This window comes from Pseudomonas sp. PSE1(2024) (genome assembly GCF_050990555.1).
GTDB lineage: Bacteria > Pseudomonadota > Gammaproteobacteria > Pseudomonadales > Pseudomonadaceae > Aquipseudomonas > Aquipseudomonas aphyarum.
Genome location: NZ_CP158967.1, coordinates 6,120,483 through 6,344,262, shown reverse-complemented (window position 1 = coordinate 6,344,262; position 223,780 = coordinate 6,120,483). Strand labels below are relative to the sequence as shown.

Genomic DNA, 223,780 nt, shown 5'->3' with positions numbered 1-223,780 from the left:
CGAAGAGCACGGGCAGATGCGCGCGCGCCTGCGTTTCAACCTGATCGGCCTGGTCGGCTCGGGCTCGCCGCTGCCGGCGTTCTATGGCGAGCAAGCCCTGGGCGACAGCGAAGACGGCAACCCGACGCGCAACTTCCTCGACCTGTTCCACCATCGCCTGCAACGGCTGATGCTGCCGATCTGGCGCAAGTATCGCTATCGCGCGAGCTTCCAGAGCGGCGCGGTCGACCCGTTCTCGTCGCAGCTGTTTGCCCTGATCGGCCTCGGCGGCGACGAGATCCGCAAGGCCAAGGAACTGAACTGGAAACGCTTGCTGCCGTACCTCGGCCTGCTCAGTTTGCGGGCGCACTCGGCGGCGCTGATCGAAGCGGTGCTGCGTTACTACTTCAAGCACGAAGACCTGGTCATCGAGCAGTGCATCGAGCGCCGTGTGGAAATCCTCGAAGAACAGCGCAACCGCCTCGGCTTCGCCAACAGCGTGCTGGGTGAAGACCTGGTGCTGGGCGAACACGTGCGCGACCGCAGCGGCAAGTTCCGCATTCACATCACCGAACTCGACTGGGAGCGATTCCACGAATTCCTGCCCATCGGTTTCGGTTACCAGCCGCTCTGCGCGCTGGTGCGGTTCACCTTGCGTGACCCGCTCGATTACGACATTCGCCTGGTGCTGCGCCCGGAAGAAATCCGCGAACTGCGCATTGGCGAGAAGAACGACTGTCGCCTGGGGTGGACCAGTTGGCTGGGCTGCGAAAAAGCAGACGGCGTGGTGACCCTGGGCAGCAAAATTCATTAAGGACGTGAGCCATGATCAACGTAGACCTGCAACAACTCATCCAGGCGCTGGACGCCGAAACCCGTCGCGATCTGGAGCGTTCGGCCGAGCGCTGCGTGGCCCGTGGCGGCAGCAAGATTCTGGTCGAAGACTTGCTGCTCGGCCTGCTGGAGCGCCCGAACGGTCTGCTCTCCCGCGCATTGCAGGATGCCGACGTTGATGCCGGCGAGCTGAGCGCCGCGCTGCAATCGCGGGTCGAGCACAGCGCTTCGCGCAACCCGGTGTTCGCGCCGGAACTGGTGCAGTGGCTGCAAGACGCGCTGCTGGTGGCCAACCTTGAACTGGGCCAGACCTCGGTCGAAGACGCGGCGCTGATCCTCGCGCTGCTGCGCAACCCGATGCGTTACGCCGGTAGCCGCTACCAGCCGTTGCTCGCCAAACTGAACATCGATCGCCTGAAGGAATTTGCCCTGTCGCAACAGCCTCAGGCAGCGGCCAACGGCAAACCGGCCGCCCAAGGCGAATCGCTGCTGGAGCGCTTCACTCACAACCTGACCCAACAGGCCCGCGACGGCAAACTCGACCCGGTGCTGTGCCGCGATGGCGCGATCCGCCAGATGGTCGACATCCTCGCCCGTCGCCGCAAGAACAACCCGATCGTGGTCGGTGAAGCCGGTGTCGGTAAAACCGCCATCGTCGAAGGCCTGGCCTCGCGCATCGCTGCCGGTGAAGTGCCGCAAGTGCTCAAGGGCGTCGAGCTGCTGTCGTTGGACATGGGCTTGTTGCAAGCTGGCGCCAGCGTCAAAGGTGAATTCGAGCGTCGTCTGAAAGGCGTGATCGACGAGGTTAAAGCCTCGCCGAAGCCGATCATCCTGTTCATCGACGAAGCCCACACCCTGATCGGCGCGGGCGGCAATGCCGGCGGTTCCGACGCGGCCAACCTGCTGAAACCGGCACTGGCGCGCGGCGAATTACGCACCATCGCCGCGACCACCTGGGCCGAGTACAAGAAATATTTCGAGAAAGACCCGGCGCTGGCCCGTCGTTTCCAGCCGGTTCAACTGCACGAACCGACCGTGAGCGAAGCGGTGACCATTCTGCGTGGTCTGGCGCAGGTCTACGAGAAGAGCCACGGCATCTACCTGCGCGATGACGCGGTGGTTTCGGCGGCGGAACTGTCCGCCCGTTACCTGGCCGGCCGCCAACTGCCGGACAAGGCCGTCGATGTGCTCGACACCGCGTGCGCCCGCGTTCGTATCAGCCTCGCCGCCGCGCCGGAAAGCCTGGAACGCCTGCGTGGCGAACTGGCCGAAGGTGGCCGTCAGCGTCAGGCCCTGCGCCGCGATGCCGAAGCCGGTCTGCTGATCGACCACGAAGCGCTGGATGCACTGGAAGCGCGCCTGGACGAAGCCGAAGCGGAAATGGTCGCACTGGAAACCCTGTGGACCGAGCAGAAACAACTGGCCGAGCGCCTGCTGGAACTGCGTCAGCAACTGGCCAAGGCCCGTGAAGCCGCTGCGGTCGAGCCGGTGGTCACCGTTGAGGAAGACGCCGAAGGCACCGTGATCGAAACCCACGCCGCCGACGTCGACGAAGCCCTCAGCGTCGAAGCGCTGGAAGCACAACTCAACGAAACCCACAGCGCCCTGACCGCTGCTCAGGTCAAAGAGCGTCTGGTCAGCTTCGAAGTCTGCCCACGTCTGGTGGCTGAAGTGATCAGCGCCTGGACCGGCGTGCCGCTGGCGCAACTGGCCCGCGAACACAACGCCAAAGTCGCGAGCTTCGCCACCGACCTGCGCACCCGCATTCGTGGTCAGGAACAAGCCGTCCACGCACTGGATCGCTCGATGCGCGCCACCGCTGCCGGCCTGAACAAGCCTGACGCACCGGTCGGCGTGTTCCTGCTGGTCGGCCCGAGCGGCGTCGGCAAGACCGAAACCGCATTGGCACTCGCCGACCTGCTGTACGGCGGCGACCGTTTCATCACCACCATCAACATGTCCGAGTTCCAGGAGAAGCACACCGTTTCCCGCCTGATCGGTGCACCGCCAGGTTACGTCGGTTACGGCGAGGGCGGCATGCTCACCGAAGCCGTGCGCCAGAAGCCGTATTCGGTGGTATTGCTCGATGAAGTCGAGAAGGCCGACCCGGACGTGCTCAACCTGTTCTACCAAATCTTCGACAAAGGCGTGGCCAACGACGGCGAAGGGCGCGAGATCGACTTCCGCAATACGCTGATCCTGATGACCTCGAACCTGGGCAGCGACAAGATCAGCGACCTCTGCGAAGACGGCGCGCGCCCGACCGCCGAAGTGCTGGAAGAAACCATTCGCCCGGTGCTCAGCAAACACTTCAAACCGGCGCTGCTGGCGCGGATGAAAGTGGTGCCGTACTACCCGGTCGGCGGCCCGGTGCTGCGCGAGCTTATCGAGATCAAACTCGGTCGTCTGGGCGAGCGCCTGAACCGTCGTCAGCTGGACTTCAGCTGGTGCCAGAACCTCGTCGATCACCTGTCCGAGCGTTGCACGCAAAGCGAAAGCGGTGCGCGCCTGATCGACCACTTGCTCGACCAGCACGTGTTGCCGCTGGTAGCCGACCGCCTGCTCGACGCCATGGCCACCGGTGAAAGCCTCAAGCGCGTGCACGCGACGCTCGACGGTGAAGCCAGCGTGACCTGCGAGTTCGCCTGAGGTGAGTGTGATGTTCACTCAAGTGCCGCAGCCACTGCTCTATGCCGAAGCCTTGCTGGCGCAGTTCGCCAGCCTGTCGCGTGCGGCGGACGGTGCTGCGCTGCTGGGTGACTTCGTGCGCGGTCTGGCCGGGCTGAGCAGTTGCGAACTGACGCAGCTGTACTTGCTGGACGCCACGCACACGTCGCTGGGGATGAATGCCGAATGCCTCGACGGCGTGCTGCAACCGCGCAGTGCGGCGAGCCTGCCGGCGGATTACAACGGCGAGCAACTGTTGCAGTTCGCCCTGTGCCAGAACCGCGTGGTGTGCTTCGACGACCTGGGCGGCAGCCTGCACGAAACCAGTTTTCTGCCGGCGTCGTCCACGCCGTGGCAGTCGCTGTTGTGTGTGCCGCTGGTCAATCAGCAGAAGGCTGTCGAAGGCCTGTTGCTGTGCGCCAGCCGTCGCCACATCAACCTGCAAGGCTTCGCCGATTCCCTCGGCCAGCTCGGCTCGTTCGTGCTCGGTCAGTTGCACTTGCTGCAACGTCTGCGCCAGCCAGTGGATGCGGCGGCGCCGGTCTTGCGCAGTCTGCCGAGTGCCAGTGGCTACGGCCTGATCGGCAAGAGCGCGGCGATGCGCCAGACCTACTCGCTGATCAGCAAAGTCCTGCACAGCCCGTACACCGTGCTGTTGCGTGGCGAGACCGGCACCGGCAAGGAAGTGGTCGCGCGGGCGATCCACGATTGCGGCCCGCGCCGGTCCCAGGCATTCATCGTGCAGAACTGCGCGGCGTTCCCGGAAAACCTGCTGGAAAGCGAGCTGTTCGGCTATCGCAAAGGTGCGTTCACCGGCGCCGATCGTGACCGCGCCGGGCTGTTCGACGCGGCCAATGGCGGCACTCTGTTGCTCGATGAAATCGGCGACATGCCGCTGTCGCTGCAAGCCAAGTTGCTGCGCGTGTTGCAGGAAGGCGAGATCCGTCCGCTGGGTTCCAACGATACCCACAAGATCGACGTGCGCATCATCGCCGCGACGCACCGCGACCTGTCGGTGCTGGTCAGCGAAGGCAAATTCCGTGAGGACCTGTACTACCGCCTCGCGCAATTCCCGATCGAATTGCCGGCCCTGCGTCAACGCGAAGGCGACATCCTCGACCTGGCCAAACACTTCGCCGACAAGGCCTGCGCATTCCTGCAACGCGATCCGGTGCGCTGGTCGGACGCTGCGCTGGATCACCTGTCCGGTTACACCTTCCCCGGCAACGTGCGCGAACTCAAAGGTCTGGTCGAGCGGGCAGTGCTGTTGTGCGAGGGCGGCGAGTTGCTGGCCGAGCATTTCTCGCTGCGCCTGGAATCGGCGCCGGCGCCGGAGGACCACTGCGGCCTCAATCTGCGCGAACGACTGGAAGCGGTCGAACGCAATCTGTTGCTCGATTGCCTGCGCAAGAACGACGGCAACCAGACGCTCGCCGCCCGGGAACTGGGCTTGCCGCGGCGCACGCTGCTGTACCGGCTCGGTCGCTTGAACATCAATCTGGGTGATTTCGATGGGTAGGCGAAAGTCCGTCGGATTCACCTCGAAAACCTATTTCAGCGCCGCCCGTGAGGGTCGGCGCTTTGTGCTTTGTCTACACCTGGAGACCCTCTGATGTCTGTTCGTCACTGGCACGCTGTCCTGCTGACCCTCGTCGTTCTATGCGGCCTCGGCGGCTGCAGCGGCAATTACAAATTCAACGATAACGATTACCGCCCGTTGGGTGATCCGCAGGCGGTCAATCGCGGCAAGTGACCGCAAGGAGCATCAAACATGGAATTGGTTTTCGAAATGCTGAACACCAAGCAGTTCGTGCCCACCGAGCTGTGCCAGCGGACCTTCAAACAGGCCGGTGGCGTGATCGGGCGGGGCGAGGACTGCGACTGGATCATCCCTGACCGCAAGCGTCACTTGTCCAACCACCACGCGATTGTCAGCTATCGCGAGGGTACGTTTTTCCTGACCGACACCAGCAGCAACGGTGTTCAGGACGGCGACAGCGGCGCGCGCCTGCACAAGGGCGAACCGGTGCGCATCGAGCACGGCAGCACCTACGTGCTGGGCGACTTCGAGATTCGCGCGCGCCTGGTGCGCGACCCGGCGACGTTCGACGGTGAAGTAGGCCTGCCACGCGCCGCCGGCACCATCATTCCGGACGACGCGTTCCTCGACCTCGACCCGCTGAAGTCGCTGGAGCAGCAAGAGCGCGTGTACTCGGAATTCGAGGAAATGCTCGCGCCGGTTACCGATCCTGAAGACTCCCGTCAGCGCGCCGACTACGCGCGCATCGACATGGAAAGCCTGATGGTACCGGAGCTGATTGTCGAGCCCACGCCTGAGCCTGCACCGGCACCGAAAGCGGTCGAGCGTCAGAGCGAAACCTTCTGGGACAAATTCGGCGCGGCCCTCGGCGTGAACGTGAAGAACCTCAGCCACGACGAGCGTGAAGCCCTCGCGCTGAACGCTGCACGTCTGCTGCGCCAGAGCGTCGGCGGTCTGCAACAGAGCCTGCGCACCCGTTCCGAGCTGAAGAACGAACTGCGTCTGGCCCAGACCACCGTGCAAGGCACCAACAAGAATCCGCTGAAATTCGCCGTCGACCCGAGCGAAGCACTGGACATCCTGTTGCAGCCGAACAAGCCGGGCCACTTGCCGGCCGAGCAGGCGATCTCCCGTGCGTTCCGCGACTTGCAGGCGCATCAGGTGGCGCTGCTGACCGCCAGCCGCGCGGCGGTGCGCGGCACTCTGGAGCACTTCTCGCCGGAGCAACTGACCCTGCGTTTCGAGCGTGACAACAAGCCGTTGCTGGCCACCGCCGGCGGCCGCTGGAGAGCGTTCAACCGTTACCACCATGCGCTGCGTCAGGACGACGACTGGAGCGAGCGCCTGTTGGCCCGCGACTTCGCCCAGGCCTACGAAGAACAGATCCGCCTGATCTCCACCCTCCACACCGACCACCAAGGATGATGCGCATGTCTCGCCGCTCGACCGCTTTTTTCAAGACGCTGACCGCGCTCACCCTGTTGGTGCTGCTCGCCGGTTGCTCGTCGCTGTCGCCGTATTCGAAAGTGACCAAGATCAACCTGAAGCTGACCGGCAGCGATCAGCTGAACCCGGATCTCAACGGTCGTCCGTCGCCGATCGTGGTGCGCCTGTTCGAACTCAAGCATCCGGTGACCTTCGAGAATGCTGATTTCTTCAGCCTCTACGAACGCGCCAAGGAATCCCTCAACCCGGATCTGGTGGCCAGCGAAGAACTCGAACTGCGCCCGGGTGAAACCGTGGAGCTGAAACTCAGCGTGGAGGAGGGCAGCCGCTTCATCGGCATCCTCGCCGCGTACCGCGACCTGCCGGAAACCAAGTGGCGCCACACATTCCCGATCACGCCGCTGGAAGTCACCGAAGCTGATCTGACCCTGGATCAGGCCGGTATCCGCAAGACCAACGAAGTGCTCGCCAAGGCGGATGACTGATCATGAATACCCATAAAGTCATCTGGCAGGAAGGCATGCTGCTGCGTCCGCAGCACTTCCAGCACAACGACCGCTACTACGATCACCAGATGAAGACCCGCACCCAGTTGCTGGGCGGTTACACCTGGGGTTTCCTGAACCTTGAGATCGACTTGCAGTTCCTCAACATGGGCAAACTGGTGATCAGTGAAGCCTCGGGGATCCTGCCGGACGGCAGCCTGTTCGAACTCGGCGGCAACACCGAACCGCTGGCGCTGGACGTGCCGCCGAACACCGGCAACATGCCGATCTACCTGGCGCTGCCACTGGTCACCGGTAACCACATCGAGTCCCGTCGCCCGGAGCAGTCCGACGTACTTGCGCGTTACACCGCGTATGACGCCGAAGTCGCCGACTCCAACGCCGGTGACGATTCCGCCAGCCAGGTCAGTTGCGGCCGGCCGGACTTCAAGCTGTTGCTCGGCGAGCAGCAGAGTGACCAGGCTTACGTGAAGCTGAAGATCTGCGACGTGCTCGACACCACGCCGGACGGCGTGATCAGCCTCGACCCGGATTTCGTGCCGACCTACATTCAGGCCCACGCCTCCAGCTACCTGCTGTCGTGCCTGAAAGAAGTGATCAGCATGCTCGGTCACCGGGGCGACACCATTGCCGAGCGTATTCGTTCGAACGGCAAGGTCGGTGGCGCGGAAATCGGCGACTTCATGATGCTGCAACTGATCAACCGCACCGAACTGCTGCTGCGCCACTACCTGGGCCTGGAACAGGTTCACCCGGAAGAGTTGTACCGCACGCTGCTGACCATGCTCGGCGATCTGGCGACGTTCTCCAGCGACAGCAAACGCCCGCGTCTGGACAGCCGCTACTCCCACGCCGACCAGGGTGCGAGCTTCCGCAAACTGATGGAGTCGATCCGTCAGGTGCTGTCGATGGTGCTGGAACAGCACGCCATCGAACTGATCCTGCAAGCGCGTCAGTACGGGATCATCGTGTCGCCGCTGCACGACCACAAACTGCTGGGCTCGGCGTCGTTCGTGCTGGCAGCCAGTGCCAACTGCGACTCCGAAGAATTGCGCAACCGCTTGCCTGCGCACCTCAAGGTCGGCCCGGTGGAGCGCATCCGCCAACTGGTCAACCTGCACCTGCCGGGGATCAAGGTCAAACCGTTGCCGGTTGCCCCACGGCAGATCGCGTTCCACTCGAACAAAACCTATTTCATCCTCGAACTCAGTTCCGAAGACCTGGCACAACTCGAGCGCTCCGGCGGCTTCGCGTTCCACGTGTCCGGCGAATTCGCCGAGCTTGAACTGAAATTCTGGGCCATCAGGAACTGACCGACATGATCAAGGACATGGAACACAACCAGGACGACAAAACCGTCCTGCTCGACCGTCAGGGCCATGGCCCGGCGGCGAGTCCGCTGACCGACTTCGCCGCGCCGCCGCGCTTCGAACAACTGGAAGAACGGATGATCTACGCCGCGCGCCTGCGCCCGGCGGAGGCCTTCAACATCAGCCTCAATTCGCTGGTGGCGGCGTCGTCCGAACTGCTGTCGGAAGTGGTGCGCCTCAAGCACAGCGAAACCCGCGAAGACCTCTACGCGCTCAACGAGCGCCTGACCGCCGGGCTCAAGCTGTTTGAAGTGCGCGCCCTGCACAACGGCGCCGAAAGCAGCCAGGTGATGGCGGCCCGTTACGTGCTCTGCACCGTGGTCGACGAAGCTGTCGTGACCACGCCATGGGGCAACGAAAGCGAGTGGTCGCAGATGAGCCTGCTCAGCAGCTTCCACAACGAAACCTTCGGTGGCGAGAAGTTCTTCCAGCTGCTCGATCGGCTGTCGAAAAACCCGGTCAAGCACCTGCCGATGCTGGAACTGATGTACCTGTGCCTGTCCCTCGGTTTCGAGGGCAAGTACCGCGTGCAGGCGCGCGGCATGCTGGAACTCGAAGGCATCCGCGACGCCCTGTACCGGCAGATCCGTCAGTTGCGTGGCGACGTGCCGCGCGAATTGTCGCCGCAATGGGAAGGCCTCAACGATCAGCGCCGCAACCTGGTGCGCATCGTGCCGGCGTGGATGGTGGTGCTGTTCACCTTCGTCTGCCTGGTGATGATGTATTCGGGCTTCGCCTGGGTCTTGGGCGAGCAGCGCGACACCGTTCTGCAACCTTATCAGCCGCTTGATCCGGCCGCGGTCCAGCCGCAGTCGCAGCCGTAAACAGGGACGTGTGATGAAAAAGTTTTTCAAGAAAGTCGGCGCCTTCCTGCGCCAGACCTGGGTCTGGACCCTGCTGCTGGTGCTGTTCGTGGCGCTGCTGGTGTGGTTCGTCGGCCCGCTGTTGGCGGTGGATGACTACAAGTTCTGGGAAGGTTCGACTTCCCGGCTGCTGACCATCAGCGTGCTGTTCCTGATCTGGGGCCTGACCATGGTCTTCGTCAGCTGGCGCGCCGGTATCCGCAAGAAAGCCGTCGAAGAAACCGAAGACGGCCAGGACCGTATCCGCCGCGAAGAGTTGATCGACGAAGAGCAGAAAGAGTTGAAGGAGCGTTTCAAGGACGCCCTGAAAACCCTCAAGACCTCGAGCCTGTATCGCGGCCGCAGCGAGCGCTGGCGCAGTGACTTGCCGTGGTACTTGCTGATCGGCCCGCAGGCCAGCGGCAAGACCAGCCTGCTGGACTTCTCCGGACTGGAATTCCCGATCAACAAGATCGACCGCAAGCTGACCCGCGACACCCACGGCACCCGTCATTGCGACTGGTACTTCGCCGATCACGGTGTACTGATCGACACCGCTGGCCGCTACCTGACCCAGCCGGATTCGGAAGTCGACGGCAGCGCCTGGACCACTCTGCTGGAACTGCTGCGCAAGCGTCGTCGTGGTCGTCCGCTGAACGGCGTGCTGGTGACCATTCCGGTGGAAACCCTGACCAGTGGCAGCGAGCAGGACATCGACACGCTGGCTCGCCAGGTGCGCGCGCGTCTGCAAGACGTCTATCAGAAGCTGCACGTCGACGTGCCGGTGTATCTGGTGCTGAGCAAGGCAGACAAGCTGCTGGGCTTCGACGAGTTCTTCGACCAACTGACCCGCGAAGAAAGCGATCAGGTGCTGGGTACCAGTTTCCGCAAGGATCAGCTTGGCACCGACGTGGCTGTGCTGCGCGGCGAGTTCGAAGAGCTGCTGCGTCGCCTCAACAGCCAGGTGATCATGCGCATGCACTCCGAGCGCGATACCCAGCGCCGTGGCCGCATCCTCGACTTCCCGCACCAGATGGGCCAGATCGGCGAGCGCCTGTGCCTGTTCGTCGACATGGCGTTCACCGGTAACCGCTACCAGCGTGCGACGCTATTGCGTGGTTTCTACCTGACCAGCGCCCCGCACCTGACCCACGAAATGGATTCGACCACCGCCGGTATCGGCGCGAGTCTGGGCATGAGCGCCGGCGTGTTGCCGACACTGCGCAGCGGTCGTTCGCGTTTCATCCACCATTTGCTCAGCCGGGTGATTTTCCCGGAGTCCGACCTCGCCGGTCTGGACAAGCGCGAGCGCAGCCGCATCCATTGGGGCCAGCGTGCGTTGTACGTTGGTGCACTGGGCGCGCTGGCGTTATTCGGCATGCTCTGGGCCGGTGGTTTCTCGGCCAACTGGGAGCGTCTGGAAAACCTGCGCAATCTGGCGCAGAACTGGACCCAGCAACGCACCGCACTGTCGCCGCGCGATGACGCCATGGGCACGCTGAAAACCCTCGACACCAGCTACGCCGCGACTCAGGTGTTCCCGAAGAAGGGCGACGCTGCGTACCACGAGCGGATGGGGCTGTATCAGGGCCAGGACGTCAATCCGGTGGTCAAGGAGGCTTACGAGCGCGAGCTTGAAAAGCAACTGCTGCCACGCGTTGCAACCATGCTTGAAGGCCAGATCCGCGCCAACATGAAGGACCGCGAAAAGCTGATCAACAGCCTGCGCGCGTACCTGATGCTGAACATGAAGGATCGTCGTGACGCGGCATGGCTCAAGGATTGGGTCGCTACCGACTGGTCCCAGCGCTACACCGGAAACACCGCGGTGCAGAACGGTTTGAACGCACACCTTGAGCGTCTGCTGAAGCTGCCGTTTATCTATCCGCTCAACGAGCAACTGGTGACTCAGGCGCGTCAGGTCCTGCGCAGTGAGTCGCTGGCAAACGTGGTCTACCGCATGCTCCGCGAGCAGGCGCGCAACCTGCCGGACTATCGTTTCAGCCAACACCTCGGGCCGCAGGGCTCGCTGTTCATCGGCACCGAATACGTGATCCCGGGCTTCTACACCCAGACCGGTTATCAGCAGTATTTCTCGGTGCAAGGTGCGTCGCTGGTGACCGACATCCTGCGTGACAACTGGGTGCTGGGCGAAGGCGCCGGCATCAGCGACATGGATCTGCGTCGCCTGATGGTCGAGCTGGAGCAACTGTACTTCCGCGACTACGCCAACTACTGGAGCGAGGCCGTTGGCCAGGTGGCACTGCCGCCGATCAGCGATGCCGGTGAAGGCGCCGAGCAACTGGCGGGCCTGACCTCGGCCAACTCGCCGGTGCTGGCGTTGCTGACCGAAGTGCGTGAGAACACCCGCTTCCCGGCGGCTCCCGAGCCGGTGGATGAAGCCGGTGACGCCGCCGATGCTTTGGCGGGGCAGAAGGGCAAACTGGGCAAGGTCGGCAAACTCGCTTCCGCTGTCGCGGACAAGGCTTCGGCCATGAACGTGGCGAAGAACCTGCCGGACACCGCCAAGAAGTCCCTGCAACGTCGCTTCGAGCCGCTGCATAAACTGCTCGACGACAACAATGGCCCGGCCGCTGACCTGACCCCGGCCTTCACGGCGCTCAACGACCTGCAACTGCAACTGGCGGGTCTCGCCCGTTCCAGCACGCCGGAGCAAGCCGCATTCGAACTGGCCAAGACCCGCATGAGCGGCCAGCGTGATGCGCTGACCAACCTGCGCAATGCGTCCGGTCGTCTGCCGCGTCCGCTGAGCGTGTGGTTCAACGTGCTGGCCGAAGACTCGTGGCGCCTGGTGCTCAACGATGCCTACCAATACCTGAACGGCCGTTATCAGAACGAGCTGTACAGCGTGTATGGCAAAACCATCAGCAAGCGCTATCCGTTCAGCGCGTCGAGCACCAGCGACGTGGCGATCAGCGATTTCCGCGAGTTCTTCCGCGCTCAAGGCACCATCGACCGCTTCTTCGACAACTACATGCGTCCGTTCGTCAGCGGTGATCCGGGCAACTACCGGATGCGCAGCATCGACGGTCGCAGCCTGCCAGTGTCCAAGGTCTTCCTCGACCAGATGGCGGCTGCACTGAACATTCGTCAGAGCTTCTTCTCGATCAACCCGGCCGAGCCGACCGTGCAGTTCAAGCTTGAGCCGTACACCCTCGATCCGGCGGTCAGCCGTTCCGAGTTCAAGTTCGGCGACAAAACCATGGAATACCGCCACGGTCCGATCCTGCCCATGAACTTCAAGTGGCCGACCGATGCTGAAGACGGTCGCACCAGCCTGGTCATGGACAAGATGGCCGGCCGCCCGATCGGCATCGAAAAGAACTCCGGCCCGTGGTCGTTGTTCCGTCTGTTCGACCTGATGCAGACCGAGTACCTGACCGGTCGCGACGTGCTGGTGCTGAAAGCCGATGTGGGTGGCCTGCGCGCCAACTACCTGCTGACCAGCCAGCGCACGCCGAACCCATTCGACATGGGCGTGATGCGCACCTTCCGTATGCCGGTGCAGCTCTGATGCTGGTGGCCAGTCCCTGGCGCAGCGCGGCGCGAACCGACCCGGGCAAGGTGCGGTCGCGCAACGAAGATGCCTTCCTCGACACCCCGCAGCATGGGCTGTGGGTGGTCGCGGACGGCATGGGCGGTCATCAGGGTGGCGACATCGCCAGTCAGTTGATCGTCGCCAGCCTGGCTGAACTGCCGCAGCACGAAGACTTCGACGAACGCCTCAAAGCCATCCGCCAGTGCCTGCACTGGCTGAACCGGCGCCTAGGGCAGGAGTTGACCGTCACCGCCGGGCATCACGACAGCATCATGGGTAGCACCGTCGTGGCGCTGCTGGTGGACGGCAATCGCGCGGCCTGCATCTGGGCCGGCGACAGCCGTTGCTACCTGTGGCGCGGGCAGCGGTTGTATCAGCTGTCGAAGGATCATTCGCTGCAGCAGCAACTGATCGACGAGCAGCAGATGAGCGTCGAACAGGCAGCGGCGCACCCGGCAGCCCAGGCCTTGACCCGGGCGGTGGGCGCGGCGGAACAACTGACCCTGGATGTGCTGGAACTCGAGGTGTATCCGGGCGATGTGTTCCTGCTGTGCAGCGATGGTTTGTATCAAGGCCTGAGCAGCGATGCCCTCGGTAACGCCCTCAGCCTGGCGGCGCCGCATGTGGCGCTGGAACGTCTGTTCGACGGCGCCCTGCGTGGCGCCGCTCGCGACAACCTGACGGCCGTGGTGATCCGCCAATGACTGAAATCGAATCCTCAGTCGATGACTTGCTGATGAGCGAAGAGCAGGCCAACAACCTGACTTACTTCGCCTTCGCCAAGCAACATAACGCCGAACCCGCGCTGGCGCCGACCAAGGCCAGCGTCGGCGAACTGCCGGATGTTCTGGCAGGCCGCTACCATCTCGAGCGTCTGCTCGGGGCCGGTGGCATGGGTGCGGTTTACCGGGCCCGGGATCTGCTGCACGAACAGTTCGGCGATCCCGATCCTTACATTGCGCTGAAAATCCTCAGCGAAGAATTTGCCGAATCGCCGGACGCCAGTGCCTTGCTCTACAGCGAGTTCGCCCTGACCCGACGCCTGCGTCACGACAACGTGCTGCGACCGCACACGTTCGAAGTCGACACCGATTGCCAGCGGGCCTTCATCACCATGGAACTCATGCGTGGCCTGACCCTGGACAAACTGCTCTGCGAGCGGCCGCTGGGCCTGCCGTGGAAAGAACTGCGCGACATCGCGCTGCCGCTGCTCGACGCGCTGGCCTACGCCCACCGTCGCGGCGTGCTGCACGGTGACATGAAACCGAGCAACGTCATGCTCAGCGAAGACGGCGTGCGCCTGTTTGACTTCGGTCTTGGGCAAGCCGAGGAGGGCATCCTGCCCGGCCTGCCGCACCTGAGCCGCGAGCGCTTCAACGCCTGGACCCCGGGCTACGCCGCCCCCGAACTGCTTGAGGGCCAACCGCTGTCGGCCAGCGCGGACGTGTACGGCGTGGCCTGCGTGATCTATGAACTGGCGGGCGGCAAACATCCGTTCCGCCGCTTGCCCTCGACCCAGGCCCGTGACGAACACCTGGATCGCGAACTGCAAGCCCCGGCAAATCTGCCAACACATTGCTGGCCCGCGCTGCGCACCGCGCTGGCCTTTGACGCGGCAGAGCGCACTATCTCTGCCGACCAATTGCGTGACGCCTTGGGCGCCACTTCGTCCTGGTTGCAGCGTTTGCGACTGCGGGCGTAACGGATGACATTCGAACAGGGAGCACTTTATGTTCAACCCAGCTAACGAAACGCACTTCAGCCTGACCGTTGAAGACTACGTGGGCGACCTGCAAGTGCTGTCGTTCACCGGCACCGAAGGCATCAGCCAGCCGTTCCGTTTCGACCTCGAACTGGTCAGCGAAAACCCGGATCTGGACCTGGAAAAACTCCTGCACAAACAGGCGTTCCTCGCCCTCGATCCGCAGGGCTCGGGCATCCACGGCCAGATCTACCGCGTCGCCCAGGGCGATGCCGGCAAACGCCTGACCCGCTACAAGGTCTCGCTGGTGCCGCAGCTGCAATACCTGCATCACCGCACCAACCAGCGCATCTACCAGCAGATGTCGGCGCCGAAAATCATCGCGCTGATCCTCGACGAGCACGGCATCAAGGGCAATGCCTACAGCTTTCAGTTGAGCCAGCCGTGCCCGGATCGCGACTACTGCGTGCAGTACGACGAAACCGACCTGCACTTCGTCCAGCGTCTGTGTGAAGAGGAAGGCATTCACTACCACTTCCAGCACAGCAAGAAGGGTCACCTGCTGGTGTTCGGCGATGACCAGACCGTGTTCCCCAACCTCGGCCAACCGACCGCGTATGTGCAGGGCAGTGGCATGGTCGCCGAAGAACCGGTGATCAAAGGCTTCAAGCTGCGCCTGGAAACCCGCACCAGCCGCACCACCCGCCGCGACTACGACTTCGAAAAACCGCGCCTGCAAATGGAAGCAGCGTACAAACCCGATGGCGAGAGCACTGAACCGGATCTCGAAGACTACGACTATCCCGGCCGCTTCATCGACCGCGCGCGCGGCAAGTTCCTCAGCCAGCGCGCCCTCGAACGTCACCGTGCCGACTACCGTCAGGCCGAAGGTCGCGGCGACCAGACCCGACTGGTCAGCGGCCACTTCATGGAAATGTCCGACCACCCGCGCAGCGAGTGGAACGACCTGTGGCTGCTCACCGAAATCTTCCACGAAGGCAAACAGCCGCAAGTCCTCGAAGAGTCGGTGACCAGCGACACCACCGACAACAAGGACGACTTCCACCAGGGCTACCGCAACACCTTCCTCGCCACCCCGTGGGACGTGTTCTACCGCCCGGCCCTCGAACACCCGAAACCGCGCGTGCTCGGCAGCCAGACCGCCATGGTTACCGGCCCCAAAGGCGAAGAAATCCACTGCGACCAATACGGCCGCATCAAAGTGCAATTCCACTGGGACCGCGAAGGCCTGGCCGACGACAAAACCAGCTGCTGGCTGCGCGTCTCCAGCTCCTGGGCCGGCGACCGCTACGGCGCTATCTCCATCCCGCGCATCGGCATGGAAGTCCTTGTCACCTTCCTCGAAGGCGACCCCGACCAGCCACTGGTCACCGGCTGCCTGTACCACAAGGAAAACCCGGTGCCGTACGCCCTCCCGGCGAACAAAACCCGCAGCGTCTTCAAAACCCTCAGCTCCCCGGGCGGCGGTGGCTACAACGAACTGCGCATCGAAGACAAAAAAGGCGCCGAACAAATCTTCATCCACGCCCAGCGCGACTGGGATGAAAACGTTGAGCACGACCAGAAGATTCGGGTCGGGAATGAACGCCACGACACCGTGGTGAAGAACACCTACACCGAGCTGAAGGCTGAAGAACATCGCACCACGATTTCCGACCGCAAGATCGAAGCGCGGATGGATGACCACCTGACTATTGGTGAGAGCCAGCATGTGAAGCTCGGCACCGCACAACTGACCAGTGCTGGGAAAGAGATACACATCAAGGCTGGGGACAAGATTGTCATTGAGGCGGGGACTGAGCTGACGATTCTCGGCGGCGGCAGTTTCATCAAGCTCGATGGCGGTGGTGTGACGGTGGTTGGGCCGGTGGTGAAGATCAACGCCGGCGGCTCGCCGGGAGCAGGCACTGGCATCGGGATCAAACCGCCGGTGCTGCCGGGGGCGGCGGATAAGGATAAGGCGGGGAGTTTGATGGATCAGGCGTTGTTGAATGCGCCTGAGGAAAAGATCAAACGCAAGCCAAAACGCATGCTCAACTTTTCTGGGTAATACATCGACGGCAATCCAAGCCACCAGGGATCAGAATTCAGGTAATTGGTAATGACAGAGACAACCAGCAAGAAAGTAGAGAAATGGTCGTATCCATTGAAGGTGGGAGCGGCAGAAGCTACGGATCCGCAGCAGTTTTATAAGGCGTTAGCCAAGGCGAAAGATGGTTACTACCCGTTGGGGGCGAATGGCCTCTGGCACGGAGGGGTACATTTCGATGAGGCATCTGGTTTGGTGCAGGATTTGGCGGAGGTCAGGTGCATCGCGGACGGGGAAGTTGTCGCTTATCGTATTGATAGTACTTATCCAAAGTCAGCTTTTGATACCAATGAGGCGGTGTATTCAACGGGTTTTGTACTCGTTAAACATCGTTTAGAGACGCCTGTTCCTCCTGCATCCGCCCCTGCGGCTGGGGGAACACCAGCTGCAGTAACTCCGGGGCCTAGTCTGACTTTCTTTAGTCTTTACATGCACCTCCTGCATTGGGACACGTATGAAAAAACTCCTGCACTGGGTCGGCCTTCATTTTGGAGTGGTGGCACATGGCAGGTGATGGCTACGGCAAAGGATGAAATTCTGGGCTTGAGAGTTCGACAGGAAAGGCGCGGAAAACCGGGATATAGCACGGTGTTGACTGTTTTGCCTCGCGGCACAGTTGTCGAAACTGCTGAAGAAGAAAACGGTTGGCTCAAAGTGGTGAGTGTTACGCCTCCGGATGCCAACCTCCCCGCTGGGAACGGCTGGGTGTTTAAGCGAGAGTTGACTGCAGGGGCCACACCAAATAGCTATAAGGTGGGCAATGCAGCAAAAGATCCGATGACTCCCCCTAAAAAAGGGCTGGCGGTACACGCTTCTCCTAACCAATCCAGTACGACGACCGCTATTTTGCCGATTGGAACTCAGGTGAAAATTGGCAGTGATGGGACGCGCGGTAAATACCAAAAGCTATTGGAAATTTTGGGAGGAAACGCTGTACCTCCGTTGGCAGCAGCGGAGGTTCTTGGCTACGTTTGGGAGGGCCTGCTTGAAACCAAGAGCGAGCCAGCCGAAAAAGACGCTGTCCACGTGTTGGCTACTCCTGTTTTCATAAAAGCAGGGAGTTTGGTGGGGCACGTCGGAAAATATCAGAGCTACTCAGACTCTGCTCCAAGAAATCTTCTGCACTTGGAGGTTTTTAGTTGCGAGGACGTCAAGGCTTTTACTGAGCTGAGTAAACAGAAGGCATCAGGTCTGCCAAAAGCCGAGAAAACTCTGCTTAAAATTCCAAAAGACAGTCTATTAATCACTCATGTTGAAGGCATGAGTGCTAGTAATCCGCCTAGGGTGACTGATCCCCATAAAAAAGTTGGGTACGATTTCATGGTCCCGGTCGGGGTACTGGAAGCATTGCCGGCGGACAGAAAAATCAAGGTTCCTGTCGTAATGGGCGGAACGACAAGTTATACGCTTTGGTGGCGCCTGGATGGTCTTCTTGGTGACGAAAATGGCAATGAAATTGGCGGATGGTTTTCGGAGCCGGACGTGACGTTGTCTCGTCATTCGCCCTTTGAGTGGGAGGGATTCAGTTTTATTGAGGAGACCGTCAGCAACGTGGATCATCTGGCTGCCTCTCTCCATGCTCAAGAAAACCTGACAGAGGAGGAGAAGGCAAGTTATACGCCAAACGTGGGAGCTGCCAATGACGGCCCTGCCAAGCAGCATCTGTTCAAGATGCTGGATAAAAATGGTGATAGTAAACTTACGCCTTCGGAGATAAAGGAAGCGTTAGAGAAACCTTGGTTCTCGCAGCCGATATCTCAGATGGTTACACGTTACGAAAGTGAGTGGCAGTACAAGGGGGAGAAATGGAGCGCCCTAGATGAGTTGATGGGGCATAGTGACGCCGATCCGCATAAGCAATGGGTGGAAGAGAAACTTCGAATCGAGCGACTCGGTTGGTGGGATAAGCTAGTCGGAAAATTCGGAATAACTGGTGATACTAACGTCCAGCATATCCATCCCCTAGGGTTGCTGGGGGGGTTCTTATCGGGCTGTCCTGAAAAGTGTAAGGCGGAAGTTTATACTCTGGACACAACTGTCGGTCCTTATGTCGTTTCCAAAAAGCTGTTTGAGTTTTTATTGGCAATTGAAGCGTATAGAGAACATCCGTATGCGCTTCCTGATAACAATAGCGGCATAACAATTGGCTATGGCTATGACTTGGGACAGCAGACTGCCGCAAGGGTCGATGCGGAGCTTAAAGACCTTTATACGCCTCAGGAAATCGAAAGTTTGAAAGGGGCGTTAGGCAAAAAGGGTCAAGAAGCAAGAGACTATGTTCATAATGTCAGCTCAATATCTATCAGCAAGGATAATGCTCTTAAGTTGGCCGTGATTATGAAGAAGAGATATGCACAACAAGTTGTTGATGTATATCCCAAGGCTGTCAATCTACATCCGGATTGTCAAGGTGTGTTGCTTTCTCTCGTTGTGAACCGAGGAAACTCGTTAACCGGTAATACCCCGGCTAAAGCTCAGAAGCGCTTAGAGATGAAGCAAATAAAAGAAGATTTTGATAACGATCAACCCGAACTGATACCTTCACGTCTTCGCAGTATGAAGCGCTTGTGGGAAAACGATCCCAGCACGGCTGGGGTGGCGACAAGACGTGAAAAGGAAGCGGTATTTTTTGAGGAGGCATTAAAATGCAACTGCTGGAAATAATGAGCAAGTCACTGGTTGCGTTATCAGTTGTTTGGATATCTATAGGCGGCGCATCGGCGGACGTCAGTTGTAGCTCTGCCACCTTGGCGACCCCTGATATTATTAACTGCTCACAGAAATCATTTGAAAAGATTGATAAGGTGCTTAATGAGCAATACAAGGCGCTGTCAATTGAGCTGGATGCGCCGACAAAAGCAGAGCTGATAGCTGCGCAGAAGAAATGGATTAAATTAAAAGATAGTTATTGCAAAGGTGATGGTGACGAAGGTGAAGAGTCGCCTATCGAAAAGCTGTCATGCGTGAAGCAAATCACTAGTTTCCGGGTGAGTGAGCTCATTTATCTTCGTACTGGCGTTATAGGCGATGGCTTCTATAAGGCAGTGTCGTTGGTGAACGAAAAAGCTACATCTATGAACTACCCAAAAGCTATTGAGTTTGTTGGTGGAATCGAAAACTTTGGTTCGGCTTGGAAAGAATACGCAGATGGAAATTGCGCTATGACTTCCAAGCTATTTGGCGAAAATGTGGACCGATGCATGGCGAGGATGCGATTTCAGATTCCAATTTACTAGCTGTTTTCCTGTGTGGATATATTTTCAGATTTATCAATTTGGCTGAAATGGCGGGCGGATTTATTTGTTGGAGTGAAAGGGGAGGTTATTTATGCTATTTGAATATATCTGTTCCTTTTTTGAATAAATCTGTCTGTTAGTTGATGGCGGCATTGTATTGGCTGCTGAGGGAGCGTCTGTGGTTAACGGGTTTTTCATAACTATGAAAAGGTCATGTTTTGGTTTTTTGGCATTATTTCCTTTCGCCGCCCACAGCGCAGTCACCAGCGAATCACTCTGCTTCGAACTATCTGAAACCAGTCCGGTGAAGTTCGAATTCCGTACCTTTTACGACGCCTCCAGCAAATGGTCTGGCGGCTTCGTAAAGTACGCCAAGTCCAGCGAGCCAATTTCCATCGTGTTGACGGATACCCAAAGCGAAATACTCGACGCGGATGCCCCTTGGCAGAGCGCCAGAAGCTGGTCTGAAGTTATCAGCGGCAAGGTCTCAGGGACCTACGAGCTCGTGACTCAAGGAACGCAGATCGTCTCGATGACGTACACGAAGAAGTCCAACGGCAAGGTTTACTACTTTGGAAATAACACCAGCATCGATTCCTCTTTGGAGTCCGGATGCAAGTGGGAGTAGGGCGCGCGCATGAGATCAAAAACTCTAGCAGCATCATTGCTCGGCCTGCTGTGGACGATGCCGGTGTTAGCCGAAACCACAACGTTCAGCCCAACCCAAGGCATCGAAGCGACGCTGGTTCTCGAAGGCTCCACGCTGAACGTCGCGGTTAAAGGCGAAACGCATAACGAGTCCCGGACAATCGATTTTGAAGCCGTAAACGAACTCCATGTGCAGGTCGATGATTTCAATTTCGACGGAGTAAAGGATTTCGCGATCTGGCAGCTCGATGACGGCATGGGCACTTACCGCTATTACCGGGTGTTCATTTACCAAGCCAGAACCGGCACGTTCGGAGAATTGCAGCCGGACTGCAGCGATGGCTTCGTTAATTTGCGCGTCGATAAAAATCGTAAAGCGTTGCTCAGCACCTATTGGGAAATGAACATAGCCAAGCAATGCGCCACCCGTTTCGCCAAACGCAAAGCCTGAATGACTCAAGGAAGAACACAGTGAAACGTTTTGTTTTTACCCTGCTGGCCGTGCTGCTGCCTGTTTCAGCGGTATATGCGCAGGATGACTGCAGCCATGTCACCTCAAGCCTGGAAATGGTGCCCTGCTCGGAGGCGGCGAAGAAAGCTGCCGATACGCAGTTGAACCTCAGCTACAAGCAACTGATAGCGCGGCTTGAGTCTGATTATCGAGCGGATCCGGCATTGGGCGCGGAGTACGCGGCGAAGGTCAAAGAGTCGCAACGTGCATGGCTGAAATTGCGCGATGCGAACTGCCCTTTGGAAGCATTCGAGATCGAGGCGGGGATGCCGACGCATGTGTTCGCGGTCAACTCGTGCATCGCCAGAATGAGCCGCGAGCGCTCGGCGTATCTGGACAAGATCGCGCCTGGTCAACCTGAGCAGTCATCCGATAAAAGCGTTGCGTGCCCATCTGACGACTTCATGCCGTTCCTTGCAGCATTTTCTGCCGATGGCCAATCACAACGCAGGTTTACGGCGATGACGGTCAAATCGCTCGTGTTGAAACCGACAGCCGAAGCCGGTCGTTTCGAACCGATCGTTACGGGTGTGAAGGGGACCGAGTTGAGCTATCCGTTACTGGCACCCATCCCCTCCCGCAAGATTCTGGGAGTCAAGATACAAGAACTCGACGATAGCCATTCCATCGTTGTGGATAAGCGCGCAGGTTGGAGCCACGTCAAAGTATTCAACTTTTCGCGGCAGGCCTGTTGGGTGCTTGAGGGCGTTGAAGACTGGTCGATCAGTGATAAAGATCTGGTCGTTGCGAGCAAGCCCAAGCTGAGCAAGGAAGAGAATTTCTGTTACCAGCGTGCCGAGGCGTTCGAAGCATTGGGGGCTCCGGAAGATCAACCGCTCACGGTCGAGTTGTTTGAAGCCACGTTGGAAAACCTGTTGTGCGCAGCACGCTCTGGAGACCCACTCGCCAGTTACAAAGCCGCCATTCTGAGTCTCTCGGGTATGGCGCCGCAGGTGCCGACGGACGCGCTGGAGTCTTTATTCAAAGCAGCAGCCACTACGTTGCCCAACGGTGCGATGGGGCTTTACGAGTTTTACTGTGACGGCAACGAGCTTACCTTCGACGGGCCCTGCAAAAATCCCGCGCTCGCAGAGCAAGCGCTGATCGGCGCTGTGAAAATGGGTAATGCCGTCGCGATCAGCAAGTTGGGATCGACCTTTGCGAGCGGCGAGTGGGGCACCAAAGACCCCTCCCGAGCCATGGCCTGCTATCAATTGGCTCTCGCCCAGGGCTACGAAGGGGCGAACTTCGGTCTGGAGCATCTGAAGAAGAATTCCACCACTGAAATCAAACCCAGTTATTGCCTCTGACAGCCCCCGAAGCCGTCGGCTGGTGACTTGACCTTTGCCTTCCTGATTCAGTGCCGTGGTTACTTGAAGCATATCGGCGGTGATTACTTTGCCGGGATCAAGGTACTGGACGGTCCGCCCAAGAACGGCGGAGACGTCAAAGACATCGAGATCTATTCCTACATCAGGGATAAACGCGGGCAGATTCGCTACAAAAATAACGTAGCCATGACCCGACCACATCTGTGGCAATTCAACCCGCAGACACAGCGTTATGAAGGTCAGTCCGAATAGATTTCAGTTACGGAGTTAAAGCGTGAAAGGATGTTCAGTTCTACTCGGTGGCCTCTTGGCCATTGCCACGTCCGTGACTTACGCCGCCAACCCGGCCTTCAAGGATTACACCGTTTCCCCAGTGTTCGCCGGCACTAATCATGAGCCTGTGCCGCAAGAACACAGCAACTCGATGATGGATAAGGCTCGTGCACAGGCACTTAAAGGCAAGGTCAACTTTGCCGGCCACTACATCCTGCACCGAGTCGGTTGTGGTGGCAGTGCCATTTGCGGCGAAGTGCTGGATGCGCGTACGGGGGAGGTTGTCGGCGGACTGCCGAATGCATACGACGGCAATACCTTCAGCCTGTCGAACAAGCCCGATAGCCGTCTGCTCATTGTTTCCGGCATTGCAGCCGATACCGAAGAGGACGCGCAGGGTAATGAGCTTGAAAGCCGCTACAGGACCCGCTACTTCGAGTTTGTGAACAACGAGTTCCGGCTGCTGACGTTAAAGGATTTGTGATCGCCGCTGTTTGATTAAGGATGATTGGATGAACCGCTTTTCCATTCGGCCCATGCTGAGTGCACTTCTACTTTTGCCCCTCATCTACGCCATTCCGGCAGCTGCCGAAGCCGGGAGTTGCTACGGCTATCTCACCGAAATGGTTCGTAGCAGTAACTTCCCGTTTCGCTATGTCGGCAAGGACAAGGTCAATCTGCTGATTGATGAAGACGACGGTGAAATGGTGCGAGCCCAGTTGCTCTTTGATACGGACGGCACCGGCACCATCGGCTGGATCAAATACACCCCGGTCACTCGGGTGTTGCTCAACACCTCGGCTGAACTGGAAGAGCCGGTGGAACTGTCATTCGATGCCAAATTCGCCGATGGCTACGCAAAGTGCCTGGCTGGACAACAGGCCGGTTAACGGCAAAAGGGAATTTTCCATGAATCAGTATCTTCTCGCGGGCAGCCTTAAGTGGGTATCGATGATCGGTTGTCTGTTCGGAGCTATGAGCGCCTATGCCGAGGACCCGCCAATAGTCGGTGCCAACGGGAACACGGTGTCATTTCGGGCTACAGAATGGACGATGTCCGGTGTGGATTCGGCGACTGCGTGGTTCACCGCCAATGGGAAAACCTTTCCGCTCTTTGGCGCCGATATTGGCGCCGATGGGCACTCCAATATGCTCAGTCCTGACAAGAAAACCTTGCTGCTCGACCCGGTGATCTTCGGTATGTTGTCGGACGAAAACGGTGAAGAGAAGCTAGTGTCGCAACAGCATTGCACGGTTATCTCAATGGAGACCGGTTGCGTGCTGGCTGATCGTTCGGCCACTTTTTGTGTCGGCCAGTGGAAGGGCAATCAATGGGTTACCGACGACGGCGAAGTGCTCACTCCCGCCCTGGAGACGAGGTCTCCAAAGGACTTGCTGAAACATGTCACAAGTAACGAACCGGCGCAGTCCCGAGCAGAGTCCATCGAATGGGGTCTGGTCTTTTTAAGTCCGGAGTCTTACATGGCGTGTCATCCCCCGGCGCAAAATGTTCAGGCCTATAACGACCTGGGCTTTTACCTGGCTGAGGGCGGCAAAGATGAGCTGGCGCTGAAGTTTTATCGCGGCGTCGAGGCCATCGGTAAACGCACAGTGCTGATGTTGAACATCGCCGATTCACTTTGGCGCCTTGATCGCAAAGACGAAGCGCAGCGTTATTACAGGCAGTACCGCGACGTGATGAGCGCCGACGGCAAGGCGCAGAAAATACCTCAACGTGCAGTTGAGCGCTCCGTCATTCAGGGAATGAAGAATTGAACATGTTTGTGCGTTTTATCGCGTTGTCCTTAGGACTGCTGTCCGCTTCAGCCGCGTTCGCTGAGGACACTTGCAAAGTCATCACTGTGAGCTGGCAATACGACGAATGTGTGGAAGCCGACCGCAAGAGTGCCGATGCAAAACTCAACGCCAGCTACAAAAAGCTGATGGCGCGATTCGAATCTCAATGGAAGTCTGAGCCTGAGCAAGGAAAGGCTTACATGGCCATGGCCAAAGAATCGCAACGCGCCTGGATCAAGTTGCGCGATACCACTTGCCCCCTTGATGCCACGGATGTCGAACCCGGATCGCAGGCATATACCTTGGTGCTCAATAAGTGCATCGCCAGAATGAGTCTAGAGCGTGCAGCCTACCTGGATGCGGTCGTCCCGGATGGTCCGAGTGAAGTGTTTGATGTCGCCAAGGTTTCCAGCTCTGCTTCGCAACGATACGGCGATGTGGTGGCTCGTTATGTCACTACGTTTGGTAGCCCCTGCCTCAATGTTCAGATCCTCGCGCCCAAGGGCAATTGGCGGGTGCTCTCCTCAAAACGGTTTTGCAGTTTTAACGGCAAATCGTTTTGGGATGGTTACGCCAGCGCATTGTTTGAGGATCATGCATTCACTGCGGATGGTTTACACCTGACGCTCAGCTTGTTCGAGCTTCGTGAAGAGGCAGAGAAGCGCCTCACCTGTGTAATTCCAATTCAGAACGAGCAAATCAAAGAGCTGAAGTGCGGCGCACCTGAGTCATCGTGAAACCATCAGCGTAAATTTAGAAGATTGATCAGCAGGGAAGTGATCGGAATTGAACAAGCTTTCAAGTTGTTTTGGTGTGCTCGGGATCATCGCCGGCTTGTCGACTCAGCCGGCATCGGCAAGCGACCCACAAACCATCGGAGAACTGCATCCCCCGGTGGTTGCTTCGTTGGGTGATCAAAAGATCACGGTGTTCTTTTTGAAGAACAACCTCAAGGATCATGTCAGGGACGTGCATGTGCCTGATGCCGAGATTTTCTACGCGCCCATGAATGCGGTGAAACCTTCGCTGAATTATGTGTGGAAGATTGAAGGCGAGAAGATCGCCTCGGTGTTCTTCTTCGAGCGCAAATTCCCTGAGCGAGCGGGGAAAACCATGTTTGTTCTGACAAAACACAAAGTTCTGCACGAGCATTTCGAAGGAGATTCCTATTCGGTGCTGGAATTGCCGCTCTTCAAGGACGGCGACCACTTGGCTTTGCAGTTCTTTCGTGGTGACCCGCCAGACCCCGAGTTGCAGAACTGCCGTGACGGTATAGATCAGGAAGAGGGCGTAGAAGTCGAGTGTGCTTACAAGGATGCGGCGAGCATCAAGAAGTACTTGGCGGATCTGGATGGAAGGATGATTTCGGATTCGAAACTGGAAAAGGGCAACCGTCAGAAGCCGCTCAAAACTGATGGTGACAAGGCCAGTGCTGCTTGCCCCTCACCCAACTTTTCAACGTTCCTCTCAGACTTCTCTGAACGCGCAGACGTGCAGAAAGCCTTCGTCCAACAGCCGCTGAAAATGGTCACGACCGTAGCCGGTGATCCCGAGCCTGAGATGCAGAAAAGCAGCCTCAGCGGCGATCAGCTCAAGTTCCCGATCATCCCGGATGTAGCGAAGCGAGAGGTCCAGGGCCTGACGTTGACCGTCAAGGAAGAGCAGGGTGATCACGCCGTCGCCATCCTGCAGAAACCGGATACCGATTATGTCTTCGAGTATCGGTTTGTCCGTGGGCAATGCTGGCGGCTGGAAGAAGTGATGGATTACTCGCTTTGAAGCAGGTGGCACGTTGAAAAGACTAGGTTTGATCGCGTTATTGCTATGTTCTTTCTCTGCGGTGGCGGGACCGATGTTCCCGTCTCTCACGTCGTGCAGGGACGTTGGCAGCGACTGCGCGCTGGCGCTGAAGGACAAATTTCTGGTGGACGCACACTCCGGGCAGCGTCTATCCGAGATGGAGGAACCGGCTGGAGCGATGAGTGGCTTTTGGCTGTACCGAGATGGTGAGCGCTACATCCTTCAGGAAGAAAACTACTCCCAGGCGAAGTCGCGTCGTTGGCTGGTTTTCACCTACGACAGCGGCAAGGTGGTGCTCGACGGCGCTTATGTTTTCTCGATCGATATTGATATGAACACCGGACCCTACTGGCATGGCTATGACTGCCGAGGTGACGCCAAGCCGTTCGCCGTGCCAACGAAAGATTCGTTCAGTGAGGTCGCTTTGGAGGCGTTATGCGGGGAGGCCGAAGGCTGGGTCGTCTCGGGCGGGGATACCAAGGTGCCGGTGTCGGCCAAAGGGCTGGCCGTCAGTGTTCCCGTTTATCACGGCCGCAACCGTGATGGTTCAGCGACGTACGTGTTCACTGAAAGCGATGATCCGGATCTTTCGAAACTGGTTTGCCTGTCCAACTGTGCTGATATCGCTCAAACGCCGGAGCGCGTTTCGCAGGAGACGGCGCCATTGAAGGGCGGGCAGGATGGAACGTTGTGCTCGGATGACGAAGACATTTACTTCAGCTGCCCGCTGGAGGGCGGCAAGACGGTTTCTGTTTGTGCGCGGGGAAACAGCAAGCCCACGGCCGGTTCTGTTCAGTATCGCTATGGTGTGCCGGGGAACATCGAGATGGTTTATCCAAAGAACGCTATGCCACCCAAGGGAAAGTTCTTTGTTGTAGATGCGTCGGAAGGCAGCGTGAACCTGAACATCATCAAGTTCAAAAGCGGTGCGTATACCTACCTCGTTAACCAGGCCTTCTTGAGTTATCTGAAGGTGCTCAAGGGGGACAAAGTTGTATTCCGACAGTCTTGTAATGCCGGTGGTCATGCTTACGTACACCGGTTGGCGGATTTCGGGTTAGAGACACGACCAAAAAGCGCAGAGGACTTTCGCTAATCTCTGCTGCCGAAGATCAGGAAAGGGGACTCAACGTCCCCTTTTTTTCCGCCCGCGATTCAGCTACGGCTTGGCTTGATACTCCCGAAACTCAATGTGATCGAGCGTGCCTTCCACCATCAATCGAACGCCGTCGGCCATTCTGCTCAGGCCCAGTGCCATCGAGCGGCGGGGGCCGTCGAGGTCGTCGGCCAGGTTGGCGGCGATGGCGCTGATGGACAGGAGGTCTTCGGAGGCGTTGGCCATGAGGGCTTCGGCGTCGGCGTTGGGGCAGAGGGCGAACAGGCCGCCCAGGCGTTTGGGGCGTGGGGCTCTGGGTTTGAAGTGGTGGTCGAGGGCGCGTTCGGCGGCTTCATGGAGTTTCTTCGAGTCTGGGAATTCGTAGGGGGAAACTTCTTCGTCAGTGAGGGTTGGATCGATCATCGGTGTAAATCCTTTGGAGTTGGAAAGATTTGCCCCGGTTTTCGGACTTGCACATCCGGTCACCGATTTTGCGGCGACACACGGAGGCTATCGACGATGGCCCAGCCTGCCTAGTTCATGGACAGCACCGCAGTTTGAAGGACATTTCCCAAGGATTTGCGGGGTAGAGGAACAAGAAACCACTGCTATCGGCAGCTCCTACAGGAATGTGTTTCTTCAGGTGTAGGACGGGGGTGGTGTGACGCGGAGCGTCACGGGATGCATTCCCACGCGGAGCGTGGGAGCGATCAGGTTCAAGAATTGGGAAGCGTGACTTGGCAGTCATCATGCGAGAAAAGACCTACATCGTCTTCTATCAGTCTTGGATAGTGGCGAATCCGCCCGAATCCCTTACACTCCCCCGGCCGTTCATTTTCCTTTTGAGGCTGTGCGCATGAAATTTCGTTTTCTTCTGTGGATGCTGGGTCTGTTGATGGGTAAGGCCAGTCGGACAAATCCTGCGTTCCAGCAGCAGTTGGGTGACAAGGATCTGGTGTTTCAGCTGCAGACTCTGGACGGGAAAGTGGCGCGGCATTTCGTGGTGAAGGACCAGCGCATTACCAGCAAGTCCGGGGTGGTGGCGGAACCGGCGTTTGCGATTGCGTTCAAGGATGCGGCGTTCGGGTTTGCCACGATGCAGGCGAAGAACAAGCAGTTGGCGTTCATGCAGGGGATTCAGGACAAGTCGATCCAGCTCAAGGGCAATCCGGCGCTGGTGATGTGGTTTCAGGGGTTGATGAAGTATTTGAAGCCGAGAAAAAAGACATCTGCTGCTCGATGAGCTGAGGCAATAGGCCTCAAATCTGGTCAGCGAATCACGGAGAACGACGGCACTGTCAGATCTGACAGGTGACGGGTGGGTAGCGCGGTGTTCCTATTTCGATGATTCCTCTTTTGGAACTCATTCAGTCATAGGGAGCATACGTTATGAGCCTGATTAAGCCGTTGACCGCCGGTACGCTGGATCCGCAATTCGGCAGCGAAGGTGTCGTGCCTTTGCCCTTTCAGGATGTTGGTGGTACGGCTCGTGTTGTGCTGCCACTTCTAGAAAATCGACTGCTCATAGCATTGGGTACAGTGGCTGGATCGCCCGCCAATGTGGTTCGTCTGAATGAGGATGGATCGCGGGATGTTTCGTTTGGTGTGGGTGGCGTCGCCGAAATCATCTTCCCTCAGAACAAACAGTTCGCCCCGACGCAGTTACTTCCCACGACGAAGGGCGGATGGGTAGTCGCGGGACATATTGCAGATATTGACCGCGTATCCGAGGTCGCTGCGGTGAGATTTGGTCCGGATGGTCAACCGGATCCCGATTTTGGCGATAAGGGCATAGCGATCATCAATGTCTACGATCTCCTTGGCATCCACACGAATGTGAAATTCGTGACTCCTTCCCAATATTTGGTCGGAGACCAGAGGCCCGCTGTAGAAACAGGTGTTGGCCGTGGCCCTTGCACTACCGTCCAGTCGAATGGCTCGGTTGTCCTGCTTGGCGACTTGTTTTATGGGGAGGACGACTTTCAAGGTATTGTCATTCGACTCACTGAGAAAGGTTTGCTGGATCTGTCTTTCAACAGCACCGGGTTTGTGTTGGTTGAAATTCCGGAGGTTGAGCGTCGCTGGAATTCCGTTGGTGGTGTCGCTGTTCAGGCGGACGGGAAAGTGCTGATTGTTGGCAGTTATTCACACGCTGAAGATGGAAAGCTTAGCGCTTATGTCATTCGCTACGACACTCAAGGCCAGTTTGATCTCCAGTTTGGTGGCAACAAAAATGGGCTTTTCTCAATTACTCAACAGCAGGCGCGAGGGTTTTCCTTTGGAGCGCTTACGCTGACGCCAGGTATTAATGGCGTTGAAGGAATCCTCGCTTCGGGCTGGTATCAACCTTTTGAATCAAGTGCAGATAAAGGGCTGATCACACTGATTAATCATGATGGCAGTTTCAACTGTGTATTTAACAACGGCCAGCCGCTTTTCACCCAGCTCATGCCGAAGGGTGAGTTATGGCTTGGTGTTGGGTTACAACAAAATCTTGCAGGTCAGGCGGTCGCTATCATTGTCAGCGGGCAAAGTTTTAGTGACTCCGCAGATGAGGCTCTCTGGCTGGTTGCAGCACGCTATCTGATGGATGGCTCTCAGGACATGTCGTTTGGTATTGACGGTTTTGTTCGGTTCAACGACAGCAAGGCGTTTGTGATCTTCCAGGATGGCGCCGTCACGATCGACAACAAGGTCGTCATGAGTGGATACGCACTTATCGATTTTTCCGAGCCAATCTCAGGTTATGTAGTGCGTTATTTGGGCTGAAGGAGGCTCATCGACTTTTTCAGCAAGTGCCCGCTCGAACATTTGATCGAATGTCCGAGCGGGTTCTTTAAGCCTGGCTGAACTGCGAAGCCAGTTCACGCAACAACACTTCCGCCTCAAGCACTTTGCTGACCACATCATTGGCCTTATCGCGAGTCAGGCCAACACGCTCCAGCAGCGCATCCGGAATGTCTTCATCCGGGCCGGAGCCGATCCCGCGTCCACGCAGCAGGCGCACGGCCAGGCAGACGAGGTTCGGGTATTCGGCGTAGGCGCCGTCGTAGTTCGGGTCGTGCTGGAAGCGCAGAGCGGTGGCCAGTTCGTCCGGCATGTCCCAGTAGCGCATCAGCCAGGAGCCGATCTGTTCGCGGCTGATGCCCAGCAGGTGCTGCTCGACATAGCTGTGGCACAGGTGCGGGTTGACCTCCAGGTGACGGCAGATCAGCGAGAAGTGCGGCGGGAACACGTGGGCCAGCAGCAGGTAGCCGAAGTTGTGTAGCAGGCCTGCGAGGTAGGTCAGGCCGGCTTCCGGGCGCTGGGCGCGCGGCATGGCGCGGGTCAGGCCTTCGATGACGGCGGCGGTGTAGATCGACTGCTGCCAGTACGGCGTGGTGTGTTGCGGGTGGTCTTTCGGCAGGCTCAGGGTCTTGCCGAGGGCCAGGCCCAGCGCCAGGTTGATCACCAGATCGAAGCCCAGCACGCGGACGATCGCGTCTTCCACCGAACGAATCTTGCCCGGCGAGGCGTAGTACGGCGACGCCGCCCAGCTCACCACTTGCGCGGCCAGCGCCGGGTCGGTTTCGACCACGCCGGTGATGTCGTCGATGGTGGCGTTGGGGTCGACGCGTAGCTTGATGATTTTTTGTGCGGTTTCGGCCAGCGGCGGAATCTCGATGGTCGCTTCCAGACGTTGCTGGATGCGCCGCGCGGTGAACGCCTGCACGGCCTGGGTGATTTCCTCGCGGTCATCGTCCGGGCGGTCGAGGTTCGGGCGGATGCTGCTCAGGGCTTCGCCGAAGTTGGCGGCGCTGGCCTTGGTCAGCATGGTCTTGAAGTCTTCGCTGGCGATTTCCAGCAGCAGGCCCGGCTCGCCGGAGTTGATCAGCAACTTCGGCTCGCGCAGCAGGCCTTCTTCGTAGAGGCACGGCGAGCTGGTCAGCGCCGGCAGGCCCGGCAGCAGGCTCAGGCTGTGTTTGCCGAGCATCTTTTCCAGGCGCTCGGTGGACACGGCGGTCAGGCGACGGCCCGTCAGCTCGGCGAGGCGGTTGAGATCCAGCAACTGGCTCTGTGGAAACAGCACCATCAGCGCACCGACCGCGTCGTCCAGCAACACCGCCTGCACTTTGCGCGAGGCATTGAGGCCGTGGTGGTCGAGCACTTCTTCGTAGGCGACGCCCAGCTTGTTGAGCAGCAGCCGAATAACAGACGGAGCGTGCGGTGATTCGGGGGCGAGAGCAGCTTCGGTCATGGTCTGTATCCGTTTTTGAAACAATTGCAGGAGTATAACCAGCTTGGTTGGAACGAGCTGTCAGAAACTGCGACGGTGCTCACACTTGGCCGTATTGCTGCCCGTGTCGCAGCCAGCGGTCGAGCAACGGGCTGACGTGAGTGGGCCAGCGTTCGAGCAAGGCCTGGGCGGCATCGCGCACGGCGGGCAGCAGATCGGCGTCGCGCATCAGGTCGGCGACCTTGAATTGCAGCAGACCGGTCTGGCGGGTGCCGAGCATTTCGCCGGGGCCGCGCAGTTCAAGGTCTTTTTCGGCGATGACGAAACCGTCGTTGGTCTCGCGCATGATGCCCAGGCGCTGGCGGCCGATCTGCGACAGCGGCGGATGGTAGAGCAGCACGCAATGGCTGACCGCGCTGCCCCGGCCGACCCGACCGCGCAGCTGGTGCAACTGCGCAAGGCCCAAGCGCTCGGGGTTTTCGATGATCATCAGGCTGGCGTTGGGTACGTCCACGCCGACTTCGATCACGGTGGTGGCGACCAGCAGTTGCAGGTTGCCGGCCTTGAATTCGGCCATGACGGCGGCTTTCTCGGCGGGTTTCATGCGGCCGTGGATCAGCCCGACCTTCAGCTCGCCGAGGGCGGCGGTCAGGTCTTCGAAAGTGGTTTCGGCTGCCTGGCAGGTCAGCTCTTCGGATTCTTCGATCAGCGTGCACACCCAATAGGCCTGACGGCCCTCAGCGCAGGCGCTGCGCACCCGCTCGATGACTTCGACGCGGCGGGTATCGGTGACCAGCACGGTGTTGACCGGGGTTCGGCCGGGCGGCAGTTCGTCGAGGATCGAGGTGTCGAGGTCGGCGTAGGCGCTCATCGCCAGCGTCCGGGGAATCGGCGTGGCGGTCATGATCAGTTGATGCGGACACATGCGTCCGCCGACGCCTTTCTGCCGTAGCGCCAGACGTTGCTGAACGCCGAAGCGGTGTTGTTCGTCGATGATTACCAGCGCAAGGTTCTTGAACTGCACTTCGTCCTGGAACAGCGCGTGGGTGCCGACCACCATCGGCGTGCCGCTGGCGATCTGTTCCAGCGCGGCGCCGCGGTTCTTGCCCTTGAGCTTGCCGGCCAGCCACGCCACGTCGATGCCCAGCGGTTCGAGCCAGCGCTTGAAGGTGATGAAGTGCTGCTCGGCGAGGATCTCGGTCGGCGCCATCAGCGCGACCTGATAGCCCGCCTCCAGCGCTTGCAGCGCGGCGAGGGCGGCGACCACGGTTTTGCCCGCGCCAACGTCGCCCTGAATCAGTCGCAGCATCGGTTCGTGCTGGCTGAGGTCGTAGGCGATTTCGTTGCCGACCCGTTGCTGAGCGCCGGTCGGATTGAAGCCGAGGTTGGCCAGGTATTTCGCCGGCAGTCTGGTGGCTTTCGGCATCGCCGGCGCACGCAGGGAGCGCATGCTTTCACGCAGGCGTTGCTGGGACAGTTGATGAGTCAGCAGTTCTTCGAAAGCCAGACGATGCTGGGCCCAGTGATGGCCGAGGGCGAGTTCGTCGACGTCGGCATCGGCGGGCGGGTTGTGCAGGTAGCGGATCGCGTCGGCCAGCGGCGCCAGTTGATAGTCGCGGGCCAGTTCGGTCGGCAGCCAGTCGGGCAGGGTGGATGGCTTGAGCAGGGTTAACGTCTGCATGCACAACTGGCGCAGACGCGCCTGTGTCAGGCCTTCGGTCAGCGGGTAGACCGGGGTCAGGGTTTCATCCACTGGCGGTGGTTCGTCACCGTTGATGGCGCGGTATTCCGGGTGATAGATCTCCAGCCCCGAGGCGCCGGGCCGGGCTTCGCCGTAGCAGCGAATCCGCGTGCCGCGCTTGAGGCCTTCTTTCTGCGCGTTGCTGAAATGGTAGAAGCGCAGGCTCAAACCGCCGGTGCCGTCCTGCAAGCGCACGACGAGGCTGCGGCGCCGGCCCATGACCACGTCGGCGCCGCTGACGGTGCCTTCGACCACGGCGTCCTGCCCCGGGCGCAGCGCGCCAATCGGCACCACACGGGTGCGATCCTGATAACGCAGCGGCAGGTGGAACAGCACGTCCTGGAGGTTTTCCAGACCGACCTTGGCCAGTTTCTCGGCCATGGCTTCACCGACACCCTTGAGTGCGGTGACCGACACCTGCGACAGCTCAGTCATGACGCTGACTTAACCGGCCGTAACCGGCGCGGCAGGTTTGGCGACCGAGCACAGGCGAATGGAGTCGGCGAGGATCTCGATGGCTTTCGGCCGTGGGAAGCTGGCGCGCCAGGCGATGGCCACGGTGCGGAACGGCACCGGTGCCGACAACGGACGCACTTCGATCACGCCAGGGGCGTAGTGGTGACTGTCCACCGCCGACAGCGGCAGGATCGAGATGCCCAGACCGGACGCGACCATGTGGCGAATGGTTTCCAGCGAGCTGGATTCGACCGTGGTGTGCTTGGCGCCGTCGTTGCCCTTGGTCAGGGTCGGGCAGGCTTCCAGCACCTGATCGCGGAAGCAGTGGCCTTCACCAAGCAGCAACAGGCTCTTGTCGTTGAGCAGCGCGGCGTCGATGGATTCTTTCTGGGTCCACGGGTGCTGGGCCGGCATCAGGACGTAGAACGGCTCGTCGTAGAGTTGCAGGGTCAGCACGTCGGCTTCGTTGAACGGCAGGGCGATGATGATCGCGTCCAGCTCGCCGTTGCGCAGTTTGTCGCGCAGCACGTGGGTGAAGTTTTCTTCGATGTACAAAGGCATCTGCGGGGCGACCCGGTGCAGTTGCGGAATCAGGTGCGGGAACAGGTACGGGCCGACGGTGTAGATCGCGCCGACTTTCAGCGGGGCGGTCAGCTGGTTCTTGCCGGCCTGGGCCAGTTCGCGGATGCCCTGGGCCTGCTCCAGCACTTTCTGCGCCTGGGCGACGATGCCTTCGCCGACCGGAGTCAGGCGCACGGCGCTTTTGCTGCGCTCGAAAATCAGCACACCGAGTTCGTCTTCAAGCTTTTTCACGCCCACCGACAGGGTCGGCTGGCTGACGTGGCAACGCTCGGCCGCGTGGCCGAAATGCTGCTCTTGGGCGAGGGTAACGATGTAGCGTAATTCTGTGAGGGTCATAGCAAGCGTCCATGAAGATGCGGGCCAAGCATACCGGCTGCAATCGATAGACGCACGTTATCAGACTGAGTGATGAATGCGACACCGGGCAATGCCGGTTTGCCGTGGATGGATAAGCAAAAGGCACCTTTCGGTGCCTTTTTGGCTGGATCAGGCCGGGCTCCGCGAGTGCGGATCAGCGGCGGCGTTCCAGCGAGTACACAAACGGCGCAACGATTTCGATCGCGCCATTGGTCAGCATGTCGGCCGGTGGCTTGGGCAGCGGTTGGGCGCGGCGGATCATTTCCAGGGTGGCCCGGTCCAGATCGGCGTTGCCGGAGCGGCCCACCAGTTCGAACGACAGCACGTTGCCTTCGCCATCGACCACGAAACGCAACCGGTTCAAGCCTTCCTTGCCCCGCGCCTGAGCGCTGGCCGGGTACTTCTTGTACTTGGCCAGATGCGCGAGCAGGGTGCCTTGCCAGCTGGCCTTGGCGGCCATTTGTGCAGGCGACGGGCCCGGTGCAGGCTGGGCGGATTTCTCCGTCGGGGCCTGAGTCGGCTGGGTATCGGCCGGTTTTTCTTCGGACGGTTTCTCCTTCGGCGGATCGGGCAGTTTCTTCTCGATCGGCTTCGGCGGTTTTGGTTTCGGCTTGGGTTTCGGTTTCTGCACCGCGATCTCGGCTTTTGGCGCTTCGGCCAGTTTCGGGATCGGCAGTTCTTCAACCGGAGCCGGTGGCTGCGGTGGCGTGACGACTTTCGGCGGTGCGGGCGGTGGCGGGGCCGGAACCGGTGCCAGCTCGACCATCATTGCCTGCGGCGGCAATTCGATGGGCGGGCGGGCGGTCCAGTTCAGCGCCAGCGCGATGGCCAGCGCGTGAACACCCAGCACCACGGCCAGGCTACCGCTGTAACGCGTCAGCTTATGGCGCGTCGTGATCATTTCTTGACCGCGCTCTCGAGTCCGACCAGACCGACCTTCAGGTAACCGGCGGCGCGCAGGTTATCCATCACGCTCATCAGGTCGCCGTAATCCACGCCTTTGTCGGCCTGGAAGAAGATCGTCGTGTCTTTCTTGCCCTGGGTCTTGGCGTCGAGTGCGGCGCCGAGGGTTTCGGCTTTCACTTCGTCTTCGCCCAGGAACAGGCGCTGGTCAGCCTTCACGCTGAGGAACACCGGTTTCTCCGGCCGCGGCGCCGGTTTGGCGGTCGAGGCAGGCAGGTCAACCTTGATGTCCACGGTGGCCAGCGGCGCGGCCACCATGAAGATGATCAACAGCACCAGCATCACGTCGATGAACGGCGTGACGTTGATTTCGTGGTTCTCGGCCAGATCGTCGTCTGCGCCTTCTTTCAAATGCAGGCCCATGGCCGATTACCCCACTTTCACCATGTGCGGTTGCGAGCTGTTGCGCTCAGGCTGGTGGTCGAGGTCGCGGCTGACCAGCAGCAGCACCTGAGCCGACGCATCGGACACCTGAGCCTTGTAACCGGCGATGGAGCGGGCGAAGACGTTGTAGATGACCACGGCAGGAATCGCGGCAACCAGACCCAGTGCGGTAGCCAGCAGCGCTTCAGCGATACCCGGTGCTACGACGGCAAGGTTGGTGGTCTGGGTTTTGGCGATGCCGATGAAGCTGTTCATGATGCCCCACACGGTACCGAACAGACCGACGAACGGCGCGGTGGAACCGATGGTAGCGAGGACGCCGGTGCCGCTGCTCATGTTGCGGCCACAGGCGGCAACCAGGCGCTCGAGGCGGAAGCTGACGCGTTCCTTGATGCCTTCTTTCTCGCGGGCGTTGGTCGACAGGCGCATTTCTTCCAGCGCGTCGTGAACCAGCAGGTTGGCTAGTGTGCCTTCCTTCGCGGCGGTGGCGCTGGCTTCTTTAAGCGTGGCGGCTTTTTTCAGGGCGGCGATCTCGCCACGCAGACGGCGTTTGGCGCCCATCAGCTCGAAGCCCTTGGCGATCCAGATGGTCCAGGTGATGATCGAGGCGATGGCCAGGCCGATCATCACGGCTTTAACGATCACGTCGGCGTTCTGGTACATGCCCCATGGCGACAGGTCGTGTGCCATGCCCAGGGTGTTGTCGGCTTCGAGGACTTCCGGCGCATCGGCGGCGCTGGCCTCTACGGCCTGCACCGGGTCGGTCGCGGCAGGTGCGGCGGCGGGAGCGCTTTGCTCGGTGGCGGCTGGCGCGGCCGGGGCCTGTGTGTCAGCGAATGCGGCGACTGGCGTCAGCATCAGGCTGAGCAGCAGGGCAGCCACGGCGCTCCAGGCGCGAGGTCGGTTGGTTGGCGAAGCGGAGTTTTGAATGCGTGTCATGCTGGCCGGACCTGAGATAGAAAAACGGTAATGCTCTTCCAGGCCTCGTGAGGCCGAGAACAAAAGTGGCGTGCATTATTGCAAGTAATTCTTGTTAACAAAAGTAATAGAGTTGCTTTTTTTCCTTCATTGCTAGCCGCTCGTCCCTTGCCGAGGCTAGTCTGTCGCTTTCCGATGGGAGATTTTTGATGTCCGCGCCTTCTGTTTTGATCGCCGGTTGCGGTGATGTCGGCAGCCGTCTGGCCACGCAATTGCTGGCTGCCGGCTTCCAGGTCTATGGCCTGCGCCGTGATATTTCGCGTTTGCCGGACGGCGTTATCGGCGTGGCCGGTGACTTGTTCAATGAGGATTGCCCCGAGACCTGGCCGGTGGGCGCTATCGATTACCTGGTGTATAGCGCGGCGGCCACCGATCACGATGAGGCCGGTTATCGCGCGGCGTATGTGCAGGGTTTGCAGCATGTGCTGGGTTGGCTGAACGATTACGGTCAGGAGCCTGAGCGACTGCTGTTCGTTTCCAGCAGCAGCGTTTATGGCCAGCAGAACGGCGAATGGGTCGATGAAAAGTCCGAAACCGTCGCTGCGGGTTATTCCGGTCGGGTGATGCTGGAGGCCGAGCAGGTTGCGCTCAACAGCGGCATTCCGGCGAGTATCGTGCGCCTGACGGGTATTTATGGCCCCGGTCGTGAATGGCTGCTGACCCAGGTGCGTCGGGGTTATCGGGTGGCGGTCGATCCGCCGCTGTATGGCAATCGCATCCATGCCGACGACGCGGCGGGGTTGATGGCGTTTCTGCTGGAAACGGATCGCAAGGGCGTGGCGCTGGATGACATCTATATCGGCGTGGACGATGCGCCGGCGCCGCTGGCCGAGGTGGTAGCGTGGCTGCGTGAGTATCTGGGTGTCACCGAGTGGTCGGAAGACGAGAGCGTGCGCCGCACCGGCAGCAAGCGTTGCAGCAATGCCCGGGCGAAGGCGCTGGGATGGGTGCCGAAGTATCCGAGTTATCGCGAGGGGTATGCCGCGATTCTTGAGGGGCGCTGCTGATCTTCGGGCGTAAAAAAGGCGGGAGCAAGTGCTTGCTCCCGCCTTTTTTGTCTCAAGCGCCGATCATTGCTTCTCGAGCAACCACTTGCGTTCACCCGGGGTGAACTGCGGTTGTTCGTCCGCCAGCGCGGTGTTCACGGCCTGCAGGATTTCCAGCTCTTTGCCCTTGCGCACAAAGATCCAGTTGTTGCCCTGACCGTTCTGCTGCAGCCACATGCTGTCGTTGCCGTTGCTCATCGATGCGCAATCGCCTGCGAGGCACAGCGCATAGCGGTCGGCACCCGGCAGGCCGGAGACTTGACCGTCCGCCTGGAATTGCACGGTGGCGCCTTCGCCCTGGCCGCTGGTGATCGTCCAGTTGCCGCCCAGATAAGCGGAATACAGCGCGCGTTCGAAGCTGGCGCCGATCGGTGCGCCTTCCGGCACCGGGATCTGTGCGCGGTCGAAGACCTGTTCCGGTTCGTTTTCGTTGGCGGCTTGTTGCAGTTGGCCACCGTCGCGTTTCAGCTCGCTGGCGGAGCTGCCATAGAAGTCGACTTTCCAGGCACCGGACTGTTCGCCGAGCAAGCGACCTTCGACGTTTTCGAAACCGTTGGTGTAGCGGGCCTGACCGGCCTTGGTGTTGACGTCCCACTCCAGGTTCGGGCCATAAGCCTGAAGCGCTTCGCGCAGGGGACCGCCCTTGGCAGCGGCATCGATGGCGACCTGATTGATCCAGGTGCCGCTGATGTCACGGTCGGCAGGGTTGCTGGCGCAACCGCCGAGGAAAATGGCGAGCAGCGAGAGAGCAAGCGCTTTGCGCATGGTGGAATCCTTTCAAAACCTTTTCTTTACCGCAGAGCAGTCGGCGCGGCGTCTGAGGCCGCGCCGTGCGCATTACTCGATGACCAGAATGGCATCCATTTCAACCTGCGAACCCTTTGGCAGGGCTGCCACGCCGATGGCGGCGCGCGCCGGGTACGGCTGGTCGAAGTACTTGCCCATGATCTCGTTGACCTTGGCGAAGTGGCTCAGGTCGGTCAGGAAGATGTTCAGCTTGACGATGTCCTTGAACGAACCACCGGCGGCTTCGGCCACGGCTTTCAGGTTCTCGAACACCTGGACGGTCTGGGCTTCGAAGCCTTCGACCAGTTCCATGGTTTTTGGATCGAGGGGAATCTGACCCGACATGTAAACGGTGTTACCGGCCTTGATCGCCTGAGAGTAAGTACCGATGGCGGCCGGGGCCTTGTCGCTGGTGATAACGGTTTTGGTCATGAATGACTCCTTGTAATGGGGTGGTTATGCACGCATGCGGGTGATGCGGATCACCCCGGTCAGGGCGCGCAGTTTCTTGATCACGCGGGCCAGGTGCACACGGTCGTGGACGCTGACCACCAACTGGACAACGCTGATGCGGCCATCGCGTTCGTCCATGCTGATTTTCTCGATATTGCCGTCGGCTGCGTTGACGCTGCTGGCCAGCAGGGCGATCAGGCCGCGCTGGTGTTCCAGCTCGACGCGCAGTTCGACGTTGAATTCGCCGGTGACATCCTTGGCCCACGAGAGCTGGATGCATTTTTCCGGGTTATGACGGATTTCGCTGATGTTGCGGCAGTTGTCCAGGTGCACGACCATGCCTTTGCCTGCTGACAGGTGACCGACAATCGGGTCGCCCGGGATCGGCGTGCAACATTTGGCGTAGCTGAGGACCAGGCCTTCGGTGCCGCGAATCGCCAGCGGGCCTTCCGGGCTCGGCAGTTGTTCGCCTTCGCCGAGCAGGCGGCGCGCCACGACGTAGGCCATGCGGTTGCCCAGGCCGATGTCTTCCAGCAAGTCTTCGATCAGTTCGAGGCGGTACTCGGTGAGCATCGCCTTCACGCGTTCGGCCGGGATCTGTTCCAGCGCACTGTCGAAGCCGTTGAGCACCTTGTTCAGCAGGCGTTCGCCGAGGCTGATGGATTCGGAGCGGCGCTGCAGTTTCAGCGCATGGCGTATGTGCGTGCGCGCTTTGCCGGTGACCACGAAGTTGAGCCACGCCGGGTTCGGTCGTGCGCCGGGAGCGCTGACGATCTCGACCGTGGAGCCGCTTTGCAGCGGTTCGGACAGCGGTGCGAGACGACGGTTGATCCGGCAGGCGATGCAGCTGTTGCCGACGTCGGTGTGCACCGCGTAGGCAAAGTCGACCGCCGTGGAGCCTTTGGGCAGCTCCATGATCCGGCCTTTGGGCGTGAACACGTAGACCTCGTCCGGGAACAGGTCGATCTTCACGCTCTCGATGAATTCCAGCGAGTTGCCGGCACGTTGCTGCATTTCCAGCACGCCCTTGACCCACTGACGGGCGCGGGCGTGAGTGCCTTTCGGCTGCTCGTCACCGCTGGATTTGTACAGCCAATGGGCGGCGATGCCGTTGTTGGCCATCTCTTCCATTTCACGGGTGCGGATCTGGATCTCGATCGGTACACCGTGCATGCCGAACAGCGTGGTGTGCAGTGACTGATAGCCGTTGGCCTTGGGGATCGCGATGTAATCCTTGAAGCGCCCCGGCAACGGTTTGTACAAATTATGTACAGCACCCAGCACGCGGTAGCAGGTATCGACCTTGTCGACGATGATCCGGAACGCGTAGACGTCCATGATCTCGTTGAAGGCCCGACGCTTGCCGCGCATTTTCTTGTAGATGCCGTAGAGGTGTTTCTGGCGACCGCTGACTTCGCCCTGGATGCCGTCGATGGCGAGGCAGTGACCAAGGGACTCTTCGATCTTGTTGACGATTTCCTTGCGGTTGCCCCGGGCGCGTTTGACGGCCTGGTAGATCCGCGCGGAACGCATCGGGTGCATCGCCTTGAAACCGAGGTCTTCGAACTCGATACGGATCGCGTGCATGCCCAGGCGGTTGGCGATGGGGGCGTAGATCTCGAGGGTTTCCTTGGCGATGCGCCGGCGTTTTTCGCCGGACAGCACTTCCAGCGTGCGCATGTTGTGCAGGCGGTCGGCGAGCTTGACCAGGATCACGCGAATGTCGCGCGCCATGGCCATGGCCATCTTCTGGAAGTTTTCAGCCTGGGCTTCGGCCTTGGTCTCGAAGTTCATCTGGGTCAGTTTGCTGACCCCGTCGACCAGTTCGGCCACGGTTTCACCGAACTGCGCTTGCAGCGCTTCCTTGGCGATACCGGTGTCTTCGATTACGTCATGCAGCATCGCAGCCATCAGGCTCTGATGGTCCATGTGCATGTCGGCAAGAATATTCGCCACCGCAAGAGGATGCGTGACGTACGCCTCGCCGCTGCGGCGGCGTTGGCCGTCGTGGGCTTGTTCGGCGTAGAAATACGCTCGGCGGACCAGGTTGACCTGGTCATTGCCGAGGTAGGTCGATAAGCGATCGGCGAGGGCGTCTATGCTCGGCATGATGTCTCCTGCCGTAGGCTGTGATCCCGCGCCGTGCTACGTCGACCAGGCATAGGCTTAGACGGCCTCGTTGGACTCGTCCTCGAACGCAGCGAAGACAGGGTCTTCGTGGACGATTTCCTGCTCGGCGATGAACTCGTAGCTCATCAGGCCTTCAGCGATTTCACGCAGCGCAACTACGGTCGGTTTGTCGTTTTCCCACTGAACCAGGGGCTCTTTGCCGCCGGTGGCCAGTTGACGGGCACGCTTGGTAGAGAGCATGACCAGCTCAAAGCGGTTTTCCACGTGTTCTAGGCAGTCTTCAACGGTTACGCGGGCCATGGTATTCCTCGGAGCGAATGCAATATGCGCGCTGCCCGGTTGGGCGAGCGGACTCAACAGTTTAAAAAATCACCAGCGATTAGGGAAGCGCTGATTTTTTGACCAGACTCTTCAACGCGCTGCAAGTGCCAATGTAAAGCCCTTGCAGCGGTTTTGGGAAGTGCTGTTTCAGCCCAGCAATTCAGCCAGCAATTTGCCGAAACGCACTTGTTGGCGTTTCTGTTGCAGCTGATTGGCGCGGAAAATCGCCTTCAGGTCGTCCAACGCGTGGGCGAAATCGTCGTTGATGATCAGGTAGTCGTACTCGACGTAGTGGCTCATCTCGCTGACCGCTTCACGCATCCGGCCTTCGATGATCTCGTCGCTGTCCTGACCACGGTTGGTCAGGCGCTGGTGCAGGGCCTGCAGCGAAGGCGGCAGAATGAAGATCGAGCGGGCCTGCGGCATCAGCTTGCGCACTTGCTCGGCGCCTTGCCAGTCGATTTCCAGAATCAGGTCGTGGCCTTCGTCCAGGGTCTGCTGCAGACGGCTTTGCGAGGTGCCGTAGAAGTTGCCGAAGACTTCAGCGCGTTCGAGGAAATCGCCGTGCTCGCCCATCTTCACGAACTCTTCGCGGGTCACGAAGTGATAGTTCACGCCGTCCACTTCGCCCGGGCGCATGGCGCGGGTGGTGTGGGAAATCGAGACGCGGATTTCCGGATTGGCGTCGGTCAGGGCCTTGACCAGACTGCTCTTGCCCGCGCCCGAAGGGGCGGAAATGATGTACAGGGTGCCGGTGCTGTGGGTCATGTCGGGGTAGCCTTACTCAATATTCTGCACTTGTTCGCGCATCTGCTCGATCAACACTTTGAGGTTGACCGCCGCCTGGGTGCTGCGCGGGTCGAAGGCCTTGGAGCCCAGTGTGTTGGCTTCGCGGTTGAGTTCCTGCATCAGGAAGTCCAGGCGCCGGCCGGCGGCACCGCCGGACTTGAGTACCCGGCGAACTTCGATGATGTGGGTGTTCAGGCGATCCAGTTCTTCGGCCACGTCGCTCTTTTGCGCGAGCATGACCATTTCCTGTTCCAGGCGCTGCGGGTCCATCTCGGCCTTCATGTCGGCGAAGCGGTCGAGGACTTTCTGGCGCTGGGTGGCGAGCATCTGCGGAACCAGTTCGCGCAGGGTCACCACGTCTTCCTCGATGGAGGTCAGGCGATCGTTGATCAGGCGGGCCAGCTCCGCGCCTTCGCGCTCGCGGCCGGCCTTGAGATCTTTCAGGCCCTGATTGAACAGGGCCAGCGCTTCGGCGTTCAGCGCCTGCGGGTCGGTGGCGTCGGCGACCAGTACGCCCGGCCAGGCAAGCACTTCCAGCGGGTTCAGCGCGGCCGGGTTCTTGATCAGGCCGGCGACGGTTTCGGCCGCGGCGACCAGTTGTGCAGCGCGTTCGCGATCCACTTGCAGCGGCTTGCCGGTGCTTTCCTCGGTGAAACGCAGGGTGCATTCCAGTTTGCCGCGCGACAGGCCCTGGCGCAGGGCTTCGCGGACGGCGCCTTCGAGGTCGCGAAACGACTCCGGCAAGCGCAGGTGGGGTTCCAGGTAGCGGCTGTTGACCGAGCGCAGCTCCCAGCTCAGGGTGCCCTGAACGCCGGCTTTTTCGACGCGGGCGAAGGCGGTCATGCTGTGCACCATGGGGTGACCTCGCGATACAGATCGGCGCGAATTGAAGCTCCGCAGCTCGATATCAATGAATTTAAGCCGACTGGCAGCAAAGGCGCAGGATTGTAGCGCAGTGCGGCAGATGCGCCCAAACACACGGTGTGACAAAGGGCTGCAGGCCGTCGGCGAAGCGCGTTTCAGGGCCTTCGGTCGTCGGCCGGATTTTTTAACGAGTGCCCAGGCGCGGTGCGCGGCTCTATAATGCTCCGCAGTTTTCCGTCCCCAGTACAGGTATCTCCTATGAAACGTCCAAGTGGTCGCGCTGCCGATCAGCTCCGCTCGATCCGCATTACCCGCAACTACACCAAACACGCCGAGGGATCCGTACTGGTCGAATTCGGTGATACCAAAGTCATCTGCACCGTCAGCGTCGAAAACGGCGTGCCGCGTTTCCTCAAAGGCCAGGGCCAGGGTTGGCTGACCGCCGAATACGGCATGCTGCCGCGCGCCACCGGCGAGCGTAACCAGCGTGAAGCCAGCCGTGGCAAACAGGGCGGTCGTACCCTGGAAATCCAGCGTCTGATCGGCCGTTCCCTGCGCGCCGCGCTGGACATGTCCAAGCTGGGCGACGTCACCCTGTACGTCGACTGCGACGTGATCCAGGCTGATGGCGGCACCCGTACCGCGTCGATCACCGGCGCCATGGTTGCGCTGGTCGATGCACTGAAAGTGATCAAGAAGCGCGGCGGCCTGAAAGGCGGCGACCCGCTCAAGCAAATGATCGGCGCCGTTTCCGTGGGCATGTACCAGGGCGAGCCGGTGCTGGATCTGGACTATCTTGAAGATTCCACCGCCGAGACCGACCTCAACGTGGTGATGACCAGCACCGGTGGCTTCATCGAAGTGCAGGGCACCGCCGAAGGCGCGCCGTTCCAGCCTGAAGAGCTGAACGCGATGCTGGAGCTGGCCAAGAAAGGCATGAACGAGATCTTCGAACTGCAAAAGGCTGCACTGGCCGACTGAGCAGGTTCGTAACCCGCAAGGAGGACGCGATGAGTGATGATCAAGAGTTGCTGCCCAAGCCGAGCCAGGAGGTTCGCCAATGGGCCATGTTTTGTCACTTGTCCGCCTTGCTGGGGATCTGGATTCCGTTTGGCACGCTGATCGGGCCGTTGGTCCTGTGGCAGATGAAGCGCGAGACCGATCCGTTCATCGACGCCCAGGGCAAGGAAGCGCTGAATTTCCAGATCACCGTGGCGATCGCTTCGATGATCTGCTTCGTGCTGATGCTGTTGCTTATCGGGTTCGTGCTGTTTGGCCTGCTGGCCATTGCGGCGCTGGTGTTGACGATAATCGGCGGGGTGAAAGCCAACGAAGGTTTCCCGTACCGCTATCCGTTCACCTGGCGGTTGATCAAATAACGAACGATCGCCCACAAAAAAACCGACAGTGATGTCGGTTTTTTTGTGTCTGCGAAAGGCCGCCTAGATGGTCAGCGTCCAGTCGTAGTCGACGATCAGCGGCGCGTGCTGCGAGAACCGAGGCTGACGCGGCAGGCGTGCGCTGCGCACGAAGCGCCGCAGGCCCGGAGTCAGGATCTGGTAGTCGAAGCGCCAGCCCAGATTCAGCATCTCGGCCTGTTCGTTGTCCGGCCACCAGCTGTACTGGTCGCCTTCGCGGCTGACTTCGCGCAGGGCATCTACGTAGCCCATGTTGCCGACAATCTCGTCCATCCAGGCGCGTTCCGGCGCCAGGAAGCCCGGTGATTGCTGGCTGTCGCGCCAGTTTTTGATGTCGAGCTTCTGTTGCGCGACGTACAGCGAGCCACAATAAATGTACTCGCGACGTTTGCGCCGCTGTTTGTCCAGGTACTTGCCGAAGTCGTCCATGAGCTTGAACTTCTGGTTCAAGTCCTCATCGCCGTTCATCCCCGAAGGAAGCAGCAAGGTGGCAATACTGACTTTGTCGAAATCTGCTTGCAGGTAGCGCCCGTAGCGGTCCGCCGTCTCGAATCCGAGACCGCTGATGACAGCCTTCGGTTGCAACCGCGAATACAAAGCCACGCCGCCTTGGGCAGGGACTTCAGCATCGCAGGCATAAAGGAAGTAGCCATCCAGTTGGAAGGCTGGGTCGTCCAGTTCAAAGGCGGAGGCACGGGTGTCCTGCAGGCAGATGACGTCGGCATTCTGTGCCTGCAGCCAACTGAGCAAACCGCGCTCGACTGCAGCCTGAATACCATTGACGTTCACACTGATGATCCGCATAAATGGCCCCAAAAATCGCGTGCGTGTATGATACACGGCGTCAAGCTAATTAGCTAAATCCGTGGTATTTGGGGTTTTTTTCATGCAAGCGTATCAGCGCGATTTCATTCGTTTTGCCATCGATCGCGGCGTTTTGCGCTTCGGTGAGTTCACCCTGAAGTCCGGGCGCACCAGTCCTTACTTCTTCAATGCCGGCCTGTTCAACTCGGGTTCCGCGCTGGCGCAGCTGGGTCGTTTCTACGCCGCAGCCATCGCCGAGAGCGGCATTCCGTTCGACGTGCTGTTCGGCCCGGCCTACAAAGGCATCCCGCTGGCGGCAACCACTGCCGTGGCGCTGGCCGAACACCACAACCGTGACCTGCCATGGTGCTTCAACCGCAAGGAAGCCAAGGCCCACGGCGAGGGCGGCAGCCTGGTTGGCGCACCGTTGACCGGCGAAGTGCTGATCATCGACGACGTGATCACCGCCGGCACCGCGATCCGTGAAGTGATGCAGATCATCGCTTCCCAGGACGGCGCCAAGGCTGCCGGTGTGCTGATCGCTCTGAACCGTCAGGAGCGCGGCAACGGCGAGCTGTCGGCCATCCAGGAAGTCGAGCGTGATTTCGGCATCCCGGTCATCAGCATCGTTTCGCTGAACCAGGTGCTGGAATTCCTGGCTGACGATCCGCAGCTCAAGCAGCACCTGCCAGCCGTTGAAGCCTATCGCGCGCAGTTCGGCGTCTGATCGCAGCTTCAGGCAAAAAAAGACCCCGCTCAGCCAGGCTGAGCGGGGTCTTTTTGTTTGCGCGAGCGCTTAAGGACGCTTGCGATTGCTGATCAGCGTACCCACACCGGTGTCGGTGAAGATTTCCAGCAGGATTGCGTTCGGCACGCGGCCGTCGATGATCAGCGAGCTGCCCACGCCGCCCTGAACCGCTTCCAGTGCACAGCGGATCTTCGGCAGCATGCCGCCGTAGATGGTGCCGTCGGCGATCAGGTCGTCGACCTGCTGGGTGCTCAGGCCGGTCAGCACGGTGCCCGACTTGTCCATCAGGCCGGCGATGTTGGTCAGCAGCATCAGCTTCTCGGCTTTCAGCGCTTCGGCGACCTTACCGGCCACCAGGTCAGCGTTGATGTTGTACGACTCGCCGTTTTCACCCACGCCGATCGGCGCGATCACCGGGATGAAGTTGCCTTTGACCAGCAGGTTCAGCAGTTCGGTGTTGATCCCGACCACCTCGCCCACATGGCCGATGTCGATGATTTCCGGTTGGGTCATCTCCGGGGTCTGGCGGGTGACGGTGAGCTTTTTCGCACGAATCAGTCCGGCGTCTTTACCGGTCAGGCCGATGGCGCTGCCGCCGTGACGGTTGATCAGGTTGACGATGCTTTTGTTGACCTGACCGCCGAGGACCATTTCCACCACGTCCATGGTCGCGGCGTCGGTAACGCGCATGCCGTCGACGAAGTGGCTTTCGATCGACAGGCGCTTGAGCAGATCACCGATCTGCGGGCCGCCGCCGTGCACGACCACCGGGTTGATGCCCACGGCCTTCATCAGCACGATGTCGCGGGCGAAGCCGGTTTTCAGCTCCTCGCTTTCCATCGCGTTGCCGCCGTATTTGATCACCAGGGTCTTGCCGACGTATCGGCGGATGTAAGGCAGCGCTTCGGACAGGACCTTGGCAGTGTTGGCGGCGGCATCGCGTTCGAGGGTCATTCAGGGCTCCGGGTGAATCAGCAATCAGAACGGTAGTTGGAGATCAGGTGCAACGCGTTTCAGTTGGGCATGGAACACAGCCTTGATGCGCTGCAGTTCCGCCTCGTCATCGGCCTCGAAGCGCAGCACCAGCACCGGTGTGGTGTTGGACGCGCGCACCAGGCCCCAGCCTTTGGCGTAGTCGACCCGCACGCCGTCAATGGTGGTCAGGTCGGCGCCTGGGCCCCACTGCGCATCGTGCAGTGCATCAATGATGCTGAATTTGCTCTCTTCGGTCACATGGATATTGATTTCCGGCGTGGAAATATCGTTCGGGAAGGTCGCGAACAGCTCCTCGGCCGAAGATTTTTCCTTGCTGAGGATTTCCAGCAGCCGTGCGGCGCTGTAAATGCCGTCGTCGAAACCGAACCAGCGTTCCTTGAAGAAAATGTGCCCGCTCATTTCGCCGGCCAACAGCGCGCCGGACTGTTTCATTTTCTTTTTGATCAACGAGTGACCGGTCTTCCACATTAGCGGCCGACCGCCATATTCCTTGATCAGCGGGATCAGGCGACGGGTGCATTTGACGTCGAAGATGATCTCCGCGTCCGGGTTGCGCGCCACCACGTCACGGGCGAACAGCATCAGCAGACGGTCCGGGAACACGATGGTGCCGGTGTTGGTCACCACGCCGACGCGATCGCCGTCGCCGTCGAAGGCCAGGCCGATGTCAGCATTGGTTTCCTTGACCTTGGCGATCAGGTCGACGAGGTTTTCAGGCTTGCCCGGATCCGGATGGTGGTTCGGGAAGTTGCCGTCGACTTCGCAGAAAAGCGGGATGACTTCGCAGTTCAGCGCTTCGATCAGTTGCGGGGCGATCACGCCGGCCGCGCCGTTGCCGCAGTCGACCACGACTTTCAGGCGCCGGGCCAGTTTGATGTCCTGGACTATTTCGGTGTTGTAGCGGTCGAGGATTTCGACCTGGGTCACGCTGCCCGTGCCGCTGCTCAGGTTGCCGGTCTTGAGGCGCTCGTGCAGGGCCTGGATCTGCTCGTTGGCGAGGGTGTCGCCGGCGATCACGATCTTGAAGCCGTTGTAGTTCGACGGGTTGTGACTGCCGGTGAGCATCACGCCGGATTTGCCGGCCAGCACGTTGGCGGCGTAGTACAACGCAGGTGTCGGCACCAGGCCGACGTCGCTGACATGGCAGCCGCTTTCGGCGATGCCACGGATCAGTTCGGCAACCAGTTCCGGACCGGACAGACGGCCGTCACGGCCGACGGACACATTTGGTTCGCCCTGGGCCAGGCTCTGGGAGCCGATGGCGCGACCGATCCAGTAGGCGGTTTCGGCATTGAGGAATTCCGGCACGGTGCCGCGAATGTCATAGGCGCGGAAGATGCTGTCGGGAAGCTTCGGGGCGACTTGGGCGGGGGTGCTCATCTGCGAAAATGCTCCATCTCGAAAGTGGCTGGACACACCGACGACTCATTCGACGGCAAGCTCAAACTGAAGGGTATGACGGCGGTTTTCACAGAGAGTTCGTGGTGTGAAAGGGCCATGACGCCTTGTGCGGCGTGGCTTTGGCCTGCCAATGCCTTGATTTTCAGCGGTAAAGCTTCCAGATGAATCTGCGTATTTTTATGGCGAGAGAGCGGGCTCCCTCGCCACAAAACCAATCACTTGGTGCCGGAATGGCCGAAACCGCCAGCGCCGCGCTCGGTCTCGACGAACTCTTCGACCATTTCGAAATGCGCCTGCACCACCGGCACCAGCACCAGTTGAGCGAGGCGCTCGCCGACCGGCATGGTGAATTCGGTCTGGCCACGGTTCCAGCAGGAGACCATCAGCGGGCCCTGGTAGTCGGAGTCGATCAGACCGACGAGGTTGCCCAGCACGATGCCGTGCTTATGGCCCATGCCCGAGCGCGGCAGGATCAGCGCGGCGAGGTTCGGATCGCCGATGTAGACCGACAGACCGGTCGGGATCAGCACGGTTTCACCCGGCTTGATCACGATGTCCTCTTGCAGCATGGCGCGCAGGTCGAGGCCGGCGGAGCCCGGTGTGGCGTATTGCGGCAGCGGGAATTCGGTACCGATGCGAGGGTCGAGGATCTTGGCTTGCAAAGCGTGCATGTAAATTAAACCTGGTTCAGACGTTCGGCGATAAAAGTGACCAGCTGGCGAGCGATCTTGCTCTTGCTGGTCTGGGCGAAAACCGTGGCGTGCAGCGCACGGTCGATGACGCTGCAGGCGTTTTCTTCGCTGTTGAAGCCAATGCTCGGGTTGGCGACGTCGTTGGCGACGATCAGATCGAGATTCTTGTCCTTCAGCTTGCGTGCAGCGTAGTCGAGCAGGTGTTCGGTCTCGGCGGCGAAGCCGACACTGAACGGACGGTCGGGACGGGTCGCGATGGTGGCCAGGATGTCCGGGTTGCGCACCATTTGCAGGACGAAGCCGTCGCCGCTCGTAGGGTCTTTCTTTAATTTTTGCGGGGCGACGACTTCCGGGCGGTAGTCCGCCACCGCCGCCGAGGCGATAAAGATGTCGCAAGGGATCGCGGCTTCGCACGCGGCGAGCATGTCGCGGGCACTGACCACGTCGATGCGGGTGACGCGATCCGGGGTCGGCAGGTGCACCGGGCCGCTGATCAGGGTCACGCGGGCGCCGGCTTCCACTGCCGCTTCAGCCAGGGCGAAGCCCATTTTGCCGGAGCTGTGGTTGGTGATGTAGCGCACCGGGTCGATGTTTTCCTGGGTCGGGCCGGCGGTGATCACCACGTGCTTGCCGGTCAGTGCCTGACGCTGGAAGCAGTCCGCCGCGAGCTGGGCCAGATCGGTGGCTTCCATCATGCGGCCCATGCCGACGTCGCCGCAGGCCTGGCTGCCGGAGGCCGGGCCGAAGGTCTTCAGGCCACGGCTTTCAAGGAGTTGCAGGTTGGCCTGGGTTGCCGGGTCGCGCCACATGGCCTGGTTCATGGCTGGGGCGACCGCGACGATGGCGTCGGTGGCCAGCACTAGCGTGGTCAGCAGATCGTTGGCAATGCCTTGGGCCAGGCGGGCCAGCAGGTCGGCGGTGGCCGGGGCGATCAGCACCAGATCGGCCCATTTGGCCAGTTCGATGTGGCCCATCGCCGCTTCGGCGGCAGGGTCGAGCAAATCCAGGTGAACCGGGTGGCCGGACAGCGCCTGCATGGTCAGCGGGGTGATGAATTCGCTGCCGCCACGGGTCATGACCACGCGCACTTCGGCGCCCTGATCGATCAGGCGGCGCACAAGGTCGGCGCTCTTGTAGGCAGCAATACCGCCGCCGACGCCCAGAACGATGCGTTTCCGATACAGCCGCTGCATAGGTCTGCCTTTCATTTCGTTGGTGACATACGTGGCGAAACCCCCTCCCCAGGGTGAATTCGCCCGCAAAAAAGATGGGCTACGATATCACAGCGACCGCTACGGAACAGCGGCGCCCACAGACAAGGAAGGTGTATGAGTATTCGCGATTGGCCGGCGGCGGAAAGGCCGCGGGAGAAGCTGTTGGAACAGGGCTCGGGAAGTCTTTCCGATGCCGAATTGCTGGCGATTTTTCTGCGCACGGGTGTATCCGGCAAAAGCGCGGTGGATGTCGCGAGACACCTGTTGGGTCAGTTCGGCAGCTTGCGAGCCTTGCTTGAGGCTGATCTCGCAACGTTCAGCGAACAATTGGGGCTGGGCCCGGCGAAGTTCGCCCAGCTGCAGGCCGTGCTGGAAATGGGTCGGCGACATCTGGCCGAGCGCATGCGGCAGAAAACGGCGCTGGAGAATCCGCAGGTGGTCCGTGATTACCTCAAGGCCATGTTGCGCCACGAGCCGCACGAAGTTTTCGGTTGCCTGTTTCTGGATTCCAAGCATCAAGTGCTCACCTTCGAGGCTCTGTTTCGCGGCTCGATCGACAACACCGCCGTGCATCCCCGCGAAGTGGTGAAGCGCTCGTTGGCCAATAACGCGGCGGCCGTGATCCTGTGCCACAACCATCCGTCGGGGAACAGCGATCCGAGTCAGGCTGATCGATTATTGACCAAGCGCTTGCAGAAGGCTTTGGAGTTGATCGATGTGCGGGTGCTCGATCACTTCATCGTGGGCGATGGGGAACCATTGTCGATGGCGGAGTGTGGTTGGATGTAGCCCGCAGCGACGGTAATCGCTGCGGGCCTCGGCGGGTTACTTCAAGGTGACCTTGGAATAATCCTGCCGCCCGAACGGGCTCACCGAATAACCCTGCACGTCCTTACGCGTCAGCGCATATGCCGTCGGATGCGCCAACGGCAGCCACAGCGCCTGCTGCTGGATCTGCGCCTGTGCCTGTTCGTAGAGTTTGGTGCGCACACCTTGCTCGCTGGTGGTCTTGCCGGCGCTGATCAGTTTGTCCAGGTCGGCGTTGCAGTAACGGGCGAAGTTGGTGCCAGACTTCACCGCTGCGCAGGAAAACTGTGGGGTCAGGAAATTGTCCGGGTCGCCGTTGTCGCCGGCCCAGCCCATGAACAGCAGGTCATGCTCGCCAGCCTTGGCGCGGCGGATCAGCTCGCCCCATTCGATCACGCGGATTTCTGCCTGAATGCCGATTTCCGCCAGATCCGATTGCAGCAATTGCGCGCCGAGGCTCGGGTTCGGGTTGAGCAGGCTGCCGGACGGGCGGGTCCAGATGGTGGTCTGGAAACCGTCTTTCAGTCCGGCCTTGGCCAGCAATGCCTTGGCCTTGTTCACGTCGTGGGTGTAACCCGGCAGGTTTTTCGCGTAGCTCCAGGTATTCGGCGGATACGGACCGTTGGCGGCTTCGGCGGTGTCTTCGAATACAGCCTTGAGGTAGTTGGCCTTGTCGAAGGCGAGGTTGATCGCCTGGCGCACTTCCGGTTTGTCCAGCGGCGGATGCTGGCTGTTGATGCCGACGAATGCAGTCATGAACGCGTCAGTCTTTTCGACTTTCAGCGTCGGCTCCTGCTTCGCCGCCTGTACGTCCAGTGGTTTTGGCGACAGGGCGATCTGGCACTCATTACGCCGCAGCTTTTGCAGGCGCACGTTGGCGTCCGGAGTGATGGCGAAGATCAGCGGGTCCACCGCAGGCTTGCCGCGGAAGTAGTCCGGGTTGGCCTTGTAACGGATCGACGCGTCTTTCTGGAACCGGGTGAACACGAACGGTCCGGTGCCGACCGGCTGGCTGTTGAGCTTGTCGGTGGCATCGGCCTTCAGCAGCTTGTCGGCGTATTCAGCAGAATAAATGGAGGCGAAGCCCATGCTCAGGGTCGCGAGGAACGTCGAGTCCGGGTGATCGAGGGTGAAGCGCACGGTCAGCGGGTCCAGCGCGTCGATCTTCTTGATCAGGCTCGGCAACTGCATCGACTGGGCGTGCGGGAAGCCGCTCTGGGCGACTTTGTGCCACGGGTTGGCCGGGTCGAGCATGCGGTCGAAGCTGAACTTGACGTCTTCGGCGGTCAGTTCGCGGGTCGGCTTGAAGTAGTCGGTGGTGTGGAACTTCACCTGCGGGTGCAGCTTGAACACGTAGGTCAGGCCGTCGGTGCTGACTTCCCAGCTGTCGGCCAGGCTCGGGACGACCTTGCCGCTGGCAGTGTCAAAGTTCACCAGGCGATTCATCAGCACGTCGGCCGATGCGTTGGTGGTGGTCAGCGAGTTGTACTGCACCACGTCGAAGCCTTCGGGACTGGCCTCGGTGCAGACGCTCAGGGCGGCGGCCTGGGCCAGTGGACTCAGTAACAACGGGGCGAAGAGCAGGGGGAGGGCAGCGAGGCGCATGGTCGGCTTCCTTTACAGATCGAAGGCCCATCTGCAAGTGCAGTCTGGAAAAGGCCTACCCTAGTGGTCGCGATTGCAAATGACTATCCCCTTTTTGCATTTTCGGGGCTGCGCGGCGGAGGATTTGTCGGAAGAGACGATGGGAAAAGTCTCGATCGCGGGTATGATCGGTTTTCTTCGACGAATGGTAAAAATTGCCGGCAGCCTTTGCCCAAAGCGCTTGCAGCCGGAAAAAGCGGCTTTTTAGCCATTCTTTGCACACGGAAAGTTGTTGCTCCGTGGTCTTTCTGGTATAAAGCAGCGCTCTTTTCTAGGGGCCCGGTTCCTTCGCTTGTAGGTGTAGCCGGTAAGACCTCTAAAGAATCGCGGCGCCTGGCGCCACAATGACTAGAGATTAAGCGGCCAACCCATGCCGGGTTGGGCATGTGGTTTTAGAGGGCTGAGGCATGTCTAGAGTATGTCAAGTTACCGGTAAGGGTCCGGTGACTGGGAACAACATTTCCCACGCAAACAACAAAACCCGTCGTCGTTTCCTGCCGAACCTGCAGCATCACCGCTTCTGGGTTGAAGAAGAGAAACGTTTCGTACGCCTGCGCGTTTCCGCCAAAGGCATGCGTATCATCGACAAGCGTGGCATCAGCGTTGTGCTGGCCGAGCTGCGTCGCGACGGCAAGGTTTAAGGGAGCTAATCATGCGTGAATTGATTCGTTTGATCTCGAGCGCCGGTACTGGTCACTTCTACACTACCGACAAGAACAAGCGTACTACCCCGGACAAAATCGAGATCAAGAAATATGATCCGGTTGTTCGCAAGCACGTGATCTACAAGGAAGGCAAAATCAAGTAATTGATTTTTCCCGACTTACGAAAAAGGCCCGTATCTCACGATACGGGCCTTTTTTGTTAGGCGTGATTCAGTGCAGTCTACTCACGCTCCAGCTGGTCTTGCCCGGTTGATCCGAGGCTTCAGGCTTTTTGCTCGTTAGAGCGATCAATTTCGATCACGTCGATGTTGCCTTGAGCATCAAGGTGAACTGTCAGGCGTCCCGGGCTGAGATCTGCGGTGAGATACCCAGTACCACCGCGTACGTCCCGGCCGGTCAGCTCGGCAAGATAAGCTTTGACGCTGGCTACGTAGCGACTGCCAATCATATGGCGTACCTGGTGAGTTACTTGTTCATTGTTCATGTTCGCATTTCCTTTGCGTGATTGAGATGTCCATTAGCTGAACTCACCAAGTGTGTGGCCGGCTTCGGCAGGGGCTGCGGTATATAGTTATTTTTTGCGCCCGCGGTGCTTCCCTGTGCGGATCACCGTGCAACCCTTGCGAAAAGGCCCGTATCTGAAAATACGGGCCTTTTTTGTTGCCAGATGATCAACCGCAGATCAGTTCATCGATCTCATTGCGTTCGTTGACCAGTACCCTGATCCGGTCAGGTTTGGGCAGGAGATTGAACAGATCTTCCGGCCGTTCCAGCCGATGCTTTTGCACCCCGGCTGCAATACGGATGGCGCTCAGGGTTTCAGGGGTTGCGACTTGGTCGACAGCGAATTGCGCGGCGTTGATATTGCAGAAATCAGGCACGGTGCCTCCTTGCGTTTCATTCGGTTGGAAGCGCTCGCCGGTCAGTCCTGCCGAGACATCCTGCCTCGGTAGGAAATTGCCCGATGTATGAGCGCTGCCGCGAAGTTTCACTCAGAAGCACTGCACGCGTCTTACTCGCGTAGTCACCACTTGTGTCGGATCAGGCCTTCTGTTCGAAGATCACATAGACCTTGCGGCAAGCCTCCAGCACTTCCCAGGTGCCACGGAAACCGGCCGGAATCACAAAGCGGTCGCCGACACGCAGGGTCTTGGCATTGCCTTCACTGTCACGCAGCACCGAAACGCCCTGCAGGATTTCGCAGTATTCGTGCTCGGTGTAGTTCACCGTCCACTGCCCGATCGCACCTTCCCATACGCCGACACCCATCTGCCCACAAGGGCTGTCGTACTGATTGAACACCGCTTGCTCGGGATCGCCCTTGAGCACTTTGGCCGGGTCCGGGCGATAGCGTTCGGCTTCGGTTGTAGTCAGGCTGATGTCGACGACGTTCTGGATGTTCATTGTTGTTTTCTCCCGTGATGACGGCGCGATGGCGTGAAAGGGCCAAAGTCTATGTTGATTAAATTGAACGCCGCAAGGCCGTATGGCGAGCTTATGTCAAATATATTGAAACAACCCCGGTCGCTGGTTTAGGGTGGCGGATGCCTTGGGCCGAAAAGCAGGCTGGCCGGGCAGTATTCCTGAGGACGACCGCGACGATCGCGGCGCTCGTATTGAACAAGAGGAGGACACTCGAATGACCACCCTGACTCGTGCCGACTGGGAACAACGCGCCCGCGACCTGAAGATCGAAGGCCGCGCCTACCTTAATGGCGAGTACACCGATGCCGTCTCCGGCGAGACCTTCGAGTGCATCAGCCCGGTCGATGGCCGTCTGCTGGGCAAGATTGCCAGCTGTGACGCCGCCGACGCCCAGCGCGCTGTGGAAAACGCCCGCGCCACCTTCAATTCCGGCGTCTGGTCGCGCCTGGCGCCGACCAAACGCAAAGCCACCATGATCCGTTTCGCCGGCCTGCTCAAGCAGCACGCCGAAGAACTGGCCCTGCTCGAAACCCTCGACATGGGCAAGCCGATCAGCGATTCGCTGTACATCGACGTGCCGGGCGCTGCGCAGGCCCTGAGCTGGAGCGGTGAAGCGATCGACAAGATCTACGACGAAGTCGCCGCTACGCCGCACGATCAACTGGGTCTGGTGACCCGTGAGCCAGTCGGCGTGGTTGGCGCCATCGTGCCGTGGAACTTCCCGCTGATGATGGCCTGCTGGAAACTCGGCCCGGCCCTGTCGACCGGTAACTCGGTGATCCTCAAGCCGTCGGAAAAATCCCCGCTGACTGCCATCCGCATCGCCGAACTGGCGGTCGAGGCCGGTATTCCGAAAGGCGTGCTGAACGTGTTGCCGGGCTACGGCCACACCGTCGGCAAGGCGCTCGCTCTGCACAATGATGTCGACACTCTGGTGTTCACCGGTTCGACCAAGATCGCCAAGCAACTGATGATCTATTCCGGCGAATCGAACATGAAGCGCGTCTGGCTGGAAGCCGGCGGCAAGAGCCCGAACATCGTGTTTGCCGATGCACCGGATCTGCAAGCCGCCGCCGAATCCGCCGCCAGCGCCATCGCTTTCAACCAGGGCGAAGTCTGCACCGCCGGTTCGCGTCTGCTGGTCGAGCGTTCGATCAAGGACAAATTCCTGCCGATGGTGATCGAGGCGCTGAAAGCCTGGAAACCGGGCAACCCGCTGGACCCGGCCACCAACGTTGGCGCGCTGGTCGATACCCAACAGATGAACACCGTGCTGTCCTACATCGAGTCTGGCCACACCGACGGCGCCAAACTGGTGGCCGGCGGCAAGCGCATTCTTCAGGAAACCGGTGGCACCTACGTCGAGCCGACGATTTTCGACGGCGTGAGCAACGCGATGAAGATTGCCCAGGAAGAGATCTTCGGCCCGGTGCTGTCGGTCATTGCCTTCGACACTGCCGAGGAAGCGATCAACATCGCCAACGACACGCCTTACGGCCTGGCGGCAGCGGTGTGGACTCAGGACATTTCCAAGGCACACCTGACCGCCAAGGCGCTGCGTGCCGGCAGCGTGTGGGTCAACCAGTACGACGGCGGCGACATGACCGCACCGTTCGGCGGCTTCAAGCAGTCGGGCAACGGTCGCGACAAGTCGCTGCACGCGTTCGACAAATACACCGAGCTGAAGGCGACCTGGATCAAGCTGTAAATCGCTGAGGGAGCCCGGTCACTCCAGGCTCCCTGACGAAACAGAGACCCTTGTGGGAGCGGGCTTGCTCGCGAAGGCGGTGTGTCAGTCAGCAATAATGTCGACTGTCAGACTGCATTCGCGAGCAAGCCCGCTCCCACAGTGTTTTGTGGTGCATATAAAAATTATCCACAGGAGCGTGGACCATGCGTTGGGCGACGTATTTCGCCGTGTTGGCGTCTGTCTTGAGTGTTGGGCTGGCCCTCGGTGTCAGCATGCCGCTGGTGTCGTTGCGCCTGGAGGGCTGGGGTTACGGCTCGTTCGCCATTGGCGTGATGGCGGCAATGCCGGCCATTGGCGTGTTGCTGGGGGCAAAGATTTCCAGTCATCTGGCCGCGCGCTTCGGCACCGCGAACCTGATGCGCCTGTGCCTGTGGGCCGGGGCGCTGTCCATTGGGTTGCTGGCGCTGCTGCCGAGTTACCCGATCTGGCTCGTGCTGCGGCTGATGATCGGGGTGATCCTGACCATCGTGTTCATCCTCGGCGAGAGCTGGATCAATCAACTGGTGGTCGAGCACTGGCGCGGGCGATTGGTGGCGCTGTATGGCAGCAGTTATGCGCTGAGCCAACTGTCCGGTCCGTTGCTGTTGGGCGCACTGGGCACCGATCACGATTACGGTTTCTGGGTGGGTGTCGGTCTGCTGATCGCTTCGCCGTTTCTGCTGCTGGGTCGCAGCGGCGCGCCCAGCAGCGAGGCCAGTAGCGTGACGTTCGGTGATTTGTGGGGGTTCGCTCGTGAACTGCCGGCGATCGCCTGGGCCGTGTCGCTGTTCGCCGCTTTCGAGGCGATGATCCTGACCCTATTGCCGGTGTATTGCCTGCAACAGGGTTTCACCGCCGAAATCGCCTTGGCGATGGTCAGCACCGTGGTGGTGGGCGATGCGCTGCTGCAATTGCCCATCGGTGCGCTGGCCGATTATCTGTCACGGCGGACTTTGTTCACCGGCTGCGCCGTGGTGCTGATGCTGTCGAGTCTGGCGATCCCGATGCTGCTCGACACTTTGCTGATCTGGCCGCTGTGGGTGCTGTTCGGCGCCAGTGCCGGTGGCCTGTTCACCCTGTCGCTGATCCTGATCGGCGAGCGTTACCGCGACGATGCGCTGGTGCGCGCCAACGCGCATGTCGCGCAGCTGTGGGGCGTCGGTTGTCTGATCGGGCCGTTGATGGCGGGCGCGGGCAGTCAGTGGATCAGCGGGCATGCGTTGCCGTGGCTGATGGCGGCCGGTGCCTTCGGGCTGGTGATTCTGCTGTCGCGGCAAGGGGCGTTCGGCAAGGTGCCGGAGCCCGCTTGATAAGCCGGTTGGAGCGGGCTGCTACAGCATCCGCTCCAGTCCCACGGTGGTGCTGAACCACGCATTGAAGCGCCGCCACCAACTGCCGGGCTCCTTGGTCAACGTGTGCATCTGGCCATTGTCCTCGGTGACCCACACCACTTTTCCGTCCTGCAGTTTCGCTTCGTAGCTGAGCGCCGGCGCCATGCCTTGCAAGGCCAGTTCGCGCACGTGGGCTGCCAGTTCGGGACTGTCCACCAACACGCCGACTTCAGTATTCCAAAGCACTGAGCGCGGGTCGAAATTGAACGAGCCGATGAACGACTTCTTCCCGTCGAAGATCATCGCCTTGCTGTGCAGGCTCGAGTCCGAGCCACGATAGGACTTGCTGTAAAACAGGTGCGGGCCGCTGCCGTCGTTATCCCCGGGCTGGCGCCGCAGCTCAAACAGCTTCACGCCATGTTCCAGCAACGCCTTGCGATACGGCGCATAACCACCGTGCACCGCCGGCACGTCGGTGGCTTCCAGCGAGTTGGTCAGCAGGCTCACCGACACGCCGGCATCCGCGCGGCCGGTCAGATAGACCAGCCCCGGCTGCCCCGGCACGAAGTAGGCAGAAATCATCACCAGTTCTTTGCTGACGCCGGTCAGCTCCGGTGCCAGTTGGGTCGTCAGCAGCAGTTGCGGATCGGGTTCGCCCTTGGCCAGTACCTTGCTCGGCGCATCCCACAGCGCCTGGTTCCACGCCCAGATCAGCTCCTTGCGCCAGATGTCCATGCGCGGGTCGGTGCGGTAGGTCATCAACTGCTGATACAGCGCATGATTCTGTTTGCGGGTTTCTTCGAGTGATTCTTCCAGGCGTGTGCGGGTGTTCTGCAGGTCTTTGGCCGAGGGTTTGCTGGAGAGGAACTCGTCGATCGGCTTGCTCAGGGCGCTGTTCCAATACTGGTCGAAACTGTGCCCGAGCTGTTCGGCCACCGGCCCGACACTGAGCATGTCGATATCGGTGAAGTTCAGGTTGGGCTCGGCATCGAAGTATTCGTCGCCCAGATTGCGTCCGCCGACGATGGCCGCGCTGTTGTCCGCCAGCCACAACTTGTTGTGCATCCGCCGGTGTTGCAGCGACAGGTTGAACAGCCGTCCGGCCGCCCGGGTCACGCCGGTGCTGCGCCCCAGGTGCAGCGGATTGAACAGGCGGATCTGGATCTGCGGATGCGCCGCCAGAGTCGCAATGATCAGGTCGAGGCCGTCGCTGGTGGTGTCATCCAGCAGGATCCGCACCCGCACGCCACGATCGGCGGCCTTCAACACTTCTTCCACCAGCATTCGCGTACTGATGCCGTCATGGACGATGTAGTACTGCAAATCGAGGCTGCGTTGAGCGTTGCGGATCAGCTCGGCGCGGGCGGTGAAGGCTTCGGTGCTGTTGGACAGCAGACGAAAGCCGGACTGGCCCTTGTAGGGCGCCGCCTGGGCCTGGATCGAACGACCGAACGCGGAGTCGGACGCCGGCAGTGCCTGGCTCGGTTCGCGCGGGACATCCAGCGAAGCGCACCCGGCGAGCAGCAGGACGAACATCAGTGCAAATGGCAGGGAAAGTCTGGGGCTCAAGTCGGGTCGTTCCGGGTGTGGGCGAGGTCAGGAGTATGGCACGGCGCACGCCGCCTGTTGCCTGTTCGAAAAGGGCAGTCAATCCGATCCTTGAAGCAGAGCGGTTTGTAGCTCATGGCTGTCGGCAGGAGGCCGTTTCTTAAACAAGTCGAGGATTTTTCCGGCCGACGTCAGCTACGGCCCGCAGCGATTTTTCCAGCGCGCAATACACTCTCGCCTTACATCACTGCCGGGAGGCAATCGGAATAATGACAACGCTGATTCTGAAGCAGGACGTTTCCTGTTTTTCAGCAGAAGAAGCGCAGCTGGCTGTCATCTTTCGATTCTTATGGAGTGAGAATTTTCATGCGCAAGACCTTTCGTGCAATCGCTGTCGCAAGCGCCCTGTGTCCGGCACTGGCCATGGCCGATGGTGCAGACCTGACCATCACCGGCACCATCATCCCGACCTCGTGTACGCCGTCCTTTGCTGACGGTAATACGGTCGAGTTAGGGGACATCCCCGCCGGGTCACTGAATCGCGACCGGCAGACCGAGCTGCAAACCCGCAATGTAACGCTGAGCATCCGTTGTTCGGCAAATGCGCCGATGGCCATCAAAGTGCATGACAACCAGGCACATACCCAGCTGCCCGGTATCGTCGTGGATGGCACCGATTGGGCGATGTACATCTACGGAATCGGACAAGTCGCGGGCGCCAAGATCGGTGGTTACGGCCTGCGATACGGTACACCCACCGTCGATGGCAAACCTTCGATGATCATGTACAAGCAAGGGGGCATGGCCAACTGGGACACCCCCGATACGGCCACGCTGGTCGGAAAAAATGCGGATGGCGGCAATCTTCGCTATTCGTGGGGAGGATCCCTGGCCGCAGGCCCGACGCCGGGCGTCGTGCACATCTTTCCCATGACGCTGGTGCCGGTCATCGGCCCGTCGGCGAACCTGCCGATTACTTCTGAAATCGCGCTCAACGGCTCGGCAACGTTCGAGCTGCTCTACCTCTGACAGAGCGCGCAACGCGCCAATCATCGACAGGCACCGGTCGCTTCCGGGGCCTGTCCTTTCCAATCAATGTTATCGGCTGGCCTGTGGCCCGGCACGGATGCCGGCTGCGCGCTCGCCCGTGGACAACGTCATGAACGCCTTTGTGCGAAAAGCCATCGCCAGTGTGCTGCTGGTTTCTTTTTGGGTGCCCGGCCCGATCCGGGCGGCGGGAATGGTTCCCGAGACGCCTGTCGTTGTGCTCGACGAAGGCGTGGGTGAGGCCGGTATCAATGTGTTCAACAGCGAGTCGCATCCCGCGCTCCTGCACACGTCTGTCGAAGACGTGCCGCAAGATACCGAGTCATTGCTGCTGCTGACACCGCCGGTGGCACGGGTCGAGCCCGGGGCAACGCAGCGCGTGCGTTTCATCCTGCGCAGTGCAGAGCCTTTGAAGACCGAACGCCTCAAGCGCGTGATCTTCGAGGGGATCGCTCCGCAGGACTCGACGGGCAAGGCGCAGGTGAGTCTGAGCCTGCGCCAGAACATTCCGGCGATCCTGCGCCCGGCGAATCTGCCGGTCGACCGCGAGCCCTGGAAGCATCTGGTGTGGTCGCGACAGGGCACTGACATTCAGGTGCGCAATCCCAGCCCGTACGTGGTGCGGCTGGGCCATTCGGTGACGCTGCTGCCCGACAACAAAGAGATGGATCTGGGCCGCACGTATGTGCTGCCCGGCGAGCAACTGACCTTGAGCGGGACGCCTGATCCGAGCGGTTCGCCGCTCCAGGTGCGACTGTTTCCAGTGACCACCTACGGTTTCGCCATTGCGCACTTCGATGCTCCTTTGGTGACGGATTGATGCATCGAGGTTGTCTGGCCGGCGCGGCGTTGATCATCGTTCTCGGCACCGCCCCTGTCGCCAGAAGCGCCGAGGGGCTGTCCGTGCAGTTCAATCAGGATGTATTGAAATCACGCGGGCTGGATCCGCGCCTGGCCGAATACTTCAGTCAGGCGCCACGTTTTCGCGAGGGCGTGCAGTCAGTCTCGCTATCGGTCAACGGCGTTGCGAAGGGGCAGGTGCAGGTCGCGTTCAATGCCGAAGGCGAGTTGTGTTTCACGCCTTCACTTCCGGAGCGGGGCGGATTTCGGGCGGCGGATCACGTCGAGTCGACGGGTGATTCGGGATGCGAACTGTTCGCCCGGTACTTTCCGGGTGCGGTGGTACAAGCCGATCCGTCGCAGGAACATATCTCGCTGCTGTTGCCCACCGATGCGCTGGTGCCTGATCGCCCGGTTCGTCGCAGCTTCCTCAACGGGGGTACGGCAGGTCTGTTCAACTACGACGCCTTGCTGCTGGGCAGCCGTTTCGCCGGCCAGTCTTCGCAGTTCCGCAATCTGAATGCCGAGCTGGGCCTGAATGCGGCGGACTGGTCGTTTCGCAGTCGGCAGGTGTACAGCGAGTTCGCCGGAGAGAATCGCCTCGAGCATTTGTATGCCTACGCCTCGCACACTTCGGAACGCTATCAGGCCAACCTGCAACTGGGTCAGTTGAACATGGTCTCGCCGCTGTTTTCCGGTGAGGCCTTCAACGGCTTCCAGGTGCAACCGGAACTGGCCCTGATGGCGCTGGACGATGACAGCTCCGGTGCGCGGGTTGAAGGCATCGCCTATTCCGCGGCGCGAATCGAAGTCACCCAGAACGGTGCGCTGATCTACACCACGGTGGTGCCCAGCGGGCCGTTCACACTGGTGGGTTTGCCGCTGCTCAGTCAGAGCGTGGATCTGGAAGTGACGGTGCATGAAGAGGACGGTCAGCAGCGGCGTTTCATTGTGCCGGCGACGCAGTTGCGGGGCGGGATGACGGGCCGGGCGGCAGGCTATGGGCTGGCGGTCGGTCAGGTGAGGCGCTACGCCGGTGACGAGCGTGATGCGCCGTCCTTTGCCGCTGCCAGCAAGGACTGGCGGCTGGGCTCGCGCGGGCAGGTCACGGCCGGCGCCATGTTTGGCACAGGCTATGAGTCGCTGGGCTGGGCAATGCAGGGCGGCATCGGTGATCGGCTGATACTCGGTGGGCGCCAGGTGATTTCCCGGGCACAGGATCAGGCCGTGTCCGGCACGCAATTGCAGTGGACGGCCAGCGGTCGGTTGAGTGAACGGTTGTCGACAAGTGTTGCGCTGACCCAGCAGACCCAGGGTTTCCGCACGCTGTCGGACACCACCTGGGATTCGCGCAATGATCGACCGTTCCAGCGAGTACGCAATCAACTGACGGCAAACCTCAGCACCAGCAGTCCGGTGTACGGAGGCTTTTCTGCCAGCTACTCGCGGTTTTCCCTGTTTGACGGGACGGCCACGTCCAGAGTTGCCCTGGCCTGGTCGCAGAGTATTCGGCGGGCCAATGTGACATTTACGGTTGAGCGTGATGTTGCCGGAGCCTCCGATGATGCTCGTGGCACAGCGGCTTATCTGAGTGTCAGCCTGCCGTTGGGCGCGCGCCAGACCTTGCGCGGTTACGTGCGTAACGACGACGTGAGCGGCACCCGCAGCGGTCTGCGATTCAATGAACAGTTCAGCGACACCCTCGCTTACAGCATCGGCGCCGAACGGCCGGATGACGGTAGCGCCGGGTTCAACGGACGGGTCAATCTGTTGCCCCGCTATAGCCAGCTGGATATGGGCTATTCGCGCAGTGGTGCCGATAGCCAGAACTATGACATCGGCCTGCGTGGCGGTGCGCTGGTGCACGGTGGTGGCGTAACGCTGTCGCCTTATCCGCTGCGCGAAACCTTCGCCTTGCTCAAGGCCGGCGACAGCGCCGGCGTCAGGTTGAACACCCCGCGAGGCCCGGTCTGGACTGATCATTCCGGACACGCCGTGGCAGCGAGTCTGCCGGCGTACAGCAAAGGACGGGTCGAGCTGGACACGGCCAGCCTGGGACGCAATGTCGATGTGCACAACGCTTTTCAAGAGGTCGAAGCCGGGCGTGGCGCCTTCGCGCATCTGGCGTTCGACATGGTCACCGCGCGGCGCGTGCTGTTGCAGGCGCGCACCGCCGACAACGTTCTTCTGCGCAAGGGCGGAGCCGTTTTCGACGCGCAGGGTCAGTACATCACCAACGTACTGGAGGCCGGCACGATCTTTTTGCCCGATGTCCGGCCAGGCACGAGTTTGCACGTGGTGCTGCCCGATGGCAGTCGCTGCCGGTTGGTCTACAGCCTCGGCGAACAGCCCGACACCCAATCGCTGTATGAAACGGCGCAAGCCACCTGCCACGCGGTTTAAGGAGTCAGTCACCATGCATCGTTTGAATACCGGCACGATCGGTCTGGCATTGCTCAGTGCCGTGTTTATCGCCGATCAGGCACAGGCGCAGTCGGGCTGTGCAGTCAGGCTGGGGCAGCCTTCCATCGATTTTGGAGCGATGACGCGCGGTCAGTTGCTGCAGCAGCCCCTGGATAATGACCAGCTGAGTTTCGGGCGCCGACGGGTGCAGATCACCGTTCAGTGTGAACGGACAGTTGCGCTGCGACTCGACCTGGCGGCGCCGGCCGCGGATACCGTGGACTATCGGTTTGGCGCAGGGGCGTTGAGGGTCCATGTGATGGCTGTCCGGGTGGATGGCAAGGCCGCGCAGTGGCTTGGATTTGAACCGGGTAGCGCATCCGGCGCGGCTGTCTGGCCCACCGGGCAAAGCCTGATTCCCGCGCGGGCGGGCGTTGCACTGGAAGGTCAGCGCATGGACGTCGAAGTGGAACTTGAAGGACGGGTAGGGTCAGCGCAGACCCGGGTTGCCGATCTGACCCGGTTCGGGATCGATCTGCGCTTTCAGGCGTACTGAATCTCGGACCCCGGAAACATGGCGGTTCAAAGCATCGGGCCACGGCAGCGTAGGATCCCGCCACCAAGCTCAAATTACCTATTGAACCAGTCGTGATTTCGCTGTTTAAGCGCTCCCGTTTCCTACAGATTTATCTCTCATAAGCCGCAATCATCAGCCCGCTTACTTACATACCAAGTTTGTAGGGACTGAACTGTCAATCAAATGGAAGATTACGGCTTATGAAAAAGACATACCGTCTTGCAGTACTGGCGGCGGCGCTGCTGCCAACAATGGCAATGGCAGAAAGCGTTGACCTGAATGTCATCGGCACCATTATTCCGACGTCCTGCATTCCGGCCTTCGCCGGTGGCAGCACGGTGGATCTGCGCAAGATTTCGGCAGCGACTTTGAATCCGACCACCCAGACCTTGCTGGCCGGTCGCGATGTGTCTCTGCACATCAATTGCGATGCACCGGCTCCGGTGGAAGTGTCGGTGCGCGATAACCGGGCTGGCACCAAGCTGCCCGGTATCAGTGATGGTGCTGGCCAGAACAGTCCGGAGCTGTTCTACGGGTTGGGTGACATCAACGGTACGCCCATTGGTGGTTTCGCCTTGCGTCACGGCATTCCCGAGACTGACGGCAATGCGCAGACATTGCTGACCCGGACGCTGGCGTTCCCGACATGGCGTGTGCCGACCAGCACACTGGTCAGCAATGCACCGCAGTTGTACTCGTGGGGCGCCAACGCCGCGACCGGTCCGGTTGCCGCCCGTCACCACGGTTTCCCGATGCACCTGCTGCCGATCATCGGCCCAAGCAACGCTCTACCGATTGCCAACGAAATCCCGCTGGACGGCTCCGTGACATTCGACATGTTCTACCTCTGACGGCGACGTCCCGGTGCCTCTCACGCACCGGGACTGACTGACGCACGCGAGCGCGGTCCGGCATCTGCCGGATCGCATCCAGGATTTCACGGATTATCCCGATGCTCATTTCTTTCAAGTCTGTTCTCAGGACGGCGCCGCTGTGCCTGTCCGCATGGTTTTCAATGCCGCTGGCCCACGCCGCCGGAATGGTTCCGCAGACGCCGGTGCTGTTGGTCGAGGAGGGCATGGGTGAGGCGGTGATGAACGTGCGCAATACCGACACGCATCCCGCACTGCTGCACACCACTGTTGAGAACATCGAGGACCGCGACGATGTACTGCTGATCTTCACCCCGCCCATTGCCCGGGTCGAACCGGGCGGTATTCAGCAAGTGCGATTCATTCTGCAAAACCGGCAACCGTTGAAAACCGAACGCCTCAAGCGGGTGATCTTTGAGGGGATCAGTCCTGTCAGTGACGCTGCCGGAGCCCGGGTTGCTCTCGGTGTACGCCAGAACCTGCCAGTGATTTTGCGCCCTGCCGGATTGCCGGTCGAACGTGAGCCCTGGAAGCGGCTGACCTGGTCAATGGATGCCAACGGTGTACAGGTCGTCAATTCGAGCCCCTACGTGGTGCGGCTGGCGAAAACGATTGTGCCTCTGCCGGGCACCCGCTCGGTGACCCTGCCCAAGACTTACATCCTGCCCGGCGAGCGCCTGCACGCCGAGTTGCCCTTGCACACCTCGGCACAGACGATGGCGGTGAGGATCTTCCCGGCCACCACCTACGGATTTGCGGTCGACCATTACGACGCGCCGGTTACCCGCTGATGAAGGTCTGCGTTCGTTGGAGCGTGTTGCTGCTTGCGGCCAACTGCAGTGCGCTGGCGGCCGAGTCACTGGAGTTCGACGCCCGCGTGTTGAGAGACCGTGGCATCGATCCCGCGTTGGCGGCGTACTTTCGTGAAGCGCCGCGCTTCATCCAAGGCGAGCATTCCGTAGCGCTTGAGGTCAACGGACATACCCGAGGCCGTGTGCGGGTGGCGTTCAACGAGCTCGGCGAGCTGTGCCTGCACCCCCAATGGCTGAACGTTGCGGGAGTACGCCCGCCAACCTCGATGGACAAGTTGCGACCGGAGCAGTGCATGACGCTGGCGGAGGGATTTCCCGAAGCAATCGTGCGACTGGACCCGGGACGCGAACGGATTGACCTGCTGGTACCGACCGACAGTCTGATGCTGGCGGAACGTGCGCCAAACAACTTCGTCCATGGTGGTACGGCCGGCGTTTTCAACTACGACGCGTTGATGGTCGGCAGTCAGCATGAAGGCCGGCACGACAGGTTTCAAAGCCTCGGTTCGGAGGTCGGCCTGAATGCCGGGGAATGGGTGCTGCGCAGCCGACAGTCCTACACGTCGACGTCCGGCAACTCACGGTTCGAGCACCTGTATGCCTACGGTGCGCGTACCCTGGAGGACGCCGAAGCCAGCCTGCAGGTCGGGCAATTGAATCTCGCGTCGAGCTTGTTTGCCGGCGAATCCTTCAACGGCGTGCAGATCGTGCCGGAAGCGGCATTCACCCAGTTGCGCGCGGCGCAGGACGGCGCGCGCGGGCAGGTGGAAGGTGTCGCGTATTCGCCGGCCCGCATTGAAGTCCGGCAGAACGGCGTGTTGATCTACACCACCATGGTGCCGAGTGGGCCGTTCACGCTGCGAGCACTGCCGCTGCTGAGCAACCGGATTGATCTGGAGGTGACTGTCCACGAACAGGATGGGCAGGCGCGGCGCTTGCGCGTGCCGGCGGCCAGCCTCCATGAAGCTCAATGGGCCGGGCCGAGCGGGTTCAACTTTGCGCTGGGCACGGTGCGACGGCTGGGCTCGGACGACCGACAGACGCCTTCTTTCACCGCGTTCAGCAAAGATTGGGATTGGGGGCAGGCCACCCGACTGAGCGCCGGTTTGCTCGCGGCAACCGACTACCTTTCGACAGGCTGGGGCCTGCAGCGGCAGTGGGCCTGCAGCGGCAGTGGGCCGGCGGCTACGCAATGGGCCTGCGACAGGTGCTGTCCGATGACCGCTCCAGTGGCGCGGGAGGCAGCCAGACACAACTGACGCTCAGTGCGCCGCTGTCCGAGAGCCTGTCGACGAGCCTGGTCGCAGTGCGCCAGAGCCGGAATTTTCGTGCGCTGTCAGACACCGGCTGGGATCAGGAGCTCCACCGGGCCGAATCCCCCGGTCGCGATCACCTGGTGTTTTCTCTCACCGGCTCGGTGGATCAATGGGGTGCATTCGGGGCGACCTGGTCGCGATATTCGACTCAGGGTGAGCCGTCGCAGTCGCGTCTTGGCCTCTCGTGGTCGCGCACATTGCCCGAGCGCATCAGCCTTTCGTTTAACCTGGAACGTGCCATCGGCGACACGGCATCTGATCGCCTGGGCAACTCCGCTTACCTGACGCTGGGAATGGCGCTCGGTGGCCAGCGAAGGCTGCGCGGCTATTTGCGCCGTGATGATCGATCCGGCCTGCGCCGGGGCGTGGCCGTCAGCGACGTACTGGGTGAAAACCTGGCCTACAGCGCCAACGCGGAGTACCGCGATGAGACTGCGGCCAGTTACGGCGTGCGTTTCAATGCGCTGCCGCGCTACACCAGCCTGGACGTCGGCGTCGGCCAGCGATCCGGCGCGACCGATTACGACGTGGGGCTGCGCGGTGGTGTGGCGCTGCATCGCGACGGCGCAACCTTGTCGCCTTATCCCCTGCGCGACACCTTCGGCGTACTCAAGGCCGGTGATCGATCAGGCGTAAAACTGAACACGCCCCAAGGACCGGTCTGGACCGATGGTTCGGGTCACGCAGTCGCGGCGAGCCTGCCCGCCTGGTCGACCGCACGGCTGGAAATCGACCCGCTCAGCCTGTCGCGCAACGTCGAAGTGCTCGACGGGGTGAAGGAAGTGCAGCCGGCCCGTGGGTCGGTGCAGCATCTGGACTTTTCCCTCGTCACCGTCCGGCGATTGTTGCTCAACGCCATGACCGTCGACCGGCAATGGCTGGCCAAGGGGTTGAGTGTTCACGATGAGCAGGGCCGCTACCTGACAACGGTCCAGGATGCCGGAACGATTTTTCTGCCCGACGCAAAAGCCGGTCAGCGTCTGCATGTGCAGCTTCCTGACAACACGCGGTGCGAGTTGCGTTTCCCGCTTTCCGAATCCCCTGACGACAGCGCGCTCATCGATCGGGTCGATGCCACCTGCGCGCCGGCCGAGCTGTCCTGAACGAGTGCATCTGATGAAATTTCTGCTGGTCCTGGTCGTGCTGCTGTGCCTGGTATTTGAACCGGCGTCGGGCGCCGAAGCGTGTCAGTCAAGCCTGTCGCCCGCGAGCGTGAACCTGGGTAGCGCAACGCGCGCCGACCTGCTGCAACGCACGGCGCTGGATGGCCGGGGCCCGGGCTTTGGTCTGCGCAGCGTGCACTTGCGGGTGCACTGTCCCGACGTGCGCTTGACGCGCTGGGCTTTCGCCGCGCCCCCGGCTGATCCGCAACGTTTCCGTTGGGCGGCGGGCACGTTGCAACTGCGTATCGTGGCTGTGCGTCTCGACGGTGCGGCGGTGCACTGGCGGCTGGACAGCGGCCAACCGGTCGAAGGTGATTTCCTGCGACCGGGCATCCACGTCGTCCCATGGCAGGCGGACGCCGGTGCCCGGGGCAGCCTGCTGGAAGTGGAGATGGAACTGGATGCGCGGGTCGATGACGCCTCAAGCCGCACCGCCGATCCGGAACGGTTTGAAGGTCACGGCGCATTTACGGTGGACTAATCGACCTCGGCCAACAGCTTGATCGCAGCCGCGCCGACCTTGCGCACCGCCTCCTCAATCAGCGCTGTCGGTTTGGCCGCGTAGTTCATGCGCAGGCAATTGCGGTACTTGCCCGAGGCGGAAAAGATGCTGCCGACGGCAATCTGTACGCCCTGATCGTGCAGCGCACGATTCAGTTTCAGGGTATCGAAACCTTCCGGCAGTTCGACCCAGAGCATGAAGCTGCCTTGCGGACGGCTGGCGCGGGTGCCGGCCGGGAAATAGCGCGTTACCCAGTCGATCATCACGTCGCGATTGCGCTGGTATTGCGTGCGCATCCGCCGCAAATGCGGTTCGAAGTGCCCGGCCTTGAGAAATTCGGCGATGGCGATCTGCGGCTGGGGTGCTGTAGAGCCGGTGCTGATGTATTTCATGTGCAGCACCCGCTCGAGATAGCGACCGGGCGCGACCCAGCCGATGCGCAATCCCGGCGCGAGGGTCTTGGAAAACGAACTGCAGAGTAAGACGCGGCCATCCTCGTCGAAGGATTTGATCGTGCGCGGACGCGGGTAGGTGTAAGCCAGTTCGCCATACACATCGTCCTCGATGATCGCCACGTCGAAGCGTTGGGCCAGGTTGAGCAGGGCGCGTTTGCGCGACTCCGGCATGATGTAGCCGAGCGGGTTGTTGCAGTTGGGTGTGAGCTGGATGACCTTGATCGGCCATTGCTCCAGCGCCAGTTCCAGCGCTTCGAGGCTGATGCCGGTGAGCGGGTCGGTGGGGATTTCCAGGGCTTTCATGCCCAGGCCTTTGAGGGTCTGCATGGCGCCGTGGAAGCTCGGCGAGTCCACCGCAACGATGTCGCCGGGTTCGCAGATCGCGTGGATGCTGGTGGACAGCGCTTCGTGGCAACCGGTGGTGACCACCAGATCGCTGGCGCTCAACTGGCAGCCGGAATCGAGCATCAGCCGGGCGATCTGTTCGCGCAGTTCGAGGGTACCGTGAATGTTGTCGTAATACAGACCGGGCATGTCCTGACGGCGGCTGATACGGGCCAGCCCGCGCAGCAGCGGTTTCATCGTCGGTGACGAGATGTCCGGCATGCCGCGACCGAGTTGCACCACGTCCTTGCGCGGCACGGCGCGAATCAGTTCCAGCACCTGATCCCACTGGGAAATTTCCACCGGCCGTTGCGCCGGGCGTCCGACTGCCGGCAGCTCCGGTAACTCACGCCCCACCGGCACGAAATACCCGGACTTGGGTTTCGGCGTGGCCAGGCCGCTGTCTTCCAGCATCCGATAGGCCTGCTGCACCGTGCTCAGGCTGACCCCGTGTTCTACGCTCAAGGCGCGCACCGACGGCAGGCGATCACCAGGACGGTAGAAGCCTTGTTCGATGCGGGTGCCGAGCAGTTCGGCGAGATTCACATAGAGCGTCATGGCACTGCCTCGATGCAGATGATTCGTTAAACCAGTACAGATGCGGCGTAAATCGACAATTCAGTCTCAGAGACAGCAAATCTGTATGGAAATAATACAGATGTGTTGAATCTGTAATGCTTTTGCTCGCCCGCGCATCATGGAATCTCTGGCTACCCAAGTAAACAGGAGCAATGAAAATGAACGGTTTGAGCGATGTGCGGCTGACGTTACACAGTCAGGAACTGGAGGCAGGGCAACAGGACAACGCGCGCAACGAGATCATGCGCAACGCACCGTCCGGCCTGAGTCGCTGGGGCCTGTTCTGGCATCGTCTGCACACGCGCAAGGCGTTGCTGCGTCTGACGCCGGAGCAGCTCAAGGACATCGGGCTTACCCGTGAGCAGGCGCTGGAGGAGGGGTTGAAGCCGTTCTGGCGGATCTAGAAGGATCGTTCCCACGCTCTGCGTGGGAACGCCGCCCCGGACGCTCCGCGTCCGCTGTGACGCAGAGCGTCACTGGATGCATTCCCACGCAGAGCGTGGGAACGAGCTCAGACCAACTCTTTAAGGCGGTGCCACAACATCCCCAACGCCAACAGCGGCGAACGCAGATGCTTGCCGCCGGGGAAGGTGATGTGTGGCACTTTGGCGAACAGGTCGAAGCCGCCGCTGTGCTGGCCGCTGATGGCCTCGGCCAGCAGCTTGCCCGCCAGGTGCGTGGCATTCACCCCGTGACCGGAATAAGCCTGGGCGTAATACACGTTCGGCTGGTCGGCGAGCCGGCCAATCTGCGGCAGGCGGTTGGCCCCGATGCCGATCATCCCGCCCCACTGATAATCGATCTTCGCTGAAGCAAGCTGCGGAAACACTTCGAGCATCTTCGGCCGCATGTACGCGCCGATGTCCTTTGGATCACGCCCCGAGTAATGGCAGGCGCCGCCGAACAGCAGGCGGCGATCCGCCGAGAGCCGGTAGTAATCCAGCGCCACCCGCTGGTCGCAGACCGCCATGTTCTGCGGCAGCAGGGCGTGGGCCTGTTCTTCGCTCAGGGGTTCGGTGGCGATGATGTAGCTGCCGGCCGGCAGCACCTTGCCGCTGAGTTGCGGATTCAGATTGTTGAGATAGGCGTTGCAGCCCAGTACCAGAGTCTTCGCTCGCACCGAACCTTGTGCCGTATGCACCCGGACTTCAGGGCCGTAGTCGATGCGGGTGACCGCCGATTGCTCGAACAGCTTCACCCCGAGTTGCTGCGCTGCTGCGGCTTCGCCGAGTGCCAGGTTCAGCGGGTGCAGATGCCCGGAACCCATGTCGATCAAACCGCCGACGTAGCGGTTGGAACCGACCACGGTGTGCATTTCGTTCGCTTGCAGCAGTCGGGTTTCGTAGCGATAACCGAGGCCGCGCAGCTCTTCGGCGTCCTCGGCAAAACCTTCCAGATCGGAAGGTTTGTTGGCGAGGTCGCAGTAACCCCAGGTCAGGTCGCAGGGGATCTGAAATTTTTCGACGCGCTGGCGGACGATTTCCACCGCTTCCAGGCCCATGAGTTTCATCTGACGCACGCCGTCGGCGCCGATCACGTTGGCGAACTGATCAAGGCCGTGACCGACCCCGCGAATCAGCTGCCCGCCGTTGCGGCCGCTGGCGCCCCAGCCGATCCGGTGCGCCTCCAGCAACACCACGCTCAAACCCCGTTCAGCCAGTTCCAGCGCGGTGTTCAGCCCGGAGAAACCGCCGCCAACTACGCACACGTCCGCGATCAGTTCACCTTGCAGCACCGGATGATCGGGCTGCGGCAGGCTGCTGGCGGCGTAATAAGAGGCAACGTGGGGTTGGCTCGCGGTGGCTTGGGCGCGGGCATTCATGGGCGTCATCCTGAGCGGGTGTCGAGAAAATTTGACGGAGCATAAGCCGCAGGCCCGAGGCCGGGCAACATTGGTCGGCCCGTGGTGTCTGGATCACGGCTTTTGCGGCACAATTGCCGCCTATTTCGCTCCGGTTACCGCTGCAATGAGCTGCAACAGTCAGAAAATCCGCACCCTGCGTCAGCAGATTCCCACGTTCGAATGCGTGCCGGGCTGTCATGACTGTTGCGGGCCGGTGACCACCTCGCCCGAGGAAATGTCCCGCCTGCCGCGCAAGACCCGCGCCGAGCAGGACGCAGCCATGGAAGAGCTCAACTGTGTGCACCTGGGGCCGAATGGCTGCACGGTGTATGACGAGCGGCCGCTGATCTGCCGTTTGTTCGGCACCACCCAGACCTTGCCGTGCCCCAACGGCCGGCGGCCGGTGGAGCTGATTCACCCACGGGTCGAGCAGCAGGTGTTCGAGTACATGGCTGAAAACCGGCAGGTGCTGGTTTGAGCGATCAGTCCGGAATCGGCAGGCTCAGGCTCTCTTTCACTTCTTCCATCACGATGTAGCTCTTGGACTCGCGCACATGCGGCAGCTTGAGCAGGATGTCGCCCAGCAGCTTGCGGTACGAGGCCATCTCGGAAATCCGCGCCTTCACCAGATAGTCGAAATCCCCTGACACCAGATGGCATTCCAGCACGTGGGGCAATTTCAGCACCGCACGTCGGAACTCTTCGAAAGTATCACCGGATTTGTAGTCGAGGCTGATCTCGACGAACACCAGGAGACTACCCTTCAAGTGCTGCGGATTCAGGCGGGCGTTGTAGCCCATGATGATCCCCTCGCGCTCCAGGCGCCGCACCCGCTCGGTACATGGCGTGGTGGAGAGCCCGACCTTCTCGCCCAGCTCGGTGAATGAAATCCGCCCGTCCGCCTGCAGGATCCGCAAGATGTTGCGGTCGATCTTGTCCAGCTCACGTTTGGTCTGAGTGTTGGTACGCATAGGGGATGCGCCTCCGTGAAAAGGGTTTTTGCCGAGAATTGTCGCCAAATATAGGCGCTTATACAGTGAAAAGCACTGGCTAATCTTTTTTACACTGCGCGCATCATTGCTCTAACAACAGACGTACGCGGCACGCCGCGATGAGGGATACAAAATGCGCGTTATGGTCTTGGGTAGCGGCGTCATCGGTACCGCCAGTGCTTACTATCTGGCCCGTGCCGGGTTTGAAGTGGTGGTGGTCGACCGGCAGCCCGCCGCGGCCATGGAGACCAGTTTCGCCAACGCCGGCCAGGTTTCGCCGGGCTACGCCTCGCCGTGGGCTGCGCCGGGCGTGCCGCTCAAGGCCATCAAGTGGCTGTTGCAACGCCACGCGCCGCTGGCGATCAAGGCTACCGCCGACATCGACCAGTACCTGTGGATGGCGCAGATGCTGCGCAACTGCACCGCCAACCGTTACGCGGTGAACAAGGAACGCATGGTGCGTCTGTCCGAGTACAGCCGCGACTGCCTCGACGAATTGCGCGCCGAAACCGGCATCGCCTACGAAGGCCGCAGCCTCGGTACGACCCAGTTGTTCCGCACCCAGGCGCAACTGGATAACGCCGCCAAGGACATCGCCGTTTTGAAAGAATCCGGCGTACCGTTCGAAGTCCTCGACCGCGCCGGCATTGCCCGCGTCGAACCGGCGCTGGCCGGTGTCACCGACATCCTCGCCGGTGCCCTGCGCCTGCCGAACGACCAGACCGGCGACTGCCAGATCTTCACCACCCGCCTCGCCGAAATGGCCACCAAGCTCGGTGTGGAGTTCCGCTTCGGCCAGGACATCCAGCGCCTCGACTTCGCCGGTGACCGCATCAACGGCGTGTGGATCGACGGCAAGCTGGAAACCGCTGACCGCTACGTGCTGGCCCTCGGCAGCTACTCGCCGCAACTGCTCAAGCCGCTGGGCATCAAGGCCCCGGTGTATCCGTTGAAGGGCTACTCGCTGACCGTGCCGATCACCAACCCGGCGATGGCACCGACTTCGACCATTCTCGACGAGACCTACAAGGTCGCGATCACCCGTTTCGACAACCGCATCCGCGTTGGCGGCATGGCGGAGATCGCCGGTTTTGACCTGTCGCTGAACCCGCGTCGGCGCGAAACCCTGGAGATGATCGTCAACGACCTTTATCCTCAGGGCGGCAATCTGGCCGAAGCGAGCTTCTGGACCGGCCTGCGCCCAACTACCCCGGATGGCACGCCGATCGTCGGCGCCACCCCGTTCAAGAATCTGTTCCTGAACACCGGTCACGGCACCCTCGGCTGGACCATGGCGTGCGGCTCCGGTCGCTTGCTGGCTGACCTGATGGCGAAGAAAAAGCCGCAGATCAGCGCCGAAGGCCTCGATATTTCCCGTTATGGCAACACCACCCAGGAGTCCGCAAAGCATGGCAATCCAGCGCCAGCTCACCAATGAGCGCATGAGTCAGATCGTCAGCCACAACGGTACGGTGTATCTGTCCGGGCAGGTCGGCGATGACTTCAACGCCGGTGTCGAACAGCAGACCCGCGACGTACTCGCCAACATCGAGCGCCTGCTCGATCTGGCCGGCACCGACAAGCAGCATCTGCTGTCGGCGACGATCTACCTGAACGACATCGAGGCGCACTTTGCCGGCATGAATTCGGTGTGGGATCAGTGGCTGCCCAAGGGCGCCGCCCCGGCCCGTGCCACCGTTGAAGCGAAGATGGCCAAGCCGAGCATCCTGGTCGAGATCTCCATCGTCGCCGCGTTGCCGTAACCCGTTGTAAAGATCCCTCTCCCGGTGCTGTTGGCGGCTCACGCCGTCAGTCAGCGCCGGTTTTTATTCCCATGACCGCCAAGAAGTCTGCTGCCATGCGTCCTGCCCGTGCCCTGATCGACCTTCAAGCCCTGCGTCACAACTACCGTATCGCCCGTGAAGTCACCGGTGCCAAGGCACTGGCAGTGATCAAGGCCGATGCCTACGGCCATGGCGCCGTGCGTTGCGCCCAGGCGCTGGAGGCTGAAGCGGACGGCTTCGCGGTGGCGTGCATCGAAGAAGCCCTGGAACTGCGTGCCGCCGGGATTCGCGCGCCGGTGCTGTTGCTCGAAGGCTTTTTCGAGGCCGATGAGCTGGCGCTTATCGTCGAGCACGATTTCTGGTGCGTGGTGCATTCGCTGTGGCAGCTCGAAGCGATCGAGCAGGCGGCGTTGAGCAAACCGATCACCGTATGGCTGAAGCTCGATTCGGGCATGCACCGCGTGGGTCTGCATCCCAAGGACTACCCGGCGGCTTACCAGCGTTTGCTGGCCAGCGGCAACGTGGCGAAAGTCGTGCTGATGAGCCACTTCGCCCGGGCCGATGAGCTGCACGAGCAGAGCAGCGCCGATCAGGTCGCGGTATTCGAAGCCGCGCGTCTGGGCCTGGCCGCTGAAGTCAGCCTGCGCAATTCGCCGGCGGTGCTGGGCTGGCCACAGATTCACAGCGACTGGGTGCGCCCGGGCATCATGCTCTACGGCGCCACCCCGTTCGAAGAAGCCAACGCCGTGGCCGAGCGCCTGCAACCGGTGATGACGCTGGAATCGAAAGTCATCAGCGTGCGTGAGCTGCCGGCCGGCGAACCGGTGGGCTACGGTGCGAAATTCATCACCGACAAACCGATGCGCATCGGCGTGGTCGCTATGGGTTATGCCGATGGTTATCCGCGTCAGGCGCCGACCGGCACACCGGTGCTGGTGGCCGGCCAGCGCAGCCGCATTCTTGGCCGGGTGTCGATGGACATGCTGTGCATCGACCTGACCGACGTGCCACAAGCCGGCCTCGGTTCGACCGTCGAGCTGTGGGGCAAGAACATCCTCGCCAGCGACGTGGCGAAGTGGGCGGACACCATTCCGTACCAGATCTTCTGCAACCTGCGCCGGGTGCCAAGGCTCTATTCCGAGGGTTGAAGCGCAAGCGGGGCCCAAGTGTTGTAAATACTGAACGCTGTCGCCATGATAACGCTCAATATTTCTACAGCATCAGGAGGCTCCAGCCTTGGACGTCGGTGAACGACTGCAATCGATCCGCAAGCTCAAAGGGCTTTCCCAGCGTGAACTCGCCAAGCGCGCGGGCGTCACCAACAGCACCATTTCGATGATCGAAAAGAACAGCGTCAGCCCTTCGATCAGTTCGCTGAGGAAAGTTCTGGGCGGGATTCCCATGTCCATGGTCGAGTTCTTTTCCGAAGAGATCCTGCAGGAAAAACCGACCCAGATCGTCTACAAGGCCAACGAGCTGATCGACATTTCCGACGGCGCCGTGACCATGAAACTGGTCGGCCGCGCGCACCCGAGCCGGGCCATCGCGTTCCTCAATGAAATCTACCCGCCGGGCGCGGATACCGGCGAGGAAATGCTCACCCACGAAGGCGAGGAAACCGGAATTCTGGTGGAAGGTCGCCTGGAGCTGGTGGTGGGTCTTGAAACTTTTATCCTCGAAGCCGGCGACAGCTACTACTTTGAAAGTACCAAGCCGCATCGTTTCCGTAATCCGTTCGATGCACCGGCGCGACTAATCAGCGCAGCCACGCCGGCGAATTTTTAAACAAAGAGGCGCCAGGCCATACGGCGAAGGCACCCGAAACGTTTTTCCACAGCGCGATATAACCCCTTCGACTTTGGGGTTGTTTCAGTGAAGCGGGCTAACCGCTATACTTGCGCCCGCCTGCGAACCGTGGCCGCAGGCGTGAATAGCCACCATTGAGGGTGAACGCGTGAACCTAATTATGAAAATGCTGGCTGCACCAGCAACCGTACTGGCCCTCTGGGCTGTCAGCGCTCAAGCTGCGACGAATGACGACATTGCCAAACGCCTCGAGCCGGTCGGCCAGGTGTGTGTTCAAGGGCAAGAGTGCAAGGGGATGGAAGTCGCTGCTTCGGCAGGCGGCGGTGGCGGCGCCAAGACGCCGGACGAAGTGATTGCCAAACATTGCAACGCTTGCCACGGCACCGGCCTGCTGGGCGCACCGAAAATCGGTGACGCCGCCGCCTGGAAAGAGCGCGCCGATCACCAGGGCGGCCTCGACGGCATCCTGGCCAAGGCCATCACCGGCATCAACGCCATGCCGCCGAAAGGCACCTGCGCTGATTGCTCGGATGACGAGCTGAAGGGCGCCATCCAGAAGATGTCCGGCCTGAAATAAGCTGCGCTTCTGACGAAAAAAACCGTCTCCGGACGGTTTTTTTGTGCCCGCGATTTGGGCCTGAGGCTGTTCTTTGCAGCAAACAACCGGCAATCTCGGTCGTACCTCTATTCACGGAACGGGCAGGAGGCTTCAGATGGTGCAGTTGTGTTCGATCGAACAGGCAGTGGACGACGTGCTGGCGCGGTTGCCGGCGCACATCCACATGGGCCTGCCGCTGGGGCTGGGCAAACCCAATCCCTTCGTCAACGCGCTGTACCGGCGGGTCGCCGGGTTGCCCGACCGGCAGCTGACGATCTACACCGCCCTGTGCCTCGGCCGTCCGGCCCTGGGCGACGGTTTGCAGAAGCGCTTCATCGAACCCTTCGTCGAGCGGGTGTTCGGTGATTACCCGGAACTGGAATTTCTCGCCGACCTGCACCGCGACAGCCTGCCGTCCAACATCCGAATCGAGCAATTTTTCATGCAGCCCGGCAGCCTGCTCAACAGCGCGCCGGCCCAGCAGGATTACGTCAGCAGCAACTACAGCCACGCCGCCCGCGACATCAACGCCGCCGGCCTGAACCTGGTGGCGCAGTTGCTCGCCAGCAGCAGCGAACATCCGGATCGGCTGAGCCTGAGCTGCAACCCGGACATCACCCTCGACCTGTTTCCAATGATCGCCAAACGCCGGGCGGCGGGGGAGACCATTCTGCTGGTCGGCCAGGTGCACACCGAGTTGCCGTACATGCCCGGCGATGCGGAAGTCGATATCGATACCTTCGACCTGCTGATCGACGAGAAAGACAGCAGCACGCTGTTTTCCACGCCAAACATGCCTGTCGGCTTTCAGGATCACTTCATCGGATTACACGCCAGTACGTTGGTACGCGATGGCGGCACCTTGCAGATCGGCATCGGTTCGATGGGCGATGCGCTGACCGCTGCGTTGCTGGCGCGTCAGGCGGACAACGCCGGATACCTGGACTTGCTGGCCGATGTGAACCTCAGCCAGTGGGCGCAATTGATCGAACGCGAGGGCGGCATCGAGCCCTTCGCCAAAGGCCTGTACGGTTGCAGCGAAATGTTCGTCAACGGCCTGCTGGTGCTGGCCGAAGCCGGGATCATCCGGCGCAAGGTCTACCCGGATGTGCAGACTCAGGAGCAGGCCAACGCCGGCACCCTCGACGAGGCGGCGCAAACCGACGGCCTGTCGATCCACGGCGGCTTCTTCCTCGGGCCGCGCAGCTTCTATGAGCGCTTGCGTGAGTTACCGCTGAGCAAACGCCTTGAATTCAACATGACCCGCATCAGCTACATCAACGAGCTATACGGTCAGGAAGAACTCAAGCGCCTGCAGCGTCTGGATGCGCGGTTTATCAACACCGTGTTCACCATGACCCTGCTGGGCGCCGGGGTGGCGGATCAACTGGAAGACGGGCGGGTGCTCAGCGGCGTCGGCGGGCAGTACAACTTCGTTGCCCAGGGCCATGCGCTGCACGATGCGCGCTCGATTCTGCTGCTGCGCAGCTGGCGCGAATCCGGCGGTGATGTCAGTTCGAACATCGTTTGGGAGTACGGCCACTGCACCATTCCACGGCACCTGCGCGATATCGTGGTCACCGAGTACGGCATCGCCGATCTGCGCGGTAAGTCGGATGCGGTGGTAATCGAGGCGCTGTTGAACATCAGCGACTCACGCTTCCAGCAGGGCCTGATCGAGCAGGCGCAGAAGGTCGGCAAGCTGCCGAAGGATTTCCGTCTCGATCCGCGCTTTACCGACAACACCCCGCAACGCTTGCAGGCGATTGCTGCGCGTCATCCGAACCTGTTTCCGGAGTATCCGCTGGGCTGTGATTTCACTGAGGTCGAGAAGGATCTGTTGCGGGCGCTGAACTGGCTCAAGAGCAAATTCAAGCTGACCGAGATTCTGGAACTGGGCAAGGCAGCACTGGATGCGCCTGAGGCTTCGCTGTATCCGGAGCATCTGGCACGCATGCAGCTCACCGATCCGGAAGGTCTGAAGGAAGACCTGTTTCAGCGGTTGCTCCTCACCGGCCTCAAAGCTACCGCGCAATAACTCCCGGCACAAAACCACTGTGGGAGCGGGCTTGCTCGCGAAAGCGGTTAGTCAGACACCGAAGATGGAGACTGAACTGACGCATTCGCGAGCAAGCCCGCTCCCACAGTTATTGCGGCAAGCTTGCGCCTTTCATCGATTACTCGATGAAAGTCACCACACCATCCTTCAGCGACTTCACGCGAGCCAGCGACTCGACGCGGTAACCCTGCGAATCCAGTTCCGCACGGCCGCCCTGGAACGACTTCTCGATCACGATGCCCAGTCCCGCGACGGTGGCGCCGGCCTGTTTGATGATCGAGATCAGCGCCTGGGATGCCTTACCGTTGGCCAGGAAGTCGTCGATGATCAGCACGCGGTCGCTGCTGGTCAGGTGACGCGGGGAGATGGCCACGGTGCTTTCGGTCTTCTTGGTGAACGAGTAGACGGTCGCCGACAGCAGGTTTTCAGTCAGGGTCAGGGACTGTTGCTTGCGGGCGAAGATCACCGGCACGCCGAGGTTCAGACCGGTCATGATCGCCGGGGCGATGCCCGAGGCTTCGATCGTGACGATCTTGGTGATGCCCGAATCCTTGAACAGCGTGGCGAATTCGTCGCCGATCAGCTTCATCAGGGCCGGGTCGATCTGGTGGTTCAGGAAGGCGTCGACCTTCAGGACCTGGTCGGAAAGCACAATGCCTAGTTCGCGGATTTTCTGGTGCAGGGCTTCCATGAAGCTGTCCTCTGTTGGCGCCTTGTGCGCCCTAAGGTTTTAAAAAAAAGTGGTCAATTCTAGCGCTTTAACATCGCGCGTATATCAGCCAATGCGCTGTTGCCCCGCACGGCTTTGACTTCGGTCGGTGTGTCGTCGTTGCCTTCCCAGGCCAGGTCGTCCGGCGGCAGTTCATCGAGGAAGCGGCTTGGCGCGCAGTCGATGATCTCGCCGTACTGTTTGCGCTTGGCGGCGAAGGTAAACGCGAGGGTCTGGCGCGCGCGGGTAATGCCCACGTAGGCCAGGCGGCGTTCTTCTTCGATGGTGTCGGCTTCGATACTGGAACGGTGCGGGAGGATTTCCTCTTCCATGCCCATGATGAACACGTAGGGGAATTCCAGGCCCTTGGACGCATGCAGGGTCATCATCTGCACGCCTTCGGCGCCGTCCTCTTCTTCCTGCTGACGTTCCAGCATGTCACGCAGGACGAGTTTGCCGATGGCGTCCTCGACGGTCATTTCGCCGTCTTCGTCTTTTTCCAGGGTGTTCTTCAAGGCTTCGATCAGGAACCAGACGTTGCTCATCCGGTAGTCCGCGGCCTTGTCGCTGGAACTGTTGGTGCGCAGCCAGTTCTCGTAGTCGATGTCCATGACCATGCTGCGCAGGGCGGAGATCGGGTCTTCGCCGGCGCATTGCTCGCGTACCTTGTCCATGAAGCGCTTGAAGCGCGACAGGCGGTCGGTGAAGCGGCTGTCCAGATGCTCGCCCAGGCCGAGCTCGTCGGTGGCGGCGTACATCGAGATCTTGCGTTCGGTGGCGTAGTTGCCGAGTTTTTCCAGGGTCGTCGAGCCGATTTCCCGGCGCGGCACGTTGATCACACGCAGGAAGGCGTTGTCGTCGTCCGGGTTCACGATCAGGCGGAAATAGGCCATCAGGTCTTTCACTTCCTGACGCCCGAAGAAGCTGTTGCCGCCGCTCAAACGGTACGGCACCTGATGGTGCTGCAGTTTCAGCTCGATCAGCTTGGCCTGGTAGTTGCCGCGATAGAGGATCGCGAAATCGCTGTACGGGCGGTCGGTGCGCAAGTGCAGGCTGAGGATTTCCATGGCCACGCGCTCGGCTTCGGCGTCCTCGTTGCGGCAGCGGATCACGCGGATCTCGTCGCCGTGGCCCATTTCACTCCACAGCTGCTTCTCGAATTCGTGCGGGTTGTTCGAGATCAGCACGTTGGCGCAGCGCAGGATGCGGCTGGTGGAGCGGTAGTTCTGCTCCAGCATCACCACTTTCAGGGACGGGTAGTCGTCCTTGAGCAGCATCAGGTTTTCCGGCCGCGCGCCGCGCCAGGCGTAGATCGACTGGTCGTCGTCGCCCACCACGGTGAACTGGTTACGCTTGCCGATGAGCATTTTCACCAGCAAATACTGGCTGGCGTTGGTGTCCTGGTATTCGTCGACCAGCAGGTAACGCACCTTGTTCTGCCACTTTTCGAGGATGTCGGCGTGCTCTTCGAAGAGTTTCACCGGCAGCAGGATCAGGTCGTCGAAGTCCACCGCGTTGAACGCCTTGAGCGTGCGCTGATAGTGGGTGTAGACGATGGCGGCGGTCTGTTCCTTGGGGTTGCGGGCGTTTTCCAGGGCCTGGGCCGGCAGGATCAGGTCGTTTTTCCAGGCGCCGATCATGTTCTTGATCTCGTCGACGCCGTCGTCGCCTGCATATTCCTTCTGCATGATGTCGGTCATCAGCGACTTGACGTCGGTTTCGTCGAAGATCGAGAAACCGGGTTTGTAGCCCAGCCGTTCATGTTCCTTGCGGATGATGTTCAGGCCCAGGTTGTGGAAGGTGCAGACCGTCAGGCCGCGACCTTCGCCGGCACGCAGCAGCGTGCCGACCCGTTCCTTCATCTCGCGCGCGGCCTTGTTAGTGAAGGTCATGGCGACGATGTACTGGGCACGGATGCCGCAGTTCTGGATCAGGTGCGCAATCTTGCGCGTGATCACGCTGGTCTTGCCGGAGCCAGCACCGGCGAGCACCAATAGAGGGCCGCCGACGTAGTTCACGGCTTCTTGCTGCCGGGGATTGAGTCGGGACATACGAAAATTCGGGAGTCGTTGACGAAATGGGCCGGCATTTTAACAGGCTCAGCGATTTGTGCTGCTCTCTCCGACTTGTGACGCAGCACGCGATTCAAATTTGCCGGTTTTGTTACTTTCACGCAGGATGCGCGGTGATTTTGCGGCTAATGTTCTCATTCGTGACACAAAATAACGTTTTGATAACCGTTGTCGTTTGGTCATTGGTAGCCGCAACGGCATAATGTCCGCCGCCCACATCATTGCAGAGTCTAGGGAGTCAGCTTGACTACGCCTGTCGAACCCTTGCGTTTGCTGCTACTGGCCGAAGAGCCAGCGTGGACAGCGTTATTGCGCGAGTGTCTGGCTCCGTTGGGGAGTGCGGCGGTGCAGATCAGCGCGCCGAACTGGGAGTCGGTCAGCAGTCTGTTCGAAGACAACCGCCACGCGGTGTTGTTGACCGTTCCCGCGTTGCAGCCGGCGCCCGGCCGTTGCAGCCTGCCGACGGTATTGCTTCTGGAACACGAACCGGCGACCGCGCCCGATGGCGTCAGCGACTGGCTGGTGTTCGATGCCCTCGATGCCGGCATGCTCCGGCGTTGCCTGCGGCATGTGCGCGAACGCGGCGTGCTGGAAAACACCCTGCAACGCCTGGCCGAACAGGATCCGCTGACCGGCATCGCCAACCGTCAGGGCTTCCAGACCCTGCTTACGGCGCGCCTCGCCGAAAACGACGGCCGCGGCCTGGCCCTCGGGCACCTCGACCTCGACAACTTCCGCCACGCCAACGACGCCCTTGGCCACCAGGCCGGCGACCGCCTGATCCTGCAAGTCGTCGCACGGCTGAAAAGTCAGCTGGAAGTCGGCGATCAACTGGCGCGCCTGGGCAGCGATGAATTCGCCCTGCTGATCGATACCCGCCGCGCCCCGCAACGGGCGGAATGGATGGCCGAACGGATCACCGAAGCTCTGGCTGAACCTTACTGGGTCGACGGCGAAAGCCTTTTGATCGGCTCCAGCCTCGGCATCGCCCATGCCCGCGCCCAGGGCGGCGCCGATCCGCTGATGTGGCACGCGCACATCGCCATGCAGCAGGCCAAGAGCACTCAGGGCTGCACCTTTCACATCTTCAACGAGCGGATCAACCGCAACGCGCGGAGCATGGCCGACCTCGAAAGCGAGCTGCGCCGGGCCTTGCGTCGCGATGAGCTGGAGCTGCATTACCAGCCGCGCCTGAATATGCAGGACGGCCAGATCGTCGGCCTCGAAGCCTTGGTGCGCTGGCGCCACAGCGAACGCGGCCTGCTACCACCGAGCGAATTCGTGCCGCTGGCCGAGCAGAGCGGCTTGATCGTGCCGCTGGGTTACTGGGTGATTTCCCGGGCCTTGCGCGATATGCAGGCGTTGCGCGAACGCGGATTGCCGGCGCTGCATATGGCGATCAACCTGTCGTTCCGCCAGTTTCAGGACAGCCAGTTGCTGCCGACGCTCAGCCGCTTGATCGCCGAGCGCGGTGTCGAGGCGCAATGGCTGGAATTCGAACTCACCGAAACCGCCGTGATGCGCCGCAGCGATCTGGTCAAGCAGACCATGGACGCTCTCGGTCGCCTCGGCGTGCGTTTCTCGCTGGATGACTTCGGCACCGGGTTCTCGTCGTTCGTGCACCTCAACAGCCTGCCGATCACCTTGCTGAAGATCGACAAGAGTTTCGTCGGCGGCATGGAGCAGCGCGAAGAGAACCGCAAACTGGTGCACGCGATGATCAACCTCGCGCACAACCTGCATCTGGAAGTGGTGGCCGAAGGGGTGGAAACCCGCGAGCAGCTGGATCTGCTTCGCGGGTTCGGTTGCGATCAGGTGCAGGGTTACCTGATCAGCAAGCCGTTGCCGTTGGCGGAACTGATTGATTATCTGGTGGCTGATGCCAGTCAGCCACCGCTGGGAATCGTGGTTTAGCCTCAAGACCCTGTGGGAGCGAGCTTGCTCGCGATGGCGGAGTATCAGTCGAACGATTAGTCACTGACACACCCTTATCGCGAGCAAGCTCGCTCCCACAGTGAAACTCACTCGGGCTGAGCGATCTTGAAGTCTTGAGGTTGCGGCTCGAGCCGAATCATCCGCTTCATCTTCCATTCGAACGCCAGCGTCAGGCTCACCGCCGCACACGCCAGCCCCAGCGCCAGGCCCCACCAGACGCCGGTCGGCCCCCAGTGCAGATGGAACGCCATCAGCCACGCCGCCGGCGCGCCGATCAGCCAATAGCAACCGAGCCCGACCAGGAATGTGGTCTTGGCATCCTTGAGCCCGCGAATGCAGCCCATGGCAATCGTCTGCGTGCCGTCGAACAGCTCGAACCACGCCGCCACGGCCAGCAGGCTCACCGCCAGACGAATCACCTCGGCAAACGCCGGGTTGTTATGGTCGAGGAACAAACCGACCAACTGATTCGGCAGCAACCAGAACACCATCGCAAACCCCAGCATCACCACTGCGCCAAAGACGATGCCGACCCGCCCGGACATCCGCGCATCGCTCAATTGCCCGGCGCCGTAATGCTGGCCGACGCGCATGGTGATCGCATACGACATCCCCGCCGGAACCATGAACGCCACCGAGACGATTTGCAGGGCGATCTGGTGCGCCGCCAGTTGCGTACTGCCCATGGTGCCCATGCACAGCGCCGCGAAGGCGAACAGCCCGACTTCCACCGCGTAGGTGCCGCCAATCGGCAGGCCCAAACGCCAGAGTTCTTTGAGGTATTGCCGGTTCGGCCGCGACAGGCCCTCGCGCAACGGGTACGCGTCGTAGGCCGGATGCCGACGAATGTGCCAGGCCAGTGCAAGCGCCATGCAGTTGGCGACAATCGCCGTGACCAGGCCGATACCGGTCAGCCCGAGTTTCGGCAGGCCGAACATGCCGGTGATCAGCGCGTAATTGAGCAGGAAGTTGGCCACCGTGCCGGCGAGGCTGATGACCATCACCGGCGTTGCCCGGCCGATGGCGCTGGTGAAACCGCGCAGGGCCATGAAGCTCAGGTAGCCGGGCAGGGCGAAGGGCAGGGCGATCAGGAACTGCCCGGCGGCGTTGACGTTGGTCTCGGTCTGGCCGAACAGCAACAGCACCGGTTTCAGATTCCACAACAACAACCCGGCACCGAGCGCCATCAGCCACGCCAGCCACAGGCCGGCCTGAGTCAGGCGGGCGGCGCCGATGATGTCGCCGGCGCCCTGACGAATCGCCACCAGAGTGCCGACCGCCGCGATCACGCCGATGCAGAAAATCGACACGAACGAATAGCTCGCTGCGCCCAGACCGCCACCGGCCAGCGCTTCGGGACTGAGGCGCGCCATCATCAAGGTGTCGGTCAGCACCATCAACATGTGCGCCAACTGCGAGGCGATCAACGGCCCCGCCAGCCGCAGGATGGCCCAGAGTTCGGTACGCACAGGACGCTGCATGGCGTTCACATCCTTATAAAAGAGGGAGCAAGAGACCGTCGATTCTCAGGGTTTGGCGCGGGTTGCACAAAGGGATAAAAAGGATGGGTGGCATGATTAAAACTCATCCTGCCGCGATTCTGCTAAGTTGGCGCAATCCCGCCATAGGAGCGCTGTGCATGTCCCGTCGTCTTCCACCCTTGTATGCCCTGCGCGCATTCGAAGCGGCGGCCCGCCACAGTTCGTTCACCCGGGCAGCCGAAGAGTTGTCGATCACTCAAAGTGCGGTGAGCCGACATATTCGTACGCTCGAAGAGCATTTCGCCTGCCGCTTGTTCCACCGCAGCGGGCGCAACCTGCAACTGACCGAGTCGGCGCGCCTGCTGCTGCCGGGCATCCGTGATGGCTTTGCCGCGCTGGAACGGGCCTGCAATACCTTGCGCGCCGAAGATGACATCCTGCGCATGAAAGCCCCGTCGACCCTGACCATGCGCTGGTTGCTGGCGCGGCTCAGTCGCTTCCGTCATCTGCAGCCAGGTAACGAGGTGCAACTGACCAGCGCGTGGATGGACGTGGACTCGGTGGACTTCAACAACGAGCCCTTCGACTGCGCGGTGTTGCTCAGTGACGGGCATTTCCCGCCGGACTGGGAAGCCAGCCTGCTGTTTCCGGAGGAGCTGATTCCGGTCGGCGCGCCGAACCTGCTCAACGATCAGCCGTGGGATGTGGCGCGGCTGGCCAGTGCCGAGTTGCTACACCCGACGCCGGATCGCCGCGACTGGCGCAGTTGGCTGGAACACATGGGGCTGTCGGATCAGGTGTCGCTCAAGGGCGGGCAGGTGTTCGATACCCTGGAACTGGGCATGATCGCGGCGGCTCGGGGCTATGGGGTTTCCATGGGCGATCTGCTGATGGTGGCCGAGGATGTTGCGCAAGGACGCTTGAGTCTGCCGTGGCCGACGGCGGTCGCCAGCGGACTGAATTATTACCTGGTGTGGCCAAAGAGCCGTCCGGGAGGTGAACGTTTGCGCCGCCTCAGCGACTTTCTGCAAGGCGAAGTCCGGGCCATGGCGCTGCCGGCGGTCACGCGCTTGAGCTGAAACGTTCGAGCCTGCACAATGCCGGCCTTTCGCTATACCCCTGCTCATCGCTCAAGTATTCGGTTTTACCGCCGAATACGTGCATGTGGAACCGTCGTGCCGGTGGCCACGATTTACCCCCATTAGAAAATTACCCGAGCTGCGATCAAGGAGGATCGGAAGTTCGGCCAGGAGCTGTCCATGTCTCAACCTCGCGCTCGGATCGCCTCGCAGCTGGGCCTCGCGCTCGCCGTGATACTGGCGATTGTCATCAGCGGCAGTACCGTCTTTGCTTTGCGTTCGCTGGATACCGCCAACCTCGCCACTCGTGAGGAGCACCTCGCCAGTGAAGCGCGTCTGCTCGCCGACCAATTGAGCACCTTTCACGGCACGCTGCGCGAAAGCACCCAGCGTCTGAGCGGGTTGTTCGAGAAGCGCTTCAGCGCCGGCCTGAGCATTCACCCGAGCGAGCCGGTCAATGTCGCGGGCACCCAGACCCCGGGCCTGCACCTGGGCAGCGAAGTGTTGAACAACAACTTCAAGGAAGTCGACGAGTTCAAACAGATGACGGCGGGTGTCGCCACGCTGTTCGTGCGCAGCGGCGAAGACTTCATCCGCGTCAGCACCTCTCTGAGCAAACAGGACGGCACCCGCGCCATCGGCACCGTGCTTGACCACGCTCACCCGGCCTATGCGAAATTGATGGCGGGGCAGGGTTACGTCGGTCGCGCCTTGCTGTTCGATCGTTCCTACATGACTCAGTACACCCCGGTGCGTGACAGCAGCGGCAAGGTGATTGCCGTGTTGTTCGTCGGCTTCGATTACACCGACGCGCAGAACGCCCAGTTCGCCAATCTCAAGCGCTTCCGCATCGGCCAGACCGGCTCGCTGGCGCTGCTGGACGAGAAGAACCAGTGGCTGGTCGCGCCGGCCGGTGTGCAGGCGCTGGATCAAGCGGTTCCTGTGATCAACGGTCTGGCGAAAGCACCGGGTAAAGGACAGTTCTGGAGCGACAAGTCCGAAGACTTCTACAGCATCGCCGTGCCGTTCGAAGGCGGCCCGTGGTCGGTGGTGGCGAGCATGCCGAAAGCCGAGATCCGCGCAGTTACATGGAGCGTCGGCACTCAGCTGGCCATCGGCAGTCTGCTGGCGATGCTGCTGGCGGTCGGTTCCGTGGTCTGGTTGCTGCGCAGCAAGCTGGCGCCGCTGGGTGATCTGGTCCGCCAGGCTGAAGCCCTGGGCGCCGGCGATCTGAGCGTACGTCTGAGCGTGTCGAGCAACGACGAAATTGGCCAGTTGGCTCGCGCGTTCAACCAGATGAGCCAGGCCCTGTCGACCATGGTCGAGCACATCCGCCGCGCCTCGGAAGAGGTCAACCGCCGTGCTCAAGCCCTGTCCGGTCTGTCTGGCGGCGCCTATGAAGGCATGGAGCAACAATCTGGCGAAATCACCAGCATGGCCGGCGCCGTTGAAGAGTTCTCCGCCACGTCGCTGAACATTGCCGACAACATGGGCAACACCCAGCGTCTGGCCCAGGAAAATGCCCAGCAGACCCAGATCGGTCGCACGTCGATGGAAGAAGCGTCTTCCTCGCTGGAGCAGATCGCCGGCGCACTGAAGACCACCGCCACCGTGATCAACACGCTCGGTCAGCGCTCCCAGGAAATCGGCGGCATCGTCAGCGTGATCACCTCGATTGCCGAGCAGACCAACCTGCTGGCACTCAACGCCGCCATCGAAGCGGCCCGTGCCGGTGAACAAGGTCGCGGCTTTGCCGTGGTGGCCGATGAAGTGCGCAATCTGGCGTCCCGCACCCGTCAGGCGACGGACGAAATCTCCGGCATGATCCACAGCATTCAGCAGGAAACCGGTAACGCCATCAGCACCATGGAACAAGGCAACGTGCTGATGCAGGAAGGCCTGTCGCGTAACGCCAATGTCGCTTCGGCGCTGGCGCGGATCGATGAGCAGAGCCGTTCGGCAGGGCAACAGTTTGCGGCGATCACCACCGCGACCCAGGAACAGAGCAGCACCGCGACGCTGTTGAGCAGCAATCTGCAGAGCATCGCGATGGCCAACAGCGAGCAGCGCGAAGTGGTGTCGAACCTGGCAATCACCGCCAAGGAGCTGGAAGGTCTGGCAGCCGACCTGCGCCAAGAGGTCGACCGCTTCCGTTGAGGCGCCTCTGAAATAGCGATCGCGAGCAGGCTCGCTCCCACAGGGTTTTTGTTGGACCTGTGAGAGCGAGCCTGCTTGCGTTTGGGCCCGCCACGACCTCGGCACTTACTGAGTCGCCGGCCGATACTGCAAAGCTTCGGCCAGATGTTCGCGACTGATATCCGCGCGCTTCTCCAGATCCGCCAACGTCCGCGCGACCTTGAGCAGCCGATGCGCCGAGCGCAGCGACAAGGTCAGTCTTTCGCACGCCGTCTCCAGCCAGGTTTCATCGGCTGTGGATAACTTGCAGTGCTTCTTCAGCCCCGGCAAATCGAGAAACGCATTGGCGCAGCCCTGGCGTTTTTGCTGACGCTCGCGGGCCTCTGCGACCAATGTGGCCGCGCTGGCGCTGTCCTCTCCCGGTTTTACCGCAGGGTTCAGCGCTGTCGCCTCCCGCGCCACCGTCAGGTGCAAATCGATCCGGTCCAGCAACGGCCCCGACAGTTTGTTGCGATAGCGCTGCACCATGTCCGGCGTGCATGAGCACTTGCCGCTCGGTTCGCCAAGATATCCACAGGGACAGGGATTCATCGCCGCCACCAACTGGAATCTTGCGGGAAATCGCACCCGTTCCTTGGCACGGGCGATCACGATGCAGCCGGATTCCAGCGGTTCGCGCAGCACCTCGAGCACCTTGCGATCAAACTCGGGCAGCTCATCGAGAAACAGCACACCGTGGTGGGCGAGGGTGATTTCGCCGGGTTGAGGTTTTGAGCTGCCACCGACCAGTGCCGGGCCAGAGGCCGAGTGATGCGGCTGGCGAAATGGGCGCTGCGGCCAATGGGTCAACGGCGCGCCGCTGGCGACGGATTGAATCGCCGCCACTTCCAGCGCTTCACTCTCGGCCAGCGGTGGCAGCAACCCCGGTAATCGACTGGCCAGCAACGTTTTGCCCGTTCCCGGTGGTCCGCTGAACAGCAGGTTGTGCGCACCGGCGGCGGCAATCAGCAGCGCCCGTTTGGCGGCCAGTTGGCCCTGGACTTCATTCAGGTCGGGATAAGGTTTGGCGGCATGGATCAGCCCGTCCGAGACATACGGCTCGACCGGTGTATGCCCATTGAAATGCGCCACGGCCTCCAGCAGATGATCCACCGCGATCACCCTGAGTCCCGAAGCCAGACAAGCCTCCTCGGCATTCGCCCGCGGCACCACCAGCGTCCGCCCGGCCTTGCGCGCTGCCAGTGCCGCCGGCAACACCCCGCGCACCGCCCGCACGGCGCCGGACAATGCCAGTTCGCCAAGGCACTCCACGTCATCCAGCGTCAACGTCGGCACCTGCACACTCGCCGACAGAATCCCCAGCGCAATCGCCAGATCGAACCGCCCGCCATCCTTGGGCAGATCCGCCGGCGCCAGATTCAACGTGATCCGCCGCGCCGGAAACTGCAGCCCGGAATTGATGATCGCACTGCGCACGCGGTCCTTGCTCTCCTTCACCGCCGCTTCGGGCAGGCCGACCATGGTCAGCGAGGGCAAGCCGTTGGCCAGGTGGACTTCAACGGTGACGGCGGGAGCATCCACGCCTATCTGGGCGCGGCTGTGGACGATGGCGAGGGACATGGTCGTTCCTTGAGTTGAATCGAGGGGCCGCTTCCTGCGGGTTGTTGAAGGGTAGTTGAGCGAGGTTCTAGCGTTTGAGTAGAGGTTTACAAGACGTATCAGAAAGCGGTTGTGCGGGCCTATGCGTTCATCTTCTGCCCGCTAACAGACCACTTGGCTCAAGCTCAGGTCCGCACGTAACGGCAACTTCAATAAACCTCCGTTGAATGGCTGACAAATTTCCAGCCAGTCGGAGTGCTTCGAGGTGTAGTTCAACAACCTGAAGTAGCTTTTTCTTTCTCTTTTTATCCTTCACAGAGACCTCCTTCCTGATGGGTGTCGCTAATGTAATGGCAGGCGTAAGGACAACATAAATAGGCGCAGACGCTGATTTTTGTAGGGGCGTGCCCTAATAGTTGTAGGACGCCAGCGAAAGCGACTCGACGGTCTTGTATCGCAAAGTCGGATGCTCCAGTTTGGCCGCTCAATGCAGCCTCTGGAGGCGAAAAATGGACCGCAATGGTATGCGCCCGACTCATCCGGGCGAGGTGCTGAATAAGGAATTCATGGAGCCGTTGGGCATGACGGTCATGGACTTGGGCATGCCCACAAACTGGCCTGAAACCGAGATCGAGAAGCTTGTGAAATGCCAACTCAGGATCTGCGCCGATCTGGCAATCAGGCTGGCCATCCACCTCAACACCACACCTGAGTTCTGGATGAATCTTCAGTCGACTTACGATTTGCGAAAAGCTGAAGTTTAGAGAGGAGCTTCGGTCCGTGATCAACTGGAGCGGCTGGCGCATTGCGCTTGATCTGAATCCAAGGTCGTACGGCGGGGAGCTGAACAGTTGCTGTGACTACTCCTCAGAAAACCGATTGTTGCAGATATATCGAGGCGAAAAAAAACCGCCTTGAGGAGACGGTTTTTTAGTTGCAGGCTTCGGTGAGGCCAAGGCCTGCGCATCCTTAGTGGACACACTCACGTTTGCTGAGGTTATGCAGGTTTGCTCCTGGATGCAAGCGTCAGGATCACTTGGCTCCCAGCAAGGCAGGGCTGAGAGATGACGTGTCTGATATGCCGGGAATACACGCTTAACGCCTTGATACAACTTGTTTAAATGAATTTTGTAGGGGCTGCAATACCATCCGTTGCGACGATGCCCACTCATGGAGTGTTCACAGAGTGTGGCCGGGAGCATAAAGATTTCATGTCCCCCAACACGGTGTGAGAACCGTGCCGGTGCTTTTTTGGGGGATCCACACCCGGCCGCCTTGGTGGGCACACTCACGTGTAGTCCCGAAAGTGTTCGTACGCCGGAAAGAGCATCGGAGGTTTGGCCCCACGCAAGGAGGGCCAAAATATGTCTAAGTTTCTTAAACATATGTGGCGCCTCGTCAGGATCGCGCTATGGGCATTTCGCCTGTACGAGATTCTGCGAGACCGTTGGAATAATTCGCTGTAGGAATTGATCCGACGGAAACCGTTCCTGCCTCGGCAGGAGCGGTTTTAGCTTCTCAATATTCACTCAGCCGGCGGCGTCAGCTTCGCTTCCAGCTCCGCCACCTTCGCCTCAAGGCTCTCGAGCCGGGCGCGAGTGCGCGCCAGCACCACCATCTGACTGTCAAACTCTTCGCGGCTCACCAGGTCCAGTTTGCTGAAGGCGCTTTGCAGCAGCATCTTGAACTGGCTTTCGATTTCGGCTTTTGGCAAGGGCGTGTCGCCGCTGAACAGGCGGGAGGCGGTGCCGCTCAGGGCGTCGAGGAAGTCTTTGGGCGCGAGCATGGGATATGTCCTGGAAACAATGGCCGGCAGTGTATCACGCAGTGTCTATAGTCATTGGCGCAGGCACGGATGCACGCTTTTCGCGCAACTGGATGCACGGCCGCGCACCGTTGTTGTGCGTATCCGGAGTGCCATTTGGGTGATGGCATCTGCGGCAGCGGCCAAGGGATTGAAATCAGTGGTTTTTGGCGAGATGGCAAGCTTTCTGCTTAGTCACCTTCGACCCATGCACTGATGCAGTCGCTGTGACGAATGCAGTGCGGCAGACGGAGCGGGGAGTTTCGTCTGGAGCGGTTAGCTGGCGTCGACAACGAAGCGTTACAAAGCCAGGCACTGCGCTTAGACTTGAGTCGGGTTTGTTTTCCTGGGGCAAGTCCACCAATTCGGGAGAGAGTTTCATGAAGCTAGTCACTGCCATCATCAAGCCGTTCAAGTTGGACGACGTGCGCGAGTCGCTGTCCGAAATCGGCGTGCAGGGCATTACCGTTACTGAAGTCAAAGGCTTCGGTCGGCAGAAGGGTCACACCGAGCTGTATCGCGGCGCGGAGTATGTGGTCGATTTTCTGCCCAAGGTGAAAATCGACGTTGCCATCGACGACAAGGATCTGGATCGGGTTATCGAGGCGATAACCAAGGCTGCCAACACCGGCAAGATCGGTGACGGCAAGATCTTCGTGGTCAATCTGGAACAGGCGATCCGCATCCGTACCGGCGAAACCGATACCGACGCGATCTAAACGCCGCCACAAACCCAACGCCCCAGGAGAAAACAATATGACTCTGCGTAAATTCGCAGGGCTAGGAGCCCTGTTGTCTATCGTAATGCCCGGCCTGGCCATGGCGGCAGACGAAGTGGCAGCTCCAGTCCTGAACTCCGGCGACACCGCCTGGATGCTCACCTCCACAGCCCTTGTGCTGTTCATGACCATTCCCGGCCTCGCGCTGTTCTACGGCGGCATGGTTCGGTCGAAAAACATTCTTTCCGTGATGATGCAGTGCTTCGCCATTACCGGTCTGATCAGCGTCCTGTGGGTCATTTATGGCTACAGCATTGCGTTCGACACCACCGGCATGGAGCAGGGCGTCGTCAACTTCAACTCGTTCGTGGGCGGTTTCGGCAAGGCGTTCCTGGCCGGCGTCACCCCAGCGAGCCTGACCGGCCCGGCGGCGCTGTTCCCCGAGGCGGTCTTCATTACCTTCCAGATGACCTTCGCGATCATCACCCCGGCGCTGATCGTCGGTGCGTTCGCCGAGCGGATGAAGTTCTCCGCGATGCTGATCTTCATGGGCATCTGGTTCACCCTGGTCTATGCACCGATCGCGCACATGGTCTGGTCCGGCAACGGCGGCCTGATGTGGGACTGGGGCGTGCTCGACTTCGCCGGCGGCACCGTTGTGCACATCAACGCCGGTGTGGCCGGTCTGATTGCCTGCCTGGTGCTGGGTAAACGCAAAGGCTTCCCGACCACCCCGATGGCGCCACACAATCTGGGTTACACCCTGATGGGCGCGGCGATGCTGTGGGTTGGCTGGTTCGGCTTCAACGCCGGTTCCGCTGCGGCCGCCAATGGCACCGCCGGCATGGCGATGCTGGTCACTCAGATCGCGACCGCCGCTGCTGCACTGGGCTGGATGTTCGCCGAGTGGATCACCCACGGCAAACCAAGCGCACTGGGTATCGCATCCGGCGTCGTTGCAGGTCTGGTTGCGATCACTCCGGCCGCTGGCACCGTGGGCCCGATGGGCGCTCTGGTGATCGGTCTGGCTGCGGGCGTGGTCTGCTTCTTCTGCGCCACCACGCTGAAACGCAAACTCGGTTATGACGACTCCCTTGACGCCTTCGGCGTGCACGGTATCGGCGGTATCCTCGGCGCGATCCTGACCGGTGTGTTCGCTGCACCGTCGCTGGGTGGCTTCGGCACCGTCACCGACATCGCCGCACAAGTCTGGATTCAGTGCAAAGGCGTCGGCTTCACCGTGATCTACACCGCGATCGTCACCTTCATCATCCTCAAGGTGCTGGATGCCGTGATGGGTCTGCGCGTGACCGAGGAAGAAGAATCGGTCGGCCTGGATCTGGCACAACACAACGAGCGCGGCTACAACCTGTAAGCACGCGCCGCAAAAAACTTGCCCGGCTCGCCGGGCATTTTTTTGTCTGGAATTTGTCTTCCCTGATACAGCTGAAAGGATTTTTCGTACTGCTTTGGTCGTGTTTACGACGAGTGTTTTTCTGCGGCCAAAGGCTTACATCATTGAAGGAATATTAGGGCCTTTGTTTTTTTCCAGAGCGCGCTAGAATGCGCCCCGAACGTGCGGAGAACTGTATGTGGCAACAGACTCTGATAACCCTGCGGGCACGGCCCCGGGGCTTTCATCTGGTGACGGACGAGTTGCTCGCCGGCCTGCCCGAACTCAAGGCATGCCGGGTCGGTCTGTTGCATTTGTGGCTGCAGCATACCTCGGCGTCGTTGACCATCAACGAGAACGCCGATCCGGCGGTACGTCGCGACTTCGAACGATTTTTCAATCGTCTGATCCCACAAGGAGCAGACGGCTATGAGCATAACGACGAAGGCCTGGACGACCTCCCGGCGCACTTCAAGGCCAGCGTGCTGGGCTGTCAGATCAGTTTGCCGGTAACGGCGGGCCGACTGGCACTGGGCACCTGGCAAGGCGTTTACCTGGGCGAGCACCGTGATCATGGCGGTGCCCGTAAAGTCCTCGCCACCTTGCACGGTGAAGGGGCATAAACCGTTGGTCACCAATGGTTACCGATTTTTTTCCGGCGACTTTCGACAGTCGCCAAAGCTGGTCTATAACTAATCTGCTTTTCGCAAGTCATGAGGTAGAACATGAGCGACGATGATCTGGAAAACGACGACCTCGAAGTAGGCGACGAAGACGAGGCCGAAGACGGTCTGGAAGCAGCAGCGGAAGACGTTGCTGAAGACGATGGCGGTGACGATACGCCGGCCCCGGCTGCCAAAGGCAAGGCCAAGGCTGCGGTGTCGGTCGACGAGTTGCCGAGCATCGAAGCCAAGAACAAGGAGCGCGATGCCCTGGCCAAGGCCATGGAAGAGTTCCTTGCGCGCGGCGGCAAGGTGCAGGAAGTGGAGGCCAACGTGGTCGCCGATCCGCCCAAGAAGCCGGACAACAAGTACGGCAGCCGCCCTATCTGAGGCGTGTCGCTTGCTTGCTGAAAAAGCCCGCCGTCGCTGCGGGCTTTTTCATGGGCGAAAGAAAATCAGCCGCGGCTGTTCCAGCGGGCGAGCACGGCAGGCAGTTCGTTCAGGCTGCGAATCTCGGCATCCGGCAGGCGCTCCGCTTCCCAGACCTTGCCGGCCGGGTTGAACCAGATCGCACGCAATCCGGCCTGCTGCGCCCCGGCGATGTCATCCCCCGGGTGGTCGCCGATATGCACAGCGGCTTCGGCGCTCACGCCACCGCGCTGCAATGCTTCATGGAACAGTCGCGCATCCGGCTTGGCGATGCCGATGTCTTCGGCGCACAACGCAAACTTGAAGTAGTCCGCCAGCCCGAGACGACGGACATCGGCGTTGCCGTTGGTGACCACTCCGAGGGCGTAGTGTTTGGCGAGGGTTTCCAGGATCGGCTCGACCTCCGGGAACACCTCGATCTGATGCCGCGCATGCAGAAACACTTCAAAACTCTTGTCTGCCAGATCCGACGCTTCGCTGTGGGCGTATCCGGCTTCCTCCAGCGCATGGAACAGCACTCGCCGGCGCAACGCGCTGATGCGGTGCTTGAGTCCCGGCTCGTTGGCCAGTACCCGCTCGCGGATCGACCACAGATGCTCCACCGGCACCGCGCCCAGATTCGGCGCATGTTCGCTCAGCCATTCGCGCAAAACCGCTTCGGCGCTGACGATCACCGGGGCGGTGTCCCACAGGGTGTCGTCGAGGTCGAAGGTGATCAACTGGATGCTCATGAATCGTCGCCTTTCATGCGTTTGGCCCGTGGATGGGCGCTGTCGTAGACCGCCGCCAGGTGCTGGAAGTCCAGGTGGGTGTAGATCTGGGTGGTCTTGATGTCCGAGTGGCCGAGCAATTCCTGCACCGCGCGCAGGTCCTGGGAGGACTCGAGCAAATGGCTGGCGAAGGAGTGCCGCAGCATGTGCGGGTGCAGGTTCTGCCCCAGTTCGCGCTCGCCGGCGAGTTTGACCCGCACCTGAATCGCTCGCGGGCCAAGACGTCGGCCCTGCTGGCTGACGAATACGGCGTCGTCCGCCGGATTGGTCAGCGCCCGCAGCGGCAGCCATTGCTCCAGTGCTTCCCGGGCCTTTTTGCCGACCGGCAACAGGCGTGTCTTGCTGCCCTTGCCGAGTACCTGAACCATGCCGTCGGCCAGATCGAGCTGATCGAGATTGAGCCCGGTCAGCTCCGACAGGCGCAGGCCGGAGGAGTAGAACAACTCCAGAATCGCCTGATCGCGCCGCGCGAGAAAATCGTCCTCGACCGCACCTTCAAGCAGTTGCAGGGCGCGGTCGGTGTCGAGGGTTTTCGGCAGCCGGCGTTCGCCTTTGGGCGGTGCCAGGCCGGTGGCCGGATCGTGATCGCAGAGGCCTTCGCGATTCAGATAATGATAGAGCCCACGCACGGCCGAGAGCAGGCGCGCCAGGCTGCGCGAGGACTGGCCCTGGGCATGCAGACGGGCAATCAGGCTGCGCAGACGCTGGATGTCCAGCGCCTGCCAGCTGCCGATGTTTTGCTTGTTGCACCAGCCGAGGACTTTGTCGAGATCGCGTCGGTAGGCCGACAGCGTGTGCGGCGACACCTGCCGCTCACTGCGCAGGTGTTCGCAGTAAGCGTCCAGTTGCCGTTCCATGCTCAGCGTACCGAGCGCAGGGAGCTGTTGACCCGTGGCAGCACGCGACCCATGACTTCGGCGATGTAGCTGAGGAACAGTGTGCCGACCGAGCTTTTGTAGTGCTGCGGATCACGGCTGGCGATGGCCAGAATTCCGTGGATGCCCTGATGGCTGACGGCGACCACGGCGGTGGAGCCGATCTGCTTGCGTTGTTCTTCGCCGAACAGGAAGTCCAGTTCATGCTCGCGCAGGCTGCCGCTGACGCTTTTGCCTTCGGTGAGCAATCCGCCGATGGCGGTTTGCGCGTCGGCGTGGGTCACCCAGCGGCCGACCGGGGCCGGATTGTCACCGAGCAGAATCAGGCTGACGAAGGGCACCTGAAAATCCTGGCGCAGGCTGTCCTCGACGCTGATCACCACGTCTTCCAGAGTGGCAGCGTCCATCAGCGCGAGGATCAGGCGACGGGTCTTGTCGAACAGGCGATCGTTGTCCCGGGCGACGTCCATCAAGTGCGAGAGACGGTGACGCATCTCGATGTTGCGGTCGCGCAGGATGGCCATCTGGCGCTCGACCAGCGAGACGGTATCGCCGCGCTGATGGGGGATGCGCAGGGACGGCAGCAGTTCTTCATGCTCGACGAAGAAGTCCGGATGAGCCTCCAGGTACGCGGCAACCGCTGCCGCCTCCAGGCTCTCGGACGCTGATTCACCGGACTGTCGGGCGGGTACCTGAGGCTTATCGGTCATGGCTTCTGCTCACTCAAAGACGCACTTGTCCTTCGTATACGCGCACTGCCGGGCCGGTCATCAAGACCGGTTGGCCGGGCCCTGCCCACTCAATGGACAGGCGCCCGCCCGGCAGGTCGATCAGCAGGGGCGAATCCATCCACCCCTGACTGATCGCCGCTACAGCAGCAGCGCAGGCACCGGTGCCGCAGGCCTGGGTTTCCCCGGCGCCGCGTTCCCAGACGCGCAGTTGTGCGCGATGGCGGTCGATGACCTGGAGAAAACCGACGTTGACCCGCGCCGGAAAGCGCGGATGGTGTTCGATTTTCGGCCCCAGTTCATGCACCGGTGCGGTGTTGATATCGCTGACCCGCAGCACCGCATGGGGGTTGCCCATGGACACCGCCGCCAGATCGACCGGCGTACCGTCGACATCGACCTGATAACTCAGGGCCTGCTCCGGCGCCTGGAACGGAATGTCCGCCGGCACCAGGCGCGGGGCGCCCATGTTCACGCCGATCTGGCCGTCGTTACGCACGTCGAGTTCGATGATGCCGCCCTTGGTCTCGACGCGGATCTGCCGTTTGGCGGTCAGGCGCTTGTCGAGCACGAAGCGGGCGAAGCAGCGCGCACCGTTGCCGCACTGCTCCACTTCGGAACCGTCGGAGTTGAAGATCCGGTAACGGAAGTCCACATCCGGATTGCTCGGCGCTTCGACGATCAGCAACTGATCGAAACCGATGCCGGTGTGCCGGTCGCCCCACATTTTTGCGTGCTTGGGCTGAATATGCGCGTGCTGGCTGACCAGGTCGAGAACCATGAAGTCGTTGCCCAGGCCGTGCATCTTGGTAAAACGCAGCAGCATGGGGTTACTCCGGCAGCAGGCTTTCGCCGGCAAACAGCTCGGCCACGGTCTCGCGGCGACGCACTTCAAATGCCTGATCACCATCCACCAGCACTTCGGCGGCACGGCCGCGAGTGTTGTAGTTGGAGCTCATCACGAAACCGTAGGCACCGGCCGAATGCACGGCCAGCAGATCGCCTTCTTCCAGCGCCAGCTCGCGTTCCTTGGCGAGGAAGTCGCCGGTTTCGCAGATCGGGCCGACGACGTCGTAGGTACGCGCAGCGGTCTCGCGTGGCTTGACCGGAGTCACGTCCATCCAGGCCTGGTACAGCGCCGGGCGGATCAGGTCGTTCATCGCCGCGTCGACGATGGCGAAGTCTTTGTGCTCGGTGTGCTTGAGGTACTCGACCTGAGTCAGCAGCACGCCGGCGTTGGCGACGATGAAGCGGCCCGGCTCGAACACCAGCGCCAGATCACGACCGTCGAGACGCTCGCGCACAGCCTTGATGTACTCGGCAGCCAATGGCGGCTCTTCATCGCGATAACGCACACCCAGGCCGCCACCGAGATCGATGTGGCGCAGGTGGATGCCGCAATCGCCGAGACGATCGACCAGATCCAGCAGACGGTCGAGGGCATCGAGGAACGGCGGCAGAGTGGTCAGTTGCGAACCGATGTGGCAGTCGACGCCGACCACTTCCAGGTTCGGCAGGTGCGCGGCACGCACGTACACGTCTTCGGCGTCGGCGATGGCGATGCCGAACTTGTTCTCTTTGAGACCGGTGGAAATGTACGGGTGGGTGCCGGCATCGACGTCCGGGTTCACACGCAGCGAGATCGGCGCGCGAACGCCCAGCTCGGCGGCGACCACTTGCAGGCGTTCGAGCTCGTCGGTGGATTCGACGTTGAAGCAATGCACGCCGACTTCCAGCGCACGGCGCATGTCGTCACGGGTCTTGCCGACGCCGGAGAACACGATCTTGTCCGGGCTGCCGCCAGCGGCCAGTACGCGTTCCAGCTCGCCACGGGAGACGATGTCGAAACCGGCGCCGATACGGGCCAGGACATTCAGGACGCCGAGGTTGGAGTTGGCCTTGACCGCGAAGCAGACCAGGTGCGGCATGCCGGCCAGCGCATCGGCGTAGGCCAGGTACTGGGCCTCGATGTGCGCGCGGGAGTAGACGTAGGTGGGAGTGCCGAAGCGATCGGCGATGGCGGACAGCGCCACACCTTCCGCGAACAGTTCCCCGCCACGGTAGTTAAAAGCGTCCATGGCGATCCCTTAGTAAACGTCGTGCTTGTGTGCCTTGGAGACAGGCTGCTTTTGCGAAGACTGGGCTTGCTCGGCCGGGTCCTGATCTTCATCGGGCAGGTACAGCGGGCCTTTTTGACCACAAGCCGAAACAAGGCAGGCAACCGCGACGAGCGCAGCAAGGGAAGAGATCAGGCGCTTCATGGCGAAATCCTTGAAAATGCGTTAATTGCGCCGGAGTATACCGGCCACCCGGCAGCTTGCCTATGCGACGGAACTCCCGTCCGGCGGGGCTCGGGCTGCGGCGCGGAAACTTTTCCCGCGTGGCGGGTGGATATTTCGTCGCCTGGCAGGGCGCTTGGTCGTTATCCTTTGCAATCGGCTGGCAGCGTCCGTATCTTGCGGCGCTTGAGCCTGATCAGACATTTTTTGAGGTTGCCGCAATGAGTTTGTCCGAAGCCCGTTTCCACGATCTGGTCGATGAAACCCAGGAAAAACTGGAAGACATCTTCGACGACAGCGACCTGGACATCGACATGGAGAACTCGGCCGGTGTGCTGACCGTCAAGTTCGAGAACGGCACCCAGCTGATCTTCAGTCGTCAGGAACCGTTGCGTCAGCTGTGGCTGGCCGCGGTGTCCGGCGGTTTCCACTTCGACTACGACGAAGAAAGCGAACGCTGGATGTGCGACAAGAGCGAAGAACAGCTGGGCGAAATGCTCGAGCGCATCGTCAAGCAACAGGCCGGCACCGAATTCGATTTCGAAGGCCTGTGATTTCGTGACTGATACTGCACCCGTCCGTCCGCCGAAGCCGCTCTACAGCAACGTCAGCCCGGCCGTGCCTTCGCCGTGCACCGGCGTGTGCCGGCTGGATGAACAGAAGGTCTGCCTCGGTTGCATGCGCCATGTCGAAGACATCCGCGAGTGGCGTTCGGCCGATGACGAGCGCCGCCGGGTGATTTGTGCGCAGGCCGCTCAGCGCCGGCAGCTCGCCGGAGCGTAGCTTGTATATTTTTTGAGCTGTGATAGTGTCCGGAAACGCCTCAACCCATCGAGGCCTGGTGAAAACCCCGTCTTTTTTGGCGGGGTTTTGCTTTTTTTGTGTGCAGAAGAAAGGAGTCTGCCCGGATCATGACCGCACCTTCCATCACCCTTACCCGTCTGGACGTGCAACGTCTGGAGCGCCTGATCGACAGCCTGGATGACACGCTGCCGGGCGTGATCGCGCTGCAAACCGAACTGGACCGCGCCGATACCCTGGTCGGTCACGATGAAGTGCCTGCCGATGTCGTGACGATGAATTCCCGTGTGCACTGCCGCGAAGAAAGCAGTGGCAAGGACTACCACCTGACCCTGGTCTATCCGAAGCACGCCAACGCCGACGAAGGCAAAGTCTCGATCCTCGCTCCGGTCGGCAGTGCGTTGCTGGGCCTGAAGGTTGGTCAGCACATCGACTGGCCGGCTCCGGGTGGCAAGACCCTGAAACTGACTTTGCTCGAAGTCGAATCGCAGCCGGCCAACGGCGGTGATTTCCCGGAGTAACCCGCCTCAGACCTGCTCGAGCGCCTCGTTCAGAGAGCGTTCCAGGTCGGCCTTGTAACGCAGATACAGATTGCTCGAACTCTGCCCGTCACCGATCACACCCGACAGGTCCAGGTCGGTGATGTAGCAGCGGTAGCGCTCGCTTTCCCGGCGCTGCCCGACAATCTCCCGGGCGACCACGCTGAACAGCTGGTCGCCATGTTCCAGCTCGCTGAATTCCCGTTGATTGCAATACAGCGTGACTTGCACCTCGCCGGGTGCGGCTTTGCCGACGATCGCCTGCACGTCGTAGAACGGTTTGTTGACCGGCGTCTGCGGCGCCGGGCGCATTTCGACCCGTCGCGCGCGTCCCGGCCCTGACGGCAATAACTGGTAATACAAGATTTCAAGGCTGGCGGCATGGCCCGCATCCATCGGCAGCAGCGCTTCGCGGCGGAACTGGATCGATTGCAGGAACCGCTGCAGCGGCACCAACAGGCTTTGCTCGTCGTGATAGGGCAAGTGCTGTTGCCACAACGCATTGAACTCGTCGAGCACGTACAGCTCGGCGGTTTGTTCGGTGATCCGGTAGAACACCTGAATGCATTCGGGCTGGCCCATCGGCAGGATCAGTGCCAGGTCGTGGTCTTCCAGTGCCATCGGGTCCAGGTGCAGCGGGCTGTAGCGCGGCTGTTCCTCACCCAGGTAATCGAGCAGCGCCGGCAGGGTGGCGAGGGCGACATGGCTGACCTGGCCCGGCACCAGTTCCAGCACGTGGTAATGCTGCTGCACCTGGATCAGGTAGCGGTGATTGAGATCGCTGAGCAGCAGGGTCTGCGCGGTATCGACAATTTCCTCCACCCGGCGGGCGATGAACTGCGCGCGGTTGTGACAGAAACAGCGCACTCGCAGCGATGGTTGTTGCGGTCCGCGCGGCAGGTTGTTGAGGTAGTCGCGCAGACAATCCATCAGGGCATGCGGACCGTCGAAGCGGTTGACCAGTACCTCGTTCCAGCTATTGAGCGTGACCTGATCCAGGGTCAGCACCAGGTTTTCGCGTACGCCGGCGTAGCTCAGAGAGTCCGTGCGTTCGGTGGTCATCAGAATGTTCAGGTCGCGGTGATGCTTGAGCGGGTCGACCCCGACATTCACCAGCATCAGCACTTCGCTCGGCACGGCGGCGCGCAGCAGCGGTTCTTCGGCAACGGTCGACAAGGGCAGGGCGATGCTTTGTTGCAGGCTGCCGAGCAGGTTGAACAGCTCAAACTCGCTCATATCGCTGGTGCCGGGGTGCAGGGCCAGTCGGGTGCTGCTGTCGATCACACCGTTGCGATGGCACCAGGTCAGCAGTTCCAGCAACTCGCGGCTGCGCTTGATCGGCGCGAAGTGTTCCCACTCCAGCGCCGTCAGGCTGCCGTTGTACAGGCCCCACTGGGTTTGGCCCGGTTCCTTTTTGTTCGGCGATTGCACCAGGGTCAGGGTGTCTTCGGCCAAGTCCGGGGCAATGCCGGGATTGATGAACTCGACCTTGTCGGCCTTGCGTTCGAACGCGGCATACAGCCGCCGGCCGAGAACGTTGAGGTCGCGCTTGTTGATCAGGCTGACAGTCTGTTCAGTGCGGGCGAACTGGGTCAGGAAGCGGTAGCTGTAATTCAGTTCGTTGACCAGTGCCCGGCGTTCGGCGCTGACCTGGCGGACTTTCCACTGGCTGCGGCTGTCGAGCAGCGCCAGTTGCCGCTGATCCCAATGCCATTCGCTGGCCAGCCTTTCCAGCAGTGAACGCTGCCAGCTCTGGGTGCGAGTGTTGCCGGTGAGCTTGCGGTTGACCTTGAGGTACAGCGCCCGTCGCACCAGCTCCAAGCGCTCCGGTTCGTTGCGCGCAGTGAGGTATTCCTCGATCCGGCGGTAAACCACCATGTACGGATCCAGCTCGTCGAGATCCAGCCGGTTGGCGAATACGGCCTGCTTGAAGCGCAGACTCAAGCACTGCACCTGCGGATGTTCGCTGGCGTAGACCTCGGTCAGCAGCAGCTTGAGCACCGATTTGTAAGGTGACTCGATACCCTTGAACAGTTGCCACAGCCCGGCGCCGACGAACTCGCCCGGCGGAATGTGCGCCATCGGCCCCAGGTCGAGGGTTTCATCGTTGCGGATGAAACGCTTGGAAATCAGGGTGTGGGTGTACGCGTCATAGGCGCGCTCTTCATAGACCGGCACCAGCCACCAGATCGGCGTGCGCCCGGCGAGCCAGATCGCGGTGCGGTAGAACTCGTCCAGCAGCAGATAGTGCTGGGTAGTGCCGCAATCTTCGGAGCTGAGCTGGGTGTCGCGTTCGCCTTTGGCGAAGCGCACCGGGTCGATCAGGAAGAAGTGCGCCTCGGCCCCCTGGCTGGCCGCCCAGGCTTCGAGCAACTGGCATTTCTTGCGCAGCTCGGCCAGCTCACTATCGCTCAGGTCGGGGGCGTGACAGACCCACACATCCATGTCGCTCTGGTCCGCCTGGGCGAGTGTGCCGAGGCTGCCCATCAGGAACAGACCGTGAATCGGCCGTGGCGGGTTGCTGCCGTGACGCGGTTTGTAGGAGAACGAGCGGGTCAGGCGCTGGGCTTCGGCGAGCGCCTCGGCGTCCGGTTCGTAATTCGACAGCCCGGCCGGCGTGCTGCCCGAGACATAGCCTGGCAACAGCGGATGATTGACGTGAAAAAACAGCGGCAGCAGCGTCAGCACACTTTGCTGGCGCGTCGACAGGCCTTCCAGCGCCCGGTTCAGGCGGCCTTCATTGAGTTTGAGAAAACGTGCACGTAGCTGGCTGAGTACCTTGCGGTCGATGCCTTCGTCCAGGTCGGGGCGGATTTCATGGGTGCGGGTCATGTCGGCTCAAACCGGCGCGCAGGGCTCGGAGGCAAAGGGTCTCGGGTGTCCGGGAGTTTAGCGCCTGAACGACAGGAGTTTTAAGCTGAATTTGTTTTTTGACGTCAGATTTCTATCGCGCGGCGATGGGTGACGTTCATGGCTGGCCCGCGGAAATCCCGTGGCAGGGGGTTTCCGTGGGCAAAGTCGGGAGGATCAGGCGGTTTGCTGCTCTTTGAGAATCGTCAGTACGGTTTGAACGTTCTGTGCGGCATCGCGACCGAGGCTGGTCAGGTAACCGCCATCAGGCTGGTCTGTCAGTTCTTTTTCGAACAGGCGTTGTGCGGCGGCAATGTGCTTCGGGGCAGCGGTCTGATGAATTTTCAGACCTTCCTGGGAACTGTCCAGGTTGAAGAGTGCGAGGACTTCCAGTTCGGCAACCAACTCAGGGGTAAGCGACATAAGGACTCCAGACTTTCTAGGAATTGGACGACAGCGCCCCTAAGGTGAACCTGCCGGCGCGGCCTGTCCAGTGCGCGTGTCAGGGTTTTTGTCCCGGGGTGGATTCCAGTGTAGTCAGGGGGCGGCAGAAGGCCGCGCAGATGGGTGACAAATTGTGTGGGAGCAGGCGTGCTCCCACAGGGCGGGGCCGTTTTACTGCTTTTCCGGTGGCAGTTCCGGCAGTGCGCGCAGCGCGGTTTCGTACCACTCGGTATCGAACGCGCGGTCTTCGTCGAGCATCGCGTCGATTTCACAGGCCAGCACGTGGGCCATCAGATTCAGGATGTCGTCACGCTCGTAACCGACCAGCGTCAGCTTGTTGAAGGTTGCCTTGGCCGCTGGCGGGTTGTCGCTTTCGATCTGGTTCTCGATCGCTTCGATCAGCGTCGATTCGGTGAACTCTTCTTCATCATTGTCGATGTCAGTCGGCTCGCTCATGGCAGGCTCCTCAAGGAAAGGCGCCAGTTTACCCGCATTCAGCGGCGTGATGCTGCTGGCGGGATTTCCCGGAGCGATCTATAAACAGGCACTGCCCACCCCGCACGGCCTGGAGGCTATGTGATGTTCAAGCTCTATGGATTCTCCGTCAGCAACTACTACAACATGGTCAAACTGGCGCTGCTCGAAAAAGGCCTGCCGTTCGAAGAGGTCACGTTCTACCCGACGCCTACGCCTGAGTCCCTGGCCATCAGCCCGCGCGGCAAGGTGCCGGTGCTGGGAGCTGAAGGCGGGTACATCAACGAAACGATGGTGATGCTCGAATACCTCGAAAGCAGTCAGAAGGGTGTCCCGCTGTTGCCGACCGAGCCGTTTGCCCGCGCTCAGGTGCTGGCGGTGGCCAAGGAAATCGAGCTGTATATCGAGCTGCCGGCCCGTGCCTGTTACGGCGAAGCATTTTTCGGCACGGCGCTGCCGGAGGCGATCAAGGAGAAAACCAAGGCTGAATTGCTGCTGGGCTTTGCGGCGCTGGGACGTCACGGCAAATTCGCCCCGTATGTGGCGGGCGACAGCCTGAGCATCGCGGATTTGTACTTCCTCTACAGCGTGCCGCTGGCGGCTGCGGTGGGGCACAAACTGTTCGGTCTGGATTTGCTGGCGGAGATGTCGAAGGCCAAGGCGCTGCTGGAGCGACTTGAGCAGAATCCGCACGTGCAGAAGATTGCGGCGGACAAGGATGCGGCAATGCCGGCGTTTTTGGAGATGATCGCCCGGAAAAAATAAGTTAACCGCCTATCGCTACTGAAAGTGGTAGGCGGCCAACCATTTATTTTTTGTTCGCTTTGTCTTGTGTGGGAGCGTTTTTGAGATTTTCTCGTTTTGTTGCAATTTCAATTGAATGGTTTTCAATTTTTTTAAGGTTTTTCCGGTATTGGTTTATGACTTCGGGATTGCCTTCACGAAGTTGGGTTCCTGCAATCCGGGAATAAGTTTTATTGGTTGCCGATGCGCCACGCAAGTAGTGCTCCAGAGCTTCTAACAAACCTTCATCAATTTCGTCCATTTTGTCTAACCTCATTGAGTTTGTTTATGATGATTCCAGCGCTTTCTGCAGGGTTCAAATGAACGTTTAGAGGATATATCTTCCAGGCTTTGCATGGTTCCTCTGTGGCTGTTATGTCTAAGTTGAAACCGATTTTTTCATCGATGAACAACAGGGTTGTCTTTTTGTTCAGGGTGCTCTGAAGTTCCTTTGTGGAGATTCGGTACTTTATATGTCTTGATTTAAGAACGCCTTTCAAAGTTTTCATAAAGATCATTTTCTGATCAAGGATGACAAGGTTTTCGGCAAAATCTCTATCAAGTATTGATAGTGCTATCTCAATATCATTGCCCGGCTCTATGTTTTTCCTTTTTAGCGACTCTCTTCGTTTCGTAAAATCTATAATGTTACTCATGGGTGACCTGCTATGCTCTTTTTTGCATGTCAGATATAAAGGCGTCAACCGGTAGTGTCGTATCTTGAGATCTGGATTTGTGTTGTTTTTCAATTTGCCTTAATTGGTCGCGTAATATTTTTTTTATTTCTGACTCGGCAAATCTGTTTAGTAAGTCTCTGATCATCGGTTGATAGCCAACATCATAATAGGAGGCAATGGATTTAAGATTTTTTAAAAGATCTTTCTGTAGTCGTATAGAAATTGCTTGTAATCCAAGAGATTCATCAATCTCCAAGTTTAAATTTACAGCTCCAACGTGCTCTTCGGAAGCGCCAAGTTCGCGATTATCCCAAAGTTCTACGTTATCTTTTTTCATTTCTGCCACCATATTATATCTTCTGATATAAGGGTCTCCGCGCTCATCGCGAAGGGGTTAAGGTAATAGGTCTGAACTCGGCTATTACCTTTAAAATTTCCTGTTTATTTTTTTCCGTGTTTTTCGTAAATATTTATTTCTTTTTCATTGGGGTCAAAAGCGCTTTTTATTTCCACCGTATGCTGATTTCCTGCATGCGGAGGGACAAAACAAACCTTCAATGCCCGCCCCTTGTTGGTTTCAGCGATAAACCAAAGGGTAGCAGGATCAGTCTTGTGCATTTCCCGGGTGTCATACAAAAAAATATGCTCTGGAAGCCTATTCTTGAAACACTCGGAAACTTCCGAGATGGCCACACTGTGTTTTTCTTTCAGCTTTTGGATCACTTTTTCAGAACACTTTATCTCTGCCACGTTCCACCAGCCGCTGATCAGAAAATTGTATATACAGTATGGTCGCCTTTTATGAGGCGGTCAATTGAATGTAAGTTATTGAAAATAAAGGAATATTTTATTTTCTACTGATCGTTGTGGATTTTTGTATATACAAATTTCTACCGATTGGCGCAAAAGACCCTCTGCAGTGGTTTGGAGGCTCATCGTCTTCGCTGAAGCAGAGCGATAGGTACTGACGTAGAAGATCCGGTTCAAGGTTTGATCTGAAAATGTGTGCGTTCAAATAAAAAACCCTGCCGAAGCAGGGTTTGGGGAAGCAATTCTTCCTTTGGGCCGGAACTGCGTTGAGTCGCGGGCTTATTACTAGCGGCTGGCGATCAACGCCTGACCGCGAACCACGGCAGCCTTGACCTGCGCCGGCGCAGTGCCGCCGATGTGGTCACGGGCATTTACCGAGCCTTCCAGGGTCAGCACGGCAAACACGTCCTGCTCGATCTGGTCGCTGAACTGACGCAGCTCTTCCAGGCTCATTTCCGCCAGATCCTTGCCGCTGTCCACGCCGTACTTCACCGCGTGACCGACGATCTCGTGGCAATCACGGAACGGCAGGCCACGGCGTACCAGGTAGTCGGCGAGGTCAGTGGCGGTGGAGAAACCGCGCAGCGCCGCTTCGCGCATGATCGCGTGCTTTGGCTTGATCGCCGGGATCATGTCGGCAAAGGCGCGCAACGAGTCGCGCAGGGTGTCGGCGGCGTCGAACAGCGGTTCCTTGTCTTCCTGGTTGTCCTTGTTGTAGGCCAGTGGCTGGCCTTTCATCAGGGTCAGCAGGCCCATCAGGGCGCCGAACACACGGCCTGTCTTGCCGCGTACCAGCTCCGGCACGTCCGGGTTTTTCTTTTGCGGCATGATCGAGCTGCCGGTGCAGAAACGGTCCGGCAGATCGATGAACTGGAACTGCGCGCTGGTCCACAGCACCAGCTCTTCGGAGAAACGCGACAGGTGCATCATCGCGATGCTGGCGGCCGAGCAGAATTCGATGGCGAAGTCGCGGTCGGACACGTTGTCCAGCGAGTTGCCGCCGACGGCGTCGAAGCCCAGCAGTTGCGCGGTGTATTCGCGGTCGATCGGGTAAGTGGTGCCGGCCAGTGCGGCGCTGCCCAGCGGCATGCGGTTGGTGCGCTTGCGGCAGTCGACCAGGCGCTCGTAGTCGCGGCTGAGCATTTCGAACCAGGCCAGCATGTGGTGCCCGAAGGTCACCGGCTGAGCGGTTTGCAGGTGGGTGAAGCCCGGCATGATGCTGGCGGCTTCACGCTCGGCCTGCTCCAGCAGGCCTTTTTGCAGGCGGGTGATCTCGCTCAGGATCAGGTCAATCTCGTCACGCAGCCACAGGCGGATGTCGGTGGCGACCTGGTCGTTGCGGCTGCGGCCGGTGTGCAGCTTCTTGCCGGTGACGCCGATGCGGTCGGTCAGGCGTGCTTCGATGTTCATGTGCACGTCTTCGAGGTCGACGCGCCAGTCGAACTGACCGGCCTCGATTTCGCCCTGGATGGTCTTCAGGCCATCGATGATGCTGTCGCGCTCGGCATCCGTCAGCACGCCGACCTTGGCCAGCATGGTGGCGTGGGCGATCGAGCCCATGATGTCGTGGCGATACAGGCGCTGGTCGAAAGTGACGGAGGCGGTGAAGCGGGCGACGAAGGCGTCGACGGGTTCACTGAAGCGGCCGCCCCAGGACTGATTGGTCTTGTCAGTGCTCATGAATTCGCTCGTATCGGCTTGAAGAAAGAAGGCGTGAAACGCTGGCGCGGATAATAACAGGGTTGCCAATCCTGTCGCTGACACTGGTCGATACGTTTTTTTCTCATGGCCTGATCCATAGTCGCCGGTGTCGCCGGGGGATTTGCGCAAGGATATTTTTCGATTGAGCAATATCGGCCCGACGAGCGTCTACAGTAGGACATAGGGGTCGACGTGGCGGCGGATCGCGCAAAGGTCCGGCCACCGACTATAAGAAGAGAGAGGGGTGGGTGTATTGGCCATTGGCATATCCTGCGTAAAACGCAGTCGGCGACGGGCGTCAGGCGGTACGTTGCAGGTGTCGGCAAATATTGCCGGCCGACGTACGGCACTTTTTGGCGCTCGCGCTAGTCTTAGCGTGGATCGCGGTGACGGACGTCACTCCACTTGTCTACGCTATCCTTGTGCGAGACTCACGCAGGAATCCAGCGCAATATGAATGTCCTGATCGTTGATGACGAACCACTGGCCCGCGAGCGACTCAGCCGAATGGTGAGCGAGCTCGAGGGCTACACAGTCCTGGAGCCCAGCGCCACCAATGGCGAAGAGGCGTTGGCGCTGATCGACAGCCACAAGCCGGATATCGTACTGCTCGATATCCGCATGCCGGGCCTCGATGGCCTGCAGGTGGCTGCCCGTCTGTGCGAACGCGAAACCCCGCCAGTCGTGGTGTTTTGCGCAGGTCCCGATGAATTTGCCGTGGAAGCCCTGCAGGCCAGCGCCGTGGGCTATGTGGTGAAACCCGTGCGAACCGAACATCTGCATGACGCCCTGAAACGGGCTGAACGTCCCAACCGGGCCCAGCTCTCGGCCCTGACCCGTCCTGCCGCCGAAAGCGGTAACGGCCCGCGCAGCCACATCAGCGCCCGGACCCGCAAAGGCATCGAACTGATCCCGCTGGATCAGGTGGTGTATTTCATTGCCGACCACAAATACGTGACCTTGCGCCACGAGGGTGGCGAAGTCCTTCTGGATGAGCCGCTCAAGGCGCTGGAAGACGAATTCGGCGAGCGCTTCGTGCGGATCCACCGCAACGCGCTGGTCGCCCGCGACCGCATCGAGCGTCTGCAACGTACACCGCTGGGCCACTTCCAGTTGTTCCTCAAAGGCCTCAACGGTGACGCGCTGATCGTCAGCCGCCGGCATGTGGCGGGCGTGCGCAAAATGATGCAGGGGCTTTAGTCCGCAGGCTCCGGGCGGTTCTTCGTTCTTTTCACCAGGCATAGCAGGCCAGGGAGGCCACGCCGTTTCTGATTCAGGTCAAAGTGGATTTGGCTGAGCTGTTATTATCCGCCGTATCTATTCAGTACGGATTGATCCATGTCCTCTCGCGAAATCCGCATCGCCACCCGCAAAAGTGCTCTGGCCCTCTGGCAGGCCGAATACGTCAAAGCCCGTCTGGAAGCAGCCCACCCGGGCCTGCTGGTGACGCTGGTGCCCATGGTCAGTCGCGGCGACAAGCTGCTTGATTCGCCCCTGTCGAAAATCGGCGGCAAGGGCCTGTTCGTCAAGGAACTGGAAACCGCGCTGCTGGAAAACGAAGCCGACATCGCCGTGCATTCGATGAAAGACGTGCCGATGGATTTCCCCGAAGGCCTCGGTCTGTTCTGCATCTGCGAGCGCGAAGATCCGCGTGACGCGTTTGTCTCCAATACTTATTCCAGCCTGGATGCGTTGCCAGCCGGCAGCATCGTCGGCACCTCCAGCCTGCGTCGCCAGGCGCAGTTGCTGACGCGCCGTCCGGATCTCGAGATCCGTTTCCTGCGCGGTAACGTCAACACCCGTCTGGCCAAGCTCGACGCCGGCGAGTACGACGCGATCATCCTCGCGGCAGCCGGCCTGATCCGCCTCGGCTTCGAAGACCGCATCACCTCGGCCATCAGCGTCGACGACAGCCTGCCGGCCGGTGGCCAGGGCGCCGTCGGTATCGAATGCCGCAGTGCCGACACCGAAATCCATGCCTTGCTCGCGCCCCTGCATCACGCCGACACCGCTGACCGTGTCACCGCCGAGCGTGCCCTGAACAAACATCTGAATGGCGGCTGCCAGGTGCCGATCGCCTGCTACGCCGTGCTCGAAGGCGATCAGTTGTGGCTGCGCGGTCTGGTGGGCGAACCGAGTGGCGGCAAGCTGCTCAGCGCGCAAGCCCGTGCGCCGCGTGCGGCAGCCGAGACGCTGGGCGTGCAGGTGGCCGAAGACCTGCTCAGCCAGGGCGCCGACGATATTCTCAAGGCAGTCTACGGCGAGGCAGGTCACGAGTGACCGCCTGGCGCCTGCTGCTGACGCGCCCGGCGGAGGACTGTTCGGCGCTCGCCGCCGTGCTGGCCGAACAAGGGTTTTTCAGCAGCTGTCTGCCGCTTTTGGAAATCGCGCCCCTGCCGGTCTCTGACACAATGCGCCGCACGATCACGCAACTGCCGCGTTACAGCGCGGTGATCGTGGTCAGCAAACCGGCGGCGCGGATCGCGGTGGATCTGCTCGACTCTTTGGGTCTGGCGACTCCGACGATGCCGTGGTTCAGCGTGGGTGCAGCGACCGCCACTATCCTTCGGGATCGGGGGCTGGATGTGAGCTTCCCGGACGCGGGCGACGATAGCGAAGCCTTGCTGCAATTGCCGCGTCTGCTGGCGGCGGTGGCCGTGCCCGGCTCGCAGGTGTTGATCCTGCGCGGGGAGGGCGGACGCGAGCTGCTGGCCGAGCGCCTGCGCGCGCTTGGTGCTAGTGTCGAATACTTGGAGTTGTACCGTCGCGACCTGCCGGACTATCCGCCGCAGGAGCTGCCACGCAGGATTGCAGCGGAACGCCTGAACGGGCTGGTGGTCAGCAGTGGACAGGGTTTCGAGCACCTGCGCCAACTGGCCGGCGACAGCTGGCCTGCACTTGCGCAGTTGCCGTTGTTTGTTCCAAGCCCAAGGGTTGCCGAGCAGGCCAGTGCCGCCGGGGCCCGAACAGTTGTGGATTGTCGCGGCGCCAGTGCCGCGGCCTTGCTGACGGCGTTACGGGAGCATCCCGTGCCCGTTCTCTAATGCAAAGGATGGATACGTGAGCGAAACAGCCTTGCCTAAAGATGACGTTCAACCTGTGATCGATGCACCGGTTGATGCACCGCCACCGGCCGCGGAACCGCGCCGAGGCAACGGATTGGCCATTCTCGCGCTGCTGCTCGGCGCCGCCGGTGTTGCGGTGGGTGGCTGGGGTGTGTGGCAGGTACGACACCTGCAGACCAGCACTCAGAATCAGTTGAGTCAGGTTCAGGCGTTGAGTGATCAGGCTCAGACTCTGAAGCTCAACGAGCAACGACTGACCGAACGCCTCGGGCAATTACCCGGCGCCGATGAACTTGCCGATCGCCAGCGTCTGGTGTCGCAACTTCAGGGCGATCAGCAACGCCTCAATCAACGTCTGGAAACCGTCCTTGGCGCCAGCCGCAAGGACTGGCGTCTGGCCGAGGCCGAGCACTTGCTGCGTCTGGCCAGCCTGCGTCTTTCCGCCCTGCAGGACATCAGCAGCGCCCAGGCGCTGGTCCAGGGTGCCGACGAAATCCTGCGCGAGCAGAATGATCCCGGCTCGTTCGCCGCCCGCGAGCAAGTGGCGAAAACCCTGGTAGCGCTGCGCAGTACCGCGCAGCCGGACCGCACCGGGCTGTTCCTGCGACTGGGCGCCTTGCGTGATCAGGTCGTCGGCCTCACCGAGCTGGCGCCGGAGTACAAGGATCGCGGTGATTCGCTGCTGGGCCTGACCTCCGATGGCGACGGCGCCAGTCGCTGGGCGCAGTGGTGGGATCAGATCTCGCGCTACATTCGCATCGATTTCAACGCTGACAAAAACGTCCGGCCGCTACTCGCCGGCCAAAGCCTGAGCCAGGTGCGTCTGGCCCTGAGCCTTGCGCTCGAACAGGCGCAATGGGCCGCGCTCAACGGTCAGGCGCCGGTGTACACCCAGGCCTTGGCGGAGGCGCGTGACGTACTTACAGGCAACTTCAATCCGGACAACCCGCAGAGCAAAATCATGCTCGAGCAGGTCGCGGAATTGAGCAAGCAACCGGTTACCGTCAACACGCCGGATCTCGCCGGGACGTTGAGCGCGGTGCAGGCTTATCTGGAGCGCCGCAACGTCAACGCCGAAGACTCGGTGAAACCCTTCGCCAAACCGGCCGCCAGCACCGCGCAGGAGGCGACACCATGAAGCGCCTGTATGTGATCGTGTTTCTGGTGATCGCGGCAACGGCGGCTCTGGGCCTGGCGATTGCCGAGCATTCCGGTTACGTGCTGGTCGCCTACAAAAGCTTTCGTTATGAATCGAGCCTGTGGGCGACCCTGGCGGTGGTCGCGGTGCTTTGGCTGCTGGTCTGGGGCATCAAGGCGCTGGTCGAACTGGTGCTGACCTCGGGCGGTGTGGTCAATCCATGGTCCCGTCGCAACCGCAGCCGTCGCGTGCAAGTAGCGATCGAGCACGGTCAGCTCGACCTGGCCGAAGGTCGCTGGGCCAGTGCTCAGCGTCACCTTTATCGGGCCGCCGAAGCCGAGCGTCAGCCGTTGCTCTATTACCTGGGCGCCGCCCGCGCCGCCAACGAACAAGGTAATTACGAGGAAAGCGATCGCCTGCTGGAGCGCGCCCTCGAGCGTCAGCCGCGGGCCGAGCTGGCGATCGCCCTCAGCCATGCGCAACTGCAAACCGATCGTGGCGATACCGATGGCGCGCTGGTCACCTTGCAGGCGATGCACGAACGCCATCCGCACAATGCCCAGACCTTGCGCCAGTTGCAGCGACTGCATCAGCAGCGCGGTGACTGGTCGTCCGTGATCCGGCTGTTGCCGGAGCTGCGCAAGGATAAAGCCCTGCCACCGGCCGAACTGATCGAACTCGAGCGTCGCGCCTGGGGAGAAAACCTGTCCCTCGCGGCCCAGCGTGAAGAGGATGGCGCCGTCGGTTTGCAGTCGCTCAACCGGGCCTGGCAGCAGCTGACGTCTGCTCAACGCCAGGAGCCTGCGCTGGTGCTGGCCTACGCCGAGCAACTGCGTCAGCTGGGCGCTCAGGTTGAAGCGGAAGAAGTGCTGCGCACGGCGCTAAAGCGTAAGTACGACAGCCATCTGGCGCGTCTTTACGGTCTGGTGCGCGGCAGCGATCCGGCGCGTCAGTTGCAGACGGCCGAAGGTTGGCTTAAGGATCATCCGGGCGATGCCAGCCTGCTGCTGACGCTGGGACGTTTGTGCCTGCAGGCCAGCCTGTGGGGCAAGGCGCGGGATTATCTGGAAAGCAGTCTGCGAGTGCAGCGCAATCCGGAAGCGTGCGCCGAGTTGGCGCGTCTGCTGGCTCAGCTGGGTGACACCGAGCGCAGCAATCTGCTGTTCCAGGAAGGTCTCGGCATGCTGGATGAACGACTGCTGGCTTCGCCATTGCCCGTAGCCGTTCGGGCGTGATCAGGAAGGGGGAGCATGCTCCTCCTTTTCTTTCCCGGTGACTGAATAGTTACCGGCAAATCCCCTCCCGAGCAAAGTCCTACAGAGGGTTACACCGAATCCATCGGTGCCTGTCGGGATTTCCCTACACTTCTGCTGAAGTGTCGCCAGTGACCTGCCTTGAAAGCCCGAGGCCCTTTCCTCTACCGTAACTGCCTGTCTTTATTGTTACGGATAAGCCATGTCGTTGGCCTGCTCACGCTCCCTGTTCTTTATGGCTTTCACTGCGGGGATTCTGGCCCTGGGAGCTTCTTATTACCTCGAATACGCGGTCGGTCTGGTGCCTTGCAGTCTGTGTCTGGTCCAGCGTCTGTTCATGAGTGTCCTTACCCTTTTTTGTGGTGTGGCTGCGATCCATGGACCGCAACGTGTCGGTCTGTCGCTGTATTGGACGATGGCGTTGCTGACCAGCCTTGGCGGAATGACGGCGGCGTGGCGGCAAGTGCTGCTGCAAAGTGATTCTCTGCAAAGGCTGGCGCATTGCGGGCCCGGGCCGGAAGAAATATTCAGCAGCCTGCCGTGGTTATGCGCACTGATGCGTATGTTCAATGACACGGCCGATTGCGCGGAATTGTCCTGGACGCTGTTCGACCTGAGCATTCCGGAGTGGAGTCTGCTGTTTTTCGTGGGGATGTCGATCCTGGCTGTTTACCAGTTGCTGCGGCAGGTCTGGATGGCTTTGCAGCAACCGCTCAGCGGCCAACCGTCGCACCCGGTGCTGGTCAGGGATTAAACACTTGTATGAACTTTCTCTCCTGCGTACCTTGAAGCCATAGGCGTGCGGGCATAATCTGGCCCGCACGTGTCATTGGAATTGTGTTGCTCGATGACGCTCTGCCTGGCCGCCTCTCAAAGCAATATTCACAAGAAGGGGCGCGGGTGTAGAGCAGCATGACCCACAAGGGAAGAGAGATCGCCATGCTCGAAAGTTGTCAGAATGCTCAGGAACGTTGGGGTGGAGTTCATCTGCTGATCGACCGCTGGCTGCAGGAGCGTGAGGAATTGATCGCTGCCTATGACAAGCTGGGCGCCAAACCTCAGGCGCTGTCCGAGGATCGAAAGCCCTTGCAGGAGTTCTGCGGCGTGCTGGTCGATTACGTCTCGGCCGGGCACTTCGAGATCTACGAACAGCTGACGGGCGAGGCCAAGGCCTTCAACGACAAGCGCGGCCTGGAACTGGCCGAGACGATCTATCCGCGGATCGATGTCATCACTGAAAAGCTGCTCGCGTTCAACGACCTTTGCGATGAAGGCAAATGCGTTGCGGAGAAATTCAAGGAGCTGGGCGGCCTGCTCCACGAACGCTTCGAACTGGAAGACTGCCTGATCGAAGTGCTGCACACCGCACACAAGGAAGAGGATTCGGTTCAGGCCTGAATCGAACCTCGCAAGAACCAGAAACGGTGCGCCCCAGGCGCACCGTTTTTTATTGGGCGATCAACTGGTCGCGCCGCGCAATTCCACTTCGAACACCAGCGGTGTGAATGGCGCGATCAAGTCGCCGGCACCGTCGGCGCCGTACGCTTGATCCGATGGAATCACCAGACGCCATTTCGCGCCGACCGGCATGTTCTGCAACGCGGTGCGCCAGCCAGCGATCACGCTGTCGAGATTGAACCACTGCGGCTGGCTGTTCTGATCGAACACGGTGCCATCCGGCAGTCGGCCGATATACAGCACCTGCACTTTTCCATCCGGGCCGGCCTTCGTGCCGTTCCCCGGCGCAAGCTCGGTCAGCAGGATGCCGTCGGCCAACTCCTTCACACCCGGTTTGGCTTTTTCGGCGGTGAGAAAACGTCGCTCGTTTTCCATCGCCGCTTCAGTCGAAGGCATCGCCGCCTGCTCGGCTGTCTGCGATTCGTGATCGGCGAGGATCTGCTCGATGCGTGCTTCGCTCAATGCCAGCGGCTTGCCTTGATAGGCCTGTTGCAGGCCTTCGATCAACGCCTGGATCTGGAGCTGCGGCACTTCCTGACGCAGCCGTTCACCGAGGCTGGCGCCGAGGCTGTAAGCCAGATCATGGGCATCGTTCGCGGTGGTTTTTTCGTCGGCCTGAGCCACGGAAAAAATCATGCAGAGGGATAAAAAAAGGTAGCGCGACATGGGCACTCTCCGTCCTGAATTGCGGTGGATTATGCCAGCGCGAACGTCTGCAACGGTGAACTGCTTTTGCCAATGCGCAGAAGTTTTTCGCAAGCCTGCAACCGAGTGCTTTCGATACTGTCAACATGCCCTAGCGGCGGTAGCAGCAGAGGTCTAGTATGAGCCGCACTCACGTCAGCCAGGAGGTAAACCATGTCGGCCACCAAGAAGCCTGTAAACACTCCGTTGCATTTACTCCAACAACTCTCGGGCAGCCTGCTCGAGCATCTGGAAAACGCTTGCTCCCAAGCCTTGGCTGATGCTGAAAAACTGCTCGCCAAACTGGAAAAGCAACGCGGCAAGGCGCAAGAAAAACTGCACAAATCCCGCACCAAATTGCAGGACGCAGCAGCAGCCGGTAAAGCCAAGGCGCAGACCAAGGCCAAGGCTGCCGTGAAGGAACTCGAAGACCTGCTCGATGCGCTGAAGGATCGTCAGTCCGATACCCGCAGCTACATTCTGCAACTCAAGCGCGATGCCCAGGAAAGCCTGAAACTGGCCCAGGGTGTCGGTCGTGTTCAAGAGGCTGTCGGCAAGGCGTTGTCCCTGCGTTCGGCTAAACCTGCAGCGGCGCCTGCGAAAAAAGCGGCCGCCAAACCTGCTGCAAAAGCACCGGCCAAATCGCCTGCTAAAGCGCCAGTGAAAGCCGCTGCTAAACCAGCCGCGAAGAAACCCGCAGCCGCCAGCGCTGCCAAACCTGCGGCTAAAACCACAGCGGCCAAACCAGCTGCCGCCAAGCCGGCTGCTGCAAAACCAGCCGCCAAACCTGCGGCGAAAACCGCTGCTGCGAAAGCGGCTCCGGCGAGAACTGCCGCTGCAAAACCAGCTGCCAAGCCAGCCACCAAAGTGGCCGCTAAACCGGCAGCAAAACCAGCCGTTAAAGCCGCCGCTAAACCGGCCGCCAAAACTGCTGCTGCCAAGCCTGCGGCGAAAGCCGCTGCCAAACCGGTTGCTGCCAAACCTGCAGCCAAAGCGGCGGCGAAACCAGCGGCCAAGCCTGCGGTAAAAGCTGCGGCCAAGCCTGCTGCAAAACCAGCGGCCAAACCGGCCGCCGCCGCGAAGCCTGCAACGACCGCCGCCAAGCCAGCGGCCGCTGCCAAACCGGCCGCCAAGCCAGCAGCGAAACCTGCTGCAAAACCAGCAGTGAAAAAACCTGCCGCTGCCAAGCCGGCTGCCGCCAAGCCAGCAGCAAAACCAGCTGCAGCAAAACCTGCCACTGCGCCTGCTACCAAACCTGCAGCGCCGGCAACTCCGGCTCCGGCCGCAGCACCGGCATCCGCCGCCACTACCTCGACCACCACAACCACGCCATCCCCGGCGCCGGTATCGAGCGTCGCCAGCAACCCGTCCAGCGCTTCCTAAGCGCCGGTCGCCGCGACGCGCAGCACTTGCAGCGCGTCGCGGTTCAGGTTGGCCGCAGGGCCGGCCAGCACTTCCAGCCAGTCACTCGATTCCTTCGAATTACGCTTCCAGCCCTGCGCGGCACCTTCAAGTCGTGACAGCAGCGCACGCTCCGCCTCCAGCTCCAATCCCTTGATCTGCTCGCGCATACCCTTGAGTACCGGATCGGTGTCGGCCAGGGTTTTCCACTGCATGCGCAATGCGCGTAACGGCTGCACCACTTCCCGGTCCCAGGGCTCTGTCAGTTCCAGAAGCTGTCGCGCACGCGCCTCTTCACAGGTCGCATCGCGTTGTTCCAGCCATAAACCGCACAGCATCAGGCACACGTTGGCCCCCGCCGATTGCAGGCGCAGGCAGGCATCCTCCACGCCGGGACGGGCGTAGACGGCAAGGGCAAAGCTCCACAGGTCAGAGGACATCGTGCTACTCGCGCCAGTTGCGGGGGAAGCTGGTAGACTCCGCCGCCATTATGATCCGACTTCAGAACCTGACTTTACAGCGTGGCCCGCAACGTCTGCTAGAAGACGCCGAGCTGACCCTGCACGCCGGCCACAAAGCCGGCCTCATCGGTGCCAACGGCGCCGGCAAATCCAGCCTGTTCGCCTTGCTCCGCGGTGAGCTGCACCCGGACTCGGGCGACTGCCTGCTGCCGGCCGACTGGCGTATCGCCCACATGCGCCAGGAGGTCGACACGCTCGAGCGTCTGGCGGTCGACTATGTGCTCGACGGCGACCTGCGTCTGCGCGAAGTGCAGCGTGAGCTCGCAGCGGCCGAAGAGGCCCATGACGGCACCGCGCTGGCCCGCCTGCACGCCGAACTCGACAGTGCCGACGGCTACACCGCCGATGCGCGGGCGCGCAAGTTGCTGGCCGGCCTCGGTTTCACCAACGAGCAGATGGATCGTCAGGTAGGAGATTTCTCCGGTGGCTGGCGGATGCGTCTGAACCTTGCGCAGGCTTTGATGTGCCCATCAGACCTGTTGCTGCTCGACGAACCGACCAACCACCTGGATCTCGACGCCATCATCTGGCTCGAAGAGTGGCTGAAAAGTTACCCCGGCACCTTGCTGCTGATTTCCCACGACCGGGACTTCCTCGATGAAGTGGTCGACCACGTGGCCCACGTCGATCAGCGCAAGCTGACGCTCTACCGGGGTGGCTACACCGCGTTCGAACGCGCCCGTGCCGAGCGTCTGGCCCAGCAGCAACAGGCCTACGAGAAGCAGCAGGCGCAGCGTGCGCACATGGAAAGCTACATCGCCCGGTTCAAGGCCCAGGCCACCAAGGCCCGTCAGGCCCAGAGCCGGATCAAGGCCCTCGAGCGCATGGAAGAACTGTCGGCGGCCCACGTCGATTCGCCGTTCGACTTCGTGTTCCGCGAGTCGACCAAGATCTCCAGTCCGCTGATCGACCTGTCCGACGCGCGCCTGGGTTATGGCGAGAAAACCGTGCTGGAGAAGGTCAAGCTGCAACTGACCCCCGGCGCGCGGATCGGCTTGCTCGGCCCGAATGGCGCGGGTAAATCGACCCTGATCAAAAACCTCGCCGGTGAGCTCGAACCGCTGGCCGGGCGCCTGACTCGCGGTGAGAACACCGTGGTCGGCTACTTCGCCCAGCATCAGCTCGACTCGCTGGACTCCAAGGCCAGCCCGTTGCTGCACTTGCAGCGTCTGGCACCGACCGAGCGCGAGCAGACCCTGCGCGACTTCCTCGGTGGTTTCGACTTCCGTGGTGCGCGGATCGATGAGCCGGTGCTGAATTTCTCCGGTGGCGAAAAGGCCCGTCTGGCTCTGGCACTGATCGCCTGGGAACGGCCGAACCTGCTGCTGCTCGACGAACCCACCAACCACCTCGACTTGGAAATGCGCCTGGCGCTGACCATGGCGTTGCAGGAATTCAGTGGTGCGGTGCTGGTGGTTTCCCACGATCGGCACCTGCTCAAGAGCACCACCGACAACTTCTTCCTGGTCGCGGACGGCAAGGTCGAGGAGTTCGATGGCGACCTCGAGGACTACGCCCGTTGGCTGGTCGAGTACCGTCAGCGTAACGCCCCGGTCAGCAACACACCGGTCAACCCGGACAAGACCGACAAGAAGGCCCAGCGTCAGGCTGCCGCTGCGTTGCGTCAGCAACTGGCGCCGCACAAGCGCGAGGCTGACAAGCTCGAAGCCGAGCTCGGCAAGCTGCACGAGAAGCTGGCGAAGGTCGATGCCAGCCTTGGCGACAGCGACATCTACGAGCCGGCGCGCAAGAACGAATTGCGTGACCTGCTGGCCGAACAGGCCAAGCTGAAAGTCCGCGAAGGCGAACTTGAAGAAGCGTGGATGGAAGCCCTGGAAACGCTGGAAAGCATGCAGGCGGAGCTGGAGGCGTTGTCCTGATGGACGCCTTCAAACTCCCATTGCCAGCGATGTGGGTCGAGCCGATCTGGCTCGGCGTGCAGATTCTGCTGATCCTGCTGGCCGGCTACTTCGCCCAGCGCGTCGTCGCCCGATTCCTGACCCGCCTGGGCGAGAAGTATCCGTTTCCGCCGCAGCTGCTGATGCCGCTGCGCGGCGGTCTGCGCTGGTTGATCATGGGCAGTGCGCTGATCTTCGTGCTGGAGCGCCTCGGGGTCTCGGCCACGGTGCTCTGGACTGCGTTGTCGGGCTTCGTCGCGGTGGCGGCGGTGGCGTTCTTCGCCATGTGGAGCGTGCTGTCGAACCTGCTCTGCGCGATTCTGATCTTCACCGTCGGCCCGTTCCGCCTTGGCGACGTGGTCGAACTGGTCGACACCACCGACAAGCCGGGCGTCAAAGGCCGGGTGGTGGCGATCAATCTGCTCTACACCACCTTGATCGAGGCTGAAGAGCTCGGCACCGGCAGCGCCATGGTGCAAGTGCCCAACAGCCTGTTCTTCCAGCGCTCGGTGCGACGCTGGCGCGGCACGGATATCTTCCCTTCCAGCGGTTTCGAAAAGTGATCGGACGCCGGCCACGTTGGTCGGCGGTCGCAACATCCTGCAAAAAATCGGTAGTCATCCAGCCAAATCCGCATTAGCTTTGAGGATTGTCACGAGTCCGAAGTCGAGGTGTGCGATGGAGCTTCAAACATGGCTGGCGTTTTTTGCCGCCTGCTGGGTGATCAGTCTTTCTCCGGGTGCCGGCGCGATTGCGTCGATGTCCAGCGGCCTGCAATACGGTTTCTGGCGCGGCTACTGGAACGCCCTGGGCCTGCAGATCGGCCTGGCTGTGCAGATTGCCATCGTCGGCGCCGGTGTCGGCGCGATCCTCACCGCTTCGGCCACCGCGTTCCATGCGATCAAATGGTTCGGTGTCGCCTACCTGGTTTATCTCGCGATCAAACAATGGCGCGCACTGCCGATGGACATGAGTGACGACGCGGCCGTTCGCCCGATCGGCAAACCGCTGGCTCTGGTGTTCCGTGGCTTTCTGGTGAACATCAGCAACCCCAAGGCGCTGGTGTTCATGCTCGCGGTGCTGCCGCAGTTCATCAATCCACATGCACCGCTGCTGATCCAGTACGTGGTGATCGGCGTGACCATGATCGCGGTCGACCTGATCGTCATGGCCGGCTACACCGGACTGGCTTCGAAGGTGTTGCGCCTGTTGCGTACACCGACCCAGCAGAAACGCATGAACCGCACGTTTGCCGGGCTGTTCATTGGCGCGGCGGCGTTCATGGCGACGTTGCGCAAAGCGGCCGCATAAAGCGTACAGGCACAAAAAAGGCGACCTTCTCAGGTCGCCTTTTTTTTGTGTCTGGAACGCAGAGCGTCCCGGGCTGCATTCCCACGCGGACGGTTCGACGCCTCGACGTGGGAACGATCATCGGTCAGTGAAGAATCACCGGCGCCGTATCACGCGGCAGATTGTTGCGCTGCTGCGGTTCGCGCGGCTGCTCGTAACCGCCACCACCGAGCTGCATGCTCAGTTGTCCGGCCACGTCTTCGCCCAGTGCCTTCGACACGTCACGCACCACCCGTGGGCGGTTGAGTGAGATCTTGATGTCGCGGTGGTTCACCAGTTTGGTGTCCTGCGCCTCACCCATCGCCGTGAAGGCCGAGGTGATTTCGTAGGTCTTGGTGTTGATCAGGCTGAAATCGGCCACCAGCGTCAGGCCCAGTACTGCCGAATAGCTGTCGGTGTGCGCCAGCTCGTTCATGTCCTGGGTGAAGTCGATGTCCGACACGGTGCCGAACAGCACGTAGTCGGCACCCTTGAAGTTGCCGGCCTTGATCCGCTTGATCACATCGTAGATGTCACCCTTGGACGACGCCGTGTACGGTGTGCCCTGAATCAACTGGAACATGCCGGTACGCAGGATTTCACCTTTGATGTCGCCGGTGAATTTACGCAGCTCGGCCTGCTCGATGTAGCTGGTGTTGGCTTCGAATTCGTCGTAGCTCGAAGAACCGCTGGAGCTGTAGTAGCCCTCGCGGTAGTTGTTCTTCGACGAAACGATGTGGATGTATTGCTCCACACGTTCCTGGTACGCCAGATCCGTCACCGCGACTTTCGGGGCCGCTTGCACGCTGAACGCGCAAGCCAGGGCCATCATGCCAATCCATGCGCGCATCGATTAACGCTCCGTGGTTTTGCGGATCTCTTTCTCGTCCATCCACTCGGCCAGACCGCTTTCAACGTCGATCAGTTGCAGGCTGAATTTGTAGAAGACGTCCTTGTAGTCGCTGCTGCGCTTGACGATCGAGCTGATCGAACCTTCAAGACGGTATTTGGCGGCGATCATGTTGCCAGTCTTGGCCACGGTGCTCTTCTTGTACAGGCCGCTCTGGTTTTGCAGCTTGAGCTGGTCGACCTGGCTCTGCATCGCGGTGTTGTCGCTGGCGAAACGGGCGGTGCCGGACTTCATCAGCTGGGTCTTGATGCTGGTGGTGATTTCGCGGGTGTCGATGTATTCGCTGGTCTTGTTCTTCACGTCGTAGACCTGCACCACAGGGCGACCCTGCAGGATGCCGGACTGGGCCAGGGAACGGGTCATCGACTCGGCGATCATCTGCAGGTCGGTCGAACCGAACTCGTTGGTCACGGTTTCAACGGCCTTGGTGTCGCCGTAGCTGATGTTCTTGCTGCCCAGGGTCGGCGAAGTGTTGGCGCAACCGGAGGCCAGCAGGGCGAGGACGGCGATGAAGGAAAAGCGTGCAAACATGGGAATGCTCTCTGAATCGGGAATAGGGTGTCGGGCTTAAGGCGTCTTGAGTTCCAGACGGAAATCCACGGCTTTCGGCGTCGGGGCGATGCCCTGGATGAAGCTGGTCTGGGCGCCGTACATCATCTGGCTCTTCCAGACTTCTTCTTCGGCGACCGGGAAACCTTCCGGCCCGAGCCAGGCGAAGCGGTAGTAGAACGTCTTGTTGCTGTTGAGGGTGTTGCTCAACTGCACGTTGACGGTCATGAAGCCGTTTTCACGGGCCACGCGCATCGCGCCGACCACGATGTGTTTCTGCGGGCCCATGGCCACGACCTTGCTCGCGGCACTGCCCGGCTCAGGTGGTGGCGGGGTGGCGCAGCCGCTCGCCAAAAGGGCGAGGGCGGCGACGGCGATGAGTTTGAAGCGCATGCAAAGACTCCGTTCTTAAGGTTGTTTGAGGCTGGCCACGGCGGTGGCGCCAGCACTCGGGGTAACGTGGGCGGCGAGGCCTGCGGCGAATACCTGATTGCCGACGGCGCGCAGGGTGATCACCTGGTAACGCTGATCGACGGTCACCTTGACCTGAGAACCACCAACGGCGCTCGGCAGAGTGACTTGGTGCTCGCCTTTCTTCAAGCGCAGACGTACCACTTGTGTGGTGTCCGGCAGGGTACGCCACGTACGGGTATCGGCACCTTCGAGCACAGCTGAAGAAATACCGACCGCCAGGCCCGCCAGCGGGTTGGTTTCGTTGATCTTCTTCTGCGCCACACCTTTGGTGATCGCACGCACGGTGGTGCGCAGGATGATCCCCGGCATGTCATCGCGCAGGGCGCGGCGGGACATGGCGGTGGTGCTGTTCAGTGCGGTCAGGTCGACCTGTTGGCCATCGACACCGATCTGCGCGAATGTCGCGGTGGAGGTGTCAGGTTTGATGATCGGGAACGACAGCGGAGTGATTACTACGTTGTTGGAGATCGGCAGCGGCAGTGGCACGCGGATCGAATCGCGGGCCGGCGCCAGACCGCTTTGCACCACGATCAGGATGTCGCTGTCGTCGCTCTTGACCGGCTTGTCGAGGTTGACCAGCGCCTGCTCCAGCAGGGGAGTGTTCGGGCGCAGTTCGGCCGCCTTGCGATAGCCCGGCGCAGCGAGGTCTTTCTCGCCCAGGGCTTCATAGACGAAACCGGCCAGGTAATGGCTGAACGCACTCTGGTAGCTGTTTTTCAGGCCGACCACTTCCGGGGCGTCGAGGCTGGCGACCGGGTAGCCCTGCAAGTCCTTGTATTCGGTCTTGATGCCTTCTTTCTCGGCTTCCTCTTCGCTCTTGAGGTATTCCTTGTCGCGCAGGTCGGCGATCACCGCTTCACGTTCGTGAGTCTTCTTGATCGCGGTGCGGGCGCCGTCGAAATCGTTGACCGCCAGCAGGTTCAGGGCCATCTGCGTGGTCAGCATGACTTTTTCGTAGTCGTAGCCTTCGTAGCGGCGCACCTTGTCGTTGACCAGGAAACTGCCGAACTGGGCCAGGTACTTGTCGGTGTCGAGCTTGACCGAGTCTTCCCACTTGCCCACCACCTGGTCGGCGCTGGTCCAGGCATTCTGGCTGCCGGACAGATCGCCCTTGGCGCGCAGCAGCTCACCCTTCTCGAAGTAATAGAGCAGGTCCTTGTCCGGGCCGGTGTTGTTTTTTTCCAGCAGGGTCAGGGCGGCGTCGACGTTGCCGGTGGCCAGTTGCTGGTTGGTCTGGGCCAGTTCGGAATCGTAGTTGCGAAACGCCGAACAGCCGGACAGCAGGGTGACAGCGCTGAGCGCGATCAGAGTGGGAGCGCGGAATGCCATGGGGTACTTCTTCCATGAGTAGCGACAGCCTCGGGTGCGGGTCGGGCTGCTGGGACCGATCGGCAGTGGCGCTGGCCTCCTGCCAATTCCTCATAACAAGAGGAGCTTTAATGCCGCATCGCGATAGCGCGGGCGCGGCATTATAAGCGGGCGGTGCTGGCTATGTAATAGCTTTTTAATTGCACCGGTTAGTTAGGTGCCATTACTTATTTCAGGCCGGATACCACGCGGCTTTCCGGCGATGTGGAGGCCTGGAAAGCGCTGCCGTTGGCATAGATTCTGTCGCCCAGGGCGCGCAGGCCGATGATCTGACGATCCTGATCGATGCGTATTTTCAGCGGTGCGACACCGGGTGCGGTAGGCAGATTGATCATGTGCTCGCCTTTCTTCAGCCGCAGGCGCACTACCTGGGTGAGGTTGGGCAGGGTGCGCCAGGTGCGGGTGTCTGCGTGCTCGAATCCATCGTAATGGGTCACATAGGACGCCTTGGCCGGGTTGCGCCGATTGTCGGTGCCCTGGACGTCTGCCGCCAGGAACGCGCGATACGTGGTGCGCTGGATGATCCCGGGCATGTCGTCACGCAGAGTGCGCAAGGACATGTCGGTAATGTTGTTGACCGTGATCAGCTTCTTTGGACGACCGTCGAGGCTGATCTGATTGAAGGGTGGGGTGGACGTGTCGGGCACCATCACCGGAAACGACACATTGGCCACGATCACCTGACCGTCCTCAAGCTTCACCGGATACGGCACTCGCACCGAACTGCGAGCCGGCGCCAGCCCGCTTTGCACGATGATCAGCACATCGCTTTCGTCCGCCTTGAGCCCGGGGCTGTCGAGGTCATGCAATGCCTGTTGGAAGAACGGCATGTCAGGACGCAGTTCTATGGCCTGACGGTAACCGGGTGCGGCCAGATCCTTTTCACCCAGGGCTTCATAAGTGAAGCCGGCCAGATAGTGGCTGAACGCACTTTGATAGCCGTTCTTCAGAGCGATGACCGCCGGCGAGTCCAGCATGACCACCGGGTAACCTTGCAGATCCTTGTAATGAACGCGCGCGCCCTGGGCCTTGGCGGCATTTTCAATGCGCTCGTATTCCAGTTCTCGTTGCCGGGCGATCAGGGTTTCGCGCTCGTGGGTTTTCTTGATGTCCGCACGGGCACCGTCGAAATCATTCACGGCCAACTGGTTCAGGGCCATCTGCGTGGTCAGCATGACCTTTTCATAGTCGTAACCATCGTAGCGACGAATCTTGTCGTTGATGATGCTGCCCCATTGATTGCCCAGGGCGGACAGCAACTTGTCGCCGGTGGTTTCTATGGTGTCCTGACGCTGGATCACCATCTGTTCGGCGCTGCGCCAGGCGACCTGACTTTGCGGCAACTCCCCGGCAGCGCTGAGTACCGCGCCTTTCTCGAAGTAATACAGCAGGTCTTTTTCTTCATCCGGGTTATGCGCCTCGATCAGGGCCAGCGCACCGTTGGTGTCGCCCGCTTTCAACTGATCGGTGGTCTGTTGCAGTTCCAGATCGTAATTGCGGTAGGCCCCGCAACCGCTCAACTGCAAGACGATGCTGAACAACAGGGAAAACAGCAGGCAATGGCGCATGGCGAGGGGTTCTTCCTTGAACAGAAGGGCGGCTGAAGTGGCGCATTATAGTGGGAGATGATGGCTAATTGCCGGGCAGATTTTTTCACATGGTCTGTGCAAAAGTTGCACAGATCATGTGCCAATACTGCCGTGGTCAGGCCGTTTGCGGATTCCTAGACTTGGCCGACTTACACGCCTCTCTACAGGAACCGCGCCATGACTCTCTCGCAAACGTATCGCTGCAGCTCAGTTTTCAGAATCCTGTTCGCCAGTCTTGGTCTCGCTGCGGTCAGCAGTGCGATGGCCAGTACTGCACCGGATGCTCATCCAACCATTCGTGCAATATCCGGCGCGGTGCGGATCGAGCGCCTCGACCCGAAGACCACCGCGCTGGTGGTGATCGATTTCCAGAACGAGTACTTCAGCGGACGCCTGCCGATTCCCGACGGCATCGCGGCCATGAACAAGGCCCGCGAGCTGATCCGCTTTGCCGATCAGGCGAAGATTCCGGTGTTCCAGGTTCAGCACGTCGCGCCCGCCGGCTCGCCGGTGTTTGCGCAGGGCGGCGAGACCGTGAAGTTTCATCCGCTGATGCAGCCGAGGGCGCAGGATCACGTGCTGCAAAAGTCCACGGTCAGCGTATTCGCCAGCACTGACCTCGATCGCCAGCTCAAGCAGGCCGGCATCAAGACCGTGATTTTCGCCGGGCTGATGACCCACGCCTGCGTTGCCGGCGGCGCCCGGGACGCTGCGCCGTTGGGCTATCAGGTCGTGGTAGCATCCGACGCTTCGGCGACCCGGGCGATCACCCGCGTCAACGGCGACACCGTCGACAAGGACAGCCTGCACCGCGCGGCGCTGGCCGAAATCGAAGACACCTTCGGTGACGTCATGACCACCCAGCAGATCGTTCGCCTGCCACTCGACTGAGGGCTTCGATGAATCAGCTGTTGGCCATGCGCGCGTTCCGTTGCATCGTCGAGTGTCGCGGCTTCACTGCCGCCGCCGAGCGGCTCGACACCACGCATTCGACGATCTCCCGCCAGCTCCAGCAACTGGAGGCAGAACTCGGCACCCGCCTGATCAACCGCAACACCCGACGGTTCAGCCTGACCACGGCGGGGCAGCAGTATTACGCAGCGTGCGTGGACATTCTCGACCGCCTCGATCAGGCCGCGCTGGCGGTCGGGCAGGCCCGTGAAACCCCCAGTGGACTGTTGCGCATCAGCGCGCCGGTGGTGATCGGCACGCTGGAACTGGCGAGCTGGCTGCCGGCGTTTCAGCAGCGTTATCCCGAGGTTGAGGTCGATCTGTCCTGCGATGACCGTTTTGTCGACCTGATCGCCGAAGGCTTCGACGTGGCGCTGCGTATCTGCGGGCCGCTGGCGGATTCATCCCTGGTGGCGCGTCTGCTGACGGTGTCCGAGATGGTGCTGGTGGCCTCGCCGACCTACGTCGCGCGACACGGTCTGATCCGCCAGGTCAGTGAGCTGGCCGACCATCAATTGCTCGCGTTCGCCGGCGGTGGCGACTGGTCGTTGACCGATGCGCGCGGGCTGACGACAGCGGTGCGTGCCCAGGGGCGGTTCAAGGCGGACTCGATCAGCTCGCTGCATGCGGCGACGCTGGCCGGTGTCGGCATTGCCGCGTTCACCCGGGCCACGGTGCAGGACGATCTGTTGCATGGCCGGCTGGTGCAAATCCTGCCCAACTACAGCCTCGGCCAGCGGCATTACTACGCGCTGTATCCCCACGCCCGGCATGTGGCGCTGAAGGTGCAGGTCTTCGTCGAATTCATGGCCGAACACTACCGCAAGGCGAGTGCACCTTTGCGCTAAAACCCGTCGGGCCGCCAAGAAAGCTTGAGGGAAACGCGCTCGACGTGAACAATATGTAACTTCGCATTTCCACTTGAGACTCATTCATGACTGCCGCGTCCCGATTTCTGGCCTGGCTGGTGTTCCCGTTTTGCGCCCTGAGCAGCTTCAATCTGCTGGCCGACACCGTGGAAGGCGCGCCGCAAGCGCTGCACCTGCTCGATTACATCAGCGCCGATTACCCGCCGACGGTAGAGGCAGGCAAAGTCATCGACGACGGCGAGTACCGCGAGCAGCTGGAATTCACCCAGGTGCTGCAAGGGTTGATCGCCGGTCTGCCGGCCAAGCCTGAGAAAGCGGCGCTGGAACAAGGCGTGACTGCCTTACACGCCGCGATCACGGCGAAACAGGACGGCGCGGACGTCGCCCGTCAGGCCCGGCAACTGGGGGCGAAACTGGCGGTGGCTTATGAAGTCAGCCAGGCCCCGATCATCACGCCTGACCCGACCCGTGGTGCGCCGCTCTACGCGCAAAACTGCTCGGTGTGCCACGGCGATGCGGGTGCCGGCGACGGCCCGGCGGGTCTCGGCATGACGCCGGCGCCGGCCAATCTGCGCGACGCTGCGCGGATGGATCACCTGAGCCTGTACGCGATCTACAGCACTCTCGGTCAAGGCGTCGAAGGCACTGACATGCCAGCCTTCGCCGATCAGCTGGATGACCGTCAGCGTTGGGATCTGGCGACCTACATCGCGCAGTTCAGCGCCGATCCGGCCACGGCCAAATCCGACAAGACCTACAACATCGCCGACCTGGCCCGCCAGACCCCGGCCGAAGTGCAAGCTGCCGAAGGCGCTGAAGCCGCCGCGATCTTCCGTGTCCAGCGGGCGCAGCCGCCGCAGATCAAGCGCGGCCCGGCGCAGTTGCTCGACTACACTGCCGCAACTTTGGACAAGAGCCTGGCGGCGTACCGCGCCGGTGAGCACGATCAGGCCTATGACCTGTCGGTGGCGGCGTATCTGGAAGGCTTCGAACTGGTCGAAAGCTCGCTGGACAACGTCGACGCCAACGTGCGCAAGGACACCGAAAAATCCCTGATGGCTTATCGGCAATCGCTGCAGGACGGCTTGCCGGTGGAGCAGGCCGAACAGCGTCTCGACGCGGCCAAGGCCAAACTCAAGGAATCCGCCGGCCTGCTGGGCAGCGATGGTCTGAGCTGGTCGCTGAGCTACATCTCCGGGCTGCTGATTCTGCTGCGCGAAGGTCTGGAAGCGATTCTGGTGCTGGCGGCGATCCTCGCGTTCCTGCGCAACACCGGCCAGCAATCGGCGGTGCGCAGCGTCAACGTCGGCTGGGGGCTGGCGCTGCTCGCCGGCCTCGGCACCTGGGCGCTGGCGGCGTATGTGATCGATGTCAGCGGCTCCCAGCGTGAACTGTTGGAAGGCGCCACGGCGCTGTTCGCCAGCGTCATGGTGTTGTGGCTCGGCGTGTGGATGCACGACCGTCGGCACGCGGCGGCCTGGCAGGATTACATCAAGCAAAGTTTGGTTGGCGGAGGCGGGCGTTTCGGGTTTGCGATTCTGGCGTTCTTCTCGGTGTACCGCGAGCTGTTCGAAGTGATCCTGTTCTACGAAACCCTGTGGCTGCAGGCCGGTCCCGCCGGGCATAACGCGGTACTCGCTGGCGGCGCGACGGCGCTGGTGCTGCTGTTCGGTCTGGCGTGGGTGATCCTGCGCGGCTCGGCGAAACTGCCGCTGACGCTGTTCTTCAGCATCAACGCAGCGCTGCTCTGCGCGTTGTCGGTGGTGTTCGCCGGCCACGGCGTGAAGGCGTTGCAGGAAGCCGGGATCTTCGGCACCCGACCGGTGGCGTTCTTCGATTTCGACTGGCTGGGGATTCACGCCGATGCCTATTCGCTGACGGCGCAGGCCGTGGCGATTGCGGCGATTATCGTGCTGTATGGTCGTAGCTGGGTGGCTGAAAAACGTAGGGTGACTGCTGCTTAAAGGCATTCGCTGCGCTCATATTCGCGAGCAAGCTCGCTCCCACAGGGTTGGTGCGTAATCTGTGGGAGCGAGCTTGCTCGCGAATTTTTTGGAGGTAGAAAACATGCGCGTATGGATCGATGCCGACGCCTGCCCGAAGATGGCCAAGGAGCTGGTGGTCAAGTTCGCTCTCAAGCGCCGCTTCGAAGTGGTGCTGGTGGCGGGGCAGCCGCAGAGCAAACCGGCGCTGGCGATCGTCAAGCTGATCGTGGTGCCGAGCGGCCCGGATGCGGCGGATGATTATCTGGTGGAACACGCGGTGCCGGGCGAACTGGTGATCTGCAGCGACATCCCGCTGGCCGACCGGTTGGTGAAGAAGGGCGTTGCAGCGCTGGACCCGCGAGGCAAGGAGTTCGACGCGCAGAACATGGGTGAACGGCTGGCGACACGCAACCTGTTCACTGACCTGCGTGAACAGGGCCAGGTCAGCGGCGGCCCGGCGCCGTTCGGCGACCGGGAGAAGCAGGCGTTCGCCAATGCGCTGGACCGGATCCTGACACGGCTGGCGCGCCAATCCTGAGTTGATTGATCGTTCCCACGCTCTGCGTGGGAATGCCTCTCGGGACGCTCCGCGTCCCAGCCTCACCGCCGATGCAAGGCAGACGCGGAGCGTCCAAGGCTGCATTCCCACGCGGAGCGTGGGAACGATCGCTATCGCCGGTCAGGCGTCGTTTTCGTGGGTCAGTTCCAACACCCGATCCACCAGCTTGTTGATCCCCGAAGCCGCCTCGCTGATCGTCTGCGCCAGCATGTAGGCCGGGGTGGTCACCAGTTTGCGTGCCTTGTCTTCGATGATGTCGGTCACCGCGCAGTCTTCGTGGGTGGCGCCCATCTTGTTCATGGCGGCGGCCGTGTCGGTATCGTTGCCGATGGTGCAGGTCACGCCCGGGCCGTAGATCTTCGCGGCCAGCGCCGGCGAGATGCAGATCAGGCCAACAGGTTTGCCCGCTTCGGCAAAGGCTTCGGCCAGCGCCAGCACTTCCGGCTGTACGGTGCAGCCGGCGCCTTCGATGGCGAAGTTCGACAGGTTCTTCGCCGCACCGAAACCGCCGGGCACGATCAGCGCGTCGAAGTCCTCGACATCGGCCTCACGCAGATCCTTGACGTCGCCCCGGGCGATACGTGCCGACTCCACCAGCACGTTGCGCGATTCGGGCATTTCTTCACCGTTCAGGTGGTTGATCACATGCAATTGCGCAATGTTCGGGGCGAAGCACTGCACCTGAGCGCCGCGCTGGTCGAGGCGCAGCAGAGTGATGACGCTCTCGTGGATCTCGGCGCCGTCGTACACGCCGCAACCGGACAGGATCACTGCAACTTTTTTGCTCATGGGTTTCTCTCCAGATTCATGGCGTTAAATGTCCACTAATTTGTCGTTCGTTGCCATAGGGTCTAGCCCCGGCTACACCTAGGATCTGTGCACACGGATCTCGATCAGGGCGCGTCATGAACTTCATTCTGTATGCGGTGCCTTTTTTCTTCGTATTGATTGCGGCTGAGCTCATCGCCGACCGCTGGCGCGGGGTGAGCAACTATCGCCTAGCCGATGCGGTGAACAGCATCAGCACCGGGGTGTTGTCGACCACCACCGGCCTGTTGACCAAGGGTGTGGGCCTGGTGACCTACGCGTTTGCCCTTGAGCACCTGGCGCTGGTCAGGTTGCCGGCGGACAGCGTCTGGGTCTGGGTGTTTGCCTTTGTCCTCTATGACTTCTGCTATTACTGGCTGCATCGCATGGGTCATGAACGCAACATCCTCTGGGCCGCGCATTCGGTGCATCACCAGAGCGAGGACTACAACCTTTCCACGGCCTTGCGCCAGACCAGCACCGGGTTTCTGCTGGGCTGGATTTTCTACCTGCCGATGGCCGTGCTCGGGGTGCCGCTGCTGGTGTTCGTCAGTGTCGCGGCGCTGAATCTGCTGTATCAGTTCTGGGTCCATACCCGGCACATTCCCAAGCTCGGCTGGTTCGAGTGGTGCTTCGTCACGCCGTCCAATCATCGGGCTCACCATGCACAGAACGCTCTCTACATGGATCGCAACTACGGCGGGGTGTTCATTATTTGGGACCGTCTGTTCGGCTCGTTTCAGGAAGAGGACGACAACGAGCCGGTGATTTTCGGCGTGACCACGCCGCTGGCGAGCTGGAATCCGTTGTGGGCCAACCTGCAGTTTTACGCGCAGCTATGGGATGACGCGCGCCGGGCCGAGCGCACGTGGGACAAGATCCGGATCTGGTTCATGCGCACCGGCTGGCGTCCGGCAGACGTCGCGGCGAAGTACCCGATGAGCAAGCCGGACCTGAGTCAGTTCCGCAAATTCGAAGTGCCGCTGGACAGTCGTCAGCAGTGGTACGTGGGTTTGCAGTTCGGCGTTTATGTGGCGCTTGGCAGTTATCTGCTGAATCTGGAACGCAGTCTGCCCACCGGCGCATTGCTGCTCGGCTGGGGCGCGATGGCGTTCGGTTTGTTCGTGTTGGGCGTGGCCCTGGAGAATCGCCCGTGGGCGGGCAGGCTGGAAGTGCTGCGGCTGGCATCGAACCTGCCGCTGGTGTGGCTGGCGCCGCTGGTCGGACTCTGGTCGGCCAGCCCGGGGATGTGGGTCGGCCTGCTCAGTTACAGCCTGCTCAGCGGCATCGGGCTGTATTGCTGCCGCCAGAGACTTACTCGGCTGGCGTCTTAGGGTCGGCGGCCTTGGCCATTTCGGCTTTGTGCCGTTCGGCCTTGGCCAGTTGCTCGGCCTGCTCTTCCTCGTAGACCTTTTTCGCCAGCCGGGCATTCTTGAACCGGCGGCGCAGCCACAGGCCCAGGCCAAGCACCAGCAACGCGCCCAGTACCCACAATTCATACTTCTTGATGCTGCCGAGCATGCCTTCGAGCACGGCGCCGAAATGGTAGGCGGCAGCGGCCAGGGCGGTGGCCCAGATCGCAGCGCCGATGCCGTTCAGCAGCAGATAACGTCCCGGCGGATAGCCCGACAGGCCGATCGCCACCGGCATCACCGTGCGCAGGCCGTACACAAAGCGGAAGCTCAGGACCCAGATGTCCGGGTGCTTGCGGATGTGTTCCAGCGCGCGGTCGCCCATCATCTGCCAGCGCGGTTTGCGCGCCAGCAACTTGCGCCCGTGCTTGCGGCCCAGGAAGTACCACAGCTGATCGCCGGCATAGCTGCCGAAGAACGCCACGACCACCACCAGTTTGATGTCCATGTATTCACGGAACGCGAGGAAGCCCGCGAGCACCAGGATGGTTTCGCCTTCGAAAAACGTGCCGAGAAACAGGGCAAAGTAGCCGAAGTCATGCAGAAATTGTTGGAGCATTGTCTGGGTGCTGGCGAAATGAACGCGCAGCCTAACCCTTCGGACACATTCAGGAAAGTGTCGAAATGTGTCTCGACGTGAACATTTCCTACACGGACAATGGAAAGCGACTACCTGTCGCAGGGGTGCACATAACTGTAATACGTTGGTCATAATGGCCATCTATAACTGTCACGCTCGCCCGTTTGCGCGGGCTCAGGAGTCTGCCGTGAGCTTTACCCCAGCCAACCGTCTTTTCCCTGCCACCCGCCTGCGTCGCAATCGCCGTGATGATTTTTCACGGAGGCTGGTGCGTGAGAATGTGTTGACGGTCGATGACCTGATCCTGCCGGTGTTCGTGCTCGACGGTGAAAACCGTCGCGAAGCCGTGGCCTCGATGCCGGGTGTCGAGCGCCTGACCATCGACCTGCTGCTTGAAGAAGCCGCCAAATGGGTCGAACTGGGAATCCCGGCGCTGGCGCTGTTCCCGGTTACCCCGCCCGAACTCAAATCCCTCGATGCCGCCGAAGCCTGGAATCCCGAAGGTATCGCCCAGCGCGCCACCCGTGCCCTGCGTGACCGATTCCCCGAGCTGGGCGTGATCACCGACGTCGCCCTCGACCCGTTCACCACCCACGGTCAGGACGGCATTCTCGATGAAGAAGGCTATGTGCAGAACGACATCACTGTCGATGCACTGGTCAAACAGGCGTTGTCTCACGCCGCTGCCGGCGCCCAGGTGGTTGCCCCGTCGGACATGATGGACGGCCGCATTCAGGCGATCCGCGAAGCGTTGGAGCTGGCCGGTCACGTCAACGTGCGGATCATGGCCTACTCGGCCAAGTACGCGAGCGCCTATTACGGCCCGTTCCGCGATGCCGTGGGTTCGGCCGCGAACCTGGGCAAGGCGAACAAGGCCTCCTATCAGATGGACCCGGCCAACAGCGACGAAGCGCTGCACGAAGTGGGCGCGGACTTGTCTGAAGGCGCGGACATGGTCATGGTCAAACCCGGCATGCCGTACCTGGACATTTTGTTCCGGGTAAAAGATGCCTTCAAAGTGCCGACCTTCGTCTATCAAGTTAGCGGCGAATACGCCATGCACATGGCGGCGATCCAGAATGGCTGGTTGAGCGAAGGCGTGATCCTCGAATCCCTGACCGCCTTTAAACGTGCCGGCGCCGATGGCATCCTGACTTACTTTGCTGTCCGTGCCGCTCAATTGTTACGAGAGCAGAAATAGCCCTCCCAGGAACATTCGATGAATACCGAAGGACTCACTGAAGTTGCCGTAAAAGAAGCTCAACCCGTGGTCGAGCAGATTACCGAAACCCCGCCGGAACTGGAGCCAGCGCCACCCGCGCCGGCAACCGAGCCTGCCGCGGCGGTTCCGGCGATCGCGATTCCCGGCCTGGATGACAGCAGCCTGTACATCCACCGTGAGTTGTCGCAACTGCAGTTCAACATCCGCGTGCTGGAACAGGCGCTGGACGAGTCCTACCCGTTGCTGGAGCGGCTGAAGTTCCTGCTGATCTTCTCCAGCAACCTCGACGAATTCTTCGAAATCCGCGTCGCCGGCCTCAAGAAACAAATCACCTTCGCCCGTGAACAGGCCGGTGCTGATGGCCTGCAACCGCATCAGGCCCTGGCCCGCATCAGCGAGCTGGTGCACGGTCATGTCGACCGCCAGTACGCGATCCTCAACGACATCCTGCTGCCGGAGCTGGAAAAGCATCAGGTGCGCTTCATCCGTCGTCGCAACTGGACGACCAAGCTCAAGACCTGGGTGCGCCGTTATTTCCGCGACGAGATCGCGCCGATCATCACCCCGATCGGCCTCGACCCGACGCACCCGTTCCCGTTGCTGGTGAACAAGAGCCTGAACTTCATCGTCGAGCTCGAAGGCATCGACGCCTTCGGTCGCGACTCCGGTCTGGCAATCATCCCGGCACCGCGCCTGTTGCCACGGATCATCAAGGTGCCGGAAGAAGTCGGCGGCCCTGGCGACAACTATGTGTTCCTGTCGTCGATGATCCACGCCCACGCCGATGACCTGTTCCAGGGCATGAAGGTAAAAGGCTGCTACCAGTTCCGTCTGACCCGAAACGCCGACCTCGCGCTCGATTCCGAAGACGTCGAAGACCTGGCCCGCGCCCTGCGTGGCGAGCTGTTCTCCCGTCGTTACGGTGACGCCGTGCGCCTGGAAGTCGCCGACACCTGCCCGAAACACCTGTCGGACTACCTGCTCAAGCAGTTCAACCTGAGCGAGACCGAGCTGTATCAGGTCAACGGTCCGGTGAACCTGACGCGTCTGTTCAGCATTACCGGCCTGGACAGCCATCCGGAGCTGCAATACACGCCGTTCACGCCGCAGATCCCGAAACTGCTGCAGAACAGCGAGAACATTTTCAGCGTGATCAGCAAGCAGGACATCCTGCTGCTGCACCCGTTCGAGTCGTTCACCCCGGTGGTCGACCTGCTGCGCCAGGCCGCCAAGGATCCGCACGTTCTGGCCGTGCGCCAGACCCTGTACCGCTCCGGCGCCAACTCGGAAATCGTCGATGCGCTGGTAGACGCCGCGCGTAACGGCAAGGAAGTGACGGCGGTCATCGAGCTGCGTGCGCGCTTCGACGAAGAGTCCAACCTGCAACTGGCCAGCCGTCTGCAAGCGGCGGGTGCGGTGGTGATCTATGGCGTGGTCGGCTTCAAGACCCACGCCAAGATGATGCTGATCCTGCGTCGCGAGGCCGGCGAGATCGTGCGTTACGCGCACCTCGGCACCGGTAACTACCACGCCGGCAACGCCCGTCTGTACACCGACTACAGCCTGCTGACCTCCGACGACGCCTTGTGCGAAGACGTCGGCAAACTGTTCAGCCAGTTGATCGGCATGGGTAAAACGTTGCGCATGAAGAAGCTGCTGCATGCGCCGTTCACCCTGAAGAAGGGCATGCTCGACATGATCCTGCGCGAGACGCAATTCGCGCTCGACGGCAAGCCGGCGCACATCATCGCCAAGTTCAACTCGCTGACCGATCCGAAGATCATCCGCGCGCTGTACAAGGCCAGCCAGTCCGGCGTGCGCATCGATCTGGTGGTGCGCGGCATGTGCTGCCTGCGTCCGGGCATCGCCGGGGTTTCGCACAACATCCACGTGCGCTCGATCATCGGTCGCTTCCTTGAACACACCCGAGTGTTCTACTTCCTCAACGGTGGCGAGGAGCAGATGTTCCTGTCCAGCGCCGACTGGATGGAGCGCAACCTCGACAAGCGCGTCGAGACTTGCTTCCCGGTGGAAGGCAAGAAGCTGCTGACCCGGGTCAAGAAAGAGCTGGAGCTGTACCTGACCGACAACACCCACAGCTGGAGCCTGCAATCGGACGGCCGCTACATCCGCAACACGCCGACCGGCAACCAGAACCCGCGCAGTGCGCAGGCGACGTTGCTGGAGCGGTTGGGTAGCCCGATTTTGCCGGTCAGCAGCTGACCGCAGGTTTTAAAGCCATAAAAAAGGCGATCCATCCGGATCGCCTTTTTTGTGCCTGCCCGTTACTCAATGCACGGTCAGAACAATCCCCACCCGCGTCAGCCACTCGGCCTCAAGCCCGAAATCCGCCTGGGTCAGCTGGTTTTCATCCAGCCAGTTCTCCGGGAATTCCACGTCGAGGTTGCTGCCGTTGGCATGCAGTGCCACTTGCGGCATCGCCTGGGTGCCACGGATGTGGTGGAACAGGATGGCAAAGCGCAACAGCACGCACAGGCGGATCAGCTTGTCGCCGTCGTCGCCGAACTCGGCGAACTTGTCTTTGGGGATGTTGCGGCGGTGGCCGCGCACCAGCAGGGCGAGCATTTGCTGGTCTTCGCGGGAGAAGCCGGCGAGGTCCGAGTGCTCGATCAGGTAAGCGCCGTGCTTGTGGTAGTGATAGTGAGCGATGTCGAGCCCGACTTCGTGCACTTTCGCCGCCCAGCCCAGCAGTTCGCGCCAGATGCCGTCGTCCAGCTCCCAGTCCACGGCCACTTGATCAAACGCGTGCAAGGCTTTGCGCTCGACCCGTGCGGCCTGTTCCAGATCGACGTGGTAGCGCTCCATCAGCGAGGTCAGGGTGCGTTCGCGCACGTCTTCGTGGTGATGGCGGCCGAGCAGGTCGTAGAGCACGCCTTCACGCAGCGCGCCTTCGCAGTGATCCATGCGTTGCAGTTCGAGGGCGTCGAAGATCGCTTCGAGAATCGCTAGACCTGCCGGGAAGATCGCCCGGCGATCCGGCTTGATGCCTTCGAAATCGATCTTGTCGACATCGCCCAGCTTGAACAGGCGGCGCTTGAGCCACGCCAGACCTTCGGCATTCACTTCGCCGGTGCCGTGGCCGCCGGCCTTCAGCGCCAGGCCGATGGCGCGGATGGTGCCCGAGGAGCCGATGGCTTCATCCCAGGTCAGGCGGTGCAGGGCGTGTTCGATACTCATGATTTCCAGCCGCGCCGCCGTGTACGCCTGGGCGTAGCGGGCCGGGGTGATCTTGCCGTCCTTGAAATAGCGCTGGGTGAAACTCACGCAGCCCATTTGCAGGCTTTCGCGCAGCAGCGGTTCGAAACGCTGGCCGATGATGAATTCGGTACTGCCGCCGCCGATGTCGGCGACCAGACGTTTGCCCGGAGTGTCGGCGAGGGTGTGGGACACGCCAAGGTAGATCAGGCGGGCCTCTTCACGGCCGGAGATGACTTCCACCGGATGGCCGAGGATTTCTTCGGCGCGGCGGATGAATTCGCCACGGTTGCGCGCCTCGCGCAGGGCGTTGGTGCCGACGATCCGCACGGCGCCCAGCGGCATGCCGTTGATCAGTTGGGCAAAGCGCTTGAGGCAGTCGAGCCCGCGCTGCATGGATTCTTCGTTGAGCTGGCGCTCATCGTCGATGCCGGCGGCCAGCTGAACCTTTTCACCGAGCCGTTCGAGAATACGGATTTCGCCGTTCTGGGCCTTGGCCACGACCATATGGAAGCTGTTGGAGCCCAGGTCGATCGCGGCGATCAGGGACAGATTCTTGGCTTGGGATTGCGGCATGGTCAGGGGGTCTCGGTCGATAACCCCGACATCGTGCCACGATCAAACGCTGCCGCCAACGCGCATGGTTCAAACCCTTGATCCTGCGCATAAAAGCCAGGGACCGTTGCGCACTCAACGACGCTGATCGTTCCCACGCTCTGCGTGGGAATGCCTCAATGGACGCTCTGCGTCCGCTTTTGGGACGCGGAGCGTCCCGGGCTGCATTCCCACGCGGACGGTTCGACGCCTCGACGTGGGAACGAGCGGGTAGCAGGCCGTTTCAGGCAGTCGCTTCAACCGTGCCAATGAAATTCGCCAGCTCCGGCGTCTGCGGATCGGCAAACAGCACTTTCGGATCTCCCACCTCGTGCACCTTGCCCTGATGCATGAACACCAGCTTGTCCCCGACCTCCCGGGCGAAGCGCATTTCGTGGGTGACCATGATCAGCGTCATGCCTTCTTTAGCGAGCTGGCGGACCACGCTGAGCACTTCATTGACCAGCTCCGGGTCCAGCGCCGAGGTGATCTCGTCGCACAGCAACACCTTCGGCGACATTGCCAGCGCCCGGGCAATCGCCACGCGCTGTTGCTGGCCGCCCGAGAGGCGTTCCGGGAACGCATCGAACTTTTCACCCAGGCCGACGCGCTCCAGCATCTGCCGCGCCAGCTCTTGCGCCTTGGCCTTGGGCACTTTCTGCACCACTTGCGGCGCGAGCATCACGTTTTCGCCGACGGTCAGGTGCGGAAACAGGTTGAACTGCTGAAACACCATCCCGACTTTCTGCCGCAGGCTGCGCAGATCGGCGCGTGCGGCGTCGAGGTATTCGCCGTCGACTTCGATCACGCCGTCGTTGATCGACTCCAGGCCGTTGAGGGTGCGCAGCAGGGTGGATTTGCCCGAGCCGCTGCGGCCGATAATCGCCACCACCTGGCCTTCCTCGACGCTCAGGTCGATGCCTTTGAGCACGTGGTGATCGCCGTAGTATTTATGCAGGGCGGAAATTCTAAGCAGAGGCATGCAGTCTCCTTTCCAGGTAGCGCGCACTGAGGGACAGGGGGTAGCAGAGCAGGAAGTAGCCCAAGGCGACGAGGCCGTAGACCATGAACGGTTCGAAGGTGGCGTTGGCGAGCATGCCGCCGGTCTTGGTCAGTTCGGTGAAGCCGATGATCGAGGTCACGGCGGTGCCTTTGACCACTTGCACCGAGAAGCCCACGGTCGGCGCCACGGCAATGCGCAGCGCTTGCGGCAGGATCACGTAGCGCAGTTGCTCCAGCGGATTCAGCGCCAGGCTCGACGAAGCTTCCCACTGACCGTTGGGAATCGCCTCGACGCAACCGCGCCAGATCTCCGCCAGATAGGCGCTGGTGAACAGCGTCAGGGCAATCGCCGCCGCCATCCACGGCGAAATCTCCACCCCGGCCAGCGCCACGCCGAAGAACACCAGAAACAGCTGCATCAACAATGGGGTGCCCTGGAACAGTTCGATCCAGGTGCGGGCGATGCTGCTGGGCAGCGGGTTTTTCGAGATGCGCATGATCAGGATCAGCAACCCGACGATCCCGCCGCCGATGAACGCTACCAGCGACAGCGCCAGCGTCCATTGCAGGCCGGTCAGCAGGTTGCGCAGGATGTCCCAGAACGTGAAGTCGCTCATTGGCTGCTCCTTGCGCTGCTTTTCGACAGGTAACGCCGGCCGAGCCAGTTCAACAGCTGACGGATCAGCAGCGCCATGCACAGATAAATGAGGGTGGTCAGGGCGTAGGTTTCAAAGGCGCGGAAGTTGCGTGACTGAATGAAGTTGGCGGCGAAGCTCAACTCTTCGGTGGCAATCTGCGAACACACTGCCGACCCGAGCATGACGATGATGATCTGGCTGCTAAGCGCCGGCCAGACCTTGCCCAGCGCAGGCAGCAGTACCACGTGGCGGAACGCTTCGAAACGGCTCATCGCCAATGCCGCCGCTGCTTCCAGCTGCCCGCGCGGAATCGCCTGGATGCCGGCGCGGATGATCTCGGTCGAGTACGCGCCGAGGTTGATCACCATCGCCAGCACCGCCGCTTGCCACTCGGAAATCTGTACACCGAGGGACGGCAGGCCGAAGAAGATGAAGAACAGTTGCACCAGGAATGGCGTGTTGCGGATCAACTCCACATAAACGCCGAAGATCGTCGAGAACGGGCGGATGTTCCACGCCCGCACCAGCGCCCCGACGATGCCCACGCCAACCCCGAGCAGCGCGCCGATGGCCGTCAGCTCAAGGGTGAACAGCGCCCCGCGCAGCAGCAGGTCGGTGTTTTCCACCACCGGCAAGAAATCGAACTGATAGGCCATGAAAGTCTCCCGCGTCGCCGGTCAGAGGTCGGCCGGCAGCGGCTCTTTGAGCCAGGTCTGCGCGTTCTTTTCCAGCGCGCCGTCAGCCTTGGCGGTGGCCAGGATCTCGTTGACCTTGCCCAGCAGCGCCGGCTCGTTCTTGTTCACGCCGACGTAGACCGGCGAGTCCTTGAGCTTCACTTTCAGCGCGGGGACGCGTTTCGGGTTCTTTTCACTGATCGCGACCATCACCACGTTGCCGCTGGCGATCAGGTCGACCTGGCCTGCGAGGTAGGCGGCGATGGTCGAGTTGTTGTCTTCGAAGCGTTTGATGGTCACGCCTTCGGGGGCGACCTTGGTCAGCTCGATGTCTTCGATGGCGCCACGGGTGACGCTGATGGTCTTGCCCTTGAGGTCGTCGAGGGTGCTGACGGCTGCGTCCGGCGGGCCGAATACGGCGAGGTAGAACGGCGCATAGGCGCGGGAGAAATCGATGACCTTCTCGCGCTCGGGGTTCTTGCCGAGGCTGGAAATCACCAGGTCGACCTTGCCGGTGGTGAGGAACGGGATGCGGTTGGTGCTGTTGACCGGGGTCAGTTCGAGTTTGACCTTGAGCTGCTCGGCCAGCAGTTTCGCGGTGTCGATATCGAGGCCGCGCGGCTTCATGTCCGGGCCGACCGAACCAAACGGCGGGAAGTCCTGGGGCACGGCGACTTTCAAGGTGCCGCGTTTGACCACGTCATCCAGACCGTCGGCATGGGCGGGGGCCTGGCTCAGCATCAGACCGGCAAACAGGGCGGCGAGGAGGGCGCTGTAACGCTTCGTCATGGACAATCTCCGGATCGGCGGGAAGTGAATTCTGCGATCGGACAGAGCATGGGCCGTGCCAAGACAACGGTTCAGCCCCGCAAAGCCACGGGTTTAGCGGGTTTGTTCGGTCTTACTGGTCTGAACAGTCAGGTCGGGTTTCGCACTGCGATAGCGCATCGATGCGCACCGTCGAACCCCGCTGGGGCACGACTTGCCTGATGCCTCGAATAGCTTTACAACTGGCCGCACCTTGGCCTGGTCCGTCTGGAAAACCATGAACTCGATCTCCCGCGCCGTACCCGAAGTGGCGCTGCAAGCGATCCGCAAACTGATTACTGAGCAGGGCTTCGGCCCCGGCGATGCGCTGCCTTCGCAACGGGATCTGGCGGTTCAGCTGGGTGTCAGTCGCGCGTCATTGCGTGAGGCGTTGTCGTCCTTGAGTGCGCTGGGGGTGGTCAGCATTCAGCCGGGTAAGGGCGTGTTCGTGCAGGCGCCGGTGGAATTGCCGCGCGGCGAGGGCGCACCGGCCTGGCCCTTTGCAGCCCAGGCTTCGCCGCTGGAGATCTTTCAGTTGCGCTACGCGCTGGAAGGGTTCGCGGCCGGATTGGCGGCGGTGACGCTGAGCACGTTTGATCTGGACGAACTGGAAGACAACGTCGCCGCCATGCGCGAGCAACTGCGCGCCGGCGATTTCGAGGCAGCGGCGAAACTGGATTTCGAATTCCACCGGCGAATCCTGCTGGCCAGCGGCAATCAGGCGATGCTGAGCATCCTCACCGCCAGCGCCGACATCTTTCTGGAGAGCCAGAAACTACCGTTCATCCGCGCGGAACGGGCCATGGAAACCTGGCAGGAACACCGCAAGATCCTCCGCGCCCTGGCCCGCCGCGCCTCCGCCGCCGCGCAGAAAGCCATGCAGGAGCACGTGCGCAACGCGGCCCTGCGTACCGGAATTTCCTTCATCGCCCCCGCCAGCGCGTGACTTGAGCTATACCCAAACTCATCGAGTGCCATAGCAAGACTCAATCATCTGCGGCTTCCTGAACAAGGGAAGGGCGGCTATGATGGGCCACGTTTTTTTGCTTACAACCTGGAGAATTCCATGAGCAGCGATCTGATCAAACACGTTAGCGACGCTAGCTTCGAAGCCGACGTACTCAAGGCCGAAGGCGCTGTCCTGGTCGACTACTGGGCTGAATGGTGCGGCCCTTGCAAAATGATCGCTCCGGTTCTGGACGAGATTGCAGAGACTTACAAAGGCAAGCTGACCGTTGCCAAACTGAACATCGACGAAAACCAGGAAACCCCTGCCAAGCACGGCGTACGTGGTATTCCGACCCTGATGCTGTTCAAGAACGGCAACGTGGAAGCGACCAAGGTCGGCGCTCTGTCGAAGTCGCAACTGGCTGCTTTCCTCGACGCCAACATCTAAGCGTCGCGGTAAAGATTGTCCTCAAAAAGCCCCGCAAATTGCGGGGCTTTTTGCGTATTCAGGGCTAGACGCTCCGAAACTCAGGTGATACATTCGGCCCCGCACTGGTTTCTCCACTGCCCCCTGCTAGCCGTCGCCGACGCACTCCTTTTCGAATAAGTACGCGATCCTGTCGCCTTCTCCGCGGCGCGGCCTCATTAAGCCAAAAGCTTAATTTCCCCCCTCCATAAATGATTACGTCATTCCTATATGAATCTGACTGAACTCAAGCAAAAGCCGATTACCGAACTGCTCGAATTGGCCGAACAGATGGGCATAGAAAATATGGCCCGTTCGCGCAAGCAGGACGTGATTTTCTCCCTGCTGAAAAAGCACGCTAAAAGCGGTGAGGAAATCTCCGGTGATGGCGTGCTGGAGATTCTCCAGGACGGCTTCGGCTTCCTGCGCTCCGCTGACGCTTCCTATCTCGCCGGCCCTGACGACATCTACGTCTCGCCGAGCCAGATCCGCCGTTTCAACTTGCGCACCGGTGACACCATCGTTGGCAAGATCCGCCCTCCGAAGGAAGGCGAGCGTTATTTCGCCCTGCTCAAGGTCGACACGATCAACTTCGATCGTCCTGAGAACGCGAAGAACAAGATTCTCTTCGAGAACCTGACCCCGCTGTTCCCGAACGTGCGCATGAAGATGGAAGCCGGCAACGGTTCCACCGAAGACCTCACCGGTCGTGTGATCGACCTGTGCGCCCCGATCGGCAAAGGCCAGCGCGGTCTGATCGTTGCACCGCCGAAAGCCGGTAAAACGATCATGCTGCAGAACATCGCAGCGAACATCGCCCGTAACAATCCTGAAGTTCACCTGATCGTGCTGTTGATCGACGAACGTCCGGAAGAAGTGACCGAAATGCAGCGCACCGTGCGCGGCGAAGTGGTTGCCTCGACCTTCGACGAGCCGCCGACCCGTCACGTGCAAGTGGCTGAAATGGTGATCGAGAAGGCCAAGCGCCTGGTCGAACACAAGAAGGACGTGGTGATCCTGCTCGACTCCATCACCCGTCTGGCCCGTGCCTACAACACCGTGATCCCGAGCTCCGGCAAGGTGCTGACCGGTGGTGTCGATGCCCACGCCCTGGAGAAACCGAAGCGTTTCTTCGGCGCTGCGCGCAACATCGAAGAAGGCGGCTCGCTGACCATCATCGCCACCGCGCTGGTTGAAACCGGCTCGAAGATGGACGAAGTGATCTACGAAGAGTTCAAGGGCACCGGCAACATGGAGCTGCCACTGGACCGTCGTATCGCCGAGAAGCGTGTGTTCCCGGCCATCAACATCAACAAGTCCGGTACCCGTCGCGAAGAGCTGTTGACTGCCGACGACGAACTGCAGCGTATGTGGATCCTGCGCAAACTGCTGCACCCGATGGACGAAGTGGCGGCCATCGAGTTCCTGGTCGACAAGCTGAAAACGACCAAGACCAACGACGAATTCTTCCTGTCGATGAAGCGCAAGTAACATCGTCGGTTGATTCAGAAAATGGCGTCCCTCAGGGGGCGCCATTTTTTTTGCCTGTTTTTTGTCCGGGACGATGGGAGGTTTGCGATCTGGTAAGGTCATTGAGTTGGCAAAACAAAGAAGCAGCATTCAAGGCTGTACAAAAATAACCATCTGATTGGCATCAAGGATTTATGAGCACACTCGCTTATCGAAGGGATATCGACGGCTTGCGCGCAGTCGCTGTAATTGCCGTGGTGTTGTTCCATTTTGGCGTCCCCGGAATTACCGGCGGTTTTGTCGGCGTGGACGTGTTTTTCGTGATCTCCGGTTACCTCATCACCTCGATCATCTGGAACCAGCGCCAGGCGGGCAGGTTCAGCTTCGTCGAGTTCTGGTCGCGGCGAGCGCGGCGGATTCTGCCGGCGCTGTTTGCGATGATCATCGCGGTGCTGGCGTTAGGCTGGTTCCTGCTGGCGCCCAAGGACTACGAAGAACTCGGGCGTTCGGTGCGCTATCAGGTGATGTTCGTCTCGAACATTCTGTTCATGCGCCAGGACGGCTATTTCGATGTTGCCTCGGACCTCAAACCGCTGCTGCATACCTGGTCGCTGGCGGTGGAGGAGCAGTTCTACATCGTCTTTCCGCTGTTGCTGACCCTGATGTCGAGCCGCTTGAAACACTGGCGGCTTGCGCTGTTCGGCATCTTGCTCGTTTCGTTCGGGTTGAGTGTCTGGGCGGTCCATCATCACCCGGAAAAAGCCTTCTTTCTGTTGCCGATGCGCGCGTGGGAGCTGTTGGCCGGTGCGATGCTGGCGATCGCGCCGAAGCATGCCTGGCGCCTCAAGCCGATGGCCGCACAACTGTTGAGCCTGCTCGGCATGGGCCTGATTCTGTTGGCGGTGTTCGGTTTCGACAAGCGTACGCCGTTCCCCGGTGCGGCCGCATTGCTGCCGGTGCTTGGCGTCGTGCTGCTGATCCTGGCCAACGGTCATCGCCAGACCTGGGTGGGTCAATTCTTGAGCAGCCGGGTCATGGTCGGCCTGGGTCTGATTTCCTATTCCTGGTACCTGTGGCACTGGCCGGTGTTCGTGTTTTCCAGCTACGCCAGCGTCGAGGAACCGAGCGCCTTCGACAGTGCCGGGCTGATCCTGCTGACCCTGGTGCTGGGTTATCTGTCGTGGAAATTCGTCGAGACGCCGTTTCGCGAGCGGCGTTTGTTGGCCGGGCGTCGGCAGATTCTTCTGGCCGGCGCTTTCGGTGTGCTGGTACTCGGGCTGGCCGGGCAAACCCTGCGCTGGACTGATGGGTTGCCGTGGCGGTTGTCCGATCAGGCGCTGCAATACGCCAAGGGCCGCGAATGGCGGCCGGAACTGATGGCATGCCTGGCCGACGACAAGACGCCGGATGACAAACTGTTCTGCCGCTACGGCCAGCAGGACCGCCCGTCACGTGCGCTGGTCTGGGGTGACAGCCATGCCACGGCGCTGATTCCGATATTCGACGATGGCGCCAAAGCCCATGGTGTCAGCGTAATCCTCGCCAGTTCGGCCGGTTGCGTTCCGGTGGCGGGAATTGAACATGACGCCCGCTGCGCACGGTTCAATCAGCGGGTCGAACAGGCACTCAAGCCGCAGAACGTCAGCGATGTGGTGCTGGTCGCGCGCTGGAGCCTGTATCTCTATGGCGACACGAAAAGTGGCCTGGATCACGCATTGAAAGCAGCCGACGGACATTACGACCGGGTCATCGCCGAGCAGCGTCTGGCCGAAGGCCTTCGTGCACGGGTGGCGCAGTTGCGGGCAGGCGGGCATCGGGTCTGGCTGGTGAAAGAGGTGCCGTTGCAGGCGTTCAGTCCGCCGTACCGCCTGACGCGGCTGGCGATGCTGGATCGCCCGGTGGATGACGTCGGGCTGAATGTCGCCGAACACCACAAGCGCCAGGCGTTCATCAGTCAGCTGTTCGCCGATCTGGCAAAAGACCCGGCGGTGCGAGTCATCGATCCGGCGCCGAAGCTGTGCGATGAAAGCGGCCTGTGCCGTGCCGAGCTCGGTGGTTACTCGCTGTACACCGATGACAATCACCTGTCGGAAGTCGGTGCGCGCTTCGTGGCGCCGATCCTCGAACCGCTGTTTGTCGGCCTGCAGGCCAGGGCAAATCTCGGAAAAGGTCAGGCGAATGCAGCCAAGTAAGCAGTGACGGGCTGCCAGCGACCGGCATAGCAGGTAGGATGTACGCCTATTTTGAGGGTGCCATCGTCAATGAAATTCAAGGATCTTCGGGATTTCGTGCAGCAGCTTGAGCAGCGCGGAGAGTTGAAACGCATCCAGATTCCCGTCTCGCCGGTGCTGGAAATGACCGAGGTGTGCGACCGCACGCTGCGGGCCAAGGGCCCGGCGCTGCTGTTCGAGAAGCCGACCGGTTACGACATCCCGGTGCTCGGCAACCTGTTCGGCACCCCCGAGCGGGTGGCCATGGGCATGGGCGCCGAGTCGGTCAGCGAGCTGCGCGAAATCGGCAAGCTGCTGGCATTCCTCAAGGAGCCTGAGCCGCCGAAGGGCTTGAAGGACGCGTGGTCGAAGCTGCCGATCTTCCGCAAGATCATCGCGATGGCGCCGAAGGTCGTCAAAGACGCGCCGTGCCAGGAAGTGGTCATCGAAGGCGATGACGTCGATCTGGCGATGCTGCCGGTGCAGACCTGCTGGCCGGGCGACGTGGCGCCGCTGATCACTTGGGGCCTGACCGTCACCAAGGGCCCGAACAAGGACCGGCAGAACCTTGGTATCTACCGTCAGCAAGTGATCGGCCGCAACAAGGTCATCATGCGCTGGCTCAGCCACCGTGGCGGCGCCTTGGATTTCCGTGAGTGGTGCGAAAAGCATCCGGGGCAGCCGTTCCCGGTGTCCGTGGCCCTTGGCGCGGATCCGGCGACCATTCTCGGCGCCGTTACTCCGGTGCCGGACAGCCTCTCCGAATACGCCTTCGCCGGTCTGCTGCGCGACAGCCGCACGGAACTGGTGAAGTGCCGTGGCAACGACCTGCAAGTGCCGGCCACTGCCGAAATCATTCTTGAAGGCGTGATCCATCCGGGCGAAATGGCCGATGAAGGCCCGTACGGTGACCACACCGGTTACTACAACGAAGTCGACAGCTTCCCGGTGTTCACCGTCGAGCGTATTACCCATCGGATCAAGCCGATCTACCACAGCACCTACACCGGCCGTCCGCCGGATGAGCCGGCGATTCTCGGCGTGGCGCTGAATGAAGTGTTCGTTCCGATCCTGCAGAAGCAGTTCCCGGAGATCACCGACTTCTACCTGCCGCCGGAAGGCTGCTCGTACCGCATGGCCGTGGTGACGATGAAGAAGTCGTATCCGGGCCACGCCAAGCGCGTGATGCTGGGTGTCTGGTCGTTTTTGCGACAGTTCATGTACACCAAGTTCGTTATCGTCACCGACGACGACATCAACGCGCGGGACTGGAACGACGTGATCTGGGCCATCACCACGCGCATGGACCCCAAGCGCGACACGGTGATGATCGACAACACGCCGATCGACTACCTCGACTTCGCCTCGCCGGTGTCGGGGCTCGGCTCGAAGATGGGCCTGGACGCCACCCACAAGTGGCCGGGCGAAACCACTCGCGAGTGGGGCCGCGTCATCGTCAAGGATGACGCCGTCACCCAACGGATCGATGCCATCTGGAATCAGTTAGGAATAGATTGATGCGTGTAACCCTGCAGCCCTCCGGAGCGGTGCTCGAGATACAGCCCGGAGAGCGGATTCTCGATGGTGCGCGGCGCCTGGGCTACGAATGCCCGCAAAGCTGTCGCAACGGCAATTGCCATGTGTGTGCGGCGCTGCTGGTGGAAGGCCGGGTCGAACAGGCCGGCAAGGTGCACGACCACGGCGAGTTCTACACTTGCATAGCGGAGCCGCTGGAAGACTGCATCGTGCTGTGGGATGGCGTGCTCGCGCTGGGAGAACTGCCCGTGCGCAGCGTGTCGTGTCAGGTCATCGAATGCCGGGACGTCGGTGGCGATACCTTTCGTGTGCGCCTGCGGGCACCGGCCGGCAAGCCGCCGCGCTACCACGCTGGCCAATACTTGATGATCGAGCGCGAGAGCGGCGAGAAGTCGGCGTTCTCCATGGCCTCGGCGCCCCACGGCGGGCGCGATCTGGAAATCCATGTGCTGGCGCGCGAATCCAGTGCGCTGAGCCTGATCGATCAGCTCACGCGCAACCCGATGGTGCGGGTCGAGCTGCCGTTCGGCGACACCCATCTGGCGGAACTGCCGGACGGGCCGCTGGTGCTGATCGCCGCCGGCACCGGCATGGGCCAGATCCACAGCCTGATCGAACATTGCCGGGCCAATGGCTTCAAACATCCGGTGCACTTGTACTGGGGCGTGCGTCGTCCGGAAGATTTTTACGAAATCGAACATTGGGACGAATGGCTGAAGTTGCCCAATCTGTTCCTGCACAAGGTCGTCAGTGATCAGTGCGGCTGGGAAGGGCGCTGTGGCATGTTGCACGAAGCGGTCTGTGAGGATTTCCCTGATCTGAAGCCGCTGCACGTCTACGCCAGCGGCTCGCCGGCGATGGTCTACGGCACGCTGGACGCGCTGGTGGAAGCGGGGATGGATGCTCATCAGATGCGTGCGGATGTGTTCGCTTACGCGCCTCGCTCGTAAGTTCGTTATAACTCTCTATATAGCCGATCGGTATTTATGTAATTGCATAAATGCCGGTAGGTTATATATCAATCAGGCAATCAATTAAGAACTGTGCCATGGCACTCAAATTGCCTTAAAACATATGTGCCTTATTGTTACAGCGGTGCGTTCTATTAAGTAATTCTTCACCCGCGGGGAGCTGAACGCTATTCGCCATGAGCGCCATTGAAAACGCTTTTCTGAACCTGGCTTACCCTCCGCGGCTCGATCTTGGGCCGCAGCTGACGCACGAACAACTTCTCGCTTCCATGCAATCGACCATGGCGCGCCACAAAGGCGGGCCGGTGTGGCTGTTCGCCTACGGCTCGCTGATCTGGCGGCCGGAATGCTCCGCCGTCGAGCGGATGCGCGGGCGAGTCCATGGCTACCATCGCGGTTTGTACCTGTGGTCCCACGAACATCGCGGCACGCCGGAAATGCCGGGTCTGGTCTTCGGTCTGGATCGTGGCGGCTCGTGCAGCGGCTTCGCCTACCGGTTGCCGGAAGACAATCTGGACAGCGCGCTGTATGCGTTGTGGAAGCGCGAGATGCCGTTCCCGTCCTATCGGCCACACTGGCTCAACTGCCGACTCGAAGATGGCAGCCAGGTACAGGCCTTGGGATTTGTATTGGAGCGACACCTGCCCAGCTATGCCGGCAATCTGCCGGATCATGTGCTGAGCCAGGTGTTCGAAAGCGCTTGCGGGCGTTACGGCACCACTCGCGATTATGTCGAGCAGACCGCTCACGCCCTGCGTAGCCACGCCATGCCAGACCGGAATCTGGAGGCGCGGCTCAAGCGCTGTAAGTCAAAGGCCGATCAGGCGACTGCTTCGCGGCTCTGACTGGCGACTTGCTTGTGCCACAGGGTCGGGGCCAGGAAGGCCATCGACAGCAGGCAAGCGCCCACCAGCAGCACGAAACCGCCATCCCAGCCGAAATGGTCCACGGTGTAGCCCATCGCTGCACTGGCCGCGACCGAACCACCCAGATACCCGAACAGACCGGTGAAGCCTGCGGCAGTGCCGGCGGCTTTCTTCGGTGCCAGTTCCAGCGCCTGCAGGCCGATCAGCATCACCGGGCCGTAGATCAGGAAGCCGATGGAGAACAGCGCGATCATGTCGACGGTCGGGTTGCCGGCCGGGTTCAGCCAGTAGACCAGAGTCGCGACGGTCACCAGCGCCATGAACACCATGCCGGTCAGGCCACGGTTGCCACGGAAGATCTTGTCCGACATCCAGCCGCACAGCAGCGTGCCCGGAATCCCCGCCCACTCATAGAAGAAATAGGCCCACGAGGTTTTATCCACGGTGAAACCCTTGGCTTCCTTCAGGTAGGTCGGCGCCCAGTCCAGCACGCCGTAGCGCAGCAGGTAGACGAAGACGTTGGCCATGGCGATGTACCAGAGCATTTTGTTGCGCAGCACGTATTTGACGAAGATTTCCTTGGCGCTGAATTCGTCTTCGTGGCTGGCGTCGTAGCCTTCCGGGTAGTCGTTCTTGTACTTCTCGATCGGCGGCAGGCCGACCGACTGCGGGGTGTCGCGCATGGTCACGAAAGCGAACACCGCTACTGCCAGAGCCACGGCAGCCGGGACGTAGAACGCTGCGTGCCAGTCGTTGAACAGGCCCATGCCGATCAGGAACAGCGGGCCGATCAGGCCGCCGCCGACGTTATGCGCCACGTTCCACACCGACACCACGCCGCCACGTTCCTTCTGCGACCACCAGTGCACCATCGTGCGTCCGCTCGGCGGCCAACCCATGCCCTGGGCCCAACCGTTGATGAACAGCAGGATGAACATCATGGTCACGCTGGAGGTTGCCCAAGGCGCGAAACCGAAAATGAACATGACTCCGGCCGATACCAGCAGGCCGAATGGCAGGAAGTAACGCGGGTTGGAGCGGTCGGACACCAGGCCCATGAGGAACTTGGACAGACCGTAGGCGATGGCGATGGCCGACATCGCCAGACCCAGATCGCCACGGCTGTAGCCTTCGTCGATCAGGTACGGCATGGCCAGCGAGAAGTTCTTGCGCAGCAGGTAGTAACCCGCGTAGCCAAAGAAGATGCCGGCGAAGATCTGCCAACGCAGGCGTCGGTAGGTGCTGTCGATTTTTTCTTCAGGCAATGGAGCCTGATGTGCGGCAGGACGAAAGAAAGCAAACATTCAAGAGCTCCAGATTTCTTGTTTTGACTGCGGATGCGAATGTTACAGTTTCGTTACCGAAAATAGCACCGCTTCCCATCGGCAAAACAGCGGAAATGTTGGAAGTCGCGCGTTCCTTTATGAACATGTCGCTCAGATATAAGTACGCGGCGCTGTGGGAAATGTTACTTCGACGTCTTCCTGCCGGGTTTCATGGCTTTGTAGGGCACAGATTTGGGAAATGTCCTGCGAACAATGCGGAAGGCGCGGCGTTCTGTTTCAGGCTGCCGGGCTCTACCCTTTTGACGGTGCCAATCGGGCACTCGTGCGGTGAAGGGGGGGAGGGCTCATGCGGTGGTGTGTGTTGCTGTTTTTGCTGATGGCATCGGGAGGTGCGTGGGCGGTAGAGGTGCTGCTGATCCCGGAAAACAACCCGAAGCCGATCTATCCGTTGGCGCTTTTCAGGGCGGGTGTTACAGGAGAAGTGGGGGCCGAGTTCACCGTCCATGCCGACGGTTCAGTCGACCGGATCAGCTTTGCGCCAAGCAGCCATCCGGAGCTGATCGAGGCGGTCAGGATTGCCGTCGAGCAATGGCGTTTCAGGCCGTGGACCGTCGAGGGCGACAGGCCGGCAGAGAGGCGAGTCCTTGCGCCGATGGTATTCAGGCTGGATCTGGATCAACCCATCCACATCAACCAGCAACTGAAAGCCTTGAAGTGCCGAACCCTGAACGAATATCTCGGCGACATTGCGGAACAGTCGTGGATCGATACCAAGGTGTTCGTTCACACCAGGGCCTACCTTTCCAATGTTTTCCACAAAGCGCAGCTGCCGGACGAACAGCGCCTCGATATGATCGCCAGACTGAACAAGCGGATTCCGACGATTGTCCGGGGATGTCGCGACAGTCCGGTCCGGACTTACATGAGTCTGTTGCCGGAGGACATTCGCAGTTTGATGTAGGGCTGGAGTGCTCTGAAGGGCGACCCGGCAGTTGCCATCAATCCCGGGTCGCCCGATCAGCTCAGCGCACTTGCACCACAACCTTGCCGACAGCCTTTCGCTGCCCGAGATCATTGATCGCCTGTGCGGCATTGCCCAGCGGATAGACCTGCGACACCAGCGGTTTCAGCTTGCCCTCGGCAAACCAGCCGAACAGTTGCTGGAAGTTCGCCGCGTTGTCCTGCGGCTGGCGCTGGGCGAAGGAGCCCCAGAACACGCCGAGCACTGCCGCGCCCTTGAGCAGTGCGAGGTTGACCGGCAGTTCGGGAATGCGGCCGCTGGCGAAACCGACGACCAACAGGCGGCCGTTCCAGGCGATGGCGCGGATGGCCTGATCGAACAGGTCGCCGCCGACCGGGTCGTAGATCACGTCGGCGCCCTGGCCGTCGGTCAGGCGCTTGATCTCGTCCTTGAGGCTGGTTTCGCTGTAGTTGATCAGTTCGTCGGCACCGGCCGCCTTGGCCACGGCGAGTTTTTCCGCGCTGCTGGCGGCGGCGATCACCCGGGCGCCCATGGCTTTGCCGATTTCCACAGCGGCCAGGCCGACGCCGCCGGAGGCGCCGAGTACCAGCAGGGTTTCACCCGGTTGCAGGTTGCCGCGCTGTTTGAGGGCGTGCATCGAAGTGCCGTAGGTCATGCTGAAGGCGGCGGCGGTGTTGAAATCCATCGACGGCGGGATCGGCAGCACGTTGTAGCCCGGCACCGCGACCTGCTCGGCGAAGCTGCCCCAGCCGGTCAGGGCCATGACCCGATCGCCGACCTTCAGGTGACTGACCTTTTCACCGACTTCGCTGACCACGCCGGAGGCTTCGCCACCTGGGGAGAACGGGAAGGGCGGCTTGAACTGGTACTTGCCCTCGATGATCAGCGTGTCCGGGAAGTTGACCCCGGCTGCGTGCACGTCCAGCAGGATTTCGTTCTTCTTGGCGACAGGACTGGCGACGTCTTCCAGCACCAGCGATTCGGCAGGGCCGAAGGCTTTGCACAGCACGGCTTTCATCAGGGCTATTCCTTTGGGAGTGATGGCCGATAAGTGTAGGTGTGGCAGTCAACGGGTCAACGAGCATGCCCGGCCCTGATAGTCCGCCATAAGCTTGTGCTTGCGCGGCGGGTCGTTATGCTAGGCCGCAAACCGGATAAGGAGCGAATTGTGAAAGCGTGGATCATGTTGTTGCTGGCCCTGTCTCTGCCTGTGGCAGCGCTGGCCGAAGAAGCCAAAGAAGGCGAGGCGCCGAAGGTCAACTACATCACCCTGAGCCCGCCGTTTGTGGGCAACTACGGGCTCGATGGCACCCCGAAGCTTAAGGTCTACAAGGCCGACGTGGCACTGCGGGTGACCGGTGAAGAGGCGACCAAACTGGTCAAGGCCAACGAGCCGCTGATCCGCAATCAGCTGGTGGCGCTGTTCACTCAGCAGACCACCGATGCGATGGGCAGCATCGAGGGCAAGGAAAAGCTGCGTCAGGAAGCCTTGAAGCAGACCCAGCAAGTGATGAATGACGAGACCGGCAAGCCGGTGGTTGAAGATCTGTTGTTCAACAACCTGATCATCCAGTAAGGCATTCGTTGTCCGGGCGGGCCTCATCGCGAGCAAGCTCGCTCCCACAGGATTCATGGTGATCACAATTTTGTGATTCACACAGATCCCTTGTGGGAGCGAGCTTGCTCGCGATGGCATTTTGTCAGGCGACAAATGACTCAGGGTTTGAGCGCGATAACCGCGGCCCACTGCTCGGCCGTCACCGGCATCACCGACAGTCGCGAACCCTTCTGCACCAGCGGCATCTCGGCCAGCGCGGTCTGCTGTTTCAGGTAATCCAGCTTCAAGACCCGGCTGAAAGTTTCGACGTGGGCAACATCAATCGCGCTCCAGGCGTTCTTCTCCGGCGTGGCTTTCGGGTCGAAGTAATGGCTTTCCGGTTCCAGTGCGGTGGGATCCGGGTACGCGGCTTCGATGATTTTGCCGATTCCGGCAATCCCCGGCTCCGGGCAGCTGGAATGGTAGAAAAAGAACTCGTCCCCCACCGCCATGGCCCGCAGGAAATTGCGTGCCTGATAGTTGCGAACCCCGTCCCAGCGCGCTTTGCCGAGCTTTTCCAGGCCCTTGATCGAGAGTTCGTCGGGCTCGGATTTCATCAGCCAGTAGGCCATGGTGTGTGCTCCTCAAGCGGTCATTGGGCAGGTTGTCCGGCAATTTTATGACAAACCGACGGTCGGTTGACGCCAGCATTTGCGCAGAGGTTCACGTTGTCGCAAAATGCCGGCCTTTAAAGCTTGACGCTGCTGCACGGCCTACGAATGGAAACCGCTGCTGTCATCGTGATGATGTGCCTTGAGGGGGGCAATCGATGAAACGCAAACCGGATTTGCTGTGGACTTTGGTGATTTTGTTCGGTCTGGGCGTCGTGACCACCGGTTATGCGCAAAGTCTGTGGGCCAACAAGGCCGATGCACCGATTGAAGTAGCGCAACAAGTACAACAGTCGACAGCCTTCAAACGCTGAAACTGCCTTTTCGACGCCGCTGATCCGCGCGGCGTCTATCCTGCGAAATACCACGCCTTGTCTGTCACCGTTCCCTGCAACGGTACATCCCAGCTCGCTTGCGCGAGACGTTCGACTTTCTGACATTCATGGGCCAACCCCAAGAGCGTCGGCTTGCGCCAGTTCTGGCGTCGGGCCAGGTACGCCAGACTGCGATCGTAGAAACCTCCGCCCATGCCCAGGCGCCCGCCAATATCGTCGAATCCCACCAATGGCAACAACACCAGATCCAGTGCCCAGACCTTGCGCTGACGGGCCAGATTGGCGCGCGGCTCAAGGATACGGAAGCGGTTGGGTTTGAGTTTTTCGCCGGGGCGGATTTGCTGGAAGACCATCTTGGTCCGTGGCCAGGCACTGAGTACCGGCAGGTAGGTTTTCTTGCCCCGACGCTGGGCGGCGCGCAGCAACAGGCGCGGGTCGATTTCACCGTCGGTGGGCAGGTACAGGGAAATGTGTTTCGCCCGGCGAAAGTGCGGGTCTTGTGCCAGTTGCTTGTACAGACCTTCGGCGGCCTCGCGTTGTTCGCTTCGCGTCATCGAGCGGCGGGCCTTGCGCAGCAGGCGGCGCAGTTGGGGGCGGGGCAGCAACGCGGGTTCGGTCATGGTTCGGCTTCGGCAGGGTGGGACGAAAACGTACGCATAAAAAATCCGATGCCGGCATGCACCGGCATCGGATTCGAATCAGGCTCCCCGGATGAGCCGCTGTCGACTTAGCCCTTGAACCCGAGAGTTCAAGGTGGAGGATGCAGTAGGCTTTAAGGCTTTCCGTCTGGCGGACATGCACACCAGCCCAACGTGCAACCCCCAGGGTAGTGCAAATCGGCTCAGGGACATCGTCAACTGGCAAGCACCCCAGGGAGTGCGGCGAGTATAACTCAAGCAGCCTGGCGAATCAGCCCTTGCTGATGTCCGGATCGTCGGCCAGCACCAGATCGACACGATCGAGCAAGTCACGCACCTGTTCACGGGTCGAACCGCTGGCCTGGATGTCCGGACGCTCTTCTTTGTGCAAGAGGTCGTGGGTGATGTTCAGCGCGGCCATCACGGCGATGCGGTCGGCGCCGATGACTTTGCCGCTGCTGCGGATCTCGCGCATCTTGCCGTCCAGGTAGCGGGCGGCGCTGATCAGATTGCTGCGCTCTTCCTGGGGACAGATGATCGAATACTCTTTGTCGAGGATCTGCACGGTAACGCTATTGCTTGAACTCATGAGTCTTGCTCCAGGGCCTTGAGGCGCGAAATCATCGATTCGACCTTACGCCGGGCGATTTCGTTTTTTTCAATGAGGTGCGCGCGTTCCTCGCGCCAGGTCTTTTCCTGAGCAAGTAAGAGTGCGTTTTGACTCTTTAGTTGCTCGACTCGGGTAATCAGCAGTTCGAGTCTGGCCATCAGCGCTTGCAGGTCGGTGTCTTCCATTGTGTCCACTGATTCGGTCTGATGGGTTTGGCTGGCGGACAGCCTTTAATGGTCTTGGCGAGTCTGTCGATGTAGGATACAAGGCCTTCATTCTAGACATAGCGCCGTCTGGCGCCTAGCTGCCCATGCCCATTCAGAATTCCCCGTACCAAGGCTTTGCCACCCTGCTGAACTCCAGCGGTCATTCCGTTTCGCCTGCCGAACTGCACGGCCTGTTGCTGGGCCGCAGTTGCGCCGGCGCCGGCTTCAATGCCGAAGAGTGGCTGATCGATGCCGCCGAGCTGCTCGAAAGCGAGCCGCAGGACAACGTCCGCAACGCGCTGATCGGTCTGCAGGAGATGGTCAAGAGCGAACTCACCGGTGATGACGTCACCGTGGTTCTGCTGCTGCCGAACGATGACGCGCCACTGGCCGAGCGCGCCGCCGCGCTGGGCGAATGGTGTCAGGGTTTCCTCACCGGTTTCGGCCTGAACTGCCGCGACAGCAGCATGTTGAGCACCGAAGCCACTGAAGTGTTGCAGGATTTGGCAGCGATCTCCCAGGTGCAAGACGCACTGGAAGAATCCGAAGACGGCGAAAGCGACTATATGGAAGTCATGGAGTACCTGCGTGTCGCTCCGCTGCTGCTGTTCTCCGAAACCAAAAAGGCCGACGTGCCGCCAGCGGCCAAGCCGTCGCTGCACTGATCGCGTGCCAGGGAAAGCCATCTGCCCATGATCCATATCCCGAAAGCGGAATACGCCCGGCGCCGCAAGGCGCTGATGGCGCAGATGGAACCCAACAGCATCGCGATCCTGCCTGCCGCCGCGGTCGCCATTCGCAACCGCGACGTCGAGCATGTCTATCGTCAGGACAGCGACTTCCAGTACCTCAGCGGTTTTCCCGAGCCACAGGCCGTCATCGTTTTGATGCCCGGTCGCGAACACGGTGAATACGTGCTGTTCTGCCGTGAACGCAACGCTGAACGCGAACTCTGGGACGGCCTGCGCGCCGGCCAGGAAGGCGCGATTCGCGATTTCGGCGCCGACGACGCCTTTCCCATCACCGACATCGATGACATCCTGCCGGGCCTGATCGAAGGCCGCGACCGGGTGTATTCGGCGATGGGCAGCAACCCGGAATTCGACCGTCACCTGATGGACTGGATCAACGTGATCCGCTCCAAGGCGCACCTCGGCGCCCAGCCGCCGAACGAATTCGTTGCCCTGGATCACCTGCTGCACGACATGCGCCTGTATAAATCGGCGGCAGAAGTGAAGGTGATGCGCGAAGCGGCGCGGATTTCCGCCCAGGCCCACATCCGGGCGATGCAGGCCAGCCGTGCCGGGCTGTACGAGTACAGCCTCGAAGCCGAGCTCGATTACGAGTTCCGCAAGGGCGGGGCGAAAATGCCGGCCTACGGTTCGATCGTCGCCGCCGGGCGCAACAGTTGCATCCTGCATTACCAGCAGAATGACGCGCTGCTCAAGGACGGCGATCTGGTGCTGATCGACGCCGGATGCGAGATCGACTGCTACGCCAGCGACATCACCCGCACCTGGCCGGTCAACGGCAAGTTCTCGGCCGAGCAGAAAGCGATCTACGAACTGGTGTTGGCCTCGCAGGAAGCCGCGTTCGCCGAAATCGCCCCGAACAAGCACTGGAACCAGGCGCACGAAGCCACGGTTCGGGTCATCACCGCCGGACTGGTGAAGCTGGGGCTGTTGCAGGGCGAAGTCGACGAGTTGATCGCCACCGAGGCCTACAAGGCGTTTTACATGCACCGCGCCGGCCACTGGCTCGGGATGGATGTGCATGACGTCGGCGAGTACAAGGTCGGCGGCGAATGGCGGGTGCTGGAAGTCGGCATGGCGCTGACCGTGGAGCCGGGCATCTACATCGCCCCGGACAATCAGAACGTAGCGAAGAAATGGCGCGGCATTGGCGTGCGCATCGAGGATGACGTGGTAGTGACCAAAAGCGGTTGTGAAATCCTGACGGGTGGCGTGCCGAAAACCGTCGCCGAGATCGAAGCCCTGATGGCGCAAGCACGGACCTGCGCGGCATGAGTCGGGTCAATCTGGCAATCATCGGTGGCGGTCTGGTCGGCGCCAGTCTGGCGTTAGCCTTGCAGGCCGGGGCCAAGGCCCGTGGCTGGAAGATCGTGCTGATCGAACCGTTCGCCCCCGGTGACACCTGGCAGCCGAGCTACGACGCGCGTTCCTCGGCACTGTCTTTCGGCTCACGGCAGATTTATCAGCGGCTGGGCGTGTGGCAGGAAATCTCCCGCCGCGCCGAGCCGATCAAGCAGATTCACGTGTCCGACCGTGGACGTTTTTCCACCGCTCGCCTGTCGGCGATGGAAGAGGGCGTCCCTGCGCTCGGCTATGTCGTGGAAAACGCCTGGCTCGGCCAGTGTCTGTGGCAGCACCTCGACAAAGACGTGATCAGCTGGCGCTGCCCGGCGGAAGTCACCCGCATGGAGCCGTTGCCGGACGGCTATCGCCTGACCCTCAACGACGAAACCACGGTCGAGTGCGATCTGGCGGTGCTCGCCGATGGCGGCCGTTCCGGTCTGCGCGAACAATTGGGCATCAACGTGCGCAAGCGCCCGTATAACCAGAGCGCGCTGATCGCCAACATCACCCCGAGCGAAGCGCACAACGGCATGGCCTTCGAGCGCTTCACCGACGAAGGCCCGATGGCGCTGTTGCCGCTGCCGGAAAACCGTTGCGCGCTGGTCTGGACCCGTCTGGGCATGGACGCGCAACGGTTGGCCGACCTGAGCGAGCGTGATTTCCTCAGCGAGCTGCAAGGCGTGTTCGGCTACCGTCTCGGCACTTTGAAACAGGTCGGCGCGCGGCATCTGTACCCGCTGTCGCTGGTGGAAGCCGAAGAGCAGGTGCGCTCGCATCTGGCCGTTCTCGGCAATGCCGCCCACAGCCTGCATCCAATTGCCGGGCAGGGTTTCAACCTGTCCCTGCGCGATGCCGATGCGTTGGCCGCCGCGCTGCTGGCCAGCGACAAACCGCTGGGGGATTTCGCCACGTTGCAGGCCTATCGCGAGCGTCAGCGTCTCGATCAGGACCTGACCGTGGGTTTCTCCGATCAGGTCACGCGCCTGTTCGGCAGCACCCAGCCGCTGGTGTCGCTGGGGCGCAACATCGGCCTGCTCGGCCTCGATCTGCTGCCGCCGGCCAAACGCTGGTTCGCCCGTCAGGCCATGGGGCTGGGGACGCGGTCGGATGCGTGAGTGGCTGATCAAACAGTTTGGCAAGGCGCGGCTGATGCGCTGGATCATGACGTTCTACCCGCCGTATTTCGGCGCGGGTGTCCGGGTGCAGCACATCAGCGATGACTTTCGCGACATCCGGGTCTCGATGGGCCTGGGCTGGTACAACCGCAATTACGTCGGCACCCAGTTCGGCGGCAGTCTGTATTCGATGGTCGATCCGTTCTTCATGTTGATGCTCATGGAGAACCTCGGCTCGCGGTACATCGTCTGGGACAAGGCCGCCGACATTGATTTCATATCGCCGGGTAAAGGCCCGGTGTTCGCCCGGTTCAACATCGACGACACCCTGCTCGACGAGATCCGTCGGCAGACCGCCAGTGGCGAGAAATACCTGCCGCAGTTGCAGGTCGACATTCATGACGGCGCCGGCAACCTGGTGGCGCGGGTCGGTAAAACCCTTTACGTGCGGCTCAAGCCGCCAGCGAGACAGGCTTAAAGCATGGAAATGCGCGCGGATGTGCTGATTGTCGGAGCCGGAATGGTCGGCAGTGCCCTGGCGCTGGCGTTGCAGGGCAGCGGGCTGGAAGTGCTGCTGCTCGACGGCAGCCCGTTGAGCGTCAAACCCTTCAATGGCGACGCGCCGTTCGAGCCACGGGTGAGCGCACTGTCGGCGGCCAGCCAGCGGATCCTCGACCGCCTCGGCGTGTGGGACGGCATCGTCAATCGACGCAGCAGCCCTTACACCGACATGCACGTCTGGGACGGCAGCGGCACCGGCCAGATTCACTTCTCGGCCAGCAGCGTGCACGCCGAGGTGCTCGGCCATATTGTCGAAAACCGCGTGGTCCAGGATGCCTTGCTCGACCGTCTGCACGATTGCGATATGGGCCTGTTGGCCAACGCGCGGCTGGAGCAGATGCGCCGTTCCGGTGATGACTGGCTGCTGACCCTGGCCGACGGCCGCACCTTGCGTGCGCCGTTGGTGATCGCGGCGGACGGCGCCAATTCTGCGGTGCGCCGTCTGACTGGCGTTGCCACTCGCGAGTGGGATTACCTGCATCACGCCATCGTCACCAGCGTGCGCAGCAGCAAGCCGCACCGCATGACCGCCTGGCAGCGTTTCACCGATCACGGGCCGCTAGCGTTTTTGCCGCTGGAGCGTGATGGCCAGCAGGACTGGTGCTCGATCGTCTGGTCGACCACGCCAAGCGAAGCCGAACGGCTGATGGCGCTGGATGAAGCGGACTTCTGCCGTGAACTCGAACGCGCTTTCGAAGGTTGCCTCGGCGACGTCATCAGTGCCGACCCGCGCCTGTGCGTGCCGCTGCGTCAACGTCACGCCAAACGCTACGTGGCCGAAGGCCTGGCACTGATCGGCGATGCCGCGCACACCATTCACCCGTTGGCGGGGCAGGGCGTGAATCTCGGCTTCCTCGATGCCGCCGTGCTGGCCGAAGTGTTGTTGCAGGCCAACGAACGCGGCGAACGCCTGGCGGACGTGAAAGTCCTGAGCCGCTACGAACGCCGGCGCATGCCGCACAATCTGGCGCTGATGGCCGCGATGGAAGGCTTCGAGCGGTTGTTCCAGGCCGATCCGTTGCCGCTGCGCTGGTTGCGTAATACCGGGCTGAAAATCGTCGAGCAGATGCCCGAGGCAAAGGCGTTGTTCGTGCGCGAAGCATTGGGTCTGACCGGGGACCTTCCCGTCCTGGCTAAACCATAATTCTCTGTTGAGACTGAAGGCCCCTTCGCGGGCAAGCCCGCTCCCACAGTGGACAGTGTGAAATTCCAATTTGAGTACACCCTGGAACCCTGTGGGAGCGGGCTTGCCCGCAAAGGCGCCAGTTCATTCGCCAAAAGTTTCGGGCTGTGCAACATCTGGTAACTCCTTGGGAAAGTGTTCGATTGAGCTCGTAAATGTGAGTCCTTATCATTTGGGCCACTTTTCCCGACCGAGAGACCGCTCCCATGTTGGCATCCAAGCGTGTTCTGACCGCACTGGCCCTGACCCTGATCGGCAGCACTGCCGCCCAGGCCGCCGACGAGGTGGTGGTCTACTCCTCGCGTATCGATGAGCTGATCAAGCCGGTGTTCGATGCCTACACCGCCAAGACCGGGGTGAAGATCAAGTTCATCACCGACAAGGAAGCGCCGCTGATGCAGCGGATCAAGGCCGAGGGCGAGAACGCCACCGCCGACCTGCTGCTGACCGTCGATGCCGGCAACCTCTGGCAGGCCGAGCAGATGGGCATTCTTCAGCCGTTCACCTCGAAAACCATCGACGCCAACATTCCCCTGCAATATCGCTCGTCCAGCCACGCCTGGACCGGCCTGAGCCTGCGTGCGCGAACCATCGCCTATTCCACCGCACGGGTGAAACCGGGCGAGCTGACCACCTACGAAGCATTGGCCGACAAGAACTGGGAAGGCCGCCTGTGCCTGCGCACGGCGAAGAAGGTCTACAACCAGTCGCTGACCGCCACCATGATCGAAGTCCACGGCGCCGAGAAGACCGAGAAGATCCTCAAGGGCTGGGTCAACAACCTGTCCACCGACGTGTTCTCCGACGACGTCGCGGTGCTGGAAGCGATCAACGCCGGCCAGTGCGACGTCGGCATCGTCAACACCTACTACTACGGCCGCCTGCACAAGCAGAAGCCGGAGCTGCCGGTAAAACTGTTCTGGCCGAACCAGGCGGATCGTGGCGTGCACGTCAACCTGTCGGGCATCGGCCTGACCAAACATGCACCGCATCCGGAAGCCGCCAAGGCACTGGTAGAGTGGATGACCACGCCTGAAGCGCAGAAGATCTTTGCCGACGTGAACCAGGAGTTCCCGGCGAATCCGGCGGTGAAACCTTCGGAAGAAGTGGCGGCGTGGGGGCAGTTCGTGGCTGATACGCTGCCAGTTGAGGTGGCGGGCAAGCGACAGGCTGAAGCGATCCGGATGATGGATCGGGCGGGTTGGAACTGAGTATGTTGCCGGCTGCGGTGTTCGCTTGAGATCGCTGCCCTCACCCCAGCCCTCTCCCGGAGGGAGAGGGAGCCGATCTCCATAGTTTTTAAAACTGGAGTTCAACTCGATATTGCAAGTCGCCGAATGATGTCCAGGCAACACGGTCAGTCCCCTCTCCCTCCGGGAGAGGGCTAGGGTGAGGGCAGCAATCCCCACTTGAAACACTCAGCTCAACAACACCACAAAATCCCTCAGAGACCCAAAAGTGGCCCACCCCGCCCAACGCCGCTGGTACCCCATCGTCTTCGCCATCGCCGCGTTGGTGCTGCTCCCCCTCAGCGTGCTCCTGCTCTCATGGCAAACCATCGATCACCAGATCTGGTCGCACCTCTGGGAAACCCAGATGCCACGCCTGCTGGGCAACACCCTGACACTGGTCTTCGGCGTAGGCATCGGCGTAACCCTGCTGGGCGTAAGCCTCGCCTGGCTCACCAGCCTCTGCGAATTCCCCGGGCGACGCTGGCTCGACTGGGCGCTGATGCTGCCGTTCGCAATCCCGGCCTACGTGCTGGCGTTCGTCTTCGTCGGCCTGCTGGACTTCGCAGGCCCCGTGCAAACCCTGCTGCGCGAATGGTTCGGCACCGGCCTGCGCCTGCCGCGAGTGCGCTCCACCGGCGGGGTGATTCTGGTGCTGGTGCTGGTGTTTTATCCCTACGTCTACCTGCTGGCGCGCACCGCGTTCCTGGCGCAGGGCAAGGGATTGATGGAAGCCGCGCGAGTACTCGGCCAGTCACCCTGGCAGGCATTCTGGCGCGTGGCATTGCCGATGGCTCGGCCGGCCATCGGTGCCGGCGTGGCGCTGGCACTGATGGAAACCCTGGCGGATTTCGGCGCGGTGTCGGTGTTCAACTTCGACACCTTCACCACCGCGATCTACAAGACCTGGTATGGCTTCTTCAGCCTGCCCAGCGCCGCGCAACTCGCCAGCCTGTTGCTGCTGGTGGTGATGCTGGTGCTGTACGGCGAACGTCGCGCGCGCGGTGCCAATCGGGCAAGTAATGAACGGCCACGGGTCAAGGCGCTCTACCACCTGCGTGGGCCCAAGGCCTGGGCGGCGACCGGCTGGTGCGGTCTGGTGTTTGCCTGCGCGTTTGTCATTCCGGTGCTGCAACTGGTGGTGTGGTTCTGGCAGCGCGGGCGATTCGATCTGGATGAGCGCTACGCGGGATTGATTCTGCACACCTTGTATCTGGGCGGCATGGCGGCGTTGATCACGGTCAGCGTGGCGATGTTGCTGGCGTTCGCCCGGCGCCTGGCGCCCACCCGGACGATCAATTCCGCCGTCGGTCTGGCCAATCTCGGTTATGCCTTGCCGGGCTCGGTGCTGGCGGTGTCGATCATGCTCGCGTTCAGTTATCTGGACCGGGAGCTGGTGATTCCGCTGTCCGGCTGGCTCGGCGGTGCGGGCAAGCCGCTGTTGCTGGGCAGTCTGGCGGCGTTGCTGTTGGCGTATCTGGTGCGGTTCGTGGCGGTGGCCTATGGGCCGCTGGAAAGCAGTCTGGCGCGTATACGGCCATCTTTGCCTGAAGCGGCACGTAGCCTGGGTGTCAGCGGGCCGCGACTGTTTTTCAAAGTGTATCTGCCGTTGTTGCTGCCTGGCACGCTCAGCGCCGCGTTGCTGGTGTTCGTCGATGTGCTCAAGGAAATGCCCGCGACCCTGCTGATGCGCCCGTTTGGCTGGGACACGCTGGCGGTGCGGATCTTCGAAATGACCAGCGAAGGCGAATGGGCGAGGGCGTCGTTGCCGGCGCTGACCCTGGTGCTGGTCGGCTTGTTGCCGGTCATCGGACTTATTCGCCGTTCGGCGCATCGAAACACTTAGTCGTCAGTCCTGAATCATGCGGCTACAATGCGCGGCATTCGGTGCGGTCCGTCTGACAGACCCTGTCGCTGAAATCGGCTGAAAGCCCTTTTTTACAGGGCTTTCCGATCCGTGCAGCAGCGCTCCGCACCTTCGCCACGCCCGGAAGGAGAAACCCATGGGACAGCGTACGCCTCTGTATGACCTGCATCTCGCCCTCGGCGCGAAGATGGTCGATTTTGGCGGTTGGGACATGCCCCTGCATTACGGCTCGCAGGTCGAGGAACACCATCAGGTGCGCCGCGATTGCGGGGTGTTCGATGTTTCCCACATGACCGTGATCGATGTCACCGGCCCCCAGGCCAAGGCCTGGCTCCAGCATTTGCTGGCCAATGACGTCGAACGCCTGCACAGCCCCGGCCGTGCGTTGTACAGCACCATGCTCAACGAGCGCGGCGGCGTCGTCGACGACATGATCGTCTACCGCCTCGAGGACGGTTATCGTCTGGTGGTCAACGCTTCCACCCGCGATCAGGATCTGGCCTGGATGCAGGCACAGCTGGGCAGTTTCGATGTGCAAATGCACGAACGCTCCGAGCTGGCGATGCTCGCCATTCAAGGCCCCCATGCCCGGCACAGGATTGCCGAGCTGGTGACCCAGTCCCGCGCCAACCTGATCCAGATGCTCAAGCCTTTCGAGGGCTACGTCGACGGCGACTGGTTCATTGCGCGCACCGGCTACACCGGTGAGGACGGTCTGGAAATCGCCCTGCCGGCCGATCAGGCTCCCGGATTTTTCAACGATCTGGTGGGCGCAGGTATTTCCCCCATCGGCCTTGGTGCCCGCGACACGTTGCGGGTCGAAGCCGGCATGAACCTTTACGGTCAGGACATCCACCAAGACGTTTCGCCACTGGCCTCGAACATGGCCTGGAGTATCGCCTGGGAACCGGCCACGCGCCGCTTCATCGGTCGCGACGCGCTGGAAGCGGAAAAAACCGCCGGCGTGCAGCACAAACTGGTCGGCCTGGTGCTTGAGGAACGCGGGGTTTTGCGGGCCCATCAGGTGGTTCGTATCGCTGATGTTGGCGAAGGGGAGATCACCAGTGGTAGTTTCTCTCCTACGCTTAGCAAGTCGATTGCCCTGGCGCGTGTACCGATGGCGACTGCCGACCGCGCCGAAGTGGAAATCCGTGGCAAGTGGTATCCGGTACGCGTGGTCAAACCGACCTTTGTCCGTCACGGCAAAACCTTGATCTAAACCTTTTCCGGCGGGCACGACCGCTGACAATTTCTTGAGGACACCGAGCATGAGCAACATCCCAGCTGAACTACGTTTTGCCGAAAGTCATGAATGGGCGCGTCTGGAAGCCGACGGCACCGTCACCGTGGGCATCAGCGATCACGCCCAGGAAGCGTTGGGTGATGTGGTGTTTGTCGAGCTGGCAGAAGTGGGCAAGGTGTTCGCCGCCGGTGATGCTGCCGGTGTCGTCGAGTCGGTGAAGGCTGCTTCCGACATCTATTCCCCGGTCGGTGGCGAAGTGATTGCCGTCAACGAAGACCTGGCCAACGCGCCGGAAGAGCTGAACAGCGATCCGTACGCCGCGTGGATCTTCAAGCTCAAGCCAAGCGACAAGGCCGAGCTGGACAAGCTGCTCGACGCTGCCGGCTACAAGGCTGCCATCGGCGAATAAGCTGCAGGCGAGACCCCAAAGCCCCGACCCGTCGGGGCTTTTTTCTGCCCGGGACTTTTGCCGTCGGGGTGGCTGCTATGCTGGTTTGACCGTGTTGCATTGACGCCGAGCCGCCAGCCAAGAGAGAGCCCGTCATGTCCCAGTTGCCATCCCTGAGCCAGTTACGCGATCCCCATGCCTTTCTGCGCCGCCACCTCGGCCCCGATGCCGCCGAGCAGCAGGCGATGCTCGACAGCCTCGGTCTCGGCAGCCGGGTCGAACTGATCGAACAGACCGTGCCGCCGGGCATTCGCCTCAACCGCGAGCTGGACCTGCCGCCGGCGCTGGACGAACAGGCAGCGCTGGCCAAACTGCGTGGTTATGCCGAACAGAATCAGGTCTGGACCAGCCTGATCGGCATGGGCTACCACGGCACTCTGACCCCGACCGTCATCCTGCGCAACGTGCTGGAAAATCCCGGTTGGTACACGGCTTACACGCCTTACCAACCGGAAATCGCCCAAGGCCGGCTCGAAGCGTTGCTCAACTTTCAGCAACTGACCATCGACCTCACCGGCCTTGAATTGGCCAACGCTTCGCTGCTCGATGAAGCCACCGCTGCGGCGGAAGCCATGGCCCTGGCCAAGCGCGTGGCAAAGTCGAAAAGCAATCTGTTCTTCGTCGACGAAAACTGTCATCCACAAACCATTTCCGTGGTGCAGACCCGCGCCGAAGGCTTCGGCTTCGAGCTGATCGTCGACGCTGTGGATAACTTGAAGCAGCACCAGGTGTTCGGCGCACTGCTGCAATACCCCGACACCCACGGCGAAGTCCGCGACCTGCGTCCACTGATCGATCACCTGCACGCGCAGCAGGCGCTGGCCTGCGTGGCGGCCGATCTGCTCAGTCTGTTGCTGCTGACCCCGCCGGGCGAACTGGGTGCCGACGTGGTGTTCGGTTCATCCCAGCGCTTCGGTGTGCCGATGGGTTACGGCGGCCCGCACGCGGCGTTTTTCGCCAGTCGCGAGGAATACAAACGGGCGATTCCCGGCCGGATCATCGGTGTGTCGAAAGATGCCCGTGGCAACGTCGCGCTGCGTATGGCCCTGCAAACCCGCGAACAGCACATTCGCCGGGAGAAGGCCAATTCGAACATCTGCACCGCCCAGGTGCTGCTGGCCAACATCGCCAGTTTCTATGCGGTCTATCACGGCCCGGAAGGTCTGAAACGAATCGCCCAGCGGGTGCACCGGCTGACCTGCATTCTCGCCGCCGGGCTCGAACGCCTTGGCATAAAACGGCTGAACGAACACTTCTTCGACACCCTCACGCTGGACGTGGGCGGCGCGCAAACCGCGATCATCGAAAGCGCCCAGGCCGCGCAGATCAACCTGCGAATTCTCGGTCGTGGCCAACTGGGTCTGAGCCTCGACGAGGCCTGTGATGAAAGCACCGTGGCCAGACTGTTCGATGTGCTGCTGGGCGCCGATCACGGGTTGAGCGTCGATGAGCTCGACGCCGAAACGCTGGACTCCGGCATTCCCGACACGCTGCAACGCAGCACGCCGTACCTGCGTCACCCGGTGTTCAACGCCCACCACAGCGAAACCGAGATGTTGCGCTACCTCAAACAACTGGAGAGCAAGGATCTGGCGCTCAACCAGTCGATGATCCCGCTGGGCTCCTGCACCATGAAACTCAACGCCACCAGCGAGATGATCCCGATCACCTGGCCGCAATTCGCCAATCTGCACCCGTTCGTGCCCCGGGAGCAGGCGGTCGGTTACACGCTGATGATCGAGGAACTGGAGCGCTGGCTGTGCGCGATCACCGGGTTCGATGCGATCTGCATGCAACCCAACTCCGGCGCCCAGGGCGAGTACGCCGGGTTGCTGGCGATCCGCAAATACCACGAGAGCCGCCAGCAGGGCGGGCGCGACATCTGCCTGATTCCTTCTTCGGCCCACGGCACCAACCCGGCCTCGGCGCAGATGGCCGGGATGCGCGTGGTGATTGTCGAGTGCGACGACGCTGGTAACGTTGATCTGGAGGACTTGAAAGCCAAGGCGTCCGAGGCCGGGGACAAGCTGTCATGCCTGATGGCGACCTACCCGTCGACCCATGGCGTGTACGAGGAAGGCATCAGCGAAATCTGCGAAGTTATCCACAAGCACGGCGGCCAGGTGTACATGGACGGCGCCAACCTCAACGCTCAGGTCGGGCTGGCGCGGCCGGCGGACATCGGCGCCGACGTGTCACACATGAACCTGCACAAGACGTTCTGCATTCCCCACGGCGGAGGCGGGCCGGGCATGGGGCCGATTGGCGTGCGTGCGCACCTGGCGCCGTTCGTTGCCAACCATCCGGTGATCCCGATCGACGGGCCGCAACCGCAGAACGGAGCGGTCAGCGCAGCACCGTGGGGCAGCGCAAGCATTCTGCCGATCAGCTGGATGTACATCGCGATGATGGGGCCGCAATTGGCGGATGCCAGCGAAGTGGCGATCCTCGCGGCGAATTACCTGGCGCAGCATCTGTCCGGTGCTTTCCCCGTTCTGTACACCGGGCGCAACGAGCGGGTCGCCCATGAGTGCATTCTGGATCTGCGGCCGCTGAAAGCGCAGACCGGCATCAGCGAAGAAGACGTCGCCAAGCGCCTGATGGATTACGGCTTCCACGCGCCGACCATGTCGTTCCCGGTGCCGGGCACCTTGATGGTCGAGCCGACCGAGAGCGAGTCCAAGGCCGAACTGGATCGGTTCATCGGCGCGATGCTGAGCATCCGCGCAGAAATCACCGAGGTGCAGAACGGCAACTGGCCGGCCGAGGACAACCCGCTCAAACGGGCGCCGCATACCCTGGCCGATATCACCGGCGTGTGGGAGCGGCCGTACAGCATCGAGCAGGGCATCACGCCGGATGCGCACACCAAAGCGCACAAATATTGGCCGGCGGTGAACCGGGTCGATAATGTCTACGGCGACCGCAACCTGTTCTGCGCCTGTGTGCCGGTGGACGATTACCGCTGAACCGCGGGCAAAAAAATGCCGCTCATATGAGCGGCATTTTTGTCTGTCCGGAAGGTTATTCCGACGCCACGGCGTTCTTCGCCAGAATCGCGTTCGCCAGTTCCATGTCCGTTGCCTGCAGGCCCGGGTTGTCGGCGCGGACTTTCTGCATCGCCGCTTCCAGGTACGGGCCACGGATACCGCCGTCGCTGGCGACGAAGCTGCCGGCATCGTCCTGGGCGGCAACGATCAGTTTGTGATCCTTGAAGGTCAGGTAGGTCGAGCCGGTGGTCGCACCGGACGAAATGACGTTACGCCAAAAGCTGTCGGCCATTGCCGAACCGACGGGCAGAGACAGCAGGGCAAGGGTGGCGACAGCAAGTTTGAGACGCATGTTGGGTGACTCCACTGGTGTTGAATAACCGGTTGGATCGCCGTTTCCCCGATCCGGTTCCGTGAGCGGCTATTTCTGCTCGCTCTGTGGTGTCACCCGCAACACTTCCTCAAGGGTTGTCAGCCCGGCCGCGACTTTCTGCGCGCCGGACAATCGCAGGCTGCGCATGCCTTCCTTGAACGCCTGCCGGCGGATTGCGGTGAGATCGGTGTCGGGGCTGATCAAGGCCTTGAGGCTGTCGCTCAGTTGCATGATTTCGTAGACCCCGGCGCGGCCGTGATAACCGGTGTCGCGGCACTCCAGGCAACCGATGGCCCGTTGCGCATTGCCCGGCAGCGGCGCCTGCCACGGTCGGGTCAGGGTTTGCCAGTCTTCTTCATCAAGTGTCAGCGGCGCCTTGCAGTGCGGGCACAGTGTTCGCACCAGTCGTTGCGCCATCACACCGAGCACGGTGGCCTTTATCAGGTAATGCGGCACGCCGAGTTCCAGCAGACGGCTGATGGCGCTCGGCGCATCGTTGGTGTGCAGGGTCGAGAGCACCAGGTGCCCGGTCAGCGCGGCCTGAATCGCCATTTCGGCGGTTTCCAGGTCGCGGATCTCGCCGATCATGATGATGTCCGGGTCTTGCCGCATCAGCGCTCGCACGCCGGCGGCGAACGTCAGGTCGATGTTGTGCTGGACCTGCATCTGGTTGAAGGCCGGCTCGACCATCTCGATCGGGTCCTCGATGGTGCAGAGGTTGACCTCCGGAGTCGCCAGTTTTTTCAGTGTGGTGTACAGCGTCGTGGTCTTGCCGGAGCCGGTCGGGCCGGTGACCAGGATGATGCCGTTGGGCTGACGGGTCATGTCCTGCCAGCGCCTCAGGTCGTCGGTGGAAAACCCCAGCTGATCGAAATCCTTGAGCAGCACTTCCGGGTCGAAGATCCGCATCACCATTTTTTCGCCGAACGCAGTGGGCAGGGTCGACAACCGCAGCTCGACCTCGCCGCCGTCCGGGGTCTTGGTCTTGACCCGGCCGTCCTGGGGTTTGCGCTTCTCGGCGACGTTCATCCGGCCAAGGCTTTTCAGGCGGCTGACGATGGCCATCGTCACCTGCGGCGGGAATTGATAGACGTTGTGCAGCACGCCGTCGATGCGAAAACGCACCGTGCCTTGCTCGCGCCGGGGTTCGATGTGGATATCGCTGGCCCGCTGCTGGAAGGCGTACTGGAACAGCCAGTCGACGATGTTGACGATGTGCGCGTCGTTGGCGTCCGGCTCCTGATCGCTGGCGCCGAGGTTGAGCAGTTGTTCGAAGTTGCCGAGGTTGCCGCTCTGCGCATCGGCATTGCTGGCGCCGCTGACCGATTTTGCGAGACGAAAGAATTCGACGCTGAAACGCTGGATGTCCGCCGGGTTGGCCACCACCCGTTTGATCGGCAGCTTCAGGACGTGAGTCAGATCCGCCTCCCAGCCGCTGACGTAGGGTTGGGCGCTGGCCACGGTCACCGCGTCTCGGTCGACCGATACCGCGAGGATCTTGTGGCGCTGGGCGAAGGCATAGGACATCAGCGGCGTGATGGCCGCGACGTTGATCTTCAGCGGATCGATCCGCAGGTACGGCTGGCCGGCCTGCTGCGCCAGCCACAGGGTCAGGCTTTCCAGGTCGAGGTGTTTGCCCGGACGGCTGAGATCGTCCAGTTGCTGGCTGGCGATGAATTCCAGCGGATGCTTCTGGCCATGGGCGGCATGCCGACGCCGGGCATTCAGCGCCTGCTCGGCCGAGTCCTGGCAGATGAACCCCTGGGCGACCAGTTCACGCAGTACCTCATTGAGATCCAGCCAGCGGTCCTGAGTGGCGAGTTGAACGGACATGCGGGCTCCTTTTGAACGACAGTGCGCAAAGGATAGTCGTGGCCCCGCCGACCGTTGGGCCACTACCCGACGAAGACGTTTCGGTTCTTGTCAGCCGACCGCCTGCGCCGGCGCATCCCACGCCGCGTCGGGGTTTTGCAGGTTCACCGAGCAGACGCTGATCAGGTTACGAAGTTTTTCCGCGATCACCTGGGCGCGGTGCCAGCTCAGGCCGCTCATGACGATGTTGATCGACAGCAGATCGTCCAGCCGCTGGACATTCACCTGTTCCGGGGTGAGGCACTGCAAGGCGAACAGGTTCAGCACCCGCACCAGCAAATCCGGCTCGGCCTCGGCCAGGATCTGGTACTGCGCAAGGCAATGGGCGTTGCTGGCGTTCCACACATCGGCACGGGGCGCAGGGGTGTTGACGGCTTCGAGGTATGGCATGGCAGGTCTCCGGAATCAGTGGAGGAATTTTTACATCCGATGCCGGGCATTTCTTGTCTAAGATGAGCTGATCAGGCGATTGGTAAGGTTGATCAATTCGCCATTGGCTTATTTTGGGGATTATTTATGCACAGCGAGCTGGACAGCTACGACCGGCGCATTCTCGCCCTGCTGCAAGAGGACGCTTCCTTGTCCAGCGCACAGATCGCCGAACAGGTTGGCCTGTCGCAGTCGCCGTGCTGGCGGCGGATTCAGCGGATGAAGGAGGAGGGGATCATTCGTGGCCAGGTGACTTTGCTCGATCGCAAGAAGATCGGCCTGAACACGCAGATCTTCGCCGAGATCAAACTCAACGCCCACGGCCGTTCGAACTTCACTGAGTTCACCGAGGCGATTCGCGGTTTTCCCGAAGTGCTGGAGTGTTACGTGCTGATGGGGGCGGTGGATTTTCTGTTGCGGATTGTCGCGGCGGACATCGAGGCGTATGAGCGGTTCTTCTTCGAGAAGCTGTCGCTGGTGCCGGGGATTCAGGAAGTGAACTCGATTGTGGCGCTGTCGGAGATCAAGTCGACGACGAGTTTGCCGGTACTGCGCTGATTTGATGATCGTTCCCACGCTCCGCGTGGGAATGCAGCCCGGGACGCTCCGCGTCCCAAAGCGGACGCAGAGCGTCCATTGAGGCATTCCCACGCAGACGGTTCGACGCCTCGACGTGGGAACGATCACAGTCTGCTGGCGATGGCGGTGTTACATGCGCAGCAGCATTTTCCAGGCGCGATTCTGGTACACCGCAATCGCCTGATGCTTGCGTGCATCGAGCAGTTCGTCGGTGATGGTCGGCTCGTTGGCCAGTTGCGCCAGTTTGTTCAGCTCGCCGTACAGACGATCCATTTCCGGGATCTCCAGCACGTTGCGCGCGTGGTGCAGCCAGACCTGGATGCGTTCGATGCGTGGCAGTTGCTCGGCCAGATCTTCCGGCTGCTGCTGATAGCGCTGCAGTTGCAGCGAAGTGGCTTCTTCGCCCAGCAGGCGCGGCAGCCAGCTTTGCAACTGCGCGGCACCCTGGCGATTGCCACGGGTGTTGCGGTCAGCCGTCCAGGTGCGAGCCAGCAACCAGCGCGAAGCGTTCAGCGAGAACAGGCCCCAGCGCGGGTCTTCCAGTTCTTCGAGGAACTGCTCCGGCGCGGCTTTGCGCACGTCTTCGTCTTCGATGCCAACCTGGACCAGCGGACGCCAGTCTTCCAGCAGGGCATCCAGCGCCACGCGCAAGTCGTGGGTCGACGGACGCGGTGCGGCCTGGCCGAGGCTGCTCAGCAGGGCGCGCATTTCCGCGAGGTTCTCGACCCAGTCCTGCAACAGGCGCCAGTGGCCGTTGAAGCGATACTGTTCGGCCAGACGCTGGCTGCTGCCGAGCAAGTGCCAGGCCAGGGCGGCGAAGGCGTCGTCCAGCGGAGTTTCGGCGGTGATGGCCGGCGCCGGCAGGCTCAGCGAGTAGCTGTTGGCGTCATACAGGCGATAGCCGCGTTCGGCCTTGCTGATGTCGCATGGCATCAGGGCCAGGGTTTCGGCCAGTTCGGCGGCCAGTTCCAGCAGCGCGGCAGGCTCGCCTTCGCGCAGTTCCAGTTCCAGCTCGCAGATTTCTTCTTTCTGCTTGCCGACCACCACGTGGCCCAGGTCCAGCGCGGCTTCGATGACCACTTTGGTCTTGCCACGGCCCCAGGCGATTTCGGCGCGCTCGCGGACGAAGTCGGTGGTGAAGATCGGCTTCAGGGTTTTCTTGTCCAGCTCGGCGAGGGACTCGGGCCAGCATTCGCCGTCGAGTTTCTTCACGTCGAGCTTGGCTTTGGGCAGGTTCCAGTCGTACTCGTTACGCTCGGACAGACCGGCAACGCTCTGGCCACGGGTCTTGAGGGTCTGAATCACTTCTTCGCCGTCCTTGCGCAGGCGCAGGGCAACCTTGGCCCGGGCCAGGTCACGCTCAGGCGTGTCGAAGTACTGATTCATCAACTCACGGCGTTCCCAGCCACTTTTGTTGCGTTTTTTCAGGAGAGGGTGCTCGCGCAGGGCGGCGAGGGTTTCGCGGCTGACGCGGAGTTTGATTTCGGTTTCTTTCTGCATGGCCGGAAAATCCAGGATCGGGAGCGCAGCCGGGGGAATGTGTGGCTGCCAAGGCCGTGCAGTGTACAGGACTGAACCTTCCTACGCTTTGCGGCGGTTTATTCTCGGCGCCGGATGGTTCTATGATGAACCTCAATCCGGGAGTTGGAGTCAGCGATGCCTTTGCCGTCCATGCAAGACCAGTTCGCTGCACTGATCGCCGCGCCGTCGGTCAGTTGCACCCAGCCGCGGCTCGATCAGTCCAACCGGGCGGTGATCGATCTGCTTGCGGGCTGGCTCGGCGACCTCGGTTTCAGCTGCGATATCCAGCAGGTCAGCCCCGGAAAATTCAACCTGCTTGCCAGTTTTGGCAGCGGCCCCGGCGGGCTGGTGCTGGCCGGGCACAGCGACACGGTGCCGTACGACGATGCGCTGTGGAAAACCGATCCGCTGAAACTCACCGAAGTTGATGGCCGTTGGGTCGGCCTCGGCAGTTGCGACATGAAGGGCTTTTTCGCCCTGATCATCGAAGCCGTACAACCGCTGCTCGACCAGCCGTTCAAGCAACCGCTGCTGATCCTCGCCACCTGCGATGAAGAAAGCTCGATGTCCGGTGCCCGGGCGCTGGCCGAAGCGGGGCGACCGCTGGGCCGGGCGGCGGTGATCGGTGAGCCGACCGGGCTCAAGCCGATCCGCATGCACAAAGGCATCATGATGGAACGCATCGATATCCTCGGGCAGAGCGGCCATTCGTCGGATCCGCGCCTGGGACACAGCGCCCTCGAAGCGATGCACGATGCCATCGGCGAACTGCGCGGCCTGCGCCTGCTGTGGCAGCGTGAATTCAACAACCCGCAGTTCAGCGTGCCGCAGCCGACCATGAACTTCGGCTGCATCCACGGTGGCGATAACCCCAACCGCATCTGCGGCCAGTGTTCGCTGGAGTTCGACCTGCGGCCGCTGCCGGGGATGGACCCCAAGCTCTTGCGCAGCGAGATTCTGCGCAGGCTCAACCCGGTCGCCGAGCGCCATCAGGTGAAGATCGATTACGCGCCGCTGTTTCCCGAAGTGCCGCCGTTCGAGCAGGCCGAAGACGCGGAGCTGGTGCGAATTGCCGAAAAACTCACCGGTCACGCGGCCGAAGCGGTAGCGTTCGGCACCGAAGCGCCTTATCTTCAGCACCTTGGCTGCGAAACCATCGTGCTCGGCCCCGGCGACATCGCCTGTGCGCACCAGCCGGACGAGTACCTCGAAATGTCACGTTTGCAGCCTACCGTGCATCTATTGCGGCAGTTGATCGAACATTACTGTCTCAAAGCTGTATAAATTGCCCAAACACCCACCCGTATTCATGAGGAGAGCGCGCGTGTCGCCAAGCCTGTTCCGACGATAACCATCAGCCCGCTGTGCGTTTTCCGTTTCGCCCCTTTTCCGGCTGCTATTTATTACAGGCCCAGGTTCATGCCCGAATACGTCAATTGGCTTCGCCACGCGTCTCCCTATATCAATGCTCACCGCGATTGCACCTTCGTCGTCATGCTTCCGGGCGACGGCGTGGAGCATCCGAATTTCGGCAACATCGTCCATGACATCGTGTTGCTGCACAGCCTCGGCGTGCGGCTGGTGCTGGTGCATGGTTCCCGTCCGCAGATCGAAACCCGCCTTGCCGCCCGCGGCCTGACCCCGCATTACCACCACGGCATGCGCATCACCGATGCCGCGACGCTGGAATGCGTGATCGACGCGGTCGGCCAACTGCGCATTGCCATCGAGGCACGGTTGTCGATGGACATGGCTTCGTCGCCGATGCAGGGCTCGCGCCTGCGGGTGGCCAGCGGCAACCTTGTGACGGCGCGGCCGATCGGCGTGCTGGAAGGCGTCGACTATCACCACACCGGCGAAGTGCGCCGGGTCGACCGCAAAGGCATCAACCGCCTGCTCGACGAGCGCTCCATCGTGCTGCTGTCGCCGCTGGGTTATTCGCCGACCGGTGAAATCTTCAACCTGGCCTGCGAAGACGTCGCCACCCGCGCCGCCATTGATCTGGGCGCCGACAAGCTGCTGCTGTTCGGTGCCGACCTCGGTCTGATCGACGAAAACGGCAAACTGGTGCGCGAGCTGCGCCCGCAACAGGTGCCGGCGCATTTGCAGCGTCTGGGCAGCAACTATCAGGCGGAACTGCTGGATGCCGCCGCCGAAGCCTGCCGTGGCGGCGTGGCGCGCAGCCATATCGTCAGTTATGCCGAGGACGGCGCGCTGCTGACCGAACTGTTCACCCGTGACGGTGGCGGTACGCTGGTGGCCCAAGAGCAATTCGAACTGGTACGCGAGGCGGCGATTGAAGACGTCGGTGGCTTGCTGGACCTGATCAGCCCGCTGGAAGAGCAGGGGATTCTGGTGCGCCGTTCCCGCGAAGTGCTGGAACGTGAAATCGAGCAGTTCAGCGTGGTCGAGCGTGAAGGGATGATCATCGCCTGTGCGGCGCTGTATCAGATTGCCGATTCGGATGCCGGCGAGCTGGCGTGCCTGGCGGTGAACCCCGAGTATCGCCATGGCGGTCGCGGCGACGAATTGCTCGAGCGCATCGAGACCCGTGCCCGGGCGCAGGGCCTGAAAACCCTGTTCGTCCTTACCACCCGTACCGCCCACTGGTTCCGTGAGCGCGGTTTCGAGCCGAGCAGCGTCGAGCGCCTGCCGGCAGCGCGGGCTTCTCTCTATAACTATCAGCGCAATTCGAAGATCTTCGAAAAGTCTCTGTGATGTGACGCCCTCATCGCGAGCAGGCTCGCTCCCACAAAGGTTCACTGAGCCTGTGTGGGAGCGAGCCTGCTCGCGATAGCGTTTATTCGGTTACAAACTTCGCACTGACATAAGGCGAGTAGTCAGGCAAAACGCTTTCGACCTTGCCCTGTTCCTTCAAGAACTTCGCCGTCTCACCAATCGCCTTCGCCGTGCCGCCGTCCAGCAGCGCCGTGGTTTGTTGCGCCTTGGCGTCCGGGAAGGCCGAACCGGCGAGCAATTCCGGAACGTCGGCAGCATTGGCACCGGTCAGTTTGGCGATTTTCTGTACAGGCACCGAGTCGGCCGTCCAGCTGTCTTTATGGGCGGCGTAATCAGCGAACGAGTCCAGAGTCACCTTGGCGAATTTGGCCACGACTTCAGGATGCTTCTCGGCAAAGTCCTTGCGTGCGACCCAGACTTCGAAGGTCGGCGCGCCCCACTGGCCGACCTGCGCGGCATCGGTCAGGGTCTTGCCGGTCTTGCGGATTTCGCCCAGCGCCGGCGACCAGACAAAGGCGCCGTCGATGTCGCCACGTTTCCAGGCGGCCGCGATTTCTGCGGGTTGCAGGTTCACCACTTTGACTTTCGTGGTGTCCAGGCCCCAGTGCTTGAGGGCACCGAGCAGGCTGTAGTGGGAGGTGGAGACGAACGGGGTGGCGATGGTCTTGCCGATCAGGTCTTCGGGCTTGTTGATACCGCTGCCGTTACGCACCACTAGCGCTTCGGCGGCATTGATCTGCGCCGAGACGATGAAGGCAACGATCGGCAGATTGCGCGAGGCGGCGGCCGCCAGCGGGCTGGAGCCGAGGTTGCCGATCTGCACATCGCCGGAGGCAATGGCTGTCACAACTTCCGGGCCGCTGTTGAACCGGCGCCAGTCGATCTTCTCGCCGATGGTTTTCTCGTAGATGCCGTCGGCCTGAGGGACTTTGCTCGGGTCGATACCGGTCTGGTAGCCCACGGAAAGGTTGGCGGCATGGGCTGAAAAAGAAATCAGCGCCGACACACAAACTGTAACAAATTGACTAGATAGTGCGCGTTTGGCCATCATGGCGTCGCCTTTTTGATAGGGATTGACGAATCGGGGTTGCGTCAAAGCTAATCGATCTAAAAAAAGGCTAACAAATACCATTTAGTAATGAGCTTAGTCGCCGATACGCTGTATCCCGGTGAAGATGGCAATTGGCTGGCCATATAGCCGAATGGTATGAAAAAGAATGAATAAATTCTTTTTGGGTTTATCAGGAAGTCTTTACCCTGCAGGGACCAAATAACTGCGATTAGACCTTGGTCGTAGACACACAAGGTTACGATTGACTTGTCAGTCACGGTCTGGCGCTAATCGCGCATCTTAGGATCCAGGGGCATCAGACCCCGGACCAGGAACACAAGAATTAGAAACGAGAGGAGCGAAACATGAACAAGTCCACCTTGGCCCTGGCCGTGGCCGTAGGGGTTTTGGCGCAGCAGGCAGGCGCCGCCGGTTTCATCGAAGACAGCAAGGCCACCTTGGGGCTGCGTAACTTCTACATCAACACTGACAACCGCGATGGCGCTGGCGCCAACAAGAACGAAGAGTGGGGCCAAGGCTTCGATCTGCGTTTCATCTCCGGTTACACCCAAGGCACTGTGGGCTTCGGTATCGACGCCATCGGCCTGCTGGGCGTGCGTCTGGATTCGGGCGGCGGCACCAACGGCAACAGCGGCACCGCTTACGGCGGCACTGTGTTCCCGAGCGAGTCCAACGGTAAAGCCGTAGACAACTTCTCCAGCCTGGGTCTGACTGCCAAAGCCAAGATCTCCCAGACTGAACTGAAGCTGGGTACCCTGCAGCCGAAGAACCCGGTCATCGTGACCAACGACGGTCGTCTGCTGCCACAAACCTGGCAGGGCGGCCAGATCACTTCTGGCGAAATCAAGGACCTGACTCTGGTCGGTGGTCAGATCGAAGCCGTGAAAGGCCGTAACTCCAGCAACAACGAAAACCTGTCCATCAGCGGCGCCAACAGCCGTGGTACTGGCTTCCGTGACAGCAACAAGTTCATCTACGCCGGTGGTGACTACAAGATCACCAAAGACCTGACTGCCCAGTACTACTACGGCAACCTGGAAGACTTCTACAAGCAGCACTTCCTGGGTCTGGTACACAACTGGGCCATCGGCCCGGGCGTATTGAAGTCTGACTTCCGTTACTTCAACAGCTCCGACGACGGCAAGAACGGCACTGATCCTGCGTACTTCAGCACCGGTAACTACACCGGCGTGCGCAACGGTCGTGGCGAAGTCGACAACAACCTGTACAGCGGCCTGTTCCTGTACACCGTTGAAGGTCACACCTTCGGTGGCGGTTACCAGGTTTCCAACGGCAGCTCCGACTTCCCTTGGCTGAACCAGGGCGACGGTTCGTCGAACTACACCATCACCGACATGCAGATCCAGAAGTTCGGCCGTGCCGGCGAGAAAACCTGGCAAGCTCGCTACTCCTATGACTTCGCCAAAGTCGGCGTACCTGGCCTGACCGCCGGTGTGGTTTACCTGAAAGGCGATTCGATCGACACCGTTGGCACCAACGGTCGCGAAAGCGCTTCGAACCGTTCCGAGTGGGAACGCGACTTCACCATTGGTTACGTCGTACCGGAAGGTCCGTTCAAGAACGTCGGCCTGATGTGGAAAAACGCTGTATGGCGCACCGACCTGCCGAACACCCGTTCGCAGGACGAAAACCGCCTGATCGTCAGCTACTCGATCCCGCTGCTGTAATAGCGCGCTCCTGCACTGATGTAAAAAACCGATGTAAAAAAGCCCCGTCCGGCATCGCGCCGGACGGGGCTTTTGCGTTTTCGGGTCCGGCTCACCCCCGTAAGCCGTTCCCGATGTTCCCCTCTTTACAGCAACTCAAGGCCTTCTCGAACCTTGAGGGCGATGTTCGTCGCGATGCTGCGGGACGTCCAGTGAACAGATGTTTAATATTCTTTAAAGATATAAATATCTAGTTATTTATTCTTTTTCAGAAGATCGAATCCCGAGCTACAGTTGAGGTCTCCAACCACTCATCAGGAGCCGCACCATGAGCCTCAGACTTGGCGATATCGCCCCCGATTTCGAACAGGATTCCAGCGCCGGCAAGATTCGTTTCCACGAATGGCTGGGCGATAGCTGGGGCGTGCTGTTTTCCCACCCGGCGGACTTCACCCCGGTCTGCACCACCGAGCTGGGCTTCACTGCCAAGCTCAAGGACGAGTTCACCCAGCGTGGCGTGAAAGCCATTGCACTGTCGGTCGACCCGGTGGACTCGCACCACAAGTGGATCGAGGACATCAACGAAACCCAGAACACCATCGTCAACTTCCCGATCCTGGCCGATGCCGATCGCAAGGTGTCCGATCTGTACGATCTGATCCACCCGAACGCCAACGACACCCTGACCGTGCGTTCGCTGTTCGTGATCGATCCGAACAAGAAGATCCGCCTGACCATCACCTACCCGGCGAGCACCGGGCGCAACTTCCACGAGATCCTGCGGGTGATCGATTCGCTGCAGCTCACCGACAACTACAAGGTGGCCACCCCGGCCAACTGGCAGGACGGTGAAGAAGTGGTGATCGTGCCGTCGCTCAAGGACGAAGACGAAATCAAGCAACGCTTTCCGAAGGGCTACCGCGCGGTGAAACCGTACCTGCGCCTCACCCCACAGCCGAACAAATAACCTACCTCGGATCGTTCCCACGCTCCGCGTGGGAATGAATACATGGACGCTCCGCGTCCACTGTGACGCAGAGCGTCACGGGCGGCATTCCCACGCGGAGCGTGGGAACGATCAGTCAGGGAGCGATCAGTACGAACCACGATGCAGGGTTTCAGGCCGTTTTCACGGCCTGTTTTTTTGCCCGCAGGAAAGTGAAATGCATATCTCCATAAAGAATAACCAAATGAATAAATATGATTTATGGATATATGAATCAGCTGGTAAGGTCACTGACATCGAAGCGAGATCGCAACCCGCGAATCGCCTGTAACGCGCAAGGAATCGTCTGAATGCTGGTCGTCTCACTCGGTGGCAGTCCCAGTCAACGTTCCCGCTCCGGGGTGTTGCTGGAGCGCTCGCAACGCTGGTTGCAGCAGCAAGGGGTGGAAGTGGTGAGTTATCAGGTGCGGGACTTCCCGGCCGAAGATCTTCTCCACGCCCGCTTCGACAGCCCGAAGGTGCTCGACCTGCTGCAACAGATTGAAAACGCCGATGGCCTGCTGATCGCCACGCCGGTGTACAAGGCGTCGTTCTCCGGCGCCCTGAAGACCGTGCTGGATCTGCTGCCCGAGCGTGCGCTGAACCACAAGATTGTCCTGCCGATGGCTACCGGCGGCAGCATCGCCCACATGCTGGTGGTCGATTACGCCCTCAAGCCTGTGCTGTCGGCGTTGAAGGCCCAGGAAATGCTGCAAGGAATCTTTGCCGAGGACAGCCAGATCGCCTACGGCGAGGGCAGTGCCCAGGCGCAGTTGGCGCCGGCCCTGGAACAGCGACTGCATGAAGCGCTGGACCAGTTTGTCAGCGCCATGGCCCGCCGGCCGAAGCCGCTGGAGCCGGGGCTGTTGAACGAACGTTTGTTGAGTGCTCGCTGGAGCATTTGAAGCTTCACCCGCATTTGAAGTACTCACCTTACTCAGCCGCCAACGGCCAAGCAGGTGCAGCCAAAACCCAACAGCAAAAAGGAGAGCGCTATGCGCACTGTATTTTTGCGTCGTGGTCTGGTCGCTCTGTTTGCTGCGGCTGTGTCCTTCGGCGCCATCACTCAAGCTCAGGCCGAGACGCTAAGAATCGGTTATCAGAAATACGGCACGCTGGTGCTGCTCAAAGCCAAAGGCACGCTGGAGAAACGCCTCGCCGCCCAAGGCGTCGACGTGCAATGGACTGAATTCCCCGGCGGCCCGCAACTTCTGGAAGGCCTGAACGTCGGCTCGATCGACTTCGGCGTCACCGGCGAAACCCCGCCGGTCTTTGCCCAGGCGGCCGGTGCCGATCTGCTCTACGTGGCTTACGAGCCACCAGCGCCGAACAGCGAAGCGATCCTCGTGCCGAAAGATTCGCCGATCAAATCGGTGGCGGATCTCAAGGGCAAGAAAGTCGCCCTGAACAAAGGCTCCAACGTTCACTACCTGCTGGTGCGTGCGCTGGAAGACGCCGGCCTCAAGTACACCGACATTCAAACCGTATTCCTGCCGCCGGCCGATGCCCGCGCCGCGTTCGAACGTGGCAGCGTCGACGCTTGGGTCATCTGGGACCCGTACCAGGCCGCCGCCGAGAAACAGCTGCAAGCGCACACCCTGCGTGACGGCAAAGGCATCGTCGACAACCACCAGTTCTACCTGGCGACCAAACCCTACGCACAGAAAAATCCCGAGGTGATCAAGACCCTCGTGGAAGAAGTGCGCGCCGTCGGCGAGTGGTCCAAGGCCAACCCGGAAGACGTGACCCAACAGGTGTCGCCGCTGCTCGGCCTGCCGGCAGACATCACCCTGACCTCGGTGAAACGCCAGGGCTACGGCGCGTTGTTCCTGACCCCGGAAGTGGTCGCCGCACAACAGAAAATCGCCGACACCTTCTACCAGCTCAAGCTGATCCCCAAGCCGTTGAGCATCAAGGACGTGATCTGGACCCCACCGGCCGCTGTGGCCCAAAGCTCGGTCACCCAAGCCCAGTAAATCGAATCCCCAAGGAGACCACTCCATGAGCCTCAACATCTTCTGGTTCCTGCCAACCCACGGCGACGGCCATTACCTTGGCACCGCCGAAGGCGCCCGCGCCGTCGACCACGGCTATCTGCAACAGGTCGCGCAAGCGGCGGATCGACTGGGTTTTGGCGGCGTGCTGATTCCCACCGGTCGTTCCTGCGAGGATTCGTGGCTGGTGGCGGCATCGCTGATCCCGGTGACTCAGCGTCTGAAATTCCTTGTCGCCCTGCGCCCCGGGATCATTTCCCCGACGGTGGCGGCGCGTCAGGCGGCAACGCTGGATCGGTTGTCCGGCGGTCGTGCGCTGTTCAACCTGGTGACCGGTGGCGATCCGGAAGAGTTGGCCGGCGACGGTCTGTTCCTCGATCACGAAGCGCGCTATCAGGCCTCGGTGGAATTCACCCGGATCTGGCGTCGGGTGCTGGAAGGCGAAACCGTGGATTACGACGGCGAGCACATCAGCGTGAAGGGCGCCAAATTGCTCTATCCGCCGATCCAGCAACCGCGTCCGCCGCTGTATTTCGGTGGCTCGTCGGAAGCCGCGCAGGATCTGGCCGCCGAACAAGTGGAAATGGTCCTGACCTGGGGCGAGCCGCCCGCCGCTGTTGCCGAGAAGATTGAACAGGTGCGCGCCAAGGCCGCCAAGCTCGGCCGTACCGTGCGTTTCGGCATTCGTCTGCATGTGATCGTGCGGGAAACCAACGCCGAAGCCTGGCAAGCGGCAGATCGCCTGATTTCTCATCTGGATGACGACACCATCAAACGTGCCCAGGCATCGCTGGCGCGGTTCGATTCGGTGGGCCAGCAACGCATGGCCGCGCTGCACGGTGGCAGCCGCGACAACCTCGAAGTCAGCCCGAACCTGTGGGCCGGCGTCGGTCTGGTGCGCGGCGGTGCCGGTACCGCGCTGGTTGGCGACGGCCCGACCGTGGCGGCGCGCGTGAAGGAATACGCGGATCTGGGCATCGATACCTTCATCTTCTCCGGTTATCCACACCTCGAAGAGTCGTATCGGGTGGCCGAGCTGCTGTTCCCGCACCTCGACGTCGAGCGTCCGGAATTGCCGAAAAGCGCAGGTTACGTCAGCCCGTTCGGCGAGATGGTGGCCAACGACATTCTTCCCAAAGCCGCGTCCCAGAGCTGAGGCGCCGCCATGAAGAAATTTATCCACAGCCTCGCGCCCTGGGCGTTGCCGGTGTTGTTGCTGGCGGTGTGGCAGTTGTCGGTGTCGGCGGGTTGGCTGTCGACGCGGATTCTGCCGGCGCCGGTGGCGGTGATCGAAGCCGGCGTCAGCCTGGTGCGCAGCGGCGAAATCTGGACGCACCTGGCAATCAGCGGCTGGCGCGCCGCGCTGGGCTTCACTATCGGTGGCAGCATCGGCCTGGTGCTGGGTTTCATCACCGGCCTGTCGAAGTGGGGCGAACGCCTGCTCGACAGCTCGGTGCAGATGATCCGCAACGTGCCGCACCTGGCGCTGATTCCGCTGGTGATCCTGTGGTTCGGCATCGACGAGTCGGCGAAGATTTTTCTGGTGGCATTGGGCACGCTGTTCCCGATCTACCTCAACACCTATCACGGCATCCGCAACGTCGACCCGGCGCTGGTGGAAATGGCCCGCAGTTATGGCCTGTCCGGTTTCAGCCTGTTCTGGCAGGTGATTCTGCCGGGTGCGCTGCCTTCGATTCTGGTCGGCGTGCGCTTCGCCCTGGGCTTCATGTGGCTGACCCTGATCGTGGCGGAAACCATCTCCGCGAGCTCGGGCATCGGTTACCTGGCGATGAATGCCCGCGAGTTTTTGCAGACCGACGTGGTGGTGCTGGCGATTCTGCTGTACGCGGTGCTCGGCAAGCTGGCCGACCTCGCGGCTCGTGGCCTTGAGCGTGTGTGGTTGCGCTGGCATCCGGCCTATCAGGTTGCCAAGGGAGGTGCGGCATGACCGCTCAACAACCTCCACGCCTGCTGCGCGGGATTCCGCTGGCGGTGCGCAACCTGCAAAAGACTTTCGGCTCGCGGCAGGTACTGCGTGACATCGATCTGCACATTCCGGCGGGGCAATTCGTCGCCGTGGTCGGGCGCAGCGGATGCGGCAAAAGCACGTTGCTGCGCTTGCTCGCCGGTCTCGACCAACCCACCGGCGGCGATCTGCTCGCCGGTGCTGCACCGCTCAGCGATGCGCGGGATGACACCCGGCTGATGTTCCAGGAAGCACGGCTGCTGCCGTGGAAAAAGATCATCGACAACGTCGGGCTCGGCCTCAAAGGCAACTGGCGTCCACAAGCCTTGCAGGCGCTGGATGCGGTCGGCCTCGCCGATCGCGCCAATGAATGGCCGGCGGCGCTGTCCGGCGGGCAGAAGCAGCGCGTGGCGCTGGCCCGGGCGCTGATTCATCAACCGCGTCTGTTGCTGCTCGACGAGCCGCTGGGCGCGCTGGATGCGCTGACCCGCATCGAGATGCAGCAACTGATCGAACGTCTCTGGCAACAGCATGGTTTCACCGTGTTGCTGGTGACCCACGACGTCAGCGAAGCGGTGGCGATTGCCGACCGGGTGATTCTGATCGAGGACGGCGAAGTCGGCCTCGACCTGCAAGTGGAGCTGCCGCGCCCTCGGGTGCGTGGCTCCCATCGCCTGGCGGCGCTGGAAACCGAAGTACTCAACCGTGTGTTGTCCCTGCCCGGCGAGCCGCCGGCGCCGGAACCCGTTTCACCCTTGCCTACGCAACTGCGTTGGGCTCAATAACTCAAGCAAACGACAGGAATCAATGCCATGACTATCAAAGCCATCAACGTACGCAACCAGTTCAAAGGCGCGATCAAGGAGATCGTTCTCGGCGACGTGCTGTCGGAAATCGACGTGCAGACCGCTTCCGGCATCGTCACGTCGGTGATCACCACCCGTTCGGTCAAGGAGCTGGAACTGGAGGTCGGCAGCGAAGTGATCGCCTTCGTGAAGTCCACCGAGGTGTCCATCGCCAAGTTGTAAGGGCGTGGGACAAAAACAACCCCGAAGGGTGTGAGCCCTTCGGGGTTTTTTGTTGATCGTTCCCACGCTCCGCGTGGGAATGCCTCTGGGGACGCTCCGCGCCCAGTGACGCGGAGCGTCACGGGCTGCATTCCCACGCAGAGCGTGGGAACGATCATCGCTAGAGAATCCGTTTGGGCAAATAGGGCGGCAGATACAGCCCGATATAGGCATCAAACACTCGCATGCCTTCCTCGGCCATGCGCGGGGTGATCTGCCCGTGCTGCTGCACCGAGCGGGCGTAGACGCGGTCGCCCAGCTCCATGGCCAGCGCGAATACATCGACGTCATCCGGCAGGCGCGGCAGTTCGAAGTGATGGTCGAACAGCTTGTGCATCAGGTCGCCGAGTTCGAGGTCGTGCTGGCGGTCGGCCTGAGTGACTTCGGTGAGGCCGTGCTGCGCGAGGATCAGCTGGCGGGCGGCGGCATCCTCGCCGTAGATCTCCAGCATCCGCTCTTCGACCAGCCGCGACAGGTCTCGCCAGTCGCGCAGGGCATCGTGATCGATCGGCGCTTGCAGGCAGGCGCGGAAGGCCGCGTGCACATCTGCCGTCAGCGCTTCGAGCAGCGCCGGGACGCTGGCGAAGAAGTGGTAGACCGAAGAGGGCGGAATCTGTGCGCGCTCGGCCACGCTGTAGATCGACAGGCTCGCCACGCCCTCGGCGGCCAGCAGCGTGCGCGCGGCGTCGAGTATCGAATCGATCCGCGCCTGACTGCGGGCACGGGGTTTGCGGACGGGGGCGGGACGCGTCATGAAAGTCTCCTGCGGGGCAGCGGGCATTGTACGAGCCGGCTCTTGTGTTGTCTTGTCGGCCGCTTTCGGGAGCACCCCCCCCTCCCACGGGGTATCTCCTGTGAGATGAAATTTTCTGTTCGCAGGAGATTCACTGTGGGAGCGGGCTTGCTCGCGAACCGCCGCAGGCGGCCATAAAAAAACGCCGCTGGCTGCGATAGCCGACGGCGTTCTTTTTGGCGCTGCAATCCGCTTAAACGGTGTGCAGGTACCAGTTGTACTCGAGGTCGGAGATGGAGTGTTCGAACTCCTCCAGCTCGCTCTCTTTACAGGCGACGAAGATATCGATGTATTTCGGATCGATGTACTTGGCCATCACCTCGCTGTCGTCCAGCTCGCGCAGGGCATCGCGCAAGTTGTTCGGCAGGCTCTGCTCGTTCTGCTCGTAGCTGTTGCCTTCGACCGGAGCGCCCGGCTCGATCTTGTTGACCAGACCGTGGTGCACGCCCGCCAGCACCGAAGCCATCAGCAGGTACGGGTTGGCGTCGGCACCGGCCACGCGGTGTTCCAGACGGACCGCGTCGGCGGAGCCGGTCGGTACGCGCAGGGCCACGGTGCGGTTGTCCAGGCCCCAGCTCGGCGAGTTCGGCACGTAGAACTGTGCGCCGAAACGGCGGTAGGAGTTGACGTTCGGGCAGAGGAAAGCCATCTGCGCGGGCAGGGTCTCGAGCACACCGCCGATCGCGTGACGCAGCGCGGCGTTCTGCTCGGGATCCTCGCTGGCAAAAATGTTTTTGCCTTCTTTGTCGAGAACCGAAATATGGACGTGCAGACCGTTGCCTGCCTGGCCCGGGTACGGCTTGGCCATGAAGGTGGTGTCCATTTCATGGTCGTAAGCGATGTTCTTGATCAGACGCTTGAGCAGGACCGCGTAGTCGCATGCCTTGATCGGGTCGGCGACGTGGTGCAGGTTCACTTCGAACTGCGCCGGGGCACTTTCCTTGACGATGGCGTCGGCCGGGATGCCTTGCTCTTTGGCGCCTTCCAGAATGTCCTGGAGGCAGTCGACGTATTCGTCGAGGTCGTCGATCAAGTAGACCTGGGTCGAATGCGGGCGTTTGCCGGAGATCGGCGAGCGCGGCGGCTGAGGGCGGCCGTTCACGTTTTCCTGGTCGATCAGGTAGAACTCGAGTTCGAACGCGGCGCAGATGGTCAGGCCGAGCTCGTCAAACTTTGCAACAACTTGACGGAGCACTTCGCGCGGGTCGGCGAAGAAAGGGTCACCTTCGAGTTCGTGCATGGTCATCAACAGTTGCGCGGTCGGGCGCTTCTGCCATGGCTCGTTGCACAGGGTATCGGGGATTGGATAGCAGATACGGTCGGCGTCGCCGATGTCCAGGCCCAGGCCGGTGCTTTCCACCGTCGAACCATTGATATCCAGAGCAAATAGAGAGGCCGGCAGGTTGATGCCTTTCTCGTAAACCTTGTGGAGGCTGGTGCGTTCGATGCGCTTGCCGCGCACCACACCATTCATATCCGCAATCAGAAGGTCAACGTACAGAACCTCAGGATGTTCCTTAAGGAACGCGTTCGCTTCGTTAAGCTGAACGGCACGCGGGGGTACCGACATGATGCAACACCTTTGTTGTTAAAAATATCAATCATTGATCTTTTCTGGTTTCAGTCAACCCGAACGGCCTGCCGAAGTCAAGCGAGGCCTTTTCTGCCCTGAAAAAGCGCCACGAGGGCATTTATGGGGCACTTTGAGGCATTTTTTTATCCGTGAAGGACGCGCCACCCGCAGGCTTGAGCAGGCCGTGTTGTATTTTTTACGGGGGTGTTGTGTAAAAAAATGAACAAGGCTAAGCTCGGATCAAACCCATAACAGCAATAATACCGGGGTGCTTCATGTCTCGCCTGCCGTTAATCGGCGTCACCGACTGCTCTTTGCAGTCCGGTCTGCATGCTTATCACATCAGTGGCGACACGTCCGTCCGCAGTGCGGCCAGCAAGGCCTGCAACGTGCCAGCGATCTCCCAGCGCATGGCAGATCGAGCGCCAGCGTCCGATATTCTGGACGTGTGCGAGGGCATCCTCTTTAGCGGTTCTCCTTTCAATATAGATCTCTTTCCTGCTCCCGGCCTGCACCGCGTCCGTCGCCGTGCCCGTGATTCTGCACGCCCGGGATGTGCACAGGAAATGCAACGCCAGCGTAAAGGGCAGGTAAGCTCCTCCTTCATTGTCTATGCGCGGTGCCTGGCGTAAGCCGGCACTGCGCGCAAGCAAGGCCCTTTAACGCGACGCCCCGTGCGTCAAACTTGCCTGACATGCGTCAGGAGACTCAGCCCAGAGGCATTTATGAGTAACAACCTCGACCAGCTCACCGATTGGTTGAAAGACCACAAGATCACAGAAGTCGAATGCATGATCGGCGACTTGACCGGCATCACCCGGGGCAAGATCTCGCCGACCAACAAGTTCATCGCCGAAAAAGGCATGCGCCTGCCAGAGAGCGTTCTGTTGCAGACCGTGACCGGCGACTACGTCGAAGACGACATCTATTACGAGCTGCTCGACCCGGCCGACATCGACATGATCTGCCGTCCCGACCAGAACGCCGTGTACCTGGTGCCATGGGCCATCGAGCCGACCGCCCAGGTGATCCACGACACCTACGACAAGCAAGGCAACCCGATCGAGCTGTCGCCGCGCAACGTCCTCAAGAAAGTCCTGAAACTCTATGCCGACAAGGGCTGGCAGCCGATCGTTGCGCCGGAAATGGAGTTCTACCTGACCAAGCGCAGCGACGACCCTGACTATCCGTTGCAGCCGCCAGTTGGCCGTTCCGGGCGTCCGGAGATCGGTCGTCAGTCGTTCTCCATCGAAGCGGCGAACGAATTCGATCCGCTGTTCGAAGACGTCTACGACTGGTGCGAATTGCAGGAGCTGGACCTCGACACGCTGATCCATGAGGACGGCACGGCGCAGATGGAAATCAACTTCCGTCACGGCGATGCCCTGTCGCTGGCCGACCAGATTCTGGTGTTCAAACGCACCATGCGCGAGGCCGCCCTCAAGCACAACGTGGCCGCGACCTTCATGGCCAAGCCGATGACCGGCGAGCCGGGCAGTGCGATGCACCTGCACCAGAGCATCATCGACATCGAGACTGGCAAGAACGTGTTCTCCAACGAAGATGGGACCATGAGCCAGCTGTTCCTGCACCACATCGGTGGCCTGCAGAAACTGATCCCGGAATTGCTGCCGCTGTTCGCACCGAACGTCAACTCATTCCGCCGCTTCCTGCCGGATACCTCGGCACCGGTGAACGTTGAGTGGGGCGAAGAAAACCGCACCGTGGGCCTGCGCGTCCCGGATGCCGGCCCGCAGAACCGCCGGGTGGAAAACCGCCTGCCGGGCGCCGACGCCAACCCGTACCTGGCGATTGCCGCGAGCCTGCTCTGCGGCTACATCGGCATGGTCGAAGGGATCAACCCGAGCGCACCGGTCGTGGGCCGTGGCTACGAGCGCCGCAACCTGCGCCTGCCGCTGACCATCGAGGACGCCCTGGAGCGCATGGAAAACAGCGCGACCATCGAGAAATACCTGGGCAAGACCTTCATCACCGGCTACGTCGCGGTCAAGCGGGCCGAGCATGAAAACTTCAAGCGCGTGATCAGTTCCTGGGAGCGTGAGTACCTGCTCTTCGCCGTCTGATACGCCGGGCGCGGTGGCCAGCCGCCGCGCCTTCACCGATAACAAGGAGAATTGGCATGACCAGCAACAACCCGCAAACCCGTGAGTGGCAAGCCCTCAGCAGCGATCACCACCTGGCCCCGTTCAGCGACTTCAAGCAGCTGAAAGAAAAGGGTCCACGGATCATCACCAACGCCAAGGGCGTGTACCTGTGGGACAGCGAGGGCAACAAGATCCTCGACGGCATGGCGGGTCTGTGGTGTGTGGCGATCGGTTATGGACGCGATGAGCTGGCGGATGCTGCCGCCAAACAGATGCGCGAACTGCCTTACTACAACCTGTTCTTCCAGACCGCGCACCCGCCGGCGCTGGAACTGGCCAAGGCCATCGCCGACGTGGCGCCAGAAGGCATGAACCACGTGTTCTTCACCGGCTCCGGTTCCGAAGGCAACGACACCATGCTGCGCATGGTTCGCCACTACTGGGCGATCAAGGGCCAGCCGAACAAGAAAGTCATCATCAGCCGCAAGAACGGCTACCACGGTTCCACCGTGGCAGGCGCAAGCCTGGGCGGCATGACCTACATGCACGAACAGGGCGACCTGCCGATTCCGGGCATCGTCCACACCGCGCAGCCGTACTGGTTCGCCGAAGGCGGCGACATGACCCCGGAAGAGTTCGGGATCTGGGCGGCCAATCAGCTGGAAGAAAAGATTCTGGAAGTCGGCGTCGACAACGTCGGTGCCTTTATTGCCGAGCCGATCCAGGGCGCCGGCGGCGTGATCATTCCGCCAGACACCTACTGGCCGCGCATCAAGGAAATCCTCGCCAAGTACGACATCCTGTTCGTGGCCGATGAAGTGATCTGCGGTTTCGGCCGTACCGGCGAATGGTTCGGCAGTGATTTTTACGACCTCAAGCCACACATGATGACCATCGCCAAAGGCCTGACGTCCGGCTACATCCCGATGGGTGGCCTGATCGTGCGCGACGAAGTGGTGGCGGTGCTCAACGAGGGCGGCGACTTCAACCACGGCTTCACCTACTCCGGTCACCCGGTAGCGGCGGCAGTAGGTCTGGAAAACATCCGGATTCTGCGCGAAGAGAAAATCATCGAACGCGCCCATGAAGAAACGGCACCGTATTTGCAGAAACGTCTGCGCGAACTGAACGATCACCCGTTGGTGGGTGAAGTGCGCGGAGTCGGTCTGCTGGGGGCCATCGAGCTGGTGCAGGACAAGGCCACTCGCAAGCGTTACGAAGGCAAGGGTGTGGGCATGATCTGCCGCCAGTTCTGCTTCGACAACGGGCTGATCATGCGTGCCGTGGGCGACACCATGATCATCGCGCCGCCGCTGGTGATCAGCAAGGCGGAGATCGACGAGCTGGTGACAAAGGCACGCAAGTGCCTGGACCTGACCCTGAGTGCGTTGCAGGGCTAAGTGCTAGGCTCTGAGCGATGGAGCTGTTGCGCTGTCGCTCGGAGCTGTCAGAAAGGCTGGTCTTTTCTTGAAAGACCGCCTCGGATCTTGCCAGACTAGCCGCGGTTCCAGTTGTCCGGGTTCGGCCGCTGAACAAAGTGGTTCAAAAAAGAAAAATTTGGAGCATTAACGCATGAAGGCATTAGGCAAAAAGCTCGCTGGCAAGACTCTGCTCGCCATGTCCCTGATGGGCGTGATGGCGGGTGCGGTTCAGGCGGACGACAAGGTGTTGCACGTTTACAACTGGTCCGACTACATCGCGCCGGACACGGTTGCCAATTTCGAAAAAGAGACGGGCATCAAGGTCGTCTATGACGTTTTCGACAGCAACGAAACCCTGGAAGCGAAGCTGCTGGCCGGCAAATCCGGTTACGACATCGTGGTGCCTTCCAACAACTTCCTGGCCAAGCAGATCAAGGCCGGCGTTTATCAGGAACTGGACAAGTCCAAGCTGACGAACTGGAAGAACCTCGACGAAGACCTGCTCAAGGCCGTTGGCGACGCCAGCGACCCGGGCAACAAGCACGCGTTCCCGTACATGTGGGGTTCGATCGGCATCGGCTACAACCCGGAGAAGGTCAAGGCTGCACTGGGCATCGACAAGATCGATTCCTGGGACATCGTGTTCAAGCCTGAAAACATCGAGAAGCTGAAAAGCTGCGGCGTGAGCTTCCTCGACGCGCCGACCGAAATGATTCCGGCGGCTTTGCACTACCTGGGCAAACCGACCAACAGCAAAGACAAGGCTGACCTGAAAGCCGCCGAGGACCTGTTCCTCAAAGTGCGTCCTTCGGTTGCCTACTTCCACTCCTCGAAGTACATCTCGGACCTGGCCAACGGCAACATCTGCGTGGCGGTCGGTTACTCGGGTGACCTGGAACAATCCAAGACCCGCGCCAAGGAAGCCGGTGACAAGGTCAAGCTGGCCTACACCATTCCGAAAGAAGGTGCCGGTACTTTCTACGACATGGTCGCCATTCCAAAGGATGCCGAAAACGTCGAAGCCGCCTACAAGTTCATGAACTACCTGCTCGAGCCGAAAGTGATGGCCGAAATCACCAACGCCGTGCGTTTCCCGAACGGCAACAAGGCGGCCACGCCGCTGGTGGACAAGGAAATCACCAGTGATCCGAGCATCTACCCTTCGGCTGAAGTGAAGAAGCAGCTCTATGCGATCAGCGATTTGGACGCGGCCACCCTGCGCCTGATCACTCGCAGCTGGACCAAGATCAAATCCGGTAAATAAGCCGGTTTGAAGCAGTCACCGCTGGCCGTCGCCTTCACCCGGTCGGCCAGTGGTGCAATTAAATGACAGAAAGTTTTGCTGGAACGGTTTTTCGAAGGTAAGTTGCGCGCCGGTTTTGTTGCCGGGCAACCGTGACTGTCATGCAGCACGGGGCAACTTGGGCCCAACTAAATTAGAGGACCTCCACTTGCCTATTTTTTCTTCTTTGCGCAATGCCCTGCTGGCCGCTGCCGGCCTGACGTTCGCTGTCGGTGCCCAAGCCGCCGGTACTGTGCATATTTATAACTGGTCGGATTACATCGGCGAGACCACTCTGGCCGATTTCCAGAAAGACACCGGGATCAAACCGGTCTACGACGTGTTCGACTCCAACGAAACCCTGGAAGGCAAACTGCTCGCCGGGCGTACCGGTTACGACGTGGTCGTGCCGTCGAACCACTTCCTCGGCAAGCAGATCAAGGCGGGCGCGTTCCAGAAGCTCGACAAGGCGCAGCTGCCGAACTATTCCAATCTCGATCCGGTGCTGCTCAAGCGCCTGGAACAGAACGATCCGGGCAACCTGTACGCCGTACCGTATCTGTGGGGCACCAACGGCATCGGCTACAACGTCGATAAAGTGAAGGCCGTGCTCGGCGTCGACAAGATCGACTCCTGGAGCGTGCTGTTCGAGCCGGAGAACATCAAGAAGCTGCACAGCTGCGGCGTGGCGTTCCTCGATTCGGCCGATGAAATGATGCCGACCGTGCTCAACTACATGGGCTTGAACGCCAACAGCACTGATCCCAAGGATTACGCCAAGGCCACGGACAAACTGCTCGCCGTGCGTCCTTACGTGACCTACTTCCACTCCTCGAAATACATCGGTGACCTGGCCAACGGCGACATCTGCGTGGCCATCGGTTTCTCCGGCGACATCTTCCAGGCGAAGAACCGTGCCGAAGAAGCCAAGAAGGGCGTGAACATTGCCTACTCGATCCCGAAAGAAGGTGGCGCGCTGTGGTTCGACATGCTGGCGATTCCGAAGGATTCGGCCAACGTCAAAGAGGCCCACGCCTTCATCAACTATTTGCTGAAACCTGAGGTGATCGCCCAGGTCAGTGATTACGTCGGTTACGCCAACCCCAACCCGGGTTCGGACAAGCTGATGGAGCAGTCCATCCGCACCGACGAGTCGGTTTATCCACCGCAGGCCGTGCTCGACAAGACCTACGTGTCGATCGAGTTGCCGCCGAACATTCAGCGTTTGATGACCCGCAGCTGGACCAAGGTCAAGTCGGGTAAATAGCTTCAACGTACAAACTATCCTGGGTTCGTCTTGCGTGGGCGAACTGCACTCTTTTTTTCTGGGAGTTTTGTAAATGGCAGTTGCCTCCGGCGCCTATAAGAAAGCCCTCGAGGGCGACCAGACACCGAAACAGGTGCTGGTCAAAATCGACCGGGTCACGAAGAAGTTCGACGAGACGGTTGCCGTGGACGATGTGTCCCTGGAAATCAAGAAGGGCGAGATCTTCGCCCTGCTCGGCGGTTCGGGATCGGGCAAATCCACTCTGCTGCGGATGCTGGCAGGGTTCGAACGGCCCACGGAGGGGCGCATTTTCCTCGACGGCGTCGACATCACCGACATGCCGCCGTACGAGCGACCGATCAACATGATGTTCCAGTCCTACGCCCTGTTCCCGCACATGACCGTGGCGCAGAACATCGCGTTCGGCCTGCAACAGGACAAGATTCCCAAGGCCGAGATCGACGCCCGCGTGGCCGAGATGCTCAAGCTGGTGCAGATGAGCCAGTACGCCAAGCGCAAGCCGCATCAACTGTCTGGCGGTCAGCGTCAGCGTGTGGCGCTGGCACGTTCGCTGGCCAAACGGCCGAAACTGCTGCTGCTCGACGAGCCGATGGGCGCACTGGACAAGAAACTGCGTTCGCAGATGCAGCTGGAACTGGTGGAAATCATCGAGCGCGTGGGTGTGACCTGCGTGATGGTGACCCACGATCAGGAAGAGGCCATGACCATGGCCGAGCGCATCGCGATCATGCACCTGGGCTGGATCGCCCAGATCGGCAGCCCGATCGACATCTACGAAACCCCGACCAGCCGTCTGGTCTGCGAATTCATCGGTAACGTGAACATCTTCGAAGGCGAAGTGATCGACGACGCCGAAGGTCACGCGACCATTACCTGCAAGGACCTCGACCGGCAGATCTACGTCGGCCACGGCATCAGCACCTCGGTGCAGGACAAGTCCGTGACCTACGCGATCCGTCCGGAAAAACTGCTGGTCACCGCCGACCAGCCGACCTGCGAATACAACTGGTCGAGCGGCAAGGTGCATGACATCGCCTACCTCGGCGGCCATTCGGTGTTCTACGTCGAATTGCCGAGCGGCAAGCTGGTGCAGTCGTTCGTGGCCAACGCCGAGCGCCGTGGCGCACGTCCGACCTGGGGCGATCAGGTCTACGTGTGGTGGGAAGACGACAGCGGCGTGGTACTTCGCTCATGAACATGCGCAAATTCAAACGCCGGCTCAATCGAATAATTCCCGGTGGCCGTCAGCTGGTCATCGGGGTCCCGTTCATCTGGCTGTTCCTGTTCTTCATGCTGCCGTTCTTCATCGTCCTGAAGATCAGCTTCGCCGAAGCGGACGTGGCCATTCCGCCGTACACCGAGATCTACACCTACGCCGAGCAAAAGCTGCAACTGCTGCTGAACCTGGGCAACTACGCGATGCTCGGCGACGACGAGCTGTACATCGCCGCCTACCTCGGCTCGCTGAAGATGGCGTTTTTCAGCACGCTGCTGTGCCTGTTGATCGGTTACCCGATGGCCTACGCCATCGCCAGCGCCCGCAAAGAGCTGCAGACGGTGCTGGTGCTGCTGATCATGATGCCGACCTGGACCGCGATCCTGATCCGCGTCTATGCCTGGATGGGCATCCTCAGCAACAACGGTCTGCTCAACGGTTTCCTGATGAGCATGGGCCTGATCGACGAACCGCTGCAGATTCTCAACACCAACCTCGCGGTGTACATCGGCGTCGTCTACTCGTACCTGCCGTTCATGATCCTGCCGCTGTACGCCAACCTGGTGAAGCACGACACCAGCCTGCTGGAGGCCGCTTCCGACCTGGGTTCGAGCACCTTCAACAGCTTCTGGAAAATCACCGTGCCGCTGTCCAAGAACGGCATCATCGCCGGCTGCATGCTGGTGTTCATCCCGGTGGTGGGCGAGTTCGTGATCCCGGAACTGCTGGGCGGTCCGGAAACCCTGATGATCGGTAAAGTGCTCTGGCAAGAGTTCTTCAACAACCGTGACTGGCCGGTGGCGTCCGCCCTGGCGGTGGTGATGCTGGCGATCCTGATCGTGCCGATCATCCTGTTCAACCGCAGTCAGGCCAAGGAAATGGAGGGTAAAGAATGAAGCGCTTCCGTTTCTCCAGCCTGATGCTGGTGCTCGGCCTGTTGTTCATCTACCTGCCGATGCTGATCCTGGTGATCTACTCGTTTAACGCCTCGAAACTGGTAACGGTGTGGGGCGGCTGGTCGGTGAAGTGGTACGTCGGCCTGCTCGACAACTCGCAACTGATGGGCTCGGTGGTGCGCTCGCTGGAAATCGCCTGCTACACCGCGATTGCCGCCGTGGCGCTGGGTACGCTGGCAGCCTTCGTGCTGACCCGCATCACCCGCTTCAAGGGCCGCACGCTGTTCGGCGGTCTGGTCACCGCGCCGCTGGTCATGCCTGAGGTGATTACCGGTCTGTCGTTGCTGCTGCTGTTCGTGGCGATGGCGCAGATGATCGGCTGGCCACAGGAGCGGGGCATCGTCACCATTTGGATTGCGCACACCACGTTCTGTGCGGCGTATGTGGCGGTGGTGGTGTCGGCGCGTCTGCGTGAGCTGGACCTGTCGATCGAAGAAGCGGCGATGGACCTCGGTGCGCGTCCGTGGAAGGTGTTCTTCCTGATCACCATCCCGATGATCGCGCCGTCGCTGGCGGCGGGCGGCATGATGTCGTTCGCGCTGTCGCTGGACGATCTGGTATTGGCGAGCTTCGTCTCCGGCCCGGGTTCGACGACCCTGCCGATGGAAGTGTTCTCGGCGGTGCGTCTGGGCGTGAAGCCAGAGATCAACGCCGTGGCCAGTCTGATTCTGCTGGCGGTGTCGCTGGTGACCTTCCTGGTCTGGTTCTTCAGCCGCCGTGCCGAAGAAGCCCGCAAGAAAGCGATTCAGCAGGCCATCGAAGAGGGCGCTGCCGATTCGTGGAAACAACCGGACGTACGCCGGGCGCCGACGCCGGAAGCGGCTTAAGCAATATAGGGTTGGCTCTTTTCTCAAGGCCAACCCAATTCAAAATGTGGGAGCGGGCTTGCTCGCGAAAGCGGTGTATCAGTCGACGTATTCAGTGACTGATACGGCCTCTTCGTCGGATCGCCGCCCGGAGCAAGCCCGCTCCCACATTTGGTTTTAGGCAGTCCAAGGTGAACTGCGGATAACCTCGACGAAGTTCATCGGCGTGAACCCTGGTTCCTGATCTTTCAGCACGTCGGTCTTCACATTGCCGAACGTGGTCTGCGGACGATGACGCAAGCCATCGGCGAACGCGCAGATGATGCACTCCTTGAAACCTTCGCCCCGTGGATGCGCATGCACCACCGCCTCGCGCTGCACCGTGGTGAACGCCGCGTAGTCCATGCCCAGCACGTCCATCTCGACGCCTGCGGTCACCAGCGCCACAGTCGGACGCAGATGCTTCGGCACCCCCGGCGTGGTGTGCAGGGCGATCGACAACCAGACCTGCTCGATGTCGTCATCGCTCAACCCGTACGGTTTTAGAAACGCGGCGGCTGCGTTGGCGCCATCGACTTCGAAGCGCTCGTCATCGCTGCGGTGACCTTCGACCAGACCCAGGTCGTGGAACATCGCGCCGACGTACAGCAGCTCCGGGTCGTAGGCCAGTTGCTGGCGCTCACCGCTCAAGGCACCGAACAGAAACACCCGGCGCGAGTGGTGGTAAAGCAGGTCGGATTCGATGTCGCGGATGTATTCGGTGGTGGCCCGGGCGAGGGCGCTGTCGGGGATCTGGATACCGGCGATGGTCGTGGTCATGTTGAGCTTCCTCGTCGAAAACGCCGTCACGGCGCTGATGGAGAAAGTCTGTTCCTGGGGGCAAAACCGGACAATCGATCCATGGCTGCGATCCTTGCCATTCCACCTGCAAATCGTGCCAGCTCGCTTCTGCGGCGAGGATTGGCTAGGGTTGGCGCTGATCCGCCATTCCCCGGGAGCCGAGATTGCCATGAACAGAACCGTCGCCATCGTGGTGTTCCCCGGCGTGCAGGCGCTGGACGTCAGCGGGCCGATGGACGTGTTCGCAGAGGCCAACCGCTTCCTGGCGCCGGAGGATCATTACCGGCTCGACGTGATCGGCGTCGAGCGCGGATCGATGGCGTGCTCCAACGGGCTGACCCTGAGTGCGCATCGGCATTTCAGCGAAGCGTCGCAGGTTTACGATTTACTGCTGGTGGCGGGTGGGCCGCAGTTGCCGTTTCTGGACTTCGGCAGCACGTTCGATGCCTGGTTGCGTGAGGCCTGTGGACGGGCGCGGCGATTCGGCTCGATCTGCAACGGCGCGTTCATGCTCGCCCGTGCCGGGTTGCTGGACGGGCGCACGGTCACTACTCACTGGAATGACGCCGAGGCGCTGGCGCAGTTGTGCCCGTCGAGCCGGGTCGAGGCTGATCGGTTGTACGTCGAGGATGGCCAGCTCTACACCTCGGCGGGGGTGACGGCGGGGATCGATCTGTCGCTGTACCTGCTGGCGCGTGACTACGGGGCCGAGGTCGCGCTGAGCGTGGCCAAGCGGCTGGTGGTGTTTACCCAGCGCTCGGGCGGGCAGTCGCAGTTCAGCCCGTTTCTTACGCCCCACGCCGAACCGACGTCGGCGGTGGCGATGGTGCAGCTGTATGTGCTGGCCAATCTCACGGGCGACCTGACCATCGCCGACCTGGCGAACGCGGCAAACATGAGTGCGCGGAATTTCTCTCGGGTGTTTGCTCGCGAAGCGAAAGTCACCCCGGCGGAGTTCGTCGAACGGGCGCGGGTGGATGCGGCGCGGGTGATGCTCGAAAGCACCACGGCGCCGCTGAAGACGGTGGCGTATCAGTGTGGGTTTCGTGATGCGCAACATATGCGCAGCGTGTTCAACCGGCGGCTGGGGGTGACGCCGCAGCAGTTTCGGCTGAATTTTGCGGCGATGGTTTGAGATCTGTTTTGTTCTGACTGACCCCTTCGCGAGCAAGCTCGCTCCCACAGGAAACCGCGATCCAATGTGGGAGCGGGCTTGCTCGCGAAGGGGCCGCTCCAGTCAGCAAAAACCTATTGAGCTGACCGCGCCGGCAACAGCTTCAAGGTACTGCGCGTATTTGCCGTCACCTCTTCCTCACTGAAATGCGCCTGCACATACATCCCGTCCACATACGCTTCCGCCTGATCGTCATAGTGGCTGTCGAACGGCACGCCGCTCTGGCCGACCGGGTTGATGGTCAGGCTGTGAGCCGGGTCGGCGAAGTCCACCAGCCGCCGGGTCGACGGGCCGTAGGTCACCGGCCACGGCGCGGGGCCGATCTTCGCCGAGAGGTTGTTCGGCACTTCATGGGAGCCCGGTGCGGCGAACGGGCCGACGTTGAAAATGCGATCCAGCGGTTTCTGCTGGCCCAGCGGATGACCATGGGTCAGCGTGTGGGCCTTGCCCCATTGCCAGCCGGAAGCGTCGTCGCCGAGGGTCGATTTCAGGTGCGCCATGCTGGCCTGCCACGCAGCGCGCACGGTGTCGGCGCGGGTCTCCTTGTTCGGCGTGCTGCGGTTGTCCCACCACGGTGAATCGGCATTCGCCGCGAGCCTAGGCAGGGCTGCATCGATCACTCGGGTCGACAGCAGGGTTTCGAAGAAATCATTGCCCAGCTCATCGCGCATTGCCGCGTCGGCCAGGTCATAGAGGAACTGGTTGAACACCGTCGCACTGACGGAATCCAGCGGATAGTCGCCTTGCCACTGGGCCAGTTGTTCGATCAGTTTCATCTGCGCCGGATCATTCACCACTTCACGCAATACCGGCAGCAACGGCGCCAGCAGACGCGGGCCATAACCGGTGGTGGTGCCCAGTTGCAGCTTCTGGTTGGCCTCGTTGTCCCACTTCACGTTCTTGTCGGCGAGCTGGCGGTTGAGCTGCTGGCCACGGTCGGCGAGGTTGTAATAACCGGGAATCTCCATGCCGGTCGGTGACACGGACTGGAAGTTGGCCGAGACGATATAGCCCCGCGCCGGGTTCTCTTCCTGCGGGTTGGCGCTGAACGGGAAATAGCCGTCCTTGTCCGCCTGATTGCTGCTGCCGTCGAGAATGAAACCAGGCTTCACCCCGGACGGCCGCTTGGGCAACAGCGCCGAGGCCCACCAGGCGATGTCGCCCTTGGCGTTGGCGTAGACGATGTTCAGCCCCGGCGCCTGCACCTTCGCGGCAGCGGCACGGGCTTTGGCCAGGGTGTCGGCGCGGTTGAGCTGGTAGAAACCTTCGAGGATCGGATTCGGTGTTTCGAGGAACGCCCACCACATCGCAATCGGGGTTTTCCCGGCGGCGCTGCCGAGGGCGTCGTTGACGATCGGCCCGTGGGGCGACTGACGCAGAGTGATGGTCACCGGGGTCTGGCCTTTCACCGCGATCTGCTGCTCGGTCTTGACCATGTCGGTCCACTCGCCGCGATACCAGACCTGATCCGGGTTGTCCGGATTGACCTTCTCGGCGATCAGGTCGAGGTCATCGTTCTGGAACATGGTCAGGCTCCAGCCGAAATCCAGGTTGTGGCCGAGAAACGCAAACGGCACCAGCGCCTGATGATGTCCGTAGAGTTCAAACCCCGGCGCCGACAACTGCGCCTCGTACCACACCGACGGCACCGAAAAACGAATGTGCGGATCGCCCGCCAGCAAAGGCTTGGCGCTCTTGCTGTGGCTGCCGGCGATTACCCAGGCGTTGCTGCCTTCGAACTGCGGCAGGCCGTTGTCGATCAATGCCTGTTCGCTGACGCGGGCGAGGGTGTTCAGGTCTTTCCAGTCTTCGGCGGCGAGGGCCGGTGCGGTGCCGGCGTGGCCCTTGGCGAGCACGCCCTTGGGCTGCCAGTCGAGGTCGAAGACGTTGAGGTAATCGGCGCCCAGTTGATCGCGCACGTAGGTCAGCAGCGGTTCGGTGCGAAACGCGGCGGCAAAGCTGTAGGCCATGTAGCCGGCGACGCTGATGCTGTCTTCGGCAGTGAACGGCCGCTTGGGGATGCCCAGCACGTCGAACTCCACCGGGGCGGCGTGCGAGTCCTGATATTGATTGATGCCGTCCAGATAGGCTTGCAGGGCCTTCCACGCCGGTGACTGCTTGTCGAGGCCGGCCACGTAACTGGCGGCACGCTCGCGAATGCGCAGGCTGCGGAACAGTTTGTCGGTGTCGAGCAGTTTCGGCCCGAGCACTTCGGCCAGTTCGCCCCGGGCCAGACGGCGCATGGCTTCCATCTGAAACAGGCGATCCTGGGCGTGCACGTAGCCAAGGGCACGATAGAGGTCGGCCTCGTTTTCGGCCCGGATGTGCGGCACGCCGCGCTCGTCGTAACGCACGGTCACCGAGCCTTGCAGGTTGCGCAGTTCCACCTGGCCCTGACGCGTCGGTTGCTTGCTGTAGAGGTAACCGCCGACCCCGATGGCGGAAATGACGATCAGCAACGCAAGTACGGTCAGGCCTTTTTTCATGAAAAATCTGCTCCCTGTCGTTCTATTTATATGAAGGCATTGATGGTGCTGATCTATTTGAGGATCGCAACCGGGATTTCATAACACAGTATTTCTTGAATAGGAAGTTTCCTTCAGGTTTTCGGGAAGTGCACTACAAGTTTGTTGTTGCTGCGTTTAACGGGGCGGGCCTATAAAAGACCTCGAGAAAAAGCAGAGGGCGAAAACAAAGTTCGCGAATTCAATACATGGAATAACTGACATGGAGAAGTCGTATGAGTGATATTGAAAATTATCTTGGACCTCACAGACAAACCGGGCCAGGCAGATATGAACTGGCCCCCATACCGGTTCGGGACAGGGCTCCGTCTCGATTGGGGCAGGGTGGGTTTTTCTCGGGAAGTTGGGGTTTGAATGAAGGACCGCATAGAGGAACAGGTCAAGGGTCTGGAAAACTTGATCCGTTAACTCCATTTATCTGGAATGATTTGATGCAGGAACAACAGAATGCTCAGGCATATATTGATCTTGAGTACGCTGGAGTATTCAGCAATATCGGCGCGGCATCAAACAATGAAGTAGAGCAGGCCAGGCAAGCAGCCAGTGCTGGACTTTCTTCGTCGCAAAAGGTCAAGGCCGATCAAGAAGTAACCATTCAGGTTATTCATTCAAAGTTGTTGGAGTATCGGGCTCATACCGAGACCGCTTACTCGCTGTATGGACATAATCCATTTTTCCTGATGAAGGATTTGTCCTTCAAGAAGATAAGAGACAGTCTGGCATTGCCGGTTCCGGATGTTTCCGTCGCTTATGCGGCCATCGACAGGGCCTATCGCTCGGCAATGGAGCTCCGGCGCCTTTCGTGGGTGATGGCTATCATCGCCAATCAACTTCCGGAGTTGGCCACAAGAAGAGCCCAGGTTGAGGCCGCGACGCCAACCACGAGGGACGCCCAGCAGATTCTTTCTGCCGAAAGGCTATCCGTGGTGAATCTGGAAACGAATATCCGCCTGCATTTCCTGCCGGGTTTTCTGGTTGAAAGAATCGCCGCTGCAGCGGGCTCAACCGGAGGCAGTCTCCCTCAAACACTCACAAATTATAAAATCGCAGCGGACAATATTCGTGCTGTTGAGCAAGCAGCTGTCCGGCCCTATGCAATCGCAAATCCGGGGATCAACGCCCCGTTGAGCAAGCCTGAGCTCGAGGCGCTGAAAAACCTGGTGGACTTGCAGGCCACGACCGAACTGGGCAAGCGCTGGCAGGACTATCACGCGTCACTCCTGCATTCGGAAAACGCCCGGCATATGGCAGGGGCGGCGGGCGCATTTGCCGCTCTGATCGCCCGCGCCCAGGAGGCGGAGCGGTTGCAGGAGCAGATACGCGTTGCCCGGGAGCAGGAAGCCCGGCGCCTGCAGGAACAGGCGCGTATTGCCGCGCAGGCTGAAGCCAGGCGTGTTGCCGCGGAGCAGGCACGTATTCGGGAGCAAGCTCGTATTGCCGCCGAAGCAGAGGCAAGGCGCCTTGCCGAGGAACAAGCGCGCATAGCGGCAGAGGCCATTCGCAACGCCCATACCTTCCGCGCGCCAGGTGCCGCTTCGGCTACAGGGCCGTTGTTCATGACATCAGCCGGAGCCGTGGCGGTTGTCGAGGCCGCTTCGGCCAGTCTGCAAGCGGCCGTTCGCAGCGCCATCGCGGGGTTAGGCAGCCTTGCGGCCAGTGTCGGGGCTGGCGCGGTCGTCGGTGTTTCAGCGTTGGTCTACTCGTCGAAACTGGGCAACGGCGAATTGCCTGACCGTTACGCGTTCAGCACGCCGCTGTCGGACCTCGCACCAGATTTCGCACCCGATCTGCACGCCATCGCGGCGGCTGGCGGGACGGTTGATCTGCCTTTCCGTGTCAGTTCAAAGACCGACGCGAACGGGCAGTCAGAGGTTTTTGTCGTCAAGACTGATGGGCGGAATATTCCGTCGGCGGTCAGGGTAGTGGCAGCCTCCTACGACGCCGAACGCAACGTCTACACCGCGACCACCACCGATGTTCCGCCACGCACCCTGACGTGGACCCCGATCGTCAATCCGGGAAACAGCTCGACGACCTCACCGTACGGGCAACCGGATGTGCCTGCCTATACTGGGGCAACAGTGGTTCCGGTCGAGGGACGCCTCGATTCGTTCCCGGGCGTTTTCGAAGCCGGATTCGATGACTATGTGCTGGTGTTCCCGCAGGACTCCGGGCTGCCATCCAACTACACGATGTTCCGGGATCGGCGGGAGGATCCGGGCGTCGCGTCAGGTGTGGGGCAGGCGGTATCGGGCAACTGGCTCGGGAGCGCATCGCAGGGCGAAGGCGCGCCGGTGCCGGCGCAGATTGCCGATCAGTTGCGAGGGCGGGAGTTCAAGAATTTTCGGGCGTTTCGAGAGGCGTTTTGGAAGGCGGTGGCTGGGGATCCGGAGTTGGCGGCTCAGTTTGATCGCAGCGCGCTAGCTAGTATGAAAGACGGCCAATCGCCTTTTGTTAAAGAGAGTGAGCAAGTTGGGAAGCGTGTGAAGATTGAGTTGCATCACAGGAAATATATTTCTGAAGGTGGCGGGGTTTATGAGGTTGATAACATAGTCGCAATGACTCCAAAGAGACATATTGGTATGCATAGAGGGTCAGATAATGATTAAGTTAATTAGCGAAATGTCAGAGTCGGATTTTCTGAAGTTTGTTACGAGAATTTATGACAACGACTATGAAAGTGAAGAGGAACACATCGATGCCGTTTTTGAGTTCAAGGCCTTGAGTGAGCATCCATCTGGATCGGATCTGATTTTTTATCCAGAGCCAGGAAAAAGTGGACCGGCAGCTGTAGTTGCAGAGGTCAAAGCGTGGCGTGCAGTCAACGGAAAGTCTGGTTTTAAAGAGGTTTGATATTCATAAATGTGGTTGTGCCCCTGGCAATTTTGTCAGGGGCATTTTTACAGGGTGGTGTGGCTTGTTAAATATTTCGGACTATGCGGAAAGAGAGTTCTTGGATTTTGTAATTTCAATTTGTGATGCTAGTGCTCGAACAGAGGAGGAAGATGTAAAACTGGTATTGGAATTCAGGCGGTTAACAGAGCATCCGGACGGCTCGGATCTGATCTATTACCCAAGAGATGATAGGGATGATAGTCCTGAAGGGATTGTAAAGGAGGTTAAAGAATGGCGCGCTGCTAATAACAAGCCCGGATTCAAGGCGGTTTAGTCTTTTACTGTCAATATGCTTCTAACGTCTTTGATTGATGCAATTTCTATATGTCAGCCCGAAGCCGTTCACTCCCCACCAACCCACGGGCAGTAGCAACCCACCGCCAACGTATGAGTCGCATTGACCGGCCGATCATCACTCAACGCTTGCAGGATCGGTTCGATAAAACTGTTGCTGGAGTTGCACGTCAGGCCTTCGCTGTACGGGCCGAAGTACGCCAGTTTGCCGCTGCGGTCCCAGATCGCCACGGCCGGGCTCGCGGGAATCTGTTCGGAGCCGGGTAGCACCGCGATGGTTTTAAGATTGCTGAGGGTGGCGGGCAACTGGCCGTGGCTGCCGGTCTTCTGCACGGCAAAGAATTCGACGCCCTTGGGGCCGAACTGTTCGACCATCTCGGTCAGGTGCTGCTGGTTGCCGACGTTGCACGGGCATGCCGGGTCCCAGAAGTGCACCAGACGGATATTGCCGGGGCCGGCGAGGTCGTCGGGCAGGCGCAACGGGTCGCCGGAAAACACAGCGGTGTGTTCGCTGAACGCCCGCAGGTAGCGGCCCTGAAACCAGTCGTATGCGGCCCACAGCACGCCGGCACACACGATGGCGAGCAGGCTGGCAAACAGTGCGGTGCGGTAGGGCGAACGCATGGTTTTGATTCCTTGAGAGCGCGCTAGCTTGCCATGCTTGCCGCGACAGATGAATATCGCAGGCCGATAAAGTCCGTTTACCGTTCTGGAATTGCCCATGTCTGTTGCCTTCGATCCCGATCATCTGCGTGCGAGCCTCAAGCCTCTGGCCGAGTGGCAGCCGTTGTCCGAGGAGGCGAAGGCGTATCAGCGGTTCTACAAGACCGACTTTCCGGAGCGTGATGTCTGGCGTGGCATGGGCCGGTTCGACATCAATGGCTATCAACTGGTCAGCCATTGCTGGTGGCCGGCGGAAACGGCCAAGGCCACGCTGTTTCTGGTGCACGGCTTTTATGACCACACCGGCCTCTACCGGCATGTGATCGAGTGGGCGCTGGATCAGGGCTTTGCGGTGATTGCCTGCGATCTGCCGGGGCATGGGTTGTCCAGCGGCGAGCGGGCGAGTATCCGCGATTTCTCCGAATATCAGGATGCGCTGCAAGGCCTGTTTGCCGAGGCGCGTTCGATTGCCCTGCCGCAGCCGTGGCACCTGTGCGGGCAAAGTACCGGAGGCGCGATCATTGTCGATCACGTGCTCAATCATGGTGAAAACAGCCCGGCGCAGGGGCAGTTGATTCTGCTGGCGCCGCTGGTGCGTCCGCGTGCCTGGGGCTGGTCGCAGTTCAGTTATTACCTGCTGCGGCCCTTTGTCAGGGGCATCGCCCGGCGTTTCAGCGAGAACTCCAACGACCCGGATTTCCTGCCGTTCCTGCAGGCCGATCCGTTGCAGCCAAAACGCTTGCCGACCGCGTGGGTCGGGGCGTTGTCGCGCTGGATCAACCGGGTGGAATACGCGAAAAAAAGTCCGCGTCGGCCGCTGATCGTTCAGGGCCAGGCGGACATGACCGTGGACTGGCAGCACAACCTGCAAGTGATGAAATGGAAGTTCGACCGGCCGCAGATTCTGTTGCTGGCCGAGGCACGGCATCACCTGGCCAACGAGACGGCGGAAATGCGCGAGGAATATTTCGAGTTCTTGAGCAAACGGATCAAGGGCCGGAATCACTCGTGATCCTGAGGGCCCCTTCGCGAGCAAGCTCGCTCCCACAATAGATCGCAATCCTTTGTGGGAGCGAGCTTGCTCGCGAAGGCGGTCGGTCAGGCAGCAGAGATTTATTGATTCAGGTTCGAGGTGCTCTGGCCCACGGCCAGCCCGGCGCGGATTGCTGCCAGTGCGGCCTGATAGTAGGCCTTGCCTTCGGTGGATTCGGCAAAGGTCGCGAACTCTTCCAGTTCTTCATCCGACAGGTCGCGATAGACGTACAGCAGCGTGTTGTTCAGATCGGCACCGATCTGATCCATCAGACGCTGGCGTTGACCATTCAACATGCCCTGGGCCTGACCGCCGCCGAGCAGGCCGGGGATCATCGAGCTCAGGCTGTCCGCCGCCACGCCGGCAATCGCCAGGCTGACTTCGGCACCGGCTTCACGGGCGGGCAAGGCTTGGGCGAGGTGACCAATGATCAGCAAACGACTGTCGCTGGCCGGCATCTTCGGCAGGCCCTTGGCGTTTTTTGCCAATTGATCGCGACGGGTCGCCAGCAGTTCGGCGGCGACGATCTTCTTGCCCAGCGGTGACTGAAAGAATGACAGGGCCGGTTTCGGGTCGGCGAGGTTCTTGCGCAGCTGTGCTTCGGCGCGTTGATCCACGGCCTGGGGGGCGAAGCGCTGATTGCTGTTGTTCACCAGCGCCTGAAACACCGCCGGCGGCAGGCTGTTCTGGTAACGCTGCTGCGCGGCACTCAGGGCGTCGTTGAAATGCGCGCGTTGTTCTGGCCAGCCGGCGACCTTGTACAACTGGTCGTGGCCGTCCGCCCAGGCGGGCAAAACGCAGAACATCAACAGTGAAAAAAGCAAACGGCGCATAAGGACTCCTGTCGGCAGCCGACTATTCTCCGTGCGGTGCCAGTACTTGTCGAGAATTCGTATCAAGCCGCCGCGTGGCTCTGTCGGATTTCTTGCCGCAGGCATACTATGCGCGCCATGCAAATATCCTCTGATCACCCGCTGCTGTTACGTATCGTCGACGACCTGGCCGAGCGCGGCTGGTCGCAGCAGAACATTTTCCTGCCTGCGGATTTGACCCGCGCACTGGCGGCCGAGTGCCGCAAACGTGACGCCGAAGGTGAACTGGCGCCGGCGGGGGTCGGACGTGGCCCGTTTTCGGAGATCCGCGAGGGGATTCGTGGCGACCATATCCAGTGGATCGACCCCGGTCAGGCCGAAGCCAGTGACCGCTATCTGAACCTGATGGACAGCTTGCGCGAGGCGCTCAACCGGGGCCTGTTTCTGGGGCTTGAAGACTTCGAGTGCCACTTCGCCCTGTACCCGCCGGGTGCGTTCTATCGCAAGCATGTCGACCGTTTTCGCGACGATGACCGGCGCATGGTCTCGGCGGTGATCTACCTCAATGACGGCTGGCTGCCGGAGGATGGCGGGCAGCTGCGCATGTACCTGGAGAATGACCGCGTTCATGACGTACAGCCTACGGGCGGTTGTCTGGTGGTGTTTCTCTCCGGCGAAGTCCCTCACGAAGTGTTGCCAGCCAGTCGCGAGCGGCTGTCGCTGACAGGCTGGTTCCGCCGCCGTGGCAACGAGCCGTTCTGAGATGCACAGGATTTTGGTCAGTCGCTGCCTGCTGGGCCATCGCGTGCGTTACGACGGTGGGGCCAGCGGGCCGTTCGATCTGCTGGAACAGTGGATTGCCGAAGGGCGCGTAGTGCCGTTGTGCCCGGAAGTCGCTGGTGGTTTGCCGACGCCACGGGCAGCGGCAGAGATTCCGGGCGGGCAGGGCAGCGAAGTGCTGGACGGACTCGCTTCGGTGATCACCACCGAGGGCGAAGATGTCAGTGCGCAGTTTCTCGACGGCGCGCAGCAGGCGCTGGCGCTGGTGCAAAAGCACGGGATTCGGGTGGCGGTGCTCAAGGCCAACAGTCCTTCGTGTGGGAATCTGTTGACCTATGACGGGACGTTCAGTGGGGTGAAGGTGAGTGGCGAGGGCGTTACCGCCGCGTTGCTGAAGCGCCATGGCGTACAGGTCTTCAGCGAACTCGAACTGCCGCAAGCCGCACAGGCCCTCAACTTGCTTGACTAGTCCCGCTCACTTCAGTTTTCCGTAGCCTGCACACTCAACCACTTCTTCGACAACGCCTCCAGCCGCCCATCCGCCCTGATCCGCTGCAAGGCATTCTCCAGACTCGCGTGAAACGCCGGGTTGCCCTTCTGAAACGGAATCGCCAGATCCACCGGCGGCCCGACCTTCGGTTTCTCTTCCGTCAGCGCCTGCACCAGCACCATCGGCCGAGGTTGCTCGTCCTTTTTCGCCAACAACTGCGCATTGACCTGCGTGTAAGGCGCGCTCACGTCGAAACGATCCTTGAGTTCCGGGGTCAGTGCTATGTGGTTGAGCGCGACGTCGTACTTGCCGCTTTCGACGCCCTGGAGCAGATCGGCTTCGTCGGTGACGATGAAGTCGGCGCGCACATCCAGTTCGTTGGCCAGCAGTTGCCCAAGCTCGACCTCGAACCCCGTGAGCGTGTCGCCGTCCTTGAAATTGAAGGGCGGTGTATTAGCCTCAAGGGCTATGCGCAACTCGCCACGGTCGTAGACGTCATCAATCAGTTCGGCGTGAGCCAGAGGGCTCAGAAGGGGAAGCAGGCAGATCAGGCCAGGCAGAAAACGCATGGTCACTCCTTTGAAATCGATATCGGCCTGTTTTCCAGGCTCGCTTTGCTATGGTTGTCGAGTGCCTTCGACAACGAATGGTCATGAAGTTGTCATGACCGTGCGGATTTTACGGAAAAACTGGAGAAGAAAATGAAAAGCTTTATGTCACGTGCAGCGTTGGCCGGTGTGCTGATGGGTGTTTCGGTACTGGCCAGTGCGGCCACACCGGCACCGAAGGGCGCCGAAGTGTTCATCGTTTCTCCCGAGGACGGAGCCACGGTTCCGCAGACCTTCACGGTCAAGTTCGGTGTAAAGGACATCGCGCTGGCACCGGCCGGTGACGTCACCAAGAACACCGGTCATCACCATCTGCTGATCGATGCCAAGGAAATCGTTCCGGCCGGCTCCGTCGTGCCGACCGACGCCAACCACATGCATTTCGGCAAGGCGCAGACCCAGGCCGATATCAAGCTCGCGCCGGGCAAGCACACCCTGCAACTGGAGCTGGGTGACAGCGGCCACATGGCGTTCGATCCGCCAATCGTGTCGAAGAAGATCACCGTCAACGTCGAATGACGTTTTCGCGTGCATGAAAAAGGGAGCCCGAAGGCTCCCTTTTTTGTCGCTCAACGCTTGATCAGAACAACACGCGGCTACGGATGGTGCCGTTGACGTGTTGCAGCTTCTCTTGCGCCAGCTCCGAGTACTCGGCGTCGACGTCGATCACCACGTAGCCGACCTTCTCGTTGGTCTGCAGGAACTGACCGGAGATGTTGATGCCGTTTTCGGCGAAGACCTTGTTGATCTCGCTCATCACACCCGGGATGTTCTCGTGGATGTGCAGCAGGCGGTGCTTGCCAGGGTGAGCCGGCAGGGCCACTTCCGGGAAGTTCACGGACGATACCGAAGTACCGTTGTCGCTGTACTTGACCAGTTTTTCTGCCACTTCCAGACCGATGTTGGCCTGCGCTTCAGCGGTGGAACCGCCGATGTGCGGGGTCAGGATCACGTTGTCCAGGCCACGCAGCGGGCTTTCGAACTCTTCGTCATTGGAGCGCGGCTCGACCGGGAACACGTCGATGGCGGCGCCGATCAGGTGTTTGTCCTTGATCGCAGCGGCCAGGTGATCCAGCTCGACCACGGTGCCGCGTGCAGCGTTGATCAGGATGCCGCCCTTCTTGATGGCGCGGATTTCCTTCTCGCCGATCATCCACTGGGTCGCAGCGGTTTCCGGAACGTGCAGGGTGACGATGTCGGACATGCCCAGCAGCTCGTGCAGGTTGCCGACCTGGGTCGCGTTGCCCAGTGGCAGCTTGGTCACGGTGTCGTAGAAGAACACCTGCATGCCCAGGCCTTCAGCCAGGACCGACAGCTGAGTACCGATCGAGCCGTAGCCGACGATGCCCAGTTTCTTGCCACGGATCTCGAAGGAGTTGGCTGCGGACTTGATCCAGCCGCCACGGTGGCAGGAAGCGTTTTTCTCAGGGATGCCGCGCAGCAGCAGGATCGCTTCGGCCAGCACCAGCTCGGCAACGGAGCGGGTGTTGGAGTACGGCGCGTTGAACACGGCGATGCCGCGCTCGCGGGCCGCTTCCAGGTCAACCTGGTTGGTGCCGATGCAGAAACAGCCGACCGCGACCAGCTTCTTCGCGTGATCGAAGATCTCTTCGGTCAGCTGGGTGCGCGAACGAATGCCGATGAAGTGAGCGTCAGCGATCTTTTCCTTGAGCTGGGCTTCCGGCAGGGAGCCTGTCAGGTATTCGATGCTGGTGTAGCCCGCCGCCTTGAGGACGTCGACAGCCGATTGGTGGACGCCTTCGAGAAGAAGGAACTTGATCTTGCTCTTATCGAGAGAAGTCTTGCTCATCTGCGTAAACCTGTATCCCGGAGAAAAATGGCAGGAAATGGTCAACAGACATTGACCTGGACGACAAGAAAGCCGTCACCGCAGAACCGGCCTTGGGCACTGGCCTGCGGGGTCGGTATGCTAGCATAGCCACCCCGCTAAACACTCATTCCTGCGACGTGAAGCGTTCTCAGGATGACCATGAATTGTTCGAGAGTTCCGTCGATGACCAATCCTGCCCTGATTGATGAACTGAAGACCCTGGTCGAGCCTGGCAAGGTCCTGACCGATGCCGACTCCCTGAACGCTTACGGCAAGGACTGGACCAAGCACTTCGCCCCGGCGCCCAGTGCCATTGTGTTCCCCAAGACCATCGAGCAGGTGCAGGCCGTCGTCCGCTGGGCCAACGAACATAAAGTGGCGCTGGTGCCGTCGGGCGGGCGAACCGGGCTTTCCGCCGCGGCCGTGGCCGCCAATGGCGAAGTGGTCGTGTCGTTCGACTACATGAATCAGATTCTGGATATCAACCTGACCGACCGCACCGCCGTCTGTCAGCCGGGCGTGGTCACCGAGCAATTGCAGAACGCCGCCGAAGAACATGACTTGTACTACCCGGTGGACTTCGCTTCGGCCGGTTCCAGCCAGATTGGCGGCAACATCGGCACCAATGCCGGCGGGATCAAGGTCATTCGCTATGGCATGACCCGCAATTGGGTGGCGGGCATGAAAGTGGTGACCGGCAAGGGCGATGTGCTGGAACTCAACAAAGACCTGATCAAGAACGCCACCGGTTATGACCTGCGGCAGCTGTTCATCGGCGCTGAAGGCACTCTCGGTTTTGTGGTCGAGGCCACCATGCGCCTGGATCGTGCACCAAAAAACCTGACTGCGATGGTCCTCGGCACCGCCGATTTCGATTCGATCATGCCGGTGCTGCACGCCTTTCAGGGTCGACTCGACCTGACCGCGTTCGAATTTTTCTCCGACAAGGCCTTGGCCAAGGTCATGGGCCGTGGCGATGTTCCGGCGCCGTTCGAAACCGATTGCCCGTTTTATGCCTTGCTGGAATTCGAGGCGACCACCGAAGAAGTGGCCAACACCGCCCTGGAAACCTTCGAGCATTGCGTGGAGCAGGGCTGGGTGCTGGACGGCGTGATGAGCCAGAGCGAAACCCAGTTGCAGAACCTGTGGAAGCTGCGCGAGTACATCTCCGAAACCATCTCCCACTGGACGCCGTACAAGAACGACATCTCGGTCACCGTCTCGAAAGTCCCGGCGTTCCTGCAGGAAATCGACGCGATCGTCGGCGAACACTATCCGGATTTCGAAATCGTCTGGTTCGGCCACATCGGCGACGGCAACCTGCACCTGAACATCCTCAAGCCGGACAACCTGAGCAAGGACGAGTTTTTCGCCAAGTGCGCCACCGTCAACAAGTGGGTGTTCGAAACCGTCGAGAAGTACAACGGTTCGATTTCCGCCGAACACGGCGTGGGCATGACCAAGCGCGACTACTTGACCTACAGCCGCTCGCCGGTGGAAATCGAATACATGAAAGCGGTCAAGGCGGTGTTCGACCCGAACGGCATCATGAACCCGGGCAAGATCTTCGCGGTTTGATTGGCAATCCCTGATGAATCAATGAAGGCAGGAGTCGGTAATGAGCTATCAGCACCAGTATGTCGACGGTACGCGGATTCATTTTCCGCTGGGGAAAGTGGTGTGCATCGGGCGTAACTACGCCGAGCACGCCAAGGAACTGGACAACCCGGTGCCTACCGAGCCGTTGCTGTTCATCAAGCCCGGCAGTTGCGTGGTGCCGCTGGAAGGCGGTTTCAGCATTCCGACCGAGCGTGGCTCGGTGCATTACGAGGCGGAAATCGCCGTGTTGATCGGCAAGCCGCTGTCGACCAAGCCGAGCCGCGAAGAAGTGCTGGACGCGATCTCCGGTTTCGCCCCGGCGCTGGACCTGACCCTGCGCGACAAGCAGGCCGAGCTCAAGTCCAAGGGCCTGCCGTGGGAAATTGCCAAGTCGTTCGACGGCGCGGCGGTGATTGCCCCGTTCGTGGTCGGCAGTACCTTCGCCGACCTGACCGACATCGGTATCCGCCTGACCATCAACGGCGAAGTGCGCCAGGACGGCAACAGCAGCGCAATGCTCAACCCGATCGTGCCGATGATCCAGCACATGGCCGGCTGCTTTTCGCTGCAGGCCGGTGACGTGATCCTGACCGGTACGCCGGTGGGCGTCGGCCCGCTGAACGTTGGCGATGAGATCGTGCTGGAACTACCGGGCGCCAGTCGCTTCACCAGCAGCGTTCGCTGACTGCAACACTGAAATAGCTATGTGGGAGCCAGCCTGCTGGCGATGACGGATTGTCAGTTGATGTTTCATTCGACTGATACACCGCCATCGCCAGCAGGATGGCTCCCACATTTTTGTGTTGCAGCTCGCAAACACATAAGGCATTCCGGCCATTTGCCGTTTTTTTCACATTTTGTCCGGATAATTCCGGTCATTCTGGCGTCTGAGCCGGCCTCTTTGTGCTATTACCCGTAGCCTGAATTTTCGGAACGCGTCCTTTGATGTCATCTCAAACTCAGCTCAAACCCGCCCGCCGTTCACGCTTCGCCCTGCGTTGGTATTCCTGGCTGTTGTTGGCAGCCGCCGCTGCGTACGGGCTGGCGTTTGCCATGCATTGGGATGACCGTGGCCTGTTGTGGGTGCTGGAGCGTTTCGAAAGCCCGGCCGAGAAACAGGAAAGCGTCTGGCTCCCGGACTACCGGGTGGTCATCGACGCCAAGCTGCTGCCGGGCATGGAAAAGGACGAAGCTTCGGACCTCTCCTATAACCCGCAGACCAAAAGCCTGTTTTCGGTGATGGGCAAGAATCCTTTCCTGGTCGAGCTGACTCTGCAGGGTGACGTGCTGCGCAAGATGCCGCTGGTGGGCTGGAGCAATCCCGAAGGCCTGACGGTGATGGAAAACGGCTTGATGGCAATTGTCGACGAGCGCGAGCACATGCTCTCCATCGTCAAGGTCGATGCCGAAACCCGCGAACTGAAGCGCGACGATTTCCCGAAATACGACCTCGGCCCGTCGAAAGACCAGAACAAGGCCTTCGAAGCCATCACCTGGGACGCCCGCAATCAGCAATTGCTGCTGGGCGAAGAGCGTCCGCCTGCGCTGTTCACCTGGAAAAGCGACGGCAGTCAGACGCTCAAGGGCGACAAGCAGAAACTCGACAGCGACGAACTGGACCTGCGCAACCTTTCGGCTCTGTCGATCGACCCGCGCACCGGCCACACGTTGGTGTTGTCCGCCGATTCGCACCTGTTGCTGGAGCTGGACGAGAAGGGTGAGCAGGTCAGCTTCATGACCCTGCTCGGCGGTTTCAACGGCTTGAAGAAAACCATTCCCCGCGCCGAAGGCGTGACCATGGACGAGGCGGGCACGCTGTACATGGTCAGCGAGCCGAACCTGTTCTACCGCTTCGAAAAGCAGAAGTAATTACTCCTACAGCAATTGCAGATCTGTGCAGTTGTGGCCTGAGGCAAGTGGCCATTAAGCTTCAGTTCAGACAGGCGTGATATTTCATCCGCCTGTTTTGACTCCGAGCCTGCCCGAATGCGTCGACTTGCCCGTCCCAAGCCCCTGTTTATCATCCTCTCGGTGATTGCCCTGATCGCGCTGATTGCGATCGGCCAATACATGCGACTGTTCGAGCGTGCCTGGTTCAACCTGCATACGCTCTGGCAGCCGATGAGCAGCGAGGCCATCGGGCTGGACCAATATCGGGTAGAGATCGAGGCGAAAGTCATCGACGGACTGAACGACGATGTCTCGGCGCTGACCTACGACCCGGTGCGCAAAAGCCTGTTCACCGTGACCAACAAGAATGCCGAACTGATCGAGTTGTCGCTGGATGGTACGATCCTGCGCCGTGTCGCCTTGATCGGCTTCGGCGATCCGGAGGCGGTAGAGTTCATCAGCGCCGACACCTATGTGATCACCGACGAGCGCCAGCAACGGCTGATCAAGATCCATCTGGAGCACGACACCACGTTCCTCGATGCAGCGGACGCCGAGCAAATGACTCTCGGTGTGCACATGAGCGGCAACAAGGGATTTGAAGGCCTGGCTTACGACTCGGTGGGCAAGCGCCTGTTCGTGGCCAAGGAGCGCGATCCGATGCTGATCTACGAAGTGCACGGTTTCCCCCACTTCAACCCGGAAAAATCCTACGCGATACACGTGATCAACAATCCCAAGCGCGATGCCGGGATGTTCGTGCGCGATCTGTCGAGCCTGCAATACGACGAGCGCAGCGGCCATTTACTGGCGCTGTCCGACGAGTCACGGCTGATTCTGGAACTGGATGTGGACGGGCGCCCGTTGAGCACCCTGTCGTTGAGCGGTGGCCGGCAGGGCCTGAAGAAAACCGTGCCGCAGGCGGAAGGTATCGCGATGGACGACGACGGGACGTTGTATCTGGTGAGCGAACCGAATCTGTTTTATGTCTTCAGGAAGCCTGCGCAGAATTAACCAACACCACAAAACACTGTGGGAGCTAGCAAGCTAGCTCCCACAGGTTTTTCATCTGCCCACAAATATGTGGGCAGCCTGGTTTATTCAGCTTTGAGGGTCTTCACGCCTTCGCTGGTACCCAGCAACAACAGATCCGCCGGGCGCGCCGCAAACAAGCCGTTGGTGACCACGCCGACGATCGCGTTGATCTGCGCTTCCAGCTCCACCGGGTTGGTGATTTGCAGGTTGTGCACGTCGAGGATGATGTTGCCGTTGTCGGTCAGCACGCCTTCGCGGTAGACCGGGTCGCCGCCCAGTTTCACCAGTTGGCGGGCCACATGGCTGCGGGCCATCGGGATCACTTCCACCGGCAGCGGGAACGCGCCGAGCACCGGCACCAGTTTGCTGGCGTCGGCGATGCAGATGAAAGTCTGGGCCACGGCCGCGACGATCTTCTCGCGGGTCAGGGCTGCGCCGCCGCCCTTGATCAGGTTCAGGTGTTCGTCGCTTTCATCGGCGCCGTCGACGTAGAACTCCAGGTTGCTCACGGTGTTCAGCTCGTACACCGGAATCCCGTGGCCCTTGAGGCGCGCAGCGGTGGCTTCGGAGCTCGCGACCGCGCCATCGAACGCGCCCTTGTGCTGGGCCAGGGCGTCGATGAAGCAGTTGGCGGTGGAGCCGGTGCCGACGCCGACGATGCTCTTGTCGTCGAGTTTCGGAAGGATGAAGTCGACGGCGGCCTGGGCCACGGCCTGTTTGAGTTGATCCTGGGTCATGCGGGCTCCGGAAGCGGGCAAGGTAAGAACGGAAAGGCCGGCATTATAGCCTCAAGCCGGGCTAAAACCTCTGCATTCGTGTGGTCGTCCGGCTGAAAGCCGGGTTAGACTCGCTGGTCCCGCCCAACCGCCAGTGATGCTTTCCGATGCTCGAACAGTACGTCAAGAAGATCCTCACCTCGCGCGTTTATGACGTTGCCGTAGAAACCCCGCTGCAGAACGCCCGCCAGCTCTCCGAGCGGCTGGGCAACGACATCTGGCTCAAGCGCGAAGACTTGCAGCCGGTGTTCTCGTTCAAGATTCGCGGCGCCTACAACAAGCTGACCCAGTTGAGCGACGAAGAGCGCGCTCGCGGCGTGGTCACCGCGTCGGCGGGCAACCATGCGCAGGGCCTGGCCCTGGCGGCGAAAGTGCTGGGCGTGAAAGCGACCATCGTGATGCCCAAGACCACCCCGGAGATCAAGGTCGAAGGCGTGCGCTCCCGTGGTGGCAAGGTGGTGCTGCACGGTGATTCTTTCCCGGAAGCCCTGGCCTACTCGCTGAAACTGGTCGATGAAAAAGGCTACGTCTACATCCACCCGTACGACGATCCGCACACCATTGCCGGGCAGGGCACCGTGGCGATGGAAATCCTGCGCCAGCACCCGCAGCCACTGGACGCGATCTTCGTTCCGGTGGGCGGCGGCGGTCTGATCGCCGGCATCGCGGCGTACGTGAAATACCTGCGCCCGGACATCAAGGTCATCGGCGTCGAGCCCGATGACTCCAACTGCTTGCAAGCGGCAATGGCCGCAGGCGAGCGCGTGGTACTGCCGGCCGTGGGCATCTTCGCCGACGGCGTGGCGGTGGCGCAGATCGGCCAGCACACCTTCGACATCTGCAAGGATTACGTCGACGAAGTGATCACCGTCAGCACCGACGAAATCTGCGCGGCGATCAAGGACATTTACGACGATACACGCTCGATCACCGAACCGGCCGGCGCCCTCGGCGTGGCCGGGATCAAGAAGTACGTCGAGCAGCGCGGCGTCAGCGGCAAGACCTTCGTGGCCATCGACTCCGGGGCCAACGTCAACTTCGACCGCTTGCGCCACGTCGCCGAGCGCGCCGAACTGGGTGAAGGCCGCGAAGCGATCATCGCCGTGACCATCCCGGAGAAGGCCGGCAGCTTCAAGGCTTTCTGCGAGGCCATCGGCAAACGTCAGATCACCGAATTCAATTACCGCTACAACAATGGCAGCGAAGCGCACATTTTCGTCGGCGTGCAGACCCACCCGGACAACGATCCACGCAGCGCGCTGCTGGCGAGCCTGACCGAGCAGGGTTTCCCGGTGCTCGACCTGACCGACAACGAACTGGCCAAGCTGCACATCCGTCACATGGTCGGCGGTCGTGCGGCGCACGTGGTCGATGAAGTGGTGCTGCGCTTCGAGTTCCCGGAGCGTCCGGGCGCGCTGTTCAACTTCCTCAACAAACTCGGCGGGCGCTGGAACATCTCGATGTTCCACTACCGCAACCACGGTGCGGCGGACGGCCGCGTGGTGGCGGGTCTGCAAGTGCCCCACGACGAACGTCATCTGGTGCCTGCAGCCCTTGAGGAAATCGGCTACCCGTACTGGGACGAAAGCGACAACCCGGCCTATCAGCTGTTTCTTGGCTGAACGGCTACGCTGATGGGCAGGCCATAAGGAAATCGGATCATGGAAACGTTAACCGCCCTGAAAGCGGCGCACATGCTGGCGACTGCGGTGCTGTTGCTCGGTGCGCTGGGCCTGGGAATCTGGGTCTGGCGCGCACGGCGCAAGGGTGACGCGACGGCGGGCAGCCGTACGTTGCAGCGGCCATGGCTGTTTGTCTGGCTGTTGATCGTGCTGGCGCTGGTGAGCATGCCGTTCACCGGCTGGTGGATGGTGCATCTGGTGGGCTGGCCGCTGGGGCAGACGTGGATTCTGGCGTCGAGCGTGCTCTACACGGTGGCGGCGCTGGCGTGGTTCTGGCTGCTGGTGCGTTTGAACCGGTTGCGCAAGGCGCCGGGCGGCGTGGGCCGGTTCAGCCTGGGGCTGGCGTTGTTCGGGCTGGTCTGCTTTATCGCGATTGCCGGGTTGATGGGCGCCAAGCCGGTTTAAGGCCTGGCGCCTGCTGCGGTCTCAGTCGCGCAGCGAAATCACCGGCCAGCCACGCTTCTCAGCCTCGGCCCGCAGGTTCGGATCCGGATCAACTGCCACCGGATTCGCCACCTGCTCCAGCAGCGGCAGGTCATTCATCGAGTCGCTGTAGAAATAGCTGCCTTCCAGCGAATGCCCGGTTTCTTCCAGCCAGCGGTTCAGGCGTGTCACCTTGCCTTCGCGGAAGCACGGCACATCGGTGCTGCGCCCGGTGTAGCGGCCGTCCTGCATCTCGCACTCGGTGGCGATCAGGGTTTCAACGCCCAGGCGTACCGCAATCGGCGCGGTGACGAAGCGGTTGGTGGCGGTGATGATCACCAGTTTGTCGCCGGCATCGCGGTGCTTTTTCAGCAACTCAAGCGCCTTCGGCAGCATGATCGGCTCGATGCAGTCGCGCATGTAATCGTTGTGCCACTGCTCAAGCACGGCCATCTCGGTGCGGCCGAGAATTTCCAGGCAGAAGTTCAGGTAGGCCGCGTTATCCAGTTTGCCGGCCAGGTAATCCTGATAGAACTCGTCGTTGCGCGTCTTGTAGGCGATCGGGTCGAGGAAGCCGCGTTCGCACAGATAATCGCCCCAAGCGTGATCGCTGTCGCCGCCCAGAAGGGTGTTGTCCAAATCGAATAAAGCCAGGCGCATTGCAGTTACCCGCTGAAAAGTCAGTAAAAAGGCCACAAGAATACGGTCTTTTCACAAGAGTGCACATAAGCTCGGAACCTTCGTTGCCGCCTTCACAACCTTTGTGGAACAATGCGGCGACATGCGTTTGCGAGGTTGTTGCCGTGATCGACCCCGATGGTTTCCGCCCTAATGTCGGGATCATTCTGACGAATGACGCCGGCCAGGTGCTATGGGCTCGCCGTATCAATCAAGATGCCTGGCAGTTTCCGCAAGGGGGAATCAATCCCGAGGAGACGCCGGAAGACGCCTTGTACCGCGAGCTGAACGAAGAAGTTGGCCTGGAACGCGAAGATGTTGAAATACTGGCCTGCACCCGAGGCTGGTTGCGCTATCGTTTGCCGCAACGTCTGGTGCGAACCCACAGCCAACCGCTGTGCATCGGCCAGAAACAGAAATGGTTTCTCCTGCGCCTGATCTCCAACGAGCAGCGGGTGCGGATGGATTTGACCGGTAAACCGGAGTTCGATGGCTGGCGCTGGGTCAGTTATTGGTATCCGTTGGGCCAGGTGGTGACATTCAAGCGCGAAGTGTATCGCCGCGCTCTCAAAGAGCTTGCCCCGCGCCTTTTAGCGCGCGACTGACGACGGAGTTCGACCCCGAGCCATGCTCAATACGCTGCGCAAGATCGTCCAGGAAGTTAACTCCGCCAAGGATCTCAAGGCGGCGTTGGGGATTATTGTGTTGCGCGTCAAAGAGGCCATGGGCAGCCAGGTCTGCTCGGTCTACCTGCTTGATCCAGAGACCAACCGCTTCGTGCTGATGGCCACCGAGGGCTTGAACAAGCGCTCGATCGGCAAGGTCAGCATGGCGCCCAACGAAGGTCTGGTCGGCCTGGTCGGCACGCGTGAAGAACCCCTGAACCTCGAAAACGCCGCGGATCACCCGCGCTACCGCTACTTCGCCGAAACCGGCGAAGAGCGCTACGCCTCGTTCCTCGGGGCGCCGATCATTCACCACCGCCGCGTCGTCGGCGTGTTGGTCATCCAGCAGAAAGAACGCCGCCAGTTCGATGAAGGTGAAGAAGCCTTCCTCGTGACCATGAGCGCGCAGCTCGCCGGGGTAATCGCCCACGCCGAGGCCACAGGTTCCATCCGTGGTCTGGGCCGTCAGGGCAAGGGCATTCAGGAAGCCAAGTTCGTCGGCGTACCGGGTTCGCCGGGTGCGGCGGTCGGTACTGCGGTGGTCATGCTGCCGCCGGCGGATCTGGACGTGGTGCCGGACAAGACCATCACCGACATCGACGCGGAACTGGCGCTGTTCAAGACCGCCATCGAAGGTGTGCGCGCCGACATGCGTGCGTTGTCGGCCAAGCTGGCGACCCAGCTGCGTCCGGAAGAGCGTGCGCTGTTCGACGTCTACCTGATGATGCTCGACGATGCCTCGCTGGGCAGCGAAATCACCAACGTGATCAAGACCGGCCAGTGGGCCCAGGGCGCGTTGCGTCAGGTCGTGACCGATCACGTCAATCGTTTTGACTTGATGGACGACGAGTACCTGCGTGAGCGGGCGTCGGACGTCAAGGACCTGGGCCGACGCCTGCTGGCCTATCTGCAGGAAGAGCGTCAGCAGAACCTGGTCTACCCGGAAAAGACCATTCTGGTCAGCGAAGAACTGACGCCGGCGATGCTCGGCGAGGTGCCGGAAGGCACGCTGGTCGGTCTGGTATCGGTGCTCGGTTCGGGTAACTCCCACGTCGCGATCCTGGCCCGGGCCATGGGTATCCCGACGGTGATGGGTGTAGTCGACTTGCCATACGCCAAGGTCGATGGCATTCCGATGATCGTCGACGGGCTCAAGGGCGAAATCTACACCAACCCGAGCGAAGTGCTGATCAAGCAGTTCGCCGAGGTGGTGGAAGAAGAGAAACAACTGGCGCTGGGTCTCGACTCCCTGCGCGACCTGCCGTGCGTGACCCTCGATGGTCACCGCATGCCGCTTTGGGTCAACACCGGCCTGCTGGCGGATGTGGCGCGGGCGCAGAAGCGCGGCGCCGAAGGCGTCGGTCTGTACCGTACCGAAGTGCCGTTCATGATCAACCAGCGTTTCCCGAGCGAGAAGGAACAACTGGCGATCTACCGCGAGCAGCTTGCCGCGTTCCATCCGCAACCGGTGACCATGCGCAGCCTGGACATCGGCGGCGACAAGTCGCTGTCGTACTTCCCGATCAAGGAAGACAACCCGTTCCTCGGCTGGCGCGGGATCCGCGTCACCCTCGACCACCCGGAAATCTTCCTGGTGCAGACCCGCGCGATGCTCAAGGCCAGCGAAGGCCTGAACAACCTGCGGATCCTGCTGCCGATGATCTCCGGCATCCACGAGCTCGAAGAGGCGCTGCACCTGATCCACCGGGCCTGGGGCGAAGTGCGCGACGAAGGCACCGACGTGCCGATGCCGCCGGTGGGCGTGATGATCGAAATTCCTGCGGCGGTTTACCAGACCAAAGAGCTGGCGCGGATGGTGGACTTCCTGTCGGTCGGCTCCAACGACCTGACCCAGTACCTGCTGGCGGTGGACCGCAACAATCCACGGGTGGCCGACCTCTACGACTACCTGCACCCGGCGGTGCTGCAAGCCCTGCAAACCGTAGTGCGCGACGCCCATGCCGAAGGCAAACCGGTGAGCATCTGCGGCGAGATGGCCGGTGACCCGGCGGCGGCGGTGCTGTTGATGGCGATGGGTTTCGACAGCCTGTCGATGAACGCCACCAACCTGCCGAAGGTGAAATGGATGCTGCGTCAGATCAACCTGAGCAAGGCCAAGGATCTGTTGGCGGAACTGATGACCATCGACAACCCGCAGGTGATCCACAGCTCGCTGCAACTGGCGTTGAAGAACCTCGGGTTGGCGAAGATGGTCAATCCGGCGGCGGTCAAACCGCTATAAAAAGACAAGATCGCAGCCTTTGGGCTGCGATCTTCATAGGTTGATCTCCACTTCCCCCAGATGCCCGCCATACGGCCCGAAACTGCGCTCCACCATCCGCCGCGTCCCGTCCGCCTGCACAATCAACGCCGTACTCGCCCGAGTCCCATAGCTCTGGCTGGCAATAAACACACTCGACAACAACGACTCGGTCGCCAGGCCCACGCCGGTGTCCGGCAAATCAGCAAACGGCGCCGTTTGCGCATCCCCCAACAACGCCAACAACCGCTCGGGCTGCGGATCATCCAGCACCGCACTCAATGCCGCCTTGGCCTTGAGCAGTTTCGGCCACGGCGTATCCAGCCCGGCGTTGGACAGTCCATAAACGCCGGGCTGCAGCATCACCGGTTCCGAAGACCGCGCATTGAAGTGCCACAGCTCGTTGGCATTGCCCAGCAGCAGGTTGAACCCGGCATATTCCGGCGAACGGGCGACAACATCGGACAAGTAGTCATCGATCGACAGGTTTCCGGTCAGAAAACCCGCCACCAGCTCGCCCCGAGAGCGTCGCGCCGGCGGCTGATGGGGATCGCGAATGTTGGTCAGCGCCGCAAAACGACCGTTGGCACCAAGACCGAGCCAGGTACCCCCGGCCTCAAGATCGCGACCGGCGTGAACGTGCGTCGACTCGGCCCACTGCCCCAGCGGCAAGCTGGGCCGGGCGTAGAATTCGTCGCGGTTGGCCGCGACGATCAGCGGCTGGGCATGCCCCGGTCGCCAGGCGAAAACAATCAGGCACATAAGGTGGTCCTTGTGTGTTTTTTGCCCACTCTACGCAGACATCGTCCGTGCATCCATCGCCAGTGGAGCCGAAGGGTATCCATCCGTTACCATGCCGCTCCGGTTTTGGGGACGCGCCTTGGGAGGCAGTCATGGAATTTCTGCTCTATCTGGCGCTGGGCGCCTGTGCGGGCGTACTGGCCGGGCTGTTCGGGGTGGGCGGCGGGATCATCATCGTCCCGGTGCTGGTGTTCAGTTTCACCTTGCAGGGCTTCGATCCGTCGATCCTGACCCACCTTGCGGTCGGCACCTCGCTGGCGACGATCATCTTCACCTCGGTCAATGCGGTGCGCGAGCATCATCGACGCGGCGCCGTGCGCTGGCCGATCTTCAAGTGGATGACCGTCGGGATTCTGCTCGGTGCAGGCTTCGGGGCGCTGACCGCCGAA

At 61.0% G+C, this 223,780-nt stretch carries 219 protein-coding genes, 1 other RNA gene and 1 pseudogene (2 of these 221 only partly in view); 139 read left to right on the top strand and 82 right to left on the bottom strand.

All coding sequences use genetic code 11. From position 1 onward, the window contains the following. The 24 genes from tssG to ABTV87_RS28895 form a co-directional block, all read left to right on the top strand. Positions 1-793, top strand: the 3' portion of a protein-coding gene (tssG, locus tag ABTV87_RS29010; RefSeq protein ID WP_007954381.1) for a type VI secretion system baseplate subunit TssG. The gene continues 215 nt to the left of window position 1, outside the view; only the last 793 of its 1,008 coding nucleotides appear in the window; the start codon falls outside the window, past its left edge; it ends in the stop codon at positions 791-793. Between the two features lie 11 nt (positions 794-804). Beyond that, positions 805-3,462 carry a type VI secretion system ATPase TssH gene (gene tssH, locus ABTV87_RS29005; protein ID WP_007954382.1) on the top strand — a complete coding sequence of 886 codons (2,658 nt, stop codon included), beginning with the start codon at positions 805-807 and terminating at the stop codon, positions 3,460-3,462. Positions 3,463-3,472: 10 nt separating this feature from the next. Continuing rightward, complete coding sequence (locus ABTV87_RS29000; protein WP_433898754.1) at positions 3,473-4,999, top strand: sigma-54 interaction domain-containing protein; 1,527 nt, start codon at positions 3,473-3,475, stop codon at positions 4,997-4,999. Positions 5,000-5,092: 93 nt separating this feature from the next. Beyond that, positions 5,093-5,233: a hypothetical protein gene (locus ABTV87_RS28995; protein WP_003229566.1), complete on the top strand. Its 141-nt coding sequence runs from the start codon at positions 5,093-5,095 to the stop codon at positions 5,231-5,233. Between the two features lie 18 nt (positions 5,234-5,251). After that, the gene (gene tagH, locus ABTV87_RS28990) at positions 5,252-6,445 is read left to right on the top strand and encodes a type VI secretion system-associated FHA domain protein TagH (RefSeq protein WP_085606165.1); all 1,194 of its coding nucleotides are present in this window, start codon (positions 5,252-5,254) and stop codon (positions 6,443-6,445) included. 5 nt (positions 6,446-6,450) lie between these two features. After that, positions 6,451-6,951: a type VI secretion system lipoprotein TssJ gene (gene tssJ / locus ABTV87_RS28985; protein WP_011336587.1), complete on the top strand. Its 501-nt coding sequence runs from the start codon at positions 6,451-6,453 to the stop codon at positions 6,949-6,951. A gap of 2 nt (positions 6,952-6,953) precedes the next feature. Continuing rightward, complete coding sequence (gene tssK, locus ABTV87_RS28980) at positions 6,954-8,285, top strand: type VI secretion system baseplate subunit TssK (protein WP_085606163.1); 1,332 nt, start codon at positions 6,954-6,956, stop codon at positions 8,283-8,285. A gap of 5 nt (positions 8,286-8,290) precedes the next feature. Then, on the top strand, positions 8,291-9,166 hold the full coding sequence (gene icmH / locus ABTV87_RS28975) for a type IVB secretion system protein IcmH/DotU (RefSeq protein ID WP_007954389.1): 876 nt from the start codon (positions 8,291-8,293) through the stop codon (positions 9,164-9,166). A gap of 13 nt (positions 9,167-9,179) precedes the next feature. Next, positions 9,180-12,719 carry a type VI secretion system membrane subunit TssM gene (gene tssM, locus ABTV87_RS28970; RefSeq protein WP_433898753.1) on the top strand — a complete coding sequence of 1,180 codons (3,540 nt, stop codon included), beginning with the start codon at positions 9,180-9,182 and terminating at the stop codon, positions 12,717-12,719. Continuing rightward, positions 12,719-13,447, top strand: coding sequence for a PP2C family protein-serine/threonine phosphatase (locus ABTV87_RS28965; protein ID WP_433898752.1), 729 nt, complete (start codon positions 12,719-12,721; stop codon positions 13,445-13,447). Before tssM ends, ABTV87_RS28965 begins: the two co-directional genes overlap by 1 nt. Then, on the top strand, positions 13,444-14,445 hold the full coding sequence (locus ABTV87_RS28960) for a serine/threonine-protein kinase (protein WP_221534032.1): 1,002 nt from the start codon (positions 13,444-13,446) through the stop codon (positions 14,443-14,445). Before ABTV87_RS28965 ends, ABTV87_RS28960 begins: the two co-directional genes overlap by 4 nt. Positions 14,446-14,473: 28 nt before the next feature. Continuing rightward, positions 14,474-16,516: a type VI secretion system tip protein VgrG gene (locus ABTV87_RS28955; RefSeq protein WP_433898751.1), complete on the top strand. Its 2,043-nt coding sequence runs from the start codon at positions 14,474-14,476 to the stop codon at positions 16,514-16,516. Between the two features lie 51 nt (positions 16,517-16,567). Continuing rightward, on the top strand, positions 16,568-19,219 hold the full coding sequence (locus ABTV87_RS28950; protein ID WP_433898750.1) for a pesticin C-terminus-like muramidase: 2,652 nt from the start codon (positions 16,568-16,570) through the stop codon (positions 19,217-19,219). Further along, positions 19,201-19,791, top strand: a complete 591-nt coding sequence (locus tag ABTV87_RS28945) for a lysozyme inhibitor LprI family protein (RefSeq protein WP_433898749.1) — start codon at positions 19,201-19,203, stop codon at positions 19,789-19,791. The genes ABTV87_RS28950 and ABTV87_RS28945 overlap by 19 nt, the downstream gene beginning before the upstream one ends. 178 nt (positions 19,792-19,969) lie before the next feature. Continuing rightward, positions 19,970-20,419 carry a hypothetical protein gene (locus tag ABTV87_RS28940; protein ID WP_433898748.1) on the top strand — a complete coding sequence of 150 codons (450 nt, stop codon included), beginning with the start codon at positions 19,970-19,972 and terminating at the stop codon, positions 20,417-20,419. Positions 20,420-20,428: 9 nt separating this feature from the next. After that, the gene (locus ABTV87_RS28935; RefSeq protein WP_433898747.1) at positions 20,429-20,890 is read left to right on the top strand and encodes an XAC2610-related protein; all 462 of its coding nucleotides are present in this window, start codon (positions 20,429-20,431) and stop codon (positions 20,888-20,890) included. Positions 20,891-20,910: 20 nt separating this feature from the next. Further along, complete coding sequence (locus tag ABTV87_RS28930; protein ID WP_433898746.1) at positions 20,911-22,260, top strand: lysozyme inhibitor LprI family protein; 1,350 nt, start codon at positions 20,911-20,913, stop codon at positions 22,258-22,260. Between the two features lie 27 nt (positions 22,261-22,287). After that, complete coding sequence (locus tag ABTV87_RS28925) at positions 22,288-22,533, top strand: hypothetical protein (protein ID WP_433898745.1); 246 nt, start codon at positions 22,288-22,290, stop codon at positions 22,531-22,533. Positions 22,534-22,588: 55 nt separating this feature from the next. Then, positions 22,589-23,038 carry a hypothetical protein gene (locus tag ABTV87_RS28920; protein WP_433898744.1) on the top strand — a complete coding sequence of 150 codons (450 nt, stop codon included), beginning with the start codon at positions 22,589-22,591 and terminating at the stop codon, positions 23,036-23,038. Between the two features lie 28 nt (positions 23,039-23,066). Further along, complete coding sequence (locus ABTV87_RS28915; protein ID WP_433898743.1) at positions 23,067-23,444, top strand: hypothetical protein; 378 nt, start codon at positions 23,067-23,069, stop codon at positions 23,442-23,444. A gap of 19 nt (positions 23,445-23,463) precedes the next feature. Beyond that, positions 23,464-24,330 carry a tetratricopeptide repeat protein gene (locus ABTV87_RS28910; RefSeq protein WP_433898742.1) on the top strand — a complete coding sequence of 289 codons (867 nt, stop codon included), beginning with the start codon at positions 23,464-23,466 and terminating at the stop codon, positions 24,328-24,330. Positions 24,331-24,332: 2 nt separating this feature from the next. Further along, positions 24,333-25,088: a lysozyme inhibitor LprI family protein gene (locus ABTV87_RS28905; protein ID WP_221534046.1), complete on the top strand. Its 756-nt coding sequence runs from the start codon at positions 24,333-24,335 to the stop codon at positions 25,086-25,088. Positions 25,089-25,137: 49 nt separating this feature from the next. After that, complete coding sequence (locus ABTV87_RS28900; protein ID WP_433898741.1) at positions 25,138-26,130, top strand: hypothetical protein; 993 nt, start codon at positions 25,138-25,140, stop codon at positions 26,128-26,130. 73 nt (positions 26,131-26,203) lie between these two features. Beyond that, positions 26,204-27,247 carry a hypothetical protein gene (locus tag ABTV87_RS28895; protein WP_433898740.1) on the top strand — a complete coding sequence of 348 codons (1,044 nt, stop codon included), beginning with the start codon at positions 26,204-26,206 and terminating at the stop codon, positions 27,245-27,247. A gap of 63 nt (positions 27,248-27,310) precedes the next feature. Here ABTV87_RS28895 and ABTV87_RS28890 read toward each other — a convergent pair whose 3' ends face one another. Further along, positions 27,311-27,670, bottom strand: a complete 360-nt coding sequence (locus tag ABTV87_RS28890; protein WP_221534048.1) for a DUF6124 family protein — start codon at positions 27,668-27,670, stop codon at positions 27,311-27,313. 433 nt (positions 27,671-28,103) lie between these two features. Here ABTV87_RS28890 and ABTV87_RS28885 point away from each other — a divergent pair, with 433 nt between their 5' ends. Then, positions 28,104-28,490, top strand: a complete 387-nt coding sequence (locus ABTV87_RS28885; RefSeq protein WP_221534049.1) for an SCP2 sterol-binding domain-containing protein — start codon at positions 28,104-28,106, stop codon at positions 28,488-28,490. Positions 28,491-28,636: 146 nt separating this feature from the next. Then, positions 28,637-30,016 (top strand): hypothetical protein, encoded by a 1,380-nt coding sequence (locus ABTV87_RS28880; protein WP_433898739.1) that lies wholly within the window; start codon positions 28,637-28,639, stop codon positions 30,014-30,016. Between the two features lie 67 nt (positions 30,017-30,083). Here the strand turns inward: ABTV87_RS28880 and ABTV87_RS28875 are convergent, their stop codons facing one another. The 6 genes from ABTV87_RS28875 to exbB form a co-directional block, all read right to left on the bottom strand. Then, positions 30,084-31,484 (bottom strand): HDOD domain-containing protein, encoded by a 1,401-nt coding sequence (locus ABTV87_RS28875; RefSeq protein ID WP_433898738.1) that lies wholly within the window; start codon positions 31,482-31,484, stop codon positions 30,084-30,086. 79 nt (positions 31,485-31,563) lie between these two features. Beyond that, positions 31,564-33,639, bottom strand: coding sequence for an ATP-dependent DNA helicase RecG (gene recG, locus ABTV87_RS28870; protein ID WP_433898737.1), 2,076 nt, complete (start codon positions 33,637-33,639; stop codon positions 31,564-31,566). 9 nt (positions 33,640-33,648) lie between these two features. Continuing rightward, positions 33,649-34,578 (bottom strand): hydrogen peroxide-inducible genes activator, encoded by a 930-nt coding sequence (locus ABTV87_RS28865; protein ID WP_007954418.1) that lies wholly within the window; start codon positions 34,576-34,578, stop codon positions 33,649-33,651. A gap of 175 nt (positions 34,579-34,753) precedes the next feature. Beyond that, positions 34,754-35,500 (bottom strand): TonB family protein, encoded by a 747-nt coding sequence (locus ABTV87_RS28860; RefSeq protein ID WP_007954422.1) that lies wholly within the window; start codon positions 35,498-35,500, stop codon positions 34,754-34,756. Continuing rightward, complete coding sequence (exbD, locus tag ABTV87_RS28855; protein ID WP_007954431.1) at positions 35,497-35,925, bottom strand: TonB system transport protein ExbD; 429 nt, start codon at positions 35,923-35,925, stop codon at positions 35,497-35,499. The genes ABTV87_RS28860 and exbD overlap by 4 nt, the downstream gene beginning before the upstream one ends. 6 nt (positions 35,926-35,931) lie before the next feature. Next, positions 35,932-36,885, bottom strand: coding sequence for a tonB-system energizer ExbB (exbB, locus tag ABTV87_RS28850; RefSeq protein ID WP_433898736.1), 954 nt, complete (start codon positions 36,883-36,885; stop codon positions 35,932-35,934). Between the two features lie 188 nt (positions 36,886-37,073). On the opposite strand from exbB, the gene ABTV87_RS28845 reads away from it, so the two are divergent. Continuing rightward, entirely contained in the window at positions 37,074-37,931 is an 858-nt protein-coding gene (locus ABTV87_RS28845; RefSeq protein WP_433898735.1) for an SDR family oxidoreductase, read from the top strand. A 63-nt stretch (positions 37,932-37,994) separates the two neighbouring features. Here the strand turns inward: ABTV87_RS28845 and ABTV87_RS28840 are convergent, their stop codons facing one another. The 6 genes from ABTV87_RS28840 to ABTV87_RS28815 form a co-directional block, all read right to left on the bottom strand. Next, positions 37,995-38,735, bottom strand: coding sequence for a hypothetical protein (locus ABTV87_RS28840; protein WP_085606135.1), 741 nt, complete (start codon positions 38,733-38,735; stop codon positions 37,995-37,997). Between the two features lie 72 nt (positions 38,736-38,807). Further along, positions 38,808-39,188 (bottom strand): RidA family protein, encoded by a 381-nt coding sequence (locus ABTV87_RS28835; protein WP_003229509.1) that lies wholly within the window; start codon positions 39,186-39,188, stop codon positions 38,808-38,810. Between the two features lie 24 nt (positions 39,189-39,212). Continuing rightward, positions 39,213-41,318, bottom strand: a complete 2,106-nt coding sequence (spoT, locus tag ABTV87_RS28830) for a bifunctional GTP diphosphokinase/guanosine-3',5'-bis pyrophosphate 3'-pyrophosphohydrolase (RefSeq protein ID WP_007954439.1) — start codon at positions 41,316-41,318, stop codon at positions 39,213-39,215. A 57-nt stretch (positions 41,319-41,375) separates the two neighbouring features. Further along, positions 41,376-41,639: a DNA-directed RNA polymerase subunit omega gene (gene rpoZ / locus ABTV87_RS28825; protein WP_003229503.1), complete on the bottom strand. Its 264-nt coding sequence runs from the start codon at positions 41,637-41,639 to the stop codon at positions 41,376-41,378. 168 nt (positions 41,640-41,807) lie between these two features. Next, positions 41,808-42,428 (bottom strand): guanylate kinase, encoded by a 621-nt coding sequence (gmk, locus tag ABTV87_RS28820; protein ID WP_433898734.1) that lies wholly within the window; start codon positions 42,426-42,428, stop codon positions 41,808-41,810. 12 nt (positions 42,429-42,440) lie between these two features. Further along, positions 42,441-43,304 (bottom strand): YicC/YloC family endoribonuclease, encoded by an 864-nt coding sequence (locus tag ABTV87_RS28815; protein WP_433898733.1) that lies wholly within the window; start codon positions 43,302-43,304, stop codon positions 42,441-42,443. A 267-nt stretch (positions 43,305-43,571) separates the two neighbouring features. On the opposite strand from ABTV87_RS28815, the gene rph reads away from it, so the two are divergent. Beyond that, complete coding sequence (rph, locus tag ABTV87_RS28810; RefSeq protein WP_085606131.1) at positions 43,572-44,294, top strand: ribonuclease PH; 723 nt, start codon at positions 43,572-43,574, stop codon at positions 44,292-44,294. Between the two features lie 29 nt (positions 44,295-44,323). Continuing rightward, positions 44,324-44,692 (top strand): DUF4870 domain-containing protein, encoded by a 369-nt coding sequence (locus ABTV87_RS28805; RefSeq protein ID WP_433898732.1) that lies wholly within the window; start codon positions 44,324-44,326, stop codon positions 44,690-44,692. A 63-nt stretch (positions 44,693-44,755) separates the two neighbouring features. Here the strand turns inward: ABTV87_RS28805 and ABTV87_RS28800 are convergent, their stop codons facing one another. After that, a complete protein-coding gene (locus tag ABTV87_RS28800; RefSeq protein ID WP_007920349.1) occupies positions 44,756-45,535 on the bottom strand; it encodes an exodeoxyribonuclease III in 780 nt (259 codons plus the stop codon). Positions 45,536-45,617: 82 nt separating this feature from the next. On the opposite strand from ABTV87_RS28800, the gene pyrE reads away from it, so the two are divergent. Then, positions 45,618-46,262, top strand: a complete 645-nt coding sequence (gene pyrE / locus ABTV87_RS28795; protein ID WP_007954442.1) for an orotate phosphoribosyltransferase — start codon at positions 45,618-45,620, stop codon at positions 46,260-46,262. Between the two features lie 69 nt (positions 46,263-46,331). On the opposite strand, the gene argB is transcribed toward pyrE, so the two are convergent. The 4 genes and pseudogenes from argB to coaBC form a co-directional block, all read right to left on the bottom strand. Next, the gene (gene argB, locus ABTV87_RS28790) at positions 46,332-47,237 is read right to left on the bottom strand and encodes an acetylglutamate kinase (RefSeq protein ID WP_007954443.1); all 906 of its coding nucleotides are present in this window, start codon (positions 47,235-47,237) and stop codon (positions 46,332-46,334) included. 24 nt (positions 47,238-47,261) lie between these two features. After that, positions 47,262-48,638, bottom strand: a pseudogene (locus ABTV87_RS28785) (phosphomannomutase/phosphoglucomutase); the annotation flags it as partial. A 257-nt stretch (positions 48,639-48,895) separates the two neighbouring features. Continuing rightward, a complete protein-coding gene (gene dut, locus ABTV87_RS28780; protein ID WP_007954445.1) occupies positions 48,896-49,351 on the bottom strand; it encodes a dUTP diphosphatase in 456 nt (151 codons plus the stop codon). Between the two features lie 5 nt (positions 49,352-49,356). Continuing rightward, on the bottom strand, positions 49,357-50,565 hold the full coding sequence (gene coaBC, locus ABTV87_RS28775; RefSeq protein ID WP_085606127.1) for a bifunctional phosphopantothenoylcysteine decarboxylase/phosphopantothenate--cysteine ligase CoaBC: 1,209 nt from the start codon (positions 50,563-50,565) through the stop codon (positions 49,357-49,359). A gap of 135 nt (positions 50,566-50,700) precedes the next feature. On the opposite strand from coaBC, the gene radC reads away from it, so the two are divergent. Beyond that, the gene (gene radC / locus ABTV87_RS28770; RefSeq protein WP_085606125.1) at positions 50,701-51,375 is read left to right on the top strand and encodes a RadC family protein; all 675 of its coding nucleotides are present in this window, start codon (positions 50,701-50,703) and stop codon (positions 51,373-51,375) included. A 36-nt stretch (positions 51,376-51,411) separates the two neighbouring features. On the opposite strand, the gene ABTV87_RS28765 is transcribed toward radC, so the two are convergent. After that, positions 51,412-52,998: an ABC transporter substrate-binding protein gene (locus tag ABTV87_RS28765; RefSeq protein ID WP_433898731.1), complete on the bottom strand. Its 1,587-nt coding sequence runs from the start codon at positions 52,996-52,998 to the stop codon at positions 51,412-51,414. Between the two features lie 79 nt (positions 52,999-53,077). On the opposite strand from ABTV87_RS28765, the gene ABTV87_RS28760 reads away from it, so the two are divergent. From ABTV87_RS28760 to rpmG, 3 genes are all read left to right on the top strand, one after another. Continuing rightward, complete coding sequence (locus ABTV87_RS28760; protein ID WP_433898730.1) at positions 53,078-53,245, top strand: hypothetical protein; 168 nt, start codon at positions 53,078-53,080, stop codon at positions 53,243-53,245. 199 nt (positions 53,246-53,444) lie between these two features. After that, on the top strand, positions 53,445-53,678 hold the full coding sequence (gene rpmB, locus ABTV87_RS28755) for a 50S ribosomal protein L28 (protein ID WP_003177273.1): 234 nt from the start codon (positions 53,445-53,447) through the stop codon (positions 53,676-53,678). Positions 53,679-53,689: 11 nt separating this feature from the next. After that, the gene (rpmG, locus tag ABTV87_RS28750) at positions 53,690-53,845 is read left to right on the top strand and encodes a 50S ribosomal protein L33 (RefSeq protein ID WP_003177274.1); all 156 of its coding nucleotides are present in this window, start codon (positions 53,690-53,692) and stop codon (positions 53,843-53,845) included. A 119-nt stretch (positions 53,846-53,964) separates the two neighbouring features. On the opposite strand, the gene ABTV87_RS28745 is transcribed toward rpmG, so the two are convergent. The 3 genes from ABTV87_RS28745 to ABTV87_RS28735 all read right to left on the bottom strand — a co-directional run bounded on the left by ABTV87_RS28745 (position 53,965) and on the right by ABTV87_RS28735 (position 55,106). Next, positions 53,965-54,186, bottom strand: coding sequence for a hypothetical protein (locus tag ABTV87_RS28745; protein ID WP_085606120.1), 222 nt, complete (start codon positions 54,184-54,186; stop codon positions 53,965-53,967). A gap of 187 nt (positions 54,187-54,373) precedes the next feature. Continuing rightward, on the bottom strand, positions 54,374-54,694 hold the full coding sequence (locus ABTV87_RS28740) for a hypothetical protein (RefSeq protein ID WP_170929368.1): 321 nt from the start codon (positions 54,692-54,694) through the stop codon (positions 54,374-54,376). Between the two features lie 49 nt (positions 54,695-54,743). After that, complete coding sequence (locus ABTV87_RS28735; protein ID WP_433898729.1) at positions 54,744-55,106, bottom strand: cupin domain-containing protein; 363 nt, start codon at positions 55,104-55,106, stop codon at positions 54,744-54,746. 235 nt (positions 55,107-55,341) lie between these two features. Here ABTV87_RS28735 and ABTV87_RS28730 point away from each other — a divergent pair, with 235 nt between their 5' ends. Then, positions 55,342-56,835 carry an aldehyde dehydrogenase gene (locus tag ABTV87_RS28730; protein WP_085708877.1) on the top strand — a complete coding sequence of 498 codons (1,494 nt, stop codon included), beginning with the start codon at positions 55,342-55,344 and terminating at the stop codon, positions 56,833-56,835. A gap of 185 nt (positions 56,836-57,020) precedes the next feature. Beyond that, positions 57,021-58,166 carry an MFS transporter gene (locus ABTV87_RS28725; RefSeq protein WP_007954456.1) on the top strand — a complete coding sequence of 382 codons (1,146 nt, stop codon included), beginning with the start codon at positions 57,021-57,023 and terminating at the stop codon, positions 58,164-58,166. A gap of 21 nt (positions 58,167-58,187) precedes the next feature. On the opposite strand, the gene ABTV87_RS28720 is transcribed toward ABTV87_RS28725, so the two are convergent. Continuing rightward, on the bottom strand, positions 58,188-59,723 hold the full coding sequence (locus ABTV87_RS28720; protein ID WP_433899878.1) for a phospholipase D family protein: 1,536 nt from the start codon (positions 59,721-59,723) through the stop codon (positions 58,188-58,190). A gap of 378 nt (positions 59,724-60,101) precedes the next feature. On the opposite strand from ABTV87_RS28720, the gene ABTV87_RS28715 reads away from it, so the two are divergent. The 9 genes from ABTV87_RS28715 to ABTV87_RS28675 all read left to right on the top strand — a co-directional run bounded on the left by ABTV87_RS28715 (position 60,102) and on the right by ABTV87_RS28675 (position 69,246). Further along, positions 60,102-60,764 (top strand): DUF1120 domain-containing protein, encoded by a 663-nt coding sequence (locus ABTV87_RS28715; RefSeq protein WP_085606112.1) that lies wholly within the window; start codon positions 60,102-60,104, stop codon positions 60,762-60,764. A gap of 130 nt (positions 60,765-60,894) precedes the next feature. Then, a complete protein-coding gene (locus tag ABTV87_RS28710; RefSeq protein WP_085606110.1) occupies positions 60,895-61,602 on the top strand; it encodes a fimbria/pilus chaperone family protein in 708 nt (235 codons plus the stop codon). Next, positions 61,602-64,025 carry a fimbria/pilus outer membrane usher protein gene (locus ABTV87_RS28705; RefSeq protein WP_433898728.1) on the top strand — a complete coding sequence of 808 codons (2,424 nt, stop codon included), beginning with the start codon at positions 61,602-61,604 and terminating at the stop codon, positions 64,023-64,025. Before ABTV87_RS28710 ends, ABTV87_RS28705 begins: the two co-directional genes overlap by 1 nt. A 13-nt stretch (positions 64,026-64,038) precedes the next feature. Beyond that, on the top strand, positions 64,039-64,581 hold the full coding sequence (locus tag ABTV87_RS28700; protein WP_433898727.1) for a hypothetical protein: 543 nt from the start codon (positions 64,039-64,041) through the stop codon (positions 64,579-64,581). A gap of 221 nt (positions 64,582-64,802) precedes the next feature. Continuing rightward, positions 64,803-65,453 (top strand): DUF1120 domain-containing protein, encoded by a 651-nt coding sequence (locus ABTV87_RS28695; RefSeq protein WP_433898726.1) that lies wholly within the window; start codon positions 64,803-64,805, stop codon positions 65,451-65,453. 101 nt (positions 65,454-65,554) lie between these two features. Then, positions 65,555-66,265: a fimbria/pilus chaperone family protein gene (locus tag ABTV87_RS28690; RefSeq protein ID WP_258712614.1), complete on the top strand. Its 711-nt coding sequence runs from the start codon at positions 65,555-65,557 to the stop codon at positions 66,263-66,265. Then, entirely contained in the window at positions 66,265-67,545 is a 1,281-nt protein-coding gene (locus ABTV87_RS28685) for a fimbria/pilus outer membrane usher protein (RefSeq protein WP_433898725.1), read from the top strand. Before ABTV87_RS28690 ends, ABTV87_RS28685 begins: the two co-directional genes overlap by 1 nt. After that, positions 67,479-68,705: a fimbria/pilus outer membrane usher protein gene (locus ABTV87_RS28680; protein WP_433898724.1), complete on the top strand. Its 1,227-nt coding sequence runs from the start codon at positions 67,479-67,481 to the stop codon at positions 68,703-68,705. Before ABTV87_RS28685 ends, ABTV87_RS28680 begins: the two co-directional genes overlap by 67 nt. A 13-nt stretch (positions 68,706-68,718) precedes the next feature. Beyond that, positions 68,719-69,246, top strand: a complete 528-nt coding sequence (locus ABTV87_RS28675) for a hypothetical protein (RefSeq protein ID WP_433898723.1) — start codon at positions 68,719-68,721, stop codon at positions 69,244-69,246. Here ABTV87_RS28675 and ABTV87_RS28670 read toward each other — a convergent pair. Beyond that, a complete protein-coding gene (locus ABTV87_RS28670) occupies positions 69,243-70,664 on the bottom strand; it encodes a PLP-dependent aminotransferase family protein (RefSeq protein WP_007954479.1) in 1,422 nt (473 codons plus the stop codon). The genes ABTV87_RS28675 and ABTV87_RS28670 overlap by 4 nt on opposite strands. Positions 70,665-70,843: 179 nt before the next feature. Between ABTV87_RS28670 and ABTV87_RS28665 the strand changes: the two genes are divergently transcribed. Further along, a complete protein-coding gene (locus ABTV87_RS28665) occupies positions 70,844-71,089 on the top strand; it encodes a DUF1127 domain-containing protein (RefSeq protein WP_007954481.1) in 246 nt (81 codons plus the stop codon). A gap of 107 nt (positions 71,090-71,196) precedes the next feature. Here ABTV87_RS28665 and ABTV87_RS28660 read toward each other — a convergent pair whose 3' ends face one another. Beyond that, positions 71,197-72,507 (bottom strand): NAD(P)/FAD-dependent oxidoreductase, encoded by a 1,311-nt coding sequence (locus ABTV87_RS28660; protein WP_207984318.1) that lies wholly within the window; start codon positions 72,505-72,507, stop codon positions 71,197-71,199. A gap of 145 nt (positions 72,508-72,652) precedes the next feature. Here ABTV87_RS28660 and ABTV87_RS28655 point away from each other — a divergent pair, with 145 nt between their 5' ends. Next, positions 72,653-73,006: a YkgJ family cysteine cluster protein gene (locus ABTV87_RS28655; RefSeq protein WP_085606094.1), complete on the top strand. Its 354-nt coding sequence runs from the start codon at positions 72,653-72,655 to the stop codon at positions 73,004-73,006. 4 nt (positions 73,007-73,010) lie between these two features. On the opposite strand, the gene ABTV87_RS28650 is transcribed toward ABTV87_RS28655, so the two are convergent. Beyond that, entirely contained in the window at positions 73,011-73,499 is a 489-nt protein-coding gene (locus ABTV87_RS28650) for an Lrp/AsnC ligand binding domain-containing protein (protein ID WP_003177284.1), read from the bottom strand. A gap of 154 nt (positions 73,500-73,653) precedes the next feature. Between ABTV87_RS28650 and dadA the strand changes: the two genes are divergently transcribed. From dadA to ABTV87_RS28620, 6 genes are all read left to right on the top strand, one after another. Next, on the top strand, positions 73,654-74,958 hold the full coding sequence (gene dadA / locus ABTV87_RS28645) for a D-amino acid dehydrogenase (protein ID WP_007954487.1): 1,305 nt from the start codon (positions 73,654-73,656) through the stop codon (positions 74,956-74,958). Then, on the top strand, positions 74,930-75,283 hold the full coding sequence (locus tag ABTV87_RS28640) for a RidA family protein (protein WP_039765240.1): 354 nt from the start codon (positions 74,930-74,932) through the stop codon (positions 75,281-75,283). The genes dadA and ABTV87_RS28640 overlap by 29 nt, the downstream gene beginning before the upstream one ends. A 95-nt stretch (positions 75,284-75,378) precedes the next feature. Then, positions 75,379-76,452 (top strand): alanine racemase, encoded by a 1,074-nt coding sequence (gene alr / locus ABTV87_RS28635; RefSeq protein ID WP_085606092.1) that lies wholly within the window; start codon positions 75,379-75,381, stop codon positions 76,450-76,452. 88 nt (positions 76,453-76,540) lie between these two features. After that, positions 76,541-77,089, top strand: a complete 549-nt coding sequence (locus ABTV87_RS28630) for a cupin domain-containing protein (RefSeq protein WP_003229444.1) — start codon at positions 76,541-76,543, stop codon at positions 77,087-77,089. Between the two features lie 181 nt (positions 77,090-77,270). Continuing rightward, positions 77,271-77,687, top strand: a complete 417-nt coding sequence (locus tag ABTV87_RS28625; RefSeq protein WP_085606091.1) for a c-type cytochrome — start codon at positions 77,271-77,273, stop codon at positions 77,685-77,687. A 136-nt stretch (positions 77,688-77,823) separates the two neighbouring features. Further along, entirely contained in the window at positions 77,824-79,746 is a 1,923-nt protein-coding gene (locus tag ABTV87_RS28620) for an acetyl-CoA hydrolase/transferase C-terminal domain-containing protein (RefSeq protein WP_007954495.1), read from the top strand. 139 nt (positions 79,747-79,885) lie between these two features. On the opposite strand, the gene ABTV87_RS28615 is transcribed toward ABTV87_RS28620, so the two are convergent. Both ABTV87_RS28615 and rep read right to left on the bottom strand, forming a co-directional pair. Beyond that, positions 79,886-80,458 (bottom strand): xanthine phosphoribosyltransferase, encoded by a 573-nt coding sequence (locus tag ABTV87_RS28615; RefSeq protein ID WP_007954497.1) that lies wholly within the window; start codon positions 80,456-80,458, stop codon positions 79,886-79,888. Positions 80,459-80,517: 59 nt separating this feature from the next. Beyond that, complete coding sequence (gene rep / locus ABTV87_RS28610; RefSeq protein WP_007954499.1) at positions 80,518-82,527, bottom strand: DNA helicase Rep; 2,010 nt, start codon at positions 82,525-82,527, stop codon at positions 80,518-80,520. A 264-nt stretch (positions 82,528-82,791) separates the two neighbouring features. Between rep and ABTV87_RS28605 the strand changes: the two genes are divergently transcribed. After that, complete coding sequence (locus ABTV87_RS28605; protein WP_433898722.1) at positions 82,792-84,462, top strand: putative bifunctional diguanylate cyclase/phosphodiesterase; 1,671 nt, start codon at positions 82,792-82,794, stop codon at positions 84,460-84,462. 107 nt (positions 84,463-84,569) lie between these two features. Here ABTV87_RS28605 and ABTV87_RS28600 read toward each other — a convergent pair whose 3' ends face one another. Next, positions 84,570-85,964, bottom strand: coding sequence for a NorM family multidrug efflux MATE transporter (locus ABTV87_RS28600; protein WP_433898721.1), 1,395 nt, complete (start codon positions 85,962-85,964; stop codon positions 84,570-84,572). A 158-nt stretch (positions 85,965-86,122) separates the two neighbouring features. Here ABTV87_RS28600 and ABTV87_RS28595 point away from each other — a divergent pair, with 158 nt between their 5' ends. Together ABTV87_RS28595 and ABTV87_RS28590 are read left to right on the top strand one after the other, a co-directional pair. Next, complete coding sequence (locus ABTV87_RS28595; protein WP_433898720.1) at positions 86,123-87,043, top strand: LysR substrate-binding domain-containing protein; 921 nt, start codon at positions 86,123-86,125, stop codon at positions 87,041-87,043. Between the two features lie 180 nt (positions 87,044-87,223). Further along, positions 87,224-89,200, top strand: a complete 1,977-nt coding sequence (locus tag ABTV87_RS28590) for a methyl-accepting chemotaxis protein (protein ID WP_433898719.1) — start codon at positions 87,224-87,226, stop codon at positions 89,198-89,200. 105 nt (positions 89,201-89,305) lie between these two features. Here ABTV87_RS28590 and ABTV87_RS28585 read toward each other — a convergent pair whose 3' ends face one another. Continuing rightward, entirely contained in the window at positions 89,306-90,799 is a 1,494-nt protein-coding gene (locus ABTV87_RS28585; protein WP_085612066.1) for a YifB family Mg chelatase-like AAA ATPase, read from the bottom strand. Positions 90,800-91,287: 488 nt separating this feature from the next. Here ABTV87_RS28585 and ABTV87_RS28580 point away from each other — a divergent pair, with 488 nt between their 5' ends. Continuing rightward, the gene (locus ABTV87_RS28580) at positions 91,288-91,542 is read left to right on the top strand and encodes a HigA family addiction module antitoxin (RefSeq protein ID WP_221534484.1); all 255 of its coding nucleotides are present in this window, start codon (positions 91,288-91,290) and stop codon (positions 91,540-91,542) included. A 761-nt stretch (positions 91,543-92,303) separates the two neighbouring features. Here the strand turns inward: ABTV87_RS28580 and ABTV87_RS28575 are convergent. Then, positions 92,304-92,564 (bottom strand): accessory factor UbiK family protein, encoded by a 261-nt coding sequence (locus ABTV87_RS28575; RefSeq protein ID WP_011336527.1) that lies wholly within the window; start codon positions 92,562-92,564, stop codon positions 92,304-92,306. Positions 92,565-92,962: 398 nt separating this feature from the next. Between ABTV87_RS28575 and glnK the strand changes: the two genes are divergently transcribed. From glnK to sutA, 4 genes are all read left to right on the top strand, one after another. Further along, a complete protein-coding gene (gene glnK / locus ABTV87_RS28570) occupies positions 92,963-93,301 on the top strand; it encodes a P-II family nitrogen regulator (RefSeq protein ID WP_002555808.1) in 339 nt (112 codons plus the stop codon). Positions 93,302-93,338: 37 nt separating this feature from the next. Then, on the top strand, positions 93,339-94,676 hold the full coding sequence (locus ABTV87_RS28565) for an ammonium transporter (RefSeq protein ID WP_007951904.1): 1,338 nt from the start codon (positions 93,339-93,341) through the stop codon (positions 94,674-94,676). 215 nt (positions 94,677-94,891) lie between these two features. Continuing rightward, positions 94,892-95,317 carry a secondary thiamine-phosphate synthase enzyme YjbQ gene (locus ABTV87_RS28560; RefSeq protein WP_011336526.1) on the top strand — a complete coding sequence of 142 codons (426 nt, stop codon included), beginning with the start codon at positions 94,892-94,894 and terminating at the stop codon, positions 95,315-95,317. Between the two features lie 102 nt (positions 95,318-95,419). Further along, positions 95,420-95,746: a transcriptional regulator SutA gene (gene sutA, locus ABTV87_RS28555; RefSeq protein WP_007951900.1), complete on the top strand. Its 327-nt coding sequence runs from the start codon at positions 95,420-95,422 to the stop codon at positions 95,744-95,746. 65 nt (positions 95,747-95,811) lie between these two features. Here sutA and ABTV87_RS28550 read toward each other — a convergent pair whose 3' ends face one another. The 6 genes from ABTV87_RS28550 to lptM are packed head-to-tail and all read right to left on the bottom strand — an operon-like array spanning position 95,812 to position 100,419. Further along, the gene (locus ABTV87_RS28550; protein ID WP_433898718.1) at positions 95,812-96,516 is read right to left on the bottom strand and encodes an HAD family hydrolase; all 705 of its coding nucleotides are present in this window, start codon (positions 96,514-96,516) and stop codon (positions 95,812-95,814) included. Continuing rightward, positions 96,513-97,412, bottom strand: a complete 900-nt coding sequence (xerC, locus tag ABTV87_RS28545; protein WP_007951897.1) for a tyrosine recombinase XerC — start codon at positions 97,410-97,412, stop codon at positions 96,513-96,515. Before xerC ends, ABTV87_RS28550 begins: the two co-directional genes overlap by 4 nt. 2 nt (positions 97,413-97,414) lie before the next feature. Further along, positions 97,415-98,140 carry a DUF484 family protein gene (locus tag ABTV87_RS28540; protein ID WP_007951894.1) on the bottom strand — a complete coding sequence of 242 codons (726 nt, stop codon included), beginning with the start codon at positions 98,138-98,140 and terminating at the stop codon, positions 97,415-97,417. 13 nt (positions 98,141-98,153) lie between these two features. Beyond that, the gene (gene dapF, locus ABTV87_RS28535) at positions 98,154-98,984 is read right to left on the bottom strand and encodes a diaminopimelate epimerase (protein ID WP_011336523.1); all 831 of its coding nucleotides are present in this window, start codon (positions 98,982-98,984) and stop codon (positions 98,154-98,156) included. A gap of 4 nt (positions 98,985-98,988) precedes the next feature. Further along, entirely contained in the window at positions 98,989-100,236 is a 1,248-nt protein-coding gene (gene lysA / locus ABTV87_RS28530) for a diaminopimelate decarboxylase (RefSeq protein ID WP_433898717.1), read from the bottom strand. Positions 100,237-100,245: 9 nt separating this feature from the next. Next, the gene (lptM, locus tag ABTV87_RS28525; RefSeq protein ID WP_007951888.1) at positions 100,246-100,419 is read right to left on the bottom strand and encodes an LPS translocon maturation chaperone LptM; all 174 of its coding nucleotides are present in this window, start codon (positions 100,417-100,419) and stop codon (positions 100,246-100,248) included. Between the two features lie 239 nt (positions 100,420-100,658). Between lptM and cyaY the strand changes: the two genes are divergently transcribed. From cyaY to rnk, 3 genes are all read left to right on the top strand, one after another. Next, on the top strand, positions 100,659-100,991 hold the full coding sequence (gene cyaY / locus ABTV87_RS28520; RefSeq protein ID WP_007951887.1) for an iron donor protein CyaY: 333 nt from the start codon (positions 100,659-100,661) through the stop codon (positions 100,989-100,991). Between the two features lie 4 nt (positions 100,992-100,995). Further along, positions 100,996-101,220, top strand: a complete 225-nt coding sequence (locus ABTV87_RS28515) for a DUF1289 domain-containing protein (RefSeq protein WP_045121669.1) — start codon at positions 100,996-100,998, stop codon at positions 101,218-101,220. A 128-nt stretch (positions 101,221-101,348) separates the two neighbouring features. Further along, positions 101,349-101,759, top strand: a complete 411-nt coding sequence (gene rnk / locus ABTV87_RS28510) for a nucleoside diphosphate kinase regulator (protein WP_007951886.1) — start codon at positions 101,349-101,351, stop codon at positions 101,757-101,759. A gap of 6 nt (positions 101,760-101,765) precedes the next feature. On the opposite strand, the gene ABTV87_RS28505 is transcribed toward rnk, so the two are convergent. From ABTV87_RS28505 to ABTV87_RS28495, 3 genes are all read right to left on the bottom strand, one after another. After that, positions 101,766-104,609, bottom strand: a complete 2,844-nt coding sequence (locus ABTV87_RS28505; protein ID WP_433898716.1) for a class I adenylate cyclase — start codon at positions 104,607-104,609, stop codon at positions 101,766-101,768. 195 nt (positions 104,610-104,804) lie between these two features. After that, positions 104,805-105,050, bottom strand: coding sequence for a TIGR02647 family protein (locus tag ABTV87_RS28500; protein ID WP_007951883.1), 246 nt, complete (start codon positions 105,048-105,050; stop codon positions 104,805-104,807). A 192-nt stretch (positions 105,051-105,242) separates the two neighbouring features. Continuing rightward, positions 105,243-105,527 carry a hypothetical protein gene (locus ABTV87_RS28495; protein ID WP_007951881.1) on the bottom strand — a complete coding sequence of 95 codons (285 nt, stop codon included), beginning with the start codon at positions 105,525-105,527 and terminating at the stop codon, positions 105,243-105,245. Between the two features lie 123 nt (positions 105,528-105,650). Here ABTV87_RS28495 and ABTV87_RS28490 point away from each other — a divergent pair, with 123 nt between their 5' ends. Then, a complete protein-coding gene (locus ABTV87_RS28490; RefSeq protein ID WP_433898715.1) occupies positions 105,651-106,310 on the top strand; it encodes a glutathione S-transferase in 660 nt (219 codons plus the stop codon). Between the two features lie 43 nt (positions 106,311-106,353). Here the strand turns inward: ABTV87_RS28490 and ABTV87_RS28485 are convergent, their stop codons facing one another. The 5 genes from ABTV87_RS28485 to argH all read right to left on the bottom strand — a co-directional run bounded on the left by ABTV87_RS28485 (position 106,354) and on the right by argH (position 109,495). Continuing rightward, a complete protein-coding gene (locus ABTV87_RS28485; RefSeq protein WP_221534492.1) occupies positions 106,354-106,590 on the bottom strand; it encodes a hypothetical protein in 237 nt (78 codons plus the stop codon). Beyond that, on the bottom strand, positions 106,577-106,984 hold the full coding sequence (locus ABTV87_RS28480) for a hypothetical protein (RefSeq protein WP_221534493.1): 408 nt from the start codon (positions 106,982-106,984) through the stop codon (positions 106,577-106,579). Before ABTV87_RS28480 ends, ABTV87_RS28485 begins: the two co-directional genes overlap by 14 nt. Positions 106,985-106,994: 10 nt before the next feature. Then, positions 106,995-107,342: a hypothetical protein gene (locus tag ABTV87_RS28475; protein WP_221534495.1), complete on the bottom strand. Its 348-nt coding sequence runs from the start codon at positions 107,340-107,342 to the stop codon at positions 106,995-106,997. Between the two features lie 104 nt (positions 107,343-107,446). Further along, on the bottom strand, positions 107,447-107,755 hold the full coding sequence (locus ABTV87_RS28470) for a hypothetical protein (protein WP_258712599.1): 309 nt from the start codon (positions 107,753-107,755) through the stop codon (positions 107,447-107,449). Positions 107,756-108,100: 345 nt separating this feature from the next. After that, positions 108,101-109,495, bottom strand: a complete 1,395-nt coding sequence (gene argH / locus ABTV87_RS28465) for an argininosuccinate lyase (RefSeq protein WP_433898714.1) — start codon at positions 109,493-109,495, stop codon at positions 108,101-108,103. A gap of 474 nt (positions 109,496-109,969) precedes the next feature. Between argH and ABTV87_RS28460 the strand changes: the two genes are divergently transcribed. The 7 genes from ABTV87_RS28460 (at position 109,970) to ABTV87_RS28430 (ending at position 116,370) form a co-directional block, all read left to right on the top strand. Continuing rightward, positions 109,970-110,716: a LytR/AlgR family response regulator transcription factor gene (locus tag ABTV87_RS28460; protein ID WP_085606065.1), complete on the top strand. Its 747-nt coding sequence runs from the start codon at positions 109,970-109,972 to the stop codon at positions 110,714-110,716. 138 nt (positions 110,717-110,854) lie between these two features. Then, on the top strand, positions 110,855-111,796 hold the full coding sequence (hemC, locus tag ABTV87_RS28455) for a hydroxymethylbilane synthase (protein ID WP_007951874.1): 942 nt from the start codon (positions 110,855-110,857) through the stop codon (positions 111,794-111,796). Beyond that, a complete protein-coding gene (locus ABTV87_RS28450) occupies positions 111,793-112,560 on the top strand; it encodes a uroporphyrinogen-III synthase (RefSeq protein WP_085606063.1) in 768 nt (255 codons plus the stop codon). Before hemC ends, ABTV87_RS28450 begins: the two co-directional genes overlap by 4 nt. A 16-nt stretch (positions 112,561-112,576) precedes the next feature. Beyond that, complete coding sequence (locus ABTV87_RS28445; protein ID WP_007951869.1) at positions 112,577-113,719, top strand: uroporphyrinogen-III C-methyltransferase; 1,143 nt, start codon at positions 112,577-112,579, stop codon at positions 113,717-113,719. Beyond that, positions 113,716-114,954, top strand: a complete 1,239-nt coding sequence (locus ABTV87_RS28440; protein ID WP_433898713.1) for a heme biosynthesis protein HemY — start codon at positions 113,716-113,718, stop codon at positions 114,952-114,954. Before ABTV87_RS28445 ends, ABTV87_RS28440 begins: the two co-directional genes overlap by 4 nt. Positions 114,955-115,174: 220 nt before the next feature. After that, entirely contained in the window at positions 115,175-115,726 is a 552-nt protein-coding gene (locus tag ABTV87_RS28435) for a disulfide bond formation protein B (RefSeq protein WP_433898712.1), read from the top strand. Positions 115,727-115,911: 185 nt separating this feature from the next. After that, a complete protein-coding gene (locus ABTV87_RS28430) occupies positions 115,912-116,370 on the top strand; it encodes an Rsd/AlgQ family anti-sigma factor (protein ID WP_007951863.1) in 459 nt (152 codons plus the stop codon). 60 nt (positions 116,371-116,430) lie between these two features. Here ABTV87_RS28430 and ABTV87_RS28425 read toward each other — a convergent pair whose 3' ends face one another. Continuing rightward, positions 116,431-117,096, bottom strand: coding sequence for an FKBP-type peptidyl-prolyl cis-trans isomerase (locus tag ABTV87_RS28425; protein WP_007951860.1), 666 nt, complete (start codon positions 117,094-117,096; stop codon positions 116,431-116,433). 192 nt (positions 117,097-117,288) lie between these two features. Here ABTV87_RS28425 and ABTV87_RS28420 point away from each other — a divergent pair, with 192 nt between their 5' ends. Then, complete coding sequence (locus ABTV87_RS28420; protein WP_433898711.1) at positions 117,289-118,497, top strand: AlgP family protein; 1,209 nt, start codon at positions 117,289-117,291, stop codon at positions 118,495-118,497. Here ABTV87_RS28420 and ABTV87_RS28415 read toward each other — a convergent pair. Further along, complete coding sequence (locus ABTV87_RS28415) at positions 118,494-118,955, bottom strand: TIGR02444 family protein (protein ID WP_007951857.1); 462 nt, start codon at positions 118,953-118,955, stop codon at positions 118,494-118,496. The two genes, ABTV87_RS28420 and ABTV87_RS28415, sit on opposite strands and share 4 nt — an antisense overlap. A gap of 50 nt (positions 118,956-119,005) precedes the next feature. Here ABTV87_RS28415 and ABTV87_RS28410 point away from each other — a divergent pair, with 50 nt between their 5' ends. From ABTV87_RS28410 to ABTV87_RS28400, 3 genes are all read left to right on the top strand, one after another. After that, positions 119,006-120,916: an ATP-binding cassette domain-containing protein gene (locus ABTV87_RS28410; protein ID WP_007951855.1), complete on the top strand. Its 1,911-nt coding sequence runs from the start codon at positions 119,006-119,008 to the stop codon at positions 120,914-120,916. After that, a complete protein-coding gene (locus ABTV87_RS28405; protein WP_007951853.1) occupies positions 120,916-121,497 on the top strand; it encodes a mechanosensitive ion channel family protein in 582 nt (193 codons plus the stop codon). The genes ABTV87_RS28410 and ABTV87_RS28405 overlap by 1 nt, the downstream gene beginning before the upstream one ends. Positions 121,498-121,612: 115 nt before the next feature. Continuing rightward, a complete protein-coding gene (locus ABTV87_RS28400; protein ID WP_007951851.1) occupies positions 121,613-122,245 on the top strand; it encodes a LysE family transporter in 633 nt (210 codons plus the stop codon). A gap of 124 nt (positions 122,246-122,369) precedes the next feature. Here ABTV87_RS28400 and ABTV87_RS28395 read toward each other — a convergent pair whose 3' ends face one another. The 5 genes from ABTV87_RS28395 to ABTV87_RS28375 all read right to left on the bottom strand — a co-directional run bounded on the left by ABTV87_RS28395 (position 122,370) and on the right by ABTV87_RS28375 (position 127,132). Beyond that, positions 122,370-123,113 (bottom strand): hypothetical protein, encoded by a 744-nt coding sequence (locus ABTV87_RS28395; RefSeq protein WP_007951850.1) that lies wholly within the window; start codon positions 123,111-123,113, stop codon positions 122,370-122,372. A 3-nt stretch (positions 123,114-123,116) separates the two neighbouring features. Further along, positions 123,117-123,704, bottom strand: coding sequence for a penicillin-binding protein activator LpoB (gene lpoB, locus ABTV87_RS28390; protein ID WP_007951848.1), 588 nt, complete (start codon positions 123,702-123,704; stop codon positions 123,117-123,119). Positions 123,705-123,740: 36 nt separating this feature from the next. Then, positions 123,741-124,115 carry a YcfL family protein gene (locus tag ABTV87_RS28385; RefSeq protein ID WP_007951846.1) on the bottom strand — a complete coding sequence of 125 codons (375 nt, stop codon included), beginning with the start codon at positions 124,113-124,115 and terminating at the stop codon, positions 123,741-123,743. Between the two features lie 15 nt (positions 124,116-124,130). Next, positions 124,131-125,525 carry a COG3014 family protein gene (locus tag ABTV87_RS28380; protein WP_085606055.1) on the bottom strand — a complete coding sequence of 465 codons (1,395 nt, stop codon included), beginning with the start codon at positions 125,523-125,525 and terminating at the stop codon, positions 124,131-124,133. 206 nt (positions 125,526-125,731) lie between these two features. After that, the gene (locus ABTV87_RS28375; protein WP_433898710.1) at positions 125,732-127,132 is read right to left on the bottom strand and encodes a COG3014 family protein; all 1,401 of its coding nucleotides are present in this window, start codon (positions 127,130-127,132) and stop codon (positions 125,732-125,734) included. Positions 127,133-127,330: 198 nt separating this feature from the next. On the opposite strand from ABTV87_RS28375, the gene ABTV87_RS28370 reads away from it, so the two are divergent. The 4 genes from ABTV87_RS28370 to ABTV87_RS28355 all read left to right on the top strand — a co-directional run bounded on the left by ABTV87_RS28370 (position 127,331) and on the right by ABTV87_RS28355 (position 131,496). Beyond that, on the top strand, positions 127,331-128,044 hold the full coding sequence (locus tag ABTV87_RS28370) for a cysteine hydrolase family protein (protein ID WP_433898709.1): 714 nt from the start codon (positions 127,331-127,333) through the stop codon (positions 128,042-128,044). 8 nt (positions 128,045-128,052) lie between these two features. Further along, complete coding sequence (locus ABTV87_RS28365) at positions 128,053-128,952, top strand: LysR substrate-binding domain-containing protein (protein WP_433898708.1); 900 nt, start codon at positions 128,053-128,055, stop codon at positions 128,950-128,952. Between the two features lie 86 nt (positions 128,953-129,038). Beyond that, positions 129,039-130,937: an FTR1 family protein gene (locus ABTV87_RS28360; RefSeq protein WP_433898707.1), complete on the top strand. Its 1,899-nt coding sequence runs from the start codon at positions 129,039-129,041 to the stop codon at positions 130,935-130,937. Positions 130,938-131,040: 103 nt separating this feature from the next. Next, positions 131,041-131,496, top strand: a complete 456-nt coding sequence (locus tag ABTV87_RS28355; RefSeq protein ID WP_085746828.1) for a YaiI/YqxD family protein — start codon at positions 131,041-131,043, stop codon at positions 131,494-131,496. 141 nt (positions 131,497-131,637) lie between these two features. Here ABTV87_RS28355 and elbB read toward each other — a convergent pair whose 3' ends face one another. Next, positions 131,638-132,306: an isoprenoid biosynthesis glyoxalase ElbB gene (gene elbB / locus ABTV87_RS28350; protein ID WP_258712585.1), complete on the bottom strand. Its 669-nt coding sequence runs from the start codon at positions 132,304-132,306 to the stop codon at positions 131,638-131,640. A 116-nt stretch (positions 132,307-132,422) separates the two neighbouring features. On the opposite strand from elbB, the gene ABTV87_RS28345 reads away from it, so the two are divergent. Continuing rightward, positions 132,423-133,658 carry a sterol desaturase family protein gene (locus ABTV87_RS28345; protein ID WP_375744417.1) on the top strand — a complete coding sequence of 412 codons (1,236 nt, stop codon included), beginning with the start codon at positions 132,423-132,425 and terminating at the stop codon, positions 133,656-133,658. On the opposite strand, the gene ABTV87_RS28340 is transcribed toward ABTV87_RS28345, so the two are convergent. Next, positions 133,639-134,295 carry a DedA family protein gene (locus ABTV87_RS28340; RefSeq protein ID WP_085606041.1) on the bottom strand — a complete coding sequence of 219 codons (657 nt, stop codon included), beginning with the start codon at positions 134,293-134,295 and terminating at the stop codon, positions 133,639-133,641. The genes ABTV87_RS28345 and ABTV87_RS28340 overlap by 20 nt on opposite strands. A 208-nt stretch (positions 134,296-134,503) precedes the next feature. Between ABTV87_RS28340 and hemB the strand changes: the two genes are divergently transcribed. Then, complete coding sequence (gene hemB, locus ABTV87_RS28335; RefSeq protein WP_007951836.1) at positions 134,504-135,517, top strand: porphobilinogen synthase; 1,014 nt, start codon at positions 134,504-134,506, stop codon at positions 135,515-135,517. An 18-nt stretch (positions 135,518-135,535) separates the two neighbouring features. After that, positions 135,536-137,761 (top strand): polyphosphate kinase 1, encoded by a 2,226-nt coding sequence (ppk1, locus tag ABTV87_RS28330; protein ID WP_007951835.1) that lies wholly within the window; start codon positions 135,536-135,538, stop codon positions 137,759-137,761. Between the two features lie 66 nt (positions 137,762-137,827). Here the strand turns inward: ppk1 and ppx are convergent, their stop codons facing one another. From ppx to ABTV87_RS28305, 5 genes are all read right to left on the bottom strand, one after another. After that, positions 137,828-139,330 carry an exopolyphosphatase gene (gene ppx / locus ABTV87_RS28325; RefSeq protein ID WP_085606039.1) on the bottom strand — a complete coding sequence of 501 codons (1,503 nt, stop codon included), beginning with the start codon at positions 139,328-139,330 and terminating at the stop codon, positions 137,828-137,830. Between the two features lie 262 nt (positions 139,331-139,592). Further along, positions 139,593-140,330, bottom strand: coding sequence for an amino acid ABC transporter ATP-binding protein (locus tag ABTV87_RS28320; RefSeq protein ID WP_064600296.1), 738 nt, complete (start codon positions 140,328-140,330; stop codon positions 139,593-139,595). Next, complete coding sequence (locus ABTV87_RS28315) at positions 140,317-140,967, bottom strand: amino acid ABC transporter permease (protein WP_007951832.1); 651 nt, start codon at positions 140,965-140,967, stop codon at positions 140,317-140,319. The genes ABTV87_RS28320 and ABTV87_RS28315 overlap by 14 nt, the downstream gene beginning before the upstream one ends. Next, complete coding sequence (locus ABTV87_RS28310; protein ID WP_085606035.1) at positions 140,964-141,644, bottom strand: amino acid ABC transporter permease; 681 nt, start codon at positions 141,642-141,644, stop codon at positions 140,964-140,966. The genes ABTV87_RS28315 and ABTV87_RS28310 overlap by 4 nt, the downstream gene beginning before the upstream one ends. A gap of 21 nt (positions 141,645-141,665) precedes the next feature. Further along, positions 141,666-142,451, bottom strand: coding sequence for a transporter substrate-binding domain-containing protein (locus tag ABTV87_RS28305; protein WP_085689913.1), 786 nt, complete (start codon positions 142,449-142,451; stop codon positions 141,666-141,668). 256 nt (positions 142,452-142,707) lie between these two features. Here ABTV87_RS28305 and ABTV87_RS28300 point away from each other — a divergent pair, with 256 nt between their 5' ends. The 7 genes from ABTV87_RS28300 to ABTV87_RS28270 all read left to right on the top strand — a co-directional run bounded on the left by ABTV87_RS28300 (position 142,708) and on the right by ABTV87_RS28270 (position 150,915). Further along, positions 142,708-143,415: a FadR/GntR family transcriptional regulator gene (locus ABTV87_RS28300; protein WP_007951828.1), complete on the top strand. Its 708-nt coding sequence runs from the start codon at positions 142,708-142,710 to the stop codon at positions 143,413-143,415. Positions 143,416-143,535: 120 nt separating this feature from the next. Then, positions 143,536-143,865 (top strand): thioredoxin TrxA, encoded by a 330-nt coding sequence (gene trxA, locus ABTV87_RS28295; RefSeq protein ID WP_003206727.1) that lies wholly within the window; start codon positions 143,536-143,538, stop codon positions 143,863-143,865. Positions 143,866-144,114: 249 nt separating this feature from the next. Then, positions 144,115-145,374: a transcription termination factor Rho gene (gene rho, locus ABTV87_RS28290; protein WP_007951825.1), complete on the top strand. Its 1,260-nt coding sequence runs from the start codon at positions 144,115-144,117 to the stop codon at positions 145,372-145,374. Between the two features lie 173 nt (positions 145,375-145,547). After that, the gene (locus ABTV87_RS28285; RefSeq protein WP_433898706.1) at positions 145,548-147,545 is read left to right on the top strand and encodes an acyltransferase family protein; all 1,998 of its coding nucleotides are present in this window, start codon (positions 145,548-145,550) and stop codon (positions 147,543-147,545) included. A gap of 69 nt (positions 147,546-147,614) precedes the next feature. Further along, positions 147,615-149,081, top strand: a complete 1,467-nt coding sequence (gene ubiD, locus ABTV87_RS28280; RefSeq protein WP_007951823.1) for a 4-hydroxy-3-polyprenylbenzoate decarboxylase — start codon at positions 147,615-147,617, stop codon at positions 149,079-149,081. Beyond that, complete coding sequence (locus tag ABTV87_RS28275) at positions 149,081-150,049, top strand: CDP-6-deoxy-delta-3,4-glucoseen reductase (RefSeq protein ID WP_085606029.1); 969 nt, start codon at positions 149,081-149,083, stop codon at positions 150,047-150,049. The genes ubiD and ABTV87_RS28275 overlap by 1 nt, the downstream gene beginning before the upstream one ends. A 197-nt stretch (positions 150,050-150,246) precedes the next feature. Then, a complete protein-coding gene (locus tag ABTV87_RS28270; RefSeq protein ID WP_085606027.1) occupies positions 150,247-150,915 on the top strand; it encodes a gamma-glutamylcyclotransferase in 669 nt (222 codons plus the stop codon). Here ABTV87_RS28270 and glpT read toward each other — a convergent pair. Continuing rightward, positions 150,891-152,240: a glycerol-3-phosphate transporter gene (gene glpT / locus ABTV87_RS28265; RefSeq protein WP_007951819.1), complete on the bottom strand. Its 1,350-nt coding sequence runs from the start codon at positions 152,238-152,240 to the stop codon at positions 150,891-150,893. The genes ABTV87_RS28270 and glpT overlap by 25 nt on opposite strands. 328 nt (positions 152,241-152,568) lie before the next feature. Between glpT and ABTV87_RS28260 the strand changes: the two genes are divergently transcribed. Continuing rightward, positions 152,569-153,183, top strand: coding sequence for an energy transducer TonB (locus ABTV87_RS28260; RefSeq protein WP_085606023.1), 615 nt, complete (start codon positions 152,569-152,571; stop codon positions 153,181-153,183). Between the two features lie 61 nt (positions 153,184-153,244). On the opposite strand, the gene ABTV87_RS28255 is transcribed toward ABTV87_RS28260, so the two are convergent. After that, on the bottom strand, positions 153,245-154,222 hold the full coding sequence (locus tag ABTV87_RS28255) for an NADPH:quinone oxidoreductase family protein (protein ID WP_007951816.1): 978 nt from the start codon (positions 154,220-154,222) through the stop codon (positions 153,245-153,247). A 150-nt stretch (positions 154,223-154,372) separates the two neighbouring features. On the opposite strand from ABTV87_RS28255, the gene ABTV87_RS28250 reads away from it, so the two are divergent. Further along, the gene (locus ABTV87_RS28250) at positions 154,373-154,780 is read left to right on the top strand and encodes a flagellar basal body-associated protein FliL (protein WP_007951814.1); all 408 of its coding nucleotides are present in this window, start codon (positions 154,373-154,375) and stop codon (positions 154,778-154,780) included. Between the two features lie 140 nt (positions 154,781-154,920). Here the strand turns inward: ABTV87_RS28250 and ABTV87_RS28245 are convergent, their stop codons facing one another. Then, complete coding sequence (locus ABTV87_RS28245; protein ID WP_007951813.1) at positions 154,921-155,373, bottom strand: EVE domain-containing protein; 453 nt, start codon at positions 155,371-155,373, stop codon at positions 154,921-154,923. Positions 155,374-155,570: 197 nt separating this feature from the next. Here ABTV87_RS28245 and ABTV87_RS28240 point away from each other — a divergent pair, with 197 nt between their 5' ends. Next, positions 155,571-155,726 (top strand): hypothetical protein, encoded by a 156-nt coding sequence (locus ABTV87_RS28240; protein ID WP_007911192.1) that lies wholly within the window; start codon positions 155,571-155,573, stop codon positions 155,724-155,726. A 35-nt stretch (positions 155,727-155,761) separates the two neighbouring features. On the opposite strand, the gene ABTV87_RS28235 is transcribed toward ABTV87_RS28240, so the two are convergent. From ABTV87_RS28235 to ABTV87_RS28220, 4 genes are all read right to left on the bottom strand, one after another. Continuing rightward, complete coding sequence (locus ABTV87_RS28235; RefSeq protein ID WP_433898705.1) at positions 155,762-156,367, bottom strand: 5-formyltetrahydrofolate cyclo-ligase; 606 nt, start codon at positions 156,365-156,367, stop codon at positions 155,762-155,764. An 80-nt stretch (positions 156,368-156,447) separates the two neighbouring features. Further along, positions 156,448-156,626: non-coding RNA, 6S RNA (ssrS, locus tag ABTV87_RS28230), on the bottom strand. 30 nt (positions 156,627-156,656) lie between these two features. Next, entirely contained in the window at positions 156,657-156,974 is a 318-nt protein-coding gene (locus ABTV87_RS28225) for a cell division protein ZapA (protein ID WP_007951811.1), read from the bottom strand. Further along, positions 156,971-157,180 carry a TIGR02449 family protein gene (locus ABTV87_RS28220; RefSeq protein WP_007940359.1) on the bottom strand — a complete coding sequence of 70 codons (210 nt, stop codon included), beginning with the start codon at positions 157,178-157,180 and terminating at the stop codon, positions 156,971-156,973. The genes ABTV87_RS28225 and ABTV87_RS28220 overlap by 4 nt, the downstream gene beginning before the upstream one ends. Positions 157,181-157,305: 125 nt before the next feature. Between ABTV87_RS28220 and ABTV87_RS28215 the strand changes: the two genes are divergently transcribed. The 10 genes from ABTV87_RS28215 (at position 157,306) to gcvP (ending at position 169,912) form a co-directional block, all read left to right on the top strand. Further along, on the top strand, positions 157,306-157,866 hold the full coding sequence (locus ABTV87_RS28215) for a YecA family protein (RefSeq protein ID WP_007951810.1): 561 nt from the start codon (positions 157,306-157,308) through the stop codon (positions 157,864-157,866). Positions 157,867-157,893: 27 nt separating this feature from the next. Then, the gene (gene pepP / locus ABTV87_RS28210) at positions 157,894-159,228 is read left to right on the top strand and encodes a Xaa-Pro aminopeptidase (protein ID WP_007951809.1); all 1,335 of its coding nucleotides are present in this window, start codon (positions 157,894-157,896) and stop codon (positions 159,226-159,228) included. Continuing rightward, positions 159,225-160,412: a 2-octaprenyl-6-methoxyphenyl hydroxylase gene (ubiH, locus tag ABTV87_RS28205; RefSeq protein ID WP_433898704.1), complete on the top strand. Its 1,188-nt coding sequence runs from the start codon at positions 159,225-159,227 to the stop codon at positions 160,410-160,412. The genes pepP and ubiH overlap by 4 nt, the downstream gene beginning before the upstream one ends. Further along, a complete protein-coding gene (locus ABTV87_RS28200; RefSeq protein ID WP_221534523.1) occupies positions 160,405-160,890 on the top strand; it encodes a DUF4442 domain-containing protein in 486 nt (161 codons plus the stop codon). The genes ubiH and ABTV87_RS28200 overlap by 8 nt, the downstream gene beginning before the upstream one ends. 9 nt (positions 160,891-160,899) lie before the next feature. Next, the gene (locus ABTV87_RS28195; protein ID WP_221534554.1) at positions 160,900-162,117 is read left to right on the top strand and encodes a 2-octaprenyl-3-methyl-6-methoxy-1,4-benzoquinol hydroxylase; all 1,218 of its coding nucleotides are present in this window, start codon (positions 160,900-160,902) and stop codon (positions 162,115-162,117) included. A gap of 245 nt (positions 162,118-162,362) precedes the next feature. Beyond that, a complete protein-coding gene (locus tag ABTV87_RS28190) occupies positions 162,363-163,367 on the top strand; it encodes an extracellular solute-binding protein (protein ID WP_433898703.1) in 1,005 nt (334 codons plus the stop codon). 247 nt (positions 163,368-163,614) lie between these two features. After that, positions 163,615-165,231, top strand: a complete 1,617-nt coding sequence (locus ABTV87_RS28185) for an ABC transporter permease (protein ID WP_127800536.1) — start codon at positions 163,615-163,617, stop codon at positions 165,229-165,231. A gap of 157 nt (positions 165,232-165,388) precedes the next feature. Further along, the gene (gene gcvT, locus ABTV87_RS28180; RefSeq protein WP_433898702.1) at positions 165,389-166,471 is read left to right on the top strand and encodes a glycine cleavage system aminomethyltransferase GcvT; all 1,083 of its coding nucleotides are present in this window, start codon (positions 165,389-165,391) and stop codon (positions 166,469-166,471) included. A gap of 49 nt (positions 166,472-166,520) precedes the next feature. Continuing rightward, entirely contained in the window at positions 166,521-166,904 is a 384-nt protein-coding gene (gcvH, locus tag ABTV87_RS28175; RefSeq protein ID WP_433898701.1) for a glycine cleavage system protein GcvH, read from the top strand. A gap of 134 nt (positions 166,905-167,038) precedes the next feature. After that, entirely contained in the window at positions 167,039-169,912 is a 2,874-nt protein-coding gene (gene gcvP, locus ABTV87_RS28170; protein WP_433898700.1) for an aminomethyl-transferring glycine dehydrogenase, read from the top strand. 55 nt (positions 169,913-169,967) lie between these two features. On the opposite strand, the gene ABTV87_RS28165 is transcribed toward gcvP, so the two are convergent. From ABTV87_RS28165 to ABTV87_RS28155, 3 genes are all read right to left on the bottom strand, one after another. Next, positions 169,968-170,285, bottom strand: a complete 318-nt coding sequence (locus ABTV87_RS28165) for a DUF2388 domain-containing protein (protein WP_007951791.1) — start codon at positions 170,283-170,285, stop codon at positions 169,968-169,970. Between the two features lie 69 nt (positions 170,286-170,354). Further along, positions 170,355-172,139, bottom strand: coding sequence for a GspE/PulE family protein (locus ABTV87_RS28160; protein ID WP_433898699.1), 1,785 nt, complete (start codon positions 172,137-172,139; stop codon positions 170,355-170,357). 90 nt (positions 172,140-172,229) lie between these two features. Next, complete coding sequence (locus tag ABTV87_RS28155; protein ID WP_433898698.1) at positions 172,230-172,568, bottom strand: hypothetical protein; 339 nt, start codon at positions 172,566-172,568, stop codon at positions 172,230-172,232. A 126-nt stretch (positions 172,569-172,694) separates the two neighbouring features. Between ABTV87_RS28155 and ABTV87_RS28150 the strand changes: the two genes are divergently transcribed. Beyond that, positions 172,695-173,165, top strand: coding sequence for an Lrp/AsnC family transcriptional regulator (locus ABTV87_RS28150; RefSeq protein ID WP_007951785.1), 471 nt, complete (start codon positions 172,695-172,697; stop codon positions 173,163-173,165). 150 nt (positions 173,166-173,315) lie between these two features. Here the strand turns inward: ABTV87_RS28150 and ABTV87_RS28145 are convergent, their stop codons facing one another. Further along, positions 173,316-174,686, bottom strand: coding sequence for an inorganic triphosphatase (locus ABTV87_RS28145; protein ID WP_007951783.1), 1,371 nt, complete (start codon positions 174,684-174,686; stop codon positions 173,316-173,318). A 156-nt stretch (positions 174,687-174,842) separates the two neighbouring features. Here ABTV87_RS28145 and argE point away from each other — a divergent pair, with 156 nt between their 5' ends. Further along, the gene (gene argE, locus ABTV87_RS28140) at positions 174,843-175,991 is read left to right on the top strand and encodes an acetylornithine deacetylase (RefSeq protein ID WP_433898697.1); all 1,149 of its coding nucleotides are present in this window, start codon (positions 174,843-174,845) and stop codon (positions 175,989-175,991) included. Between the two features lie 135 nt (positions 175,992-176,126). After that, on the top strand, positions 176,127-177,425 hold the full coding sequence (gene argA / locus ABTV87_RS28135; RefSeq protein WP_007951778.1) for an amino-acid N-acetyltransferase: 1,299 nt from the start codon (positions 176,127-176,129) through the stop codon (positions 177,423-177,425). An 82-nt stretch (positions 177,426-177,507) separates the two neighbouring features. Here the strand turns inward: argA and tauA are convergent, their stop codons facing one another. Then, a complete protein-coding gene (gene tauA, locus ABTV87_RS28130) occupies positions 177,508-178,497 on the bottom strand; it encodes a taurine ABC transporter substrate-binding protein (protein WP_433898696.1) in 990 nt (329 codons plus the stop codon). A gap of 365 nt (positions 178,498-178,862) precedes the next feature. On the opposite strand from tauA, the gene ABTV87_RS28125 reads away from it, so the two are divergent. From ABTV87_RS28125 to ABTV87_RS28090, 8 genes are all read left to right on the top strand, one after another. Continuing rightward, positions 178,863-180,206, top strand: coding sequence for an OprD family porin (locus tag ABTV87_RS28125; RefSeq protein ID WP_011336456.1), 1,344 nt, complete (start codon positions 178,863-178,865; stop codon positions 180,204-180,206). Between the two features lie 307 nt (positions 180,207-180,513). Next, positions 180,514-181,152: a peroxiredoxin gene (locus tag ABTV87_RS28120; protein WP_007951774.1), complete on the top strand. Its 639-nt coding sequence runs from the start codon at positions 180,514-180,516 to the stop codon at positions 181,150-181,152. 329 nt (positions 181,153-181,481) lie between these two features. Then, on the top strand, positions 181,482-182,075 hold the full coding sequence (gene ssuE, locus ABTV87_RS28115) for an NADPH-dependent FMN reductase (protein ID WP_011336454.1): 594 nt from the start codon (positions 181,482-181,484) through the stop codon (positions 182,073-182,075). 90 nt (positions 182,076-182,165) lie between these two features. Then, a complete protein-coding gene (locus ABTV87_RS28110; protein WP_007953529.1) occupies positions 182,166-183,146 on the top strand; it encodes a sulfonate ABC transporter substrate-binding protein in 981 nt (326 codons plus the stop codon). A 25-nt stretch (positions 183,147-183,171) separates the two neighbouring features. Then, positions 183,172-184,320, top strand: a complete 1,149-nt coding sequence (ssuD, locus tag ABTV87_RS28105; RefSeq protein WP_011336452.1) for an FMNH2-dependent alkanesulfonate monooxygenase — start codon at positions 183,172-183,174, stop codon at positions 184,318-184,320. A gap of 9 nt (positions 184,321-184,329) precedes the next feature. Then, positions 184,330-185,112: an aliphatic sulfonate ABC transporter permease SsuC gene (ssuC, locus tag ABTV87_RS28100; protein ID WP_011336451.1), complete on the top strand. Its 783-nt coding sequence runs from the start codon at positions 184,330-184,332 to the stop codon at positions 185,110-185,112. Continuing rightward, positions 185,109-185,915, top strand: a complete 807-nt coding sequence (gene ssuB / locus ABTV87_RS28095) for an aliphatic sulfonates ABC transporter ATP-binding protein (protein ID WP_221534534.1) — start codon at positions 185,109-185,111, stop codon at positions 185,913-185,915. Before ssuC ends, ssuB begins: the two co-directional genes overlap by 4 nt. 27 nt (positions 185,916-185,942) lie before the next feature. After that, positions 185,943-186,158 carry a TOBE domain-containing protein gene (locus ABTV87_RS28090; protein WP_007953520.1) on the top strand — a complete coding sequence of 72 codons (216 nt, stop codon included), beginning with the start codon at positions 185,943-185,945 and terminating at the stop codon, positions 186,156-186,158. Between the two features lie 160 nt (positions 186,159-186,318). Here ABTV87_RS28090 and ABTV87_RS28085 read toward each other — a convergent pair whose 3' ends face one another. Together ABTV87_RS28085 and ABTV87_RS28080 are read right to left on the bottom strand one after the other, a co-directional pair. After that, positions 186,319-186,951 carry a TetR/AcrR family transcriptional regulator gene (locus ABTV87_RS28085; RefSeq protein ID WP_039765384.1) on the bottom strand — a complete coding sequence of 211 codons (633 nt, stop codon included), beginning with the start codon at positions 186,949-186,951 and terminating at the stop codon, positions 186,319-186,321. Between the two features lie 232 nt (positions 186,952-187,183). Next, complete coding sequence (locus tag ABTV87_RS28080) at positions 187,184-188,560, bottom strand: glutamine synthetase family protein (protein WP_007953516.1); 1,377 nt, start codon at positions 188,558-188,560, stop codon at positions 187,184-187,186. A 278-nt stretch (positions 188,561-188,838) separates the two neighbouring features. On the opposite strand from ABTV87_RS28080, the gene ABTV87_RS28075 reads away from it, so the two are divergent. The 8 genes from ABTV87_RS28075 to ABTV87_RS28040 all read left to right on the top strand — a co-directional run bounded on the left by ABTV87_RS28075 (position 188,839) and on the right by ABTV87_RS28040 (position 197,658). Further along, positions 188,839-189,195 (top strand): gamma-glutamyl-gamma-aminobutyrate hydrolase family protein, encoded by a 357-nt coding sequence (locus tag ABTV87_RS28075; RefSeq protein ID WP_139834478.1) that lies wholly within the window; start codon positions 188,839-188,841, stop codon positions 189,193-189,195. A 93-nt stretch (positions 189,196-189,288) separates the two neighbouring features. Then, positions 189,289-190,647, top strand: a complete 1,359-nt coding sequence (locus ABTV87_RS28070) for a glutamine synthetase family protein (RefSeq protein WP_007953514.1) — start codon at positions 189,289-189,291, stop codon at positions 190,645-190,647. 56 nt (positions 190,648-190,703) lie between these two features. Then, a complete protein-coding gene (locus ABTV87_RS28065; RefSeq protein ID WP_433898695.1) occupies positions 190,704-192,068 on the top strand; it encodes an aspartate aminotransferase family protein in 1,365 nt (454 codons plus the stop codon). Between the two features lie 172 nt (positions 192,069-192,240). Continuing rightward, the gene (locus ABTV87_RS28060; RefSeq protein ID WP_127800510.1) at positions 192,241-193,353 is read left to right on the top strand and encodes a polyamine ABC transporter substrate-binding protein; all 1,113 of its coding nucleotides are present in this window, start codon (positions 192,241-192,243) and stop codon (positions 193,351-193,353) included. A gap of 187 nt (positions 193,354-193,540) precedes the next feature. Then, on the top strand, positions 193,541-194,638 hold the full coding sequence (locus ABTV87_RS28055; protein ID WP_127800508.1) for a polyamine ABC transporter substrate-binding protein: 1,098 nt from the start codon (positions 193,541-193,543) through the stop codon (positions 194,636-194,638). Positions 194,639-194,711: 73 nt separating this feature from the next. Beyond that, positions 194,712-195,854 (top strand): ABC transporter ATP-binding protein, encoded by a 1,143-nt coding sequence (locus ABTV87_RS28050; protein WP_007953506.1) that lies wholly within the window; start codon positions 194,712-194,714, stop codon positions 195,852-195,854. A gap of 35 nt (positions 195,855-195,889) precedes the next feature. Then, a complete protein-coding gene (locus ABTV87_RS28045) occupies positions 195,890-196,771 on the top strand; it encodes an ABC transporter permease subunit (protein ID WP_170844921.1) in 882 nt (293 codons plus the stop codon). Next, a complete protein-coding gene (locus tag ABTV87_RS28040; protein WP_007953503.1) occupies positions 196,768-197,658 on the top strand; it encodes an ABC transporter permease subunit in 891 nt (296 codons plus the stop codon). The genes ABTV87_RS28045 and ABTV87_RS28040 overlap by 4 nt, the downstream gene beginning before the upstream one ends. A 156-nt stretch (positions 197,659-197,814) precedes the next feature. On the opposite strand, the gene ABTV87_RS28035 is transcribed toward ABTV87_RS28040, so the two are convergent. Beyond that, complete coding sequence (locus ABTV87_RS28035) at positions 197,815-198,456, bottom strand: HD domain-containing protein (RefSeq protein WP_221534542.1); 642 nt, start codon at positions 198,454-198,456, stop codon at positions 197,815-197,817. A 190-nt stretch (positions 198,457-198,646) separates the two neighbouring features. On the opposite strand from ABTV87_RS28035, the gene ABTV87_RS28030 reads away from it, so the two are divergent. Then, entirely contained in the window at positions 198,647-199,612 is a 966-nt protein-coding gene (locus tag ABTV87_RS28030; RefSeq protein ID WP_433898694.1) for a GlxA family transcriptional regulator, read from the top strand. Between the two features lie 113 nt (positions 199,613-199,725). Here the strand turns inward: ABTV87_RS28030 and ABTV87_RS28025 are convergent, their stop codons facing one another. Beyond that, positions 199,726-202,137: a penicillin acylase family protein gene (locus ABTV87_RS28025; protein ID WP_433898693.1), complete on the bottom strand. Its 2,412-nt coding sequence runs from the start codon at positions 202,135-202,137 to the stop codon at positions 199,726-199,728. Between the two features lie 254 nt (positions 202,138-202,391). Here ABTV87_RS28025 and ABTV87_RS28020 point away from each other — a divergent pair, with 254 nt between their 5' ends. Genes ABTV87_RS28020 through ABTV87_RS28010 form a run of 3 tightly spaced genes read left to right on the top strand, consistent with a single transcriptional unit; the run spans position 202,392 to position 205,345 of the window. Next, a complete protein-coding gene (locus tag ABTV87_RS28020; protein ID WP_433898692.1) occupies positions 202,392-204,785 on the top strand; it encodes an S-type pyocin domain-containing protein in 2,394 nt (797 codons plus the stop codon). Beyond that, positions 204,778-205,029 (top strand): bacteriocin immunity protein, encoded by a 252-nt coding sequence (locus ABTV87_RS28015; protein WP_085605966.1) that lies wholly within the window; start codon positions 204,778-204,780, stop codon positions 205,027-205,029. Before ABTV87_RS28020 ends, ABTV87_RS28015 begins: the two co-directional genes overlap by 8 nt. After that, on the top strand, positions 204,992-205,345 hold the full coding sequence (locus ABTV87_RS28010) for a bacteriocin immunity protein (protein ID WP_371915855.1): 354 nt from the start codon (positions 204,992-204,994) through the stop codon (positions 205,343-205,345). Before ABTV87_RS28015 ends, ABTV87_RS28010 begins: the two co-directional genes overlap by 38 nt. 68 nt (positions 205,346-205,413) lie before the next feature. Here the strand turns inward: ABTV87_RS28010 and ABTV87_RS28005 are convergent, their stop codons facing one another. Continuing rightward, entirely contained in the window at positions 205,414-205,989 is a 576-nt protein-coding gene (locus tag ABTV87_RS28005) for a DUF6436 domain-containing protein (RefSeq protein ID WP_433898691.1), read from the bottom strand. Positions 205,990-206,086: 97 nt separating this feature from the next. On the opposite strand from ABTV87_RS28005, the gene ABTV87_RS28000 reads away from it, so the two are divergent. After that, positions 206,087-207,040 (top strand): alpha/beta hydrolase, encoded by a 954-nt coding sequence (locus ABTV87_RS28000; RefSeq protein ID WP_433898690.1) that lies wholly within the window; start codon positions 206,087-206,089, stop codon positions 207,038-207,040. Between the two features lie 101 nt (positions 207,041-207,141). Here ABTV87_RS28000 and ABTV87_RS27995 read toward each other — a convergent pair whose 3' ends face one another. Further along, a complete protein-coding gene (locus ABTV87_RS27995; protein WP_007953496.1) occupies positions 207,142-207,894 on the bottom strand; it encodes a DUF2059 domain-containing protein in 753 nt (250 codons plus the stop codon). 108 nt (positions 207,895-208,002) lie between these two features. Here ABTV87_RS27995 and ABTV87_RS27990 point away from each other — a divergent pair, with 108 nt between their 5' ends. After that, the gene (locus ABTV87_RS27990; RefSeq protein WP_007953495.1) at positions 208,003-208,635 is read left to right on the top strand and encodes a 2OG-Fe(II) oxygenase; all 633 of its coding nucleotides are present in this window, start codon (positions 208,003-208,005) and stop codon (positions 208,633-208,635) included. Position 208,636: 1 nt separating this feature from the next. Beyond that, positions 208,637-209,122, top strand: a complete 486-nt coding sequence (locus ABTV87_RS27985) for a DUF523 domain-containing protein (protein ID WP_375744352.1) — start codon at positions 208,637-208,639, stop codon at positions 209,120-209,122. A gap of 11 nt (positions 209,123-209,133) precedes the next feature. Here the strand turns inward: ABTV87_RS27985 and ABTV87_RS27980 are convergent, their stop codons facing one another. Further along, complete coding sequence (locus ABTV87_RS27980) at positions 209,134-209,712, bottom strand: transporter substrate-binding domain-containing protein (protein WP_433898689.1); 579 nt, start codon at positions 209,710-209,712, stop codon at positions 209,134-209,136. A 132-nt stretch (positions 209,713-209,844) separates the two neighbouring features. On the opposite strand from ABTV87_RS27980, the gene ABTV87_RS27975 reads away from it, so the two are divergent. Further along, positions 209,845-210,270, top strand: coding sequence for a DUF4399 domain-containing protein (locus ABTV87_RS27975; RefSeq protein ID WP_007953489.1), 426 nt, complete (start codon positions 209,845-209,847; stop codon positions 210,268-210,270). Between the two features lie 61 nt (positions 210,271-210,331). Here the strand turns inward: ABTV87_RS27975 and serA are convergent, their stop codons facing one another. Beyond that, positions 210,332-211,561: a phosphoglycerate dehydrogenase gene (serA, locus tag ABTV87_RS27970; protein ID WP_007953487.1), complete on the bottom strand. Its 1,230-nt coding sequence runs from the start codon at positions 211,559-211,561 to the stop codon at positions 210,332-210,334. 204 nt (positions 211,562-211,765) lie between these two features. Here serA and ABTV87_RS27965 point away from each other — a divergent pair, with 204 nt between their 5' ends. The 4 genes from ABTV87_RS27965 (at position 211,766) to ABTV87_RS27950 (ending at position 216,085) form a co-directional block, all read left to right on the top strand. Continuing rightward, positions 211,766-213,160: an FAD-binding oxidoreductase gene (locus tag ABTV87_RS27965; RefSeq protein WP_039765411.1), complete on the top strand. Its 1,395-nt coding sequence runs from the start codon at positions 211,766-211,768 to the stop codon at positions 213,158-213,160. Between the two features lie 40 nt (positions 213,161-213,200). Beyond that, entirely contained in the window at positions 213,201-213,866 is a 666-nt protein-coding gene (locus tag ABTV87_RS27960; RefSeq protein ID WP_007953483.1) for a fumarylacetoacetate hydrolase family protein, read from the top strand. Between the two features lie 260 nt (positions 213,867-214,126). Continuing rightward, on the top strand, positions 214,127-215,050 hold the full coding sequence (locus ABTV87_RS27955) for an SdiA-regulated domain-containing protein (RefSeq protein ID WP_433898688.1): 924 nt from the start codon (positions 214,127-214,129) through the stop codon (positions 215,048-215,050). Positions 215,051-215,167: 117 nt separating this feature from the next. After that, the gene (locus tag ABTV87_RS27950) at positions 215,168-216,085 is read left to right on the top strand and encodes an SdiA-regulated domain-containing protein (RefSeq protein WP_433898687.1); all 918 of its coding nucleotides are present in this window, start codon (positions 215,168-215,170) and stop codon (positions 216,083-216,085) included. An 83-nt stretch (positions 216,086-216,168) separates the two neighbouring features. On the opposite strand, the gene rpiA is transcribed toward ABTV87_RS27950, so the two are convergent. Continuing rightward, positions 216,169-216,843: a ribose-5-phosphate isomerase RpiA gene (gene rpiA / locus ABTV87_RS27945; protein WP_007953476.1), complete on the bottom strand. Its 675-nt coding sequence runs from the start codon at positions 216,841-216,843 to the stop codon at positions 216,169-216,171. A gap of 146 nt (positions 216,844-216,989) precedes the next feature. Here rpiA and ilvA point away from each other — a divergent pair, with 146 nt between their 5' ends. Continuing rightward, complete coding sequence (gene ilvA, locus ABTV87_RS27940) at positions 216,990-218,504, top strand: threonine ammonia-lyase, biosynthetic (RefSeq protein WP_007953475.1); 1,515 nt, start codon at positions 216,990-216,992, stop codon at positions 218,502-218,504. 39 nt (positions 218,505-218,543) lie between these two features. Further along, on the top strand, positions 218,544-218,969 hold the full coding sequence (locus ABTV87_RS27935; protein WP_127800482.1) for a DUF2269 family protein: 426 nt from the start codon (positions 218,544-218,546) through the stop codon (positions 218,967-218,969). A gap of 21 nt (positions 218,970-218,990) precedes the next feature. On the opposite strand, the gene ABTV87_RS27930 is transcribed toward ABTV87_RS27935, so the two are convergent. Beyond that, a complete protein-coding gene (locus tag ABTV87_RS27930) occupies positions 218,991-219,647 on the bottom strand; it encodes an HAD family hydrolase (RefSeq protein ID WP_258712550.1) in 657 nt (218 codons plus the stop codon). Positions 219,648-219,790: 143 nt separating this feature from the next. Between ABTV87_RS27930 and ABTV87_RS27925 the strand changes: the two genes are divergently transcribed. Further along, a complete protein-coding gene (locus tag ABTV87_RS27925; RefSeq protein WP_003229203.1) occupies positions 219,791-220,270 on the top strand; it encodes an RNA pyrophosphohydrolase in 480 nt (159 codons plus the stop codon). Between the two features lie 22 nt (positions 220,271-220,292). Further along, complete coding sequence (gene ptsP / locus ABTV87_RS27920; RefSeq protein ID WP_007953470.1) at positions 220,293-222,572, top strand: phosphoenolpyruvate--protein phosphotransferase; 2,280 nt, start codon at positions 220,293-220,295, stop codon at positions 222,570-222,572. A 33-nt stretch (positions 222,573-222,605) separates the two neighbouring features. Here the strand turns inward: ptsP and ABTV87_RS27915 are convergent, their stop codons facing one another. Then, positions 222,606-223,352, bottom strand: a complete 747-nt coding sequence (locus ABTV87_RS27915) for an NRDE family protein (RefSeq protein ID WP_433898686.1) — start codon at positions 223,350-223,352, stop codon at positions 222,606-222,608. 131 nt (positions 223,353-223,483) lie between these two features. Here ABTV87_RS27915 and ABTV87_RS27910 point away from each other — a divergent pair, with 131 nt between their 5' ends. Then, positions 223,484-223,780: the start of a sulfite exporter TauE/SafE family protein gene (locus tag ABTV87_RS27910; RefSeq protein ID WP_433898685.1), read on the top strand. Its footprint extends 486 nt past the window's final position; 297 of the gene's 783 nt are visible here — the first part of the coding sequence; it begins with the start codon at positions 223,484-223,486; its stop codon lies beyond the right edge, outside the window.

Excerpts from the sequence above, each read along its gene's own strand:
- ABTV87_RS28075 (WP_139834478.1), top strand. The coding sequence starts at position 188,839 with ATGTCTCGCCTGCCGTTAATCGGCGTCACCGACTGCTCTTTGCAGTCC.
- ABTV87_RS28300 (WP_007951828.1), top strand. The coding sequence starts at position 142,708 with ATGAACTCGATCTCCCGCGCCGTACCCGAAGTGGCGCTGCAAGCGATC.
- ABTV87_RS28950 (WP_433898750.1), top strand. The coding sequence starts at position 16,568 with ATGACAGAGACAACCAGCAAGAAAGTAGAGAAATGGTCGTATCCATTG.
- ptsP (WP_007953470.1), top strand. The coding sequence starts at position 220,293 with ATGCTCAATACGCTGCGCAAGATCGTCCAGGAAGTTAACTCCGCCAAG.
- ABTV87_RS28200 (WP_221534523.1), top strand. The coding sequence starts at position 160,405 with ATGCGTGAGTGGCTGATCAAACAGTTTGGCAAGGCGCGGCTGATGCGC.
- ABTV87_RS28080 (WP_007953516.1), bottom strand. The coding sequence starts at position 188,560 with ATGTCGGTACCCCCGCGTGCCGTTCAGCTTAACGAAGCGAACGCGTTC.
- ABTV87_RS28960 (WP_221534032.1), top strand. The coding sequence starts at position 13,444 with ATGACTGAAATCGAATCCTCAGTCGATGACTTGCTGATGAGCGAAGAG.
- ABTV87_RS28385 (WP_007951846.1), bottom strand. The coding sequence starts at position 124,115 with ATGCGCTTCAAACTCATCGCCGTCGCCGCCCTCGCCCTTTTGGCGAGC.
- ABTV87_RS28040 (WP_007953503.1), top strand. The coding sequence starts at position 196,768 with ATGAAGCGCTTCCGTTTCTCCAGCCTGATGCTGGTGCTCGGCCTGTTG.
- rpmB (WP_003177273.1), top strand. The coding sequence starts at position 53,445 with ATGTCTAGAGTATGTCAAGTTACCGGTAAGGGTCCGGTGACTGGGAAC.
- ABTV87_RS28815 (WP_433898733.1), bottom strand. The coding sequence starts at position 43,304 with ATGGTGCACAGCATGACCGCCTTCGCCCGCGTCGAAAAAGCCGGCGTT.
- ABTV87_RS28575 (WP_011336527.1), bottom strand. The coding sequence starts at position 92,564 with ATGCTCGCGCCCAAAGACTTCCTCGACGCCCTGAGCGGCACCGCCTCC.
- ABTV87_RS28590 (WP_433898719.1), top strand. The coding sequence starts at position 87,224 with ATGTCTCAACCTCGCGCTCGGATCGCCTCGCAGCTGGGCCTCGCGCTC.
- ABTV87_RS28650 (WP_003177284.1), bottom strand. The coding sequence starts at position 73,499 with ATGCGTACCAACACTCAGACCAAACGTGAGCTGGACAAGATCGACCGC.
- ABTV87_RS28600 (WP_433898721.1), bottom strand. The coding sequence starts at position 85,964 with ATGCAGCGTCCTGTGCGTACCGAACTCTGGGCCATCCTGCGGCTGGCG.
- ABTV87_RS28420 (WP_433898711.1), top strand. The coding sequence starts at position 117,289 with ATGTCGGCCACCAAGAAGCCTGTAAACACTCCGTTGCATTTACTCCAA.
- rph (WP_085606131.1), top strand. The coding sequence starts at position 43,572 with ATGAAACGTCCAAGTGGTCGCGCTGCCGATCAGCTCCGCTCGATCCGC.
- ABTV87_RS28625 (WP_085606091.1), top strand. The coding sequence starts at position 77,271 with ATGAAAATGCTGGCTGCACCAGCAACCGTACTGGCCCTCTGGGCTGTC.
- ABTV87_RS28615 (WP_007954497.1), bottom strand. The coding sequence starts at position 80,458 with ATGGAAGCCCTGCACCAGAAAATCCGCGAACTAGGCATTGTGCTTTCC.
- lptM (WP_007951888.1), bottom strand. The coding sequence starts at position 100,419 with ATGAAGCGCCTGATCTCTTCCCTTGCTGCGCTCGTCGCGGTTGCCTGC.
- ABTV87_RS28910 (WP_433898742.1), top strand. The coding sequence starts at position 23,464 with ATGAATCAGTATCTTCTCGCGGGCAGCCTTAAGTGGGTATCGATGATC.
- exbB (WP_433898736.1), bottom strand. The coding sequence starts at position 36,885 with ATGACACGCATTCAAAACTCCGCTTCGCCAACCAACCGACCTCGCGCC.
- ABTV87_RS27915 (WP_433898686.1), bottom strand. The coding sequence starts at position 223,352 with ATGTGCCTGATTGTTTTCGCCTGGCGACCGGGGCATGCCCAGCCGCTG.
- ABTV87_RS28995 (WP_003229566.1), top strand. The coding sequence starts at position 5,093 with ATGTCTGTTCGTCACTGGCACGCTGTCCTGCTGACCCTCGTCGTTCTA.
- ABTV87_RS28665 (WP_007954481.1), top strand. The coding sequence starts at position 70,844 with ATGAACGGTTTGAGCGATGTGCGGCTGACGTTACACAGTCAGGAACTG.
- ABTV87_RS28240 (WP_007911192.1), top strand. The coding sequence starts at position 155,571 with ATGAAACGCAAACCGGATTTGCTGTGGACTTTGGTGATTTTGTTCGGT.
- gcvH (WP_433898701.1), top strand. The coding sequence starts at position 166,521 with ATGAGCAACATCCCAGCTGAACTACGTTTTGCCGAAAGTCATGAATGG.
- tssM (WP_433898753.1), top strand. The coding sequence starts at position 9,180 with ATGAAAAAGTTTTTCAAGAAAGTCGGCGCCTTCCTGCGCCAGACCTGG.
- tssH (WP_007954382.1), top strand. The coding sequence starts at position 805 with ATGATCAACGTAGACCTGCAACAACTCATCCAGGCGCTGGACGCCGAA.
- ABTV87_RS28480 (WP_221534493.1), bottom strand. The coding sequence starts at position 106,984 with ATGAGTAACATTATAGATTTTACGAAACGAAGAGAGTCGCTAAAAAGG.
- ABTV87_RS28425 (WP_007951860.1), bottom strand. The coding sequence starts at position 117,096 with ATGTCGCGCTACCTTTTTTTATCCCTCTGCATGATTTTTTCCGTGGCT.
- ABTV87_RS28640 (WP_039765240.1), top strand. The coding sequence starts at position 74,930 with ATGGCAATCCAGCGCCAGCTCACCAATGAGCGCATGAGTCAGATCGTC.
- ABTV87_RS28490 (WP_433898715.1), top strand. The coding sequence starts at position 105,651 with ATGTTCAAGCTCTATGGATTCTCCGTCAGCAACTACTACAACATGGTC.
- xerC (WP_007951897.1), bottom strand. The coding sequence starts at position 97,412 with ATGGAACGGCAACTGGACGCTTACTGCGAACACCTGCGCAGTGAGCGG.
- ABTV87_RS28270 (WP_085606027.1), top strand. The coding sequence starts at position 150,247 with ATGAGCGCCATTGAAAACGCTTTTCTGAACCTGGCTTACCCTCCGCGG.
- ABTV87_RS28125 (WP_011336456.1), top strand. The coding sequence starts at position 178,863 with ATGAACAAGTCCACCTTGGCCCTGGCCGTGGCCGTAGGGGTTTTGGCG.
- ABTV87_RS28015 (WP_085605966.1), top strand. The coding sequence starts at position 204,778 with ATGATTAAGTTAATTAGCGAAATGTCAGAGTCGGATTTTCTGAAGTTT.
- argE (WP_433898697.1), top strand. The coding sequence starts at position 174,843 with ATGCCTTTGCCGTCCATGCAAGACCAGTTCGCTGCACTGATCGCCGCG.
- spoT (WP_007954439.1), bottom strand. The coding sequence starts at position 41,318 with ATGCCGAGCATAGACGCCCTCGCCGATCGCTTATCGACCTACCTCGGC.
- ABTV87_RS28405 (WP_007951853.1), top strand. The coding sequence starts at position 120,916 with ATGGACGCCTTCAAACTCCCATTGCCAGCGATGTGGGTCGAGCCGATC.
- glnK (WP_002555808.1), top strand. The coding sequence starts at position 92,963 with ATGAAGCTAGTCACTGCCATCATCAAGCCGTTCAAGTTGGACGACGTG.
- ppx (WP_085606039.1), bottom strand. The coding sequence starts at position 139,330 with ATGCCGCAATCCCAAGCCAAGAATCTGTCCCTGATCGCCGCGATCGAC.
- ABTV87_RS28225 (WP_007951811.1), bottom strand. The coding sequence starts at position 156,974 with ATGAGTTCAAGCAATAGCGTTACCGTGCAGATCCTCGACAAAGAGTAT.
- ABTV87_RS27935 (WP_127800482.1), top strand. The coding sequence starts at position 218,544 with ATGGAAACGTTAACCGCCCTGAAAGCGGCGCACATGCTGGCGACTGCG.
- ABTV87_RS28145 (WP_007951783.1), bottom strand. The coding sequence starts at position 174,686 with ATGCAGAAAGAAACCGAAATCAAACTCCGCGTCAGCCGCGAAACCCTC.
- ABTV87_RS27955 (WP_433898688.1), top strand. The coding sequence starts at position 214,127 with ATGTCATCTCAAACTCAGCTCAAACCCGCCCGCCGTTCACGCTTCGCC.
- rnk (WP_007951886.1), top strand. The coding sequence starts at position 101,349 with ATGACCGCACCTTCCATCACCCTTACCCGTCTGGACGTGCAACGTCTG.
- ABTV87_RS28885 (WP_221534049.1), top strand. The coding sequence starts at position 28,104 with ATGAAATTTCGTTTTCTTCTGTGGATGCTGGGTCTGTTGATGGGTAAG.
- rpiA (WP_007953476.1), bottom strand. The coding sequence starts at position 216,843 with ATGACCCAGGATCAACTCAAACAGGCCGTGGCCCAGGCCGCCGTCGAC.
- ABTV87_RS28260 (WP_085606023.1), top strand. The coding sequence starts at position 152,569 with ATGCGGTGGTGTGTGTTGCTGTTTTTGCTGATGGCATCGGGAGGTGCG.
- rep (WP_007954499.1), bottom strand. The coding sequence starts at position 82,527 with ATGTCCCGACTCAATCCCCGGCAGCAAGAAGCCGTGAACTACGTCGGC.
- ABTV87_RS27990 (WP_007953495.1), top strand. The coding sequence starts at position 208,003 with ATGCGCGCCATGCAAATATCCTCTGATCACCCGCTGCTGTTACGTATC.
- ABTV87_RS28460 (WP_085606065.1), top strand. The coding sequence starts at position 109,970 with ATGAATGTCCTGATCGTTGATGACGAACCACTGGCCCGCGAGCGACTC.
- ABTV87_RS28315 (WP_007951832.1), bottom strand. The coding sequence starts at position 140,967 with ATGAGCGACTTCACGTTCTGGGACATCCTGCGCAACCTGCTGACCGGC.
- ABTV87_RS28025 (WP_433898693.1), bottom strand. The coding sequence starts at position 202,137 with ATGAAAAAAGGCCTGACCGTACTTGCGTTGCTGATCGTCATTTCCGCC.
- ABTV87_RS27975 (WP_007953489.1), top strand. The coding sequence starts at position 209,845 with ATGAAAAGCTTTATGTCACGTGCAGCGTTGGCCGGTGTGCTGATGGGT.
- dadA (WP_007954487.1), top strand. The coding sequence starts at position 73,654 with ATGCGCGTTATGGTCTTGGGTAGCGGCGTCATCGGTACCGCCAGTGCT.
- rpoZ (WP_003229503.1), bottom strand. The coding sequence starts at position 41,639 with ATGGCCCGCGTAACCGTTGAAGACTGCCTAGAACACGTGGAAAACCGC.
- ABTV87_RS27985 (WP_375744352.1), top strand. The coding sequence starts at position 208,637 with ATGCACAGGATTTTGGTCAGTCGCTGCCTGCTGGGCCATCGCGTGCGT.
- ABTV87_RS28675 (WP_433898723.1), top strand. The coding sequence starts at position 68,719 with ATGAAATTTCTGCTGGTCCTGGTCGTGCTGCTGTGCCTGGTATTTGAA.
- icmH (WP_007954389.1), top strand. The coding sequence starts at position 8,291 with ATGATCAAGGACATGGAACACAACCAGGACGACAAAACCGTCCTGCTC.
- sutA (WP_007951900.1), top strand. The coding sequence starts at position 95,420 with ATGAGCGACGATGATCTGGAAAACGACGACCTCGAAGTAGGCGACGAA.
- ABTV87_RS28965 (WP_433898752.1), top strand. The coding sequence starts at position 12,719 with ATGCTGGTGGCCAGTCCCTGGCGCAGCGCGGCGCGAACCGACCCGGGC.
- ABTV87_RS27930 (WP_258712550.1), bottom strand. The coding sequence starts at position 219,647 with ATGCGCCTGGCTTTATTCGATTTGGACAACACCCTTCTGGGCGGCGAC.
- ABTV87_RS28440 (WP_433898713.1), top strand. The coding sequence starts at position 113,716 with ATGAAGCGCCTGTATGTGATCGTGTTTCTGGTGATCGCGGCAACGGCG.
- ABTV87_RS28580 (WP_221534484.1), top strand. The coding sequence starts at position 91,288 with ATGGACCGCAATGGTATGCGCCCGACTCATCCGGGCGAGGTGCTGAAT.
- radC (WP_085606125.1), top strand. The coding sequence starts at position 50,701 with ATGAGTATTCGCGATTGGCCGGCGGCGGAAAGGCCGCGGGAGAAGCTG.
- ubiD (WP_007951823.1), top strand. The coding sequence starts at position 147,615 with ATGAAATTCAAGGATCTTCGGGATTTCGTGCAGCAGCTTGAGCAGCGC.
- ABTV87_RS28220 (WP_007940359.1), bottom strand. The coding sequence starts at position 157,180 with ATGGAAGACACCGACCTGCAAGCGCTGATGGCCAGACTCGAACTGCTG.
- ABTV87_RS28760 (WP_433898730.1), top strand. The coding sequence starts at position 53,078 with ATGACTATCCCCTTTTTGCATTTTCGGGGCTGCGCGGCGGAGGATTTG.
- ABTV87_RS28595 (WP_433898720.1), top strand. The coding sequence starts at position 86,123 with ATGTCCCGTCGTCTTCCACCCTTGTATGCCCTGCGCGCATTCGAAGCG.
- ABTV87_RS28500 (WP_007951883.1), bottom strand. The coding sequence starts at position 105,050 with ATGTCGCTTACCCCTGAGTTGGTTGCCGAACTGGAAGTCCTCGCACTC.
- ABTV87_RS28150 (WP_007951785.1), top strand. The coding sequence starts at position 172,695 with ATGCACAGCGAGCTGGACAGCTACGACCGGCGCATTCTCGCCCTGCTG.
- ABTV87_RS28235 (WP_433898705.1), bottom strand. The coding sequence starts at position 156,367 with ATGACCGAACCCGCGTTGCTGCCCCGCCCCCAACTGCGCCGCCTGCTG.
- tssJ (WP_011336587.1), top strand. The coding sequence starts at position 6,451 with ATGTCTCGCCGCTCGACCGCTTTTTTCAAGACGCTGACCGCGCTCACC.
- ABTV87_RS28310 (WP_085606035.1), bottom strand. The coding sequence starts at position 141,644 with ATGGCCTATCAGTTCGATTTCTTGCCGGTGGTGGAAAACACCGACCTG.
- ABTV87_RS28050 (WP_007953506.1), top strand. The coding sequence starts at position 194,712 with ATGGCAGTTGCCTCCGGCGCCTATAAGAAAGCCCTCGAGGGCGACCAG.
- ABTV87_RS28305 (WP_085689913.1), bottom strand. The coding sequence starts at position 142,451 with ATGACGAAGCGTTACAGCGCCCTCCTCGCCGCCCTGTTTGCCGGTCTG.
- ABTV87_RS28415 (WP_007951857.1), bottom strand. The coding sequence starts at position 118,955 with ATGTCCTCTGACCTGTGGAGCTTTGCCCTTGCCGTCTACGCCCGTCCC.
- ABTV87_RS28395 (WP_007951850.1), bottom strand. The coding sequence starts at position 123,113 with ATGCGCGCATGGATTGGCATGATGGCCCTGGCTTGCGCGTTCAGCGTG.
- ABTV87_RS28035 (WP_221534542.1), bottom strand. The coding sequence starts at position 198,456 with ATGACCACGACCATCGCCGGTATCCAGATCCCCGACAGCGCCCTCGCC.
- ABTV87_RS28715 (WP_085606112.1), top strand. The coding sequence starts at position 60,102 with ATGCGCAAGACCTTTCGTGCAATCGCTGTCGCAAGCGCCCTGTGTCCG.
- gcvT (WP_433898702.1), top strand. The coding sequence starts at position 165,389 with ATGGGACAGCGTACGCCTCTGTATGACCTGCATCTCGCCCTCGGCGCG.
- ABTV87_RS28000 (WP_433898690.1), top strand. The coding sequence starts at position 206,087 with ATGTCTGTTGCCTTCGATCCCGATCATCTGCGTGCGAGCCTCAAGCCT.
- ABTV87_RS28345 (WP_375744417.1), top strand. The coding sequence starts at position 132,423 with ATGAACTTCATTCTGTATGCGGTGCCTTTTTTCTTCGTATTGATTGCG.
- ABTV87_RS28020 (WP_433898692.1), top strand. The coding sequence starts at position 202,392 with ATGAGTGATATTGAAAATTATCTTGGACCTCACAGACAAACCGGGCCA.
- exbD (WP_007954431.1), bottom strand. The coding sequence starts at position 35,925 with ATGGGCCTGCATTTGAAAGAAGGCGCAGACGACGATCTGGCCGAGAAC.
- ABTV87_RS28695 (WP_433898726.1), top strand. The coding sequence starts at position 64,803 with ATGAAAAAGACATACCGTCTTGCAGTACTGGCGGCGGCGCTGCTGCCA.
- ABTV87_RS28085 (WP_039765384.1), bottom strand. The coding sequence starts at position 186,951 with ATGACGCGTCCCGCCCCCGTCCGCAAACCCCGTGCCCGCAGTCAGGCG.
- ABTV87_RS28550 (WP_433898718.1), bottom strand. The coding sequence starts at position 96,516 with ATGAGCATCCAGTTGATCACCTTCGACCTCGACGACACCCTGTGGGAC.
- ABTV87_RS28865 (WP_007954418.1), bottom strand. The coding sequence starts at position 34,578 with ATGACCCTCACAGAATTACGCTACATCGTTACCCTCGCCCAAGAGCAG.
- ABTV87_RS28685 (WP_433898725.1), top strand. The coding sequence starts at position 66,265 with ATGAAGGTCTGCGTTCGTTGGAGCGTGTTGCTGCTTGCGGCCAACTGC.
- ABTV87_RS28070 (WP_007953514.1), top strand. The coding sequence starts at position 189,289 with ATGAGTAACAACCTCGACCAGCTCACCGATTGGTTGAAAGACCACAAG.
- dut (WP_007954445.1), bottom strand. The coding sequence starts at position 49,351 with ATGCACGCTTTGCAAGCCAAGATCCTCGACCCTCGCATCGGTACCGAA.
- ABTV87_RS28155 (WP_433898698.1), bottom strand. The coding sequence starts at position 172,568 with ATGCCATACCTCGAAGCCGTCAACACCCCTGCGCCCCGTGCCGATGTG.
- ABTV87_RS28735 (WP_433898729.1), bottom strand. The coding sequence starts at position 55,106 with ATGAACATCCAGAACGTCGTCGACATCAGCCTGACTACAACCGAAGCC.
- ABTV87_RS28690 (WP_258712614.1), top strand. The coding sequence starts at position 65,555 with ATGCTCATTTCTTTCAAGTCTGTTCTCAGGACGGCGCCGCTGTGCCTG.
- ABTV87_RS28720 (WP_433899878.1), bottom strand. The coding sequence starts at position 59,723 with ATGTTCGTCCTGCTGCTCGCCGGGTGCGCTTCGCTGGATGTCCCGCGC.
- ABTV87_RS29000 (WP_433898754.1), top strand. The coding sequence starts at position 3,473 with ATGTTCACTCAAGTGCCGCAGCCACTGCTCTATGCCGAAGCCTTGCTG.
- ABTV87_RS28560 (WP_011336526.1), top strand. The coding sequence starts at position 94,892 with ATGTGGCAACAGACTCTGATAACCCTGCGGGCACGGCCCCGGGGCTTT.
- lysA (WP_433898717.1), bottom strand. The coding sequence starts at position 100,236 with ATGGACGCTTTTAACTACCGTGGCGGGGAACTGTTCGCGGAAGGTGTG.
- ABTV87_RS28725 (WP_007954456.1), top strand. The coding sequence starts at position 57,021 with ATGCGTTGGGCGACGTATTTCGCCGTGTTGGCGTCTGTCTTGAGTGTT.
- ABTV87_RS28065 (WP_433898695.1), top strand. The coding sequence starts at position 190,704 with ATGACCAGCAACAACCCGCAAACCCGTGAGTGGCAAGCCCTCAGCAGC.
- trxA (WP_003206727.1), top strand. The coding sequence starts at position 143,536 with ATGAGCAGCGATCTGATCAAACACGTTAGCGACGCTAGCTTCGAAGCC.
- ABTV87_RS28215 (WP_007951810.1), top strand. The coding sequence starts at position 157,306 with ATGCCCATTCAGAATTCCCCGTACCAAGGCTTTGCCACCCTGCTGAAC.
- ABTV87_RS28895 (WP_433898740.1), top strand. The coding sequence starts at position 26,204 with ATGTTCCCGTCTCTCACGTCGTGCAGGGACGTTGGCAGCGACTGCGCG.
- ABTV87_RS28110 (WP_007953529.1), top strand. The coding sequence starts at position 182,166 with ATGCGCACTGTATTTTTGCGTCGTGGTCTGGTCGCTCTGTTTGCTGCG.
- recG (WP_433898737.1), bottom strand. The coding sequence starts at position 33,639 with ATGACTGAGCTGTCGCAGGTGTCGGTCACCGCACTCAAGGGTGTCGGT.
- ABTV87_RS28705 (WP_433898728.1), top strand. The coding sequence starts at position 61,602 with ATGCATCGAGGTTGTCTGGCCGGCGCGGCGTTGATCATCGTTCTCGGC.
- ABTV87_RS28355 (WP_085746828.1), top strand. The coding sequence starts at position 131,041 with ATGCGCGTATGGATCGATGCCGACGCCTGCCCGAAGATGGCCAAGGAG.
- ABTV87_RS28710 (WP_085606110.1), top strand. The coding sequence starts at position 60,895 with ATGAACGCCTTTGTGCGAAAAGCCATCGCCAGTGTGCTGCTGGTTTCT.
- argA (WP_007951778.1), top strand. The coding sequence starts at position 176,127 with ATGCCCGAATACGTCAATTGGCTTCGCCACGCGTCTCCCTATATCAAT.
- glpT (WP_007951819.1), bottom strand. The coding sequence starts at position 152,240 with ATGTTTGCTTTCTTTCGTCCTGCCGCACATCAGGCTCCATTGCCTGAA.
- ABTV87_RS28805 (WP_433898732.1), top strand. The coding sequence starts at position 44,324 with ATGAGTGATGATCAAGAGTTGCTGCCCAAGCCGAGCCAGGAGGTTCGC.
- ABTV87_RS28875 (WP_433898738.1), bottom strand. The coding sequence starts at position 31,484 with ATGACCGAAGCTGCTCTCGCCCCCGAATCACCGCACGCTCCGTCTGTT.
- ABTV87_RS28365 (WP_433898708.1), top strand. The coding sequence starts at position 128,053 with ATGAATCAGCTGTTGGCCATGCGCGCGTTCCGTTGCATCGTCGAGTGT.
- pepP (WP_007951809.1), top strand. The coding sequence starts at position 157,894 with ATGATCCATATCCCGAAAGCGGAATACGCCCGGCGCCGCAAGGCGCTG.
- ABTV87_RS28660 (WP_207984318.1), bottom strand. The coding sequence starts at position 72,507 with ATGAATGCCCGCGCCCAAGCCACCGCGAGCCAACCCCACGTTGCCTCT.
- ABTV87_RS28120 (WP_007951774.1), top strand. The coding sequence starts at position 180,514 with ATGAGCCTCAGACTTGGCGATATCGCCCCCGATTTCGAACAGGATTCC.
- tauA (WP_433898696.1), bottom strand. The coding sequence starts at position 178,497 with ATGATGGCCAAACGCGCACTATCTAGTCAATTTGTTACAGTTTGTGTG.
- ABTV87_RS28890 (WP_221534048.1), bottom strand. The coding sequence starts at position 27,670 with ATGATCGATCCAACCCTCACTGACGAAGAAGTTTCCCCCTACGAATTC.
- ABTV87_RS28955 (WP_433898751.1), top strand. The coding sequence starts at position 14,474 with ATGTTCAACCCAGCTAACGAAACGCACTTCAGCCTGACCGTTGAAGAC.
- ssuC (WP_011336451.1), top strand. The coding sequence starts at position 184,330 with ATGAAGAAATTTATCCACAGCCTCGCGCCCTGGGCGTTGCCGGTGTTG.
- ABTV87_RS28765 (WP_433898731.1), bottom strand. The coding sequence starts at position 52,998 with ATGCGCCTCGCTGCCCTCCCCCTGCTCTTCGCCCCGTTGTTACTGAGT.
- lpoB (WP_007951848.1), bottom strand. The coding sequence starts at position 123,704 with ATGTTTGCACGCTTTTCCTTCATCGCCGTCCTCGCCCTGCTGGCCTCC.
- ABTV87_RS28255 (WP_007951816.1), bottom strand. The coding sequence starts at position 154,222 with ATGAAAGCCGTGCTGTGCAAAGCCTTCGGCCCTGCCGAATCGCTGGTG.
- ABTV87_RS27980 (WP_433898689.1), bottom strand. The coding sequence starts at position 209,712 with ATGCGTTTTCTGCCTGGCCTGATCTGCCTGCTTCCCCTTCTGAGCCCT.
- ABTV87_RS28730 (WP_085708877.1), top strand. The coding sequence starts at position 55,342 with ATGACCACCCTGACTCGTGCCGACTGGGAACAACGCGCCCGCGACCTG.
- ssuD (WP_011336452.1), top strand. The coding sequence starts at position 183,172 with ATGAGCCTCAACATCTTCTGGTTCCTGCCAACCCACGGCGACGGCCAT.
- ssuE (WP_011336454.1), top strand. The coding sequence starts at position 181,482 with ATGCTGGTCGTCTCACTCGGTGGCAGTCCCAGTCAACGTTCCCGCTCC.
- cyaY (WP_007951887.1), top strand. The coding sequence starts at position 100,659 with ATGAGTTTGTCCGAAGCCCGTTTCCACGATCTGGTCGATGAAACCCAG.
- ABTV87_RS28060 (WP_127800510.1), top strand. The coding sequence starts at position 192,241 with ATGAAGGCATTAGGCAAAAAGCTCGCTGGCAAGACTCTGCTCGCCATG.
- ABTV87_RS28190 (WP_433898703.1), top strand. The coding sequence starts at position 162,363 with ATGTTGGCATCCAAGCGTGTTCTGACCGCACTGGCCCTGACCCTGATC.
- ABTV87_RS28700 (WP_433898727.1), top strand. The coding sequence starts at position 64,039 with ATGCATCGTTTGAATACCGGCACGATCGGTCTGGCATTGCTCAGTGCC.
- ABTV87_RS28340 (WP_085606041.1), bottom strand. The coding sequence starts at position 134,295 with ATGCTCCAACAATTTCTGCATGACTTCGGCTACTTTGCCCTGTTTCTC.
- argH (WP_433898714.1), bottom strand. The coding sequence starts at position 109,495 with ATGAGCACTGACAAGACCAATCAGTCCTGGGGCGGCCGCTTCAGTGAA.
- ABTV87_RS28400 (WP_007951851.1), top strand. The coding sequence starts at position 121,613 with ATGGAGCTTCAAACATGGCTGGCGTTTTTTGCCGCCTGCTGGGTGATC.
- ABTV87_RS28670 (WP_007954479.1), bottom strand. The coding sequence starts at position 70,664 with ATGACGCTCTATGTGAATCTCGCCGAACTGCTCGGCACCCGCATCGAA.
- ABTV87_RS28915 (WP_433898743.1), top strand. The coding sequence starts at position 23,067 with ATGAACCGCTTTTCCATTCGGCCCATGCTGAGTGCACTTCTACTTTTG.
- ABTV87_RS28620 (WP_007954495.1), top strand. The coding sequence starts at position 77,824 with ATGGTGCAGTTGTGTTCGATCGAACAGGCAGTGGACGACGTGCTGGCG.
- ABTV87_RS28905 (WP_221534046.1), top strand. The coding sequence starts at position 24,333 with ATGTTTGTGCGTTTTATCGCGTTGTCCTTAGGACTGCTGTCCGCTTCA.
- ABTV87_RS28195 (WP_221534554.1), top strand. The coding sequence starts at position 160,900 with ATGCGCGCGGATGTGCTGATTGTCGGAGCCGGAATGGTCGGCAGTGCC.
- ABTV87_RS28160 (WP_433898699.1), bottom strand. The coding sequence starts at position 172,139 with ATGTCCGTTCAACTCGCCACTCAGGACCGCTGGCTGGATCTCAATGAG.
- ABTV87_RS28800 (WP_007920349.1), bottom strand. The coding sequence starts at position 45,535 with ATGCGGATCATCAGTGTGAACGTCAATGGTATTCAGGCTGCAGTCGAG.
- pyrE (WP_007954442.1), top strand. The coding sequence starts at position 45,618 with ATGCAAGCGTATCAGCGCGATTTCATTCGTTTTGCCATCGATCGCGGC.
- ABTV87_RS28430 (WP_007951863.1), top strand. The coding sequence starts at position 115,912 with ATGCTCGAAAGTTGTCAGAATGCTCAGGAACGTTGGGGTGGAGTTCAT.
- ABTV87_RS28410 (WP_007951855.1), top strand. The coding sequence starts at position 119,006 with ATGATCCGACTTCAGAACCTGACTTTACAGCGTGGCCCGCAACGTCTG.
- elbB (WP_258712585.1), bottom strand. The coding sequence starts at position 132,306 with ATGAGCAAAAAAGTTGCAGTGATCCTGTCCGGTTGCGGCGTGTACGAC.
- tagH (WP_085606165.1), top strand. The coding sequence starts at position 5,252 with ATGGAATTGGTTTTCGAAATGCTGAACACCAAGCAGTTCGTGCCCACC.
- ABTV87_RS28245 (WP_007951813.1), bottom strand. The coding sequence starts at position 155,373 with ATGGCCTACTGGCTGATGAAATCCGAGCCCGACGAACTCTCGATCAAG.
- rho (WP_007951825.1), top strand. The coding sequence starts at position 144,115 with ATGAATCTGACTGAACTCAAGCAAAAGCCGATTACCGAACTGCTCGAA.
- gcvP (WP_433898700.1), top strand. The coding sequence starts at position 167,039 with ATGTCCCAGTTGCCATCCCTGAGCCAGTTACGCGATCCCCATGCCTTT.
- alr (WP_085606092.1), top strand. The coding sequence starts at position 75,379 with ATGCGTCCTGCCCGTGCCCTGATCGACCTTCAAGCCCTGCGTCACAAC.
- tssK (WP_085606163.1), top strand. The coding sequence starts at position 6,954 with ATGAATACCCATAAAGTCATCTGGCAGGAAGGCATGCTGCTGCGTCCG.
- ABTV87_RS28090 (WP_007953520.1), top strand. The coding sequence starts at position 185,943 with ATGACTATCAAAGCCATCAACGTACGCAACCAGTTCAAAGGCGCGATC.
- coaBC (WP_085606127.1), bottom strand. The coding sequence starts at position 50,565 with ATGCAGCGGCTGTATCGGAAACGCATCGTTCTGGGCGTCGGCGGCGGT.
- ABTV87_RS28375 (WP_433898710.1), bottom strand. The coding sequence starts at position 127,132 with ATGCGCCATTGCCTGCTGTTTTCCCTGTTGTTCAGCATCGTCTTGCAG.
- dapF (WP_011336523.1), bottom strand. The coding sequence starts at position 98,984 with ATGCTGCTGCGTTTTACCAAGATGCACGGCCTGGGCAACGACTTCATG.
- ABTV87_RS28935 (WP_433898747.1), top strand. The coding sequence starts at position 20,429 with ATGAGATCAAAAACTCTAGCAGCATCATTGCTCGGCCTGCTGTGGACG.
- ABTV87_RS27960 (WP_007953483.1), top strand. The coding sequence starts at position 213,201 with ATGAGCTATCAGCACCAGTATGTCGACGGTACGCGGATTCATTTTCCG.
- ABTV87_RS28565 (WP_007951904.1), top strand. The coding sequence starts at position 93,339 with ATGACTCTGCGTAAATTCGCAGGGCTAGGAGCCCTGTTGTCTATCGTA.
- rpmG (WP_003177274.1), top strand. The coding sequence starts at position 53,690 with ATGCGTGAATTGATTCGTTTGATCTCGAGCGCCGGTACTGGTCACTTC.
- ABTV87_RS28485 (WP_221534492.1), bottom strand. The coding sequence starts at position 106,590 with ATGGACGAAATTGATGAAGGTTTGTTAGAAGCTCTGGAGCACTACTTG.
- ubiH (WP_433898704.1), top strand. The coding sequence starts at position 159,225 with ATGAGTCGGGTCAATCTGGCAATCATCGGTGGCGGTCTGGTCGGCGCC.
- ppk1 (WP_007951835.1), top strand. The coding sequence starts at position 135,536 with ATGAATACCGAAGGACTCACTGAAGTTGCCGTAAAAGAAGCTCAACCC.
- ABTV87_RS28845 (WP_433898735.1), top strand. The coding sequence starts at position 37,074 with ATGTCCGCGCCTTCTGTTTTGATCGCCGGTTGCGGTGATGTCGGCAGC.
- ABTV87_RS28030 (WP_433898694.1), top strand. The coding sequence starts at position 198,647 with ATGAACAGAACCGTCGCCATCGTGGTGTTCCCCGGCGTGCAGGCGCTG.
- ABTV87_RS28860 (WP_007954422.1), bottom strand. The coding sequence starts at position 35,500 with ATGATCACGACGCGCCATAAGCTGACGCGTTACAGCGGTAGCCTGGCC.
- ABTV87_RS28540 (WP_007951894.1), bottom strand. The coding sequence starts at position 98,140 with ATGACCGATAAGCCTCAGGTACCCGCCCGACAGTCCGGTGAATCAGCG.
- ABTV87_RS28655 (WP_085606094.1), top strand. The coding sequence starts at position 72,653 with ATGAGCTGCAACAGTCAGAAAATCCGCACCCTGCGTCAGCAGATTCCC.
- serA (WP_007953487.1), bottom strand. The coding sequence starts at position 211,561 with ATGAGCAAGACTTCTCTCGATAAGAGCAAGATCAAGTTCCTTCTTCTC.
- ABTV87_RS28880 (WP_433898739.1), top strand. The coding sequence starts at position 28,637 with ATGAGCCTGATTAAGCCGTTGACCGCCGGTACGCTGGATCCGCAATTC.
- ABTV87_RS28370 (WP_433898709.1), top strand. The coding sequence starts at position 127,331 with ATGACTCTCTCGCAAACGTATCGCTGCAGCTCAGTTTTCAGAATCCTG.
- ABTV87_RS28320 (WP_064600296.1), bottom strand. The coding sequence starts at position 140,330 with ATGCCTCTGCTTAGAATTTCCGCCCTGCATAAATACTACGGCGATCAC.
- ABTV87_RS28840 (WP_085606135.1), bottom strand. The coding sequence starts at position 38,735 with ATGCGCAAAGCGCTTGCTCTCTCGCTGCTCGCCATTTTCCTCGGCGGT.
- ABTV87_RS28165 (WP_007951791.1), bottom strand. The coding sequence starts at position 170,285 with ATGCGTCTCAAACTTGCTGTCGCCACCCTTGCCCTGCTGTCTCTGCCC.
- ABTV87_RS28275 (WP_085606029.1), top strand. The coding sequence starts at position 149,081 with ATGCGTGTAACCCTGCAGCCCTCCGGAGCGGTGCTCGAGATACAGCCC.
- ABTV87_RS28380 (WP_085606055.1), bottom strand. The coding sequence starts at position 125,525 with ATGGCATTCCGCGCTCCCACTCTGATCGCGCTCAGCGCTGTCACCCTG.
- ABTV87_RS28360 (WP_433898707.1), top strand. The coding sequence starts at position 129,039 with ATGACTGCCGCGTCCCGATTTCTGGCCTGGCTGGTGTTCCCGTTTTGC.
- ABTV87_RS28745 (WP_085606120.1), bottom strand. The coding sequence starts at position 54,186 with ATGAACAATGAACAAGTAACTCACCAGGTACGCCATATGATTGGCAGT.
- ABTV87_RS28005 (WP_433898691.1), bottom strand. The coding sequence starts at position 205,989 with ATGCGTTCGCCCTACCGCACCGCACTGTTTGCCAGCCTGCTCGCCATC.
- ABTV87_RS28495 (WP_007951881.1), bottom strand. The coding sequence starts at position 105,527 with ATGAGCGAGCCGACTGACATCGACAATGATGAAGAAGAGTTCACCGAA.
- ABTV87_RS27995 (WP_007953496.1), bottom strand. The coding sequence starts at position 207,894 with ATGCGCCGTTTGCTTTTTTCACTGTTGATGTTCTGCGTTTTGCCCGCC.
- ABTV87_RS28835 (WP_003229509.1), bottom strand. The coding sequence starts at position 39,188 with ATGACCAAAACCGTTATCACCAGCGACAAGGCCCCGGCCGCCATCGGT.
- ABTV87_RS28945 (WP_433898749.1), top strand. The coding sequence starts at position 19,201 with ATGCAACTGCTGGAAATAATGAGCAAGTCACTGGTTGCGTTATCAGTT.
- gmk (WP_433898734.1), bottom strand. The coding sequence starts at position 42,428 with ATGACCCACAGCACCGGCACCCTGTACATCATTTCCGCCCCTTCGGGC.
- ABTV87_RS27950 (WP_433898687.1), top strand. The coding sequence starts at position 215,168 with ATGCGTCGACTTGCCCGTCCCAAGCCCCTGTTTATCATCCTCTCGGTG.
- hemC (WP_007951874.1), top strand. The coding sequence starts at position 110,855 with ATGTCCTCTCGCGAAATCCGCATCGCCACCCGCAAAAGTGCTCTGGCC.
- ssuB (WP_221534534.1), top strand. The coding sequence starts at position 185,109 with ATGACCGCTCAACAACCTCCACGCCTGCTGCGCGGGATTCCGCTGGCG.
- ABTV87_RS28505 (WP_433898716.1), bottom strand. The coding sequence starts at position 104,609 with ATGACCCGCACCCATGAAATCCGCCCCGACCTGGACGAAGGCATCGAC.
- ABTV87_RS28585 (WP_085612066.1), bottom strand. The coding sequence starts at position 90,799 with ATGTCCCTCGCCATCGTCCACAGCCGCGCCCAGATAGGCGTGGATGCT.
- ABTV87_RS28680 (WP_433898724.1), top strand. The coding sequence starts at position 67,479 with ATGGGCCTGCGACAGGTGCTGTCCGATGACCGCTCCAGTGGCGCGGGA.
- ABTV87_RS28475 (WP_221534495.1), bottom strand. The coding sequence starts at position 107,342 with ATGAAAAAAGATAACGTAGAACTTTGGGATAATCGCGAACTTGGCGCT.
- ABTV87_RS28285 (WP_433898706.1), top strand. The coding sequence starts at position 145,548 with ATGAGCACACTCGCTTATCGAAGGGATATCGACGGCTTGCGCGCAGTC.
- argB (WP_007954443.1), bottom strand. The coding sequence starts at position 47,237 with ATGACCCTCGAACGCGATGCCGCCGCCAACACTGCCAAGGTCCTGTCC.
- ilvA (WP_007953475.1), top strand. The coding sequence starts at position 216,990 with ATGCTCGAACAGTACGTCAAGAAGATCCTCACCTCGCGCGTTTATGAC.
- ABTV87_RS28435 (WP_433898712.1), top strand. The coding sequence starts at position 115,175 with ATGTCGTTGGCCTGCTCACGCTCCCTGTTCTTTATGGCTTTCACTGCG.
- ABTV87_RS27965 (WP_039765411.1), top strand. The coding sequence starts at position 211,766 with ATGACCAATCCTGCCCTGATTGATGAACTGAAGACCCTGGTCGAGCCT.